Here is a 174050-nt window from a genome sequence, read left to right on the forward strand (position 1 = left end):
TATTTCAGCCCTTCTGCAAGGGCGCGGCCCTTCCACACGTCATTCTCTTGAAACACAAATGGCATACATCCAATCATTATCAGTTTTACAAACCTTTCCTCTTTTTATCCAAAGTCTGCTTATTTTGTTTGAATCCTTGCCATGATGTTTTTTCCTGCATGGAAAAGAGGTACAATAAGAGGATAAGGAGGCGAGATCATACCATGAAAATTACATTTATTGAACCAACACCGAGCCCGAACTCCATGATGCTTCACCTTAACGAAACGCTAGAGTCCGGGATTCGCAGAACATATACACTGGACAACGAACGGTCGGCTCCCCCCTGGATCAGGCAATTGCTTCATATCCCGGGCGTAAAGAGCGTCTTTCATACCCTTGATTTCATTGCGCTCGACCGTAAAGGCAACGCCGATTGGCCTTCCATTCTGGGCGCCGTTCAGGAAATATTCGGTCAGGAGGGCCTTGCGGCCGGACTCCAAGAAGGTGCGGATGATATCGCTTTTGGAGAGGCTCAAGTATTCGTGCAGTATTTCCGGAATATTCCGATGCAAATTCGTGTCAAAAGCGGGAATCAGGAAGAACGCATCGGTCTGTCGGAGCGCTTCGCCAAAGCGGTAGCCGCGGTGGGAACCACGACGCTCATCAAGGAGCGCAAGCTCAAGGAGTACGGCGTGCGCTACGGCCAGCTGGAAGGCATCGCCCGTGACGTAGAGCAGGAGCTTGAAGCTGCCTTCCCGCAGGAGCGCCTCGATAAGGTCGTTGCCCAGGCGATTGCCCACGGTGCCAGCGACGAGGATTTCGTCGAGCAGCGCCGGAAGCTGAGTGACGAGGAAACCGAAGCCGCGCTGCAGAATGAGGACTGGCGCGTCCGTTATGCCGCGTTGGATGCACTAGAGCCATCCGAGAAGCATATTCCGCTTCTCCGCCAAGCGCTTCGGGATCCGAAGATGCAGATCCGCCGGCTGGTCGTCGTCTACTTGGGCGATCTTCGCACCCCTGAAGCGATGGAGCTCCTATATGAAGCCATGCGCGACGAAACACCGGCCGTTCGCCGTACCGCAGGCGATACGCTGTCCGATATCGGCGATGCTGCCGCTACCCCGGTCATGATCGAATCTTTGAAAGACAGCAGCAAAATCGTACGCTGGCGTGCGGCCCGTTTCCTGTATGAAGTAGGTACCGAGGAAGCCCGCTCCGCCCTGGAGGAAGCCGCCGACGATCCGGAATTCGAGGTTAGTCTGCAGGCACGAATGGCACTGGAACGCATCGAATCCGGCGAAGAAGCTGCCGGAACCGTCTGGCAGCAAATGGCCAAACGGAATCAATCGTAATCGTATCAGCAGGACCACCTTCATACCGTAAAATTTAACCATTGCCTCTGACATGGGATGTGATTTATACTAGGACTCTCTTGTTAGAATTGAATATATAGATAGCCTCATCATTCCAAGATGAGGTAGAGGTTGCAGACATGATCAGTAGTTGTGCCGAGGCGAAGAGAAGCCGGTGAAGCACAGTGAAAGGCATGAATGCCGAAGTGCAGGGTATACTCTTGTATTCTGTGCTGGGGCCGTTGTCGAAAGAGACGGAACTGTCACGGGGATTTCCCCGTGTTGAGCTATCTTCATGGAGGGTATGATGCGGATACGATAAAGACCGCAGGTATAATACCTGCGGTCTTTTTGTTCTAACAGGGTATATTTTAAATATCATTTCTTAATGTATAGAAGGAGTGTTCGATCTTGAATCGCAAAAAAGCACCAGCTGCTTCGCTGAAGCAGAGCTTTAAAGCCCGTCATATGACCATGATCGCCCTTGGCGGATCGATCGGTACCGGCCTGTTTCTGGCGAGCGGAACGGCCATCGCCTCTGCCGGCCCAGGCGGAGCGCTTATCGCTTATGCCGCGGTTGGCCTCATGGTTTACTTTCTGATGACCAGCCTGGGCGAGCTCGCTACGTATCTTCCGGATTCCGGCTCGTTCAGCACCTACGCCTCCCGGTTTGTCAGCCCTGCCTTCGGATTTGCCGTCGGCTGGAACTTCTGGTACAACTGGGCTGTTACCATCGCCGCCGAGCTCGCGGCGGCCACGGTTATTATTAAATTTTGGTTCCCGGACAGCCCGTCATTTCTGTGGAGTCTTCTGTTCCTGGCGATTATGTTCGGCTTAAACTTTCTATCCGCCAAAGGATACGGCGAATCGGAATATTGGTTTGCTATCATTAAGGTTGCAACCGTCATTATCTTCCTCATCATCGGTGTCATGATGATATTCGGTATTCTTGGCGGTGAAGCCGTTGGATTCAGCACCTTTAACCTAGGCGATGGGCCGGTACACGGCGGGTTCTTCGCGCTGGTCGGCGTGTTCATGGCTGCCGGCTTCTCCTTCCAGGGAACCGAGCTGATCGGGGTCGCAGCCGGCGAGAGCGAAAATCCGAGAAAACATGTCCCTAAAGCCATCCGTCAAGTGTTCTGGCGCATCCTGATCTTCTATATTTTCGCTATTTTTGTCATCGGCATGCTGATCCCTTACACCCACCCGAGCTTGCTTCAATCCGGGGTCGATAATATCGGAGTCAGCCCTTTCACGCTGGTGTTTGAGAAGGCCGGGCTTGCCTTTGCCGCATCTGTCATGAATGCCGTTATTCTAAGCTCCGTGCTGTCGGCAGGCAACTCGGGGATGTATGCTTCAACCCGTGTCCTGTATGCCATGGCGAAACAAGGAATGGCTCCGAGATGGCTGAGCCGCCTGAACAGTCGCGGCGTACCGGTTGCGGCTCTAATCGTAACCTCTGCCGTAGGTATGCTGGCCTTCCTGGCCTCCTTCTTCGGCGATGGCGTGGTATACGTGTGGCTCCTGAATGCCTCCGGGATGTGCGGATTCATTAACTGGCTGGCCATTGCCGTGAGTCATTACCGCTTCCGCAAAGCTTATGTCGCCCAAGGTAAAGACCTGAAGGAGCTGCCGTTCCGTGCACGCTGGTTCCCCTTCGGTCCCATCTTCGCCTTCCTGCTCTGTCTTGTAGCCATTATCGGTCAAGGCAATTTCAGCGGGGAGATCGATTGGTTAACGATCATTGCCACTTATGTCAGCATTCCGTTGTTCCTCTCCATCTGGTTCGGCTACCGCTTGATTAAGAAGAGCCACGTCGTGCCATTGGACGAGTGCGATTTAAGCACGAACGTCAAATAATATAGACCAGACATACCAAAAGCAGCCTCCCTCCCATACTTGGGAACGGAAGCTGCTTTTTTTGATGCGGACATATTACCAAATAATCTGCACTCTCAGATCATCGGTGTTCTCAAACGCATGATGATAGTATTGGATGGAGCCGAGATTGCTCTTCATCTGCAATTGCTGGAGCACATTCACAAGCTCTCGCTCGCTGCCGTCGAACCGGAACACCAGCTTCTGGCTGCCTTCAGCCTTTGCAGCTTTAACCAATGGTTGGAGCTGCGTGTAGGAGCTGACGATGGAACGGGCATCATAGAGCTGATATTCCAGATCCCGTTTCAATTGTTCGTATACTCCGGCTCTCGAACGATCCTTTACGGCAAGCCCTGACAGCGTGTTGCGGTAAAGGGTGCTCGCCTTCGGATAGGATTTGACCCAGGTATGATCACGGCCCATCTGTTCATCCGTCCGGAGGTAGTACGTATAGGATACCTCGTTGTCCCGATCCGGCACAGGATCGTTCCACGTCGTGTCCAGATGGTACCATTTGCCGTCCAGAAGGACCAGATTCCAGGCATGGAGCTGGCCCTTCGGATTATCGGAGGCATAAGCCGTCCCCTCCACAATTTTGTTCTGGATTCCGGCTTCCTTGAGCAGTTTATGCGTTAACAGGGAATAGCCCTGGCATACTGTGCTTCCGGTGTAGAGCCCGTCATAGGCCGTATATTTCGTAAGCGTGGTATCGTATTTCAAGTTCCGGACAACCCAATCATGGATGGCTTTCACCTTCTCATGATCATTCATGCCCGGCTTGACGATCTGCTTCAAAATGCTGTCGGCATTCTGGTTCACATAGTTCGTCTGCTCCGCAGTTTCGCGATAACTCAACCGAACCGTGACATTGGCGGAACTGGATGTCCCACGATAGTCGTAGCTATAACTAGCGATGGTGTAGTGAATATAGGGATCACTGGCCATCGCCTGATCAAGTGCATCTTTAAGCTGCGATTTCAGCGATTGGGTCTCGCCCTGGTAAACAAAACGCACCGTCGACTGCCTGTCGCTCATCGCTGTCAGCAGTTTTTGCTGAATCCCATTGACCGACTTTACGACCGCTTTGTTGGAAGTGGCATAGACATCACTGAGATTAGCTGGTTCAGGTACTGCTGCAACGGTTACCGCCAAAGACCCTATGAACAGTAATTTAACGATTGTTCCTCGGCTTCGTTTCATCGGTACACCCGCCCTTCATCTTCCTCATCCGTATGCACCATTATTGTAACACATAACATCAGGGCTTAAGGGTTCTAGTTTTGTCGACCGGGCACGAATATCAAATACTACCAATAAAATGAGGACAGGAAGGAATCGCTACGTCCCGCCAGCTTCGACATGCGGACCAGTACCTCTGCAGCCTCCGCTCGCGTCACCTCACGCCCCGGCAAGAACTTGCCATCAACTGCCGGCAGAAGACCCAGCTTGAGAGCAATCAGGGCTGCTCCTTTGTTAGTGATGGCGTCGGCATCCGATATCCCTTGCACGTCAGTTGGAAGGATAAAGGCTTTGGACAGCTTCTCATAATTCAGGATGCGGGTCAGCGAGCTTGCCAATTCATCCCTTGTCAGCTTGCCGTCCAGCTGCAGCGGGCTGTCCGGATCATAAGGGATCCAGTTCTGACCGATTAGCACCTGAATGGCCTGGTAATACGGATGGTCCGGCTGCAAGCCTGCATATGGATCCATGGTAGATCTTCCATACAGCTGCTCATAGGACGGGCTTACCGAAGCCGCCACCAGCTGATACCATTCGCCAAGGGAAATCTGGCGATCCGGGTACACCTTTCCGTCCTTGTCCGGAACCAGCACCCGATATTTCACCAGCTCCTTAAGAGCCGCTTCCGCATAATGCCCCGTCGTATCGGTAACCGCCGGAATATCCTTGCGGCTCATTTCGGGCATGATATCGCGCCATTCCCCGCTCTTGGCATCAAGCGGTACCGTAATGCCGCCGAAGGCCGCCTTTTTATGTGTCGGATAATAAATCAGCTTAATGAAAGGCTTCATAACCTCATTACCGGCCATTGAGTAGCCACCGTAGTAACCGTATTTCAACTTCAGATCAATTTCTTCCAGATATTTAGCTCTTGCCTGCTCCGCACTGATGGCCGGTTTTGCATCCGTTGGCAGTTTGGACAGAACGGCGTCCGAATTCACGCTAAAGCCCTGGATTTGCCCATTGGCCTCCATCGTGAGGCTCAGGGAATCACCCATGACGCGAATATCACCGACATAGCGTTGGAATGAAAATTGGTAGCTGAGGGTTTTAGTGTCTTTGCCCATTTTATCAACCGATGTCAGCTTCCATTCCTCGGCAGCATGCGGTACCAGCTTGCTTACCGTCTCGAATGCGAGATCCTGCGCAGCCTGCTGCGAAATCGGGTTCTTCACTTCCGCAGCCTCGGCCCGGTCAAAACGATATCGGTTGTACGAGTAAATCTGCCCGGTCCTGGCGTCCACCTCTGCGGATACCGTCTCCCCTCCGCCCATGGCGGAGAGCTTATTTTCGCCCCAACTTATGTTCCACGTCTTAACCTCGCTGTTGTTCCATCTTGTACCCAGTCTCTTGGATTCGGTCTTTAAACCCGACGGGAGCTTGATCTGCGATTCCACCCATATGGCTGCTGCCTCTCCGCCAGCGAATGGAGCGGTGATTGGCTTAAAGGTTTCTTTGGATGCCGGAATCGCGCCGTTCTCAACCGAGGTAAGCCCGCTCTCTTCCCCTGAGAAACTAATGAACTTGCCTGTATTGGCATCCAGTGAATTGCCTGATTGATCATTAGGTATGTAACCTAAGAAATAATTGCCTTTGGCGTTGTTATATAAATTATCAGGTACATAGGCCAAGGATACCTGGAACTGATCTTCAAACACTTTACGGATGGAGGCCTCATTCCATTTCGGTGTGGATGAAGGAAACTCCTCATTGATTTGATTGCGGGAATAGTTAACGGTATTGCCCTGTCCGTCAAGCGTGATCGAGATGCTATTCACATCCGATTCAATCCCGTTCACCGAGGTCTGAAAATAAAACTCAAACCGCGGCGGGCTGAACAATGCCGTCTGCATCCCAAGATAAGCCTCATTCTCCTTAAGCTCACTCGTCTTCACATCCGATACATGGCTGCCGATCCATTTCAGCGCCTTCTCCTTGGCTGCTTCCCGGGTTAATACCGGTTTGTCGCTACCAGGGTTCATCAAAGAATGAGGGATATAAATGTTAAGAAGTTCCCCCGTGACCGCATTGACCTGGGCATTGAAGCCGGAGCTTGAGTTCCCTTTGGTCAGTACCATTTGCAGATCCCAAGCAAGCGCGCTCGATCTCATGCCATCATTCTCCAGGAACTGCACGTTCGACACTTTCACGTACTTGAGCTCCGGGAAAGCCTTCTTAATGATGTCTTCCGCCTGCTTGGATGAAATTTTTGCGCCCTTCGGTATTTCGTTATCCGTTACGCTTTCCGAACCGGTGTTATCGCTGCTAGTCACGGTAGTTACCGTATCGGATACAACGATTCCGCTGCCCGGAACGGAATTGTCTCCCCATACCGGCTGCGCCAAACATAGCATGGCTGTAGCCGTAACCGCGCACACGGTCTTTTTTACCCTTACCTTCTTCTTACCCGATGGATTCACTTGATTCGCTCCCTTCCATTACTTGAACCTAACCATGTCTTACTTACACATGATGATATCCTTAACAAGTGCCTGTACACGGCAGCAATGACATAACCAAGCTACCTAAATAATACCATAACTTGTCTATATATTCCTTATGTAGTAAGCTTCCGAAACATAACCTGCATAGTTAAGGATGAACAAAGTGTAACTATTTCGATCCCGCTTCTTGCGAATGGGGAATTCCCTTTCGAACACATCTTAACCAAGCCGCGCCGCTTCAACAAAAGCCGCAGTGCGACGCTTGATCTCCTCCATATTGCCGGACACGAGGGCATCCTGCGGAAGCAGCGCGCTGCCTAAACCAACCGCTGCCGCGCCTGCATGAAAATAATCCGTAAGATTATCCAACGTAACTCCACCCGTTGCAAGCAGCGGAATGTGATTCAGCGGACCCTGAAGCTCCCGGATAAATGACAAGCCCAGACTGGCCATAGGAAACAGCTTCACGATCTCGGCCCCGGCTGCGTACGCCGCGACGATCTCCGTTGGCGTCATTGCCCCTGGCCATACATCAATTCCCTGCTCCAAAGCAAATTCGATGACGGAAAGATCCGTGTTCGGGGAAATCAGAAATTGAGCTCCGGCTGAGACCGCTTCCTTCGCCATCTCCACATCAAGCACGGTTCCCGCGCCTATATATACAGCGCCATCATAGCGAGTACGCCAATCCTGGATCATATGTAAAGCACCTTCCGTATTCATGGTCACTTCCATGAACCGGACTCCACCTTGGGTCAATCCTTCTCCTACGAAGTTCGCCTGTTCTCTCGTAATGCCCCGCACGATGGCAACAATTTTCTCGCGTTTGAGTTCAGCTGTCAGTTTCAATGTGTTCCCCCATTTCTATTTAAACTTCCGGCACGTTCCTAAATCGCAAGGGCCGTAACTTCAGCCTGCTTCAAGTATATGCGGTCCGAAGCGTTCACGCAAAAAGAGCAGGCCCGGAAAACTGTCTTCCCGACCTGCTCTTTAACATCTATAAGGTTATCCGCGGAATTCAGACAGCTCTGCGCCGAGTTCACGCGTTGCTCCATATACGCTTTGATAGAGTCCAAACAATTTATCATAGGCCTGAACCGCCTGCGGATTCGGAGAATACGAGCGTGCCGGCCGCAAAAACGCCTTTGCGCAGTCCTGAAGGCTCGGGAACCAGCCGCAGCCGTAAGCTGCCAGCATCGCCGCACCCATAGCCGGGCCCTGTTCGCTTTCCAGCTTCACGATTTCAGCATTAAACACGTCCGCCTGCATTTGCAGCCACGTTTCGTTCTTGGCGCCGCCCCCGATGGAAATAACGCGGTCGATCCGCTTGCCGGATGCGCGGAGGATATCGATGGATTCGCGGAGAGAGAACGTAATCCCCTCGAGTACCGAACGTGCAAAGTGAGGCAGCTTATGTCCGGCGTCCATGCCAATGAAGCTGCCTCGGATGGTGGCATCCGGATGCGGCGTGCGTTCACCGACGATATACGGCGTGAACAGCAGCCCTCCGCTACCAGCCGGGATGCTTCCGATATCGCTCAACAGCGCGTCAAAGGAGACATCCGGCGCAAAGGTATCCTTGAACCAGGTCAGGCTGTATCCCGCTGCCAGGGTCACGCCCATGATATAGTAAGCGTCTTTCTCGCTATGATTAAAGAAATGGACCTTCCCTGCAAAATCCACCTCGCGACGCTCCTCATAGGACAAGACCACGCCTGATGTACCAATACTGCACATCGTCTGCCCTTCTTCGAGAATGCCGGCGCCGATGGCGCCGCAGGCATTGTCCGCCCCGCCGGCAAATACCTTCGTCTCTGGCAATAGAGCCGACTGCTTAGCGATCTCTGGAAGCAGAGTGCCGCACTCGTCGAAGGATTCGACCAACGGTGGGCATAAGGTGTGCGGCAGCTGGAAGGCATCCAGAATATCGGTGCTCCAAGTCTTGCCCGCCACATCCAGCAGCAGCGTTCCGGCTGCATCGGAATAGTCCATCGCGTATTGCCCAGTCAGGCGGAAACGCACATAATCTTTAGGCAGCAGGAACAGGGCAGCCTGTTCGAGCAGCTCCGGTTCAAACTCCTGCACCCATAGAATCTTGGGCAGGGTGAAACCTTCCAGCGCGCGATTGCGTGCAATCCCGAGTAGCTTCTCCTGCAGGGTCTCCTCGATGCGACGGCATTGCGCCGTTGTGCGCGTGTCATTCCACAGAATGGCCGGTCGCAGCACTGCACCCTCACCGTCTACCAAGACCAGACCGTGCATCTGGCCGGAAAAGCTTAACCCCTCAACCTCGGATGGGTCAATGTTGTTTCCGTTCATTAATTGCCGTAACGACAATACCGTTTTGTCCACCCAATCCTCCGGTCGCTGCTCGCTGTATCCCGGCTTCGGCTGGCTCAGCGGATACGATTCCGAATGCTCGGCGACAACCTTGCCGCTGCGGTCCACCAGCACGGTCTTCACAGCACTGGTTCCCAAATCAACTCCGATAACGTAACTCATCTAAATCCTCCTTCGTCTCCTCATGAACCGAACATGAAAACATCGTTGGTATTTCCCCCCGGGCTCACGATGCGTGATCCGGAGCATGCTTGGATGGCTGTCGACCCTAGCTCGCTATAGTTTCCTGTTTGAAATAAGTACACCGGCTTCCCTGAAGGGAGCCGGTGAAGGTTTGGATTTCATGGTACAAGCACTAAAACGTGTATCGATTAATTGGCAAGAATGTACTGGTTCAGAATCGCTTTCAGCATTTCTTGACGTCCGGATTCGTTCTTGCGCGGAGACTCGTTGTTCAGCGCGTATTCTGCAAGGGAAGCCAGTGTAGCCTTGCCGGATACGACGTCTGCGCCGATGCCTTCACTAAAGCTGCTGTAGCGCTTCGCGATGAAGTCCTCGAATACGCGGTCTTCGATCAGCTTCGCTGCCACCTTCAAGCCTTTTGCGTAAGTATCCATACCGGCGATGTGCGCATGGAACAGATCTTCCGGCTCGAAGGATGGACGACGAACCTTCGCATCGAAGTTCACGCCGCCGCGGCCGAGACCGCCGTTCATCAGCACTTCGTACAGCGTCAATGTCGCGTCATAGATGTTAACCGGGAATTCGTCCGTATCCCATCCGATGAGCATATCACCTTGGTTCGCGTCGAGGGAACCGAGCATGCCGTTGATGCGTGCTACGCAAAGCTCATGTTCGAAGGTATGACCGGCGAGCGTGGCGTGGTTGGCTTCGAGATTCAGTTTAAAGTGCTTGTCGAGGCCATATTTCTGCAGGAATGCAATCGTTGTAGCCGCATCAAAGTCATATTGGTGCTTCGTTGGCTCCTTCGGTTTAGGCTCGATCAGGAATTGGGCATCAAAGCCGTTTTCCTTCGCATAATCAACCGCCATATGGAACAGGCGAGCCAGGTTATCCAGTTCAAGGCCCATATCCGTGTTGAGCAGGGTCTCATAACCTTCGCGGCCTCCCCAGAACACATAGTTCTCGGCGCCAAGGCGTTTGCCCACCTCAAGTCCTTTTTTCACTTGCGCAGCCGCATGAGCGTATACATCCGCGTTGCACGTAGTGCCCGCACCATGCATGAAACGAGGATTGGTGAACATGTTCGCCGTGTTCCAGAGCAATTTTTTGCCGGTGGACTTCATGTGGTCTTCAATCGAATCCACGATTGTATCAATGTTGCTGTAGAACTCACGCAGGCTGCTGCCTTCCGGTGCAATGTCCACATCGTGGAAGCAGAAATACGGAAGGTTCATTTTCTCCATGAACTCAAAGCCTGCCTCAACGCGTGCTTTGGCGAGATCCATGCCGGAGTAATTGCCCCAAGGGCGAACCGCAGTGTCGGCGCCGAACGGATCCGAACCCCCTGCAGTCAATGTATGCCAGTAAGCCATGGCGAAACGGAGATGCTCTTCCATCGTTTTGCCGGCTACAACTTCTGTTGGATTATAAAATTTAAAAGCATAAGGGTTGGTTGATTGGCTGCCTTCGTACTCGACTTTGCTAATGTTGTTAAAATAGGCCATGAATAAATCCTCCTATACCTTGTTAAGGTGTGGTTAACGCTTACAAGGTTATCCTATCACAGGATTTCCACTTTGTCTATTGGTTAAACAAAGTTATTCCTTTACAACTTTTTCAAAACCGATGCCCCCTCCTATTAGGGTTATTTCCCGCTAAAGTTCAACATATCTCCGTTTGGCTCACTGCCTATGATTCCTCTAAATCCATATTCAAATGTTCGACGATGGAAACCACCGGACTAAGGATTGTGCGTACCCGGGCAGCGTTACGGGCTGTTGCAATTTCCGGGCTTAGCCCCTAGACTATGAGCATATCAAGTCTCCAAAACTTATAATGATCAGAAAGCAAGACTAAAAGGATGAGTACACATGGCGAATATTACCGGTGACCAGGCTCTGGTCAAAAAAATAAACACCTCAATTATTCTCGATACGATACGGCAGCACGCCCCTGTTTCCCGAGCAAAAGTATCCAAGCTGACCGGACTGAACAAGGCTACCGTCTCCAATCTCGTACAGGAGCTGTGCAGCAACCACCTGGTCCAGGAGATCGGCCCCGGCGAATCCAGCGGCGGCAGGAAGCCGCAGCTGCTGCTGTTTAACGGACAAGCTGGTTATGCCGTCGGCGTCGAGCTGCGCGTCAAGCAAATGACCGCCGTGCTTACAGATCTGGAAGGCCGGATTCTTTCCGAAGAGGATACCGCCCTTGAAGGACATGACGTGGAATCGGTGACGCGGCTGATGGTTAGCCTGATTCATGGCCTGATGCGGCAGGCTCCTCCCTCCCCATACGGCATCATCGGGATCGGCGTAGGCGTCCCTGGGATGGTGGACGGTGACGGCACCGTCCTCTTCGCCCCCAACCTGGGATGGGACATGGTGCCGCTGCAGAAGCAGCTCGAGCAGGAGCTGGGACTTCCCGTTACCATCGACAATGAAGCGAACGCGGGCGCCCAAGGCGAGCTGCGCTTCGGAGCTGGCCGGGACGCCCGCCATCTCCTCTATATCAGTGCCGGCAGCGGTATCGGCTCCGGCATTATCATCAATGGCGAGCTTTATAAGGGCGCCCGCGGATATGCCGGCGAAAGCGGCCATATGTCCATCGAAGCCGATGGACTGGAATGCACCTGCGGCAACCGCGGCTGCTGGGAGCTGTATGCCTCGGAGAAATCCTACGACAGCAAAGGTGCCGCTCTCCCGTCCAGGCGGACATCCGAGCTGATTCACCATGCAGAGCGAGGCCATGAAGAGACCATCCGGCATTTTGAAGAGCTCGGACGTTATCTCGGCGTTGGCATTACCAATCTTGTCAACGGATTCAATCCGCAATCGGTCATTATTGGCGGTCCGCTGTCCGACGCGCGAGCTTGGATTGAGGATACGCTGCGACAGGTCGTTGCCCAGCGCACGCTTCCCTACCACCGTGAGCTAATGGAGATCCGGTTCGCCGAGCTGGGCAGCCGCTCGACCATGATCGGTGCGGCCTACTCCGCCATCTCGCAGTTTCTGGGGCCGGTGCGGGTCTCCATGCCAATTCATTAAAATTGACGATATTTTGTCGTAATTAACACCCTGCATATTAAGGAAAATCCCGCGATTTTCCGCTATAATTAATCTCGTCCTGTAATTAAATCACGATTCTCCTTGAGGAGAAACGTGTGATCGTTATACAAAAGGGAGAGGAAACGCTCAAATGACCTATGTAAGCACTGCGGAAATATCGGCACAAATGTTTGTGACCATATTGCTGTTTCTCCTAGTTATCGCACCTTTGTTCAGTCTCGCCATCATGCGTTTTTTTCAAGGCAAGAAAAAAGTCGGTTTCATTCTCCTCGGCTCCGGCGTGGCTGCATACGTCGTATTCCAGATCATCATGAGTCTGTTTTTTAGCAAGTGAACACGATCTGAGCGAACGTTGGCAGCATAGACTCGGAAGCTAAAAAAGCTCCTTCCCTGATTCAGGGAAGGAGCTTTTTATTCATATCATGAAGCAAGCGATCGGCTTGCGATGACGCCTGATTAGATTAACCCTCCGGGTTCAACGCTTTGTTGAACTGGAGCTTGTTCATGCCAAGAATGCGGTGCTCGCCGATGATCGTGAGCGGTACTGCGCGAACGCCCATATCCCATACTTGCTGTGCGAATTCGTCGTTTTGCTCGATGTTGCGCTCTTCAAATTCGATGCCTTGATCGGACAAGAAGCCTTTTACTTGTTTGCAGTGCGGGCAGTTGTTCGAAGTGTATACAATCACATTTTCCATGGTTGGTCAGTCTCCTCTACTCATGATTTGGCTCTGCTTAAAGCCATTTCGATCTCTATCTATCAGTTTACAACACGACAGCGTTGTGTTCCAAGCTCTCGATATATTTCTCCGCATCCATAGCTGCCATACAGCCGCTTCCTGCCGCCGTGATCGCTTGTCTGTAACGAGTATCCTGCACATCGCCGCAAGCAAATACGCCTTGGATATTCGTCTCGGATGTTCCCGGGGTCGTTACGATATAACCGTTCGGATCCGTCGTAATGTTTCCGCCGAGGAAACTGGTGTTCGGATGATGACCGATCGCCACAAATACGCCGCTGACTGTGATCGTCTCTTCTTCGCCAGTCTCATTGTTGAGCACTTTGATGCCTTTGACGCCTGTCTCGTCCGCAATGACTTCCTGCGGTGTGCGGTTCAGTGCCCATTCGATTTTCTCGTTAGCGCGGGCGCGATCCTGCATGATTTTCGATGCACGAAGCTCCTCCCGACGGTGAACCAGCGTTACTTTGGATGCAAAGCGAGTCAAGAAGTTCGCTTCCTCCAGCGCGGAATCGCCGCCGCCGACAACAACGATCTCTTTGCCGCGGAAGAAGAATCCATCACATGTTGCGCAGGTACTTACTCCGCGTCCTACATTATCCTGTTCTCCCGGAATGCCAAGGTATTTGGCCGTTGCGCCTGTAGAGATGATCAACGTTTCGGCAACTACCTCGCCGATACCGTCTACGTCCAGCTTGAACGGACGCTCTCCGAATTCCACGCTGTTCACCCAGCCTGTACGAAATTCTGCGCCAAAACGTTCAGCCTGCTGACGCATATTGTCCATCAGCTCAGGACCCATGATACCTTCGGGAAAACCCGGGAAATTCTCAACTTCGGTTGTGGTTGTCAGCTGTCCGCCAGGTTGCGGACCTTCAATGACGAGCGGGCTCAGGTTGGCACGAGCCAGATAGATTGCAGCCGTAAGGCCGGCAGGGCCTGTGCCTATAATAACGGATTTGTACATATCGTTTCCCTCCTATATATGGAACGCTTAATTATAATCATTATAAATTAATATTAATTATGGTTATATCAGAGCCGTCTGTCAATATGTCACATCACACCCTCTCTGAAAATATTGTTAATCCATTCTTCATAAATCGCAATGAAATCCAATATTTTTGGGAAATGGACCCCTTTCTCCAATGAAGAAGACGATCTTGATGTTCTGGAAACGTTTACTCCGAAAATAATCGCGCGCATAGAGGGGGTTAGATGAATGTACGGCTACCAAGTGCCTCCCCCACTCTTTTAACGAAAGGAAGATGAATGTTTGATGAAAAAAGGATAACGTTGGCACGAGCCCTAATGCCGAACTTAGCAGCGTAGAAGCTTGAGAGAAATCGAGAGCGACCACGGCCATTGAGAGCCAACCAAAAAATCCCCTTCTTCCCGAAGAGGAAAAGAAGGGGACTTTATCATTAACACAAGCACAGATTAGCGATGACCGATCGATTAACGGCTAGAGCGCAGCAGACGAAGCCCGTTCAATATAACCAGAATGGTGCTTCCTTCGTGACCGATGACGCCCAGCGGCAGTGCAACGCCTTGAATGAAATTGGCTGCTATCAGCGTCAAAATCACGGTAATGGCAAAGATCATATTTTGCTTCACGATGCGTTGAACCCGGCGTGCCACTTTGACGGTACCGGCGATTTCGTCGATGTTGTCATTCATAAGCACCGCGTCCGCTACCTCCAGCGCCGTTCCGCTTCCCGAAACGCCCATGCCGATGCCAACGGTCGCGGTAGCCAGTGCCGGCGCATCGTTCACACCATCTCCAACCATGACCACATGGCCGTAACGGGCCCGAAGCTCCTTAATATGTGTAACTTTATCTTCCGGCAGCAAATCGGAGAACACCATGTCTACGCCGCTTTGCTTCGCAATCACGTCCGCCGTCGCCTTGCGGTCCCCTGTCAGCATCGCTACCTTGATGCCCAACTGCTGAAGCCGCTTAACAGCCATCGCCGCTTGTGGCCGGACCGCATCCTGCAAAGCGATCATACCCGCGATACGGTCTCCCTTCAGGATAACGGATACCGTCTTGCCTTCGGATTCCAGCGTGTTCCGGATAGACAGCCAATGCTGGCGCGCGTTCATTTCCTTTTGTGCGGAAGCTTCACCCGAATACTGATCTACAGTCGGTTGATCCAGAATATCGCTTTTTCCTATTTTCCAGGTAATACCCTCTACATCCGCCTGCATCCCCCAGCCTGTTATGGACTGGCCGTTCTCCACCTGCTGCAGTTGAGCTCCCTCTTTCTCAGCCGATTGGACAATCGCCAAGGCCAGAGGATGCTTCGACATTCTTTCGATAGAAGCACTGATGCCAAGCAATTCATGCCGATCCCAGCCCTCACCTGCGATAAAATCCGTAACCACTGGCGTACCAAGCGTCAAGGTACCGGTCTTATCAAAAGCGACAACCGCCGTACGTGCCATATTCTCGATATGGGCGCCGCCTTTGAACAGTACGCCTTTTCTGGCGCGATTCGAAATCGCCGACAGCATCGCAGGCATGATCGAAGATACCAGCGCGCAAGGGGATGCCACGACGAGAAACACCATCGCTTTGTAGAAGGTTGTATCCCAGTCCCATCCCAAGACGGGAGTAGCCAGAACAATCAGGGCCACGGTCGCAATGACAACAACACGGGCATAAATCGATTCGAACCGCTTGATGAACCGCTGCGATTCCGGTACTTCGTTCTCCGCTTCTTCCACCAGCTTGATAATCTTGGCGAACAACGTTGATTCCGCCGACTGGGTAACCTCAATGTACAATACGCCTTCCCCATTCAAGGTTCCGGTAAATACTTCATCGCCTATGGACTTATCGACCGGTACGGATTCACCGGTAATCGAAGCCTGGTTGACGGAGGAGCTGCCGCGATAAATGTTGCCGTCTGCAGGAATAAGCTCGCCCGGCTTTACCAGAATCAGATCGCCGATCTCCAGCTTGCTGATGGATACCGATACCATCTCCCCCTTCTCGATACGCAGGGCCGTCTCCGGCTGCAGCTCCATCAAGGACGAGATATCCTTGCGGCTTCTCTCCATGGTATAACTCTCAAGCGCCCCACTGAGGGCAAAAATGAAGATCAGCATTGCGCCTTCATTCCAGTACCCGATCGCTGCAGCTCCCATAGCAGCAGCAATCATTAGCAGATTCACATCCAGATCGCGCTCCTTCAGAAGGGTCTCCACACCTTCTTTGGCTTTTACCCATCCGCCGACGGCGTAGGATATCACGTACAACACAACAGAGAGCGGCTCAGACCATTGGCTGGTCAGCCAAGCCACCAGCATCAGCAGGCCGCTGCCCAGTGCAGCCACCACCTCCGCATTGCTCAGCAGGCTGCGTATATCCCACTTCCCAGGCTGCCGCGGCTCACGTGGATCGGCTCCATTTTCTATTGTCGATATGCGTCCAGTCGTCGTTTGACTTTGTATCCATTGCATAACCAATCACCTTCCTAGTTGAGAATGAGATCCATTATTACTACCCTTAAAATGACACATGCTGCCCCGGCTTGGCCGGAGCAGCATGCTAAATGAGAATGAGAATCATTTTTGAACTTATACAATTTATTTTCCTTCGTACAACTTTATATGTATCATACTCACTTCACCCTCATTTGTAAACCATATTTTTCACATTTTTTAATTGCTGAAGAGTGCCTATTGGCGTTCCTGAGGATGAAGATGAACCTTCAACACGTAAAAAAGCCCTTGCGATCTCTCGCAAGGACTTCTCTCTATACAATCACTTATTTCGTAAAGCGCTCACATTCCATCAATCGACAACCGTCGAACATCTGCGGCGCATCTCCAGCCTCGCGCCGGTTATTCGAATGGCTGCAATCTCTGAGGGCTGACAGCACACTTCGTGTATGCCCTGCCGGTAAACCATCCGTAAATCCGTGGTAGCTACCCCATTGATCCGGAGCGTTAATTGTGGCTTCGTTCGCCTAATTCGATGGATCATCTCTGAGAAAGCCGCAACCCTGTGTCCTGCCTCATCCGACGATCCGGAATTCTCCGTACCCTCCGAATCGAATACAATCACATCGGCCAAACGGGCAATCTCCGCTGCCGCTGCTGGTTTCATCCCTTCTCCGAACAGCGCCCCATAGCGAATACGCACAAAACGCCTTTGATCCATAAGGGTCTGCTCTGCCACTTCTTCGATAAAATTATGAATCGATATAAAGTCATCCGCGTGCGCCGGACGTACAGCCAGGAGCTCTAATTGGCAATCTACGCCTTCCTCGCTGCACTGCTCCATAGCTCGGAACAGGGACTCCAGCTGAGCATCCTGCGCTTCACGTAACTCCATCGTGTTGGAAAGCCGGGCATCATGCAGCAAGCTGACCGCACATCGGGCTCCACCCGCCGCCTGAAACACCGACACCCAATAGGTCTTCCATAGCATAATGAGTCTCCGCCTTAACAGGGCGCTCTTCTCTGCGCTCCGCGAATTCAACCACGCCGTGTAAACCTCCTGCAGCAGGCCATGCTGCACAGCATCCTCCCCGCGTATCAGCCCAATTCCCTGAGCACCTTGCCTGATATCTCGTGCAATGGATTCAGGGTCTGCGGATCGGCTCATGACTTTCAGTCTTCGGTTCCTGTCACTCCACCCCAGCAGTCGGGTCAAGGAAGGTCTGTCCGTGCCGTTATGCCGGATCCCGGAAACCCTGAGGGCTTCTTCAATATCGTCAGGCGATGCCAGTAACAGCAATACCTCCTCATGGGTGACTCCTCCTGCCATTGCAAAATGCTTCAGCAGATCCGTCTCGGGAGAAATCTCGTTTGCCATAATCTCCTCTGCTCCGATGAACTCTTCATCTTCAAATCGACGCTCTCCCAATTCACTGCCAGCTCCCCATTGCCTTTCCGTCATGGTTATCCTTCTACTCCCTTTCACCTTGAATTGGATAAACGCCTCCTTACAGATTATTATGAAACAATTGGAAATATACAGCGCATGGGATAAACAGCGGCTGAAAAATATCGGGAGAGAACGAACCATGCACCCTACTCTCTTTATGCAGAATGCCTGCGCGAAGGTGGGAAAGCCTGACCCTATCTATTTTTCCTCATTTCACGGACAGGATAAAACCTGTACAATGGAGGAATGAATCGAAGACGCATGAAAACGTAAGGGAGAGTTGAACATGAGAACTGATTATGATCATTGGGAACTGATCAGCGTATCGGATACCGTCAGAATTTTTGCTGATATCCCTGCTCGTTGGTATATCGCCGGAGGCTGGGCTTTGGATTTATATTTGGGAGAGCAGACCCGGGAACACGGCGATATCGATATCCTGATCCTTCGCGAAGAGCAGGCAGCCATTTACGCTGCATTAGCCAAAGAATGGACGCTGTACAAAGCGGATCAAGGAACCTTATCCATCTGGGAGGAAGGCGAATATTTGCATTCGGTTGGCGATGTATGGGTAAGCCGGAATGATGAAGCCCCATTTTCATTCCAGATCATGTTGGTAGAAACCGAACAGGACCGCTGGGTTTATCGAAGAGAACCGTCGATCCGAAGACCTCTCCAAGATATATCCTTAAAAACAGACCAAGGAATTCCCTATCTAAAACCGGAGATACAGCTTCTATATAAGGGTGGCAGTAAGAACATTCGGGAAAAAGACGAGCAGGATTTAATCAAGGTGCTCCCCTTCCTTCACCCGCAAGCTAAAACATGGCTTACCTATGCGCTCCATTCGCAGTTTCCATCGGGTCACCCCTGGATCGATTACATAACAACCTCGTTATAGCCGCCGAACGGACACACATCTCCATAAAAAAGACTGCTCCATGGTTTAGCCAAAATAACCGAAGAGCAGCCGCTGTCATATCATTGCCTTATGAGAATATGAAATTCACATTCAGCTCGCTTCACTTTTTATACTTGTCCTCACCGAAATCGATGTTCATTATCCGAGCGACCAAATGCGGTAAGTCCGTATTATTGTGTAGTCCGCGGAATAACTCAGATCCCGGTCCAAAAGCATACAGCGGAACATCCACACCCGTATGCAGATAGGTATTCCATCCCACGAGGGAACGTTTGCTGATGACTTGATTTATAGCTTGCATAGCGTCAGAAGCATTGATAATTGCGATTTCTTCCTCAGGCGTCACATCGATGCCAGCATAAGCTTTGAGCACCTCTTTGACATTGCTTCTATCCGTCTTCAGCTGTTTAGTCATATAGAGTCCGGATGCTTGTACCTGCCGCAGCACCTCCAGTTTGGCGTCCGTTTGATCATATCCTCCGACCGCCATTCCTCCGGTGTCGTGATCACCGGCTATAACGACTAGCGTGTTCCCGTCCTCTTCTGCAAACTTTCTTGCCAGCTCCACTGCTTCTTCGAACGATTCCGTGTCCTTCATGGCCCATGCGGCATCATTGTAGTGACCGGCCGAATCAATCTGGCTTCCTTCCACCAGCAGGAAAAAACCGTCCTTGTCTCTACGGAGAATATCGATCGCTTTTCCCGTCATTTCTTTCAGGCTTGGTTCGTTCGTATGCTCCCGGTCCAGCTCAGGCGCCATGTCTCCGTCCGCGAACAAACCGAGAATTCGGTTTCCTCTTGCTAATTCCAGTTGAGTCCGGTTCTCAACTACATGATAACCTCTCTGTTTCGCTTCTTCCAACAGATTGCGGCTGCTTTGCTTCCCTCCCATCGTCTCAGGAAGAAAGAAGGCCTTACCTCCCCCTAGCAAAACATCCGCAATTTGCAGTTGCTGCGACGCAATATGGCTTTCATCTTTCCTTGAGAATACATGCGATGAGAACGCAGCTGGGGTCGCATCGGTAATGCTCGAAGTAGCTACGAGACCGGTTGCCTTACCCTGTTCGCGGGCCGCCTCAAGAATCGTCTTACGCTCAATCCCATCGGGAGTCCTCCCGATCATTCCGTTATTCGTCTTGTATCCCGTGGCCATTGCAGTCGCCGCAGCGGCTGAATCGGTGAGCGCGGAATCAGCCGAATATGTCCTTACCATGCCCACAATCATGGAGTCCATCACAGAGGGCTCACCCTTGTACAAGCGGTAGTTGGCTGCATAGGCAGGTGAAAATCCATCCGGAATCATAAAGATTACGTTTTTGGCCTTCGTACGAGAATTGGAGGCGGCTGCCTCCGCCGATTGGTCAGCCTGTAAACCCAAAATGCAGCATACCAGCACAAGAGTCAATATGGCAGCAGCTGAAAGCTTAATTTTCACAGTTCCTCACCTTCCTTAACGGGTATTCTGAAGCTGGAACCAAATATGAACGGGGCACATGCGTGCCCCGATTCGCCCACTGTTGTCTCGGATGAATTGATGCATGTCCTGTTTGCTACAGCAGCAGCTTGCTCAGCACGTTGTCACTGATACGGACTACATTGTTGTTATAATCGTTCCAACCTAGGCTGCCGGCCCAGTTAACCGAACCGACAGAGAACACAGCGCCGCCGCCATGAATATCAAAATAAGTCATGTCCGCCCGCACGAGCGGATTTGTGGTGCCTCCCTGACCTGGTGCAGTATGAAGTTGATCTTCATGCACGAATTGGTAGTTATCGTCATGACCGGTCGACGTCGCAAGACGCAGCGTGTGCGGAGGTGTTCCGAAACTCAGATCGTAACGGTCGATCTCATCGCCAGCTGCTCCTCCGGCAGCATGTCCGAAATCACCAATGATCTCGTTCTCGTCGATACCCTCAAAAATAAACCCGGCTTCCGGTTTGAAGCTGTCGTCTAACCGCCGGTAGCCGGCAGCAGACCCGCCACCCAAAGCGCTAGTTCCTACACCGACTAGACGCTGGGGCACATAACCATGGTGACGCCATAGACCACCGGACTCCCCCGTCGTGCTGTGGAACAGTTCACCCGGAGGAGAATCCGAAGCACGTGAACCGGCGTTACCGCGCCTTACTTCCAATAGTGACGGCCGGTCCGGCTCAAGACTCGTCACCCAATAAAACCCGTTTCCGCCTAAATACATGACCCGCCCGCCGTTCGCTAAATATTGCTCCAGCGCCTTCATCATCGGTCTCGTCCAGTATTCGGGATGGCTGCCGGTGATCAGCACCTTGTAAGGGCTCAATAGATGAACTCCCTCATGATGCAAATCCTCGTCCGTAGCAACGTCATAGCTCTGACCCCGTTTTTCCAGCCACCCTGTAATGTACAGATCGGCGGAAAAGTGGCGGACAGCCCGCCAATTACGGTAGTGAGGCCGGATATTCAGAAGCGGTCGCAGACGGGATGAGAATTGCACGCCGCTGCCATCGTTATGCAGGTCGTAGATGGAGTTGCCCACCTCGGGATGTTCATCCAAATAAACGTCCTGGGAAGGAAGAACGTAGTCCTCACCCAGATAGTCTTTGGCAAATTTAAACAGCCGTTCGTTCCCGTAAGCCAAATAAGTATTAGTCGGCGCAAGAAACAGAACGGGTGCACTTACGGTTCCTTGAAGAGGGCGAACAAAGAAAGGAATAAAGTCTACGCTGCCTTCAGCTTCAAGTTTGAGCGCATATATTCCGCTCGGCAGATCGTCCGGGATTTTCCAGGAAATATCAATCTCCCACTCGGCATCGACAAGATCATTATCATGAAAGTGAACAGCCGCATATTGTTTAGGTGCGTGCCGGTAGTCCAGGTGTTCCCCAGTCCAGCTGTGACTGGTTACCGCCCTTGTTCCCCCCTGATGCAGGGTGCCGTGGTAGCCGCCTGCCGACAGGTCCTCAAGGCGTGTTGAAGCAATATCGACGCTGAAATCGTAATCCGCAAGGGGAACAACGCCAATTCCGTCTGTGCCAAGCAGCACGTCCGATAACAACTCCTCGGGTAGAAGCTCTCCCCAGAACCGGGGATTGCCGATTTTGCCATTGTAATGATGAATGGTGCGTCCCGGAGCGGCAGGGTCGGAATCCGCAGCGAGCAGCACACGCGCTAAGGCGACATTGCTGTAATCCAGATTTGCAGCAGCGGTATGAACTTGTAGGCCATCATCCGCCTTCCACCCGTCCCGGCTGGTGACAAAAAGCTTGGCTGCCTGTGTGCTTGCAGCATACTGAAGGACTACGGAATACCATATATTTTCCTTAAGCGGGATATCGGTGCGGACTGTAACGGATTGCCCGCAGCCCCCGGTTAGGGATAACGCCAGACGTCCGTCAGTTTCCAATGCCAGGGCAGCGCCGGATGTGCCATCTGCTGAGCGTGCGGACCAGACGGTCTGGATATAGTCATAGATGGGAACCGTCGGGTAAATCCACAGCTGTGCCGAGAATTCGCCGCTCTGCATCCAATTTCCCGGCAGGGGCAACTCGGCATAGGAACCTGGAGCCGTTATCTGCCGTCGCCCAGGATATTCACCTGCACAATCTGCCGTCACCGGTTCTGTCGGCAAAAAAGTCGAGTTGTCCGGATCAGGCATTCCTCCGATTAAACGCACAACATTAGCCGTATATACCGAGCTTCCGGTATCAATCATAAAGTGCAGATCTTGACCGGGCTGGACGCTGAATTCATTCGTATACCCGATAATAGTTACAGGATTTGGCGCCTGCGGATCGGTCACATTCGCCTTCACATCTTCTTTGGACATTCTTACATTCCTCCCGTAGTTCAAAGTTTTTCTTTGTACAACGTGAATCGGTTCTGTTATGCCTGCCATGAATAAGATGAGAACAAACACCTGGGTTCCTTCCTCTTATACCGCATACAAGTTTTCGAAAGTCTTCCATAAGTTGTATGAGATATAATAGAATTATAGCATGTAAATATTATGGTAAGAAGGCAAAACTTGTTATAATAAATAAAATCTACTGAATATTGGCAGGGATATCAATTGATCTTTGCATGATTATCCACCTGTTTATTCAATAAAATGAAAAATACCATGACGAAGCAGGAATAATTCCCGCTTCGTCATGGTATTGTGAGGATCCTATCTTCTGATGCCTGCTGTAATTCAGGAGTTCTCCCGTTTGCTCTTAATCACCCATTCCGTCAGGTTCTTAACACTGCTGATTGAATCCAGAGTCAAATCATCCTCGTCCACCGTAAAGTCAAACCGCTTCTCTAACTCCGCAAGCAGTCTAATAAATGTCATAGAATCCAATACTCCGGCCGTGCCAATTAAGACGGTATCATTATCAACAAATGACAACTGAAGCATTTTCTTAATTATGTCCGTAATCTCTTGTTCGATCGCATCGCGGTTCATCGTTCATTCTCCAATCTCGAGCCAATTAAATACTTTGTGCGGAAGCGGCAGTTGCAGTATGTAAGTGGATGCCAAGTCATCCGCAGCGGATTTCTTGAAGCCCAGCATTTCCAATAACAGTCTGGCCGGTAAATTTCGCTGTTTGCGCACCAATCGGCACCGTACAGCTTTCGCCATCGGCACCTGTTGTCCCAGCCGTTCAAGAACCGTATATAAAAATGCCGAAGCGATGCCACGGCCTTCGATCCGACAGGAGATGCAAAAGAGATCAAGATTGATCTCTGCGTCGACGATATTCACAAAACAGGTCCCGATAAGCCCGTGCGCGCCGAACCGATCCTCAAGCTTGGCCACATACAAATAGCGGCCGTCCTGCTTGCAATAGGAATCGACGAACGTCATGTCAATTCTCTCCAGCAAACTGTTCATCTGATTCGTACGATGGGACAATTCAACAACCCGGGGGTAATCCCTCTCCTGCGCTAATCGGATCTGCAGCTTCATACCGCATTCCTTTAAAAATTGCTCCCGGCTTCCCTTGTGCTCTTTTTGGGCTTCTTCTCTCCTAGATCGCGCCTGCATATATTGACGCCGGTTCTCCGATTCCTCGGTCGCATGACCGATCTGAAATTCGGGGTACTCAGGCAAATCCCGAAATTGACGGGCGTCATATGTACGTATCTGAGGAGCATAATAGTTTATTTCAAACCGTTCGAACGGATCATTGTCGATCAAAGCCAGCGTATCCAATCCGATGTTCAGTTCCTTCGCTATCCGTTCCATACTGAGCGCTTTTGAGTCAAAATGACACTGTGGATACAGAAAATATTGACCGACGCCCAGCTCCTCCAGCTTGCTTTTCACCTGGTCCCAATTGTTGCGGCTGGCTATGCTCTGAACAATTCCGCGTCGGTCCAATGTATCGAGGACATTTATTATCCCCGGCAGCAGTTTAATGCCTGCTTCGTCTTCTTTAAGCGTCCCCTGCCACAACGTATCGTCTAAGTCCCATACTAGACATTTAATCTTGGGGTCCATTAGGAAATAGCTCCATCGTCAAATGTGTCGGCTTGAAGCCGTATTTCTTATAGAGAAGCCGCATCGGCAAGTTGCTCACATGCACCTTACCTACGATCTGCGTAACTTCCTCGCTTCTGCAGTAGTTCATTCCCGCCTCGAAGAGCTCATCGACATAGGCGGTTCCCCGGCAGGATTCAGCAATATAGAAACTTTTGAAATTCGCATACGTCTCTTTGGTAACCGAGTTTTTACGCGGGGTTATCCACATCCAGCCTGAGACTTCCCCATCCACATCGAGAACAAGCATTCCTTCCCTTTCATATCGAAGAGCCTTTTCTAGCTTTTTCGTATGAAATAGAGGATCGGTAATCGCATCTTCTCCGAATGAAATCATGGAGATTTCTGTCTCGAATATTGTAATAACGGGAATATCCTGGGGCTCGATTTCTCTAATCGGCATCTTGCTGTAACTCCAATCTGTATTCTTATGCGTTCTTTTTTTGAATGAGCTCGAAAGTCTCATAGCGGCAGCCCGGGCAGCCCTCTTTCTTCAGGTGCTCAATCGTTTGCCACTCCATTTGGAAACCTACTTCGGTCACGCGATTACAGCGTTTGCACTCGTATAAGCGAACCGTACGTTTGACTTCTCCGGTATACAGCGCTTGCCTGTATTCACGTTCGATACTTTCATGCGTCTCTTCAGTAGATTGTAACACAATCATCTGGCTTGTGTTACCAATAATTTCCGCACCGATATATTCATTGAAGCGAGGCAAGACACTCGTCACTAACAAGCCCATATTGGCAAATTCGCGCTGCATCGCCAAGGTAAAGTCAGGCGATTTGTGGGCGAACGACAGGAAGATAGGCAGTCCTACATCCCGCTTCAGCAATTGAATTCCGCGGGAGACGAATAACGACATCCCCTGCTGTGTATAAGGCGGATCGGTGAACACGCAATCAAAGCGGTGCAGAAATTCAGACGGAAGCTGTTCGCGAAAATCCATTTCGTAGCAGACGATAGGCAAATCTTCGGTTTCCGCCAGATAGTTCACATAGCTGGTAATACGTTTGTCAATTTCGAATACGTAAATACGGGTGTTCGACTTGGAGGCATCATTACGATAAAGCTGCTTCAGCAGAAACGCCAGCGACACGCTGACGAGATCATCGTCCCCCAGACAAACGATGTCCCTGCCGATTAGAGCCTCGTGACGAAGCGCCAGAACAGCCCGGTTCATGCTCGTAGCCAGAGTGCAGCTTGACTGATCAATCGTAACATCGACCTGAGGCCGTCCCTCAAAAACGCTCTCCAGCTTGGTCATCATGTCCTTCAGTTCGTCAGGCTGCCACTGCTCGTACTTCAAACGCTGATACAGGTCATGCTCCAAATCGCCGAACCCCATCACTTGCTCGACAAAACGGCTTCCTCTTGCCGTGCAGTTCACCCCCCGCTTTTGTTCAATGAGGCCAACCTTGATTAGCTCTTTCTTAATTGCGGACACCAGCGGCAGGGGCAGCAGCGTTTTTCTGGCAATCTCTTTGGTGGAAATGCCCGGTTTGAAGTAAATATCCAGAAGAATATTCTCAATTACTTTTTTTCCTTCCTTCATTGACACTTGAGAATAAACGTAATCTATCAGTTCCTCGTTCATATATTTACCACCAGCTCCTTTAATAAATATATTATCCAACACAATGCACAATTGTATATTATTGTATTCCCATGAAGCTCAATCATTATCCTATATTTACCATAAAAAAGCAAGGCATCCGTTGACAGGCGATAGCCTTGTCTCATGATGCCTTGCTGGTAAATTTGCCTCGTATTATTCCATGACAGAGATTCGAATGAACGGACTTAATTGATGAATCGTGCGATATTTGAATAATTGCTGTCCTTCTGCCGATAAACCTTGTTTCTCCATTTCGATCTCAACCCGAATAGCATGAAGGGACGTTCCGCCCAGCCGGAAAAAATCGTCATCAATTCCGATGCCGCCGATCCCGAGCACCCGTTCCCAAATTTGCACTAAGGCTTCCTCTGTCTGATTGGACGGCGCCCGGTACGGAGCTCTCAGAGCTGCGCTCTCTTCTACTTCCTTTACCGGAATCTGGAGCATCCTTGAAGCGTCAGAATACTGCAGCGGAAGCAAATGTCGGCGATGCTGCTGATTTTCACGGCCGCTGAGAACTTCTTCCCAGCCCGTTCTCTCTAAACTTCGCACCGTCCCTGCGGCGGTGCCCGCTTCTCCTTGATTTTCGCTGCCGCTGAGCTGAGACTGGGTCAGTCCTGCGCCGGGCAGTGGCTCGTTAAGGACTTCAATATGCTTGATGGAATCAGGGATATCCTTTACTGCAATCCGGAAACGCACCTTGCGGCCGGACTCCTCCGTGATGCTCCACGGTCCCGATCTCAAAAATGCGAGCAGCGGCTCATTTTTCCCGGTAATTGTGCACACAGCCTCCATATATTCGACCTTCCGTTCATGGCAATAAGCCTTTAAAGAACTGATTACGGCTGACTCGATCCCTCTCCCAAGAATGCGGCAGCTGAGCAGGAATACATCCAGATGAACAATGTCGTTTTCGAAGCGCGTTATGACCGCCCCTGTCAGTCCGTAATGCCCGAACCTGTCTGAGGCTTCAATCGCCCAGCATTTCGTATCCGGTTCAGCCCGCGTGGCTACCAGCTCACTCTCTGACATTATATCTGCGTTCAGCGTGAATTGATTGGTGCGCTGCGTCAGCTGGGCTATGCGGGGCAGTTGTTCAGCAGTTGCTTCGTAAATGCCCAGTCTAAGCTCCAATTCGTCGAGAAAAGTCTGCAGAGAGGGAGCCGAAGAACGAATTTGTCTGCGCTTGCGCTCTGAGACATACATTTCGGTTCTCCGTCTATCCTCTTCTGTGACGCGCAGGCGATCTGTTGCCCAGATATGCTCCAGGAATGCCGGGATTAGACGCTCTTCAGGAAGCTGAAGCGTAAGGACTTCCGGACACTGTAACTGTACCTCGGAACATTCCAGCGAACTGTCATCGATGAAGATAAAACTGTCTAGTCCTAACCCCAGTTCTTCCGCCAATGAAAGCAAGTTTTCGGATTTTAAGTTCCAATTGATCCGCGTTCCCGCAAAATGTTCTTTTTTAAGCAGCATGTCCGGGTTATTGTCCAGTACATTCCATACATCTGCTTCATTATTCTTGCTGACCAGCACCAGCAGCATGCCTTCTTGCTGCTTGCTCAGCAGATACCGCTGGAACTCGCGGTAGGGACCGGAGGCTGTTACCCCTGCCGCTCCATCCTCCCCGCATACCCCACGCCAGAGCGTGTTATCGCAATCCACCGCAATAACTTTGAAGGGATGTCCCTGCCAAGCGAGCAGCCGGCGTGCAATAAGAGTACCGATTGCCGCATAAGATTCCGGTGTAAACGGCATATGTGCAGCTTCATCGGCAGTGGAATCGTGTATGTGTTCAATACCGAACATGGAGCCAAGCTCTCTGAAATCGATAACCTGAACATAATCCAGCCTTTCCAATTCGCGCTTCCAACGATTCCCGAGCTCTTCCAGGTAGCTCTCCATGACCGGAGAAGCCCCTAATGAAGCGGATACGGGAAACACTCCGGCGAATATCGGGCCCGTTCTCCGGCCGGCAGATAATGTCTGCAGCAGATCGGCCAGTGCTCGTTCGAGCTTTTTAATCTGCTGGGCCTCCGGAGAGCGGTCATCCCTCAACCAATCTTCAAAGCGGACGAGCAGCAGTCCCGCAGCCTCTTCGGACGAGAAGGAGCTGTCCGGGTTCAATAGCTCCTGAAACACTTGTTGATATGGTGCAAAACGGATGTCAACACGTGTTCCGAACTGCTCTCCCCACCAGCTGACATAAGAACGAATCGGGTCCGCAGTAAAGGTAGAGACGGCCGTTACGGTAAAGACACGCTCCGGCAGCGAACTGCTTCTTTTTGCCGCCGCTTCGGCCTCCTGCTCTTCGGTGAACAGCCGGATTTCGCTCAATTCAATAGCCGGGTTTTCCAGAGCCAGTTCAATCAGATCCGTAAAATGCCCCATGAGTCCCGCCATGGTTGCTTCCGCGAACAAAGCGGTATTGTACTGCATGACACAGAGCAAGCCGCCATGATCCGCATAGCCGATATCGAGTTTGAAATCGAGCTTGGAAATTCCCTTCGTAATTTCAAAGTTCTCGAAAGTGAGTCCTTCTGCGGTAAGCACGGTGTCACCATCAAATTCATTGTGAAAAATCATCATCGTATCAAACAGAGGATTACGTCCGCGCGGTAGTTTCGCCGAGAGCTTCTCGACCATCCGGTCGAACGGGAAGTCTTGATTCTCATATGCATTCATCATCGTGTCATTCAGAATAAGCAGTTGATCGAGAAGACTGAGCCGGTCTTGGAAACGGACCCGGATCGGCAGGAAGTTCGTGAACATGCCTATTAAAGGCTCCACATCGGCATGCCGCCTGCCTGCCACCAGCGAGCCGACCGTAATGTCGTCCTGACCGGTATATTCATGCAGCACAATCGTGTATAGATGAAACAAGAGCACATTAATCGTAACATTCTGCGATTTGGCCAAAGCATTCAGCCGGTCTGCGGTTTCCTTGGACAGGCTGATCTTGTGCGCTCTGCCGACAAACGATTGAAATTCAGGTCTCTCGAAGTCATACGGCATGTTCAGCACAGGGATTGTCTGCCGGAACTGGTTCATCCAATAATCCTCTTGCTTCCGAATAACATCCCCGCTCAACAGGCGATGCTGCCATTCCGCGAAATCCTTATATTGAATGCGCAGAGGCGGGAGATCTTTTCCGGCATACAGATCGCTGAATTCCTTAATAAACACATTCATTGAAGCGCCGTCCGAAACAATATTGTGCATATCCATAAACAGCACATGTTTCTCCGGCTCTATTCGAACGAAAGCGGCGCGAATAAGAGGGGCTTTGCCCAGATCAAACGGCCTGATAAACTTCCGCATGATTTTCTTCAAATCTTCCTCGTCCGCTTCCATGCGTTCCACGGTAAACGTGAAACTCTCATGAATTTGCTGAACCGGTTCTCCGTCTACCATATGAAACGAGGTGCGCATGTTCTCATGACGGTGAATCAATTGAATGAAAGCCTGCTCAAAACGATCCGCTTCCGCTTTTCCGTGCACCCACAAAGCCATCGGCATGTTGTAAGTCGTTACCGAACCGATTTGCTGATGAATGAGGAACGTGCGTTTCTGTGCAGAGGACAAGCGGTAGTAAGGTTTGCTCTCTGCCGGTTCGATTGCAAAATATTTATTTTTAGCTTTCTGTCCGATATAACGGGCAAGCGCACTTATCGTCGGCATGTTGAATATATCCGACAAAGCCAGCTCCACATCAAGTTCCTTGTGAATCTTAGTGATCAGACTGGTCGCTTTCAAAGAATGCCCGCCTATTTCGAAGAAATCCTCATGAATTCCGATGTGCTCCAAGCCGAACAGATTGCGCCATATGCCGGCCAGCGTCTCTTCCAGCGGGTTGCTTGGTTCGGATAACCCATTCTCTTTCTGGGTCTCTATCCGGTCATCCCGCTCCGTAATAGCTTGTTGTCCTGCCCTCTTCCCTGGCAAATCGGAGTGGACGATCTGGATCCCTTCCTCATCCAGCCAGAAACGGCGACGGTCAAACGGATAAGTTGGCAAAGGAATACGGTTTCTTTTCTCTTCCCCGTAGAAACGGGCCCAATTTATTTTTATCCCCGCATTCCACAGACGCCCCACTTGAAGGAGCAGGTAAGCGACATCAGAGGTATTCTGCTTCGGATGACGCAGGAGGTTCACCATAACACGCTCTTTAGGGGCCCCGGCTGAGTTTTTGGAGAATTCATGATGACTCTTCGCAAATGCGGTCAGGGCATTGCCTCCGCCAACCTCTACAAACGCAGCATCCATTTCGTTCATCAGGGTACTGAGCCCGTCTGAGAACCTTACCGTGCCGCGCAGGTGCTGTGCCCAGTAAGCGGGACTGATTGCCTGCTCATCCTGAATCCAGGTCCCCGTGACATTGGAAATAAAGGGCAACTGCGGTGCTTTCAGCACAAGCTTGCCTACCTCGCGCTCATAGGCTTCCAGAATGGGTTCCATCATGGCGGAATGGAAGGCGTGTGACGTGTGGAGACGACGGCATTCGACTCCTTTCTCTTCCAAGGAACCGGCCAATGACTCTACCGCTTCCGAAGTGCCGGAAACAACGCACATGGAAGGAGCATTCACCGCAGCCAGCGATACGCCGCCGGACAACAGTGGAAGTATCTCCTGCTCGGTCAGCGGGACGCTCAGCATGACACCACTTGGCAGACTCTGCATCAATTGACCGCGAAGGGTAACGAGCCGCACTGCATCCTCCAGCGAGAAGACGCCTGACAGACATGCGGCGACATATTCACCGATGCTGTGCCCGATCATGACTTGCGGCTGTACTCCCCATCTCATCATCAGTCTGGCAAGCGCATATTCGACCGTAAACAGAACCGGCTGGGCAATGTCAGTCCGGTTAATAAGTGACGTATCCGGCTCATCGGCGGAGGGATATAGAACCCGCTTCGCCTCATGGCCGATCTCATCCGGCATCAGCTCGAAGCAGCGGTCCGCCTCCTCGCGAAACACCGGTTCCTGTTCATACAACTCCCTGCCCATTCCGCTGTACTGCGAGCCTTGGCCGGAAAACATGAATACGACCGGCGGCTCATCGACAGAGGCAAATCCGTTCTGAACTTCGGGCGAACCAGGTTGAGCAAGCAGCATGACCGCTTCATCCGCGCTTCCGCAGACCAGTGTCCTGCGGTACGCGAAAGCAGCCCTTCCCTCATGGAGCGTATAGGCCATATCTGCGAGGCTCACGTCAGGATGCTCCTGCAAATGCAGCGCTATCCGCTCCGTCAGTCTGTCGAGCGATGCTTCCGTCTTGGCCGACAGAGAGATAAGCTGCGCCGACCTGCCCCGTGAGGAAGCGGAAGCAGGCGGCGCTTCCTCCAGGACAACATGCGCATTCGTGCCGCCGATGCCAAAAGAGCTGACGCCTGCCCGGAGAGGGAAGGCATCGTTGGTCCAGTCTTTTAACCGGTCGTTAACAAAGAACGGACTGTTCTCAAAATCGATTTTGGGATTCGAACGTTCATAGTGAAGTGTAGGCGGCAGCTGTTTATGGGTCAGAGCGAGCACGGTCTTAATGAATCCGGCTACCCCTGCGGCGTTGTTTAGATGCCCGATGTTGGATTTAACCGAGCCGATGCCGCAGTATCTCTTCTTGTCCGTTTGAAAAGCGGTCTTCAATGCTTCGATTTCGATTGGATCGCCAAGTGTCGTACCTGTACCGTGCGCTTCAATATAGCTGATGCTTTCCGGCTCCACTTCAGCTACATGATGAGCGGCACGGATTACGGACGCCTGACCGGATGTACTAGGAGCGGTATAGCCTACTTTTCGGCTGCCGTCATTATTGATCGCCGAGCCTTTAATTACAGCGTATATATGGTCGCCGTCTGCAAGCGCATCCTCCAGCGGTTTCAAGGCGACAATCCCGGCGCCCTCACCGAAGACGGTGCCCGCCCCTTTCTCGTCGAAGGCCCGGCAATGGCCGTCAGGTGAATTAATCATCCCTTCCTGATAGAAATAACCGGCTCTCTTGGGCAGTTGTATCGATACGCCGCCGGCCAGCGCCATGCTGCACTCCCCGCTGAGCAGACTTTGACAAGCAAGATGAATGGCAACAAGCGAAGTCGAACAAGCTGTCTGCACCGTAAAGCTCGGTCCCTTCATATTGAGCTTATAAGAAACAAGCGTGGCCATATAATCGCGTAAATTCAGCATAGCCGTCTCCAGGGTGGCGGATTCTTCCGCTGTTCCCAGCCCCTTGAACGCGCGCATGAACCAGTTGGAATTAAAAGCCGCGCCTATATATAACCCGATCGAGCCTCTATATGTCTTGGGATCATAACCCGCTTGTTCGAGCGCTTCCCAGGAACATTCGTGCATAAGACGGAACTGCGGATCCATAAGTTCGGCCTCGCGAGGCGTATAATCGAAGAATTCGGGATCGAAGTACTCGAGATCATCGAGTACTCCCTTGGCCTTCACATAATTAGGGTGAGTCACCGTCTTCACATCGATGCCTTCTTCCAACAGCTCTTCATCACTGAAAAAAGAGATACTCTCCTTGCCGCTGCAGAGGTTATTCCAATATTCCCGCAAGTTTTTGGCTCCCGGAAACCTACCGGACATGCCGATTACGGCAATTTCCGAACCGTTATACTCTCTACCGTTCGATATGCTCATAGCAAGACCTCTCCTTTGCGTCTTTTTTCTTTTTGCAGCTGCTGCCGCTTTCTTCCCTTCGCGGCGGAGTCGATCATTTGATGTTCCATCTCCGCCTCTGCCGCCTCGTTTTCTTCGCTGTGGGTAAGGCGCTGAGCCAGGGCATGAATGCTGGGATAGGTGAACATATCAACAACGGCGATACTCTCGTCTAACGCTTCATTCAATTTGGCGGTCACCTGGATCATATCCAGCGAGCTGGCTCCCAGATCGAAGAAATTATCGTGGATACCTACCTCGTCAATACGGAAAAATTGTTTCCACACCTCGGCGATCGTCTTCTCGACCCGATTGCGGGGCGCCGCATAAGGTGTGGTTAGATCCGGCCTGCTGAATGAGGCGCCGCCTGCCGCGTGACTGTCTTCTTTCTTGCCTGCGTGCCGAATCCATTGATCGATACGCGTCTGAAGATCACCGGTCGATACAATAATTTGGTTGCTGCCGCACGGACTGTAGACGTACCGGAACAGATCAGGCGCTTCGGCAGGCGTTATCGCCAGTTCGACAAGCGACTCTCCGATCGTCGAGCGGTGTTCTTCCCAGAATTCCCACGCATCCCAATTGACGCACAGCCACTTCGTCCCGCCAGCCCGGTTCTGTTTGCGGGCAAAGGCATCCATGTACAAATTCGCGGCCGAATAAGCGCTGAAGCCAAGTCCCCCGAGTATGCTGGCGATGGAGGAGAACAGGATGCATATCTCGGTCTCCCTGTCAGCAATTAGCCTGCCCAGCGTCTGCAAACCCTGGACTTTGGCCCGGAACTGCTCGTCGGATTGGTCTCCGCTAATATTCTCGATCGCGCGGAAAGATTCGCCGCCAGGAAGTCCCGCCGCCTGCACGACGCCATGAAGGCGGCCGTACTCACGATCAATAAACTTGAAGACATGGCTCATCTGTTCTTCATTAGACAAGTCGGCCTGCATATAGTTAACCTCAGCGCCGAGTTCTTCCAATTGCAACACACGTCTGATTTTTCGAGAAAGCGGATGCTCCTCTCCATGTTCAGCCAGACAACGCGTATATTCTTTCTTGTCGGGAAAGCTTGAACGTCCGGTAAGAATGAGCCGTGCGCCGTAATTGCGTGCGAGGAACTCTGCTGTCAGCATCCCGATTCCTCCCAGCCCTCCCGTAATCAGATATACACCCTGCTGCCGAAATGGAGCTGCCGGTTTCTCCGCCTGGCGCAGTCCCACCGGCTTGAAATTCTGAACCCATCGGTAATTCCCCCGATAAGCGATAAGCCGATCCGAAGGCGGGGACGATAATTCCCTCATAAGTTTGTCAGCGATTCGCCGCTTTTGCTTGGTCTCTTCCTGTACATCAATATCAATGCTCACACATGTAATTCCGCTGTATTCCTGCTGAATAACCATGCATGGGCCGAGGAGCGTCATTTTACCTGGAGACAGCCGCTCCATCCCGGTTACCTCCTGCATCCCTGAAGACACGACTGCTATACGGATATCCTCTTCCTTATGCTTGCGCAGTGCCTGAGCCAAATAGATCAGGCTGTAGTAGCCTTCTTCTTGCTGGCGGCGTTCAACCGCTTCCGTATTGGAGCGTTCCATTTCCTCTTCTTCATCCCCAGAGGAGGAAACATTCCACAGGTGAGCGACCCTGTCGGGAACGAAATCTCGCTTTTGCAGTTCCTCCAGCAGCCGGACGTAATGCTCCGCAGAACTTGGGGACAGCGTGAACGTTCCATTCTCATGCGCGCAGAATGCGTTCCCCGCCTTAACCATCACCGTACGTTCACCCATATTCTGAATACTTGCAGCCAATTCGTCCGCGATCCCGCAATCATCCTTGAATACAAGCCAGTTATGACTGTTATGACCATTCTGATGACTTTCTTCCGGTTGCTCCTCCAGCAGGGCGCGTTCCCAGGAAGGATAATAAAACCAGTCTGCCATGTCAGAGTTTTTACCGCCTCTTGGGGCTGAGGATGGCCTCGCTCCCGTTAATGGCTGCTGCTCATCATCAAGCCAATAGCGCTGGCGCTCCATCGGATAGGTTGGCAGCTCGATGCGTCTACGCCGCTCATGGGCGTAATAGCCCGTCCAATTGATATCGATACCGGCCAGCCAGAGGCGTCCGATTTTGTTCAACAAGTGCGCGGTATCAGAAACCGCTTCCTGGGGATGTCTCAGCATATTGACAACGATCCGGTCGCGTGAACCCGCTTCATGCTTGCGCACGAATGTGCTGAGCGAATTGCCCGGTCCGGCTTCTATGAATACAGAGCGCGGATTATTCAACAGTTCTGCAAGCCCGTCCGCAAACCGCACGGTCGAGCGCAAATGCCTGACCCAATACTCCGCATCCGTAGCCTCTTCAGATGTGATCCAAGTGCCGGACACGTTGGAAATAAAGGGCAGCTCAGGCTCATGCAGCTGGATCGAGCGTACTTTATCCGCGAACGCCGCAAGTATCGGATCCATCATATGAGAATGGAAGGCATGAGATGTATGGAGAAGACGGCAGGCACAGCCTTTGTCTTCCAGCAGCCGTGAGAATGCATCAATCTCAGCCGATGTGCCAGATACGACGCACAAGGAGGAGCTGTTGACTGCCGCCAGCGCAATATGATCAGGCAGCAATGGGCGCAGTTCCGCTTCCGACATCGCCACGCTGAGCATAGATCCCGCCGGCAGCCCCTGCATGAGCCGGCCTCGAAGCGCTACGAGCTGAAGCGCATCTTCCAGCGTGAATACACCAGCCAGGCATGCTGCCACATATTCACCGATACTGTGACCCAGCATCGCTTCGGGCCGGATGCCCCAGCGGATCAGCAGTCTGGCAAACGCATATTCGATCATAAAAAGCATGGGCTGGGCGATATCCGTCCGCATCAAGATTTCCTCTCGATGATCTTGGTCCGATTCGCCAGCGGCATAAAGGACAGCCTTTAAGTCAAGCTCTACATACGGTTGAACGAGCTCGAAACAGCGATCAAGTTCTTCCCTGAATTCAGGTTCGTTGAGATAGAGCCCCCGTCCCATGCCAACGTATTGCGATCCCTGGCCCGGGAACATGAATACTACAGAGCGTGTTTGCGTCCCCGTTTGGCCTTCGGCAATTTTATCGGACCCTGTCGATGTCAAGATGGCGGTCGCTTCTTCCGCATCCTTGCACACGAATGCGGCTCTCCACTCAAAAGCCTTCCTGCCTGCTTGCAGCGTATACGCCGTATCTGCCAGATTCACTTGCGGATGCTCTGTCAAAAATGCGGCCAGACGTGCTTTCGCCTCCGTCAATGCTGTTGGCGTTCTTGCTGACAAGATCAGCAGCTTCTCTGCACGACCTTCGTCGGATGGTTCCCTAGGGGGAGCTTCTTCCAGTATGACGTGCGCATTCGTGCCACCGATGCCAAATGAGCTGACTCCGGAGCGCAGGGGATGCTCCCTTCCTTCCCAAGGCACCAGTTCCGTATTGACGACGAAGGGACTGTTAGCGAAGTCAATGTTGGGGTTGCCCCGTTCATAATGCAGGCTCGGCGGAATTTGCTTCGCTTTGAGTGCCAGTACCGTTTTAATGAACCCGGCCGCTCCGGCTGCGCTGTTGAGATGGCCGACGTTCGTCTTGACGGATCCGATACGGCAAAATCCCTTTTTATCGGTGCCGAAGGCTTCCTTCAAAGCCTCGATCTCAATCGGATCCCCCATGCTTGTGCCTGTTCCGTGCGCCTCTACATAAGAGATGCTTTCCGGGTCCACACCCGACATCCGATGAGCGGCACGGATGACCTCGGCTTGTCCCTTTGTGCTCGGAGCGGTAAAGCCTACCTTGCGGGTACCGTCATTGTTCAAGCCAAAACCCTTGATAACGGCGTGGATAACATCTCCGTCCGCAATGGCATCACTCAGACGTTTCAGGACAACGACACCGACCCCGTCTCCGAAAACAGTTCCTGCCGCCTGCTCGTCGAAGGCTCGGCAATGCCCGTCCGGCGACTGAATCATACCGTCTTCGTACAAATAACCGGATTTGTTGGGTACGCTGACAGTGGAGCCGCCGGCCAGTGCGATGTCGCACGCCCCCGCCAATAATCCTTGCGAGGCCAGAACGATATTAACCAGGGATGTGGAGCAAGCGGTCTGCATAGAGATGCTGGGGCCCCGGAGATTGAGTTTATACGACAGCTGGGTGCTAAAAAATTCCCTGTCGTTAAGAAGCATGGCGCTGAATCGTTCCGTTCCGCCCAAAGCAGCCGCAAAACGGGAAACCCACTCCAGATTCGGAGTCGCGCCCGCGTAGACGCCGATAAGTCCCGGGTAGGTGTCGGGATTGTATGCGGCGGCTTCGATCGCCTCCCATGCGCATTCGTGAAACAGCCGCAGCTGCGGATCCATTAGCTGAGCCTCCCGCGGAGAATATCCGAAGAACGCGGCATCGAACTGATCGATCCCATTCAAAGCACCTTTGGCTTTTACATAGGAAGGATGGGATACAAGCTGCGGGTCAACGCCTGCCTGTACCAGCTCTTCGTCCGTGAAGAACGTTATCGATTCGACGCCGTCGCGCAAATTGTTCCAGAACTGATCGATGCTGTCCGCACCCGGGAATCTGGCGGCCATACCTATGACCGCTATCTCAAGCCCATTCTCCCCCACGGCTTCACGTTCCGTTTGTTCCTGCCTTCCCGTCAGATCTCTATCTTGGACCGATATGGTCCTCATCCGCTCGGAACGCGCCATTCCCTCGTTAATGACATTCTGGCGTTCTGCTTCCTCTTCAACCGCTGCCTCATCGGACGCTGATCTTCCCTGCCCGTTTTCACGCAAGAATGACGCTAAGGTACGAACGGAGGGATAGGAATACAAGGTAACCACGGGCACTTCCCTCCCCAGCACTTCCGCAAGCTTATCAGCCAGCTGGGAAATATCGAGCGAGCTTGCACCGATTTCAAAAAAGTTGTCATTGATCCCAAGATGCGCGAATCCGAAGTGATTCTGGACAAGTTCTGCAACCGTCTGTTCTATAGAGGATGCAGACCGCATACGGGCGGCTGCTTGGGATTGTTTAACCGCATCGCTTCCTGTCTCCGTTTCCGGAGGGCGGCCCAATCTCCGCTGAGCTGTTTTCTCGTGCATGTTTCCCAATGACATTTGTCTGCCCTCTACGGAGTACCGCTGGCTTTCGAACGGATAAGTCGGCAGAGCAACCCGCCGTCGGCGTTCCGAGTTGTAGTACCCCTTCCAATCGATCTGCGTGCCTGCAATCCACAGTTTGCCGATCTTCTCTAGTAAGAAAGCATCATCTGCGGCCTGCTCGTGCGGATGACGGACGAGATGGAACACTTCATGCTTACGCTCCGTGTCCTTCCCCTGTTGTTTGCGGATGAAGCTGCTGAGAACATTGCCAGGTCCGATTTCTATAAATACGGCCTGCTTCTCCTTAAGCAGCTCGGCCGCCCCGCTTGCGAACCGCACCGTTTCCCGTAAATGCCTAGTCCAATATGCGGGATCAGCGACATCTTCCAGCGTTATCCATGTACCCGTTACATTGGACACATACGGAATTGACGGGGCGGATAGGACGACCTGCTTGACTTTGTCCATATACTTCTCCAATATCGGCTCCATCATGGCCGAATGAAACGCATGTGACGTATGAAGCTTTCGATGCACCACCTGCATCCCGGTAAGTTTGGTTTCAAAGGAAGCGATGGCCGCATGCGGGCCGGAAACAACGCAGAGCTCGGGTCCATTAACGGCTGCGAGTGCCAGTTCTTTCGGAAGAAGCTCTACTAAACTTGCCTCGTCAAGGGAGACGCTCAGCATCTCTCCGGCTGGCAGGCTCTGCATAAGCTTGCCGCGCAGTGTGACGAGCTTCAACGCGTCCTTAAGTGACAGAACACCCGACAGGCACGCAGCCGTATACTCTCCGATACTGTGCCCGATCATGGCATTCGGCTTAACGCCCCATGACATCAGGAGCTGCGCAAGCGAATATTCGAACGCGAACAATGCCGGCTGCGCCGCTTCCGTCTGGTTAATCCCATCAGCAGCTGCCGCACTGTCCGAAACCCCATACAGCACATGCCTTGGATCGGCGCCACCCTCTGCTGTAATGATTTCGCAGCAGCGGTCCATTTCCGCCCGGAACAAAGGCTCCTTACGGTATAAATCAGCTCCCATGTTCACATACTGCGAGCCTTGCCCCGGGAAGAGGAAAACAACCCGGGTCTGATCCCTCTCCGACTCGCCCGTTTGCAATTTGCCTTCATCGATAGCATCCAGACGCTCCAAAGCTTCACGGACATCAGCGCAGACCAGTGTTCGGCGGTAGCGGAACCGTTTGCGGCCTGTCTGCAGCGTATAAGCCGCATCAGCCAAATCGGCTTCGGGACAAGTCCGCAGAAACTCGCCGAGATTGCGAGTCGCCCGTTCTAACCCTTCCTCCGTCCGGGCAGAGAGTACGAGCAGTTTCAGATCGCGTCCCGCCGAACTTGCCGCGCCAATCGGGGCCTCCTCCAGAATGACGTGGGCATTCGTACCCCCGATACCGAAGGAGCTGACTCCTGCTCTCCGAGGTCCTTCTGTTCTTCTCCAATCGCTAAGCTCCGAATTGACTATGAAGGGAGAGTTTTCAAAATCGATTTTGGGATTCGGATGATGAAAATGAAGGCTTGGCGGGATCTGCTGATGCTTAAGCGCCAATACGGCCTTGATGAAACCCGCGACTCCTGCCGCGGCGTCCAGATGACCGATATTGGATTTGAGCGAACCGATTTTGCAAAAGCCCCTTTTATCCGTGGCGAAAGCAGCCTGCAGCGCCTCCACTTCGATCGGGTCCCCCAGTGTAGTCCCTGTTCCGTGGGCCTCAATGTACCCGATACTTTCCGGATCAACTTCTGCCATCTGGTGGGCCGCGCGGATGACTTCCACCTGACCGTTGGTGCTTGGCGCCGTGTAACCTACTTTCCGGCTGCCGTCATTGTTAACCGCCGAGCCTTTGATAACCGCATGAATAACGTCGCCGTCCCTAGCGGCGTCTGCGAGACGCTTGAGCACGACGATTCCGATTCCGTCGCCGAACAAAGTGCCGCTTGCGCCTTCGTCAAAAGGCCGGCAGTGTCCGTCGGGAGATTGGATCATGCCTTCCTGATAGAGATAGCCGGTTGTGCGTGGCAAATTGACCGAAACCCCTCCTGCTAAGGCAAGATCGCATTCGCCGGCCAGCAATCCCTGACAAGCCAGATGAATAGATACAAGAGAGGTGGAGCAAGCCGTTTGCACGCTTACGCTTGGGCCTTTCAGATTCAGCTTGTATGAAATTCGCGTCGTAAACGAAGGATTATTTAATTGCAGAATTTGAAATTGATCACTGGCATGTGCAGCATTCATGACTTGGCTTGCGACCCAATAGGTGTTAGGAGAAGCCCCTGCATACACCCCGATGAGTTGATCCTCGGTTTCGGGAAGGTGTCCCGCATGCTCAAGCGCTTCCCATGCACATTCGTGGAACAGACGGAACTGTGGATCGATTAGCTCGGCTTCTCGCGGCGTGTATTCAAAAAACGGCGCATCAAACGACTCCACGTCATCTAGCTGAGACTTTGCTTTGACATACTGGGGATGCCTGAGCATTTCCGGGGCAATTCCTGCCTTCTCCAGCTCTTCATCCGTAAAAAAAGTGACCGACTCCTTGCCGGCACGCAAGTTTTCCCAAAACTCCGCGAGGTTCTTCGCACCCGGAAATCTTCCTGCCATTCCAATAACGGCAATTTCCAAACCGGTTTCTCCGTACTTCTCGTTCTCGGCACTCATCTCGCCACCTCCTTCACGTTCTATTCCTTTTTTGCAGCCGCTTCTGCAGCCTGTGCTTTCCGTCCTGTATCAGTTCTGTGCGGTCCGCTGTCTCTTCCTGCTGACCGGTTCCCGCTTGTAATCTTCTCAGCAACCCAGCGAGTGCATAAATGGTCGGATGGCTGAACATGTCAACCACTGACACTTCCTGCCGAAGTGAACGTTGGAGCTTGGAGTTCATTTGAATAATATCGAGCGAGGTAGCCCCCAGCTCGAAGAAGTTATCATGCAGGCCGACTTGATCAATACCCAGATAATCCTGCCAAAGCTGGGCTAAAGTCTGCTCCAGTTCGTCCTCTGGAGGCGCAAACGACGTGCTGACGTCGGAACGTGCCGTTGTGCGGGATATGCCGCTCATCTCCCCGTCCACTAGGGATTGCAGGGATGAAGTGCGGGCGGCATGCAGCCGCAAGCTCAAATCCGTCGTCGATACCGTTACCTGAGGCAGACCGCAAGCCAGTGCATACCGGAAAACAGCGATTCCTTCCTCAGGGAACAGCCGGGTCTGCTTGTCCGGGCCTTGTGCGGACACTCCCGCTTGCGCCGCAGCGATGGCGACTTCTTGTTCAGCTGCCGCGGCCATTCCGACAGTCTGCCACCCGTCCCAATCAATCGCGACGACATGCGTATTGTCCAGCGCGCGTTTACGGTAGGCGTAAGCATCGAGAAACGCATTGGCCGCGCAGTATCCCGCTTGGCCCAAGGCGCCCAGCGCACTGGTCAGAGAAGAACACAATACGAGGAAGTCCAGCTTCCTTCCCGCCAGCACTCGCTCGAGGACACGCGTGCCGTTCACCTTGGCCGTCAATGCACGTTCTTCAATCTCCCAAGTCCGCCGCTGGATGAGCGCACCATCGGCCGTGCCGGCCGCATGGATAACGCCATGAATCGTTCCGAAGCGGTCGACCGCCCGGGCTACGGCCTGCTCCATTTGCTGCTCATTGCTTACATCCGCTTTGCAGACCACTACCTCGGCCCCGTACAGCTCCAGCTCCTCGAGCTTTTTCAGCTGAATCGCCTGAGTTTCGTCTGCCGTATGTTCGGCACATTGACGCCAGTCCGCTTCTTCCCCTATTCCCGATCGGCTGACAAGGATGAGCTTAGCCCTTACAGTCTTCGCCAGATGCTCCGCCAAGGTCATTCCTATTCCACCCAAGCCACCGGTTATTAGGTATACCCCCTCTTCCCTGAGGCCGGATTTCTCTTCGACAGCGGCAGGAACCGGAATTGGAACGTATGTCTGAACCCAGCGGTTCGAACCGCGATACGCGACGAGAATATCCGCAGAACCAGCGGTTAATTCGGCTAGTAATCGGCCCAATAGCGCTTGCTGCCGATGTTCTGAAACCTCCTGCCCGAGCGAATCCGCAATATCGATGCTGCGACAGCGCACATTGCCGTATTCCTGCGGAATAACCAGACATGCCCCAAGCACCGCCGCTTGTTCCGGCAGCAGCCGCTCATCTCCTGTCACCTCTTGCATACCGGACGTTATGACCGTAAGCTGCAGCTCATCCTGCAGCCCGCAAGTCCCAATCGCCTGAGCCAGTGCAATAAGGCTGAGATAACCATTATCGATTACCCTGGCACTGCGGGAAGCGGTCCATTCCTCGGTATGTACGCTCTCCTCCGTCAGCCAGGCATGAACAATGCGCTCCGGCATAGTGCCGGTTTCCTTCAAATTCTGCAGCAGCCGGGTATAATGTTCTTGCTGCCCCGGATCGATCCCGTACGCATGATCATCCAGCTTAGCAAACGAATCGGATGGATAAACCGAAACGATGCCATGACCGGCTTGCTGTAACCCCGCTGCCAGCCGGGAACAAATGCCATGCTCTGGCGCAAAAACTAGCCAAGTGGTCTTGGCATTCATGCCCGCAGCCGCAACCGCCTCTTCGTTCAACAAGGAACGTTCCCAGATTGGCGTGTACAGCCACTCCCGTACAGCATTCTTTTTAACTCCGGCAACGCTTTGGGGTCTTGATTCCTTCGCTTCCTTGCGGACAAGACCTTGCTTTAGAACATCCGTATCAAACGGCGGATCAACCCAATAACGCTTGCGCTCAAACGGATACGTCGGCAGGGCAATCCGCCGGCGCTGTTCGTTCGCTTGGAATGCCTTCCAATCGGGCCGAGCTCCTTCCAGCCACAGGCGTCCCACCTGCTGCTGCAAATAATAATCGTCGCGCACCTGCTCCTTCACATGCCGGATAAGATTGATCACGGCGTGCCGTTCCTTCTTATCCGGATGCCGGCGCACGAATGCGCTTAATGTGTTGCCGGGACCGACTTCCACAAACACGGACTTGTCGTCATGCAGCAGCTCGCTAAGACCGTCGGCAAAGCGGACGGTGCCGCGCAAATGCCGGACCCAGTAATCGGAATCGACTGTTTCTTCCTTCGTAATCCAGCCTCCGCTTACATTTGAAATATACGGTATGTCCGGGGCCTGCAGCTTCATCCCGCTCAACTTCAGACGAAACGGCTCCATTGCCGGTTCCATCATGGCGGAGTGAAAGGCATGTGACGTATGTAGCCTTGTGCAGGCCTGCCCTTTCCGGGTCAGCTTTTCTTCCAAAAGCTCTATCGCCTCATGAGATCCCGATACGACGCACATCGCCGGACCGTTAACTGCCGCAATCGACAAGCCTTCGTTCACGAACGGTAGGAGTTCCTGCTCGGGTAAAGGTACGCTTAACATCGCTCCCCCCGGCAGATTGTGCATAAGTTTACCCCGCAGCACGACCAGCTCCAGCGCTTCTTCTACCGTTAATACTCCTGCCAGACAAGCAGCCACATATTCTCCGACGCTGTGTCCGATCATGGAGGCGGGCTTCAGCCCCCATCCGATCAGCAGATTTGCCAGCGCATAGGAGAATATAAACATGACCGGCTGTGTCACGTCCGTCTGCTTCAAGCGATCACTGTGATCGCCGGCCGCTTCGCTACCGGTGGGAAACATCAAAGCTTTTAAATCAACGTCCATCAACGGACGGATAATGTCAAAGCACCGGTCGGCCGCTTCGCGGAATTGGGGCTCACGGTTGTACAGATCCAGTCCCATATTGACATACTGCGCGCCCTGCCCCGGGAACATAAATACGAGTCTGGGCTGTTCAGTGCCGCCGACACGGTTGTAAACCCGTTCAGGAGGCAGGCTGTCCAGCAGCTCCAGCGCTTCCTCCGCCGAAGAACTTACAAGCATGCGTCTATGCTTGAATGCCCTGCGGCCGATTTGCAGTGTATAGGCCGCATCGGGTAGAGACAGGCCGGGATTGGCCCGCAAATATTCGCGGAAGCGGGCTGTAGCTTGTTCAAGTCCCGATTCCGTCTTTGCGGATAAAAGGAGCAGCTGTGAATCTCTTCCTTTGCTTTCTTCCGCCAGGGGCGGCGCTTCTTCAAGTACCACATGCACATTGGTTCCGCCGATGCCGAACGAGCTCACTCCGGCTCTTAGCGGATGAAGCTTGTTCGTCCAGTCCGTGAGTTCCGTATTGACGATAAACGGACTGCCGGCAAAATCGATTTTGGGATTAGGCTTCTCGAAGTGTAAGCTTGGCGGAAGCTGCTTGTGCATAAGGGCCAGCACCGTTTTGATGAATGCCGCAACCCCTGCGGCGCTATTTAAGTGGCCGATGTTCGTCTTGACGGAGCCGATCCGGCAGAACCCTGTCTTGTCCGTCTGGAAAGCCAGCTTAAGCGCTTCGATCTCGACCGGATCGCCCAGCGCCGTACCGGTTCCGTGCGCTTCGATATAGCTGATACTGTCCGGAGCGACCCGGCTCATCCGCTGCGCCGCCCGGATTACCTCCGCCTGCCCCTCTACACTGGGAGCGGAGTAACCCATTTTACGCGTACCGTCATTGTTCGCCGCCGAGCCCTTAATAACCGCATAAATAGCGTCTCCGTCGGCTAATGCCTGCTTAAGCGGCTTCAGCACAACGACCCCCGCCCCTTCGCCGCCGACGGTTCCCTTGGCATTTGAAGCGAAAGCACGGCAATGGCCATCCGGCGAGCTGACCATCCCTTCCTCATATAAATAGCCTTCCGTCCGGGGTACCGTTACGGTAACTCCGCCGGCTAACGCTATCCTGCATTCGCCCGTAAGCAATGCTCGGCAGGCCAGGTGAATGGCCAGCAAGGAGGTGGAGCAAGCAGAATCGACGTTCACACTCGTGCCTTTTAAATTCAGCTTGTGGGCAATACGCGTGCTCAAGAAATCTTTGTCCGACAAAGCCAGTGCGGCGAACTGCTCGGCTGTGCTCTCGCTGCGCGAAAGCATGGCCACTAGCTGCCAGTAAATACTCGATGATGCCCCTGCGTACAGACCGATAGCGCCGTTTGTCTGCTCCGTGTCGTAGCCTGCATGCTCCAACGCTTCATAGGCGCACTCATGGAAGATCCGCAGCTGCGGATCAATGACTTCAGCCTCGCGCGGCGAATAATCAAAAAAATCAGAATCAAACCATTCCGCATCCGGTACGAGCCCTTTCGCTCTTACATATCTGGGATTTCGAATCAGTTCGGGATCGACGCCTGCCGCCTCAAGTTCGCTATCGGAGAAGAAATGGATCGATTCCTTGCCGTTTCTCAGATTATCCCAGTACTCCTCGATATTTCGCGCTTCGGGAAACCGGCCCGCCATACCGATCACAGCGATTTCCAGCCCGGTAGCCGTTTGTGAATGTCTGGTTTTAGTCATCATGAGCTCCCTCCAGAATCAACATCGTCTGTTCCATGGTTTCGAATCCCGCATCCATCTCTTCGTTGTCGGCCATATCTTGGGGCATTGGAGCCTCCCCATTGTCCATCCTCTGTAAATAGCCGCCGAGCGCCGAAACCGTAGTGTACTGGAACATAACGGGTACTGGAATGTCATGCCCGAAGGTTTCCTTCAGCATATTGACTACCTGGACCAGCTGAAATGAGTTGCCTCCCAGGTCGAAAAACGTATCCTGTACCCCGACTTTGTCTTCGCTAACCGCCAAAACCTCGGCCCAGATCCGGACCAGCGTGTTCTCTGTTTCACCCTGTGGTGCCACGTATTTCTTGCCAGTATGAACATGAGCTTTCGGATCAGGTAATGCTTTCATATCCAGTTTGCCGTTTGCCGTTACAGGAAGCTCATTCAGGTAGACAAAATAGGCCGGAATCATATAAGCGGGCAGCTGCCCGGAGAGATGCTCCCGAAGTTTAGCAGCGGAGAGATCATCCGGCCCGGTATAGTACGCGCATAAGAAGTTCTGCCCGCTCTCATCTTCCATGATGCGGATTACAGCTTCGCGAACTTCCTCGTGACGCCGCAGCAGAGCTTCGATCTCACCGGGCTCTATGCGATATCCCCGTACCTTGACCTGGTCGTCCTGTCGGCCCAAGTACTCCAGCGTTCCGTCTTGAAGCCAGCGTCCCAGATCACCCGTCAAATACAGGCGCTCTCCGGGAGCGAACGGGTGAGGGACGAATTTCTCTCCTGTCAGCTCCGGTCGACCGAGATAACCGCGAGCCAGACCCGCACCCGAAACGCAGATTTGGCCAGGCAATCCTGGTGGAAGCAGTTGAAAATTAGCGTCTAATATATAAACCTTGGCATTGTCGACCGGCCGCCCGATCGGAAGGCCTCCGTTGTCCAGCTTAATTTCGGTGAACGTAGTCACGACCGTATTCTCAGTAGGACCGTAATTGTTGAACAGCCTGTAGTTGCCCGGCTTATACCGCTTCAAGCGATCGCCGCCTGTTAACAAGATCCGCAGCGGGGTTTGTTCCCGGTCCGGCAAATCCATAAACTGCTCGCACATCAGAGTCGGCAGGAAGGCGATGGAAATGCCGTTCTCTGTGAAAAAATCATCCAGTTTGTTTGCATCCAGTCTGATCTCGGATGGCACGATATGAATGCATGCCCCTGCAAGCAGATAGGGAAACACTTCCCACACCGAAGCGTCAAATCCGAAACCGGCATACTTAATGCTGCGATCCAATGTTGTTACACCAAAAGTGCGATTGTGCCAGAAGGCCAGATTGACAAGCGAACGGTGCTCAATCATGACACCTTTCGGCTGTCCTGTTGACCCGGATGTATAGATAACATAAGCCAGATCATCCGCTGTGCTCTCTAATGCCAAATTGCCTGCTTCGCCGGCAAACAACTCTTCATCATCCAGACACAGTGTCTTGCGGCCTGTCATTCTGCCGATAAAAGCCTGTTGTGTCAGCACCACTTGTGCGCGGCTGTCTTCCAGCATGTACGTTATGCGCTCGTCGGGATAATCCGGGTCTATCGGCAGAAAAGCACCGCCGGCTTTAAGGACGGCCATCATACCAAGCATCATGTCAGCGGAAGGTGCAAACAGCATGCCTACGATGTCACCCGCCCCGATTCCTTCCGTCCGCAGTACCCGGGCAAGCTGGTTGGCCTTCTCATTCAGCTCACCATACGTCATGTGCTGCCCTCGGTTAACGATGGCAGGCGCATGCGGGGTCCGTGCCGCCTGCTCTTCAAACCATTGCTGAACGGTCTTATGTTCAGGAAATTCGGCTGGACTGCCGGCCAGAGGGCCGAGAAGATCCTCTCTCTCCCCCGGCAGCAGAATGTCGATGCTGTTCAGCGGAAGATCCGGATTCGCCAGCGTCTCCCGCAGCAGAAGTGTGTAACGCGAGACAAGTTTATCTATCGTGTCGCTGCGGTAGAGCTGTGCGTTATATTGAACCGTACCGCCGATGCGGTCTTGCTTCCTGCAAAAAGAAAACAACGTAGTCCATTTCACATTCCGGAAATAACGCTCTTCATGAATGTTGTCGAGCAGCAATGCCGCCTCGAATAACGGATGTGCGATGGGATCATCCGTTTGAAGCGCCAACTGTTCCGCCACCATCTCCATCGGATAGCTCTGATGATCCACGGCTGCCACAACCGTATCTTGCGTGTGAAGAAGACATTGTCTGAACGAGAGTGAGCGATCGATCTTAATCCGTAAAGGCAGTACGGAATTGATAAATTCCGCCTCTTCCTTCTGCTTATAGATCGGAGTCCCTAGCGTAACGACACTGCGATTGGACATTTTGGCCAGCAAAACGGCGAGTGCAGCAGATAGTACGATATGAAGCTTTGAATCCGATCCGTTGCTGACTTGCAGCAGGCGGTCCGCCAGCTCCTGCGGGAAGGAGAACGAAACATCTTCAACCGTCACCCCTGTTCCGCGCGTGTAATCGCCAGGAAACCCGCTCTTGTCATATTCTCCGGACAATGCGGCCAGCCAGTAATCCCGTTCCTTGCTCTTTTGAGAAGCTGCCACTGCCAGACGGTCCAAACGATTTTCAAGCCCCATCCCTATTCCTCCCTTTCTTCCTCCGGCTCTCGCTCATAGTCCGAATTCCCCCCGGGCTCCGGCAAGATAGACAGGTTCAGGCTCAGCTAAATGATGAGCAATCGTGATGTCCTTCAGCTTCTTGTCCGGATTTGCCAGAACACCGGACATAATATCCTGCATATAACCTGCAAAACGCACAATCGTGTCCCTCAGGAATAAGCGGGTGCTGTATTCAAACTTGAAGGACAGTCTTTCTCCGTCCTCCTCCGCGATCAAAGACAAATCAAAATGAGAGGCGTCGTGAACGAACGGGAAAGGTTCCATCTTCAGGCCGGGAATGCTCATCTCAGGGTTCTGCATATTCTGGAGCGCGAATACAACATCAAATACCGGATTACGGGCCAATTCACGATCCTGCCCCAACCGCTGAACCATTTCCTCAAACTGGCAGTCCTGATTGGCAAATGCATCCAGAGTTGTAGCTCGCACTGTCTGTAGAAGGGCGCTGAAGCTCATTTCTTCATCCAATTGATTACGCAGCGGAAGCATGTTGACGAATTTGCCGATAATAAGCTGCAGAGACTGCTGTTTGCGGCCGATAATCGGAGTTCCTACAACGATGTCTTGCTGAGCACAAACTTTGGATAGAAGCAGATTGAAAACGGCGAGCAATGCCATGAACAACGTCACATCTTCCTTCAGGCAGAGCGACTTCAGCGCTTGCGTCTGCTCCATACTCAGATCAAAGGGAACTCGGCTGCCGGCGAAATTTCTTGTCTCCGGGCGTGGATAATCCGTGCGCAGGGCTAACCGGGGAACTTCCTGCAGCTGATTTAGCCAGAATTCTCCCTGCCGTTGCTGCTCCTCCGTTTCCTTCATCCGGTTCTGCCATTCTGAAAAATCCTTATATTGCAGCTCAAGCTCGGGCAATTCACGACCGGCATACAGAGCCATAAAATCGTTAACGAATATGTCCTGTGATAAACCGTCCGACACGATATGATGAAGATCCACCATCAACACATGCCGCTCATCCTCAAGCTTGATGAGTCCGGCGCGCATCAAAGGCGCCCGGGTCAAGTCAAAGGGCCGCACGAACTTCGCCACTGCTTCGCGGATTTTCGCAGCGGTTTCCCCTTCCTCATCAAGGAGTCCCGCGTCCGAATCCCCCAGCTCAATTTCGCCGCTGAAGTCCGCATATTCAACCTCGAACTCGACGGTTTCGCTGATTTTCTGCATGGGTAGGCCGTTAACCAGTTCAAATGAAGTACGCAAGCTTTCATGACGCTTTATCAGTTGCCGAAGTACCGCTTCCATTTGGGCCCTGTCCAGTTTGCCGATCAGAATGCCTGCGACGATTTCGTTATATCCCGTATGTCCCTTCTCCATCTGCTGGATCAAATACAGACGCTTCTGCGCGGAGGACAGCGCGTAATATTCGCGTGGTGGAGCCTTTTCAATATCTTGGTAGGCACTCTGTTCCGCCTCATCGATATAGGTGGCCAACTGCTGGATCGTCGGCATATTGAAAAAGACGGGCAAGCTGATTTCCACCTTCATTTCCTTATGAATCCCGGTAACAACCGTAATCGCTTTGAGTGAATCTCCACCCAGTTCGAAGAAATCATCCTGCACCCCGATCCGGTCTATCCGGAAAAACTGCTCCCACATCCCGCAAAGCCTGCGTTCGGACTCTGTTACGGGAGCGATATATTCACCGGACAGCGCGGGACGGGTGTAGAAACCGCCGTCTCCCTTCGGGAGCGGTGCCTCTTCCTGAGCCGTCCGTTTCACCCACTTGTCGATCCGATCCTGCAAGCTGCCGGTCGACAGGACGATCTGGCCTGCTTCCCGGACCGACAACACGCGCCTCAGCAGCTCGATCCCCTCTTCTGGCGCAATGAGCAGCTCGGATATCGAAGCGCCCGCCTGCCCATGAATCGTTTGCTCTTTCTCCAGCTGCCAACCGTCCCAGTTGATACTGGTCCAAGGTGTGCGCAGACGGCGATTGCGATCGTGTACATATGCGTCCATAACATGGTTCGCTGCCGAATAGGCGGTAAAACCTAATCCGCCGAGCATCGGAGACAGCGACGAAGCCAGCAGGCAGAAATCAAGCTCCTTGTCAGCCAGCACCTGATCCAAAACATGGAGTCCATATAACTTTGCTTGAAAATGTTGCTCGCTTAATTCCTCGTCTGTCTCCTCCAGCATCCTAAATGCCGCTTCGCCTGTCATACCGGCTGTGTGAATCACCCCGTTCAATGAACCGAACAGCGCCTCGGTTTGCCGGATAGCCTCCTTCATTTGCTCTTGATCCGACGAGTTCGCTGTAAACACAAGCACTTCGGCTCCCTGAGATTCAAGCTGTTTCAGCTTGCCGATCTGAACACTGACGGTATTCTCTGGGCCGTATTCGGCAAGCCACTGCTCCCATTTATCGTTCGGCGGAAATGGTGAGCGGCTGGTAAAGACAAGCTTCGCCTGTACGCTTCGAGCCAGATGACCGGCAAGGACCTGACCGATATATCCCAATCCGCCTGTGATCAAATAGACGCCGCCTTGACGGAGTTCCGCCGCTCCCGCTTCAGGTTCTGCTACCTTAACCGGTTCATAACCGAGTACCCAGCGTTCGTTGTTGCGATAGGCAGCCGCCAATTCGAACCGGGCAGCGCTAAATTCGTCCAGCAGGCGGCGGATCAATCTATCTCTCTGCCAGCTCCCCGCTTCCGGCAGGTTAATATCGATGCTGTGACAATGGATGTGCGGTAATTCCTGCGGAATAACCCGGCATGGTCCCAGTACTGTCGCTTTCTCAGGATACAAGACAGATTCACCGGCAATGGCTTGCATATTATCCGTTAGCACCCACATGCGCATTTCATGCCCCGAAGCTTGTTTTTTCAGCGCTTTGCCCGTGTATAACAAGCTGTAGTACCCGCGTTCCTGTGTGACCCTCAGCCACGATGGACCACTGTAACGAGGAGATGGAGCGGAGATTCCCCAAGTATGAAGCAGCAGGTCAGGCAAGATTCCCCCAGCTTTCAGATCAGCAAAAAGCTTCACATAATGATGTTCATTATGTGGATTTACGGTATATTGATGAGCTGCCGCCCGTTCGTAGTGCTCGCCCGCACGAACTACAATGATTTGCCCTCCACACTCGGCAAGGGATTTGATAATATCGGCAGCCAGGCCGTTTTCATCGGCGAATACAAGCCAATTTCCGGCAATGTTTGCGTTCATGCTGGCGGAGCCAGGAAGCAGCTGCTCTTTTTTCCATGTCGGTACATAGAACCAGTCGGACATATCCGGCAGCTTGGCCACCTTGCCGCCCGCGCCCTGAATCTTGTTCTTAGCGCTGCCCACCGGCAGTGAAGTACCGGCAGCAGACTCGATCCAATAGCGCTGTCTAGCAAACGGATAAAGAGGTAGAGAGATACGCCGTCGCGGTTCTTCTCCATGAAATGCTCTCCAATCGACGGACTGGCCGTAGAGCCACAATCTCCCGATCCGGTTAACGAGCAGGGAGGTGTCCGGTATACTGCTATGCTCAGGCGGCATAAGGTTTAGTGCCTGCTGTCCGCGCTCTGTATCGATGTAGCGACGCGCCAAGAGTGTTAAATCCTGTCCCGGACCGATTTCCACGAACAGCCTGCCCTGCTGCTCTGCAAGCCGCTCAAGCCCATCCGCAAAACGAACGGTATCCGTCATGTGCCGGGTCCAATAACCCGGGTCTGTCGCTTCTTCATCCGTTATCCAATTGCCCGTCGTTGTGGAGACATACGGTATTTGGGGCGGATTCAAACGGACCTGTCGGACGGCTTCGGCGAACGGCTCCGCCACTTCTTGAAGAAGCGAAGAATGAGCAGCCGTCGACACCGGCAATCTCATGCAAACGAATTTGCCCGCCTTCATCTGCTGTTCGAATGAGGCGATTTCTTCTTCTGGGCCGGATACAATGCAGGAAGGCCCGTTGACGACCGCCAGTGATAAGGAGCCGCTAAGAAGGGGTTTGATATCTTGCTCAGGAAGAGGCACGCTGAGCATCCCGCCTGGCGGCACCTGCTGCATAAGCTCTCCGCGCAGTATGATGAGACGCATCGCCTCTTCCAGTGACATGACGCCGGCGAGACAAGCGGCAGCATACTCGCCGAAGCTGTAGCCGATCATCGCATCCGGCATCACTCCCCATGACAGGAGAAGACGTGCGAGCGCATATTCGAGCATAAGCATGGCAGGCTGGATATGTTTAGTCTGATTTAATTGAAGGGACGCTGCCGCAGTCTCCGCTTCTAGGTCCGGGTACAGCATTACCTTCATATCAGAGCCGGTAATGTCGAGATACAGACGGAAGCAGTGGTTCATCTCTTCTCGGAACACGGGCTCGGTCTCATACAAACCCTTCCCCATGTTGATATATTGCGATCCTTGCCCGGAGAACATGAACACGATTGAAGCTCGCTCCTCCCCGGTCGTGCTGGAGATTACTTTCCGTGCATCGAAGTTTGCCCTGTCAGCAGAAGGCGTCAGCGCCGCTATCGCTTCCTCAACCGTGCTGCAGGAGAGCAGGCGCCGGTATCTGAAGGGACGCCGGCCGGTCTGCAAGGTATACGCAATGTCGGCCAGATTCAACGAAGGATGTTCCTTGAGATAGACGCCCAGGTTGGCCGTCATCGTATCGAGCGCATCCGGTGTCTGCGCGGACAATACCAGCACCTGATGGGTTCGGCCCTTCCCGGCTGCTTCCTGTATAGGAGCCTCTTCCATGACGACGTGGGCATTCGTTCCGCCTATGCCGAAGGAACTGACTCCCGCACGCAGCGGATAGTCATCGTTGCGCCAATCTCTCAGGCCGGTATTGACCACGAAAGGACTGTTCGCGAAATCAATATTCGGATTCGGGGTCTCATAATGCAGGCTGGGCGGAAGCTGTTTATGATGAAGCGCCAGTGCCGTCTTGATCAAACCCGCCACCCCTGCTGCGGCATCCAGATGTCCTATGTTCGTTTTTACGGAGCCTATGCGGCAGAAGCCGGTCTTGTCCGTCCGGAATGCCTTCGTCAACGCCTCGATCTCGATCGGATCGCCAAGCGTAGTTCCCGATCCGTGCGCCTCAACGTAAGTGATACTTTCGGCTGGAACTCCTGCGGCTTCTTGAGCCCTGGCGATAACATCCGCTTGGCCCTGTACGCTTGGCGCCGTATAGCCGACCTTGCGACTGCCGTCATTGTTGATGGCCGAGCCTTTGATTACCGCATAAATCCGGTCACCATCTGCGATAGCTGCCTCGAGCGATTTGAGCGCCACGAATCCGACGCCGTCTCCGCCTATCGTCCCCTTCGCTTTGGCATCGAAGGTGCGGCAATGACCGTCCGGCGACTTAACCATTCCTTCCTGATAAAGATAGCCCGATTTATGAGGAAGCACGATGGACGCGCCTCCGGCCAGAGCCAGATCGCAATCCCCGTTAAGAATAGACTGGCAAGCTAAATGTACAGCTACCAGTGAGGTAGAACAGGCCGTTTGCAAACTGATCGCAGGACCTTTCAAATTCAGCTTATGCGAAATACGGGTGCTGACCGTATACGAATCATTCAGCGAATCAACCTCAAACATATCCGATAAATTCCCGTGCAGGCGGTCAGACAGCTGCGACAACCAGTGGAAATTGTTCGTAACCCCGGCAAACAGCCCGATAGACCCAACATGTCGCTGCGGGTCACAGCCGGCGTCCTCCAGCGTATGCCACGCGCATTCGTGCAGCAGGCGAACTTGAGGATCCATCATCGCCGCCTGATCGGGAGTATAACCGAAGAAGGCCGGATCAAAGTGGTCCATCTCATCCAGCACGCCCTTTGCTTTGACAAACTCCGGCCGTTCCAAAAGCTGGCGGTCAAAGCCATACTCTGCCAGTTCGTCATCCGAAAAAAATGAGATCGACTCTCTGCCCTGCTGCAAATTGCTCCAAAACTCACTGATATTTCGTGCGCCAGGGAATTTGCCGGCCAAACCAATAACTGCAATATCCCGGCTGCCTTCATTCTCGTACTTCACACGGCCGGGTTGTGCCAGGGAAGGCTGCTCGTTCTTCCTAGTGGGTGCTGCACTCTCGCTCTTCCGTTCTGCCGATCGTTCCGTTTCGCCTGCCAAATGCACAGCCAGTTCATACACGGTGGGGTATTGGAACAGCGTGACGATTGAAATCTCACGCTTAAGCTGTCTTTGCAGTCTGCTCTGCAGTTGGATAAGGCTAATCGAATTGCCGCCTACTTCAAAATACTTATCGTGGATACCGATGCGGTCCAGCTCAAGCACGGCTTTCCAGGCGTCTGCGATCAGATTCTCCAGCTCTGTCCTCGGCATCGCAGCTTCCTGAACCTCGCGGGGAGCCTCCGCAAGCGCAGGCAGTGCCTTGCGGTCCAGCTTTCCGTTAGGTGTCAGCGGGATTTGTTCCAGCTGGACAAAGTGAGACGGTATCATGTAATCAGGTAATCTCCCGGCAAGAAACGCCCGCAGCTCAGACACAGATACCGTCTCAAAAGCGGCTACGTAGGCGCATAACTCAGTCTGAGAACCCCGTCGTTGCACCGTTACCGCTGCTTCTTGCACTGATTTGTGCTGCAGGAGCATCGTCTCGATTTCACCGATTTCGATGCGGTGGCCGCGGATTTTCACTTGCTGGTCCATTCGTCCCATATATTCAATGGTTCCGTCTTCCAACCAACGCGCCATATCGCCTGTCTTGTAGATAATCCCGCTTGAGCGGAAGGGATCCAGTACAAATTTCTCTGCCGTCAGGTCCGGCCGATTCAAGTAGCCGAGCGCAACACCGTCACCTCCGACGATCAGCTCGCCGGGAATGCCGATAGGCAGCAAGTTATCATAGCGGTCGACGATATAAGCCGTAGAATTGCTGATAGGCGGCCCGATCGGAATATGCTCGTTAAATTCACGGTCGATACGGAAACAGGTCGAAATAACCGTGTTTTCGGTAGGTCCGTACGCGTTCCAAATCGTCAGTCCAGGACATGCTTGTCGAACAGCCTCAATGTGCTTCGGAGAGAGTACATCGCCGCCTACGACCAGGTTCCGCATCCCGGCGAACATGTCTGGACGCTGCTGGGCCAGCTGATTGAATAATGCCGGAGTCAGCAGTCCGCCCGATATTGCGCGCGTACGCAAAAAGGCATCCAGTTTGGCATTGTCAAGCAGCGTATGCTTGTCCGCAATATGCAGGCTAGCCCCGTTCAAGAGCGCTCCGAACACCTCGAATGTTAGAGCGTCAAAGCCGATTGCTCCTGCCTGAAGGACGCAGTCATGCGCTTCGAACTGGACGTGGTTCGTGTTCCGAACCAGCCTCACAATTCCTCGGTGCCCGACAATGACACCTTTGGGCTTACCGGTCGAACCGGATGTATACATGACGTAAGCCGGATGTTCCGAACTGCCTGCCTGAGGCAACTCGGACGCTTCGCCGAGATGAAGCAGCGCTTCGTCCAGCTTCAGCACCTGGGCATGTTCCGGTATCAGATCCTCAAGGCCCGGTGAAGCCAGCACTGTGCGCACATTGCCATCGGACAGCATATAGGCAATCCTTTCGGCAGGATGCGCGGAATCAAGCGGCAGATAGACCCCTCCCGCTTTCAGAATGCCGAAGATTCCGGCAACCAATTCTGTGGATCTGTTCGCCATCAAGCCCACAATCTGACCGCTTTCCATGCCTTTCGCCTGCAGCGAACGAGCAACCCGGTTAGCCTGCTCATTCAGCTCGCGATAGGTATAGGATATATGCTCATCTGTTACAGCCGTACTCTCAGGGGACAGCAGCGCCTGTTCCTCGAACAGCTCATGAACCATTTTCTCACTGGGATAATTTGAAGTTGTCAGGTTGAATAACAGAATTTGCTCCCGCTCTTCATGGGTAAGAATCCCGATATCCTTAAGCCTGGTCTCCCGGTATGTAGTAACCTGGGCTTGGGCTTGTGTGATTTGTTCAAGAATGTACAGATAATGATGAGCAAGCTTCTTGACCATATCCTCGTGATACGCCTGTTTATTATAAGAGAAGGTTAATTCCAGCTCTTCGGCCACTGTAATGCGGAGTGTCAAATCGAACTCGGTCTCTTCCTCAATATGATGAGGTTCCATGATAAGCGGTCCGTCGGTGCTTGTAACCACTTCATCCAGCGGATAATTCTCCACTACGACTAGGGTATCGAACGGACTACCTTCAGCTCGGAGCCCTCCGTATGTTTTAATATCCGTCAAGGAAGTGTTCGCATGCTCTTCGCTTGCTTGAATCGATGCATTCACCTCGGCCAGGAGCTCGGGCATCATCTTATGCGGACCCGCCGTCATGCGAAACGGCAGCGTATTAATGAATAAGCCGACCATATGCTCCATTCCGGGAATAATCGTATTACGTCCCGACACAGTAGTACCGAACAATACGTCGTCACTATTAGTATAGTGCTGAAGCAGAATGCCCCACGCCGTATAGAAAAGAGCGGCTTGCGTCACTTCCTCGGAACGGACCCACCGGTGCAGTCCGGCAGTGAAGGTACTGCTCCGTTTTTCCGTGTATAAAGCCATGTCCGGCATCCCCGAAACTTTTGTGCTCCTTGTAACGATGGGCCGGTTCTGCATGTCATGCAAGTACTGGCTCCAGTAGTTCTCTTGTGTTTGCTTGTCCTGCTGCTGCAGCAAAGAGATAAACTGCTTGAGGTGCGGCTTGTATTGCCGCTCCGGCTCCTGCCCCTGTGCCAGCATCAGGTAGGCGCTCCGCCATTCCTTCAACAGAATACCGGTGCTCCAGCCATCGAACAAGATATGGTGAAAGCTCATCAGCATGGTGTGTTTACGCTCGGTCTGCTTGCACAGCGTCAAGCGGAAGGGCACTTGATCCAGCTGGAATTTTTCCTTTTTATCGGCGGCAATCCGGTCTGCAATCAGCCCAGACTGCGCATTCTCGTCATAATCGGAATAGTCCTCATAACGAATAATGGGACGGTGTTCCCGCAGTACGATTTGAACAGGCTGGTTCACCTCTTCCCAGCGGAACAAGGACCGCAGCGCCTCGTTGGTCTGCACAACGTAGGCCCACGCCTGTTCAAACAACGAGGGCTTCAGCTCTCCGCTGACGCCAAGTGCGATCAACTCTACATACTGCGAAGTTTCGGGATCTTTCAAGTATTGAAGCAGCATCCCGGACTGCATAGGAGACAATGCCAAAATATCTTCAACATTGCTTTTATCCAGCTTCTGAGGTTTCTTCACACTCTCACCCATCCTTTTCTATTCGAACTTCCCCTGCTTCTTTACCGCATATTTGCGAAGTCCGTATTGAGAAATGACCTGCTGCTGAATTTGGCTGGTGCCTTCAATGATTTCCAGCACCTTGGCTTCCCGAAATAACCGCTCGGCAGGGTAGCCGCTGCGGCAGCCGTTGCCGCCGTGAACTTGCACCGTATCGTTCGTGACCTCAACAGCAACTTTCGATGTAAAATATTTGGCGATCGCTGTCTCGTCAACCGCTTCCGCCGCCCCGTCTTTTCGCATTTCACCTGCGGCTATACAAAGCGTACGCGCGGCATGAACCTTGGTGACCGCGTCCCCAATCAATCCTTTGATCAATTGGAACTGATGCAACTTCTCTCCGAATTGGGACCGCGACATCGAGTAGGCTACCATCGCTTCCAGGGCCTCGCCTGCAATTGCCGCTCCTGCCCAAGCAATGCTGTATCTGCCATGATCAAGCGCGGTGGATACGATATAAGTAAAGCCTCCGCCTACGATGCCGAGCACGTTCTCCGCCGGAATTCTCACTTCATTGAGCTGAATCTCCGCAATGTGAGCCCCCCGGTTGCCGAGCATGCCCTGCATAGGGATTGTATGCACTCCTTCACGTTCGCGCTCTACGATGAATGAGGTGATTTGCCCGCCCGAATCAGCTGCGATCACAACGAAAAAATCAGCGATTGCGGCGAATGAAATCCACTTTTTGCTGCCATTCAGAATATAATGGCTTCCTTCTTTACGGTAGGTGGTCTGTACGCTTTTAGCATCCGAGCCCACATTCGGTTCTGATAAGGCGAACGCGCCCAGCTTCTCCGCTCGCGCCATCTGTGGCAGCCAGTATTTTTTCTGTTCCTCTGTGCCGAATCGCAGCATGGTCTCTCCGAGCAGTGAGGTTTGAACGGTTATCAGAGCCCTCGTGTTGCAGCATGCTTTTCCGATCTGCTCCGTAAACAGTCCGTATGCCACAGGATCCAGCCCCAGACCGCCATATTCCTCCGGCCAGCTGGCCGCCAGATATCCCAATTGCCCCATTTTGTTAATCAAGCTGCGGGGCAGCTCGCCTTTGACATCAATTTCTCCTGCGAGCGCCCGGATTTCCCGACCGGCAAAAATTTTAGCCTCCTCTACGACTTGGGCGGCAGACGCGCATGTCTGTCCAATCATCGCTTAGGCCTCCTGCTTATGCTTTTCGATTAGCTTTACGATATTGTTAAGCGTGCTGAAATTAGCGATATCCAAATCCTCATTCCTGACCGTGAATCCGAATTCTTGTTCGATGTAGCTGAGGAGTTTCATCGCAAACAACGAATTGACGAAGCCCTTTTGAAAAATATGATCATCGTCAGTGAACACGGCCTCGTCTTCAAATACAACCAGATTGCTTTCAATAAAACTGCGGATTTTTTGTTTGATTTCCATCTAGTTACCCCTCTTCCCGGCAACCGTTACCAACACATCAATATAAGGCGGGAACGGTTGAATATGATTTAAATCGTTCTCGAACAGAATGTTTCCTTCTCCGTCATTGGAGATTTCCGTGAAACTAGCGAAACGGTACGTGACGTACATCATCTTGTTGCGGTCCGTCTGTTTAAAGTCGGCCCTAAGTACTTTCCCTTCATTCTTCGCCTGCTGCATGATATACGTAAGCATGACGGTACCGACTCCGCGAGACATCACTCTGCAGGACATGAGCAGCATTTTCAGATGCCAGCAGCTTTCCTTCAATTCGATCAGAGCGAGCCCGATCTTGCCGTAAGAGCCGTATTTATCCGTCAATTCACACACGAGCAGGCTATGATTATCCGACCGTCTGATCCTGTCCAGTTCCTCATAGCTGTACGTATAACCCGTCGCATTCAGCTGATTCGTGCGGATGGTCAGTTCCTCCGCCCGTTTCAAGTCCTCCTCTCTAGCCTCGCTAATGACAAAGCGCATGCCGAGCGAGCTTAGAAATGCCTCTTGGGGGCCCTCAAACGATTCTTCTTCGTTTTTGCGCAGTATGTCTTCCAGATACATGGCCCGCCTACGTCTTGAATCTTCCGTAATGAACCGGGGATTGAGACGCGGGTGACCGAGCAGTGTCTCGTATGGCGTTACATCCAGACACTCTACCTCTTGATGGACGCTTAGGACCTCATCCCGTTCGAAGGGCTGATCGTCAATGAATAGGATCGTGTCCAGACCGATGTTCAAGTTCAAGCGTATTTTATCGATCGACGTTGATTTGGCATTCCAGTTGATTTCGGGGTACAGAAAATAGGTATCGATGCCGAACTCCTTCAGCTTGTCCAGCGCATGCTCCGTATCATTGCGGCTTGCGATGGATTGCAGAATGCCGCGAGAATCCAGTTCCGCGAGAAGCTCGCGCATGCGCGGCTTTAACTTAACCTCATCGGACTCCAGCAAAATACCGTCCCACATCGTATTGTCCAGATCCCAGATCACGCATTTGACTTCCTTTATCTTGTCCGCTGCTCTGCTCATCGTTATCCCTCCCTACTTGCTGTAATCGAAAAATCCTTTTCCTGATTTTTTGCCCAGGTAACCGGCATCCACCATCTTGACGAGCAGCGGGCAGGGCCGAAACTTCGGATCCTTGTAGCTGTCCTGCAGCACCAGCAGCGAATTGAGAATGGTGTCCAGGCCGATCAGATCACATGTAGCCAGCGGCCCCATTTTGTGGCCGAAGCCCAGGCGGAAAATCTTATCGACATCCTTCGGCTCTGCGACTCCATCCTGCACGGTCCAGACGCATTCGTTAATCGTCAGCATGAGGACTCGATTCGTTACGAAACCGGGGAAATCACGAACCACTACCGGGACTTTATCGAACGATTTTAAAAACTCCTCCCCGCAGGCAACGGTCTCGTCCGATGTATGCTCGCCCCGGATGACTTCGACCAGTTCCTTCATCGGGACGGGGTTCATGAAATGCATGCCAATGACATTCTCCGGTCTTGGCATTAACGAGCCAACCTTCGTAATGGAAATGCAGCTTGTGTTAACGGCATAGGTGGTTTGTACGGCGCACACCTCGGACAGTTCCGTAAACACCGTTTTCTTAAGTTCCCATTCTTCTGTCACGTTCTCAATAACAAACTGGACGCGTGCGAAGTCATCATAAGCCGTGGTAAAGGTAATCCGGGACAGAAGGTCCTCCACGGTAAGCTGTTTCGCTTGAGGCTTGACCAGCTTTAATAGCCGGAAATCTGTCTTAATTTTCTCCTTAGCTTGATGCAAGACATCTTCGTTAATATCTTTGAGCACCACTTCGTATCCATAGCAAGCCAGATCCAAAGCAACGTCACTGCCCATTACACCCGCACCGACTACTCCGACGGTTCGTATCATGAATTCACGACTCCTTTTTGGTGGACATTAGTTCAACAGAGCTGCTTAGCACATCGTTGATGAGCGACACTACTTGCTCGGTATGTTCGTTTATGAAGAAGTGACCTCCTTCGAATTCATAAAGTTGACAGTCTCGGCTGCCATACGCGGACCACTCCATCAGGTTGATGCCTTCTGTCGCTTTATCCTCTTTTCCGTTAAGCACGGATATATCACAAGGAATAAGCTCCTCTCTGCTCTTAAAGCAATGCGTTTCCACCAGTTCCAGATCTCTCCGCAGACCTGGCAAAAACAGTCTCAGCAGTTCCTCACGTTCAAACACTTCATCCTCGGTTCCGCCAAGCAGCTTAATTTCTTGCTGCAACCTTGCATCAGATAGCAGATGCAGTGTAAGATTCCGGCGGGCGTGAGGGGGATAGGTCCCCGAGACGAATAAATGGATGGGTTCGCGCCCCTTCTTCTTCCTTACGGCGTGCGCCAGTTCGTAAGCGACAAGGGCTCCCATGCTATGGCCGAAGAAAGCAAAATCAGCTTCGTCCAGTTGCGGTTCCAAATATCCGTATAAATCCTCAATCATTTCGTCCATGCTGCCGTAATGAGGTTCGAGTAATCTTCTTCCCCTGCCGGCCAGTTCAACGGGATGCAGTTCAATATGGCCGTGCAGATGGCGTTTCCATCTCATATAGTTGGTAGCGGAACCTCCGGCGTATGGCAGGCAGAACAGCTTGCATTTCATTTAGATCACCTCCTCTGGGGGAGCTGGAAGAATCAGCCCGGAACGTCGTTTCACGGATGGAAACAACCAGACTGCAAGAAAGAACAGAAACGCGATTCCGACGAATAGGTAGAGTGCATAGACGAGCCAGATGATGGTGGAAGGCGACCATACTGCGACTACAGCAAGCGGTAGACCTGCAAATGCAGCATCGAGCAGCAGGCCGATCCCCCACAAGCAGGCTCCGGTCAGCACAAGCGCAGCTCCAAGGCCGATGAGCCTTCTTCCTTGGGGCGGAACGAAAGTGCGCCGCTGACGACGCAATTGTCCGGGGATACCGATGGCTTTACCTGCCAGTACAAGCATGAGAATGCTGATAAGACTAAGCGAGATCATCGCGATGCGATCAAGCAGCGGATAAAAATCCGCTTCAGGGGGTGGAAGCTCTTGCTCCCGCATCAGGCTCATCAGGCCTTGACCGATATGAAACGTATAGGCTGAGTTGATGTTGGCGAGTACTCCTACGCCGAGCTGCTCTTGCGGACGCATGATGAAATAGGACGAGAAATTGGGATTAGAGCCTTGGTTCGAGAGCTCTTTGCCGTCCGGCGTTACAAACCACCCCGAGGCATAGTAGGTTCCGTTGGCGTCCGGCCCTACGCTCGTATCGGGTATATGGGAACGTTCGATGATGATACGGTCCGGCTCGGAGATACTCTTCGTCCCGAGCTGGAGCAGCAGCCACTGTCCAATATCGTCAGCACTGGAGATTAAGTAACCGGCGGGCGTGTTTCCCCTGTAATCGGGCGCTTCATATAGACGAGGCGAACCGAATCCAATCTTATATCCCCTGGCGAGCCGCTGTGGGTCCTTCAGCTGGGCCGCAGGCACCGTGTTATTCATACCAAGCCGCTGCAGCAACCCCGACATGTAATCCTCATACGACATACCGGATACTTCCTGGATGACCAGCCCCAGAACATCATAATTAATGGTGGCATATTGATACTTATCTCCGGGAGGGGCGTCCAGCGCCGTACCCGATAATGCCCGTACAGTCAGTTCCAATGCCTGCTCTTCGGAACTGATCGGGATGGAAGCTAGCGAAGCAAAAGGCACGCCGCTCGTATGGTGCAGCAGTTGGGCCAGCGTCACCTTGGCCGGCTGCCCTTGATAGGTTAGCGAGAGCCACGGAATATAGCGAGTGACCGGATCGTTAAGGCTAAGCTTGTCTTCATACTCCAGCTCTAACAAGGCCAGGCCTGTGAATGTTTTGGAAGTCGATCCCAATTCAAATAATGTAGTACTTGTCGCCGGAATCCCCGATGCGCTATCGGCTAGTCCGAATCCCTTCGTATAAACCACCTGATCACCGCTAACAATCACAACGGCGGCTCCCGGACTTTGTGCCTTCACCAGTTGGGCCTGTACAAACTGGTCGAAGGCATCCTCATCTATGTTCGGCTGTCTTTGCGTAGAAGGGGCTCCGCCTTCGGCTGCTGCAGCTGATGAACTGACTAGCAGGAGCATCAGTACGTAGAAAGCAAGTTTCTTTACCACGATTGTTCGCCCCTTTATTAATTGAAGAGTATGTCCAGTTCTTCTTGTGCAAGCTTGACCGTCTCAAAATCAGAGGGCGTAAAATCAGTCTGTCCCCTGTCTGAGCCCAACTGAATGACTTCAGCCAACCGCTGCATAAAAACTTGAATGAAGGCGTTCATTGTATCCCGTCTGAACATAGCCGTGCTGTATGTCATGCGGATCTGAAGCCTCTTGTCCGTAATCATGGCTACCACATCGACCAGACAAGACAACCTGTTGCTTGGGCATGTCTCTCTTCCGGTATCGTCCCCGGAAATGGCGAGCACAGGGCTATGCAATAGATTATCGATTTCGCCCATATAGTTGAAACGGAGCAAGTTGCCGCCCATCTTCGGAATCTCGCCGGAACCATAGGCCAAAATACCATAGTCGATTCCTTTGTTTGGAATGGATCGAAGCCGTCCTTTTATGCTCTTGATGATTTCCGCTGTTCTAGTTTCAGTCATCTCGAGATTAACGGGATACAGCGAGGTGAACCACCCAACGGTTCTGGATACATCCACATTCTCAAACAACTCTTCGCGTCCATGCCCCTCCAATTCGATCGAGAATTTATTCTTGCCGGTCATATCGCTCACAGCCATAGCCAGCGATGCGATCAGCAGATCGCTCGTTTGAGTTCGGAATGCAGTATTCGCCTCCCCTAGCAGCCTGCTCGTCTCCTGCTCGGAAAGGTCCTGGACCAGCGTGTCGCACACGGCAATCCGGTCGTCATCCGAAGGATAATCAGTTTCAAGGCTATTTTCTGTTACCTCTAAGACCGAATGCCAGTAGTCGAGATGTTCCAGCGCCTTCTCGCAGCCGTAAGCATCTATAGCATCCGACCAAGTTTGAATGGAATGCGTTTTATTCGGTAGAGAACAAACCGACCCGGTCAAAGCTGCTTTCAGCAGCTGGTCCAAGTCTTCCAGCATAATTCGCCAGGATACTCCATCTACAATCAAATGATGCGCCGTCAGCAAGAGACGTTGTCCCTGATTTCCTTCATCAAATACAAGAGCCTTGAATAGAAGGCCTTCTCCAAGCCGTACACTTGCTTTGAAAGATTCAGCTTGTTTCTTCAGGACTGCCGCCCGCTCTTCTTCCGGTATTCTGGTCAGATCGAAGTAGGCTAGCTCCACGTCCTCGCGTCCAACGGTCCTGTACACCAGGCGGCCTGGAGTTTCATCAGCTTGCAGCCTCAAAGTGTCATGGTGGCCGATTAATGCAAATAACGCATCCTGAAGCTGATCTGTCGTTATTTCCGGTGTTAAGCGGAGCAATACAGACTGAGCATAGTAATGGGGATTGTTCCATTGTCTTGAGAAAAACCATGATGTAATCGGCAGTGGCTTAACCTCCCCGCAACTTGGCCCCTGCTCGATCGGAGCAGCGGTGTTTCGTTCAATAAATTCGGCCAGTTCTCTGATAACGGGGTAGCTCATGATTTGCTGCACCTTTAACTGATAACCGGCCGCCTTAATTTTAGATACAATTTGTATTGCCTTGATGGAGTCACCGCCGAGCCGGTAAAAATTATCCTGAACCTTTATTTCATCCGTGCGGAGCACATCCTTGAATATATTCATTAACAGTGCTTCGACTCCACTTGTCGTTCCAGCCTCGCTTGTTTCTTGGTACTGTTCCGGAGCCGGCAGAAGACGCCGGTCCACTTTACCGTTGGGAGTAAGCGGCAGTTGGTCAAGACGGACAAAGTAAGCCGGTATCATGTACGAGGGAAGTATTTCTGCCAACTTCATCCTCAGCTCCAGAGCCGTAAGATGTCCCGTTGCGACGTAATAAGCGGTAAGCTGCTGCTGTCCGTCTTCTGCGGTGCGGTCAATGACCACGGCTTCTTCAATGCCGTTTATTTCAAGCAGCTGATGCTCGATTTCCCCCATTTCAATGCGGTACCCTTTAATTTTGACCTGATGATCGATCCGGCCTAAATATACGATGCTGCCACTATCGTGGCGTACGGCCAAGTCGCCCGTCCGATACATCCTATTGCCCGTAAGAAAAGGGTTGGGCAGAAACCGGTCTTGAGTCAGCTCCTCCCTGTGCAAGTAGCCCCGGGCCACCCCGGCCCCGGATATATATATTTCGCCAATCGATCCGTCTGGGACTGGCTCCAGCTGCCGATCCAGCAAATAAATCTGCACATTGTCAATGGGCTGTCCGATCGGAACGGATACCCCTTCGTCGCTCGCCCGATCATACCGGTAAATCATGCAGCCGACTACGGTCTCGGTCGGTCCGTACTCGTTAAGGATTTCAATCCCGCCCCGACTGTGTTCATGGATGTCACGAGCCAGCGAGCATTTCAAATCTTCACCGCCCACAATGAATGTCCGAACCGTATATTGGCTGAAATCCATGTCTCTGATGAGCGCCAGATGAGCCGGTGTCAGCTTGATAACTGTGGCCTTGTTATCTTCCACAATACGTTTAACTATAAAGTCGCTCCCGTCATCTTCGTAGATTTCGATACGGCTGCCGCTAATTAACGGTGTAAAGATAGAGGTTACGGTCAGATCGAAAGCAATGGAAGAGTACAGCGCAAATACATCATTTTGCGAGCGGATATACGTCTTGCTGGCCCACCAGATGTAGTTCACCAGTCCCCGGTGCTCGATCATCGCACCTTTGGGATTGCCTGTTGATCCTGAGGTATAGATGATATAGACCAAATCGTCTGGCGTAATCATGGCAGGCAAGTTACTTCCGTCTTTGTTGTACAGACGTTCATCATCGAGTGCAATAACCTCACCGTTGTAAGAAAGCTGCTCCCACTCCTTGCCATGAGTCAGCAGCAGGGAAGCTCCGCTATCCCTCAGAATATACTCGATCCGTTCTTTGGGATATTCGGGATCAATCGGCAGATATGCCATTCCAGCCTTGATTACCGCCCAGATCCCGACAACGATGGACAGAGAGTGGCGGCCCATGATAGCTGCCGGGGTTTGAGGGCTTATCCCTCTCTCCAGCAGTGTTCGTGCCAGCCGATTGGCGCGTTCATTCAGTTCGCCGTAAGTAAGCGATTGTCCCATGCATGAAACAGCAATGCGTTCAGAATTCCGCTCGACTTGTTCTTCGAACAGCTGCAAGATCGTTTGATGCGAGGGATATTCGCAATCTGTTGTGTTGTACGTATATAGAAGCTTCGAACGCTCTTCCGGCAGAAGCAGCTGCAAATCATGAAGTGCGGCATCGGGACGGCTGAGGACTTGATCGGTTAAATATAGAAGACGGCTATGTAGTTCATCGATTTGCTTCTCCGTGTAGTCGCCTTCTTTATAATCGAAGTACAGCTCCAGTTCTTCATTCGATGACCATTCGGTTACGATGAGCTGCAAGGAATACAGCTGGTTGCCGTTATTCACTTCAATTTGCTGCATTTTCCAACCAGGACCGAAATTCCGGTCGAATGCCGTATTATAATAGTTCACGCACACTTGAAATAATTGGTCCAATCCCCGCTGCTGAAGCTGAAGATCCTGTACGAGCATGTTGTAAGGATATTTCTGATGGAAATAGCATTGGATGAGTTCTTGGTTGACGTTATGTATGAACGATGAGAAGGACATCTCATGCTTGATGTCAATGAGAAAGGGCATCGTGCTGGTAAACATACCAAATGTATTTTTTTCTTTGGCCCCCGTACGATTCAATACAGGAGTGCCGATCAGGAGACGGTTTTGTTGATTCGCTTTGTGGAGATAAAGGAGCATCGTTGCTACAAAAAAGGTATTCAACGAAATATGATGGGTTTGTGCAAAGTCGCGGATGGCATCGGAAGCAGACTGGCTTATTAAGAACTTTTTGCGGTTACCTGCGGTGCCGATTGATGTAGTGTGCAAATCAATGTCATGGACGTGATCAAATTTATGATTCCAATAGCTTTGATTTTTCATAAAACGAGGGGATGATAAATACTTTTGCTCTTGTTCAATGTAATCCAGGTAGGTAGGACGGGATTCCTGAGGAACTTCCTCCCCCTGCATCAATTGCGTATAAATCTGATTGATATGCGTCGTCATCAATTGAAAAGACCAGCCGTCCGAAATGATATGGTGGAATTTCGTGAGATACGCGCTTTCTGTGTCGCTGATTCTAACAAGTACAAAATCATACAATTGTTCTCCATCCAGTGGGAGTGGTTTGGAAAACTCAGCACTCACCCAGGCATCCACATCCGATTCTTGGGCCATAAAATCGATAAACGGGAACGTTCTCCTTCGGTATTCCGTCACCGTCTGCTGCACCGAACCGTCCTGTTCGACTAACCGCATACGGACGGCATCATGGAGCCGAATGAAATGATTAATGGCTTCCTCTAGCAAGGAAAAATCGACGGGGCCATAAATTTTGATGAGTCCTCCGATGTTATGTATGCTCGTACCGGGATATATATTTTCCACATACCAAATGCGTTTTTGCGGATGTGTCAATGGATAGAGCTTGCCTGCCTCCATAGAAATAGCCTCCAATCGGATAAGTTACGGATACTAGGAAACAACCTGGGGTTCCAGTGCTTTGACAACCATTCCCAGTATTCGTTTTTCGCTTTCCATGATGTGAGTCATTTCGTCCAGTCCTTGTTTCAAAAGGTGATCGTCCCCGGTTAAAGCGTATTTCATCAACAAATGACGCAAAGCATATGCCTGCTCTTCTATTGGCCGAAAACATCCAGCAAAATCCCGCGAAAGAAGTTCCTGATCACATAGATATTGGAGCCGCAGCCCCATCATTTTCTTGTGTTCCCACAGAATGTGGATGGGCCGGATATCACGCTTACGCACAAGTACGGGCATATTGCGAATGAGCGCAGCATAAACATCGACACCGAATGCCGCCTCCAGTGGATTCGCCGTCCCCCGGTTGCGCAAGGAAATATTGCTGCCCGCCAAATATTCTTCCAGTGATTCTTTGATAAACGCTGCATCTAGCCGGTAGCTTCCCGATTTATTGAACTTGTAAAGGTAGATTTGTTCTTTATAGTTGTCCGTCCATTCGAGGTTTTGGAACCCTTGCTCCATTTCATGGTACGGCACCACGGTCTTCTGGAACTGCATTTCTTCATCGTAGCCGAGAACAAGAAACGTCCTTCTCGCCTCATCGTAACCGTAAACCAGAATATCGTGAGCATAGTGAGTTTGTTGATAGACTCGTCTCCGAGGGATATAGAACTCATCCACATGAAGAGAGATCGTATAGTTTGAACGGATACTGTTTATCAGAAATTCGATGATTCCAGGCGGTGAATCGAGCACGCATTCGCGCTCCAGCTTTTGTGTGATCAGCCAGGGACAGCGGATAAAATCTTCACCGTAAAAGGTCATAGGCACTGAGCGTGAAGCGGCCTCTCCGTCAAAATCCTGATGACAATAGAGGTGAATGAAATTGCTGTAAAACCAAGGCAGCGCTTCATTTCGTGTAAGTACCGTACATAGGGGATATGCCAGATACTGATAGCCGACAATAGGCGGGATACTCAATTCCAGTTCCTTGCTACCCAAATCAATACTCACTTCTTTCTTGTTTGTTAATTTATTGTAAAATAATGAAGCATTATATTAGTTTGCCTAAAAATAATATAATAACTAATTTATGTAATTCATACTCCCATAGATGTATTTTATTGTCAATATCTATTAAGATTTTTCATTTATACTTTTTTGTCGCCAAGTTATTCAACTCGAAAACAGCCGATCAGCTACAGGATCCTACAGGATTCGCCCTGTTTCTGAACTATGAAAATAGTCCTACTTAATGAAGATATTCTGAAAACGTCCATCCATCCTTCTTCCCACGTACTCTAACAAATAGAGTAGGAACAGAGCCTTGCTTTAGGCTGAAACAGATTATTACAAGCTGTAAGGAGAAATTATCCCCATCTGGCAAGTCGCTCAGAGTAAAACAACAAAAGGCACCTTCCTCCAAAAAGGAAAGTGCCCTATATCTCAGTCATTAAAACTATATATAACAGCCCTTACTTCTGACTTGCCGCAATAGCTTGTTCCAGATCATGCAAAATATCGTCGATAGACTCGGTCCCGATCGACAGACGCAGCAATTCCGGATTTACGCCCGCCGTAAGCTGCTCGTCTTCCGTCATCTGCTGATGCGTCGTGCTGGCCGGATGAATGATAAGGGACTTGGAGTCCCCAACGTTAGCCAAGTGGGAGAACAGCTTCACATTCTCGATCACCTTCTGGCCTGCCGCTGCCCCGCCTTTGATTCCGAAGGTCAGGATAGCGCCTTGCCCCTTCGGCAGGTACTTCTTCGCCAGCTCATACGAAGGGTGACTCGGCAGCCCTGCATAGCTTACCCATTCCACCGCCTCGTGACTCTCCAAATACTTGGCAACCTTCAGCGCATTCTCGCTATGACGCTCAACGCGAAGATGCAGCGTTTCCAGCCCTTGCAGCAGCAGCCAGGAATTAAACGGAGACAGCGATGCGCCAATATCCCGCAGCAGCTGTACGCGCGCTTTGATAATATAAGCAATTGGGCCTACTGCCTCCGTATACACAACGCCATGATAGCTTGGATCCGGCTCCGTCAATCCAGGGAACTTATTGTTTGCCGTCCAATCGAATGTACCGCTATCAACAATAACCCCGCCGATGGAGGTCCCGTGACCGCCGATGAACTTGGTTGCAGAATGAACGACGATATCTGCCCCATATTCTATCGGACGCAGCAAATATGGGCTTGGAAAGGTATTATCTACGATAAGCGGAATGCCGTTCTCATGCGCGATGGCCGCAACAGCTTCCACATCCAGCACATTGCCCTGCGGATTGCCGATCGTTTCGGCAAACACGGCCTTTGTCTTGTCATTGATCGCTTTCCGGAAATTTTCCGGGTCCGTGGAATCCACGAAATGCACCTTGATGCCCAGCTTCGCAAGCGTATTGGAAAATAAATTATAAGTACCGCCATACAAGCTCGAGGAAGAAACAATTTCATCACCTGCGCCCGCAATGTTGAGAATGGAAAAGGTGATGGCTGCCTGTCCGGAAGATGTCGCCAGTGCACCGGCACCGCCTTCGAGCGCTGCAATCCGCTTCTCAAACACGTCCGTGGTCGGGTTCATGATACGCGTGTAAATGTTGCCGAATTCTTTAAGCGCAAACAGATTCGCCGCGTGCTCGCTGTCTTTAAACCCGTAGGAAGTCGTCTGATACAGAGGGACAGCGCGGGATAATGTGGTCGGATCAAGCTCCTGACCGGCGTGAACCGCTAAGGTTTCAATGGAAAATTGGCGTTCTTCTGACATGGGTGTTTCCTCCCTTTTCTTCATATGGAAAGTATTATGGTTTCATAATTTCTCCCATTCTCTCATACTTTCCCTCATTTGAAAAGAGTTATAACCAACTAATTTCATCGGAATATTATAAATTATTTTGCATGCAGCCGGAATCCATCTTAATCCTCATCCGCTGCATACACCCTACCCCATCCATATCCGGCTTCCGGGGATGTATCCTCCGGCATGCCCGGCAAGATTAAACCGCCGTCTATACGGAGGTTGATGCCGGTAATGTAGGATGCCGCATCCGAGCAGAGCCAAGCAATCGCTACCCCGATGTCCGACGGCGTGCCGAGCCTTCCCAGCGGGATTTTTCTACCGAGCGGCTCATCCTCTGCCGATTGGTCCGGCTTGTGAACAGTCGCTCCCGGTGCCACGCAGTTTACGCGGATGCCATGCGGAGCCCACTCGAGCGCTAGCGATTGTGCAGCACGTATAAGCGCTGCCTTCATGCCGCCGTAAATGCTGTCCTTGGGATAGGCTCTCTCTCCCCGGGAGGACGTGATGAAGATGATATTTCCCGGAATTCCCTGGGCGATCATCTCCCGAACGGCATATTTGCTAAGCAGCATTGGTGCTCGAAAATCGAGATGAACCGTCATGTCCAGCGCGTCCTCCTCAATCTCCGTGAGCTCGTCATATAGGCCGATCCCCGCATTGTTCACCAACAGATCGATCCGGCCAAATTCCTCTATCGTCTTTCGTATCGTATTCTCCGCTTCACTGCGAACGGTCAAATCGCTTTGAATAATAAGAGGCGTCTTGCCATAGATATGACGAATATCCTCTGCTATGTCCACTATCCCATCTTTGCTCGAATTGTAGGTCATCGCCAGCCGGTATCCTTTTTCAGCCAAAACCTTGGCAATCCCCCGTCCAATTCCAGCTCCAGCGCCTGTCACCAACGCTACTTTCTCTATCCCTTGAATCCCTATGCTACCCATTCCTCTCGCTCCCTTCGAAATCCTGCATGCAGGCCACGATTACGCGGCTGTTCAACCTATACGCATACCGTGCCTACCCTTCCTTACCCTGTTCCGAAAGGGATGATTGGCTTTCGATAAATAAAGTGAGCATCGTTATTATAAAAAGTTGAATCCTTACCGAGGTTAAATACGTATTGAATATTAATATGATTTTCCATAAACGATAATCTTTAGGAGGGTGTACTTATGAATTCTGAGTGGTGGATTGTTGGAAGTGTTCTAGTCGCCGGATTCCTGTTTATGATTCCCGTGCAGTACCGCTATATTGCAGCGTTAAAGAATGATCCCCGGAAGCGAGGGGTCGATCAGGAAACGTATTACAACAAGATGTCGTTTCAAGAAGAACAGCTACACTACAACACGCAAATTATGTTTTTGCCTTCCACCATGGTTGCCTCGTGGATCTATAATTGGAGGCATAGGAAAGGAAACACGACCAAGTAGGCGCTTTCTTTCCAACGGACGAAACGCAAAAATCATCGCCCATAATAAGGGCGATGATTTCCCAAGATCCAAACTATTTTCAGCCGCGTCTAGCTAAAGCGTTCATATGTAGGAAAAAGGTATCCTCCAGCGTAGGCGCCTTCTCCACAAATTCGGGACCCGGCTGCTTTTTCCCCATCAGCCTTACTCTCATATGATGTTCCGTCATTTGAAAATGAATCAGCAGCTCCTGCGGTATCCGCTCGAAGGCTTCCAGATCGATTTCGCCTTCCCAGACGCTGGAGCTGGAGGCCACATTCAGTTTCCACTGGGTCGGTGAACCGATATACCGGATGCGACCCCGGTGTATCCATATCACGGTATCTACCGCCTCTTCCCACTCGTTCAGCTCATGGGCGGCCACGATCACCATTCGGCCCCTGGCGTATTTAGTCAAATACGTGATAAGGAATTTGCGTTCCTCAGCGTCCATGCCGTTTAAAGGCTCATCAAGGAATAGAAAAGAAGGTGAAGCCAGCAGCGCCTGCACGACGGCAATGCGCCGCTGCACCCCTTGTGACAAATTCTTGACCTTGCTCTTGCGGAAGGGCTCCAATCGAAAGTCCGTCATCAGCCTGTCAATGGCCTCAGGGTTATAGATGCCCTTTAATTCTGCCATATAGGTCAGTAGCTTGCCGACCTTCATATCCCCATACAGCTCGATATCCGCCGGAACATATCCGATTTGACTGCGGATCAGCGGCAAATGATCTCCTGCCCTGCGCCCGCTGTACAGAATTTCGCCTGCATCGGGTGCCTGGAGCGTGGTCAACAGCTCAATCAGGGTGGTTTTCCCAGCCCCGTTCGCCCCGACGATAAGGTTCAGGCCGGAGTGAATCTCCGCTTTGTCGATTTCAAGCCGGTACGTACCCGCTTGGCGTTCCAGTCCTTCGAGCCTAATCATTTGCCATTCTCCAAGCTCCGTTCAGCTTCAAGCTGCGTCCGTAGGAAGAGACGAGCAGAATCACTCCGATAATAAGCAAGGCCACGTCCGTCATCATTTTACCACTCATCGAAACGCCGTGATCCACGATTTGTCCCTGAATTACGATCCACATTCCGTAGACCAGGACGGCCGAGATCAGTGAGATAACCATGCCTTTGCGAAACAGCATATACATCGCAGCCCCTCCCGTCACCAGCAGAATTCCCATCCACTCCAGAATAAAGGGTCCGAATAAAAAGCGAGAGCTTTCCGCCTGGATGGATCGCAGCCCGAGCGCGAGGGTACTCAGCAAGGCCATTCCGATGACGATGCCGGTCACAAGCAGCAGGCGGGTATACAACACAAGCGCCGGTGGATATGGAGTTAGGGTCTCCACAGCCCGCATTCCTTTATCCCAGGTTCGGCTGCTGAACAGCATCGATACAATCAGCAGCAGAGGGGTGATCAACGGGAAAATGCCGCCGGGCAATCCGGCAAACTGATCCAGTGGATACTCCGGATCGATCAGTAGAACCAACATGCAGAATACCGCGCCTGCTGTGAGCAGAATGGATCTTTGGTTCAATCGGATCTGACTCCGAAGAATCTGTTTTAATGAGGGCGGGTCGACCTGCGGATTAAAATCCAGCTTGGGGGACTCGGGCTCAATCCTGAGCTGATTGAACTCTCCCTGAAGAGACGCAATGAGCTGCGCCGTCTCATCCGGTGACGGCGATGGAAGAGCAGCGCGTCTGAGCGGGCCACGAAGCTCGTCTTCAAGTCTTCTCAATTCATTATCGAATGGATGATCCATGGAGGTACACCTCACTTTCTTTTACTTTGCTCTGCGAATCCGGTTCTTCCGACTTGGAGCGGTTCCGAACCTGTTCCTGAGGGCTTTTCTCCCGTGTCCTTCGGGACGAACGGACGGGAACCAAATCGGAATGCTCCATCGATAATGTTTTCTTCAGCTTTCTCAAGCCGTTATATAAATGCGTTTTCACCGTACTTAGGGGGAGGTCGACCAGGTCGGCGATTTCCTGCAGCTTCAGATCATGAAAGAATCGAAGAGATATGACTTCCTGTTGTATATCGGGCAGGCTCTCCAGCGATGCTGCAATCTCCAGTGAGGTTTCCTGTCTTTCCACAAGTTCCTCCGCGCCGGGTGCAGGGTCGTATGCATCCGGCATCTCCTCACCCGCAAGACCTTCAGACCTATAAGATGCGCTTTTCCAATAATCCTTGCACATATTCAGAGCCACGCGGTAAAGCCAGGAGCGAACATGTTCCAGCGTGCCGTGCTGCTTCAGATGCCGAATGAGCCGGATAAACGTTTCCTGAACGATATCCTGGGCTTTTTGCCTATCGGCCAGCCTCTGGGTCGTATAACTGAGCAGCGGACCATGGTACCTCGTCACCAACATTTCAAACGCTTCCTGGTCGCCGGCAGCCATGCGTTCGGACAGCTGCTGATCGGAAATCATGCCTTTCCCCCCCTTTCTATGTGCATTCTAATCTTCCCACTATATCTATTTCTCAATTATAACCGACCGTGTGCAGGTGCATAGTCGTCATTATTTGACATTCATCATGGCATCCCATTTTTGCTGCCACTCTTTATACGTAATCGGGCGCTCGGGGCTTAAGTACGAATTTCGTTCGGTATCGGGAAGCATCAGCCCTTGTTGGTAAAAATGAACCAGCAGCTCTTTGACCTGATTCCCTCTGCCTTCTTCCAGCGCCCTTCTGACTTGCTTAGCCATACCCATGCCTAATTTATTTTGAGGATCATCCCCGTCCCCATTCTTGAACAACAGTTGCTGTACCGACCGAAGGTTTCCGTATGCGGATCTCAGTTGTTTATCACTAAGCCCTTTCTCCTCCACGTAATACACATACCAGAAAAGACTGCTGATCTTGCCGCGCACATCCCGCTCTGGATGCTCAAAATAATAATTGAACCCCTCCTGGTTGCCGAACAGAACGGAGTTCATCCATTCGCCAGGCAGATTCATGAAGTTATATGTGTACTGGTTCGAGGACAGAATCAGACGATGGTGCACCCGGGGATTATTAAAACCGTGACCCAAATATAAAATCTTGTCGACGTTGCTTTTGAACTCGGGTACCCACTTGGAAAAATAGTCATACTTCTTTTTCATATCCTGCAGCATCGATACGGATGTTTTCTCCAGATATGGCGTTGTCACGATTGTGATCGGGAGATCAATCTGGTGGATTTCCTTCCAAAACTGACCTCCGTACAGGGAGATATTCTGCTCGATCTCCCTACCCTCGAACCGCTGGTAGCCGGGCCTTCGTTCCAGCTCCTGCATCCCCGTATACAAGGGTCCCGGATAACCTTCGACCTCCAGCTTCATCTCGCCGAAAGAATAACGCATCCGGCCAAATTCCCAGCCTAAATAAACGTATTCCGGAGGACGGTCTCCGTTATCACTCTTTAAATATACATGCTGATGACCGGGAAGCGGATACCAAGCGATATATCCATCCAGCTTAACTTCGGGCCCCACACTGTAAACCGAAAATTCCTCACGGGAGTACCCAGCCATAAAGTCCATGACCTTGCCTCTATATTCCAGCTCGGCTTGAATGTCCCCTCCCTTGGCATCGCCAACCATCCTTACCGATATCCGCTCTCCCTGTCTGCGATAGGGAGCGTCAATGCCCTGGAGTTGGACACGCTCAAGCTCGAACATCCGGTTCAGGGTTAAGGGAAGCTGCCTCATGCCTGATAATTCGGAGGCGGGTATCGTTAGCTTCGCCGTCACGCGAAGCTCATCGTTTGACAGTCGTTTCAGCTTGATATCATAAGAAGAAACATGAAAGAAGGATATATTGTCAGGGTCATCGACATAAGAAACCGTCGGGTCTCCTAGCTTCGCATCAAATTGGGCATATCGATCCGCCCATAGTGTGCCGTAGGGTACGGCTGCGGCTACCGTCAATACGGCAGCCCCCAGCACGGCGAGCCATCCCGCTTTCCGCAGCATCGTAGGCCGCTTACGGTTTAACAAGAACAAACACACCGTTAGCAGCAGGAAAGTAAAGGCAAGCACGAACCACCGGGAACGCATTAAATCTTCCCTAAACAGACCGTACCCCCAATTCTCATATTCAAAGCGATTGGATTGAAGGAAGAATTGGTTGAGGTGAAACACTTGAGCCGGCATCCATCTTAATTCGGTGATGATATAAATTTCCATGAAAAATGTTCCAAACATCCATGCACAGAAACCGATCAAATAAACAATCCGGTTCGGAATGCTTGCCCCAAGGAGCATGGCGAGCGCGAGTGTCACCATATAGGAAACCTCGTACTGCACCGCAAATTGCATGGTATGCATCATCGCAATATCACCGGCTATCCCCTGGCTAACCGACAGGATATAGAATATAACCGACGTCGACAACGTGAACAGGGAAAAGTACAACAAACTGACCACATATTTTGACGACAACAAGGTAAAGAAAGACACAGGCAAGCTGTGATTCCATTCAAAGGACCTACGGCGAACATCCCGTCGAATAGACAAGATGCCAATTAGCATAGCCGGACCCAGGGTCATCGTATGACCCAGCATGTGGAATGAATAGGCCGCCGTGTACAGATTATGGTTCGGTCCATTGCCGCTTGCCGCCTGCAGCATCATAATGATGAACAGAATCGCATAGATGATCGGAAGAGAAGCAAACAAGGGATTACCGAACAAAAGCCTAAGCTCAAGGAGACTATGCCTCCACCACTTATGCATGACGATCCCTCCGCAGCAGGCTCAGATATCCATCCTCCAGCGTCGGATCCGCGGGAAACGCCCCTGCAACCGGGGCCGTTTGGCCGATAAACCGGCACAGGACGCCTTCCGGAACGGTTCGGGTAGATACGACGGACATGGGATCAATCAAAGCAAATTCATCCGGACTCATCACCGCTTCCCATACTTGTCCCTTCCCGCATGCCTGCAGTTCAGCCAGACTGCCGTTCATGGACAGTCTCCCCTTGTTCATGACTGCGATACGACGGCAGTTGCTCTCGATATCGGCGACAATATGGGTGGATAGCAGAACCGTCCGGTCGATGCTAAAGCGGGTTAACACATTGCGGAACCGGACACGCTCCTGAGGATCCAGCCCGGATGTCGGTTCGTCAACGATCAAGATATCTGGTGTTCCCAATAACGCTTGGGCAATACCCAGCCGCTGCTTCATTCCCCCGGAGTAAGTACGTACTTTTTTATCAGCCTTCCCCTGGAGATTAACCATCTCGAGCAGCCTGGAGATTTCCTTCTGTCTGGCACTCCGTTCATTGATCCCTTTCATGGCCGCCACATAATCCAGATAATCTCGTCCGGTCAGCTGCGGGTAAATGTGAAAATGCTGCGGCAAATACCCGATCATCTGCCGAATCTCCTCCGGCCGTCCAATCGATATCCCGTTCACTCTCACCTGGCCGGAGGTCGGCGACAATAATGTCGCCAGAATGCGCATCAGCGTTGTTTTGCCGGCGCCATTGGGGCCCAGCAGACCGGTCATGCCTGTATCCAATTGTAGTGAAACATCCAAGAGCGCCCATGCACCCTTGCGATAGGTTTTTGATAAATGCTCAATGGTAATCATTCTAGAATCCTTTCACCATTAACGATTATGGCATAAGCCGCGCGGTTTACGTTACTTGGAACGAACCATCGTCTTAAAAAGTTTGGCATTTCCAACGTTTTGACATCAATTCATTTTATAAGGTACAAAAAAGCCCGTGATCCTTTAAGCGGATTGCGGGCATGATCTATATTCACCTGATGTCAGGCTCTTATTCAGTTATTATAACATGCGAAGATGCGGTTCATCCGTAAACCTTCAGGACATAAATATTTCATGCCGCAAAAGATTAACGGGATGGATCATTCACGTGCTTATCGCATCGATCCTTACCGATGAGCCTCATATTGGTTGGCGCGACTGATCGCCTGGATCGATTGGATGTCCTGCGGCGATAACTCTTCCTTATTTCCCGCCGCCAAGTTATGCAGCAGCTGTTCAAGCGAGCTAGCTCCAGGGATGGTGCAGGCAACAGCGGCATGGGCCACAGCATATCGAATAGCCAAATGGGACAGATCCATGCCACGGCCAACCTCTTCAAGCCTCTTGAGTATATCAAGCAGCTCATTTTTGTTGTAATCCAGATAGCCCTTCTCGGCTTTGGCTTGTCCGCGGTCCGACAATATGCCGCGGGCAACGGGTCCCCGTGCAATGGCAGATATTCCGTTCTCAGCAAGGAGATCGAGCACCGCTTCCTCCGGTCTCCGGTCCAGGATGCTGTACTGGCTCATGACGCTGACGATATTGGATTTTGCGACATACTCGCGGATGACGTTCGGCCGGATGGACGAGATGCCGTAGTATCGAATCCACCCTTCCCGCTTCAGCTCTTCAAAAGCTTCAATCGTCTCGTCAATCGGATCATCAAGCGTCCCCCCATGAAGCTGATACAGATCGATATAATCCGTACCGAGTCTGCGAAGACTATCCTTGACAGCGGATTTGATGTAGTCCTTGGAAGGATCCCATACCCAGCCATCCTTACCCGGTACACGACGGTTGCCGACTTTGGTGGCGATGATCACATCCTCGCGTCGACCTTGAACCGCTATGCCTACCAGTTCCTCGTTACGGCCTTCGTCGTACAGATCCGCCGTATCCAGAAAATTCACGCCCCGGTCCAGCGCTTCGTGGATAAGCTTTACGGCTTGTCCCTCATCTGTACCCAGTGACATACAGCCCAGCCCGATTTCGCTTACATACAATTCCGAAGATCCTAGCTGATTGATTCTCATGCTTGATCTCCTCCTCTTCCCTATGATGAATAAGGTTCTACTTCTTTACTTACCCTAAAATATCGATCCAGATCTTCACGGCCGTAACTGCAATGAGAATCGCCAAGGCATACCGCAGCAGTCGGACGTTCATCTTGCGACTGATGATGGCGCCGATGGGAGCACCCATCAAGCTTCCGGCAACCGCGAACAGGGACGGCCAGATCGGAATGTCGCCCGAGGCGATTTTGCCAATGACACCCCCGACCGCAGACAGAAAAACGATCGCGAGCGAGGATGCGATGGTTATCCGTGTCGGTATCTTAAGAATCGTCAGCATGATGGGTATCAGGATAAAGGCACCTCCAGCGCCGACGATCCCCGCAATGCCGCCGACGATAAAGGCGGCTCCCATCGCAATCCCTGAATGATAGGTCACCTCGTTAACCGACCTATTTTCCATGGTTGCCCGGGTCGGCACAATCATCAATAACACCGCGATAACCGCCAGAAAACCGTAGATCACGTTAATCATACCGCTTGTCATCAGCATCGAGGACAGACTCCCGATCAGACTGCCAACCAGGGTGCTTACCCCCATCTGAATGACCAATGGCTTGTGAAAATACGACTCACCGCCGCGCGAACTCATCCGGTTGGTGATCATGCCTGACAATGAGGCGAAAAATACCTGCAGCATGCTGATGGACGCCACCTCCTTGGAGGTAAAGGCCTCGAGTCCAAACCAGGAAGGAACATAGAGCAGCAAAGGAAAGTTAATAATCGCCCCGCCAATTCCCAGCAATCCTGAGAAAAAAGAACCGATGATACCTATAAAGATCATAACTACAAGTTGCACTATCAAGGTGATCGATCTCCGTTCAATTTAATATCGTGACCGCGAACATTGCTATTGAATGTACCCCATTGTTGATTTATAATAAAACCAAGTATTTATATCGGAAATTAAGGAGGTATGTGGTGATCATGTTGAATAAGCTGAAATTCCTCTTCCAGGACCGTTGCCCTGACTGCGAGCAGAAGCTGATCTCCAGGCAGGAAGACATGGCTACGATCAAGCATTGCCCGGATCACCACTACACCGAAGAAACATATAACCAGCTGGGAGTTACGATTGTTTATCATCCCAGCAAAGATAACAGTTAAACTTTGTTTAAACTCCGTTAGCTATTTCGGACTGAGATCTTTGGATTTATTCCGTTCCCTCTGCCCATTCCCGTCCGGCAAGCCTGACCAGAAGCATAACCGCGATCTCGGCAACCATCACTACGAGCGAGCACATAAAAATCACAGGGATCATATCGCCCGAATCCAGATTTAAAATGAACGGGTAGGCGATAAGCCATAGCAGCTGCGCGGCCATAAACAAGTGCCCCCGAAAGCGAGCCTTATGATCCAGTCCGGATTCGGCACCTGCGGAATTGGCTTGAATGCCTCTACAGATTCCGAAAATCAATACCATATGCAAGCAGATGGCAGGCAGTTGAATCAGCAGCTCCTCTACCGATTGCATAGGCACGCCGCCTGTCTTCACCTCAGGAAACCAGAATAATGAAAGAACCGACCAGATCAGCAGCAGCCAAGCGGATAGATGCCCTGCCTTAAAATATCCGTTCAACGCCTGAAGCCTCCATAATCCCGAAGCAATCAACAGGTATCCCAGCATATCCGGCAACAGATCCACCGTTTCCAGCTTAAAGTCGACAAGTACAAGCAGCAGCCCCCACACGATGCGATAACAAGCGCTTCTCATGGTTTCCTCCTGCTTTCCCGAACAAATTCCGTCATTTCTCGATCCGTCGGACTTGGATGATAAGGAATCATCGTATCTCCATACCAAAAGCGACGGCCGTCCTCCAAAAAGGTGGTTCTTAATGTCAACTGATATACCTGCATGCTCTTCTCAAGCGACATATCAAATTGGTGGCTGATTCTAATGGAATCCCCTTTATTAATCTGGAATGGAAGCTGAATCTCATTGATAGGTTCACCTCTTAACTCGATGTGCGCTTCCGAAGGTTGAGACCGGTAACTAGTACCCGGTATTTGTCTGGAAATGTCGACAAAGATTCGGAGATCTCCATCCTCTGCGATATCGAGCAATTTCGAGGAGAACGCCGTTAACTGAAGCGGCCGACTCACGACGGCAGATTCGTAGCCCGAGTTATCGGAAGAGGATCCGCCGGACGTCCCTGATATCGGATCTTGATCTTCCTGATCATATACGCCAGGCCATACGTAAATCTCTCCGATATCCACTTGTTCCGAGGTTCCATCAGAGTAAAGGGCGGTAATCTCTCGAACGAGAACCGGCTCCTTCCTCTGCTCTCCTGCCCCTTCTTTCCCCGGGGCAGGTTTATTTAAATTCACCATCATTTTTCCCAGGCACTGTCTCTGATACTCAGCATATTGAGGGTATAGCGTTACGATCTGTTCGGGATAACCTTCGATCCGGATGGAGCTTAGCATCTTGTCTGCTCTTTTGTCCTCTACATAATACAAGTCAAATACACTGCCTCCCCCTTCCCTTGTTTCCACATGATGCTCAAGGAATACGGTTCTTCCCAGTTGGTTGGCTTCATAATACCAGACATTCCCGACCCAGCTGCAGGCTACGAACAGGATGGCGAGAACATAATACCATTTCTTGCTCATGGCGCCTCCTTATGTATCATGCGATTGTTCTATATTATTAAACTATCTTAACACGTAAATAGATGAAGAGGGTTTGATCAGCGTTAATTTTTCATATGATTCTGACGAAGGAACTCCATGAATTTGAAATAAGGTTATGGCTTCATGGACAGACTATTTGAAGCCACCCTAAAATCAAGGAAGGTGTTCATGATGAATCCATCGATCGAAGAGGTCACCCATTGGCTTCAATCCAAAAGCAATCACACCCTGCACATATCCAAGCAAGAAGAGAAGGATCAGGACCAGATTGAAATACAGCTGGAACGATTTGAACACCAGCAGCATCAAGAGCAGTCCATCGACGGTTATGGAGACCGCCATGCGCTCCTGCTGCACGGCCCCGGCGTGGTCATCACCGCCGGCCATGAAGCCCCGCTGCCTAGCAATGCCTTTGTCATCGGACTGGACGGGTTAACGGCTGCGGACATCCAAGACCGTCAAGTGGTGCTCACAACGGACCGGGGCACTTATTCCATCACGGCAACCTGAGGACAGCCGGCATGAAACAGCAAGAACCGCCAGAGTTGTTGCATCTCTGGCGGTTCTTTTGGCTTTATTCAGCTATTATATTGGATCGATATAAAAAACGCTGCGCCTGGGCGCTGATGGTAAAGCTTGAGTATGGCAACTTACACTCGTTTGAACCTCCAGATAAAGCTCTGGAAATCCCCATGCATCGCGGGAATGGCCAATCCGGCATTCATCAGTCGGTCTCCACCGTAGATGTTTCCATCCTCCACGCACTGATAATCCCCTTCCGGATCCAGCCCCGCCGTACGCAGCCACACAATCGGCTCATTCGCCTCGCTTAAGATACGGAAGTAATACAGCACCGCTTCCGAGCGGTCCTCGGAGACGATGGTCCAGGCTGCTTCGTTCCCTTCGAACGGATTCCGAAGTCGATAGAAATGAGCTTCGGTTTGCCGCTGTAGATCCGGTGACGGACATATTCCGCTTCGGTGACCGTAGTCCCGTTAGCCAGCTGTACCTGGTACGCAGGCTGCCGGAAATCGCCGCTGCCGTAGCCCGGGTATTCCTGTGGCAAACTGTCCAGGGAAAAGGATGCTCTTCCCCTCCGTTCCAGCAATCCGCCGATGCGGTGATCGCGAATTCGCCGCCCCCAATAGGCATGCGCCGGATAGACGCCACGCACAAGCTCAATCACATAACTTGACCGCTCGCTCTGGAGATGGAATATCCCCAGATCTTCATGAAAATGTATACTCACTGCTTTTTGCCCCCTAACCAAGGTCCGAGTTAAATCTCCATGGTTTTAAGACCCTACGGCGGTCGTCCGTTCCAGAATCATGACGTCCCTTCCCGGAATCGTGACATAGCCTGAAATCTGCCGGCTGCCCAGGAGATCGAATTGATTGGCAGAACCTGCATCAAACGTCATCTCTTCGGCATTGTGGTTCATGATGAACAAGTAGGAGTTCCCCTCCTTCACTCGTTCCACCACCTCTACCCCGGCAGGTGTATTCAGCAGCGGCTTCACACCCTGTTCTTCGCACAGATTAGCAAGAAATCCCTGCAGGAACTGCGAATCCGGACTGCTCGCCACATAATAGGCCTGCCCTTCACCAAACGCATTCTTCGTTAGAACAGGAGTGCCTTTATAGAAGTCGGATCCGTACTCAGCCAGAATCTCTGCCGTCTCCGCATGGATGACGTCGCACAAAATTCCACATGGATAACTTCCACGCAGTGATCCCCAATCCTGCTTCATATGGATCTGATTTTGCTGCCCGGGAAGCAGGGCATCGATCTCCTCGGCCCAGATGCCAGTCACCTTGCGCAGTTCGCCGGGATGACCTCCCAGGGTCACCAGATCATGCTCATTGACGATGCCGCTGAAGAAGGTCGTCACAAAGGTTCCGCCTCGGGATACAAACTGCTCCACGCGCTGGGCAACGTCCGGCTTCACCATATACATCACGGGGGCAATCACCACATCGTACTTGCTCAGGTCTTCCTCGAAGCTGATGATATCGGTCTGGATATTCAGCTGATACAGCGCATCATAATACTTATAAACCTCATCCACGTAGTTCAGGGCTTTGGAAGGTCCGCTTGACAGCTCCAGTGCCCAACGATTCTCCCAATCATACATAATCGCTACTTTGGCGTCCGATCGGGAGTCGAGCAGCTTATCTCCGAGCTGCTGCAGCTCTTGCCCCAGCTCCGCGCATTCCCGGAAGACCCGGGTATGCTCATGTCCCACATGCTCAATCAATGCGCCATGGAACTTCTCGCATGCCCCCAAGGAACGGCGGAGCTGGAAGAACATGATTGTATCTGCCCCATGGGCTACGGCCTGATAACTCCACAATCTCATCACGCCGGGCCGTTTGGCGGAATTGTATGGCGACCAGTTTTGAACGCTCGGCGTCTGCTCCATCAGCATGAACGGCTGTCCGCTTTTCAGTCCGCGCATCAGATTATGCGCCATCGCCGTAAAGCTTACCGGCGTATCAATCGCAGGATAGTTGTCCCAGGATACCACATCCATGTGCTTCGCCCACTCGAAGTAATCCAGCTCCGGGTAAAATCCCATCAGATTGGTGGTGACCGGAATGTGCGGCGTAACTTTCTTCAGTTCTTCCTTCTCCAACCGATAACATGCCAGCAGGCTGTCGGATTGGAAACGGCGATAGTCCAGTGATATCCCTTGGAAGAAGGTCCGGTTTCCGCCGAATTCTTCACTGAGCGCGTTCGGTACCACAATCTCGTCCCACTCGTAAAAGGTATGACCCCAGAATCCGGTATTCCATGCTGCATTCAACTTATCGAGCGTCCCGTAACGCTCTTTCAGCCAGACGCGGAACTGCTTCTCGCAGTTGTCGCAATAACAATACCCGCCGTACTCATTCGAGACGTGCCAGATGACCAGTGCCGGATGATCTTTGTAGCGCTCAGCCAGCTTACGCGCCATCAGCACCGAATATTTGCGATACGTCGGACTGTTCGGACATGAATTATGACGACCGCCGAATTTGCGTTTGCGTCCATCGTAGTCAACTCGCAGGATGTCCGGGTATTTCTTGGCCATCCAAGCCGGATGCGCCCCCGTGCTGGTTGCCAAGCAGACATGAACCTGCTCCTCAGCCAGCCGATCCATAATTTCATCAAGCCACGTGAAATCATAGCTGTTCTCATCGCGCTGCGTTCTGGCCCAGGAGAATACATTGAGGGTAGCCACATCAACGCCGGCCAGTTCAAACATCCGCAGGTCCTCTTCCATCGTTGCCTTATCCCATTGCTCGGGATTATAGTCCCCGCCATACCATATCTTAGGGAAATGTTGATTAATCATCGAATTGCCTCCTTCATCGTTCTTTAGCTAAGAAAAACGTATCTATCGACGTACTTTGAATCTTAAAGAAAAGAGGCACCATCCCATGTCATGTTGGACAGGGATCATACCTCTTATGAACGATTAACTAACTTGGATTAGAGCGTTGCTCCCTACTTTTTCAGACTATCCCAAGATGTCTGCATATCCTCGAGCATTTTGTTCGCATCGGATTTGCCTGCGAAGAAGGCCTGCATCGCGCCGGAGAATTCCTGGGCTACACCGTCAGGGAACTTGGCGGATTGTCTTGGCAGTACTTTTCCAGCCTGCACGTACTCCCACACAGCTGAACCCAGATCGCCCATATCCTCAGGTGTTGCTTCGATTGTCTTCAAGGCCGGGATGAATTTGAATTTTTTGACGATGTACTCTTTACCGATATCGGATGTGACAAACCAGTTAAGGAAGATCTTCGCTTCTTCCTTCGATGCGGAATCCTTGTTGATGACCAGGTTCGCAGGTACGCCTACGTTCAGCTTGTCATTTAGCTCCGCATTGTCGCCAAGCGGCATCGGCAGGTAGCCAAGATTCAGGTCCGGATTGATGGCATCAATCTCGGTTTGGGCCCAGTTGCCATTCTGCATCATGGCTGTTTTGCCTGTAGCCAGCAGGGAAATGGCCGTATTGTAATCGGTGGTCAGCGGGTTTTTGTTCCCGTGATCCAATGTCAGCTGCATCAGCTTGGCCCACTCTTCGAACTTCGCATTGCCTGCAAATTTTTGAGTGCCGTCGTTCAAGCCCTGGATAAAAGCATTTGGGTCATCCTGCTGAGCAAACGCCGGGTTAATGCCTTGGTTACCGATCAACCACCATTCCTGGTAAGCGTTCGCAAAAGGAGTTATGCCTGCCGCTTCCAGCTTCTTCGCAGCATCTTCCAGTTGGGCATAGGTTTTAGGAAGCTCGGTAATGCCTGCTTGATCAAACAAATCTTTATTGTAGATGTAACCCCAGCCTTCAAGGTTCATCGGCATACCGTATACTTTACCGTCTTTGGTCATCGGCTCTTTTGCCATGTCCACCAGATCGTTCACCCAAGGCTGATCGGACAGATCCTCCAGGCGATCAATCCACATCTCCATCTCGGCGTCGCCGCCATTGGAGAAGATATCAGGCGCATCGTTGGATGCGAATTTCGTTTTCAGTGCAGCACCGTAGTCAGCGCCGCCGCCCACGGTTTGAATGTCAAGCTTGATGTTCGGATATTCCTTCTCGAATTCAACCTTGAGTTCATTCAGGCCGTCCACGATCTCGGTTTTGAATTGGAAAATCTTAACCGTCTTAACTTCGCCGGAAGCTCCATCCGAGCTTCCGCCTTGGCCTTCCTCCGACTTGCCGCCGCAAGCCGCAAGCAGCAGCGAGAAAGCCAGCAGCATCACGAGAGATAATTTCATTTTGTTCATCTTTACTACCCCCTAGTATTGTTTATATATAAAGATGGAAAAACCGATTTAGGAGAAGCTAGGCTGCCTTTACCCCTTAACGGAGCCGGCAGCGACGCCTTCAACAATGTACTTCTGTAATGACAGGAAGAAGATGATAATCGGCGTGATGCCCAGCACGAGAGCCGGCAGCGCCATATCCCACTGCTTCGAATACTGCCCGAAGAAGGCAAAGGTCGCAAGCGGAATCGTCCGCAGTTCCGGGCTTTGCAAGATCAAGGATGGCAGCAGGTAGTCGTTCCAGACCCACAGACAGTTCAGGATGATGACCGTCACCATCATAGGTTTCAGCATAGGCAAAACGATACGTCCAAATACTCTGAACGGAGAAGCTCCGTCGACCGTAGCCGCCTCTTCAATTTCAAGCGGAATGCCTTTCACGAAACCGTGGAACAGGAAGACCGACAACGGGATGCCGAGTCCCAGATAACTGAGAATCAAACCCACGATACTGTTGTTAACACCCAGGAAGTTAATGACCTGCAGCAAGGGAATCATAATGGATTGGAACGGAATGACCATGGCCGATACGAACAGCATGAACACGATTTGATTGAATCTCGTATTGGACCGAACCATTCGGTAAGCCGCCATCGCACTCAGCAGGGCGATGATCAGGTTGCTGATGACCGTAATGATGACGGAATTCACGAACGCTTCCGGGAAGCGGGTCATTTCCCAAGCCTTGCTGTAGTTGTCAAAATGAAAGGCGGTTGGCCAGTTGGCCGCGTCGACCATAATATCGCCCAGCGATTTGACCGAGTTCACCAGCAGGAAGTAAAAGGGCGCCAGGAAGATCAGCGCAATAATGACCATCACAATCTGAAGTACAATCGTGGAAGCCGACATAGGAGGTTTCTTCGATCTCATTTAAGCTTCAACCTCCTTCTGCTTCGTTAATCGGACTTGAATGAGCGTGATGACGGCAACAACCAGGAAGAAGATCAGGGACTTGGCTGTTCCGAGTCCATACCGGTTGTTTAGGAATGCCTCATTGTACACGTTCATAGCCAGCGACTCCGTGGAGCGGTATGGTCCGCCCTTCGTGAGCGACAGGTTCAGGTCGAACATTTTGAAGGACCAGGATATCGCCAAGAATAAACATACGGTGACCGCCGGCATGATGAGCGGAACGATGATGCTCTTGAGCACTTCAAACCGGTTCGCTCCATCAATCTCGGCAGCTTCCATGACTTCCTTGGACACATTCGTAATGGACGCGATGTAGATGACCATCAGATAGCCTGACGATTGCCATACAAAGACCATGACGATGCCCCAGAAGCCGGTCACTTCGTCCCCCAGCCACGGAAGATTAAAGAACGGAATCCCCGTAGCCTCGCCAACGGTGGCAAAGCCCTTTATGAAGATAAACTGCCAGATGAAGCCGAGCAGCAATCCGCCGATCACGTTTGGCATGAAGAAGATCGTCCGCAGCCAGTTGCGCGCCCTAATATTTTTCGTTAAGAAGTAGGCCAGGAAAAAACCGACCAGGTTCGTTAGAACCACGCCAACGATCGTAAACTTGGTGGTAAACCAGAAGGACTGTGCGAATGCGCTGTCATTTGTGAAAATCTGTTTGAAATTGTCCAGCCCGACCCATTCGACATTCCCCGATACACCATTCCAGTTGGTAAACGAGTAATACATCCCCATCACAAATGGGATAATGATCGTCATACCGAAAAACAGCAGCGCGGGTCCGATATAAACCAACTGCTGCGTCAAGGCAGCCGTTCTCTTGCTGTTCATGTAAATCCCCCTCCGCTTGTCCTCTCGTTTCTCTATCCATTTCTCTATGATTTAATTATGCTAAGATGAAGACCTTGGGACTACCACAAGATGTGAACTAAATGGTATAGAAAATTGATCGGCGGTGAATTTATTGAACTGGAATTGGAACAGCATTCGCACGAAATTGATTACCTTTATGATCATGGCTACCATCATTCCAACCACCATCTCCATGATCATCAGCTATGTCATGACAACCAACTCGCTCAAAGAACGGGCCGTTGTTGAGAATATGAACCTTCTCTATCAGGGACGGTTGAATTTGGAGAGCTATTTGGAAGACATGAACCGGAATTCCCTTACGGTTTATTCGGATCCGGATTTTTTCCGCAGCCTTTATTATAGTCATGAGAACATCAATGCCAGCGGTAGGCAGTCCGCCACGCTGCAGTCCATTCATAAAGCCATCGGCGGCGCAAGACAGGTCTATCTCTATGTCGACGGCAAAAGAGAGGCCACGTTGTTCGCCCAGGATATCGCCAGAAAAACGAGTGATGTCAATCTCTATCCCGAAATTCCCGATCTCGGTAACGATACGGTGGTTTTACAGCCGCCCCATCCCCTTCACACGTATGGCTTTCAGTTAGCTTATCCCTATGAAGCCAATAAACAAGTATTCACGATGTACCGGGTCATTGAACGCGTCCCATCTACCGAGCGATTAGGCATTCTCGCCATCGATATGGATATGAATTTCCTGAGCCGGATCAGCGATCAGCTGTTCCAGCCCGAACATGAGCAGCTATATATTACGAATGAAGCCGGGCATATCATGTATGCCGGCCATGGCGAGATGCTGGGACAGCAAATTCATACGGAATGGTACGACAGCATCAAGCAATCCGGCAAGAAGGAAGGCCATTTCGAATATAACAACAAAATCTATTTATATAACAATATCAAGACGTCGGTCAGCGACTGGACGATGATCAAGGAGATTCCTTCCTCCTATATTCTAAGCAGCGCGGACAAAGCAGCCTTCGTCAATATTTTGCTGATCGGCGTGTCCCTGATTCTCATCATCGCCGCCACGATCTGGATTTCGGTCTATATCACGGCGCCGATTCGGGAATTGGTAGGCCTCATGAGCCAGGTCAAAAGCGGACGAATGACCGTGGATATCTCCTCCAGCCGCAAAGACGAAATCGGAACTCTCCACCGCAGGTTCGGGAGCATGATGGATACGATCAACAATCTCATCTTGCAGGAATACAAGCTGAAGCTGGCGAACCGGACCAACCAGCTCCGGGCGCTGCAGGCGCAGGTGAACCCGCATTTTATGAACAATGCACTGCAAACGATCGGCACCCTTGCGCTTGAGCATGGCATGAAGAGGATCTACTCCCTGATCTCCGCTCTTGCCCGGATGATGAGATACAGCATGTACAATACGGACAAGCCGGTCACGTTGGCCACGGAGCTCGATCATATCAAGGATTACGTAGAGCTGCAGAAGGAACGATTTGAGAATCAGTTCGACTTCCGTTACGATGTGGATGAGTCGACTTTGCAGGTGTTGATCCCGAAAATGCTGGTTCAGCCGCTGATCGAGAACTTTTTCAAGCATGGCATGAACCCCTTGGCGGAAAACAATTATATCGCGCTGAAAAGTAAGCGTCTATCGGCCTCCATTGTGCAAATCACGGTCGAGGATAACGGAAACGGAATGCAGGATGAGCCGTTTCAAACCCTTCAGGAGCATTTGCTTCGGATGGAAGAGTTGGATCTAGAACAGCTTCAGGTGCTGTCCGAAATGGAAACGGAAGACAGCAGCGGGATCGGACTCATCAACATCATGACAAGGCTGAGACTGTATTATCGCGGAAAATCCAAGTTCAGCATCGAAAACAACCAGCCGCATGGCTTTCGTGTTGTACTGACTATAAATGTGGAAGGTGAAACGGATGAAGGCATTGATCGTGGATGACGAGTCTCGCGTGCGTAAAGCCATCCGACTGCTGGTCCAGTGGGAAACGCATGGGATTACCGATATTGAGGAAGCCTCCAATGGTCTTGAGGCGATGCAAATGATTCCGGCGTTCCGGCCGAGCCTCGTGCTGATGGACATGCTGATGCCGCTCAAAAACGGCGTAGATCTCATGGAATGGATTCACAAGAATTACCCGGATATCAAATTCATTGTCATCAGCGGGCATGACGACTTCGAATTCGTACGCAACACCATCTGGTATAGCGGCACGGATTATATCCTGAAGCCCATCGAGGAAGCCGTCATCAACCAAGCGGTCGCCAAGGCGACTGCCGCCTGGAAAGCCGAGGAACGGGAACGCCTTGCGGCGCAGCAGCAGCATGTTCAGGTGAACGAGTACCGGCCGGTGTATTCCGAGAAGCTGTTATCCAGCCTGATTGATGACAAAAGCGCCCATTCCCAGGTGGTCAATCGCCTCAAGGATGAAGGCATCGTACCGGAGCATGCGCAGACGATACGCCTGGCCGTCATGCAGATGGACAAGTCAGATCATGCGCTTTATAGCCGCTTTGGCCATCATCAGGATTTGCTCATGTTTGCCCTGCTGAATATTTGCAATGAATTTCTGCAAAAGGACCGGATCGGGATCGCCTTCCGTCACTTCGGTTCACCTCACCAACTTGTTATTTTGTTGTGGGATCAGCTTGCCACGCTGCCTACACTGCTTCAAGAGATCAATAACGGGATGCACCGCACCTTGTCGCGCCACATGCACTTTGGCGTTAGTCCTGACGGTCAATACCCGGCAGACGTTCCGGAATTGTATGCCCGAAGCTCGTCCGCCCTGCATCAGAGGGATTTAACGGTCCTAAATCACTTTATCCATCATACAGAAGAGCAGCGCCGATCAGGCGTTGACCATCATAAAGGCGTGCAGTTCAGCGGGTTTGAGGATACCTGGAAGCTCGCCATACTAAGCGGCCAACCCACTCCCATAAACGAAGCTGTAGAGTCATTCATCGCGGCTATTCGAAAAAGCAGCGTTCTTACGCCGGAGCTTCTGGAGCGTTGGGACCGCGATATCGAAAGATTTGCCAATCACGTGATTCATGAAACCGCTAACCCGTCGTCTGAAGCTTTGTTGAAATTGTACAAAGAGGAAAGCGCCACCATCGAGCGGCCAAGCCCAGACAAGTATGTGTGCTCCCTGGCAGAGTGGCATCAGTATTGGATTGAATTAATGAGCCTGCTGGCCTCGGCCTTGCAGTCCCAGAAACAAACGGGACAGGACCTGATCCATGACATTACGACGTTTATCGAGCAAAATTACCAGAATGACGTGTCGCTGTATGATATTGCAAACCGATTTCATGTAAGTCGTGAGTACATTTCCCGCAAATTTAAGCAAAAGCATGGCATTAATATTCCGGAACATCTGAACCGGATCCGCATCTCCAAGGCCAAGGTCCTGCTGCAAAATCGAGGCCTAAAAATGGCAGCGATTTCCGAGATGGTCGGCTTCAAGAACGAGAAATATTTCAGTCTTGTTTTTAAAAAGCAAGAGGGCATTTCGCCGAAGGAATTCCGCAAGCTGCATGAGCAGGAAGCGTAGGCTGGACAGCAGTTTACCGCCGAAGGACTGAGAGCCTAGGCTGTTTAAGCATATGCCGATCGACGCATTTTCTCAGAAGCTAGACCGCATGCAGCCTAAGTTTTTCTTGGGGGATCAGGAGGGTAACCTCAGGCGTATATTAAAAAAATAAAGCAGAGAAAGCCGGGGATCCCCCGGCTTCTCTGCTTTTTTTGAGAACGTTCCAAGCTATTTATTTTTCGTGTAAGCCCTCACGCTATCTCTACCCCAGCCGTTTCTCTAATATCATCACTCCGCGTGCCGGCACCTCGCAGGAATCTCGATGTTCCTCTCCTGTCAGCAGGTCAACATAGGTATCCCCTTCCAATGGCACCGGTTTGCTCTCCGACATGTGATTAAGTACAAAGGTGAACTCCACGTCCTCCTTCACACGCTTTGTCACCTCAACGCCTTCCGGAGCTTTCAGGACGGGCTCAATGCCATGGTCATTGCATATGGTTTGCATCAGGTCCTTCAGAAATTTAGACTCTGGACTTGTGGCCACATACCATGCCTTCCCTTGCCCGAAGGAATTCACGGTTAACGATGGCGTCCCCTGATAGTAATCAGAGCCATATTCGGCAACGACTTCCACTCCTTCAGCATGGATCACGTCACACAGAATTCCGCAGTCGTAGGTGCCCTTCAGTTGTCCCTTCGGCCCTCGCATCACCATCTGATTCTGCTGGCCCGGAAGCATCGCATCAATCTCCTCGGCCCATATTCCCATTACCTTGCGCAGCTCGCCCGGATAACCGCCAAGCGTCACCAGATCATGCTCATTTACGATGCCGCTGAAGAAGGTCGTCACAAAGGTTCCGCCTTGCGATACAAAGGCCTCCACGCGCTCTGCAAATCCCTGCTTTGCCATATACATCACCGGCGCGATGACAACGTCATATTTCCGGAAGTCCTCTCCCACGCTGATCATGTCAGTCTGGATATGCAGCTGATGCAGGGCATCGTAATATTTATGGACCTCATTCACGTAATTGAGGGCGACGGTCGGACCGCTCGACAGATCGATGCCCCACCGGTTCTCCCAGTCGTAGATGATCGCGACTTTGGCGTCGGAACGGGCATCCAGAATACGGTCCCCAAGCTGCTGCAGCTCCTTGCCCAGCTCCGCGCACTCGCGGAATACGCGGGTATACTCATGCCCTACATGCTCAATGACCGCGCCGTGATATTTCTCGCAGGCTCCGATCGAACGACGCAGCTGGAAGAACATCACCGTATCCGCGCCGTGGGCGACCGCTTGATAGCTCCACAATCGCATTACCCCAGGGCGCTTGGCCGAGTTATACGGCTGCCAGTTCTGAACGCTCGGTGTCTGCTCCATCAGCATAAAGGGCTGACCGCCCTTAAGTCCCCGCATCAAGGCATGCGCCATGGCGGTATAGCTGTACGGGGTATCCAGCGACGGATAGTTGTCCCAGGAGACGACATCCATCTCCTTGGCCCATTTGAAATAGTCCAGCTCCGGGTAAAAACCCATGAGATTCGTGGTCACCGGTATGTCCGGCGTGATCCGCTTCAATTCATCCCGCTCCAGCTTGTAGCAGTCCAGCAGGCTGTCGGACTGGAAACGGCGGTAATCCAGGGATATGCCTTGGAAATTGGTCCGGTTGCCGGACCACTCCTCGCTTAAAGCGTTAGGAACGACAATGTCCTCCCAGTCATAGAAGGTGTGGCCCCAGAAGCGGGTATTCCATGCCTTGTTTACGGCATCCAGCGTGCCATATCGCTGCTCGAGCCAAGTCCGGAATGCCGCGGCGCAGTTGTCGCAGTAGCAGTACCCGCCATATTCGTTCGATACGTGCCAGATCAGGACGGCCGGATGAGCCTTATAGCGTTCCGCCAGCTTGCCGGCCATGATTTTGGCGTATTTTCGGTAGGTGGGGCTGTTCGGACAGGAGTTATGGCGCCCGCCGAATTTGCGTTTGCGGCCCTCGTAGTCGACGCGCAGCACATCCGGGTATTTGCGCGCCATCCAGGCCGGATGGGCTCCCGTGCTGGTTGCCAAACAGATATACACCCCGTTCCGGTACAGCCGGTCGATCGTCTCGTCAAGCCAAGCAAAATCGTATGTATCCTCATTCGGCTGACTCAAAGCCCAGGAGAATACATTTATGGTGGCTACATCGATGCCCGCCAGCTTAAACATGCGGTCATCTTCCTTCCATGCCTCCGCATCCCACTGCTCGGGATTATAATCGCCGCCATACCACATTTTGGGCAATTTTTCGTTAATCATCTAGGGTTCAGCTCCTTTTGCTTCTTAAATTCCGTATCCAGTTCCCCATTCAAAAAAGCCTTGTTCGATCAATCCATGTTCACGCTGCCTTCGTCGGTGGTCGGCGTGATCCGGTAAGTCGCTCCGCTCACCGTTTCAAACGAGCCTTGATCATCCGTCGTCACCACACTTCCGTCTTCCCTTCTAACGGCAAGAGGCACGGAACAGCTAATTCTACAGACTCGGCCATGCGTAGAGGTTACGCTCGCAGACGTAAGGATGCCTTCGCTCCATTCCATGTCCACAATAAACCCGCCACGAGCCTTTAACCCTCTTACGGAGCCTTCTGCCCACGCCTTCGGCAGCGCCGGCAGAAGCTGAATGGCGCCCAAATGACTCTGGAGCAGCATTTCTACAACTCCGGCGGTGCCTCCAAAATTCGCATCGATCTGGAACGGAGGATGGTCTCCGAGCAGATTAGGATGCATGGAACGGGAAATCAGCGTCCGGACATAATCATACGCCTTGTCCGGTTGCTGTAATCGGGCAAACAGGTTGATCAGCCATACGCAGCTCCACCCCGTGTGCCCTCCTCCATGGTCGATGCGCGACATCAGCGTACGATAAGCGGCTTCCGCAAACTGCGGCGTATCCTGAAGGGTTATGTCAGAGCCGGGGTACAATCCATACAAATGGGATACGTGCCGATGTCCGGGCTCCGCTCCCGGATAAGGCTCGCCCCATTCCATGAGTTTACCCTCGGCATCGATGGCGTAAGGCAGCAGGCGCGCAACCGCTGCCTTCCATTCCTCCCGCAGCTCATCATCCTGCTCCAGCAGCTGTGATGCCTCAATACAGTTATGAAAGATATCCCGAATGATGGCCATATCCATGGTGGAGCCTGCCGACACGCTGCAAGGCTGGCCGTCCGCAGTAAGAAACTGATTCTCCGGCGATGTCGACGGGCTGGTCACCAGATGCCCTTTCCCGTCTTCAATAAGCCAATCCAGGCAAAACAATGCCGCATTCCTCATCAGCGGATAAGCCGTTTCCCGCAAATATTGGAGGTCCGGGTGAAATTGGTAGCGCTCCCAAAGATGCCGGCACAGCCATGCACCGCCCATTGGCCAGAAAGCCCACATGGCTCTGCCATCGCTCGGGCTGGACATTCGCCATAGATCCACGTTATGGTGGGCGACCCATCCGCGGGCGCCATAATGAATCTTCGCCGTCCGGGCACCGTTTACGCTAAGCTCCCGGATCATCTGGATTAGCGGCTCATGACACTCGCTCAGATGGGTCGTCTCTACGGGCCAGTAGTTCATCTCGGTATTGATATTCGTTGTATAATCACTGTTCCATGGTGGCTGTACATGCGGATTCCATATGCCCTGCAGATGGGCGGGCTGTGTACCTGGCCGGGAGCTGGCGATGAGCAAATATCTTCCGAATTGAAACATCAGCGCCTCGAGTGCAGCATCCTCTCGTCCCTCCCGGTACGCTTTCATTCGCTCGTCGGTGGCTATAGCTTGTGCGGAACGCACACGCTCTGGACGGCCAAGCTGAAGCTCCACGCGTCTGAACAAGGCTTGATGGTCCTCGATATGCCGTGAGCGCAATTCTGTAAATCCATGCCGCATCGCGTCCTGAAGTCTCCCCTTGCATATACTGGACGGATCGGTTCCTTCAGAACCCGGAGATCGATCGAAGCCTTCAAAATTCGTGGCAGCCGCAATCAGCAGCGTGACCGAGCCTGCGCCGTTAATACGTATACCGCTGTTATCCACCGTAACCTGCCCGGTGTCCGTCAAGGCCAGCAGCCTCATTTCATACCGTATGCCAAGCCCGTCTTCATAGAGCACCGACCCGGGGTGATCACCTCTGTAATTCTCAGCAATATGGGTGGGGGCTTGTCCATACAACACCAAAGCTCCGTCTTCTGCACTGCGGGTACCATGCTGCAGCGGTGAACGAAGCCCGATCTCTAATTGGATGGTTCCGCCGTTCGTGCTTGTATAACGTATAACCGCAACCTGATCAGGCGCACTGATGAACATTTCCCTGCTGAAGCGATCATCGGGACCGCCGGCTCGAAAGTGAGTGGATGCAATCCCTGTATCCAGATCCAGTGCTCGCCTATAGTCCGTCCAGTGATCCCCTATTCCCGACTGTCGGATGACCAGATCTCCTAAAGGCAAGAAGGACTCCGTGCTTCTGCCAACCATCTTGCCCTCAATCAACTGCTCGGCTTCGGCAAACTTCCCGGACGCAATCAGCTCTCTTGCCGCTGCCAAATGCCGGAGAGCCTCGTAATTATTCGTGTCCCGGGGAAATCCGGACCAAAGTGTATCTTCATTCCATTGAATGCGCTCTTCCTGTACGCCTCCAAACACCATGGCCCCAAGACGTCCGTTTCCGAGCGGAAGCGCTTCTTCCCACTTGTCCGCGGGCTCCCGATACCACAAGGTTGTGTTCTTATGCTCAGCTGACTTCAGTGTAATCCCCCCTTATTCCAATTGATAAAGGTCTTCTCGATGAACCCGTCATATCCTTCATCAGCTGCTGTATTTCTTCTGTTAAATAACGGAAAAACCGCTATAACAGTGCCCCTTTCATATAGCGGCAAAAGGGGCCGCATATTGCCGGCCCCTTCTATTCACCTATACCTTAATCATTCCAGAGTTCGACGCGGTCGCGTACCAATTGGGTGTATTCCTGCTCCATTTTCTCGGCGCCGGCATCATTCAGTTCTTTGATGAACTGTTCATACAGCGCATCAAATTTCGCCGGATCGGCAAGAATGATTTCCGGAATCCGTTTACGGGTAATCTCCTCCACCTTTTTGTACGTGATATTGATATTGGAGTCGCTCGGTACTGGAATGTTGTAAGCAACGCCCCATGGCTTCACTTCAAATTCCTCTTGTTTCGGCCACAGGTCTTTCCACATTTCCGCGCCGTATGCTTTCAGTGTCTCCTTCGCGGATGGCGTATAGTTCTCTATGATCGTCTCCGGGAAATTCGTCGTATAGTAGTTGTCCGTCGAATCCTTCACGCCGTCTCCGTAACGCGGGAACATGGCGTTGTACAAGCCGATTCCTGTTTCCTTGGTGAAGTTGGCGTTGTCATAGGTTTTGCGCTCTTGGACGTCTTCCGGAATGACGCGCTTGCCGTCCACAACGTTGTAATGCTCGCCCTCAATTCCCCAATTCATCAAAACTTGCCCTTCTTCGGAAGCCAGATAATCCAGGAACTTGATGATTCGAACTGGATCCTTCGCGGACGTCGTAATGCCCACACCCCATCCGGCGACGTAACCCGCGTCTTGGAACGTTGCATCCTTCGTCGACTCATCCAGCTGGATCGGGAATCTCGCATAGGTGCGGTTTTCCTTGCCGGAAGATCTCAGTGCGTTTGTTGCATTGCCGAAGCCCCACTCCTGATCGATGACGCCAAGAACACGGCCAGAGGAGATTTTAGCTTCGTATTGGTCGGTTTTCTGTACGAACGTTTCCTTATCCAGAAGACCTGCATCATTCATATGGTTCAACCAGCGGAAATATTCTTTCTCTTCCGTGCGCTTGTAGTGCAGCTTAGCCTCGACCGTCTCCTGGTCGATATAATACTCGCCGTCATCCGATGCGCCTGTCGCGATAAACGCCGGGTTCGTTACCGAGATCATAATTCTCCATCCGTCCGCATTCAGCGTCAGCGGAATCGTCGGCTGGCCGTCAATGGTCGGGTGTTTCTCGGCATAGTCTTTCAGCGCTTTCTCGTAATCCTTCACCGTCTTCAGTTCAGGGTATCCGAGTTCTTTCAGCACTTCGTGCTGGACCTGGAACGTGCCGCCGGCATCGAGCGCCTGATGGTCCACCGCTGCAAGTGTCGGAAGGACATAGATGGCCTCATCCTCGTTGCTCCATTTTAGGCGGCTCATATATTCACCGTACACCTTCTTGATATTCGGCGCATGCTCTTCGATCAGATCCGTCAGATCAATGAACGCTCCGGAGTCTACAAACAGATTGGCGTCACCCTTGGCAAATACCAAGTCCGGATATTCCCCGCTCGCTACCATCAGCGGGAGCTTCTGATTGGAGCCGTCTACCGCGTATTCTGCCTGGATCGTAATGCCGGTTTTCTCGGTCAGCTTCTTGCCGACCGCATCCTGCATGTTGGCCCAGTTCGCATTGGAATCCGCGCTGTAATACGTCATGGTCATCGGCTCGAGCTTCTCTTCCTGCTGCGTATCGTTGCCGCCGTTGCCTTCTTCGCCGCCGTTTGCGCTATTGTTGCTGTCGCCGTTGCCGCACGCTGCAAGAACGAATGTAGCCATCATCATGATCGCGAGCAGCAGCGACAATCTCTTCTTATGCTTCATTGCTATACCCCCTAAATCGATTTTTAATTATCTATCGTATAACAGGACGTAATGCCTGCTGATACTGTACATGAGCTTAGCTTTTTACGGCTCCGAGCGTCATCCCCTTCACAAAATACCGCTGCAGGAACGGATAGACGAGCAATATCGGAACCGTGACCACAATCGTGATCGCCATTTTGATCGATTCCGGCGACACCTGCTTCACGATTTCGGCCATATTCTGCCCGGACATCATGCCGCTGGTTTGTCCCTGCGTGCTCTGCAGCACCTTCATCAGCTCGAATTGGAGCGTAGTGAGATGGGGTGCGTTACCGTTGTAGAGATACGTATCAAGCCAAGAGTTCCATTGCCCGACGGCCAGGAACAAGGCAATGGTAGCCAGGACGGGCTTACAGAGCGGAAGAATGATTTTGTAATAGATCGTGAAATCGTTGGCCCCGTCAAGCTTTGCCGATTCCTGCAGCGAGTACGGCAGGCTGTCGATGAAAGACCGGATGACGAATACGTTAAACGCGCTCACCATGCCTGGAATGATGTAGACCAGAAACGAATTCATCATGTTCAAGTCACGAATCAGGATGAACACCGGAATCATTCCGCCGGAGAAGTACATCGTCAGCGCAAGAAAGGTCGACATGAACCTTCTTCCCTGAAAGTCTACCCTGCTGAGGACGTAGCCCAGCATCGTGCCGCTTAGCAAGCCCAGAAAGGTCCCTGCAAGCGTACGGAGAATCGTATTTTTGGCCCCGGTGACCAAGCCGTCGTATTTAAAAATCTGCACATAGTTCTCCAGCGTGAACTCCCGCGGCCAGAGGTAGATTCCCCCGCGCACCGTATCGACGGAATCGTTCAGCGATATCGCCAGAACGTTCAGGAACGGGTACAGTGTGACAATCATGACCAGTGCCATGATGGTAAAATTCGCGATATCAAACACCCGATCGGAGAGCGAGGGCTTGAATGCTGTTTTGGTTCGTGCCATGCTGTTTCCCTCCCCTTACATAATCGATTGCTTCGTGAATTTTTTGAACGCGCCGTTGGCAAGCAGCAGTAGGATGATGCTTACGACGGAGTTGAACATTCCGATGGCCGTACCGAATGAAAAGCGTCCCATGCCAAGCCCATAATTCAGCGCATACAGGTCCAGCACTTCGGAATAATCCACCACCAGCGGATTACCCAGCAAGAACTGCTTCTCGAAACCGATGCTGATCAGATGACCGATGGACATGATCAGCAGGATAGCAATCGTTGGGGCGATGCTCGGCAGCGTAATGTGCCATATTTGGCGAATTCGGCTCGCGCCGTCAACCTTGGCTGCTTCGAACTGCTCCTGATCAATCCCTGAAATCGCTGCCAAATAAATGATCGCGCTCCAGCCCATTTCCTTCCATATATCGGAGCCTGTTACGATGTACCAGAACAGGTTCCCCTGAGCCATGAACTGTATCGGCTGATCAATGAACCCCAGCCACATCAGCAGCTGATTGACAGCGCCTCCATCTGTGGACAGCATTTTGGTCACGATACCGGCAACCACGACCCAGGACACAAAATGCGGCAGATAAGATATCGTCTGTACGGTCCTCTTGAATACGCTTCCATGAAGCTCATTCAACAAGACTGCGAATAGGATCGGAATCGTAAATCCAACGATCAATCCCATAAAACTCATGGCGAGAGTATTTCGCAACACCAGATAAAACTTATCATCCGAGAAGAGTGTCACGAAATGGTCCAGGCCCACCCATTTTTGCTCGAAGATCCCTTTGCCCGGCTTGTAATTCTGGAATGCCATCAGCCAGCCCCAGACCGGCATGTAGCTGAAGATGAACACAATGACGATGAAAGGAAGCGACATTCCATACAGTACTTTCTGCTCTTTGAAAGTGGCCCAAAAGCCTTTCTTTTTCTTTGCGGCAGGTTGGATGCTACCTTCTGTCTTTGTTACCGCTTTCAAACCAACCCCTCCTCTCTTGTATATCCTGATGATAAACCAAGCTGCGGCGGGGAAGTACCCGAAGGATTGGTTTAAAAATCATATAAAAATTAGACATTAACTGAGGAGAAAATGCAGAAGAGCTTTATGCCGCTCCGTGTCCGGATCGTATCTCCGATCGCTGTTAAACCCGGGAAACTTCGGATGATACGGGGAGGTGGTTTCCCGGCTTTAAAGGCGACCGCTGTCGCTTCTCCGATACGATTCCGGCCCCTCCGCTCGGAGCTTCGCAGCAGTTGGCTCCCCCAGTCATGTCTTGGGGGAGGTAGGAGGAAATAAAAAAGACGCGTACCTTAGTCGCGTCTTAAAGGCAACGATATGAAAGTACTTATGTTTAGTCTGGTTGTATGGTAAGTGAACGCTATAGGAGAAGAGCAATTATTAACCTTTAGAATACGACATCAATCGATGCGCAGCTGCTTAAAGCCTATTTGCCGTGCGCCGGCTCACTGCGGCTACTCATGCGATACTCTGTCACAATAGGCTGTATAACCTCGGGGACACATCCGGGCTCGGCCACGTTGTGCAAATCAGCGTTACGTCAATGACGACTAATTACAGGTCCAGTTCCTTGCGGAAATTAGAGGGAGAGGTACCAACGTACTTTTTAAACTTGCTATGAAAATAATCTACGTTCGTATACCCGACCTTCTCCGCAACCTGATATACCTTCATGCCTTGTTTCAGATAATCCTTGGCCTTGTTAATCCGGACCTTATCGAGGTACGTATTGAAGTATTCTCCGGTTGTATTCTTGAACATCTTCCCGAGGTAGGCACTGTTGTAATTAAATACGGAGGCCAGTGTTTCCAGTTTAAGATTCTCATTATAATTGCGCTGAATCAGATCCATAATCCGCTTCATCTCCTGATCTCGTCCGCCACCCCCCGCCTGCCAGATCAGCTCCTCCAGGAATTGGGACGAATGGCGGCACAAATCATAGGCCGTGCGCTGGCGAAATATCGCGGCAATCCGATCCGAATATTCTTTTGTGCGGGATTGCAGCTCTGGCTGATGCTGCATCAGCTTGTTGTGCACGCCGGTGAGGAGCTCCACGAACGCCCCCTTCATCCTCTCCTCCGTATACTCCTCATTGACCATGGCATACACGGCAGCATGCAGCAGCTTCCGCTGCACCTCGACATTGCCTACATCTACAGCGTAATAGAGCTGCTCCATCAGCTGCTCCGGATCATAAGGTTGCCGCTCTTCATCCGTAATGTCGTCAGCAAACCGCTTGGATTCAGGGAATAACAACTCGCCCGAAGGATAGAAGAAGCGTTCGCGAATCCGTTCCTTTGCACAACGGTACGAATCGGCTATATCCTCCAGACGATGAACCTGGCGCCCCAATGAAGCCGTAATTGAGCTACCTGCCAGTGTGGCAGCATCCTCCAACGTCTGAAGCAATTCCTTCCGCCCTCCTGCGGTCAATACTGGCGTGGGCATTAGAACGCCAAGTTGTCCATGCATGGAAAAGACCGTGCCGCAGCCGTTCTCTTCAAAAGCTTCAAGCAGCTGGTTTTTCAACCGGTCGTCGGCTCCCTCACCAGATTCATCGTAGCCATTATGATGAATAATCAGCACTTGGTAATGGTTCCATAACAGTCCTGACCGCCCGGCGATATGCCGTAAAGCCGCAGGATCGGGCTTACTCTCCGGATTGAACCATGTCTGAATGAACTGCTCGCGGCTCATATGGGAGGCTGCCCTATTCAGCGCCTTCCTCTCCTGTTCCTGCTCGATGGCTTCTTTAATCTGAAGCAAATACTTGCTCAGCTCGTCCTCATCCACCGGTTTCAATAGGTATCCGTCCACGCGATGGGAAATCGCCCGTTTGGCATAATCAAAATCAGCATATCCGCTCAGGATGAGCAGGCGAATCTCGGAATCCAGGTTTCGGATGGCTTCAATCAGCTGCAATCCGTCCATTCCCGGCATTCGGATATCAATCAGCATCAAATCCGGGTCAAACATCCCGTGCTTCTCCAACGCTTCGCTCCCGTTCGCTGCGGTACCAACAACCTGATATCCAAGCTCGTTCCATGGCACAATGCTCTTCAGTCCTTCGCGCAGTTTGGGTTCGTCATCCACGATTAACACTTTCATCATCGCTCTCTCCTCCTGTCGGAATACTGAATTTAATGCGCGTTCCAATCCCCGGTTCGCTATAAATGATCAGACCCGCTTCAGGGCCGTAGGTAAGCTGCAGACGGACATGAACATTTCGGAGCCCGATCCGTCCTCCGTCCTTCTCATCGGTATCGTTCAAATAACCATAGATCATCTGCAATCGCTCCAAGGTTATGCCCGCTCCATTATCCTCGGTCATGACGTGCAGTTTCCCTTCGCTGGCCGTGACCCTCACCCTGATGAAAGTTCCTTCTTCCTTGTGATCCATCCCATGTATGACCGCATTCTCCACAAGCGGTTGTATGATCAGCGGCGGGATTCTGACCCGATTGGCTTCGGGATCTACCAGAAGTTCATATTTCAGACGATCCTCATAGCGGAATTTTTGAATATCCAGATAACACTGCACCATCTCGATCTCGTCTTTTATCGTTGTTTTTCCGCTGCCTATCTCGAGATTGCTTCGCATCATTTTACCGAGCAGACGCACAATCCGGGCGATTTCGTCCTCACCCTTGAGATGCGCCTCCATGCGAATAGACTCTAAGGCATTAAACAAAAAGTGCGGATTGATCTGACTGGCCATCATTTTGAATTTAATTTCGTTCTGCTTCTGCTCCATTAACCGTTTCTGTTCATTGGACTCCTGCACTTCGTTCATCAGGTCATTAATGTTACCGACCATGGAGTTGAATTGGCGGGATAACTGGCCGATCTCATCCTTGCCGTCAATTTCCATCGCAACGCCGAGGTTGCCGATACCTACCTTCGTAATATGCTTGCTGAGGCGCAGCAGCCGATTAGAGATCAGTGAGGAGAAGCTGTAGATCAGAAGAACGGCCAGCAGTAGACTGATGATGATGACCGTCATCGCCAGCTTGCTGATCCGGTTGGCGTCCGCCACGATGCTATCAATCGAAAATATGGAAATAATGCGCAGGCCATTAACTCCGGATTCCGTATTCAACGGTTCAATCAGCACCTTGGAGGCTTCATCATGGATGACCGATTCATAGCTTCCGCTCGCACGGTATACAACCCCGCTGGTATCTTGAATCTCGGCTAGCGTCTTCCCGTACAGCTCCGGGCGGTTAGCGGCGACAATATTGTTATTGCTGTCCACAATAATGGTGTCGAACGTTTCTTGGCTGAGGATCGTGTTCAGCATACCCGTATTGACATTGATCACCAGTACACCACGATTGTCCTTGCTTCCAAGATCAACCCCCTTGATTAAGCTGAGGTAAAGCTTCTGATCTCGCTCATCCGTAATATAGTCCCAGTAGATGACTCCAATATCATCCTCGGCTCGCCGATACCATTCCGTTCTCTTGATTTCATCCTCGGGATAAAGGAACTCCCAATTGTTCAGCATGGTGGGGTTTTCACTGTAGAAACGGATATTCGATATTTCCTTGTACATCCGAATCGCCTGCTGTAAATCGGGATACTCCCTGTAAGCCACAAATACGTCGTATACGCTTTCATATTGTCGGCTAGCAAGATTTCTCAGACGCTCGTCGTAGGATAGCCGATAGGATAAATCGTCTGCCACGTTGATGACTTCAGTTGACCGTTTCTTGACCCGGTCCACGTTCTGGTAAGCCTGCTCCAACGCATTGTTGAAAGCAAACTTGCGGAGCTCGCCCGTAAGGAATATCCCCACGATGGCTACCGGCACAAAGACCACGACAACAAAAGACAATATCAATTTATTGCGGATTTTCATGTCATTCACAAGTTGAATGAAATAAGATAACATCGGACCGTCTTCGCTCCTGTCCTTTAATCTTCGGCAAGCCTCTAAAAAGAAAACGGTTACAACTATTCGTGAATAAACCTGCCGCAGGCCTATTATATCAGCATTGCCGTTTGTTCAAGGCCAGCTAAAATATGGAAGAAGCCCGACTCCAGCATAAGGCTGGTCCGGGCTCATCTTCGCTATGTTTTTTCCTTTTATCAAACAGACGTTCACCGAGCTTACCCTTCCAGAGCTGCCGTGAAGGTCACCGCAAGTTGTCCGGCTTCCACTTGAATGCTGTCTTCTTGCAGGCTCACTCCAGAGCCATCCACAGATGAAACGGCTCCCATGTCATGCAGCTTCACGGAGAATGGCTTGCCGCTGCCTTCCACCGCAAAATCAATCCGGCTGCCTGCACGTACCGCCCGCACAACCAGTTCGGTCTCCCCATTCATGTTGCGAACGGTAACCGAAGCCTCGCTCCCGTCTTCCAATGCATACAAGCCAAGTTCAACTCTGTCTGCATAGTCATATTCCGGACGGTTGTCGGTTGCTCCCAAGGCGAGGAACGAGTTGCTGCGTACAAACAACGGCAGCCCGAGGAAACCGTACGTTTCCTTGCGCCAAGCTCCGCCATCCACCGTTTCTCCAGTTAACAGATGTGTCCAGCGGCCCTTCGGCAGATAGTACTTCACATCGCCGCTCTCGCTGAATACCGGTGCCACAAGCAGGGAATCTCCCAGCATATATTGACGATCCAGCATTTCAACGGCCGGGTCTTCCGGGAATTCCAGGAACATGGCGCGCATGCTTGGCACCCCTTGCTCCGATGCCTGTACGGCGGTATGGAACAGATAAGGCATCAGACGGCTCTTCAGCTTCGTGAAGAAGCGCGTAACGTCCACTGCCTCCTCGTCATAAGACCACGGCACCCGGTAAGAGCTGCTGCCGTGCAGACGGCTGTGACTGGACAGCAAGCCAAATGCCAGCCAGCGTTTGAATACATGCGCCGGAGCCGTATTTTCGAAGCCGCCAATGTCATGGCTCCAGAAGCCGAAACCTCCGAGACCAAGGGACAAGCCGCCGCGCAGGCTCTCCGCCATCGATTCGTAATCCGCATAGCAATCGCCGCCCCAGTGAACAGGAAACTGCTGTCCGCCTACGGTTGCAGAGCGTGCAAATACGGCTGCCTGATTCTTGCCGAACTTCTCCACCAGCACATCAAAGACCACTTTGTTATAGAGCTGTGTATAATAATTGTGCATTTTATGCGGATCGGAACCGTCAAAATAAACAACATCCGTCGGAATGCGTTCGCCGAAATCCGTCTTGAAGCTGTCGACACCCATATCTGCCAGCTCGCGAAGGTACCCTGCATACCATTCGCATGCGTCCGGATTCGTGAAGTCCACCAGCGCCATACCCGGCTGCCACAGATTCCACTGCCACACATCACCATTCGCTTTCTTCACGAGATAGCCCTTCTCACGGCCTTCCTCAAAGAGACGTGAGCGCTGCGCGATATACGGATTGATCCACACGCAGATTTTCAAGCCTTTTTCTTTCAAACGCTTCAGCATGCCTTCAGGATCCGGGAAAACCTCTTCATCCCATTGGAAGTCCGTCCAGTTGAGCCCCTTCATCCAGAAGCAGTCAAAGTGGAACACTTCCAGCGGGATATCGCGCTCCAGCATACCGTCAACAAAGGAGTTTACGGTTGCTTCGTCATACTGGGTTGTAAAAGAGGTCGAAAGCCACAAGCCGAAGGTCCAAGCCGGCGGCAGTGCCGGTTTGCCTGTCAGGTTCGTGTATTTGTCCAGCACGCCTTTCGGATCCGGTCCATCAATAACAAAGTACTCCAGTGACTCGCCTGGCACGCTGAACTGCACCTTCTTCACTTTCTCCGATGCCACTTCAAAGGATACGAGGTCCGGTTGGTTGACAAACACGCCATAGCCCTTATTCGTCAGATAGAACGGAATATTTTTATAGGCTTGCTCGGAGCTTGTTCCACCATCCTGGTTCCAAATATCCACGACCTGGCCATTCTTCACAAACGAAGTGAATCGCTCGCCAAGACCGTATACCCACTCGCCTACGCCAAGATCCAGCTCTTCGCGCATGTAGGTCTGTCCGCCATCTTCCACGATATGTGCCATCGATCTGGCTCTGCTGCCGGTAATGCGTTCTTCTCCTCTATAGAAGTGAACCGACCATTCCGGGCCTTTCTTGATCACAACGCTCAAATTGCCGCTGCGAAGAATTGCTTCCTGATCATTCTCTTCAATGACCGTATGGTCACCTTCCTGTTTGTACAATTCGAATGCAGGTCCGCGATCTCTTACCCCCGCATAGTGAACCAGCTTTACACCGATGACGCCGGGCGCCGGAGAATGAAATTGCACGGTGATCAGCTGTGCATTAATGGTTGCTCCTCTACCCGGAATCGGGGCCGTGGAGGCATAGGCTGTCAACGTGTCTCCTTTTACTGCAAAATCATAAGCCTGAACCGCTCCCGAAACGGAATATCCTTCCCGGATAAGCCAATTGCCGTCTGTAAATTTCATTTTTTAATCCGCCTTTCTATATGATGAAAATTGAACTTTAAGATGTAAGCGTTATAATATCATTATACTGATCTATTTCAGACCATTCTAACAGTATTACGTTGTTTTATAGCACAATCTTGATATAAGATGACATCATTCAAGCGGCTATTCATTCCAAGGAGGTATATGATGGATCAATCCTTTCGCCAATCGTTAAAAGAAAGCACCGTCCACGGAAATGAACGCTTCCCGTTTGGTGCCTACTGGCATCAATTTGCCCCCGGTGCCCATGTGGTAGACTCCCATTGGCATAAGGAAGCGGAAATTTTCTACGTGATCGAAGGCGAGGTTCTGTTTCAGATCGACTCGGAATATATCCCTGTCCGGGCGGGTGAAGCGATATTTATCGATGGAGGAGACCTTCACACCGGCCATGCCCGGGGCGATCAAGGGTGCAGCTTCTGTGCGATGGTGTTCGATTTCGGAATGCTTGCAAGCAGCAGCTACGATCTTGTACAAGAAGGGATGATTGTTCCCTTTCAGGAGCGGAGAGCCACCTTTCCAAGATGGATGACATTCGAGACCGATGGGCAGCTGCTTCAGCATATAAAGGAAATGACGCTGCTGTCGAAGCACAAACCTACTGGTTATGAGGTCGCTATTAAGGGACATCTGTTTCTCATGTTATTTCAGGCCGCCTCCTCTGGCCGACTGGTCAACCGGAGCCGGAGCGAAGCAGCGGATATGGTGAGAACGGAACGCTTGAAGAAAGTCATTCTCTACATCCAGAATCATTATCACCGTCCTATCCGGCTGGGTGAGCTGGCTGATCTGATCCCTATGAGCGAAGGCCAGTTCTGCCGCTTCTTCAAATCCATGACCGGGCAAACGCCTGTGGACTATATGAATTCCTATCGCGTTCGCCAGGCAGCGGAACTCCTTCGTCAGCCGGACAATAAAATATCCGACATCGCACTCGATGTCGGATTTGGGCACATCAGTTATTTTGTTCGGGTCTTCCGTAAGATTATGGACTGCACGCCTTCGGAGTATCGGAAAAAACTATAATTTCGGCAGGCTCGGTATGGTCTGATTGCAATCCCCCGGAAGCGGCAGATTTCGGCATACGTACTGGCCCGCGCTGTTCTCATTTGCAGCACCTGACGGGGCTGGCTGATGAACCCGCTGTTTCCAGAGCTGCCACAGCATGAATCCATCATTTGCTCTTCCCTTATTCTTAATATAATTCACCATCGTTTCTACATTATAATAGGGCGTTGCAATATTATTCTGACCGTTCATCATGTCGGCATCGTATACCGTGCCCGGTGCGGCATTCAGTTGCAGGACGGCCCCGCCGGATCCCTCCGGTGCAATCTGCATGCCCATATTGATAGGTCCGTTGTATATCGCCTTGTACGATTCATATCCTTCACGCGGATCGTAATAAATACCGCCATCGTAGGACATCAAATTGATGAAGTTGATCTTACTGCCATGATCCTTGACTACGCGATACATGGTACCGCCAAAAGGAGATCCCCATTGGACCTTGCCTTCTTCAAACGGCGTTCCCTTCACGTAATAAGCGCCCGTGGACCAGCCGGCGATGGAAATCTGCAGATTGGCGTTTCTTGCATGAATTTCATTATAGAGACTCGTAATAATGCCCGCGATTTCTCCATCCTTGGTGCAGCTGAACTGGGTGGCTGTTCCTTTGTTGCAGCTGCTGCCGCTGGATTCCCAATCAATGTCGACTCCGGCAGCGCCAAGATCGAGAGCCAAATCCACAATGTTCTTGGCATTGAATCTGGACCACTGTGAACCTTGGCTGTATGACCAACCTCCTACCGATAGGAACGCTTTCGTTCCGCGGGCTCTGAGAGATGCAATGTTGTTACGCAGATCCTGGGACTGCTGGGCTGTAAATTTACGTTGACCGTTCGGCGTCGTCGCCCCTTCCACAAATTCCAAGCCTGCAATGGCTTGATCAAACGCATAGGACCCTTGGGAATACGTGGTGTCCGGTCTTACGAATGCAAGATTGAGATGGGTGATGTAATTGGGGATGTTGGCGGTCGTCAGATCGTAAATACTGGTGTTCCAAGAGCTCGCGTAAGCGACATACATACGATCACCAGGCAGCGGAGGGTCTACAGGAGGGTCTACTGGCGGATCCACCGGGGGATCGACGGGCGGTGTCCCGGGAGTGCAAACACCAAGGTCCTCCCATACACCCCATTGTCCAGTCGTTCCAGGCACCTCGCCCTGTGTCCACCATTTCGCTTTCCAGGCGTGGCCGTTGTAGGATACAATATTCCCCCCGCCATATACGGCGGAACTGCTCCAAGCTGACTCGGTACAAACCTCAGCGGCTTGAGCCTCGTACACAGGGAACATACTAATCACCAGCACGGCGATGAATCCGAGAATCCATCCTTTCATCATTCTGGACCACCTTGTCATTCATCAAACAACTCCTTCGCCAATTGATTTCGTTTATTAAAGCGGTTTCAAAGCTAGTGAAAGCTCCGTACCTTACACACCTCCTAACGCATACAGATGAAGTGATATGACGCACTTTAAGTGTAACTTGGTCATTTTTTGTACAACAAGGATAATATTTACTTGTTCAGGGGCAAAATCCTATACCTTGACCTATCAACGCCCCACGCAAAAAAAGCTGTCCCACTGCGGATTACCGCATATGGGGCAGCTCTTAAATAGAAAGCATGTTTAACCCTGACTCGGATTTAGGGTATGATGATAGCAACGTGTTATTTCTCTTATTATAGATTGATCTCTTTGTGCCGCCTTGCAAACGGACATTTCGATAGTGACTCCGTGTTATCCCGCAAAAAATATTGCTTCCATTCATAGTTATCCTCCGCCCCGTAGAACTTCAAGTCAGGGTGCGGTGGTACGGGATCATATTTGGCTAACCGCTGACGAATCAATCCCTTGGTGTGTTCTGCTTGCCTTGTTCGGGCATTGAACTGCTTCAGAACCCAACGAGGCGTAAAAGCAAGCATCATGTAGGGAAAGTATCTGCTCTGGCGAAGCTCATGTGCCGGTGTGCCGCAATAAACAAAATAAGGTTCGCCTGCAAAACAAAACTCCCACAGATGATCCGTAGGCTCCTCCGGCAGATCCGCCGGCCAAGGCTCCGTATCGTATTCGGTTGTCCGGCTTAACAGCTGCCAGAACAAGCGCTCATAATATTGGGCGCCTTCCAGGCTATCGCGGCCATGCTCCGTACAGATCATGACGACAAGTGAAGTATATGGCCCGAAGTCCCTGGAGCCGAGCCCGTACTCGCGCAGCAGAGCAGCAAGCTGTTCCGCCGCGGCCTGTGATTCGCCTTGATGAATAAAGCCGTATCTAAAATGATTCAGTGCATGTCCTTGCACTGCGGGAATACAAGGGAATTTGGCGTAACGGTCCGTCATTTTCTCGGTCAGCTTGGTTATCGCTTTCCGCTGCCATTCCTCCTGCAATCCATGGACAGCATCCATATCGTCCAACCTCAATAAACCGCTCATCACGAGACCCCCTCTGCTACAGCATATAAGAGTGGGTAAAAATAGGTGACTGTCTCGTGCGAAATGCACATGAATTTTGAAAAGCGTTTCCCAAAAGCTTGAACTTTCTGATATCTTAAGTAGAGAAGAAATTAAAATGACCAGGCTTATGCCTTAATTACCATAGAGAGGATTCTTTCACATTATGTCTAAACCCCTGTTAACAGATCAGATTCAAACTGCCAAACCCGCCAAAAAACCGAGGCCTTCCGCTCCACCCGTGCGCATCTTTGCGCTGGGGGGGCTTGGAGAAATCGGCAAGAACATGTACGGTGTGGAATTCAAAAATGAGATTATTATCATCGATGCCGGGCTGAAATTCCCGGATGCCGAAATGAGTGGCGTCGATTATATTATTCCGGACATTCGTTATTTACTGGATAACAAACATAAAGTAAAGGGTATGTTCCTGACCCATGGACATGAAGATCATATTGGGGCTATTCCCTATGTGCTTCGTCAAATCCAGATGCCGATCTATGGCGGGGCACTGACCATCGGCCTGGTTCGTGCGAAGCTGGAGGAGCATCGGCTGCTGGATCAGAGTGATCTGCGCATATTCCATGAAGACGAAACGATTTCATTCCGTCATCTTTCCGTTCATTTCTTTAGAACCACCCACAGCATTCCGGATGCCTTCGGGATCGTTGTGGAAACCCCGTACGGGCCGATCGTACATACCGGAGACTTTAAATTTGACTTTACGCCGGAGGACAAGCCTGCCAATCTGCATAAAATTCTGCATATCGGCGCGCGTGGCGTCCTGGCCCTGATGGCTGACAGTACCAATAGCGAGCGGGACGGGTTTACCCCTTCTGAACGCACCGTCGGCGATTCCATTCTGCGTCTGTTCCGGGAATGTCCCGGACGGATCCTGTTTGCCACCTTCGCTTCGAACGTTCATCGTCTGCAGCAGGTTGTTGAAGCTGCCACCAGAACAGGCCGCAAAATCGCCATCGTCGGCCGCAGCATGGAGAAGGTATTTGTGATTGGTCAGGAGCTTGGTTATATTCGCGTGCCGGACGGCATGATGATTGATGTGAAAGCCGTTAATCGTTATCGCGATGACCAGGTGCTGATTATTTGTACAGGTAGTCAGGGCGAGCCTAATGCGGCACTGACACGCATCGCATCAGGTGCCCATCGTTCGATCCAGATTCATCCGGAGGATACCGTTATTTTCTCGTCTTCGCCGATTCCTGGGAATACCCAGAACGTCAATCGCAGCATCGATCTCTTGATGCGGGCAGGAGCAGAAGTTAAATACGGCTCCATTCTCGATATCCACACTTCGGGTCACGGCTGCCGCGAGGATTTGAAGCTTATGATCAGCAGCTTGCGTCCCAAGTATTTTGTGCCGATCCACGGGGAATACCGGATGATGCTCAATCATCGTCACCTCGCCGTGCAGGTTGGGGTTGCCGACAGCAATGTTTATTTGATGAACATTGGGAATACGCTGTCCCTATTCCGCAACTATGCGCGTAAAGGCCGGAACATCCCCTCCGGAGACGTCTACATCAACAATGGAGAGCTGCGTACCCATGAGAAGGAATTGCTTGAGGAACGAGTACAGCTCGCTCACGATGGCGTTGTCATCGTCGCCATCACCATCAATCGCGAGACGCGCAAGCTGCTCTCCGGGCCGGAGCTGATTACCCGTGGGTTTGTATATATGCAGGACTCCAAGCCTCTTCTACGCAGAGCTGAAGCGATGCTGCGCAAGCAGCTGAACAAAGCCGGTGAACAGCGCGAATACAACCGGGCTGCCTGGGAACAGATGACAAACAACACACTCAACCGTTATTTTAAAAGGGAACTGGGCCGCAGCCCGTACATTATGCCTTCCATAATGGAAGTATAAGGCTCCGGTCACTCTGAGCCTTAACCGTATCTCAACATGAAAAGGGTGGATCCAAGGTCATTTAAACCTTCGGATCCACCCTTTTTCAGATATCAGAAAGTATACACTTCTAAGCATGTCCTTCCTGATATCGCAAGAATAAAATCATCTAAACGCGGTCTCCAGCCTTAGTCCGCAAGCTCCAGCCCTTTCGTTTCCTTGCCAAGTACGAGTACGCCGAGCGCACCGATCAGGATGGTCACGAAAAACATCACGAAAATGAATTCGATCCGGGTGCCATTTTGCTTCAACACCCCGACGAGCAGCGGTGCAATAACGCCGCCGATCCGTCCAAACGACGTTGCAAGCCCAACCCCCGTTGAACGAACCTTGGTCGGATAGAGTTCCGGACTGTAGGCATATAAACCTCCCCATGCTCCCAGATTGAAGAATGACAAGGAAATGCCTGCTGCCAGCAGCGAACCTTCCGTGTTGGCATAACCAAACCAGATGGCGCTAAAGGCCGTAAGCACCAAATAGGTAACGAGAACGAATTTCCGCCCGAACTTTTCTATAAAGTACGCGGCCGTAAAATAACCCGGCAGCTGGGCAAGCGTCATAATCAACACATACTGAAAGCTTCGGACCAGACTGAACCCTTTATCGACCATAACGGTCGGAAGCCACAGGAACATGCCGTAATACGAGAATACGACCGTAAACCACAGCACCCACAGCATAATGCTCGTACGCCGATGTTCAACCGACCAGACCGAAGCCACTCGCTGCCCAAAGGTCAGCTTAGGGGCTGCCTTAGCTTTCTGCTCAAGATATCTTGGCGAATCCTCGATGGCACGCCGCAGATAGAGCGCATAAAAAGCAGGCAGAGCTCCAATAACAAAAGCAGCCCGCCAGCCGTAATCCGGGATGACAAAGTAAGCGATGAGTGCAGATAGTATCCAGCCTGCCGCCCAGAAGCTTTCCAACAGCACAACCGCTCTTCCCCGTTCATGAACCGGCATGCTTTCTGATACCAGCGTGGATGCAACGGGAAGCTCTCCGCCAAGTCCGAAGCCGGCAATAAAGCGCATCAAACACAGCATGATAAACCCGGTAGCCAGCGCGGAAAGACCGCTCGCGATCGAGAATATGAGCAGCGTCCACAGCAGAATATTTTTCCGTCCATACTTATCAGCCAAGAATCCAGCCATGGCCGCGCCGAATACCATTCCGATCGATGTGGTACTTGTCAGTATCCCTACCTGCTGCGAGCTCAGCGACCATTCCGCTGCCAGCGCCGCAACAACAAATGAAATCATCCCGACATCCATCGCATCGAACATCCAGCTGGCACCCGCACTGAACAGCAGCTTGCGCCGCTTCGGCTCTTTTAACAATTGCATATTGCCCATGTTGGCCGCCCCCTCTCCTATATCTTTCTATAATGTAGAGCGAACCATACGCCTGGTCAAGCTAGATTATGCTGAGTGGCAGAATTACCTTTATGGTCGTTCCCTCGTGAAGCTTGCTGGATACATGAACCTGCCCCTTGTGATCCTCGATCATTTTTTTGCTGATCATGAAGCCCAGGCCATTGCCTTTCTCCTTCGTGGTGAAGAACGGTTCCCCGAGACGAGAGAGGATTGCTTCTGGAATCCCGCAGCCATTATCCGTAAAATGGATGGCCACAGTATGGTCATCGCTTCTCTCCAGCCGAATGGTCAACTCCCCGCCACCCGGCATGGATTCCACGGCATTTTTAATAAAATTGATGAACACCTGCTTCAGATGATTCACATCACCCTCGACATTGGCCTCTCGCTCTCCGAAATCCGTTATAATCTCGACGTTATGTATGATGGCCTGCGTATTTAATAGAGTAATCACTTGGTCCAGGAGCTGCCGGATATCGGCACGCTCGAATTTCACGCTTTGCGGCTTCGCCAAAAACAGAAGCTCACTTACGATCAGTTCGATCCTTTCGATCTCCGAGGAGATAATATCGAAATATTCATCCTTCCGGCCGGCGCCGGAGCGAATGAGCTGCACGAACCCTTTGATGGAAGTCATGGGGTTACGGATTTCATGGGCGATCCCTGCCGCAAGTTGACCGGCCATGGACAGCTTATCGGACTGGATCAGCCGCTCCTCTTCTTGATGGGCGGCCTTTTTCATATCGGTAATATCCGTAAAATGCGCCACATAGCCAAGTGTTCTTCCTTCCCTGCTACGAGCTATGCTTAGCATACAAGATACCCACCTGATATCGCCTTGTTTATGTATCAGTCTCTTCTCCAATTGCAAAGAAGCGGTCTTACCCGACACTAGCTTCTCCATCCTATCTTTGTCCTTATTCACATCTTCCGGATAAATCCAATTGTAATAGGGATGGTGCAGACACTCTTCCGCCTCATACCCCAGCATGACGCAAGCAGCGGGATTAATTGTGATAATGCTCCCCTCTGAATCGATGAATACGGTTCCAATCGGCGCTACTTCAATCGCTTGGACCATAAAATCATAGCTGAGACATTCACTATTCATCATCGTTTGGAGATCCTCCTGTCTTTCATTGTTCAATCGTTTTACATATTTCGAGATATCGGTTTGCTTCTCCTTTCCTCTCGCCTGTTGAAAAATATAAATAAAGCAAACCAAAGGATAATTTGGACATGGGGCGAATATATTGTTATGGGGTTTCTAATTTTTGGTGGCAATTCCAGCGCTATTCTAGTGAAACTGAGAGAAAATGGTTTTTTTTGACTTGAACGCTATGGCTTTTTCGTTTATTGTGAAAGAAAGCAAGTCATTTACAATTGCTAGTCGTTAGGACCGTTAACAAAGGAGTTTGCGAGTATGTACACGGAACAAGATATTTGGATTGTGCTTACAGGCACGGGCACCTGGTTCAGCAGAATGATCCAATATTTCACGAAGGCCCCACTCAACCATGCATCCATCGCGTTTGATTCCGAATTACGCGAAGTGTACAGCTTTGGGCGAAAGAAGGCGAACAACCCGTTTGACGGCGGTTTAGTTCGCGAGAATCTACGCGACCCCTTCTTCTACACTTCGGAATGCGCGGTATATCGTTTCCGCGTTAGTAATGAAGACTATCAACGCATGCACAACCTTGTCAAAGAGATGATGCGTGATCAGGACCGCTACAAATATAATCTGCTAGGGCTGCTGGGTATATTGTTTCGGATTCATATTGATCGTGACGATGCTTTCTTCTGCTCCCACTTTGTTGCTACGGTGCTGGAGCAAGCAGGCCTGCGGCCTGTGAACAAGCCTTGTCATCTTGTAACGCCGGAGGATTTCTCCCATTCATCGCAGTTGAATGAAGTCTACCGTGGACCTCTCCACGGGTATCTTGCTCAAGACATGACATCCCCGCTATCCCCATCACCGACGTTTACTCCTGTGACAACGAAAGGCCGAGGCAAGTTCTTCAGATTCGGAAAAACGGGTTAATACTGAAATATGTAGCTATCATATAAATATGTTTCTCTGATACCTTGGAAAAAAGCAGCCGGGCTCTCACCCGGCTGCTTTTTTGTATGTTCCTCGCGGGGGTAACCCCCCGCGTCATGTTTAGCATTAAGCGGATGGAGTCTGGTCCGACGTCTGCTCCAGCACCGTCTTTTCGACCACAGCGGGGCTAGATTCGATAGTAGATTCAGCCAGCTTTTCCTGCTCCATTTTCTTACGCTTGCGTTTGCGGTTAAAGTACACACCGATCAACAGAAGCGGAACCGCAATAAGCGCAATATATAACGATACATCCTTAACCATACCTTCTGCCGCGTTACCGTACAGGTAAAACAAGGTACCTACCACATAAAACTTGGTAGCTCTGCCTATAGCGGCATAAGCAAGAAGTCTCCATAACGGGAAGTTCAAGCACCCCGATAGAATCGTGAACACCTTAAAGGGTACCGGCGTGAAGGAACCAATCAATATGGCGGCCTCGCCGTTTTTCTGAAACATGTTCGTAGCAGAGTCAATCCACTCTTTTTTCAAAATCTTGTATAGTACCGACTTCCCAAGCAGCTTTCCGATTAAATAACCCAGCGGCGTCCCCAGCAAGCACCCGATAAAGCCATACGTTGCAAGCCACAGCGCATTCTGCGGATGCATGATGCTTAGCGAAACCTGCAGAAAAAAGGCGGGAACCGGAAAAATTACAGCATCAGCAAACGAATGAATAAACAATCCCCATGGACCAAACTTGATCAAAAAATCCAAAATGTCCTGAAACATGTCTCAACCCCTAAACATTTTCTTCCTGTTTCTATCAGACCCTGTATAAAGTATAGCACATAATTATACTGGAAAGGACCTAAGCCGCCCTATCCCTCCCGAAAAAACGCGTAAAACGAAGCATGCCTTTGCTCCTATACACTATATGCAGCGAGTTCAACTAACAACAAAAAAACCTTTCTTCTTGGAAGAAAGGTTTGGGGTCACTCTCTGCAAGCCGAATTTCATCCATGAATAAGCTTGCAAAAAAATGTATTTTGTTTAATTTGCAGATAAACTGCGATGCGCGGAATGTCTTGTCGGACCTACGAATTCATTCAGTGGGAAGCCATTGGAGATGGCTTGGGTAATGAATGCCTTCGCTTGCTGTACCGACTCGCGAACGGTCAAGCCTTTAGCAAGATTAGCTGTAATGGAAGCGGATGACGTGCAGCCCGCGCCATGGGTGTACTTCGTTACGATGGTATCAGCCTCGAACCATTCAAAGTTGTTTCCGTCATAGAGCAGGTCCATCGCTTTGCCTTCGCGGATCTTGCCTCTATCTTTAATCAGCACATTCTTCGCGCCGCGCTCATGAATAATGGCCGCAGCCTCCTGCATTTGATCCAGGGTCGTGATCGGGCCAGACTTGGCCAGTTGGGACGCCTCGAACAGGTTTGGCGTTACCAGATCAGCGCGCGGGAGAAGGAACTCCAGCATCGCTTCCGTATTTTCCGGCTGCAGCACTTCATCCGTGCCTTTGCAGACCATCACCGGATCGATGACAATCCGTTCTAGATTATAGCGGTCGATATACTGGGACACAAGCTCGATGATCTCTACGGATCCGAGCATGCCGGTCTTCATGGCGTCGATGCCAATGCCCTCGAGCACGGTTTTCAACTGTGTTTCTACAATATCTAGCGCCACCGGGAAAACCTGATGATCCCATGTCTTTGGTTCCATGCAGACAATCGTGGTCAGTGCGGTCATACCGTATACGTCAAATTCCTGAAACGTCTTCAGGTCAGCCTGGATGCCAGCGCCGCCGCTCGTATCGGAGCCCGCTACTGTTAGTGCTTTTCGTATCGTCATGTTCCATGTTCCCTTCGCTTGTAAAATGATTACTCTATTATAAGAAAAACTCAGAGTGGCGTCTATTCGCAGATGTCGAAATCTGAGAGATAACACGCCACTCCGCATGCGGATTGTTCTTCCGATCGCTGTTGCCCCCAGATTTCCTTTGAATCATCGATCATAATCGTAGAAATCCGGTGGCAAAGGCGAACGCTTCGCTTCTACAGAACAATTCCGCCTTCTCCGTTGGAGTCTGTCTCATAACCCTTAAAGGACAAATTCACTTTAGTGTCTATTCGCAGATGTCGAAATCTGAGAGATAACACCCCACTTCGCATGCGGATTGTTCTTCCGATCGCTGTTGCCCACAGATTTCCTTTGAATCACGATATTACATCGTTGAAATCTGGTGGCAGCGTATGCTTCCGATGCTAGCTTTCCTCTGGAAAGCTTTCAGACGAACACTTAGAACAATTCCGCCTGCTTCGTTGGAGCATTTCTTTTAAGCCATGAACAGAGCCTTATAGATTGTACCATCCCGTGCTCCATACGGAGCGTTAGCCCCTAAGGAGTCGCATCTTATTGTTCCGTCAGGATCACCGGGCCATCCTTTGTGATGGCGAGCGTATGCTCATACTGCGCGGACCATTTGCCGTCCACCGTTCTCGCGGTCCATCCGTCTGAATCGATCTTGCATTGATATGTGCCAAGATTCAGCATCGGTTCAATGGTGATGACCATGCCCTCTTTAAGCCGTGTCCCGCGATTGGGCGGGCCGTAATGCGGTACTTGCGGCTCCTCATGCATATTTTCGCCGATGGCGTGCCCCACGAAGTGGCGGACGACCGATAAATTTTGGGATTCCGCATAGGTTTGAATCGCATGGGAAATGTCTCCGATTCGATTGCCGATCACCGCTTGCTCAATGCCAAGATACAGGGATTTCTTCGTTACGTCCAGCAGATGCTGCGCTTCCTCGGACACGTTTCCGACCGGATAGGACCAAGCGGAATCGGCGAGCCAGCCATCATACTTCACCACCATATCAATGGTAACGATATCCCCGTCCTTCAATGGCTCATTGCTCGGAAAACCATGGCAAATCACGTCATTAACCGACGCGCAGGTGGCAAAAGGATATCCGTGATATCCCTTCTGCTCCGGTGTCGCGCCGCGCTCTGCCAGAAACCGCTCGACAAATTGATCAATCTCAAGTGTCGTCACGCCCGGTTTAATCATCTTGGCAATCTGCCGGTGGCATTCGGCGAGAATGTCCCCAGCCTTATTCATCTTGGCAATTTGTTCTTGTGTTTTGAGGATTATCAATCCTGCTCACTCCTTCTCATATGGCTGTTATCTCCTATTCAAATCAAAAAGCCTTAGCTGACCGAAGATTCTTGAAGACAGGCACCTGCCTCTCCTCACTCCCCGGCCAATAAGGCTGATTCACAATCACAAGGTGTATCTGCTTTTTCTTCTTGTCTTGTGTCCAAAAAAAGAAAAGCGAAAAGCGCCCTACCTCATCTTATTCTACTCCGAAGCCAAGGGAACCTCAATCATTTCCGTTGGGAATGTCTTCCTTCTGTTTATACGCGGAATGTAAGGTTGCGCAGAAACGATAATTTTACACGCCAGATCACAATTCCTCTCTTTTTTCCTATGTTCATTATTCGCCGTCCATGCCCCCGATATTCGTGAGGCCGGGTTCCGGCAGCGTCAGAGCAAGGGCAAGGGCAGCCGAAATCACCTCAACCGCAAACGCAATATCGCAAGCTCTACCATACATACGTATCAAAAAGACCAAAGGATACAAAAAAAACTTTACCCCGACAATGGCGATAAAGTTTCAACTCGAAAATAGGTTACAGGAGTAAACATTTTACATTCCCTTTATATTTCTCTTTTCTTCCTCCAAAAATAAAGCCATACCCCCGCAGCCAGCAGCACTACTGCAGCTCCCCACATGATGGGCTTCAGTAAGAATGGAGATTGACCTGCATTCTCGCCTTCACCTGGAGGCACGCCCTCGGCAAGCGTACCGGGTCCTGATCCCCGAGCAGATGCATCTTCTGGAGGGTATCCATCTCCAAGCTCGGTTAGCTCTTTGCCTGCGGTGGAGAGGAGCTTCGTACCATCACACATCCCTGTTCTCAGCTGACCCGATTCTACAGATGCGAACACCAGGAATTCGCTCCCTACGGCAAATTGATCATAACCGCAGCTAGCTGATGACATAGCTGTTGTAAGCTCCGTCATTCCAGCTAATTCGCCCTTCCATACTTCCGTTACCTCTAACATAACATGAACCGGATCTGCGGATGACATCACCAACTTCGGCTTCGGGCCAACCAGCTTGGTCACTTTGCCTGCAAATATTGCTGCACTCCGTTCCAAGCTCTCCTCAACCGTTGGCGGTCCTGCACAAGAACAGGCAAATACGTTGGCTGGTTTGACCGTGTACAGACTCACGAGCAGCAGCAAGCAGCTAAGCAGGATCATAACCATGGATTTTCTCATCAATGAATCACCTCAAACCTTAGACGGCCCCCTCCCCCAAAATGTTCCAGCTGTCTCAATAAATGCACCGATCTGGGATCCACCTCCACAAAACGTGGTGAGGCGGCACTAGACGGCGGTCGATTTAAAGGGGAGAGTTCATCCAGCAAGAGGCTTCATCGACATTGGCTATTTACTGGCGATAATCAGATAATGACGCTCTGTAGGATACTCGATGCCTTCCACATGAAGCCCTGCTTGCTCCAACAAAGCCTTCATCACATGCGGATCAACCCGGTTCGGACGGGGAACCCGCTTCTCAGCCGGATCCTCTTGCCACTCCAGACACAAGCATCGTCCTCCTGGTCGCAGCACTCTTGCCATCTGGCGGATGGACTCTTCCAGCTGATCGGTGATATGAAGGATCAGGGAAGCGATGACTCGATCCACAGCTTCTTGCTGAAAAGGAAGCTTTTCCAACATGCCTTCCATCACCTTAATATTCGTGAGTCCCTGTTCCTGTGCACGCCCCCGCATCATGTCCAGCATGGCTGGCTCGGTATCCAGCGCGTAAACCGTGCCTGTCGTTAACTCGGCTGCCGGTATGGAAAAATAGCCGGTACCTGCCCCGACGTCAAGGACATCCACCCCGTCGCTCACTTGGAGCTTCTCTAGCAGCGAAGATGCCGGTAACTCCTTCTTCCTTTCCGGACTTTCCAATCGGTCTATGAGTGACGGATCAAAACTCTCTTTCATGGTATCGCTCTCCTCCTCGCATGATTGCATTTTGCTTATACGTACTAATGTGAACCCAGTGAGGGAGAACTCCCCCCATCGGTCTACCATACCGTTGATAGGAAACGATGTAAACCGGTTCGTTGCCTTATATCACTGTATCCATCCTTATATCACTTTACCGATCCTTATATCACTTTACCGATCCTTATATCATAGTACTGATAGGATTAATGCTGGTCCGGAACCATTATATATAATAAATGGCCGCAACAGACACCCTGAATTATGATAATCAGGCTAAAAAGGGCATCCCCACGATCATAATGACCATGAAGTTGCCCCATTTGTACAATTAGTCACGCTTATCCTCAATCAGCACCTGCTCTGCCAGAAAATCCACAAGATGAACAGCTTCTACGCCATTTTTTTGCATACCGGCACGCTCGATCCCCCACTTCATCTGCAGCAGGCATCCCGGGTTCGAAGTCACGATGACCTTGGCTCCGGTAGCCTCCACATGTTCCATCTTGTGATCCAGAAGCGTGGTCGACATTTCCGTCTGGGTCAAATTATAAATGCCGGCGGAACCGCAGCATACCTCGGCCCCCTGAAGCTCGCACATCTGTACAGCCGGAAGCAGCTCCATCAGCTGGCGCGGCTCGCCTTGTACCCTCATCACATTGCGCAAGTGGCAAGAGTCCTGATAGGTGACGGTTATGGCCCCGTTCTGCGGGCTTTCCGCCTGAATCGGCGTAAGCGGCCGACCGAGGCTGTGCAGCAGCTCGGAGATGTCCTTCACCTGATCTGCAAAACGAATCGCCGCTTGCTGAAGCCGCTCATCCGGTTCTGCATGCATCAGATGATCGTATTCCTTCAGCAGAGCGCCACAACCTCCTGCATTGCTTGCAATGTAATCCACGTCCGCTTCCCCGAAAGCCCATATGTTCTGACCGGCCAGCCGCTTGGCATCGCCCATCTCACCAGCATGCGCATGCAGCGCTCCGCAGCATACCTGCTCCTCCGGAATGACAATTTCGAACCCGGCCTGCCGCAGCAGCCGTACGGTGTTCACGTTCGTGGATGCAAACATGACATCCATAATGCAGCCACGGAACATCCCGACCCGGCCAACCTTAGCCCCAGCCGCAGGGATAACCATTAGCCTTGAACCGCTGTCTGTCGTCTCGCGGCGGTAGGGCAAGCCAGCCTTGCTCCACAGCTCTTCCAGGCCGTCGCCCATTACGGGAGGCAGTGCCTTCTCCAGCTGTTGGAGATGGTCGGGAAACAGCTTCATGGCTCCGGAACTGCGCGCAAACTTTTGAAGGCCGGATTTCTGGTAGAACGAAAGCGTCTTGCCGATCAGCTTCAGTCTTCCGCGATGCGGGAATATCCCTTGTAGGAACGTTTTTCGGACGACTCGTACCGGCATAGAATAAGGCTTCTCGGCCGCAATGGCTGCCCGGGTCTGCTCGATCAGCTGGCCATATTTCACATCGGAAGGACAAGCAGGCTCACAGGCTCTACAGCCCAGACATAGATCCATCTGGCTCCGAAAGCTCTCATCCGGCTCCATCAAACCATCCACAACCGCTTTCATAAGCGCGATCCGCCCGCGGGGGGAGGCAGCTTCGAGCCCTGTCTCGAGGAAGGTCGGACAGGCGGTCTGGCAAAACCCGCAGCGCATACAGTTCGTCAATTGATCCTCATCCAGCGTCAGCTTTAGCGATTGTGCAAGCTTCTCATGGGTTGAATTCATGCGCGTTCGCCTCCTCTCACGATGTTTCGATCTTCTGATCCTGATCCGAAACGGAGTCCCGCTCTGCCTGCTCCGTCCGCTCCTGGAAGATAATCCGCTTCCGGGTTTCCGCAAACAACTTGCCGGGATTCATGATCTGGTGGGGATCAATCGCGTCCTTAATGGATTTCATCATCTTGATGCCGGCTTCGCCCACCTTCCATTCCAGGTAAGGAGCCTTCACGATACCGACGCCATGCTCACCGGTAATGGTGCCCCCCATGGCAATCGCCACCTCGAAGATTTCGGCGAATGCCTGCTCCACGCGGTGAATCTCTTCCGGGTCACGGGCATCCGTCATCGCGGTCGGATGCAGATTGCCATCCCCGGCATGGCCGAATGTGCAAATCTGCACGTCGTATTTCTGGGCGATACGCTGAACTTCAAGCACCATGTCCGCAATTTTCGAACGCGGAACCGTCGCGTCCTCCAAGATCGTGGTCGGCCGCAATCGGGATAGCGCGGCAAGCGCGCTCCGTCTCGCCTCCATTACCTTCGCCCCTTCTTCTGGTGTCTTGGCGATGTTGAGCTGAACCGCGCCAGAAGCGAGACATATCTCCTCCAGCTTCTTTAAATCCCGCTCCACATCATCGACATTGCCGTCCTGCTCGATCGCCAGCATCGCTTTGGCGTGAACCGGCAGTCCGATTTTGGCAAATTCCTCAACCACCTGGAGGGTCGGCTGATCCATGAATTCCAAGGTACACGGGAAAATATGATTCGCTATAATATTCGAAACCGTTCGGGCCGCCGCGTTAAGATCGTCGTAGACGGCAACCATCGCCTTCCTGTATGAAGGCTTAGGAATCAACTTAACTGTGGCCTCGGTCAGAATGGCTAGCGTACCGCCGGATCCTACCAGCAGTCGAGTCAAATCATACCCTGCTGCGTCCTTCACCAGCTTGCCGCCCGTGCGCAGGATGCTGCCATCCGGCAATACGGCTTCCAGGCCAAGGACATAATCCTTGGTCGTTCCATACTTCAAGCCGCGCAGCCCGCCAGCTCCCAGAGCGATATTACCGCCCATTGTACAGATGATCATGCTGCTTGGATCCGGAGGATAGAACAGCCCTGTCTGTTCAACCGCCAGATGAAACTGCTTTGTATTCAAACCGGTCTGGAAGGTCGCGGTCAGGTTATCCGCATCGATCTCCAGCAGCTTATTCATTCGGGTCATGACCACGATCAAACCGCCCTGAAGCGGAATGGTCCCTCCGCACAGATTGCTGCCAGCACCCCGCGTAATAACGGGTATGCGGTGTTTTGAGCAAATTTTAACGATGTCGGATACTTCCTGCGTGCTTCCAGGAAAGATAACCCCGTCCGGCATCGCTTGATATAGCGGCGTAGCATCATAACTGTAAGAGACGAGACTTTCCGGATCGTCCTTGAACCACTTCCCGCCAACCACGGCGGCCAGCTGCTCGCGAATAACAGATTCCAGCACGTTGTTTCCCCCTCCCCTATACGGGTTTGACTACAATAAAAAAATAATCACTTTACTTATCTAATCACTGTTTAACATTATCTATCCACCGTCGCTTGGCATTACCGTCCCGCGGTCTTTAATGAACGGTTATGCTCGGGTTTATGCTCGGACTAAGCACAGGTTTATGCATGGTTTATGCTTCCTCCGCTATGGCAGGGCAGCTTCCCCATAACAGTTGGACGATCGGCTCCCGTCGCCGCAGGCAAATTGTTAAGAACACCGAGCATGTTATGCTCGGTTGCTTCCTCCGCTATGGCAGGGCTAGCTTCCCCATAACAGTCGGGCGATTGGCTCCCGTAGCTGCGGGCAAATTGTTAGGAACACCGAGCATGAAGTCATTGCCTAAGAGTGCAAAAATGACGGCTTCTTTGGCATCGTCATCAAAGCCCAGCGCCTTGGAGGTCATCACTTTCTGTTCCGGCAGCAGCTCGCTTAACATGGAGAGCAGCGTCTTGTTGTGGGCTCCTCCGCCAGTCACGATCACTTCATCGATTTTGTAACGGGGAAACACATATCTCTCATAGCTATCCGCAATAGTATGGGCGGTAAACGCCGTAGCCGTTGCCATCACGTCCTCATCCGAAAGCTTCCTGAGCCTGGCTTGTTCCAGAAATGAAACCGCATAATTATGACCAAACCATTCTCTTCCCGTTGATTTGGGCGGCTCCGCGTGAAAATAAGGATGCTCCATCATCTCGCTTAACAAGGCCTGATCCGGGTTACCTCGGGCAGCCCATGTTCCGCTGTCGTCATACGAAAGCTGCCCTCCGGACAGCATATGGGCTACGGCATCCATGATCATATTGCCGGGTCCGGTATCAAAGGCCAGCACATCCGCAGGATCCGCCTCTGCGGGCAGCGCCGAGCAATTGCCGATCCCGCCGATGTTCTGCAGCAGCCTCCCCCGCTGCGGGTGCCGAAACAGGATCAAATCTCCGTAAGGAGCAAACGGGGCCCCTTGCCCCCCAACCGCCATATCTGCGGGACGGAAGTCTCCTACCGTAAGCTTGCCGGTCTGCTTGGCGATAACGGATATATCACCGATCTGTAGAGTCGAAGCGACAGCATAGGGATCACCTTGTTCAGGTACAGGCTGATGCCAGATCGTCTGTCCATGTGAGCATACCAAATCCACCTCATCGATTCGCATGCCGGCATCGGCAACCGCTTCCAGAACTGCCGCCCCGAACTGATACCCCAAGTATGCATTCATACTGCATACAGCAGCGCTATTGGAATTCTCTTCACTGCACAAATCGCGCAGCCGCTGACGGAGCTCCGGTTCGTATGGCTTGCTATAGTAATGCAACAGTTCAACCGATGCCTCGAGGCCGCTTCCGTGTATGCGGACGATGGCCGCATCGATGCCGTCAAGCGAAGTGCCCGACATCAGGCCGACCACAACGGTCGGCCCTCCATCCTTCCATGGTGAGAACATCATACTTTACACCTCCCCATACAGCAGATAAGGGGTCCGCATCGTTCTCCACAACTCCGCATCCTTGCCCCACTCGGCAACAATGCGCTGGAGTCCGGCTTCTTCGTGGATGTGCCGCCGGACATCTTCGCTGCCCGTTAGTAAATCAATAAAATACCGGTTGCGTCCCTCCGGTGGGGTAAGCCACTGGAACTGATCCGGGTACATTCGGCTGACCAGGTGCAACAGCACAAGCCCTGTACGCACAGCTTCCACTTTTGCCGAATTCGTTACAAACAACATCACCCCGCCGCATCCTTCGCCCTGATGCTTCGAGAAGGTGGGTGTCATGTACATGGAATGGGCATGCACACCCGGCAGTCCGTACGCGTTGAATGCCTTCGCCAGCTCTTCGCCATCGACCCATGGAGCACCGATCCATTCGAATGGCCGGGTCGTTCCCCTTCCTTCCGAAAGATTGGTCCCTTCGAAGAAACAAGTCCCGCTGTACAGCCGCACCGTATCCATCGTGGGAATGTTCGGCGAAGGCAGCACCCACGGAAGACCCGTGTCGTTATAAACCATGTCGCGCGTCCATCCTTCGAGCTGAATCACATCCAGATCACATCCGGTCCCTCGCAAGTCATTGGCCATGCGCGCGAATTCGCCAATGGTCATCCCGGTGCTAATCGGAATCTGCCATCCGCCCACCATGGATTCATATCCCGGCTGCAGCAAACCGCCTTCACAGCGCTCACCGCCAAGCGGATTCGGCCGGTCCAGGACAAGCAAGCTCTTGCCTTGCTCAGCGCATGCCTCCATGACATAGAGGAGCGTGGTCAAATACGTGTAAAAACGCACGCCAAGGTCTTGAATATCGAAGATGACCGCGTCCACGTTCTTCAGCATGTCGGCATCCGGTTTACGCCGCGAACCATACAGGCTATACACCGGCACGCAGAATACCGGGTCCACTTCATCATCGACGTGCTTGCCTGCCTGCAGCTGACCTCGCAGCCCATGCTCGCAAGCAAACAAAGCCGTCAATTCGGACTCAGGTAAGCCTGCAATCACCTCAATAGATGAACGAAAATCCGACGTGAGCCCCGTCGGATTCGTGATGACGCCAAGGCGACAACCCGTGATTTTCTCATGCTTGATATTCGGCAGCATATCAATTCCGCTCCGCACGTTGCTTCTCATCATATGCTTACACCTCTCGCTTCCGAGGCTACCACACCGTCTTCCACCGGTTTAGCCTCTTCCGGATTCAGTACATTATACGTAACCTTATGCTGGTATATAGCCCACATACCGTTAAACAAAAATCCAAAGCCAACAACCGTAACCATCAGCGGAATCGCGACGCAGAAGGCTTGAAAGCATGCGCCCAGCGTATAGGCCGGAAACTTCAGGAACAGCTTGACACTGTGGGCCATGGCCTTGAAAATGCTCATCCCTTCCTGGATGACAAGCTGAAAGGTGTAGAATTGGGAGATGAGCGCCATGACAACAAAATAGGTTTGGAACACGCCAATCGCAAGATAGCCGATTCCCTCTTTGCCTCCGTAATACCACCAGGTGGACCATAGAATCAATGTCATCACCACGAAGAAGAAGCCCATGACGACGGCGGGTCCAAGTCCTTTAAGCGCACCTTGAAACACGTCTTTCAGCCTCGACTTGCCCCGTTCCGTTTTGCGGTAATAGGCATAACAAACACCGTAGAACAGCGGCATATACAGAACCGGCAGCAGCACCAGCGCTACCCATAGCGGCACAAACATAACCACCGTTACGAGCACCAGCGAGGTAATCATGCTGTATAAGGCCACCGCCGTGATCTCACGGTAAATCTCAACCCCGGTCTTCTTCAACACATCATTCAGCTTGCGCATAGCTTTCCTCTCCTCTTCGTCGTTGTTTACCAATCGATACGCTGTTCCGTCTCAGGATCGAAGAAATGCACCTTATCGAAATTGAAAATGAAGGTTTTGTCCATGCCCGGATAACCCGTCGTTTCCGGGTGAACCTTCGCGGTAACGGTCCGGTTTCCTATGCGGAAGTACACCAGGTTCTCAGAACCGAGATGTTCAACGACCTGAACCTTGGTGGAATACTTGTAATCCAGATTGGTTGTGCCTGGCATATCCTCGCCGGTAATATGCTCAGGGCGAACCCCCAGAATAAGATGCCCATTGTCGTATTTGCTCAGCGCACCCGCCATCGCGTCCGGAATGGTGAATACCCCGCCTTCCATCCGGAGGACATTTCCTTCCTTATGCACATCGATAAAGTTCATCGGCGGGGAGCCGATAAAGCCGGCTACGAACATGTTCTGCGGTTTCGCATACAGCTCAGTTGGTGATGCGATCTGCTGGATAATGCCGTTGTTCATCACGACGATCCGCTCACCGAGCGTCATCGCTTCAACCTGATCGTGCGTTACATATACAATGGTGGCTTCCAGACGCTTGTGCAGCTCGGACAGCTCTACCCGCATCTGCACGCGAAGCTTCGCATCCAGGTTCGACAGCGGCTCGTCAAAGAGGAACACCTGCGGGTCGCGCACGATGGCCCGCCCAACCGCCACACGCTGACGCTGTCCACCGGACAGCTCGCGCGGCTTCCGGTCAATCATCGACTCCAGGCCGAGAATGGATGCTGCCTGCGCTACCTTTTGCTCAATATAAGCCTTGGGCTTCTTCAAGTTCTTCAAGCCGAAGGAAAGATTCTCGCGAATCGTCATATGCGGATACAGCGCATAATCCTGGAACACCATGGCGATATCCCGGTCTTTCGGATGAAGATTGTTCACCACCCGGTCGCCGATGACGATATCGCCGGACGTCTGACGCTCAAGGCCTGCAATCATGCGCAGCGAGGTGGTTTTGCCGCAGCCGGAAGGACCGACAAATACCACGAACTCTTTATCATTGATCACAAAGTCCGACCCCGCTACAGCGGTAAAGGTCCCTTTGTTGTCGTCTACAAATTCTTTTCGTATATTACGGAATTCTACGCGTGCCATAACTTTGCCTCCTTCTAGCCTTTAACGGCTCCAATGGTGATGCCTTGCAGGAAATAGCGCTGAAGCGAGAAGAACAGGATCATCATCGGCAGTGCCGCGACGGTTGCTCCAGCCATAAGTGCGCCGAAATCGGTCGTGTCCGCATAAACGAAGGAAGCCAGACCGACTTGAATGGTCCTCATTTCCGTCGAATTTGTCACGAGGAAGGGCCAGAAGAAATCGTTCCAGGATGCAACGAACGTGAAAATCGCTAGCACGGCAAGACCCGGTTTAGCCATCGGAAGAATGACTTTCCAGAAGATGCCGAATTCCCCGCAAGCGTCGATACGCGCTGCATGAATCAGAGAGGTAGGCAGCGATGACATGTACTGCTTCATCAAGAAAATGTTGCCCACGCTTACAATGCCGGGAAGAAGTATAGCTGTGTATGTATTCCCGAGATCAAATACGTCAATCATCAAAATATAGAGCGGAATCAGCGTCACTTGTGCCGGGATCATCATCGTGCTGAGCAAAACCCAAAATACCGCTTTGTTCCCCGGGAACTTCAGCTTCGCAAAGGCATACCCTGCGAGTGAGGCCAGGAACACGTTGGTCACCGTCAGGATGGACGAGATTAATAAGGAGTTAAAGAGCCATCTCATGACGTTGGTTTTGCCAAAAAAACGCTCGTACGGGGCCACGGAAAATACGTCCGGAATCATTTTCGGGATAAACGAAGCCGCTGATTTGGTGTCCTGCACAGAGCCAATCAACATCCAGTACATCGGAATGATCGTCAGAACGCTCCATACCACCAAGATGACCGAAGCCACAATCAGCATGATCAATTTTGATCTTGATTTCATAGGTGCACCCCCTTTTAGCTTCAGAAATATGCATTAATACTCCACGTCGGACGAGAAGTATTTGAACTGAATGATGGAAATGACAATAATCAATGCGGCTAATACAAAAGATTGCGCTGCTGCGAGTCCAAATTCATAGAAGTTGAAGGCGGTGCTGTAAATTAGGTAGGCGATGGTTGTTGTCGCGAAGTTCGGACCGCCCTGCGTCATCAGATACACTGAGATAAATACCTGGAAGGACGTAATGACGCCCGTGACCAGCAGATACAACGTGGTTGGTTTCATCAGCGGCCACGTAATGCGCCAAAATTTGGACCAACCGCTGGCATGGTCAATATCCGCAGCTTCATAGAGAGATTTGGGAATCCCGCCCATGGCAGCTAAATAGAGAATAATGCCCGCACCATGAGAACCGAGCCAGTTCATCAAGATGAGCGAAAAGAGTGCGGTGTTCGATTTGCCGAGCCATATGACCGGGTCAAATCCGAACAATCCAATGAAGCGATTCAACAGCCCCGCATGGGTCGGATCGTAAATCGCGAGCCATACGACCGAGATGGTGACGCCGGAAGCAACGGCCGGCAAATACATCGTAGCCTTGAAGAACGTCTGCCATTTATTCTTCATCTGAAAAATAAAAAAGGATAACGCATACGTGATGACAATGTTAACCGGAACGGTACCGATCGTGAATAAAACTGTATTCCTCATGGATTTCCAGAACACTTCATCCTGTACCATCCGTGTGTAGTTGTCCGTTCCAATCCATTCGGAGCCCATCACGCTATATTCCTGGAAGCTCATCAGAAAGGCGGAGGCGACCGGGTAAAGCGTAAATATCAAGAACAACAGTACGGGAGCCAAAATGAATAAATACGCCCATCCATATTCGCGTAGATAACCCTTCATTGGGGGACGCGAGGGCCGGGTTTGCGCCGGGGCAGTCTGCATTTGATTTCCTCCTTTGCGCACAGGTGAAGTATTTTCATGAAGCCTTTTGGAGCCTGAATTGATTGGTTTAAAAAGGGAGTGACCCGTTTTGTTCCTGCTAAGGACAACGGGACACCCCCTTATAACTTCAATTACTGTCCTAAAATTTGTTTGCCTTTATCCTTGAAGTCCTGCGCGATCTGCTCCGGTGTCTTCTCTCCCGAGAACAGCGCCTGAATGTTCGGCTTCACCACTTGCTCCTTGAACTTCTTCTGGTTGCCTGAGGCATCTGCATCGAGGTTCAGGGTCACCGGAATTTCTTTGAAGTTTGCGAAAATTTCCGCTGCTTTAATTGTGGATTCCGTACCGAGTCCTTTGCCTTCATAAAACTCCGCTTGGGATTTACGCACGAAAGGCAACACCAGTTCATTCGCGGAATTACCGGCTTTCGCGCCGCTCAGTCCTTCCATGATCAGGAACGTGTTCTTCGCATGCTCTTCGCCTTTATCCTTCTTCTGCTTGAAAGCGACATAGCCTTCACCAAACATGGATGTCTTGCGCTCCGCCCCGTCATTATGCGGAACCGGCAGCAGGACGAACTCGATTTTCGCGCCTTGGACTGTACCGCTGTCAATATCCTTCGCGCGGTTCTGGAGCATCACATCGTAGTAAGGAATCGCTTTGGACACAACCGCGGCTTCCTCTGCATAGAACAGATCCATCCGTTTCGCCGGCGTAATCGCGGCAGTCTCGGCAGGCAAATGCCCGGCTTTCATCAGATCGGACACGAATGTCATCGTATCCAGAATCCGCTCGTCGTTCCATTGGAACTCGCCTTTATCGTTCAGAACGTCCGGCATGCCGTTGCTGCGTGTCAGCATTTCCATGAAGTCCAGGGAAGTACCGTCCGTCACCAGCGCATACTGCGTATTTCCGTTCGGAAGCTTCTTGGTCAGCTTCTCGGCAGCTGCCTTAAATTCGGTCCATGTCCAGCCGTTCTCTTGAATAGCCTTCCAGTCGATGCCTGCTTCTTCAAGAATCTTCTTGTTGCCGCCCCAAGCCCAGAGGGATTGGTACAGCGGAAGTCCATATTGTTTGCCCTGGATTTGGCCCAGTTCAAGCGTTCCCGGCAGGTAGTCGTTTTTGATCTCGTCAGTAATATAAGGGGAAAGCTCCAGTGCAAGGCCCGTATCCACATAAGCTCCATCCACCGCGTGGAAATAGAGGTCAGGCGGGTTACCGGCATTCAAGGCCACATCGAACTTCTTCGGCCCCTCAGCCCAGGAGAGCACTTCGGTTTGGACTGTAATGTGCGGATATTTTTCTTTCAGATCCGCCACATGCTCTTTCAACTCATCTTCGTATTTACCATGAACCGGATAGGTCCAGACGACAACCGTATCCTGCTTCGGTGCGGCCTCACCGTTTCCTTCCGAAGTGGTCCCGGATCCGCCTTCCGGAGTCTTCGCCCCGCCGGATCCGCCGCAAGCTGCGGTAAACACGAGCATCAAAGAAGCCAACAATGTAAGCCAACCTTTTTTCTTCATGTACTACTCCCCTTATCATTTATATATTTGTGGTTTTCGCTATCAACTACAACCGCTTGATCGCTTGCCGGCTCTCATCCAGGTATTTCACTGAATTCTCGTAATTCCGGCTGGCGACGCCAAGATATAAAATATCGATAAGATTAAGCTGCGTAATACGAGAGGACATCGCGCCACTGCGAATCTCGTTCTCCGTGGAGGAGGTGTACAAGGGAATGTCCACCGATCGGCTCAAGGTAGAATCACCGTATTTGGTAATGCCAATCGTCTTGCATCCCTTCTCCCTCGCAATGGCTGCTGCGCGGATCACTTCATCCGTTTCACCGGAGTAGGAAATGCATACGGCCGTATCATCTGGCGTCAGCAGCACCGCCGAGGTGAGCTGAACATGTGGATCCGGAAAAGATATGCATACCTTATTAATCCGCAAAAATTTCTGTTGAGCATCCATCCCGATCAGATTGGAAGCCCCTACCCCGAACATGAAAATGCGCTTCGACTGTTCGAGGGCCAGAACGGCCTCTTCTACCTTCCCTTCCTCCATAATCTTCATCGTATCCCGAATCGATTGAATGTTGTTGTTCGAGACGTTCTGTATAATTGCAGAAATGCTGTCATTGGGCCGGATATCCTGATACCCGGTGGCTAATGGCTCCTGCAAGTCTCCGGCTACCTTCAGCTTCAGATCCTGATAGCCTTTGAAACCCATCGTTTTGCACAGGCGTACTATGGCAGCCTGACTGGAACCGCTTCGGACTGCAAGATCCGCGACCGACATCTGTATCATCTCTGCCGGTTCCTGCAAAATGAAGGCTGCAACTTTGCGCTCGGACGGATTTAATGAATCATACACCTCACGCAATCGAACCAATCCGCCGTTCATTTCTTGCCCCCCTTTACAAATAATCCTCTGATGATCTCCTATATGTAACATTACTTTACACAACTTGAATGAAAGCATGACTGGTATCGCTTTCAATATCAGTGGATTGAGTTTATTATAAATTGTATGAAATTATATTTCAATACATAATTCATGATTTAAAATTTTATTTTACAACACTTCCGTTTTCTCCTATACTGGTTATAGAAAGCGAAGTGGTTCAATATGGAAATTTTTATCGGTGTGGATGGTGGCGGTACCAAGACCGAAGCAACCGCTATCAACAGCGCTGGAGAAGTGTTGTCCCGGTTTACCGGAGGTTCCACCAATCCCTACATTGTAACCTTTGATAAAGCGATGGAGGAACTCCGAACGGTGTTGGATGGGCTTCTGGCACCTCTTTTTAATAAGTCATTAATATTTACATCAATATGTCTTGGAATGTCAGGTATAAGCTCTGCAGAAGAACGACGTCGTGTTCAGTCCTTCCTTCATTCCTATTTCCAGCAGCGGCAGCTCTCGATGCGTATTTACATGCGCTCGGAAGCCGAAATTTCATTAATGGCCGTACTGGAACGTCAGTATGGAATACTTGCGATCTCGGGAACCGGATCCAATACCTATGCTATAACCAAATCGGGAGACATCCACCGCGTCGGTGGCTGGGGACATCTTCTCGGAGACGAAGGCAGCGGCTATCAGATCGGACTTCAGGCTCTAAAATCTGTCATTAAGAGCCACGAGGGCATTTTGCCACCCACCATCATGAGCAGCCTGATTGTTGCAGCCTATCCTCTCCAGCATATTACCGATCTCAAATCTTACATTTACCAGCCCGCTATAACGAAACAGGATATCGCATCCTTCGCCCGCTGCTGCATAGAAGCAGCCGAAGCCGGTGATGAAGCAGCAAACCGTATCATCCGGCAGCAGGCAGAAGAACTGGCCGATACAACAAGCGCTCTCATCAGGCGGCAAGCTGAATTCGCAGAGAGTGAACTCGTGCGGATCGGCTCGATCTTCAAACATTCGCAATCGTTTCGGGAAACGTACACTAGCATTCTGCTAACGCGTTATCCCCGCCTCCGGTTCCCCGAAGGAAATCGTGAACGTACACCCGCCCATGGCGCGGCCCTGTTAGCCTGCAAGCTATTTACAGAAGGCGTCTCTGACTTGCTGTAGCTTTACATCAGTGCCCGTCCATATTCCAAGGCAAAAAAGGAGACCTGTCTCATGACGAATATTCTAAGTCAATTGACAACCGAACAGCCTCATGAAAATACGCAGAACATTGATCAGTTGAGCTCAGAACAAATTATGATCCTCATCAATAGCGAGGATAGCCTGATCACCGATGCGATCCGCGAGCTTATTCCTCTTATAGCCAGAGCGGCAGATCTCGTAGTAGAAGCTTTCCAGAAGGGCGGCAGATTGTTCTATATTGGTGCCGGAACCAGCGGTCGAATCGGGATTCTGGATGCATCCGAGTGTCCGCCTACCTACGGGACAGACCCTTCCATGGTGCAGGGATTAATCGCAGGGGGTTTCAGAGCCGTGAAGGAAGCTATCGAAGGTGCCGAGGATAGCGAAGAGCTGGGTGAACAGGATATCCATGAAAACGGGATCAACGAGAAGGATGTTGTCATCGGCATCGCTGCAAGCGGCCGCACGCCCTATGTTCTTGGTGCAATGAGACGCGCCAAGGAGCGTGGAGCCGTTGTCATCGGACTCTGTAATAACTACGAATCGCCGATGCATCAGTACGCGGATTTTGTAATCGAAGCTGTTGTCGGACCGGAAGTGATCATGGGCTCCACGCGGATGAAGGCCGGTACTTCGCAAAAGCTGATTCTGAACATGCTGACAACGACCGCCATGATTCGAATCGGCAAAGTGTACAAAAACCTGATGGTCGACCTCAACCCGTCCAATAACAAGCTTGTGCATCGCGCCAAACGCATCATCACCCTAGCAACGGGAGCATCTGAGGATGCTGTCGAGAAGGCATACCATGAATCTGGCGCCCATGTCAAAACCGCCATCGTGATGCTTCTGGCTAATGTCAATGCCGCAGAAGCGTCCAAACTTCTTGACGGTACCAGCGGATTTGTTCGCAGCGCGATCGATATGAAAACGACGAAGTAGCATAACACGTGCCCTTCTATGACCTCTCATGCACATCGATCGTAAAATGAAACGGGATATCCCATGATCATGTTGATCTGGAGATATCCCGTTTATTTGTTAGCTAGCATGGACCTTCATTTACTATTAGTCTTCACCATACTAATGGGCCGATTGGTCTCGTCGTTCCTTGTTGTCCGATCATGCCCTTATCGGATCAATCAGATTTAGCCCCACTCATAGAACCGAGCCTTCTTGAAATCCATAAGTTCATCGACCCTTGTCCGACTTCCAACCTACCTGTTGTTCACTCCATGCCCACAGGCGAGCGGCAAGTTTCGGATCCCTTGCCTTCTCGGTGGTCTTGGCCGGTTTGCATTTGACGTAATATTCCCCTGTCACATTCTCTACTTCAGGGCTTGAAGCCAAGTAAATCGCTGTCCGTGCACCTTCCTGCGCGGTTAGAAAGAACGGACCAAGCAGCTTATGGACCGCTTTGCCAAAGCCTGTATCCCGGTTCACGCCAATGCTGGTACTCACTGCACCGGGATGGAGCGCATTGACCGTTACCCTTGTCGGCTGCAGCCGACGAGCGAGCTCTTTCGTAAATAAAATATTCGCCAATTTGGACTGCGCATAACCTTTGACCACATTGAATCCTTTACCAAGATTAGGGTCATCCAAGTGGATGCTGCCCACTTTGTGTGCGCCAGAGGATACGTTCACAACCCTCCCCTGGCGGGCACGCTGAAGAGGCTCCAGGAGCTCGTTCGTCAGTAAAAAATGCCCCAGATGATTGACTCCCATCATGGCTTCATATCCGTCCTGCGTCAATTCCCGCTTGAGGGTGACCACACCCGCGTTGTTTACCAATACATCGAGCCTGTCGTATTTGGCCTTAAAGCCGGAAGCAAAAACTCTGATGCTATCAAAAGAGCCCAAATCCAATGTCATCAGCTCAATTTTCGAGTTGCTGCTCTCTTGCAACGCTTGCCGAAGAGCCGCTTCTCCTCTGGCTTGGCTCCGACAAGCCATGACGACGTGCGCTCCCCCTTTGGCCAGCTCCACGGTTGTCGCCAGGCCCATTCCGGAGTTCGCTCCTGTCACGATGATGATTTTCCCTGTCATGTCATTCATCCACAGACCTCCTGTTTCGTATGCCTTCTACCATTGTAATAAGAAAAACGTCTATCGACGTACTTTCTCAGAAGACAGACCGCATTTAGCGGAAGTTTTTCTTGCGAGATAAGGATGGTAAGCCTCTGAAGTTTATACTTTCTAATCTCTAAAAAAAAAGTCCCGCCACCAACATCCATTTGGAGACGAGACTTAATTAACGTACTGGATAAAGCTTATGTCAGGCTTAAACGCCTTAGGCGCCGCCATTCATCGCAAGTATGATAGCAGCCAGACCGAAACAGAGATTGAGCAAGCACAGAAATACTAATGTCTGCTTCTGATTGAGTCCCGTTGCCAGCAAACGATAATGCGCCTGGGATGCATCGGCCTGATAGATCGGCTTCGACTGAAGCATTCTGCGGATGACTACGATGATATTATCGAAGATCGGCACGCCCAGTGCGAAGATTGGAACGAATAAGGACGCCAGGGTTGCCCCTTTAAACGCACCATCCAGAGCAATAATCCCGAGTATGAACCCAAGGAAAGTGGCTCCGGCATCCCCCATAAACACTCTGGCCGGCGGCTTGTTGTACTTTAGATATCCTAGCGCGGCACCTACAAGAATGACAGCGAGCAGCGCGGATTCGCCTCTGCCCAGCGTAATCGCCACAACAAACAGCGTACCTCCGGATATGGCGGAGAGTCCTCCGGCAAGACCGTCGATGCCATCCGAGAAATTAATGACTGTCGTTACACCGAAAATCCACAGAATCGTTAAGATGAGCTGCAGCCATTCCGGCAGGTTAATATACTGACCCGTAAACGGATTGTTGAATCCTTCAAACGCGATGCCATAGCTGTATACAACGACGGCTGCGCTGACCTGTACAATGAGCTTCGGCAGCGATGCCAGCTCCTTGCCCTGGGACTTATACCAATCGTCCACGAGGCCAATCCCGAGAATCAAGGCGCTACCGATAAAGATACCTACCGCTTCCCTTGAAATGACGCCGGTAAGTGCAAAATAAGTGATGAAAAATCCGATAAATATGGCGATTCCCGCCGTCAGCGGTATCGGCTCGCGGTGTATTTTCCGCTCGCTGTCCGGCCTTGGCTTGTCCACAAAATCAAGCTTGATCGCAAGCTTGCGAAATGGCGGAATCAGGACCAATACCAGCACCATAGATATGACAAACGCCGCAAAATATAGCATAGTTTCCTCCCAATAAATGATGAATAATGGAGAACATTGCAATCTAAGTATATGACTTATATCGAACTCTATCAACCTATTAGAAAGAAAAAGACTGCTGCATCAGTAGAATTTCTACTTAGCAGCAGCCCTCCCGGACTTTACAGGTCAAGACTCCTTCTTCACCGCAAGTCCGATGATCATAACGATAAGTGCCAGCAAAGCAATCAACTGATCGATGGTCATGGTCAAAAGCCTCCTTCAAGCAGGATGGCTCTTGCCCGGGCTACACATCTCCCTCTCCCGTTAAATGCCTTACGTTTTCCCCACTACCATCTTATGAGGGCTTCCACCCGTTTTATGACGGGGACCACCAAAAAAACCTGCCCCCGTTCATAACAAACGGGAAGCAGGTTTCATCAGCTTAGCTTTAAAAATGAGGCACTGATATAGGGATGAGCGATTCGCACGAGCAGTGGGTGCTCACCCTGTTGTCCTCAGTGTTCCGTTTATGACATCGCTTCGGATTAAGGCTTCACCTTACTCCGTCACAATGTCATAAATCAATACAGGCGCATCCGCATGATCTGCAATTCGAATGCTCTCATACAGCTTCTGCTTCACGTCATCTACGTTCTCGCGGTTAGCATGAATGGTTACAAGGGAATCGCCCTTCTTCACGGCATCGCCGACCTTCTTGTTCAGCATCAGGCCTACAGCCAAGTCAATCTCGGATTCCTTCGTTGCACGACCGGCTCCAAGCAGCATCGCTGCGGTACCGATCTCATCCGCTACCAGCTCCGCGACAACACCGTCCTGCTGTGCAGGAAGCTCAATCAGATATTGCGCTTTCGGCAGTCGGTCGGGGTGATCCACCACGGACGGATCTCCGCCCTGGTTCTGGATGAATTCCTTGAATTTCTCCAATGCCTTACCGTTGCGGATAACCTCTCTTAACATCTCTTCGGCATCTTCAAGCGAATCTGCCTTTTGAGCAAGGAAAACCATCTGCCGGCCTAGAGCCAGGCACAGCTCCTCCAGATCCTTCGGACCCTCGCCGCGAAGTGCATCGATTGCTTCCTGTACTTCCAGCGAATTGCCGATCGCAACCCCAAGCGGCTGACTCATATCGGAAATGACGGCCATCGTTTTGCGGCCGACATTGTTGCCAATGCTAACCATGGCGTGTGCCAATTCCCTGGCATCCTCCACGGTTTTCATGAACGCGCCTGCTCCGGTTTTAACATCCAGTACAATCGCATCCGAGCCTGCAGCAATCTTCTTGCTCATAATGGAGCTGGCAATCAGCGGAATGGAATTGACGGTAGCCGTGACATCCCTAAGCGCATACAGTTTTTTGTCCGCCGGGGTGAGGTTCCCAGTTTGGCCGATGACGGCGATTTTATGTTGATTCACAAGGTTCACAAATTCGTCTTTGCTGATCTCCACATGAAATCCTTCAATGGACTCCAGTTTGTCAATCGTTCCTCCGGTATGGCCGAGGCCGCGTCCGGACATCTTCGCTACGGGAATATCCAGTGCCGCTACAAGCGGAGCCAGAACGAGTGTCGTGGTGTCGCCTACGCCCCCGGTGGAGTGTTTATCAACCTTGATTCCCTCAATTGCGGACAGATCAATCGTTTCTCCGGAGTTTACCATTGCCATCGTCAGGTCCGCCCGCTCCCGGTCGGTCATGTCCTGGAAATAAATCGCCATGTTCATGGCGCTCACCTGATAGTCGGGAATATCTCCCTTGGTATATCCGTCGATGAAGAAATTGATCTCTTCTGTTGTCAGTTCCTTGCCGTCTCGTTTCTTCGCAATTAAATCAACCATTCTCATCGTACATTCTCCTCACTGTTTGCGATGATTGTATTTCTTCCACGGGCCTCACTACAAATGCGGATTGTTCTTCTCGCTGTTGCCCCGCTTCACTTCTCCAAAACAATTCCGCCTTCTTCGTTGGGACAGTTTCCTTACAACGAAATCGCCGTATCCAACGCGACTTCCATCATCTCGTTAAACGTCGTTTGGCGCTCCTCGGAAGAAGTCTCTTCCCCTGTCAGCAAGTGGTCACTTACAGTCAGGATCGTCAGGGCATTTACGCCGAATCGTGCGGCAATCGTGTAGAGGGCCGTTGTCTCCATCTCCACGCCCAGCACGCCATGCTGCATCAGCTTCTCAACCACTGATTTGTCCTCACGGTAGAATACATCGGACGTGAACACGTTACCGACATGCATCTGTAGGCCCTTCTCCTTGCCGCGCTCATACGCGCCGAGCAGCAGCGGGAAGCTGGCGATCGGGGAGAAATCATAACCGTTAAAGTGGTGACGGTTCATGCCGGAATCCGAGCAAGCCGCCTGGGCCAGTATGACGTCGCGTACACGAACATGCTCCTGCATCGCACCGCAAGTTCCGACACGGAACAGATTTTTGACGCCATAATCCCGGATGAGTTCATTGACATAAATCCCGATGGAAGGCACGCCCATACCCGAACCTTGCACGGAGATGCGTTTTCCTTTGTAGGTTCCCGTAAAGCCGAGCATACCCCGCACTTCGTTGTAGCAGGTCACATCCTCCAAATACGTCTCGGCAATAAATTTAGCCCGCAGCGGGTCGCCTGGCAGGAGAATCGACTCCGCAATATCTCCTGGTTTCGCTCCAATATGTGTACTCATGTCCTATTCCTCCACGTTTTCGATTATTTCAGATCATTCAAAAAGCTTGTTCCGTGCTCTGGCAGCTTCACGCCGAAGTTGTCGGCAACCGTGGCGCCAAGGTCAGCAAAGGTCTTGCGAAGCGGCAGTTCCTTACCCTCCGCAAAACGTGGAGAATAAACAAGCAGCGGTACGTATTCACGCGTATGGTCCGTTCCTTTGTAAGTCGGATCATTCCCGTGGTCGGCCGTGATGATCAGTAGATCCTTTTCCGTCATTTTCTCAAATACCTCGGGCAGGCGCTGATCGTAATCCTCCAACGCTTGGCCATATCCTTTCGGATCGCGCCGGTGTCCGTACACCGCATCGAAATCCACGAGGTTCAGGAAGCTCAGTCCCTTGAAGGATTCACCCAGGGTTTGCACCATTTTATCCATGCCGTCCATATTCGAAACGGTTCTGACTGCCTTCGTAATGCCTTCGCCATCATAAATATCGGAGATTTTACCAAGGGCAATGACGTCAAGACCAGCATCCTTCATCTCGTTCATCGTGGTACGTCCGAAAGGCTTCAAGGCATAGTCATGCCGATTCGCCGTACGTTTGAAGCTCCCCACCTCGCCAATGAACGGACGCGCGATGATCCGGCCGAGCATATAAGGATCTTCCAGCGTGATTTCGCGGCAGAATTCGCAGATTTCGTACAGCTCTTTCAGTGGAACGATATCCTCATGCGCAGCGATTTGAAGCACGGAGTCCGCCGAGGTATAGATGATCAAAGCCCCCGTTTTTACGTGCTCTTCGCCAAGCTCTTCGATAATCTCCGTTCCGCTGGCCGGCTTGTTGCCGATGACCTTGCGTCCGGTCTTCTCTTCAATGCGCTGGATCAGCTCATCCGGGAATCCGTCCGGGAACACGCGGAATGGCGTATCGATATACAAGCCCATGATCTCCCAGTGACCCGTCATGGTGTCTTTGCCATTCGAAGCTTCCTGCATCTTCGTATAGTAAGCCCGAGGTTTGTCCGCGACAGGGACTCCCTCGATCTCCCGAATGTTGGACAGCCCGAGCGCTGCCATATTCGGCATGTTGAGCCCGCCGCATTCGCGGGCGATATGCCCCAGCGTGTCGGATCCGATATCGTCAAAATCAGCCGCATCCGGTGCTTCACCAATACCTACAGAGTCCAATACGATCAAGTGAATTCGGTCAAAACGTTCCATATCCATTGCTCCCCCTCATATATGAGTTTTTAATCAAACTATCCATAAGGCTCGCTTGTAGTAGTCCTTCAAACCTGGCTTACAGGAACAGTCCGGTAATCGTGGCCGACAGCACGCTCACCAGCGTTGCGCCGTACAACAGCTTGAGGCCGAAACGCGCAACCACGTTCCCCTGCTTCTCGTTCAGGCCTTTGACCGCGCCAGCAATGATGCCGATCGAGGAGAAGTTCGCAAAGGACACCAGGAATACCGATACGATACCCACGGTGCGTTCGGACATATTCGTGAAGTTGGCCAGGTTAAGCATCGCTACGAACTCATTCGATACCAGCTTCGTAGCCATAATGCTGCCTGCATCCACTGCCTCTTTCCAAGGCACGCCCATGACAAAAGCAAATGGAGCAAAAATGAATCCTAACAGCTCTTGGAAGGTAATCCCGAAAATGATGTCAAAGATGCCGTTGATCATCGCGATCAACGCAACGAAACCGAGAAGCATCGCAGCAACGGTAATCGCTACCTTGAAGCCATCCATGATATATTCGCCCAGCATCTCGAAGAAGGATTGCTTCTCCTCCTCCTGCACCTCCAGGATATCCTCATCCTTCTCTACCTTGTAAGGGTTGACGATGGAAGCGATGATAAAACCGCCAAACAGGTTAAGCACAAGCGCGGTCACCACGTAGCGCGGCTCGATCATTGTCATATACGCGCCGACGATCGACATCGATACGGTGGACATTGCGGAAGCACATAGGGTATACATCCGCTGCTTCGGAATGAGGGCAATCTGTTTTTTTACCGAAATAAACACCTCGGATTGCCCCAGAATCGCGGAAGCTACCGCATTGTAAGACTCCAGCCTGCCCATGCCGTTGACTTTACTCAAGACGAGACCGATATATCTTACGATAAACGGCAGTACCTTAATATATTGAAGTATACCAATCAATGCGGAAATAAACACGATCGGCAGCAGGACGTTCAGGAAGAACGGAACTGCACCTTCATTGGCAATGCCGCCAAACACAAACTCAATCCCGGCTCCGGCGTAGTCAAGCAGCGCTTTAAACGTATTCGCTATCCCTTTAACAAGATACTCGCCGACATTTGTGTGCAGCAGTATAAATCCAAGGATCAGCTGCAGCACAATCATGACAGCCAGCGGACGGTAACGGATGTGGCGCTTATCATTGCTGATAAGGAACGCAAGACCGAATACGACCAGCAAACCTAGTATGGCGATTATAAATTTCATCGTCGTTGTTCCCCCATAGGTGATTTTTTTGATATGACACGGCTACCGAATCATCGAAAACCGGATATTGGCAAAAGCATTTAGTAGGAAGAGCTGGATTGTTGGCCCTCCATAATTTTCACGCCGGAGCTGGCACCGATACGCGTTGCACCCGCTTCGATCAAGCGTTCCATATCTTCCTTGCTGCGTACCCCGCCGGAAGCCTTCACGCCGGTGTTCTCGCCAACCGTTTTGCGCATCAAGGCTACGTCTTCTGGTGTCGCTCCGCCCGTGGAGAACCCTGTTGACGTCTTCACGAAATCGGCTCCTGCTTGCACAGACAGCTTGCTTGCACGTACCTTTTCTTCCTCTGTCAGAAGGCTTGTCTCAATGATGACTTTAACCAGAGCTTTGCCTTTCGCCGCGTCCACTACAGCCTGAATATCGTTCAGTACAAACTCATCGTTACCATCTTTAAGCGCTCCAATGTTAATTACCATATCAACCTCTTTAGCCCCGTTAGCGATAGCGTCCTTCGCTTCAAAAGCTTTTACCGCGGATGTCGTAGCTCCCAGAGGGAAACCGATGACCGTGCATACTTTGACGTTGGTGTCTGCTAGCTGCTCAGCACAGTAGGATACCCAAGTCGGGTTCACACAAACCGAAGCAAATCCGTACTTTTTGGCCTCATCCGTAATTTTCGTAATCTCAGCTTGGGTTGCATCCGCCTTCAAGAGCGTGTGGTCGATCATTCCTGCTATATTCATCTGGTTAAAACACTCCTTAATCTGTTTTTTTTGCAATCTTGTAAAAGCGCTATCATAACGCTTAATCCTTTAGACGGGACCATCATATCACAGCCCTGAACATATGTAAAATACATATTGAAAATATGTTCATTCCGATTTATGGCAATGATATTTATCATTGTTGACTAAAATGACAATTCATCATTCAGGAATAATCTAACAATTCCCTCCGTTTACTATGCTCTATACCCGATCAGAGTAAACATAAACAGAAAAGAAGCCCCTCTTCCTGTACAGAGAGCTATTTTCAACGCACTAAAAAACACCTCATCCAGGCGAGCGCGAAGCTGTAGCGGCTTCAAATCTCCCTAAAATGAGGTGTCTATTTCATTATCCACATCAAGTTGAGCATTTCATGATAACAAGGCTTGCGCCGTGAACTGGTCCGTCACCAGAATGTTTGCATATTTACCGACCAGCGCAGCTCGAATGGCATCTACCTTTCGCTGCCCGCCTGCGACGAGAATGGATTTTTCCTTGTGCCGAAGATCATCCAAATCGATGCCCACCGTACGATTGTTAATATTCTCGCTGCACACCCTGCCCTCCGCATCAAAAAACCGGGAGCAAATATCGCCCGCGCCGATCTTCTGCAGAAGTTTCTGTTCTTCCTTGCTAAGATAGCCGAGCCTAAACAGAAGCGCGTCCTCATGAACAGTACCGACCGTGAACATGGCGATGTTGGCTTGTTTGCCTAATTGGATAATCCGCTGGATATGCCGGTCCCGCTCCACCATTTCTTTCAGCTCGGTGGTGTCAAAGATGACGGGCAGCGGCAAATATCTCGCCATCGTGTGGTACGCCTCAGCAAACAGATTGACAATCTCTGCGGCATACGTGTTCACATGCGAGTGGCTGACGCCGCCCTTCAACTGCACGACCTCAACGCCCCGAACGGGCTTCTGCTGCAGCTGAAGTGCCACGGCATGCATGGTCGTTCCCCAGGTCACGCCGATAATATCGGCATCCTGAACTGTTTCATGCAGGTAATCGGCTGCCCTTTTGCTGATATGCTTCTGGATTTCGCGGTATTCATTGATGGGGGAATAACTCACCAGCACCTGTTCCAGTTCGTACTTCTTCTTCACTCCTTCGCCCAAAGCGTCCAGGTCCTCGAGAGGGTCCACAATGCTGATCTGCACATAGCCCTGCTCCTTGGCGTGCTGAAGCAGCCTGGAAACCGTAGGACGTGAAACGCCGAGTCTTGTCGCGATATCCTGCTGGCTGTAATCCGACATATAATACAATCTTGCCGCCTCAATGCTAAGGCGCTGTTTATCCTGATCCATGATCCAACCCACTTTTATTTATGTCGTAACCGAATTGGGTACATTATACATTGTTCTTTGGCGGATTTCGATAGCCTCCGTTATTGTCAAAATAAACAAGCGCCCGATCAACAATCGTATGCCTGACATCTCAGGCGATACAACGTTAACGACGGACGCTTGCAAGGGATCAGCCTATACTGGCTGAACGTATTCGAGCGGAGATACCCGGCCATAGGAGGTCTTCGCGCCTTGGAGCGGCGCTGCCCATGCCACGGCATTCGTAATTACCTGCTGAATTTCAGGTTGGTGGTAGGTAGGGAATGCTTCATGACCCGGTCTAAAATAGAACAGCTTGCCGCGTCCGCGCTTGTAACAGCAGCCACTGCGGAATACCTCGCCACCTTCGAACCAGGAGACAAACACCAGTTCATCCGGTGCCGGAATCTCAAAGCGCTCACCGTACATTTCTTCCTGCGGAACCTCGATATATTCTCCAAGTCCGCTAACGATCGGATGGCTGGGATCGATGACCCACAACCGCTCCTTCTCACCGTCATCGCGCCATTTCAGTGCGCCTGTATTCGTGCCGAGGAGGCGCTGGAAAATCTTCGAGCCGTGACCGGAATGCAGAACGATAATCCCCATGCCGTCGAGTACGCGCTGACGCACTTTTTCCACGATATCATCCCGCACTTCACCGTGAGCCACATGCCCCCACCAGATCAGAACATCCGTTGAAGCGAGCACCTCATCCGTCAGGCCGTGTTCCGGATCATCCAATACGGCGGTGCGCACGAAGAACTGTGCATCCTTTCCCAGAAAATCGGCAATCGTACGGTGGATGCCTTCAGGGTAAATCTTAGCGATCTGTTCATTATGTCTCTCGTGCCGGTATTCATTCCATACCGTTACATTGATATTAGCCAAGGGTAATGGCCTCCTTTAATATTGAAATAAAGCGACCTCTTATACATTCATCCCAAGTATAGGCTGTGTTACAATGAACGGGAATGTGTGAAAGTTACTCTTTTTGTACAAAAGCGACTTCGCGTTTTTTTGGGAGAGAGGGTGGAATTCGTGCTATCGATGAACGCTGACTATGTGCCAAGGATCAAACTGATGGGATTTGTCTCCTACAAGAACCCCTGGATTCATTTCAAGCGGAACACACACGAGTATATTCTGTATTTCGTGAAAAGCGGCGAGCTTCATATGCGGGAGAACGACGTTTCCCATGTGCTCAAGAAAGGCGACTTACTGGTCCTTGAACCGCATCTGGACCACGAGGGAACACAGAAACATCCCTGTGACTACTACTATATTCATTTTGAACACCCCGATATTCATCAAGCCCCCGAGCGGCCCTTGTCCTTGCTAGCCAAGCAATGGATCATGGGGGAGAACCAAACGGCAGGCAAAGATGACAGCAGGCAGCTATATTTCCCCAAGACCTGCACGCTAACCCAGAAAAAAAGCCTTCATCACATGTACCATGCCCTCGGCGAAATGCTGCAACTGTACAGACGGAAGCACTTTAACCGCAGTTTGACCGCGCTCAAATTCATGGAAATGCTGATCGAGCTGTCCCGTGAGAGCCTGTTCGATGAGCTGGAGAAGAACAGCCCGCACACCAAGTCCTATATGAAGGTGCATGCGCTGCTCGACTACATCCATGAACATTACGCCGAGAAAATCATCAGCTCGGAGATCGAGCAGCGATTCGAATGCAACTATGATTACATCAATCGGGTGTTCACTAAGCTTACCGGCCATACGATCATGCGCTATGTGAATCAGGTTCGAATCAATCATGCCAAGGAGTTAATCGAGGCCACCCACCTCAGCTTTGGGGAGATTGGGTATCTAACCGGCCTGGAGGATCCGTTCTATTTCAGCAAGGTGTTCAAAAAATATGTCGGTATGTCCCCCAATCAATACTATAAGCAGGTCCGCGAGAAGGAATAAGGTGAAGTGTACTCGTGGCTAAGCTCACGGTATAAAAGTCGCCCTATTGTGGATAGTTCCACTGCAAGCGTAACGGCTAACCTCCGGTTTTGGGGATAACCAGTCTCCTCCCACCAGTTAATAGGGAGTTATGCTTGCACTTCTCCACATTTGTTCACAAACGATGGATAACTACCATGAAATATATAATCGAAATTCGATTTGTGCAGAACGAACGGGGATAATGTTTATAACTCTGTGTATAAAGAACTTATTCAGGATGTTATGCACAGTCCTTCCGGTGTAAACTAAGCGTCCTTAGTTTGAATTATCCACATGCGTTGATTTGGATTTTTTTGCACTTGAATCCTAGGGGCAATGGCATACAAAAAGGCGAAGACAAGGAAGCCTCCTCCCTGTCTTCGCTTATTGTAAGGTGCCGCCCAGACGCGATAAATACGTTGCTATAAAACTACGGCTTTATACAACTTCGGACGTTTCCCTTCTGTAATCCCTCTTTATTTGCGCCCGTAATCGGCCTTAATCTCTCCCCAGCTCTTCGTTTGCCATTTCAGCACCTTGTTCTCATATGTATTGGTTCGAAGCCAGTGCTCGGCCCGGTCCACCAGATCCCAGATTTCTTGGGTTGACGCATCGCGCGGAAGCGTGGTGGCTACCTTCTTCTGCTTCAGCCATTTGAGTGCATTCATGGAATCGCTGTACACCGTTTTGGTGCTGCCCATTTTCTTCAGGTAAGCCAGCGCGTGGACGATGGCCAGAAACTCACCGAGATTGTTCGTTCCCTTCGAAATTGGTCCGCACGAGAACAGAATATCTCCTGTCTGCGTATCCACGCCTTTATACTCGACGGGTCCCGGGTTTCCCCGCGTCCCCACATCTACGGAGATGCTGTCATAATCGATCTCACCCGGTTCTTCGGCGGCAGATGCGCTGCTGCGCTTATAGCTCTTGGAACCTGAGCTGCCGGGCTTGCTTCCGGACTGCTGCCCCCAGTAATTTTTATAACCTGCCGCATAAGCCTGTTCCGCTTCGCTTCGGGATTCGAACGCCTTGAACTTCGCACCTGTAAACTGATTGACCTGCTGTTGGCATTCGCCCCAGCTTGTATAAATTCCGGGCACTTTACCTACCCAGACCACATAATATTTTTGCTTCGCCATCATAAACCTCCATTCCGAACTAACCTCTCTAGCGTACTATATCACATCCTCCGAAACCAACAAAAAAAGCGCCATCGTCTCCGATCCGCTTTCTGTGCTTGATCTTATTCAATTGTTCCTGTTTTGTCGGCTTCACTCTCACATGCTGTGACAGCGCACTATAATCTTCGTTGGTCTTTCTCATCGAGACGGCTAACCATGTTCCGGCACGTTCCGCTTTGCGGAGCGATTTTTGCGTTTTGGTACGGGCCATGAGGCTCACACTCCTTGTATTATGGGATTTCCTATATTGTACGGCAAAATGGAGGGGAATGGAACAACAGCCGGTCAGGTTCCGGCCACTATTTCATTTTCCGACTCATCCGATATCTCTTCTCCTTCTTCATAAAACCTATGATATAATACGGAATCATTGGAGAATAGATCCCAAACAGACAGGAGGAGTTGAACCGATATGAAACTGGAGCGGCTCATATCCATGATTTACATGCTGCTGAACAACGAGATCCTGTCCGCGTCTGCCCTGGCAGAGAAATATAACGTATCCCAAAGAACCATATACCGCGACATCGATGCGATCTGCGCAGCCGGCATTCCGGTTGTATCGTATCAAGGGGTGAACGGCGGGTATGGCATTATGGAGCAATACAAGATGGACAAAAGCTTGCTCGGCTCCTACGATGTCAGCGCCCTGATCACCATCCTGCACAGCATGTCAACGGTGTTTGAGGATGAACGGGCCATGGATACTATTCAGCGTCTGCAGACCATAGACCGTTCCGGCAACTCCGCATCGCAGGGATTGTCCATGGATATCGGGAGCTGGCGCTCTTACAACGAAAGCCTCCGTCTCCTTCGCCGCGCCATTACCGACAAGCATGTGATCTCCTTTCAATACATAAGCGCCAAGAATGAACGCATTCGCCGTAAAATCGAACCTCTGCGACTCATGTATAAATTCGGATCCTGGTATTTGTACGGCTTCTGCAGAACCAGAGCCGATTACCGCGAATTCCGGATTTCGAGAATGTCGGAGCTGTCCCCATCCGCCGAGCCCTTTCAACACCAGCATTCAGAGGAGCACACGCACGGGCCCCATCTTCAAGAGCAGAATCCGTACCACCGAGGGGAGCAGCATACCTGGGAGCCTTCACCCGATGCGATAGAAGTCATCCTTCACGTATCCCCCCGGGCCTTGGCCAAAGCGATGGATCGTTTCTATGATGTGCAGCGGGAATTTCATGAGGACGGCTCGCTCCGTCTCACGTTCAAGGTCGAACATCCGGATTCCTGGTGGTTCTGGTCTACCCTGCTGAGCTTTGGCGAGGATATCGAGATCATTGAGCCCGCTGACTTAAGGACGCGCATGCAATCCAAATTAGAAAAAATGCTGAAGGTTTACGCATAAGTATGACAGTCCGCTGTCATACTTTTTTATTTACAATGTTCCCAAGAAAGCAAAAACGAAGAAGCCAAAGGGGACGATCACGATGAACTATCCTGTCAAAATGTATGAGTACCATGTATGGGCCAACCAAGCGATATTCAACCGCCTGCTGGAGCTGCCGGGCGAATTGTACAATCAGAAAATAACGAGCATTTTCCCAACTGTATCCGAAGCGTTGATTCACATCTACACGGCGGATCTCGGATGGATGAACATTTTGTCCGGAATGGACATGAACCATGCTTTAGCGGAGGCCTTCCAGCTCCGAGACGAGCTTGAGTCCATTTCACTGGAGAGCCTAAACCTCCGGTTTATCGAGCTGTCAGAGCGATTCACGGCTTTTCTCAGTCAAAACCCTGACTTGGAACGGATCATCCGATTGGATAATCCTTATGCCGGGATCCGGGATACCCGTCTGTCCGAGATTATGCTTCATGTCGTGAACCACGGCACTTACCATCGTGGAAAAATTGCCGCCATGATGCGCCAGCTCGGAAGCTCCTCCGCGATGACCGACTACGCTTTTTTTTGGTACCAGAGTGAGCAGGAGTTGGTTCTTACCTGAATGACTCGAACCATAGCGGCAATCGCCCCCCGCCCCTGATCCAGAAATTCGATACCGGGTATTAGGCCGGCAAATACCGCACCCCAAAAAGCCTGCTCCAGAACCGGGTTCCAAAGCAGGCCTTCCTATTAAATATGTTCTACAATTTCAATTTGCGTCCTTCCGTCAATCGTACCCAGAAGCCGCCTTTGAAACTTTTCGGTTCATGGGAGATAATGAACGCCTGCGGCGACATTTTGGATAGTGACTCCATCAACCGCCGCTCGTTCTTCCGTTTCACAAGCACTTGAAGCACGAGCCGTTTGCCATCCTTGCCGTCCGCTTCCCAGGCCGTCACGCCATATCCCTTCTCCCGCAGGTTCATCGCCAGGTTCGTCTCAACGGAATTGACAATGACCTGTACCACGATGTACCCGAGGGCCAGATATTCCTCAATCCGGCTGCCGGCATACACACCAAGGCCGAAGCCCAGGCAATAGGCCGCCATATTAAAGGGATTGTCCAGATTTTGCAGGACGAGATTGAGTCCGAACAAGTAAACGAATACCTCCAGCATGGCCAGAAGGGAGGCAATCCCCCTTCTGCCTTTGATCATCAGAATCAGCCGCAGCGAAAAGATCGAGACATAGACTACGTTGATGCCGATGATGGAACCGATAAGTGTCAGCGAGATCATAGAGAATCACGGGTAGCGATATACTCCGGTCGTGGGCTCTGACCCGAATACGGCTGTTTGACCCTATTCTCTACGCTGTTATAGACCATAAAGATATTGCTGCGCGGCATCGGCGTAATGTTGCTGTTCGAACCGTGCATAATGTTGCAGTCAAAAATCACGATTGAGCCCGCTTTGCCGACCGGCGTGTCGATACCACTTTTCTGCACCATGCGTGTCAGGCTGTCATGATCTGGAACGCCGTACTCCTGCTTGCGCAGAGAATCCTTGAAATGATTCTCAGGCGTTTGGCCGATGCAGGCCACGAATTCCTTATGCGACCCAGGCACAACCATAAGCGGTCCGTTATAAGGATAGTTATCCTCCAGGGCAATGGAGCAGCTCAACGCTCTCATGCGCGGCATGCCATCCTCGACATGCCACGTTTCGAAATCGGAGTGCCAATAGAACTCCTTGCCCGTGAAGCCCGGCTTGTAATTAATTCGGGATTGATGGATATACGTCTCGCCTCCCAAGAGGTATTCCATAATCGCCAGGAGTCTCGGATGCTGGGATAGCTTCTTGAACACTTCATGGCTCTCATGCACCGCGAATACCGACCGCACTTCGTTCCCGCCCGGCTCCCGGATCACTTCATCCTTGTCCGATTCTCTTGCCGTTACCTGCAAACTGCGGGCTTCCGCCTGATATTTCGACAGCTCCTCTCGACCAAAGAAGTCTTCCAGGAATAAATATCCGTTACGCTCATAGAAGTCGGATTGCTCCTGCGTTAACGCAGCATCCGGACTCCATTCGGAATGAACGACAGGATCCTGTCTCTTTAGTATTCGGGGCTCCGCATGCACTCTTGAAGGATAAACGTCCAGTTCTTTTTCCTGAAGGGCCGACACATGATTATTAATCATCGCATATCATCTCCTTAGCCTGAAATTGGGGCGAGCAGCGGGTAGGTTCCTTCCTCATCGTGAACTTCAGCACCGGTAAGCGGCGGATTGAATACGCAGACCATCCGCATCTGCGAACGGGCTCTCAAATAATGCTTCTCGTGACCGTCCAGCGCGTACATCATCCCTGGGGATATCGAATAGGTCTCGCCGCCGACAACCTCGATTTCCCCTTCGCCTTCGATGCAGTACACGGCTTCGACGTGGTTTTTGTACCAGATCAGCGTCTCCGTTCCGGCCTTGATGAGGGTATCATTGAGAGAGAAACCCATGCCGTCCTTGGTGAGCAGCAGCCTTCTCGAATTCCATGTCTTGGTATCGATATCGTCCTTGGTATCCACGATCTCTTCCAAATGTTTAACAATCATGACAACCTCTCCTCTGCAGCTAATTGTTTCATACTGTTCTCAAATATCCCCAATCCCTGTGTCAATGTGTTCATTTCAATCGTCAGCGGCGGCATCAGCTTTGCCACTTCGCTGTGCGGACCCGACGTTTCCATAATCAATCCTTGCTCGAAAGCGATCTCGGACAGTCTGCCTGCGAGCTCCGACTTAGCAAAAGCAACCCCCTGAATCATGCCTCTGCCGCGAATTTCGCCGACGAACTGGGGGTAATCCTTCACAACGCCTTCCAATGATTGGCGAATCCGATTCTCCCTAATGCCGATATCGAGCTGGAAATCTTTCGTTTTCCAATAATTCAGCGCTTCGGCTGCGGCAACGAATCCGAGATTATTGCCCCGGAAGGTACCGTTGTGCTCCCCCGGCTCCCATATATCGATCTCCGGCTTGATCAGCGTAATCGCCATCGGCAAGCCAAAGCCGCCAATCGATTTCGAGAGACATATGATATCCGGCTCAATTTCGGCATCATCAAAACTAAAGAACGGCCCGGTTCTGCCGCAGCCCATCTGGATATCATCCAAAATAAGCAGCATCCCCTTATCCTTGCAGATGCGCGTCAGCTTCTGCAGCCATTCCCGGCTGGCGGCGTTCAATCCGCCTTCCCCCTGCACCGCCTCGACGATCACCGCAGCCGGAAGCGGAATGCCGCTTCCCGGATCATCCAGAAGCTTCTCCATATATGCCATCGTATCCACGTCATCGCCAAAGTAACCGTCATAAGGCATAAATACCGAATGGCTCAGATCCACGCCTGCGCCTTGGCGTTTGAAGGAATTGCCGGTAACCGCCAGCGATCCCAGCGACATGCCATGAAAGGCATTCGTGAAGCACAATACGGTACTGCGCCCCGTCACTTTGCGGGCGATTTTGAGCGCTGCCTCTACGGCATTCGTTCCGGTCGGACCGGGAAACATCACTTTGTGATCCCACCCGCGCGGCTTCAGGATGACCTCCTGAAATCGGGTCAGAAACGTTTCCTTTGCATCCGTAGCCATATCCAGACTATGCGTGACGCCGTCCTTCAGCATGTAGTCGACCAGCTTCTCGCGAATCCTCTCATTGTTATGTCCGTAATTTAAAGCACCTGCTCCCGCAAAAAAATCAATGTATTCATTGCCCTGCGTATCCCACAGCTTCGCATTCCGGGCCTTGTCGAAAACGGTCTGAAAACTCCGGCAATAACTTCTTACTTCCGATTCCAGCTTGTTAAACACAGTAAGCTTCGGTTTCTCCATGACTTGGTTGTCCATAGTTCCCTCCATTTGTTTAAATGTCATTGAAAAAGGGGCCAATCACGAATAACGGCTCATCTTCATGAGATGTCCCATCGGGGAACATTTCTGCTCCATAACCTACGGTTACGGTGCTGGGAATGGATTTCTCCTCGGCATAACCGAGAAACAAACGACGGGACGCCATGTTGCTCGGCGATACCGTAGCTTCAATATAACGGACACCATGGCATGCCTTCTGATTCATGAGACCTGTCAGCATCGCCTTGGCAATGCCTTGCCTCCGATGCGAATTAGCAACGGCAACTTGCCATACGAACAGCGTCTCCGGATTACGAGGAGAACGGAAGGCGGAAATAAAACCGATGATATCTCCTTCATGCTCGGCGATCATGCAGGTATCATGGAAGTAATCTCCAAGCATCATATAGCAATAAGGGGAGTTCAAATCAAGCGATCCGGTATCGCGTATGAGCTCCCACACCCGGGTGCCATCCCGTGCTTCCGGTCTTCGGTAAACAATTTTGGTTTCGGTATCCACAGCCATTCTATACAATCACCTCTTTCCAGAACTAATTTCCGTTGGAACGGAATCGTTGCAGGAAGCTCTGCAGCCGCTCGCTCTGGGGATTATCGAATATCTCCTCCGGCGGGCCCTGCTCAACGATCCTTCCGTCGGCTCCGAATATGACCCGGTCCGCGATTTCCTTCGCGAAATCCATCTCATGTGTAATCAGCATCATAGCCATTTCGCCTTCATCCGCGATTTCCCGGATGACCTCCAGCACCTCGCCGACCAGCTCCGGATCAAGAGCCGAGGTGACCTCGTCAAACACCATCACCTTTGGTCGCATGACCAGCGCTCTGGCAATGGCAACCCGCTGCTTCTGACCCCCGGACAGATTGGACGGATACATCTTCAGCTTGTCGGCCAAACCGACCTTGCCCAGCATGGAGACGGCCCGCTCCTCCGCCTCCTCTTTGGATAAACCCAGCACCTTGCGCGGGGCCTCCGTCACATTGCGAAGAACATTCATGTGCGGGAACAGATTAAAATGCTGGAAGATCATGCCTACTTTGCATCGCATCCGGTGCAAATGCTTTTCGCTGGCCCGAACCAGCTTCCCTTTCTCTTCCATATGCCAGAGCAGCTCGCCATCAACCTCGATGGTTCCTTCGGTGGGTTCTTCCAGCGTCATCAGCATCCGGCCCATCGTCGTTTTGCCCGATCCGCTCGGACCGATCACAGCCACCTTTTCTCCCGGCTGCATCTCCAGATCGATGCCCTTAAGCACCTGGAGATCACCAAACGACTTGGTCACGCCCGTATATTTCACAATCGGCTTGGTACCCGCAGCGGTAGCAGGATTGTTCTCCTGCTGCGACACCTTCGACGCTTCCGCTTGCTCATCGATCACAACGGCATTCAATAGACTCCCTCCTTTATTTTCCACGCTGCAGATTCATGCGTTTTTCCAGCCTTTGCACAAGCAAAGATGCGATATAACTGATGATCAGGAACAGAATCCCGACCAGCGTATACGGTTCAAATGCACGGAACGACTGCGACACGATATTTTTGGCCGTCAGCATCATCTCCACCAGCGTGATGGCGCATAGAATCGGCGTTTCTTTAAACATGACAATTAAATAATTGCCCAGTACCGGAATGATTGGCGGCACCGCTTGCGGCAGGATAATACTTCGCCAGGTTTGGGCTTTCGTGTAATTCAGTGCTGTCGCAGCCTCCCATTGTCCCTTCGGCACTCCCTCGATTCCGGAACGATACACCTCGGACAGATAGGTGCTGTAATGCAGCCCGAGACCGATGACCCCGGCATAGAAGGCCGGAATGGAAATTCCCGTTAGGAGCGGCAGACTGTAATACAGGAAGAAGACCTGAACCAGCAGCGGTGTATTGCGAATAAATTCAATCATTCCTTTGGTTATAAGCGACAACAGCTTAAATCGGCTCCGCGTCGCAAAGGCAAGCAGCAATCCGATGATTAATGCCACCACGAAAGCGCAGATCGTCACCCATACCGTCATCTTTAACGCACTCAAGAGCTGCGGCAGGATATCCCACACATAGTTCCAGTCCCACATGACTATAACCTCCCCGCTGTCCATTTACGCTCCAGCAGACGAACTGCCAGCGATACGAGCGTAGCAATGACAAAATACATGAGGAGCAGCAGTACCAGAATCTCGGTCGTCCAGGAGATGTAATTGTTGCGGAGCACCATCGCCTGATACGTTAAATCCGCCATCGTGATGAAATAAACCAGTGAGGTGGATTTGATGAGTTCCACAAGCTGATTTCCGAAAGGGGGAAGCATTCGCAAGGAAGCTTGAGGCAATATAACATTCCACAGCCTTTGCCAAGGCTTCAGATTAAGCGCTAAAGCGGCTTCCCACTGTCCTTTCGGAACGGCCAGCACAGCGCTTCGGACGATCTCCGATCCGTATGCGCCGAAGTTCAGCCCGATCGCCAGGATGGCCGCCAGCATTTTCGGAAGCTCGATGCCGATGAACGGAAGAGCGAAATACAACCAAAACAGCTGCACCAGCAAGGAGGTTCCCCGAAAGACTTCCACGTACACGGCTGTCAATGTGCGAATGATCCACAGCTTCGACAGTCGGCATAACCCGGCTGCAAAGGACATCACGACCGCAAGGATGGCTGAAAAGAAAGCAACCACAATCGTGATTTCCGCCCCTTTTAGCAGCGTAGGGAGAAAATCAATCCACGAATTCGGCATGCTATTCCCCGCAAAGCGCAGCAGCCGTCATTTCACCCGGAAGCTCTTCTTCTGTGAATCCGAACTTCTGCAGAATGTCCAGCAGCTCGCCCGATTCCTTCATTTTTTGCAGCTCCGCATCATAAGCCTCCTGGAACTCGGTATCCGCTTGGCGGAACGCCGTAGCTCCATAACCCCGAACGCTTTCTCCATCGATGACCGGCTGCTCGAAATCAGTTACACGTTCGATGTTGTCATCACTAGCCGAATCCAGCATCGCCTGCAGAGAGGGTCCCGTCATGGTAATCGCCTGTACCCGGTCTGCCTGAAGGGCGCTAATAGCCGAGGCCTGGTCGGGGACCTGTATGATCCGGTCCGAAGGAATGCCGGACTTCTCCATATAGCCGATTTCAACCGCGCCTGTCATGACGGCGACCTTAGCCTGGTCATGATTAGCAATATCCTCATAACTTCCGAGTCCCATCGGATTCCCTTGCTTCACCGCAATGGCTTCCCCGATGCTGTACTCCGGATTGGCAAACAATACGGCAGAGCAGCGGTCCGGATTAATGAACATGCCTGCGGTGATTAGATCAAACCGCTCGGCCTGCAGTCCGGCAACGAGTGAACCGAATTCCGTAAGCTCCCCCCTCATTTCCTTGATGCCAAGCCGCTCCAGAATAACCCGGGCAATCTCAACGGCTTCTCCCGTCAGCTCCCCGTTGGCCTCTTTATAGGCATAAGGCTTCTCATTCGCAAAACCTACGGTGATATACCCCTGCTCAATGGCGCGATCCAGCGTACTTCCTTTGTCGCCGCAAGCCGCAAGCAATACCACCATAATCACTGACAACATCAGCACAACCACTCTCTTCAAAACCTTCCACAACCTTTCGTTATGACTTTGCAATCCTTACAAAATGGCATGTTGAAATTACCCTTGTTAACGCATATGTTAACTTGGATATAAGGACATTCAGACACCTTGCACGGGTCGGGGCTTCAGGGAAGATGATTCATCCATCTCCTTGCACGCTTAAACCCAATGCCATCTGACCGATTCAATTGGTTAAACATTTGCAGGCCTTGCCCCTCCTCTTTAGCAGAATACAAAAAGACCACCAAACAGGGGATTTAGACATAGCTCCGCCAGCAGGGGGTCAAAAAATAGAGAAAAGGCCCCTAAGAGAATCAAGGGCCTTTGTTATGAACATCCATTATGTATAAAAGACCCATCCACTGCTGACGAGGTTAGCTGACGGACTCGGGTAAGATGGTACCCTACACTCGTGATTCCAAGTGACTCGCCCCTGGTGAAACTGGTTCCCCCGCTTTCCGGAAAATGTATGCCGGAAACTAAGCGTGTGTCCATGATAAAGGGAAGTTCAGGAAAAGTCAAACCCCTTTAACCGCTTTTTCTGGAAATTCAGACGCAGAAATGCCATTCTTCCGGGGTGTATGACAAGCTAGAAAAATGCCTCATTCAAGCCTGTCCCCCTACCGCACAGGAATTTTATTCCATACTCATTTTTCGCTATATAGCAGGCGTTTGCCATGCCTCCCTTACTCGTTCATGTGATGGATAGTTTATGCCATGAATTAGACCAGAACAGTGGAAAGCTTCTACACTCCATCTGAACTAAAAAAAATTTTTGATTATCCATTAAAAACCCATTATGACTCATTTACTTCTGGTTACGGGAGAGCTGGTGCCAGCATCATATATTAGCCGCTTTACGAAGCAATGAATGCACATCAAAAAACCCCGATAAGCGTCGGGGTTTATGGGGCATGGATTATACGGCTGTATATCCGCCATCCACCAGCAAGCTCGTGCCTGTAATGAAGGATGCATCTTCACTGGCGAGGAACAACACGGCTTTGGCTACTTCTTCCGGCTGTCCCAAGCGACCCATCGGATGAAGGCCGACCAGGTGCTCGGTGATCGCTTCCGTTCTTCCCTTAATAAGCGGAGTATCGATGTATCCCGGGCATACGGCATTGACCCGGATCCCTTTTGTAGCATAATCCGCACCCATCGACTGGGTTAACAGCTTAACGCCTCCCTTAGCGGAAGCATAGGCGGTAACACCCGCTTTTCCGACATGGCTATGGATCGAGCCGCAGTTTACGATCGCCCCTCCGGTTCCTTGGGATAGCATTTGTTGGATTACATATTTATCGCATAGGAACACCCCTGTAAGATTAATATCAATCGTTTTTTGCCAGTTGTCCATCGACAACTGATCAGCAGGGGCATCATGAGCAATGCCTGCATTAGCAAACAATACATCGACACGGCCAAAATGCTCAACCGTCTGCTTCACCATATTCGCAACTTCCTGTTCTTGGGTTACATCCGTCTTAACGAACAGCGTTTCAAAGCCTGCGCCTCTTAATTCATCCGAAACGGCCTGTCCCCGGTCCGAATAATCCGCAATAACAACCTTGGCTCCCTCTTCTACAAAAAGCCTTACTGCTGCTTCGCCGATCCCGCTGGCGCCTCCCGTCACAATGACAACCTTGGATTCAAATTTCATTTGTCGACCACTCCTATATTGTGAATTCATCGTATCGGTTCCACATTCATGTAGAGTTAACATATTCCAGGCATGATATTCCACAAGCCCCGTTTCTTTCATGAACAACATACTATCGAATAACGGCATATGGACGCTCACAACTTAATATTCGCTGCATCCTAACCTTATCCAGCCCGTCCGTTGTTATACAGGCCGCTCGATCGTAAACATCTCTCCCAATGAAGAATAGATGTTTCCCGCCATACGGCTCACAGGCTTCAATTTGGCAGCGTCAATCCGGCCTTGCTCGTAAAGCTCCTCCGCAACATGGAAGCGGACTACGCGGGCAATCAGCAGATCAGCAGCAGGCAGCTGATCCGAGCCATTCAAAGTGACGACCTGCTCCAGCACGCATTCCATGCGAATCTTGCTCTCCAGAACGCCAGGAACTTTAACAACCTCGCTATCGACCGGGGTTAAATGGGCTCGGTCAAGTTCACTCTCATGCGGGGGCAGGTTCGCCGCCGTTTCGTTCACGGCTTCAACGTTGTCTTCGTCCACGATGTGGATGACAAGCTCGCCGCTTTGCATGGCATTTCTTGCTGTATCCTTAGCCGTACCGTTCTTCCGCTGAACGGAAACGGACAGCAAGGGCGGATTGCTGGAGAGAATGGAGAAATAACTGAACGGCGCCGCATTCAGCACACCGTCCTCCGATAATGTCGTAACAAAAGCGATCGGCCGCGGAACAACGCTCCCGATCAGCAGCTTGTAGGTGTCCCGTTCGCTTTGGGTATTCGGGTCAATGGATATCACTTCAGTTACCCCTCTCTTGTATTTTGGCTTGTATAGGCTCCAGACCTTCCTCAATACGGGCTCGCTCCGGTTCAAACCAGGCAGGAAGTTTCAATTGTTCCCCCAGTGAGTCCAGGTCTTCATCCACCGTAAATCCAGGCGGATCGGTTGCGATCTCAAACAAGATCCCCCCTCGTTCCCTGAAATATAACGATCTGAAATAGTTGCGGTTCTTAATATCCGTTGGTAAAAAGCCATGTTGTTTCACCCACTCTTGCCATGTAACGTGCTCACCATCATCTTGGGCCCGCCATGCGATATGATGGGTCGTTCCGGCACCTCCGGCTCCCAACGGGATATCCCGCATCGGTAAATCAATTACGTTGCCGAAGGGGCCTGCTGACTGAAACCGTGCATAGTTAACGTCCTCTCCCATGAAGGTCAGCCCCATTACCTGCTCCAGCGCTTTCTTCGTTTCCTTCCACTTGCTGCTGAACAGGACCGCACCGCCAAACCCCTTAATCGCTGTGTCCGGCGTCACATCGTCCACAGACCAACTGCTCTTCGGTCCGTCTTTCCGCTCGACCAGCTCCAGAGAAAGTCCATCGCGATCGGAGAACTGGAGATAATGTTCGTTAAAGCGGAATGCTTTCATGACAGGGACGCCGAATCTCCGTAAACGCTGTTCCCAATAATGCAGGGCACCCGCAGGGACGGCAAAGGTTGTATATCCGACCTGTCCTCCTCCACGTAACCCTCTTCGCGAAGCTGAGGACGGAAAGAAGGTGATGATCGTCCCCGGATGTCCTTCTTCATCCCCAAAATACAAATGATAGATCTCGGGCGCATCATAATTCACCGTCTTCTTGACCATTCTGAGCCCAAGCACACCTGTATAAAAATCAACATTCTTCTGCGGGTCCTGCGCATAAGCGGTAATATGATGAATGCCTGCCGTTTGTAATGCCATATCCATCGCCTCCTCATCGTTTCGTGTCGAAACCTTGTTCCGTTTCATGGTCCTGTTTTGCATGATTTATGAGTCGGTAAACAATCTTTAATATTAATATCTTTAATTTAAGATTATATATTTTTCATATCATTGTCAAGCGCCCCTTCAAACCTCGGACATACAAAAAGCCGCCAAGAACGATTCCACGCTCTTAGGCGGCTTCAGTATACAGCTGCGGCTACATGTCTATCACCCGTCTATGCTTTTTGCCATTTTTCCTTAAAGAATAGCTGATAAACTCTCGTTACGATAATCTTAATGATCATGTAAATCGGTACCACCAGCAGAACCCCTATAATTCCTCCGAGATCCTGTCCCACCAAAACCAGGATAATGATCGTAATGGGATGGATCGCCAGCTGTTTGCCAAAGATATACGGTCCAATCAGGTTATCCTGAATTTGCTGAGCTGCCAGAATGACAACAAGCGACCAGATCGCCGTCCCAGGGGATTGAATGAAGCCGATGATCACGATCGGGATCGAGGATAGAATAGCTCCGATAAATGGTATGAAATTCGCGATAACCGCCACGGTCGTCAGCAGTAATGCATAAGGAAGACCAATAATCAGGAAGCCGATATACATCAAGACACCCAGCGCCAGATTGACGAGCACTCGTCCAACGATGAACCCTTTGAGGGCATTGTTGATTTCATCCAGTACCGAAGCTCCCACTTCCTTGAAGCGGTTAGGCAAAAAGCTAACAATCATCTCTCCGAACTTCCCGCCTTCCTTCAGCATGTAATACAGCAGGATCGGGAACGTAAATAAAACGATGGCAAAGTTCGACACGAACGAGAACAGGTTCATAATATAATTCGTCAGGAACGTGAAGCCTTGATTCAAATAATCGGTTAATTGGGTAAGTGGGTTAGAATCCTCCGGAAATATCTCCTTAAAGAGCCCGTTATTTTCCCACTCCTGCAGCTGTTCACCTAAGGCAGCAAATAATGCGGGCGCATTCTCCACAAGAGCAATGATCTGATCCCGCAGGGATGGCCATACCCCAATAATAAAACCTGTAAGTATGCCTGCAAACACGACATATAGGAGCAGGATGGCCAGCGAGCGATTTAGCTTGCGCTTTTCGAGAAGATCAACCAGCGGCCTGAGCAGGTAATAGAAGAATCCTGACAGCATCAGCGGCACGAGGATGATCGAGAAGAACGAAAGTACCGGTCTGAATATAAAATCCACCAGCGATCCCAAATAAATAATAATGAGGACCAGAATCACGGCGAGACATAATTTGAAAAACTTGTTCATTTTCAGCAAAAAGCATGCCCCTTCTCCTATTTTTTCCACCATCGTATCATGACAATGTGTGCATATACAAATCGCTTGCGTCTGCACTGGTATAGGATGCCGGATTGTAGCGCCCTCGCTTTTATAACCATTCCGTTCACTTCATCCTGCGGATATATACTTCTCCTAACGCCTCACGTATAATATGAAGGGTTGCAAGGGCAAGGATATACTTTAGGAGGATATTATAAACATGCATGTTACATCCATCACTCTTGGTCTGATCATCGTACTGAATATCGTGTTCTCCATGTTCGTGGTTTTTAGGGAACGGCGGGATGCCGGCTCCACCTGGGCATGGCTGTTGGTGCTGTCCTTCATCCCGATTCTGGGCTTTGCGCTGTACCTGTTGTTCGCCCAAAATTTAAGAAGAATCCGTCTCTTTCATTGGGATGATCTGCAGAAAACCGGGATCGAGAAGGTATTGCTGTCTCAAATGGAAGGGATGAATAACGGGGAATACCCGTTCAGCAATCAAGCGGCGGCGGATAGCAGCGATTTGATCCATATGCATATCAATGAGAATCAGGCGATCCTTACGGACGACAACCACGTTGAAATTTTCACGGATGGACGCAAGAAATTTGAACGGTTGTTTCAGGATATTGAGGAAGCCAAAGTCTACATACATATTCAATACTACATCATCCGTCGCGACGAACTGGGCAAGAAGCTAATGTCCCTGTTGACCAAAAAAGCAAAAGAAGGCGTGAAGGTCCGGGTTCTGTACGACGAGCTGGGCTCGCGTCAATTAACCAAGGGCTTCTTCAAAGCATTTCGCGAAGCTGGCGGAGAAGCCGAGGCCTTCTTCCCGTCCAAGCTCCGCTTCATCAATCTGCGCTTGAATTACCGTAATCACCGGAAGCTGGCTATCATTGATGGCGACATCGGGTATGTCGGCGGTTTTAACGTTGGGGATGAGTACCTGGGTCTGAATTCCAGGTTCGGATATTGGCGGGACACCCATCTGCGCATTCAAGGTGAAGCTGTTTATGCGATGCAGGTTCGCTTTATTCTCGACTGGAATCAGGCTTCGCACCATAACGATATTTCTTATGAATCGAATCTGTTTCCCAAGATCGATTCGCCTGGCAATGTCGGGATTCAGATTGTGACCAGCGGTCCGGATTCCAGGTATGAACACATCAAGAACGGTTATATCAAAATGATTTCGTCCGCCAAGAAATCGATTCACATTCAGACGCCGTATTTTATCCCCGATGCCAGCCTCCTGGATGCACTCCGCATTGCGGCGCTGTCCGGCGTTGAGGTTAACCTGATGATTCCCGATAAACCGGACCATCCCTTTGTCTATTGGGCGACCTTATCCTATATCGGGGAAATGCTAAGAACCGGGGCTAATGTGTATCTCTACAATAATGGCTTCATTCATGCCAAGACCATCATCATTGACGAGAAGATTTCTTCCGTCGGCACGGCGAATATCGATGTTCGAAGCTTCAAGCTGAATTTTGAAGTCAATGCATTCCTGTACGATGAGGATTTATCAAAACAATTGACTCACATCTTTCATCAGGATTTGCAGGTATCCAGCCAGCTTACGATGAAGCAGTATCTGGAGCGATCAAGGTGGATCAAGTTTAAGGAATCCATCTCACGCTTGCTGTCGCCTATTCTGTAAAACAAGCCTTTAGCGCTGCCGCAAGATTTAGCAATCCAGAAGAAATGCGGGAGACTCAGACCGTTTATACTAAAGCCAAGGAAAACGAATCCATCATTTTAAAACTGGGAAGGATGTTGTACGTGGCTAAACTGACACCGTATATTTTCTCTGAGGATGCAAAAGCGCAGGCTGAGTTTTATACCCAAGCATTAGGCGGGGAGATCTTGTCCGTGCAAACCCATGGCGAGATTCCTGGAACCAAGGAAGAGCTTAAAGACAAGGTCATGCATCTTAGTCTGGTAGCAGGAGGAATTCCAATCTTTATGTCGGACTCCATATTCCAAACCCTGGAGCGAGGGAACGGAATTCATCTGAGCCTGTCGTTTGAAAGCGATGCTGAAGCACATGAAGCTTTTGACCGCTTGGCAGAAGGCGGTAAGGTGCTTGATCCGCTGAAGACTCAATTCTGGGGAGCGCTGTTCGGGTTGCTGGAAGACAAGTTCGGCGTATTGTGGCAGGTAACGACCGAAGTCCAAGTCAATTAATGGTAGAAGGCCCTTCAAGTTTCACTTGGAGGACTTTTTTTTGCGTGATTTATTTGGAGCTCCAACGTTCCACGACTTCCACTGCGGCCAATCGGCTTGTGTCCAAAAAGACCTCAGTCCTTATTCTCCAATTGATCACTCACCTCGTATAGATGCAGCGATAATTCATCACCTTCGGCATTACCTAAAATAGCGCCGTAACGACTGCGCAAATTCATCCAGCACTCGTGAATCACTTTCTCCAAAGCCTTCCCTTTATCGGTTGTATAGATCAATGACATCCTTCCTTCCACCCGATTATAAACCAGCCCTTTAACGGCCAGCTTCTCAACCAGTCGGGTTACGGTAGAAGGCTGAAGATGAAGAATTTCGCCTAATTCCTTCTGCGAGATCCCTTCCTTCTCATATACAGCCATAAGTAAATAAGCATAGGTGGGCGACAATCCGCTTGCGGCAAACTCATCTTCGGCCATCTTGGTGATAACCCGGCTAAGACGATTGGTAGTGAAGTAAAGACATTCCTTGATATACGTATTTAACATAACGGCTACCTCTTTCGCTGAGTTCATCCTGTTGAATCACCATTTATTGTTTGCACATACAAATATAATGGATTTCCAAATAAAAGTAAAGCGGCAGATTCCCCCCATAACCCTGGGAGACCTCTGCCGTCATTTTATTAGGTGTTTGCTTCTTCATGTTGTGATCCTGCAACTGCTTGCTTCAATGCTTCTATTCGACCTGGCTCTGATCCATGTACATGACTTCCCACAGGTGGCCATCCGGATCCTGGAAGCTCCAACCGTACATAAAGCCATGATCCACCGGATCATTGGAAGGCGACCCTCCTGCGGAAAGCGCGGCATTAACGATTTCGTCCACCTGCTCCCGGCTCTCGGCGGATAGTGCCAAAATCACTTCCGTAGTGTTGGCAGCATTCGATAGATCTTTCTTAGTGAACGTCTTGAAATAATCCTCGGTGAGCAGCATGGCAAAGATGTTATCGCCGATGACCAGGCAAGCCGCGTTTTTGTCCGTAAATTGTGCGTTAAATTCAAAACCGATTTTTGAGAAAAAGTCCTTCGTTTTCTCCAAGTTCTTAACAGGTAGGTTCACAAAAATATTGTCGCTTTTCAAAGCCATTCCGAATCACCTCTTCGATTTGATAGATTCATCTTAGCATGAGCAGCAGCACCGCATTTCTCTTCAATTGCTATGTTCAACCCAAGCTACGGAAATCCAGCTTACGAAGCATATTCAGGATCCAGTTGCTTAACAAAACATAGCAGCCATTCAGCCGACTATAGCTAATTATTCCTTATCGAAAAAAGGATGCCTCCAGGCCGTGTTTAAACTCGCCTGGGAGACATCCCACTTTATTACGAATCCATGTTAGTTAGATAAACCCACTGCCCGCAGCAATCTCATGACGGTTACCACCGTCTGAGCTTTGGTTACATGAGATTGTGGATCCAGCTTGGAGGCGGATACGCCTTGCATAATCTTCTGCTCCACGACGAAAGCGACGGACGACTTCGCATAAGACGAAACCTTGGCGTGGTCTTTAAATTTGTTTAACAATCCTTGGTTGGCTTCGTTCTTCTTGCCGGCATAATTCAGCACATTACTCAGCATGACGGCCAATTCCTCACGCGTAATCAAGCTGTTTGGATCAAAGATATCTCCTGAGCGTCCCTTCACTAACCCTGCCGCTTTCGCAGCTGCAATCTCTCTGGCATACCGGGATTTCGGATCTACATCCTTGAAGTTGGCAAAACTGTCGTCAGGCAGAATACCCAGCGCCTTCACCACAATGAATATAATCTCGGCACGGGTAATTTGTTTATTACCGCCGAAAGATCCGTTATTTTCTCCAGTTACGATCAGCTTGGCGGCAGCCTGCGCCACGTCTTCCCGTGCCCAAGAAGGGATCGCGTCACTAAACCGGATATCTTGCTGAACCAGAGCATAAATCCCGCTGCCAGTTTTCTTGATTTCAACAGTTACCGTGCCATCCGCGTTAACTTTAAACAAGGTTGGAACGGATCGAAGCTCCTGGGTACCTGGTGTATAAACCACTCCGGTAGCACGTTTTACATTTATCTTTTTCGCATCGACGGTCATAAATTCGCTGACATGGGTTTTGCCGAAATGCTTCAGTTCGGTCGTTGTCTTATCCGCGTTTATTTGCTCAAGCTTGAACAACAGCGGAGTAGCTAGTACTTCTCTTCCCTTAATCAGTTTCTCCACATTTGCTGCATCGGCAGCCCCTGGAGAAACAATCGAAACTTTTACAGGACCGGAAACCGTAATCAGCGAAGCCGGAATCCGGTATTCTGTCCCGTTCACGATAATGGAGAGACTGGCCTTGGCTCCTTTTTTCGCAACGGCTGCGATGATTTCTTGCGGAATCTCAACCTCAGCCTGCTTCGCACCCGCACCCGCATGGATCTGGAAGTTGGAGGAATCCGAAAGGTTAATGCTGTTAACAGCTGCAGCCGTTGGTATGGTCACCACAGCCTTATCGCCATGAAGCGTGACGTTTGCCTCTAGCTGATCTTTGGCTTTAGGCGGTTGTGGCGTCGAAGGCGTTGGTGAACCAGAGCCTCCCGATCCTCCTGATCCGCCGGAACCGTCAGATCCACCGGAACCGCTGCTTGAAGTCGTTACGCTAAGCAGATTCGAAGCGCTGGAGACGCGGTTAATCTCATCTCCCGTTCGATCTACCGCAAGCACATGAATCTTGTAGTTCGTCAGAGAGCTAAGGCCATTCACGGTATAACTATTATCTGTAACCGAGCCTGACATAGCATTATTTACGTATACTTCATATCCCGTTGCGCCTGCCACAGCATCCCATTTCACCTGAATGGAGCCTGCGCTGGCACTTACCCTTGAGAGATTCGCCGGAGCCGGAAGTGCTGAAGCATTGACTTTGCCGTCGATCGGCAAGTCGTGAATGAGTTGAGTCGTCAGAGACTTATTACGGTCGCCGCTGATATCCCAGCTCATGACGCCTGCAATATCCAGCGACTTCACGATGGAAGCGGTGTACTTCATGGTGTTCTTATCGTTGTAGGTGATGAACACTTTATTTTGATCGTTGTACAGGTAAGGAACCTTGGCGGATTCGTTCCAATATCTCTTATAGCTATTCTTGTCGATGTAGTTATTCTCGAGATCGCTAAAATCGAAAATGGCAGGCTCCCACGTTCCAAAACTAGATCCATCCTTATTGCATGCCTGATATTGACCAAGTGGACCACAACCATCCCAGCCCTTGCCGTAGTAAGGAACGCCCACGATCAACTTATATGTCGGCACTCCGCCGTTCAAATGGCCTAACAAACCGCCAAGCACATGATTTCTTGGAGCGGATGATGTTGGAAGAGTTTTATCATAAAATAATGGTGCATTATGATGACCAAATGAATCAGATTTACCGCTGTAATCATAGGTCATAATATTGACAAAATCGAGATACTGCACAGAGTTAGTAAAGTCTGCGTTTACGGTAAAATTGTCTCCCTGCCCTGAAGCAATCGTCAGCAAATAATATTTCCCGTCCTCTGAACCGGCTGCATCCAACGCCTCGCGAACGGTTTTCATTAACAATGTGAAGTTTTCTTTATCCTCCGGTGCTCTGGAATTCGACTCTTCCCCGTCTTCGACCGGGTACTCCCAATCGATATCCAAACCATCAAACTTGTAGTCTCGGAGGAATTTTACAGCAGAGTTAGCAAAAGTACGGCGTGTTTCTTCCGTCATGGCTACATTAGAAAAATTATCAGACCAGGACCAGCCGCCTACTGAAACCATAAGCTTCAATTGAGGGTTCGATGCCTTGACGGATTCGAATGCTGCGAAATTCTGAAAATCAAATGTCGGATCTCCAATCACAATTTCTCCGTCATGGACGTATCGATCCTGTGCAGGAATATTAGGATCTTCGCAGGCTCTCGGCCCGCTCCCGTATTTTTTCCAACATATATCGGCAAAGGCATAGTTAATGTGGGTGATCTGTGATACATCCAAGTCACCAGGATGAAAATTACGTCCTTCGGTACTAGCTGACCAAGAAGTGTAGTACGTAATATTGTTATAATTGCTGCCAGGAACTACCGACACTGCTTCGCTTTCAGGCGAAGTCCATAGGCCGTTATGGCCCACTACCTTATACGAATAGGTCTTTCCTTCTTCCAGTCCAGCAGCTACAAACCGACTCCCGCTACTCGAACCAACCTTTACTCCATCCTGATAAATATCATAGCTTGTGGCCCCAGGCACCGGTGCCCAGCCCAGTGAAACCGTAGATCGTGTAGCCGTCACTACCTGTAACCCTTGAGGTTGAGCCAGTTCCCCCCACTTAAGGGTAACGGCATTACTATTGGCGGATGCTTCCAAAGCTCCATTTACGCTTCTCTGCGCGCCTAATTTAAAAGTATAAGTCTCTCCTGCTTCCAAAGGTCCATAAGTAGCCGTGGTAACGGAGTTTTCCCAAGTGCCGCCTTTCCATGCTCCATTAATATAAATGTCATAAGCTTCGGCTCCAGGACTCGAACCCCAACTCAGCGTAACCGTATCTTCCGTTACATCGTCAATTTTAAGATGGCTTGGAGGAGTCAACGGTGCATCTTTATATTCAGCTTCGTCTTTGGTTGTGGTGAATTCCAATACATTACTTTTGTGTTCTTTTTTCACATCGCCGTCCCACGTAATATAGATTCTGTAGGTCGTTTCAGGTGTCAATCCGGTCACAGCACGGGTCCAATAATTGCCCCATGCCAGCCACTTGCCTGAATCCGCGTCCCACACCTGTATATTGTTTTCACCTTCGACGGGTTTGAAATCCCATTTAAAAATCGCCATATTATGGGATACACTTTCAATCTCGAGATTCTGTGGTGCCAGCGGATCCTGGGCTTCATTGGACTGGGCTTTATACGTTGAGTTCGTTACTGTCGCGGGCTCTAGGCCGGAGTTAACTGTGGAAATATCTGTAGAAATGTCTGTAGGAGGAGCGCTTTCTGCTGCATAGGATGCAGGCGCATTAAGCAGTGGTGTAAAAATGAGAATAAGGGCTAAAAAACATATCACCCATTTCAGGTGCTTTTTCGTTATAAATGATGTCACCGTTTTCACCTCTGTTGATTAAATTTCGATTGCAAATGATACAGCATTTCAATGAATGTCTGTCCCTCGGTGTCATCGAGTATTTCTTTGATGACTTGCCTAATTTCGCATATCGCTCAAATCCAACTTGTATTGAAAGCGGTTACTTATTTTCCCAGCTCAATTATGTAGAGTTCAGTCCCCCCTCTCTCTACTCATGATTGAATCACTGTCCGTACGCTCTACTACAGCCTCCTTTCTTGAGTTCGTTGTTATTCAATAAATATTCATATATTTGTATCATGGAACCTACACCATCGATTGAGAAGGGATACATTTCCATAAACACGGGATAAATTCTTGTAATTTTATATTCTGTTAATAAATTCAACATAGATCCACTTTACCCGTGCCTGCAATACGCATAATGCCTTCAAATAAATATCTCTATTACGTTGGATTTAATAAATACTGATATACTATTGCTAATTGAGGTACTGTGTTGTACGATGTATGTGCAGAAGGCAGGTGTGAAAGACGGAACAATTATGACGTGCATATGAAAAACAACCAAGTAAACAAGGGTATTTCAAGAAAAACAAGTCATTTAGGGGGTTAACAAACATGTGAAAAAGAGGAATTTACCGCTTGTTAGGACAGAATGGCGTTGGTAAACCATACAATATGAATAGAGAAGAGGAATGCCTTATGAAAATACGTAATCAAATTACATCTGCAAGTCTGGCCCTTTTAATAACTGGAAGTGCCCTGCTATACACATCGCCAACCTCAATTGTAAAAGCAGAGCCCACTCAAAATGTATCTAGTTCGTTACAAACAAGCACTCAACGAGATCATAATTCCGTCAAACAAGCAATGCGGGATACATTGCAACTTGGATTCCCGGGGATACTTGCTAAAACTTCTGAGGGTGGAAAAACGTGGGGTTATGCGGCTGGGGTAGCGAATCTGAGCACCAAGAAACCAATGGAAACAGATTTTCGCTTTCGCATTGGCAGCGTGACGAAGACGTTCACCGCAACGGTTGTACTTCAATTAGCTGGAGAGAACCGCTTGAATCTAGACGACTCCATCGAAAAATGGTTGCCTGGTGTCATTCAAGGAAATGGATATCATGGTAAACAGATTACCATCCGGCAGATATTGAACCATACAAGTGGTATCGCTGAATACTCAAGATTCAAAGGCGCTGATTTTATGGATACAAAAAAATCGTATACGGCTGAAGAAATAGTGAAGATGGGGATTTCTCTGCCCCCAGACTTTGTCCCAGGAAAGGGATGGTCTTATTCAAACACAGGATACGTATTACTGGGTATTCTTATTGAAAAAGTAACCGGAAACAGCTACGCGGAAGAGATTGAAAATCGGATTATTGAACCGCTTGAATTGTCGGATACATTCCTACCTGGCAATTCAAGCGTTATTCCAGGCACCAAGCATGCTCGGGGATATTCCCAACCAGACGAAGCAAGTGAGATAAAAGACGTTACTTATTATAACCCAAGTGCAGGTAGCTCGGCTGGAGATATGATTTCTACTGCTGACGACTTAAATAAATTCTTCTCTTCCTTGCTCGGTGGCAAATTACTGAAGAAACAGCAACTAAAACAAATGCTTACTACAGTTCCTACAGGAAGAGCAGGAATGGATGGATGGGGTCTTGGAATCTTTGAAACTAAGCTTCCAAACGGTGTCTCGATATGGGGACACACAGGTGGCATTCTAGGGTTTTCTACTTTTGCTGGAGGTACACTTGGAGGCAAGCATACGTTGGTCGTCAGTTTGAACAGTTTGGGTAGAGATAACAGTCCTAATCCTTTTAAAAATATTTTACTTGCTGAATTTAGCAAGTAGGCAAAAAGGAAAAACATTATTCTTTCTGTAGAACCATAGGAAAGGATGGCGCATGAGATTTGGCTGCTTTATGTATTTGATCAGTCAACATGTAGCAAGCGATTCCCTCTATTACGTTGAATAAAAAAACTGACGTACTATTGATATTTGATGTACTGTGTTGTACGATGTATCCGCAGGAGGTAAAATATCATGAATGTCGAAGATTGGAAATCACAAATCAAGCGAGGAACACTCGAATTTTGTATTCTATTGCTAATAAAGCAGCGACCATATTATGGATATGAAATCATAAGTAAGTTAGAGCAGCATCCTATTGTTGCTGCAAAAGAAAATACAATTTATCCCCTGCTTAGAAGATTATTGAAAGAAGAATATGTATCTTCATCTTGGCAAGAAAGTACAGAGGGTTTGCCACCGAGAAAATATTATTCCATTACAGAAAAAGGAAACGAATACTTAAACGCTATGTCCTTAGAATGGGATAATTTATTAATTGCTATAGCAGAAATTAAAGGAGTGTGAAATTTTGGATAAAATTACGAATGACTATATTGAAAAAATTGAAAAGTATTTGAAATCCATGTCCGATTCCGAGCGTATGGACATTGTAAAAGAAATCAAAAGTGTTATGTTTGAATTGCAAAATAATGGTCTATCTTCTGAGCAAATCATCGAGCGGTTAGGAAACCCAAAGGAATTAGCGAAAGCATACTTAGGTGAAGCCATTTCGAAGAACAGTAAATTTAGTTGGCGTAAATTCGGCGCAATATTTGCATTTTGTAGCAGCTTTGCAGGCGTCAGCGGTATGTTACTTTTGCCATTCATCAGTACTCTTTCCATTGCTTTAGTGATTGGTGGAATTATTACGCCGATAGGCGGAATTGTTAAATTTGTCGGGTATCTTATGGGATATGATATTGCCGGAATAACAATCGAAATGGGAGCATTTATACCAAGCCCAATGCAGTTCTTGCCAATTTCTATTGTGATTGGTGTGTTAATGTTTTGGCTCGGGAGAGTCTTATGGAAGCTTACTATTAAATATATACGCACAATTAGTCAGAAAAAGAAAACAGTGTAATAATATAAAAAACGGGGCGCGGCGGTCATTCATAGACCAACCGTACCCCGTTTTTACTATGATGGAAAAAGAGCCCTTCAAGAGCTCTTTTTCTTTTATTTATGCAATGATATCAAACCGATTCATCGAATCGAACTTAAATGCTCATGCTTTAATTTCCATAAGCCATCGGCATCGCGAACGAACACATTCGTTGCTCTCCCGCTTCCGGCCGTATATGTCCCCTGATGATAACCCTCGAAGTGGTAGGTATAAATACATACCGCCGAATGAGCATCACTCGCTATCCACTCTACATCCTCCGCCCGGTATACCTCATCCCGAATAACATTCCAGGCATGTTCGAAATATGCCCGGATCTCATCCAACGTATGACAGCTCCGGTCCGAAAACCAATAGACCGCTTCTCCGTCGAGCAGCCGGGCTACATTGTCAAAATTATGCGTATTCGTAGCCGCTATGTATGCCTCAAGTGCCTTTTGATATGACATCCTTCCACACCTCCCATACCTCTACTAGGCATATAAGTTAATAAACAAAGTATAGTACAAATTTATAGTACAAATTTATTCAATGATGGATCTTTCGTGGTTAGTTTAATATATCTAGGTTTATGTTAATTGTCCTTAACATTTTGTTTGAAAATTTGCCTTTCCTTCCAAGACTGCATTCAAGAATTTCTTCGACTTTTTCAATCGCTTCTGGATATCTTCAATTTCCTTGATTTTTTGTTCAACCATTTTCGTCTTTGCCTTGTATGATAAGTTAAGTTGTTGATTTACTAGCAAACTTAATTCTTCTATAGAAAAGTCTACGGATAAAAGTGCCTTCACATCATCTAGAAACTCAACAACCTCTTCAGAATAAATGCGATAATTATTTGCATCTCTTTTAACATAACTGTCCGGAATTAGGTTTTTACGTTCATAGAATCTTAATGTTGATATGGGCAGACCCGTTAATTTTGAAACATCATTTATTTTCATAATATGACCTCTTTATTTCTTGCTATAAACCTAGGTTCATAGTTCATAATACGAAATATGATAACGAACGACATACACAATGTCAAAAAAATCTTATGTTATCAAGAGGAGAGGTTATATGTTTAACCATATTCAAAATAACGATTTCGCCAATATCGTTAGGGGACGACGTTCTGTCCGTAATTATGATAAGAACATTAAAATATCAAAAGAAGAGCTAAGCGAAATGATTTCGGAAGCCAGTTTGGCTCCATCCTCTGCGAATATGCAGCCTTGGCGTGTAATTGTGGTTGATACTCCCGAAGGAAAAGAAAAACTAAGACCTCTTGTGCGTTTCAATACATTACAAAATGATACTTCATCAGCCATGTTATTAATTTTTGGTGATACCCAAAGCTATTTATATGCTGAAGAAATTTACAATACAGCCGTGGAACAAGGGAAAATGCCAGCTGAAGTACGAGATCGTCAACTCGAAACCATTCTATCCATGTTTCCGACTCTATCCAAAGAAATGAAAGTTGAAATTGCAAAAGTCGATAGCAGCCTCTTTGCAATGCAGTTCATGTTAGTAGCTCGTGCACATGGGTACGATACGAATCCAATGGCAGGCTTTGAAGTTGATCAGTTAGCAAAAGCATTTGATTTAGATGAAGAACGATATGCTCCAGTCATGATGATTTCAATAGGAAAAGCCAAAGAAGACGGGCATGAGTCCGTTCGATTAGGTTCTGACAAGATTACATTTTGGAGGTAACCATTCTTTCTTCAAAATTACATTAGACTCAAACTGCAAGCTTAAGCAAACGAAAAACTCAATCAAAAATGAAAAAGGCAGCCGGTCATTGTGATCGGCTGCTTGGTTTCACATAAACTAATATTTCAATCCAGTCATTATATTTTGTTTTTATAAATGACTTTGTCCACATCGTGTCTAACGGTTTTATGACCTTGTTGTATTCCTTTCCCAATGGCTATCAGCATCACATCTTCATACCTGTCAGAAATCTGTAAGGCCGACTTTAACTGATCGGAATCATACCCGGACATGGTAATCGTATGAAGACCTGCCTCGTTCGCCAGTAAAACTAATGACATAGACGCCAGGCTTGCGTCTCTTACTAATTCGAGCTTTAAATCTTCTTTTGATTTATTTCGATAATACTGGATTGCCGCATTGGCTAAATAGTCTCTTAATGATGCGTCAAAATAACCCTTTTGGAATCCGTCTTCATGGATACTCATAATATTTTCTTTTTCAAATGCTTGATAATCGCCTAGTACAACGATTAGAACCGATGCTTCTGTTACCTGTTGCTGATTAAAGGCAATGGGTAGTAGCAAATTCTTTAAGTCTGGGTCGTCTATAACCAGGTATCGTGTTGCTTGAATATTGTTTCCGTTAGGCGATTTACTGGCTCCTTCAATCCATGTCGCCAACGTTTCTGAATCCAGTTTATAATGAGGATCATAATGCCTGACGGAACGTCTTTGTTCTAATATCTCTCTCACACTCATTGTGTTCACTCCAATAGTATTATTTGCGATACAATCCGATTATAATGGACCGTAACATAGCAGAAAATAACGCACAATAAAGTGGGTTAGCCACCTTTATGTGCCTATTCAGGAGGAATACATGATGAACAGTCTCAATACGGGAATCAATATTTTTATGAATACGGTGGGAGGAAAGTGGAAATGTTTAATCCTCTTCTTTCTGAGTCAGAAACCAAGGCGAACGAAAGAGTTCTATCTGCTCATGCCGACCATCACGCAGAAGGTCTTAACTGAGCAATTAAAGCAGCTGGAAAAAGATGAGCTTGTCCGAAGAGAAGTATTTAAAGAAGTACCTCCTAAGGTAGAATACAGTTTAACTGAGCTGGGCCAATCCTTCGTCCCTGTATTAAATACAATGTGTGAATGGGGCAACACCTATGCAGACGCACAACACCTCGAAAGAGAAGAACAAATCTGTAGCCAGCATAAATAGGTGTCGTGCATAAGAGGCGCGAAAAAAAACGAGCAGACGAATGATCGTCTGCTCGTTCAGATTGTCGAGAAACCCTGTGCTTTTTTCAAAGTACAGGGTTTCTCCCTTTTTAAGTGGTCAC

General features: G+C 50.8%; 128 protein-coding genes and 2 riboswitches. Of the genes, 25 read left to right on the forward strand and 103 right to left on the reverse strand.

What is annotated here, in order from left to right:
- The first annotated feature begins 203 nt into the window (after positions 1-203).
- Positions 204-1334: a virulence factor gene (locus CRG97_RS28515; RefSeq protein ID WP_098748959.1), complete on the forward strand. Its 1131-nt coding sequence runs from the start codon at positions 204-206 to the stop codon at positions 1332-1334.
- A 118-nt stretch (positions 1335-1452) separates the two neighbouring features.
- Positions 1453-1632: riboswitch (Lysine riboswitch) on the forward strand.
- Between the two features lie 170 nt (positions 1633-1802).
- Positions 1803-3194: an amino acid permease gene (locus CRG97_RS28520; protein ID WP_237566615.1), complete on the forward strand. Its 1392-nt coding sequence runs from the start codon at positions 1803-1805 to the stop codon at positions 3192-3194.
- Between the two features lie 75 nt (positions 3195-3269).
- On the opposite strand, the gene CRG97_RS28525 is transcribed toward CRG97_RS28520, so the two are convergent.
- The 5 genes from CRG97_RS28525 to xylA all read right to left on the reverse strand — a co-directional run bounded on the left by CRG97_RS28525 (position 3270) and on the right by xylA (position 10923).
- Positions 3270-4412, reverse strand: coding sequence for a transglutaminase domain-containing protein (locus tag CRG97_RS28525; protein WP_098748961.1), 1143 nt, complete (start codon positions 4410-4412; stop codon positions 3270-3272).
- Between the two features lie 107 nt (positions 4413-4519).
- Positions 4520-6871, reverse strand: a complete 2352-nt coding sequence (locus CRG97_RS28530) for a YcdB/YcdC domain-containing protein (protein WP_098748962.1) — start codon at positions 6869-6871, stop codon at positions 4520-4522.
- 243 nt (positions 6872-7114) lie between these two features.
- Positions 7115-7744 carry a bifunctional 4-hydroxy-2-oxoglutarate aldolase/2-dehydro-3-deoxy-phosphogluconate aldolase gene (locus CRG97_RS28535; RefSeq protein WP_098748963.1) on the reverse strand — a complete coding sequence of 210 codons (630 nt, stop codon included), beginning with the start codon at positions 7742-7744 and terminating at the stop codon, positions 7115-7117.
- Positions 7745-7900: 156 nt separating this feature from the next.
- Positions 7901-9397: a xylulokinase gene (xylB, locus tag CRG97_RS28540; RefSeq protein ID WP_098748964.1), complete on the reverse strand. Its 1497-nt coding sequence runs from the start codon at positions 9395-9397 to the stop codon at positions 7901-7903.
- Between the two features lie 209 nt (positions 9398-9606).
- The gene (gene xylA / locus CRG97_RS28545; RefSeq protein ID WP_098748965.1) at positions 9607-10923 is read right to left on the reverse strand and encodes a xylose isomerase; all 1317 of its coding nucleotides are present in this window, start codon (positions 10921-10923) and stop codon (positions 9607-9609) included.
- A 366-nt stretch (positions 10924-11289) separates the two neighbouring features.
- On the opposite strand from xylA, the gene CRG97_RS28550 reads away from it, so the two are divergent.
- Complete coding sequence (locus CRG97_RS28550; RefSeq protein ID WP_098748966.1) at positions 11290-12462, forward strand: ROK family protein; 1173 nt, start codon at positions 11290-11292, stop codon at positions 12460-12462.
- Positions 12463-12613: 151 nt separating this feature from the next.
- Positions 12614-12817, forward strand: a complete 204-nt coding sequence (locus CRG97_RS28555; RefSeq protein WP_076325402.1) for a hypothetical protein — start codon at positions 12614-12616, stop codon at positions 12815-12817.
- A gap of 127 nt (positions 12818-12944) precedes the next feature.
- Here CRG97_RS28555 and CRG97_RS28560 read toward each other — a convergent pair whose 3' ends face one another.
- From CRG97_RS28560 to CRG97_RS28575, 4 genes are all read right to left on the reverse strand, one after another.
- Complete coding sequence (locus CRG97_RS28560; RefSeq protein ID WP_076325401.1) at positions 12945-13181, reverse strand: glutaredoxin family protein; 237 nt, start codon at positions 13179-13181, stop codon at positions 12945-12947.
- A 67-nt stretch (positions 13182-13248) separates the two neighbouring features.
- A complete protein-coding gene (trxB, locus tag CRG97_RS28565; protein ID WP_098748967.1) occupies positions 13249-14190 on the reverse strand; it encodes a thioredoxin-disulfide reductase in 942 nt (313 codons plus the stop codon).
- 491 nt (positions 14191-14681) lie between these two features.
- On the reverse strand, positions 14682-16691 hold the full coding sequence (locus CRG97_RS28570) for a heavy metal translocating P-type ATPase (protein WP_098748968.1): 2010 nt from the start codon (positions 16689-16691) through the stop codon (positions 14682-14684).
- 334 nt (positions 16692-17025) lie between these two features.
- Entirely contained in the window at positions 17026-18135 is a 1110-nt protein-coding gene (locus CRG97_RS28575; RefSeq protein ID WP_098748969.1) for a PEP-utilizing enzyme, TIM barrel domain protein, read from the reverse strand.
- Positions 18136-18409: 274 nt separating this feature from the next.
- Here CRG97_RS28575 and CRG97_RS28580 point away from each other — a divergent pair, with 274 nt between their 5' ends.
- On the forward strand, positions 18410-19024 hold the full coding sequence (locus tag CRG97_RS28580) for a nucleotidyltransferase domain-containing protein (RefSeq protein ID WP_098748970.1): 615 nt from the start codon (positions 18410-18412) through the stop codon (positions 19022-19024).
- A 121-nt stretch (positions 19025-19145) separates the two neighbouring features.
- Here CRG97_RS28580 and CRG97_RS28585 read toward each other — a convergent pair whose 3' ends face one another.
- The 21 genes from CRG97_RS28585 to CRG97_RS28685 all read right to left on the reverse strand — a co-directional run bounded on the left by CRG97_RS28585 (position 19146) and on the right by CRG97_RS28685 (position 71185).
- Entirely contained in the window at positions 19146-20480 is a 1335-nt protein-coding gene (locus CRG97_RS28585) for an alkaline phosphatase (RefSeq protein ID WP_098748971.1), read from the reverse strand.
- A 115-nt stretch (positions 20481-20595) separates the two neighbouring features.
- Positions 20596-22851, reverse strand: coding sequence for a N,N-dimethylformamidase beta subunit family domain-containing protein (locus tag CRG97_RS28590; RefSeq protein ID WP_098748972.1), 2256 nt, complete (start codon positions 22849-22851; stop codon positions 20596-20598).
- 366 nt (positions 22852-23217) lie between these two features.
- Positions 23218-23472 carry an acyl carrier protein gene (locus CRG97_RS28595; RefSeq protein WP_076325395.1) on the reverse strand — a complete coding sequence of 85 codons (255 nt, stop codon included), beginning with the start codon at positions 23470-23472 and terminating at the stop codon, positions 23218-23220.
- Between the two features lie 3 nt (positions 23473-23475).
- Positions 23476-24510 carry an HAD-IIIC family phosphatase gene (locus CRG97_RS28600; RefSeq protein WP_098748973.1) on the reverse strand — a complete coding sequence of 345 codons (1035 nt, stop codon included), beginning with the start codon at positions 24508-24510 and terminating at the stop codon, positions 23476-23478.
- A complete protein-coding gene (locus CRG97_RS28605; protein ID WP_098748974.1) occupies positions 24494-24952 on the reverse strand; it encodes a GNAT family N-acetyltransferase in 459 nt (152 codons plus the stop codon). Before CRG97_RS28605 ends, CRG97_RS28600 begins: the two co-directional genes overlap by 17 nt.
- 25 nt (positions 24953-24977) lie before the next feature.
- Positions 24978-26147, reverse strand: coding sequence for a bis-aminopropyl spermidine synthase family protein (locus tag CRG97_RS28610; RefSeq protein ID WP_098748975.1), 1170 nt, complete (start codon positions 26145-26147; stop codon positions 24978-24980).
- Positions 26148-26321: 174 nt separating this feature from the next.
- Entirely contained in the window at positions 26322-32819 is a 6498-nt protein-coding gene (locus tag CRG97_RS28615) for a type I polyketide synthase (RefSeq protein ID WP_098748976.1), read from the reverse strand.
- A complete protein-coding gene (locus tag CRG97_RS28620) occupies positions 32816-40630 on the reverse strand; it encodes a type I polyketide synthase (protein WP_098748977.1) in 7815 nt (2604 codons plus the stop codon). Before CRG97_RS28620 ends, CRG97_RS28615 begins: the two co-directional genes overlap by 4 nt.
- 13 nt (positions 40631-40643) lie before the next feature.
- Positions 40644-45374, reverse strand: a complete 4731-nt coding sequence (locus tag CRG97_RS28625) for a type I polyketide synthase (protein WP_237566605.1) — start codon at positions 45372-45374, stop codon at positions 40644-40646.
- Complete coding sequence (locus CRG97_RS28630) at positions 45364-47991, reverse strand: non-ribosomal peptide synthetase (RefSeq protein WP_098748979.1); 2628 nt, start codon at positions 47989-47991, stop codon at positions 45364-45366. The genes CRG97_RS28625 and CRG97_RS28630 overlap by 11 nt, the downstream gene beginning before the upstream one ends.
- 33 nt (positions 47992-48024) lie before the next feature.
- The gene (locus CRG97_RS28635) at positions 48025-57264 is read right to left on the reverse strand and encodes a hybrid non-ribosomal peptide synthetase/type I polyketide synthase (RefSeq protein ID WP_098748980.1); all 9240 of its coding nucleotides are present in this window, start codon (positions 57262-57264) and stop codon (positions 48025-48027) included.
- Between the two features lie 6 nt (positions 57265-57270).
- Entirely contained in the window at positions 57271-58437 is a 1167-nt protein-coding gene (locus tag CRG97_RS28640; protein ID WP_098748981.1) for an acyl-CoA dehydrogenase family protein, read from the reverse strand.
- A 3-nt stretch (positions 58438-58440) separates the two neighbouring features.
- Complete coding sequence (locus CRG97_RS28645) at positions 58441-58692, reverse strand: acyl carrier protein (protein WP_098748982.1); 252 nt, start codon at positions 58690-58692, stop codon at positions 58441-58443.
- The gene (locus CRG97_RS28650) at positions 58693-59760 is read right to left on the reverse strand and encodes an HAD-IIIC family phosphatase (protein ID WP_098748983.1); all 1068 of its coding nucleotides are present in this window, start codon (positions 59758-59760) and stop codon (positions 58693-58695) included.
- Positions 59761-59772: 12 nt separating this feature from the next.
- The gene (locus CRG97_RS28655) at positions 59773-60627 is read right to left on the reverse strand and encodes a 3-hydroxyacyl-CoA dehydrogenase family protein (RefSeq protein ID WP_098748984.1); all 855 of its coding nucleotides are present in this window, start codon (positions 60625-60627) and stop codon (positions 59773-59775) included.
- A gap of 4 nt (positions 60628-60631) precedes the next feature.
- The gene (locus CRG97_RS28660) at positions 60632-61363 is read right to left on the reverse strand and encodes a thioesterase II family protein (RefSeq protein WP_076325383.1); all 732 of its coding nucleotides are present in this window, start codon (positions 61361-61363) and stop codon (positions 60632-60634) included.
- Complete coding sequence (locus CRG97_RS28665) at positions 61364-62902, reverse strand: serine hydrolase domain-containing protein (RefSeq protein ID WP_098748985.1); 1539 nt, start codon at positions 62900-62902, stop codon at positions 61364-61366. It abuts the gene before it with no gap.
- 17 nt (positions 62903-62919) lie between these two features.
- Positions 62920-67398, reverse strand: a complete 4479-nt coding sequence (locus CRG97_RS28670) for an amino acid adenylation domain-containing protein (protein ID WP_237566607.1) — start codon at positions 67396-67398, stop codon at positions 62920-62922.
- A 33-nt stretch (positions 67399-67431) separates the two neighbouring features.
- Positions 67432-68442 carry a cysteine peptidase family C39 domain-containing protein gene (locus CRG97_RS28675; RefSeq protein WP_098748987.1) on the reverse strand — a complete coding sequence of 337 codons (1011 nt, stop codon included), beginning with the start codon at positions 68440-68442 and terminating at the stop codon, positions 67432-67434.
- Between the two features lie 473 nt (positions 68443-68915).
- Positions 68916-70208 (reverse strand): homocysteine synthase, encoded by a 1293-nt coding sequence (locus CRG97_RS28680; RefSeq protein ID WP_098748988.1) that lies wholly within the window; start codon positions 70206-70208, stop codon positions 68916-68918.
- 149 nt (positions 70209-70357) lie between these two features.
- Complete coding sequence (locus CRG97_RS28685) at positions 70358-71185, reverse strand: SDR family NAD(P)-dependent oxidoreductase (protein WP_098748989.1); 828 nt, start codon at positions 71183-71185, stop codon at positions 70358-70360.
- 228 nt (positions 71186-71413) lie between these two features.
- Here CRG97_RS28685 and CRG97_RS28690 point away from each other — a divergent pair, with 228 nt between their 5' ends.
- A complete protein-coding gene (locus tag CRG97_RS28690; RefSeq protein ID WP_076325377.1) occupies positions 71414-71671 on the forward strand; it encodes a DUF3949 domain-containing protein in 258 nt (85 codons plus the stop codon).
- A 79-nt stretch (positions 71672-71750) separates the two neighbouring features.
- Here the strand turns inward: CRG97_RS28690 and CRG97_RS28695 are convergent, their stop codons facing one another.
- The 7 genes from CRG97_RS28695 to CRG97_RS28725 all read right to left on the reverse strand — a co-directional run bounded on the left by CRG97_RS28695 (position 71751) and on the right by CRG97_RS28725 (position 79331).
- On the reverse strand, positions 71751-72614 hold the full coding sequence (locus tag CRG97_RS28695) for an ATP-binding cassette domain-containing protein (RefSeq protein WP_076325376.1): 864 nt from the start codon (positions 72612-72614) through the stop codon (positions 71751-71753).
- Positions 72607-73449, reverse strand: a complete 843-nt coding sequence (locus CRG97_RS28700) for a hypothetical protein (RefSeq protein WP_098748990.1) — start codon at positions 73447-73449, stop codon at positions 72607-72609. The genes CRG97_RS28695 and CRG97_RS28700 overlap by 8 nt, the downstream gene beginning before the upstream one ends.
- Entirely contained in the window at positions 73430-74119 is a 690-nt protein-coding gene (locus CRG97_RS28705; protein ID WP_098748991.1) for an RNA polymerase sigma factor, read from the reverse strand. The genes CRG97_RS28700 and CRG97_RS28705 overlap by 20 nt, the downstream gene beginning before the upstream one ends.
- Before the next feature lie 90 nt (positions 74120-74209).
- Positions 74210-76411 (reverse strand): ABC transporter permease, encoded by a 2202-nt coding sequence (locus CRG97_RS28710; RefSeq protein ID WP_098748992.1) that lies wholly within the window; start codon positions 76409-76411, stop codon positions 74210-74212.
- Positions 76404-77273, reverse strand: coding sequence for an ABC transporter ATP-binding protein (locus CRG97_RS28715; RefSeq protein WP_098748993.1), 870 nt, complete (start codon positions 77271-77273; stop codon positions 76404-76406). The genes CRG97_RS28710 and CRG97_RS28715 overlap by 8 nt, the downstream gene beginning before the upstream one ends.
- A gap of 308 nt (positions 77274-77581) precedes the next feature.
- Entirely contained in the window at positions 77582-78487 is a 906-nt protein-coding gene (locus CRG97_RS28720) for an aldo/keto reductase (RefSeq protein ID WP_098748994.1), read from the reverse strand.
- 49 nt (positions 78488-78536) lie between these two features.
- Complete coding sequence (locus CRG97_RS28725; RefSeq protein ID WP_083659800.1) at positions 78537-79331, reverse strand: sulfite exporter TauE/SafE family protein; 795 nt, start codon at positions 79329-79331, stop codon at positions 78537-78539.
- Positions 79332-79453: 122 nt separating this feature from the next.
- On the opposite strand from CRG97_RS28725, the gene CRG97_RS28730 reads away from it, so the two are divergent.
- Positions 79454-79633: a hypothetical protein gene (locus CRG97_RS28730; RefSeq protein WP_076325467.1), complete on the forward strand. Its 180-nt coding sequence runs from the start codon at positions 79454-79456 to the stop codon at positions 79631-79633.
- 46 nt (positions 79634-79679) lie between these two features.
- On the opposite strand, the gene CRG97_RS28735 is transcribed toward CRG97_RS28730, so the two are convergent.
- Together CRG97_RS28735 and CRG97_RS28740 are read right to left on the reverse strand one after the other, a co-directional pair.
- Positions 79680-80240 carry a hypothetical protein gene (locus CRG97_RS28735; RefSeq protein WP_098748995.1) on the reverse strand — a complete coding sequence of 187 codons (561 nt, stop codon included), beginning with the start codon at positions 80238-80240 and terminating at the stop codon, positions 79680-79682.
- On the reverse strand, positions 80237-81142 hold the full coding sequence (locus CRG97_RS28740) for a hypothetical protein (protein WP_098748996.1): 906 nt from the start codon (positions 81140-81142) through the stop codon (positions 80237-80239). Before CRG97_RS28740 ends, CRG97_RS28735 begins: the two co-directional genes overlap by 4 nt.
- 189 nt (positions 81143-81331) lie before the next feature.
- Here CRG97_RS28740 and ymzB point away from each other — a divergent pair, with 189 nt between their 5' ends.
- A complete protein-coding gene (gene ymzB, locus CRG97_RS28745) occupies positions 81332-81673 on the forward strand; it encodes a protein YmzB (RefSeq protein WP_098748997.1) in 342 nt (113 codons plus the stop codon).
- 140 nt (positions 81674-81813) lie between these two features.
- Here ymzB and CRG97_RS28750 read toward each other — a convergent pair whose 3' ends face one another.
- From CRG97_RS28750 to CRG97_RS28775, 6 genes are all read right to left on the reverse strand, one after another.
- Positions 81814-82017, reverse strand: a complete 204-nt coding sequence (locus tag CRG97_RS28750; RefSeq protein WP_237566608.1) for a GH36 C-terminal domain-containing protein — start codon at positions 82015-82017, stop codon at positions 81814-81816.
- Positions 81993-82412 carry a glycoside hydrolase family 36 N-terminal domain-containing protein gene (locus CRG97_RS28755; RefSeq protein WP_237566609.1) on the reverse strand — a complete coding sequence of 140 codons (420 nt, stop codon included), beginning with the start codon at positions 82410-82412 and terminating at the stop codon, positions 81993-81995. The genes CRG97_RS28750 and CRG97_RS28755 overlap by 25 nt, the downstream gene beginning before the upstream one ends.
- Positions 82413-82457: 45 nt before the next feature.
- Positions 82458-84500: a beta-galactosidase gene (locus CRG97_RS28760; RefSeq protein ID WP_098748998.1), complete on the reverse strand. Its 2043-nt coding sequence runs from the start codon at positions 84498-84500 to the stop codon at positions 82458-82460.
- 152 nt (positions 84501-84652) lie between these two features.
- Entirely contained in the window at positions 84653-85939 is a 1287-nt protein-coding gene (locus CRG97_RS28765; RefSeq protein WP_098748999.1) for an ABC transporter substrate-binding protein, read from the reverse strand.
- Between the two features lie 69 nt (positions 85940-86008).
- Complete coding sequence (locus CRG97_RS28770; RefSeq protein WP_076325363.1) at positions 86009-86848, reverse strand: carbohydrate ABC transporter permease; 840 nt, start codon at positions 86846-86848, stop codon at positions 86009-86011.
- Positions 86849-87730 carry a carbohydrate ABC transporter permease gene (locus CRG97_RS28775; RefSeq protein ID WP_098749000.1) on the reverse strand — a complete coding sequence of 294 codons (882 nt, stop codon included), beginning with the start codon at positions 87728-87730 and terminating at the stop codon, positions 86849-86851. It abuts the gene before it with no gap.
- A 124-nt stretch (positions 87731-87854) separates the two neighbouring features.
- Between CRG97_RS28775 and CRG97_RS28780 the strand changes: the two genes are divergently transcribed.
- Positions 87855-89699 (forward strand): cache domain-containing sensor histidine kinase, encoded by a 1845-nt coding sequence (locus CRG97_RS28780; RefSeq protein WP_237566610.1) that lies wholly within the window; start codon positions 87855-87857, stop codon positions 89697-89699.
- Positions 89677-91314, forward strand: coding sequence for a response regulator transcription factor (locus CRG97_RS28785; protein WP_098749002.1), 1638 nt, complete (start codon positions 89677-89679; stop codon positions 91312-91314). The genes CRG97_RS28780 and CRG97_RS28785 overlap by 23 nt, the downstream gene beginning before the upstream one ends.
- Before the next feature lie 241 nt (positions 91315-91555).
- On the opposite strand, the gene CRG97_RS28790 is transcribed toward CRG97_RS28785, so the two are convergent.
- From CRG97_RS28790 to yicI, 8 genes are all read right to left on the reverse strand, one after another.
- Positions 91556-93589: a beta-galactosidase gene (locus CRG97_RS28790; protein ID WP_098749003.1), complete on the reverse strand. Its 2034-nt coding sequence runs from the start codon at positions 93587-93589 to the stop codon at positions 91556-91558.
- 68 nt (positions 93590-93657) lie between these two features.
- Positions 93658-96033, reverse strand: coding sequence for a glycoside hydrolase family 95 protein (locus tag CRG97_RS28795; RefSeq protein WP_237566611.1), 2376 nt, complete (start codon positions 96031-96033; stop codon positions 93658-93660).
- Between the two features lie 202 nt (positions 96034-96235).
- Positions 96236-97948: an ABC transporter substrate-binding protein gene (locus CRG97_RS28800; RefSeq protein ID WP_098749005.1), complete on the reverse strand. Its 1713-nt coding sequence runs from the start codon at positions 97946-97948 to the stop codon at positions 96236-96238.
- A 76-nt stretch (positions 97949-98024) separates the two neighbouring features.
- The gene (locus CRG97_RS28805) at positions 98025-98933 is read right to left on the reverse strand and encodes a carbohydrate ABC transporter permease (RefSeq protein WP_098749006.1); all 909 of its coding nucleotides are present in this window, start codon (positions 98931-98933) and stop codon (positions 98025-98027) included.
- 15 nt (positions 98934-98948) lie between these two features.
- Positions 98949-99911 carry an ABC transporter permease gene (locus CRG97_RS28810; protein WP_098749007.1) on the reverse strand — a complete coding sequence of 321 codons (963 nt, stop codon included), beginning with the start codon at positions 99909-99911 and terminating at the stop codon, positions 98949-98951.
- 594 nt (positions 99912-100505) lie between these two features.
- Positions 100506-102062 carry a response regulator transcription factor gene (locus tag CRG97_RS28815; RefSeq protein ID WP_098749008.1) on the reverse strand — a complete coding sequence of 519 codons (1557 nt, stop codon included), beginning with the start codon at positions 102060-102062 and terminating at the stop codon, positions 100506-100508.
- Positions 102037-103845, reverse strand: coding sequence for a cache domain-containing sensor histidine kinase (locus CRG97_RS28820; RefSeq protein WP_098749009.1), 1809 nt, complete (start codon positions 103843-103845; stop codon positions 102037-102039). Before CRG97_RS28820 ends, CRG97_RS28815 begins: the two co-directional genes overlap by 26 nt.
- Positions 103846-104063: 218 nt before the next feature.
- Entirely contained in the window at positions 104064-106391 is a 2328-nt protein-coding gene (yicI, locus tag CRG97_RS28825; protein WP_098749010.1) for an alpha-xylosidase, read from the reverse strand.
- Positions 106392-106562: 171 nt separating this feature from the next.
- On the opposite strand from yicI, the gene CRG97_RS28830 reads away from it, so the two are divergent.
- On the forward strand, positions 106563-107441 hold the full coding sequence (locus CRG97_RS28830; protein ID WP_098749011.1) for a helix-turn-helix transcriptional regulator: 879 nt from the start codon (positions 106563-106565) through the stop codon (positions 107439-107441).
- On the opposite strand, the gene CRG97_RS28835 is transcribed toward CRG97_RS28830, so the two are convergent.
- Together CRG97_RS28835 and CRG97_RS28840 are read right to left on the reverse strand one after the other, a co-directional pair.
- Positions 107436-108821, reverse strand: a complete 1386-nt coding sequence (locus tag CRG97_RS28835) for a glycosyl hydrolase family 18 protein (RefSeq protein ID WP_237566612.1) — start codon at positions 108819-108821, stop codon at positions 107436-107438. The two genes, CRG97_RS28830 and CRG97_RS28835, sit on opposite strands and share 6 nt — an antisense overlap.
- Before the next feature lie 341 nt (positions 108822-109162).
- The gene (locus CRG97_RS28840; protein ID WP_098749013.1) at positions 109163-109915 is read right to left on the reverse strand and encodes a YqcI/YcgG family protein; all 753 of its coding nucleotides are present in this window, start codon (positions 109913-109915) and stop codon (positions 109163-109165) included.
- Positions 109916-110099: 184 nt separating this feature from the next.
- On the opposite strand from CRG97_RS28840, the gene rnjA reads away from it, so the two are divergent.
- Positions 110100-111818, forward strand: coding sequence for a ribonuclease J1 (gene rnjA / locus CRG97_RS28845; RefSeq protein ID WP_098749014.1), 1719 nt, complete (start codon positions 110100-110102; stop codon positions 111816-111818).
- A 167-nt stretch (positions 111819-111985) separates the two neighbouring features.
- Here rnjA and CRG97_RS28850 read toward each other — a convergent pair whose 3' ends face one another.
- Positions 111986-113209 carry an MFS transporter gene (locus CRG97_RS28850; RefSeq protein WP_098749015.1) on the reverse strand — a complete coding sequence of 408 codons (1224 nt, stop codon included), beginning with the start codon at positions 113207-113209 and terminating at the stop codon, positions 111986-111988.
- A gap of 61 nt (positions 113210-113270) precedes the next feature.
- The gene (locus CRG97_RS28855; RefSeq protein WP_098749016.1) at positions 113271-114344 is read right to left on the reverse strand and encodes an ATP-binding protein; all 1074 of its coding nucleotides are present in this window, start codon (positions 114342-114344) and stop codon (positions 113271-113273) included.
- Between the two features lie 309 nt (positions 114345-114653).
- Here CRG97_RS28855 and CRG97_RS28860 point away from each other — a divergent pair, with 309 nt between their 5' ends.
- Positions 114654-115274: a hypothetical protein gene (locus tag CRG97_RS28860; RefSeq protein WP_098749017.1), complete on the forward strand. Its 621-nt coding sequence runs from the start codon at positions 114654-114656 to the stop codon at positions 115272-115274.
- Between the two features lie 126 nt (positions 115275-115400).
- Here the strand turns inward: CRG97_RS28860 and CRG97_RS28865 are convergent, their stop codons facing one another.
- The 16 genes from CRG97_RS28865 to CRG97_RS28935 all read right to left on the reverse strand — a co-directional run bounded on the left by CRG97_RS28865 (position 115401) and on the right by CRG97_RS28935 (position 132293).
- Entirely contained in the window at positions 115401-116063 is a 663-nt protein-coding gene (locus CRG97_RS28865; protein ID WP_076325346.1) for a YqaA family protein, read from the reverse strand.
- A gap of 261 nt (positions 116064-116324) precedes the next feature.
- Positions 116325-117137, reverse strand: a complete 813-nt coding sequence (pdxK, locus tag CRG97_RS28870; RefSeq protein ID WP_098749018.1) for a pyridoxine/pyridoxal/pyridoxamine kinase — start codon at positions 117135-117137, stop codon at positions 116325-116327.
- 561 nt (positions 117138-117698) lie between these two features.
- On the reverse strand, positions 117699-118445 hold the full coding sequence (gene map, locus CRG97_RS28875; RefSeq protein ID WP_098749019.1) for a type I methionyl aminopeptidase: 747 nt from the start codon (positions 118443-118445) through the stop codon (positions 117699-117701).
- Between the two features lie 340 nt (positions 118446-118785).
- Positions 118786-118932 (reverse strand): hypothetical protein, encoded by a 147-nt coding sequence (locus CRG97_RS33410; protein WP_202619019.1) that lies wholly within the window; start codon positions 118930-118932, stop codon positions 118786-118788.
- A 77-nt stretch (positions 118933-119009) separates the two neighbouring features.
- Positions 119010-119636: a hypothetical protein gene (locus CRG97_RS28880; RefSeq protein ID WP_237566613.1), complete on the reverse strand. Its 627-nt coding sequence runs from the start codon at positions 119634-119636 to the stop codon at positions 119010-119012.
- A 168-nt stretch (positions 119637-119804) separates the two neighbouring features.
- Entirely contained in the window at positions 119805-120371 is a 567-nt protein-coding gene (locus CRG97_RS28885) for a class I SAM-dependent methyltransferase (protein ID WP_098749021.1), read from the reverse strand.
- A 334-nt stretch (positions 120372-120705) separates the two neighbouring features.
- Complete coding sequence (locus tag CRG97_RS28890; RefSeq protein WP_098749022.1) at positions 120706-122109, reverse strand: (Fe-S)-binding protein; 1404 nt, start codon at positions 122107-122109, stop codon at positions 120706-120708.
- 16 nt (positions 122110-122125) lie between these two features.
- A complete protein-coding gene (locus tag CRG97_RS28895) occupies positions 122126-123595 on the reverse strand; it encodes an FAD-linked oxidase C-terminal domain-containing protein (RefSeq protein ID WP_098749023.1) in 1470 nt (489 codons plus the stop codon).
- Positions 123596-123887: 292 nt separating this feature from the next.
- Positions 123888-125078: an anhydro-N-acetylmuramic acid kinase gene (locus CRG97_RS28900; protein WP_098749024.1), complete on the reverse strand. Its 1191-nt coding sequence runs from the start codon at positions 125076-125078 to the stop codon at positions 123888-123890.
- 3 nt (positions 125079-125081) lie between these two features.
- Positions 125082-126260, reverse strand: a complete 1179-nt coding sequence (locus tag CRG97_RS28905) for a DUF1343 domain-containing protein (RefSeq protein WP_098749025.1) — start codon at positions 126258-126260, stop codon at positions 125082-125084.
- The gene (locus CRG97_RS28910; RefSeq protein ID WP_098749026.1) at positions 126257-126952 is read right to left on the reverse strand and encodes a hypothetical protein; all 696 of its coding nucleotides are present in this window, start codon (positions 126950-126952) and stop codon (positions 126257-126259) included. The genes CRG97_RS28905 and CRG97_RS28910 overlap by 4 nt, the downstream gene beginning before the upstream one ends.
- A gap of 26 nt (positions 126953-126978) precedes the next feature.
- Positions 126979-128085, reverse strand: a complete 1107-nt coding sequence (locus CRG97_RS28915; RefSeq protein ID WP_098749027.1) for an ABC transporter ATP-binding protein — start codon at positions 128083-128085, stop codon at positions 126979-126981.
- A 14-nt stretch (positions 128086-128099) separates the two neighbouring features.
- The gene (locus CRG97_RS28920) at positions 128100-128933 is read right to left on the reverse strand and encodes a carbohydrate ABC transporter permease (protein ID WP_076325335.1); all 834 of its coding nucleotides are present in this window, start codon (positions 128931-128933) and stop codon (positions 128100-128102) included.
- Between the two features lie 33 nt (positions 128934-128966).
- The gene (locus CRG97_RS28925) at positions 128967-129884 is read right to left on the reverse strand and encodes a carbohydrate ABC transporter permease (RefSeq protein ID WP_098749028.1); all 918 of its coding nucleotides are present in this window, start codon (positions 129882-129884) and stop codon (positions 128967-128969) included.
- Between the two features lie 131 nt (positions 129885-130015).
- Entirely contained in the window at positions 130016-131410 is a 1395-nt protein-coding gene (locus tag CRG97_RS28930; protein WP_076325333.1) for an ABC transporter substrate-binding protein, read from the reverse strand.
- A gap of 46 nt (positions 131411-131456) precedes the next feature.
- Complete coding sequence (locus tag CRG97_RS28935; RefSeq protein WP_098749029.1) at positions 131457-132293, reverse strand: MurR/RpiR family transcriptional regulator; 837 nt, start codon at positions 132291-132293, stop codon at positions 131457-131459.
- A 225-nt stretch (positions 132294-132518) separates the two neighbouring features.
- On the opposite strand from CRG97_RS28935, the gene CRG97_RS28940 reads away from it, so the two are divergent.
- Both CRG97_RS28940 and murQ read left to right on the forward strand, forming a co-directional pair.
- Positions 132519-133475, forward strand: a complete 957-nt coding sequence (locus CRG97_RS28940) for a BadF/BadG/BcrA/BcrD ATPase family protein (protein WP_098749030.1) — start codon at positions 132519-132521, stop codon at positions 133473-133475.
- Positions 133476-133526: 51 nt separating this feature from the next.
- Positions 133527-134438, forward strand: coding sequence for an N-acetylmuramic acid 6-phosphate etherase (gene murQ / locus CRG97_RS28945; RefSeq protein WP_098749031.1), 912 nt, complete (start codon positions 133527-133529; stop codon positions 134436-134438).
- A gap of 249 nt (positions 134439-134687) precedes the next feature.
- Here the strand turns inward: murQ and CRG97_RS28950 are convergent, their stop codons facing one another.
- The 9 genes from CRG97_RS28950 to CRG97_RS28990 form a co-directional block, all read right to left on the reverse strand.
- Positions 134688-135554: an SDR family oxidoreductase gene (locus tag CRG97_RS28950; RefSeq protein ID WP_202619016.1), complete on the reverse strand. Its 867-nt coding sequence runs from the start codon at positions 135552-135554 to the stop codon at positions 134688-134690.
- 235 nt (positions 135555-135789) lie between these two features.
- On the reverse strand, positions 135790-136752 hold the full coding sequence (locus CRG97_RS28955) for an MraY family glycosyltransferase (RefSeq protein WP_076325329.1): 963 nt from the start codon (positions 136750-136752) through the stop codon (positions 135790-135792).
- Positions 136753-137271: 519 nt separating this feature from the next.
- Positions 137272-138573 carry a pyrimidine-nucleoside phosphorylase gene (locus CRG97_RS28960; RefSeq protein ID WP_076325328.1) on the reverse strand — a complete coding sequence of 434 codons (1302 nt, stop codon included), beginning with the start codon at positions 138571-138573 and terminating at the stop codon, positions 137272-137274.
- 134 nt (positions 138574-138707) lie between these two features.
- Positions 138708-139415, reverse strand: a complete 708-nt coding sequence (gene deoD, locus CRG97_RS28965; RefSeq protein WP_098749032.1) for a purine-nucleoside phosphorylase — start codon at positions 139413-139415, stop codon at positions 138708-138710.
- A 23-nt stretch (positions 139416-139438) separates the two neighbouring features.
- Entirely contained in the window at positions 139439-140617 is a 1179-nt protein-coding gene (gene deoB / locus CRG97_RS28970) for a phosphopentomutase (RefSeq protein WP_098749033.1), read from the reverse strand.
- A gap of 79 nt (positions 140618-140696) precedes the next feature.
- A complete protein-coding gene (locus tag CRG97_RS28975; RefSeq protein WP_098749034.1) occupies positions 140697-141875 on the reverse strand; it encodes a NupC/NupG family nucleoside CNT transporter in 1179 nt (392 codons plus the stop codon).
- 80 nt (positions 141876-141955) lie between these two features.
- Positions 141956-142621, reverse strand: coding sequence for a deoxyribose-phosphate aldolase (gene deoC, locus CRG97_RS28980; protein ID WP_098749035.1), 666 nt, complete (start codon positions 142619-142621; stop codon positions 141956-141958).
- Between the two features lie 395 nt (positions 142622-143016).
- Positions 143017-143952: a sugar-binding transcriptional regulator gene (locus CRG97_RS28985; protein WP_076325323.1), complete on the reverse strand. Its 936-nt coding sequence runs from the start codon at positions 143950-143952 to the stop codon at positions 143017-143019.
- Between the two features lie 174 nt (positions 143953-144126).
- On the reverse strand, positions 144127-144861 hold the full coding sequence (locus CRG97_RS28990) for a ThuA domain-containing protein (protein WP_098749036.1): 735 nt from the start codon (positions 144859-144861) through the stop codon (positions 144127-144129).
- 159 nt (positions 144862-145020) lie between these two features.
- Between CRG97_RS28990 and CRG97_RS28995 the strand changes: the two genes are divergently transcribed.
- A complete protein-coding gene (locus CRG97_RS28995) occupies positions 145021-145899 on the forward strand; it encodes an AraC family transcriptional regulator (RefSeq protein ID WP_098749060.1) in 879 nt (292 codons plus the stop codon).
- A 497-nt stretch (positions 145900-146396) separates the two neighbouring features.
- Here CRG97_RS28995 and rnhA read toward each other — a convergent pair whose 3' ends face one another.
- Positions 146397-147059 carry a ribonuclease H gene (gene rnhA / locus CRG97_RS29000; protein WP_076325316.1) on the reverse strand — a complete coding sequence of 221 codons (663 nt, stop codon included), beginning with the start codon at positions 147057-147059 and terminating at the stop codon, positions 146397-146399.
- A gap of 28 nt (positions 147060-147087) precedes the next feature.
- On the reverse strand, positions 147088-147312 hold the full coding sequence (locus CRG97_RS29005) for a hypothetical protein (protein ID WP_098749037.1): 225 nt from the start codon (positions 147310-147312) through the stop codon (positions 147088-147090).
- Positions 147313-147513: 201 nt separating this feature from the next.
- Here CRG97_RS29005 and CRG97_RS29010 point away from each other — a divergent pair, with 201 nt between their 5' ends.
- Complete coding sequence (locus CRG97_RS29010) at positions 147514-148467, forward strand: helix-turn-helix transcriptional regulator (protein WP_098749038.1); 954 nt, start codon at positions 147514-147516, stop codon at positions 148465-148467.
- An 82-nt stretch (positions 148468-148549) separates the two neighbouring features.
- The gene (locus CRG97_RS29015) at positions 148550-149071 is read left to right on the forward strand and encodes a DinB family protein (protein ID WP_098749039.1); all 522 of its coding nucleotides are present in this window, start codon (positions 148550-148552) and stop codon (positions 149069-149071) included.
- A 139-nt stretch (positions 149072-149210) separates the two neighbouring features.
- Here CRG97_RS29015 and CRG97_RS29020 read toward each other — a convergent pair whose 3' ends face one another.
- The 13 genes from CRG97_RS29020 to CRG97_RS29080 form a co-directional block, all read right to left on the reverse strand.
- A complete protein-coding gene (locus CRG97_RS29020) occupies positions 149211-149747 on the reverse strand; it encodes a DUF2179 domain-containing protein (RefSeq protein WP_098749040.1) in 537 nt (178 codons plus the stop codon).
- Complete coding sequence (gene thpD / locus CRG97_RS29025; protein ID WP_098749041.1) at positions 149744-150652, reverse strand: ectoine hydroxylase; 909 nt, start codon at positions 150650-150652, stop codon at positions 149744-149746. Before thpD ends, CRG97_RS29020 begins: the two co-directional genes overlap by 4 nt.
- Positions 150653-150666: 14 nt before the next feature.
- Positions 150667-151059 (reverse strand): ectoine synthase, encoded by a 393-nt coding sequence (locus CRG97_RS29030; RefSeq protein WP_098749042.1) that lies wholly within the window; start codon positions 151057-151059, stop codon positions 150667-150669.
- Entirely contained in the window at positions 151056-152348 is a 1293-nt protein-coding gene (ectB, locus tag CRG97_RS29035) for a diaminobutyrate--2-oxoglutarate transaminase (RefSeq protein ID WP_098749043.1), read from the reverse strand. Before ectB ends, CRG97_RS29030 begins: the two co-directional genes overlap by 4 nt.
- Positions 152349-152364: 16 nt before the next feature.
- A complete protein-coding gene (ectA, locus tag CRG97_RS29040) occupies positions 152365-152877 on the reverse strand; it encodes a diaminobutyrate acetyltransferase (protein WP_098749044.1) in 513 nt (170 codons plus the stop codon).
- Positions 152878-152902: 25 nt separating this feature from the next.
- A complete protein-coding gene (gene ehuA / locus CRG97_RS29045; RefSeq protein WP_098749045.1) occupies positions 152903-153760 on the reverse strand; it encodes an ectoine/hydroxyectoine ABC transporter ATP-binding protein EhuA in 858 nt (285 codons plus the stop codon).
- Between the two features lie 13 nt (positions 153761-153773).
- Positions 153774-154436: an ectoine/hydroxyectoine ABC transporter permease subunit EhuD gene (gene ehuD, locus CRG97_RS29050; RefSeq protein ID WP_098749046.1), complete on the reverse strand. Its 663-nt coding sequence runs from the start codon at positions 154434-154436 to the stop codon at positions 153774-153776.
- A 2-nt stretch (positions 154437-154438) separates the two neighbouring features.
- A complete protein-coding gene (gene ehuC / locus CRG97_RS29055) occupies positions 154439-155092 on the reverse strand; it encodes an ectoine/hydroxyectoine ABC transporter permease subunit EhuC (protein WP_076325306.1) in 654 nt (217 codons plus the stop codon).
- Position 155093: 1 nt separating this feature from the next.
- The gene (gene ehuB, locus CRG97_RS29060) at positions 155094-155927 is read right to left on the reverse strand and encodes an ectoine/hydroxyectoine ABC transporter substrate-binding protein EhuB (protein WP_098749061.1); all 834 of its coding nucleotides are present in this window, start codon (positions 155925-155927) and stop codon (positions 155094-155096) included.
- A gap of 369 nt (positions 155928-156296) precedes the next feature.
- Positions 156297-156444, reverse strand: a riboswitch (cyclic di-AMP (ydaO/yuaA leader).
- 423 nt (positions 156445-156867) lie between these two features.
- Positions 156868-157611: an SDR family NAD(P)-dependent oxidoreductase gene (locus tag CRG97_RS29065; protein ID WP_098749047.1), complete on the reverse strand. Its 744-nt coding sequence runs from the start codon at positions 157609-157611 to the stop codon at positions 156868-156870.
- Positions 157612-157797: 186 nt separating this feature from the next.
- Positions 157798-158409 (reverse strand): flavin reductase family protein, encoded by a 612-nt coding sequence (locus CRG97_RS29070; RefSeq protein ID WP_098749048.1) that lies wholly within the window; start codon positions 158407-158409, stop codon positions 157798-157800.
- A gap of 1 nt (position 158410) precedes the next feature.
- On the reverse strand, positions 158411-159358 hold the full coding sequence (locus CRG97_RS29075) for a ring-cleaving dioxygenase (protein WP_098749049.1): 948 nt from the start codon (positions 159356-159358) through the stop codon (positions 158411-158413).
- 239 nt (positions 159359-159597) lie between these two features.
- A complete protein-coding gene (locus CRG97_RS29080; protein WP_076325302.1) occupies positions 159598-160677 on the reverse strand; it encodes an AI-2E family transporter in 1080 nt (359 codons plus the stop codon).
- A 223-nt stretch (positions 160678-160900) separates the two neighbouring features.
- On the opposite strand from CRG97_RS29080, the gene cls reads away from it, so the two are divergent.
- Positions 160901-162349, forward strand: coding sequence for a cardiolipin synthase (cls, locus tag CRG97_RS29085; protein ID WP_098749050.1), 1449 nt, complete (start codon positions 160901-160903; stop codon positions 162347-162349).
- Positions 162350-162471: 122 nt separating this feature from the next.
- Positions 162472-162876 carry a VOC family protein gene (locus tag CRG97_RS29090; RefSeq protein WP_076325301.1) on the forward strand — a complete coding sequence of 135 codons (405 nt, stop codon included), beginning with the start codon at positions 162472-162474 and terminating at the stop codon, positions 162874-162876.
- A gap of 113 nt (positions 162877-162989) precedes the next feature.
- On the opposite strand, the gene CRG97_RS29095 is transcribed toward CRG97_RS29090, so the two are convergent.
- The 3 genes from CRG97_RS29095 to CRG97_RS29105 all read right to left on the reverse strand — a co-directional run bounded on the left by CRG97_RS29095 (position 162990) and on the right by CRG97_RS29105 (position 168009).
- The gene (locus tag CRG97_RS29095; protein WP_481856228.1) at positions 162990-163445 is read right to left on the reverse strand and encodes a MarR family winged helix-turn-helix transcriptional regulator; all 456 of its coding nucleotides are present in this window, start codon (positions 163443-163445) and stop codon (positions 162990-162992) included.
- 163 nt (positions 163446-163608) lie between these two features.
- Positions 163609-164019, reverse strand: a complete 411-nt coding sequence (locus tag CRG97_RS29100; RefSeq protein WP_098749051.1) for a VOC family protein — start codon at positions 164017-164019, stop codon at positions 163609-163611.
- Positions 164020-164268: 249 nt separating this feature from the next.
- The gene (locus CRG97_RS29105) at positions 164269-168009 is read right to left on the reverse strand and encodes a glycosyl hydrolase family 18 protein (RefSeq protein ID WP_098749052.1); all 3741 of its coding nucleotides are present in this window, start codon (positions 168007-168009) and stop codon (positions 164269-164271) included.
- Positions 168010-168696: 687 nt separating this feature from the next.
- Between CRG97_RS29105 and CRG97_RS29110 the strand changes: the two genes are divergently transcribed.
- The 3 genes from CRG97_RS29110 to CRG97_RS29120 all read left to right on the forward strand — a co-directional run bounded on the left by CRG97_RS29110 (position 168697) and on the right by CRG97_RS29120 (position 170950).
- Positions 168697-169866, forward strand: a complete 1170-nt coding sequence (locus tag CRG97_RS29110; protein WP_098749062.1) for a serine hydrolase domain-containing protein — start codon at positions 168697-168699, stop codon at positions 169864-169866.
- A 192-nt stretch (positions 169867-170058) separates the two neighbouring features.
- Positions 170059-170391, forward strand: a complete 333-nt coding sequence (locus CRG97_RS29115) for a PadR family transcriptional regulator (protein ID WP_076325297.1) — start codon at positions 170059-170061, stop codon at positions 170389-170391.
- A 4-nt stretch (positions 170392-170395) separates the two neighbouring features.
- A complete protein-coding gene (locus tag CRG97_RS29120) occupies positions 170396-170950 on the forward strand; it encodes a DUF1700 domain-containing protein (RefSeq protein WP_098749053.1) in 555 nt (184 codons plus the stop codon).
- A gap of 122 nt (positions 170951-171072) precedes the next feature.
- Here CRG97_RS29120 and CRG97_RS29125 read toward each other — a convergent pair whose 3' ends face one another.
- Positions 171073-171441 (reverse strand): YybH family protein, encoded by a 369-nt coding sequence (locus CRG97_RS29125; protein WP_098749054.1) that lies wholly within the window; start codon positions 171439-171441, stop codon positions 171073-171075.
- A gap of 135 nt (positions 171442-171576) precedes the next feature.
- Positions 171577-171936 (reverse strand): MerR family transcriptional regulator, encoded by a 360-nt coding sequence (locus tag CRG97_RS29130; RefSeq protein WP_098749055.1) that lies wholly within the window; start codon positions 171934-171936, stop codon positions 171577-171579.
- Positions 171937-172054: 118 nt separating this feature from the next.
- Between CRG97_RS29130 and CRG97_RS29135 the strand changes: the two genes are divergently transcribed.
- Entirely contained in the window at positions 172055-172693 is a 639-nt protein-coding gene (locus CRG97_RS29135; RefSeq protein ID WP_098749056.1) for a nitroreductase family protein, read from the forward strand.
- Positions 172694-172830: 137 nt separating this feature from the next.
- Here CRG97_RS29135 and CRG97_RS29140 read toward each other — a convergent pair whose 3' ends face one another.
- A complete protein-coding gene (locus tag CRG97_RS29140; RefSeq protein ID WP_098749057.1) occupies positions 172831-173454 on the reverse strand; it encodes a nitroreductase family protein in 624 nt (207 codons plus the stop codon).
- Between the two features lie 121 nt (positions 173455-173575).
- Between CRG97_RS29140 and CRG97_RS29145 the strand changes: the two genes are divergently transcribed.
- Positions 173576-173929, forward strand: a complete 354-nt coding sequence (locus tag CRG97_RS29145; protein WP_237566614.1) for a winged helix-turn-helix transcriptional regulator — start codon at positions 173576-173578, stop codon at positions 173927-173929.
- Positions 173930-174050: the final 121 nt, after the last annotated feature.

This window comes from Paenibacillus sp. EZ-K15 (assembly GCF_002573715.1).
Classification (GTDB): domain Bacteria; phylum Bacillota; class Bacilli; order Paenibacillales; family Paenibacillaceae; genus Paenibacillus_AQ.

Coding starts and splice junctions, on each gene's coding strand:
- CRG97_RS28610 (WP_098748975.1), bottom strand. CDS start 26,147: ATGAACGAGGAACTGATAGATTACGTTTATTCTCAAGTGTCAATGAAG.
- CRG97_RS28605 (WP_098748974.1), bottom strand. CDS start 24,952: ATGCCGATTAGAGAAATCGAGCCCCAGGATATTCCCGTTATTACAATA.
- CRG97_RS28985 (WP_076325323.1), bottom strand. CDS start 143,952: ATGGATCAGGATAAACAGCGCCTTAGCATTGAGGCGGCAAGATTGTAT.
- CRG97_RS28695 (WP_076325376.1), bottom strand. CDS start 72,614: ATGATTAGGCTCGAAGGACTGGAACGCCAAGCGGGTACGTACCGGCTT.
- CRG97_RS28680 (WP_098748988.1), bottom strand. CDS start 70,208: ATGTCAGAAGAACGCCAATTTTCCATTGAAACCTTAGCGGTTCACGCC.
- CRG97_RS28900 (WP_098749024.1), bottom strand. CDS start 125,078: ATGATGTTCTCACCATGGAAGGATGGAGGGCCGACCGTTGTGGTCGGC.
- CRG97_RS29030 (WP_098749042.1), bottom strand. CDS start 151,059: ATGATTGTTAAACATTTGGAAGAGATCGTGGATACCAAGGACGATATC.
- CRG97_RS28805 (WP_098749006.1), bottom strand. CDS start 98,933: ATGGCACGAACCAAAACAGCATTCAAGCCCTCGCTCTCCGATCGGGTG.
- CRG97_RS29010 (WP_098749038.1), top strand. CDS start 147,514: ATGAAACTGGAGCGGCTCATATCCATGATTTACATGCTGCTGAACAAC.
- CRG97_RS28885 (WP_098749021.1), bottom strand. CDS start 120,371: ATGAAAGAGAGTTTTGATCCGTCACTCATAGACCGATTGGAAAGTCCG.
- CRG97_RS28580 (WP_098748970.1), top strand. CDS start 18,410: ATGAGAACTGATTATGATCATTGGGAACTGATCAGCGTATCGGATACC.
- CRG97_RS28800 (WP_098749005.1), bottom strand. CDS start 97,948: ATGAAGCATAAGAAGAGATTGTCGCTGCTGCTCGCGATCATGATGATG.
- CRG97_RS28880 (WP_237566613.1), bottom strand. CDS start 119,636: ATGAGAAAATCCATGGTTATGATCCTGCTTAGCTGCTTGCTGCTGCTC.
- CRG97_RS28705 (WP_098748991.1), bottom strand. CDS start 74,119: ATGATTTCCGATCAGCAGCTGTCCGAACGCATGGCTGCCGGCGACCAG.
- CRG97_RS28600 (WP_098748973.1), bottom strand. CDS start 24,510: ATGGACCCCAAGATTAAATGTCTAGTATGGGACTTAGACGATACGTTG.
- pdxK (WP_098749018.1), bottom strand. CDS start 117,137: ATGACGATACGAAAAGCACTAACAGTAGCGGGCTCCGATACGAGCGGC.
- CRG97_RS28840 (WP_098749013.1), bottom strand. CDS start 109,915: ATGAGCGGTTTATTGAGGTTGGACGATATGGATGCTGTCCATGGATTG.
- CRG97_RS29130 (WP_098749055.1), bottom strand. CDS start 171,936: ATGAAAATAAATGATGTTTCAAAATTAACGGGTCTGCCCATATCAACA.
- ectA (WP_098749044.1), bottom strand. CDS start 152,877: ATGGCTGTGGATACCGAAACCAAAATTGTTTACCGAAGACCGGAAGCA.
- CRG97_RS29015 (WP_098749039.1), top strand. CDS start 148,550: ATGAACTATCCTGTCAAAATGTATGAGTACCATGTATGGGCCAACCAA.
- CRG97_RS28685 (WP_098748989.1), bottom strand. CDS start 71,185: ATGGGTAGCATAGGGATTCAAGGGATAGAGAAAGTAGCGTTGGTGACA.
- CRG97_RS28865 (WP_076325346.1), bottom strand. CDS start 116,063: ATGTTTCAGGACATTTTGGATTTTTTGATCAAGTTTGGTCCATGGGGA.
- CRG97_RS29125 (WP_098749054.1), bottom strand. CDS start 171,441: ATGTCATATCAAAAGGCACTTGAGGCATACATAGCGGCTACGAATACG.
- CRG97_RS28620 (WP_098748977.1), bottom strand. CDS start 40,630: ATGAGTGCCGAGAACGAGAAGTACGGAGAAACCGGTTTGGAAATTGCC.
- CRG97_RS28760 (WP_098748998.1), bottom strand. CDS start 84,500: ATGATTAATCAACATTTCCCTAAGATATGGTATGGCGGGGACTATAAT.
- CRG97_RS28835 (WP_237566612.1), bottom strand. CDS start 108,821: ATGATGAAAGGATGGATTCTCGGATTCATCGCCGTGCTGGTGATTAGT.
- CRG97_RS28645 (WP_098748982.1), bottom strand. CDS start 58,692: ATGGAAATCAAACAAAAAATCCGCAGTTTTATTGAAAGCAATCTGGTT.
- CRG97_RS28520 (WP_237566615.1), top strand. CDS start 1,803: ATGACCATGATCGCCCTTGGCGGATCGATCGGTACCGGCCTGTTTCTG.
- CRG97_RS28785 (WP_098749002.1), top strand. CDS start 89,677: ATGAAGGCATTGATCGTGGATGACGAGTCTCGCGTGCGTAAAGCCATC.
- CRG97_RS28820 (WP_098749009.1), bottom strand. CDS start 103,845: ATGTTATCTTATTTCATTCAACTTGTGAATGACATGAAAATCCGCAAT.
- CRG97_RS28860 (WP_098749017.1), top strand. CDS start 114,654: ATGTACACGGAACAAGATATTTGGATTGTGCTTACAGGCACGGGCACC.
- yicI (WP_098749010.1), bottom strand. CDS start 106,391: ATGAAATTTACAGACGGCAATTGGCTTATCCGGGAAGGATATTCCGTT.
- CRG97_RS29075 (WP_098749049.1), bottom strand. CDS start 159,358: ATGGCATTACAAACGGCAGGCATTCATCATATTACCGCTTATGCGCAG.
- deoB (WP_098749033.1), bottom strand. CDS start 140,617: ATGGAACGTTTTGACCGAATTCACTTGATCGTATTGGACTCTGTAGGT.
- CRG97_RS29020 (WP_098749040.1), bottom strand. CDS start 149,747: ATGATCTCGCTGACACTTATCGGTTCCATCATCGGCATCAACGTAGTC.
- CRG97_RS28650 (WP_098748983.1), bottom strand. CDS start 59,760: ATGAGCAGAGCAGCGGACAAGATAAAGGAAGTCAAATGCGTGATCTGG.
- murQ (WP_098749031.1), top strand. CDS start 133,527: ATGACGAATATTCTAAGTCAATTGACAACCGAACAGCCTCATGAAAAT.
- CRG97_RS28935 (WP_098749029.1), bottom strand. CDS start 132,293: ATGAACGGCGGATTGGTTCGATTGCGTGAGGTGTATGATTCATTAAAT.
- xylB (WP_098748964.1), bottom strand. CDS start 9,397: ATGAGTTACGTTATCGGAGTTGATTTGGGAACCAGTGCTGTGAAGACC.
- CRG97_RS28615 (WP_098748976.1), bottom strand. CDS start 32,819: ATGAGCATATCGAACGGTAGAGAGTATAACGGTTCGGAAATTGCCGTA.
- CRG97_RS28890 (WP_098749022.1), bottom strand. CDS start 122,109: ATGAATTCAACCCATGAGAAGCTTGCACAATCGCTAAAGCTGACGCTG.
- ymzB (WP_098748997.1), top strand. CDS start 81,332: ATGATGAATCCATCGATCGAAGAGGTCACCCATTGGCTTCAATCCAAA.
- CRG97_RS28920 (WP_076325335.1), bottom strand. CDS start 128,933: ATGAAATCAAGATCAAAATTGATCATGCTGATTGTGGCTTCGGTCATC.
- CRG97_RS29100 (WP_098749051.1), bottom strand. CDS start 164,019: ATGGCTTTGAAAAGCGACAATATTTTTGTGAACCTACCTGTTAAGAAC.
- CRG97_RS28655 (WP_098748984.1), bottom strand. CDS start 60,627: ATGATACGAACCGTCGGAGTAGTCGGTGCGGGTGTAATGGGCAGTGAC.
- CRG97_RS28815 (WP_098749008.1), bottom strand. CDS start 102,062: ATGATGAAAGTGTTAATCGTGGATGACGAACCCAAACTGCGCGAAGGA.
- CRG97_RS28550 (WP_098748966.1), top strand. CDS start 11,290: ATGGCGAATATTACCGGTGACCAGGCTCTGGTCAAAAAAATAAACACC.
- CRG97_RS29115 (WP_076325297.1), top strand. CDS start 170,059: ATGAATGTCGAAGATTGGAAATCACAAATCAAGCGAGGAACACTCGAA.
- deoC (WP_098749035.1), bottom strand. CDS start 142,621: ATGAATATAGCAGGAATGATCGACCACACGCTCTTGAAGGCGGATGCA.
- CRG97_RS29005 (WP_098749037.1), bottom strand. CDS start 147,312: ATGGCCCGTACCAAAACGCAAAAATCGCTCCGCAAAGCGGAACGTGCC.
- CRG97_RS29135 (WP_098749056.1), top strand. CDS start 172,055: ATGTTTAACCATATTCAAAATAACGATTTCGCCAATATCGTTAGGGGA.
- CRG97_RS28635 (WP_098748980.1), bottom strand. CDS start 57,264: ATGGGTGAGAGTGTGAAGAAACCTCAGAAGCTGGATAAAAGCAATGTT.
- CRG97_RS28955 (WP_076325329.1), bottom strand. CDS start 136,752: ATGCTATATTTTGCGGCGTTTGTCATATCTATGGTGCTGGTATTGGTC.
- CRG97_RS28625 (WP_237566605.1), bottom strand. CDS start 45,374: ATGATGACTAAAACCAGACATTCACAAACGGCTACCGGGCTGGAAATC.
- CRG97_RS28995 (WP_098749060.1), top strand. CDS start 145,021: ATGAACGCTGACTATGTGCCAAGGATCAAACTGATGGGATTTGTCTCC.
- CRG97_RS28700 (WP_098748990.1), bottom strand. CDS start 73,449: ATGGATCATCCATTCGATAATGAATTGAGAAGACTTGAAGACGAGCTT.
- CRG97_RS28515 (WP_098748959.1), top strand. CDS start 204: ATGAAAATTACATTTATTGAACCAACACCGAGCCCGAACTCCATGATG.
- CRG97_RS28595 (WP_076325395.1), bottom strand. CDS start 23,472: ATGAACCGCGATGCGATCGAACAAGAGATTACGGACATAATTAAGAAA.
- deoD (WP_098749032.1), bottom strand. CDS start 139,415: ATGAGTACACATATTGGAGCGAAACCAGGAGATATTGCGGAGTCGATT.
- CRG97_RS28975 (WP_098749034.1), bottom strand. CDS start 141,875: ATGAAATTTATAATCGCCATACTAGGTTTGCTGGTCGTATTCGGTCTT.
- CRG97_RS28740 (WP_098748996.1), bottom strand. CDS start 81,142: ATGAGCAAGAAATGGTATTATGTTCTCGCCATCCTGTTCGTAGCCTGC.
- CRG97_RS28960 (WP_076325328.1), bottom strand. CDS start 138,573: ATGAGAATGGTTGATTTAATTGCGAAGAAACGAGACGGCAAGGAACTG.
- CRG97_RS29065 (WP_098749047.1), bottom strand. CDS start 157,611: ATGAAATTTGAATCCAAGGTTGTCATTGTGACGGGAGGCGCCAGCGGG.
- CRG97_RS28905 (WP_098749025.1), bottom strand. CDS start 126,260: ATGATGAGAAGCAACGTGCGGAGCGGAATTGATATGCTGCCGAATATC.
- CRG97_RS28525 (WP_098748961.1), bottom strand. CDS start 4,412: ATGAAACGAAGCCGAGGAACAATCGTTAAATTACTGTTCATAGGGTCT.
- ehuC (WP_076325306.1), bottom strand. CDS start 155,092: ATGCCGAATTCGTGGATTGATTTTCTCCCTACGCTGCTAAAAGGGGCG.
- CRG97_RS28735 (WP_098748995.1), bottom strand. CDS start 80,240: ATGAGAAGCGCTTGTTATCGCATCGTGTGGGGGCTGCTGCTTGTACTT.
- CRG97_RS28670 (WP_237566607.1), bottom strand. CDS start 67,398: ATGGAGGCAGGCAAGCTCTATCCATTGACACATCCGCAAAAACGCATT.
- CRG97_RS28770 (WP_076325363.1), bottom strand. CDS start 86,848: ATGAGATCGAAGAAACCTCCTATGTCGGCTTCCACGATTGTACTTCAG.
- CRG97_RS29095 (WP_481856228.1), bottom strand. CDS start 163,445: ATGAACTCAGCGAAAGAGGTAGCCGTTATGTTAAATACGTATATCAAG.
- CRG97_RS29110 (WP_098749062.1), top strand. CDS start 168,697: ATGAAAATACGTAATCAAATTACATCTGCAAGTCTGGCCCTTTTAATA.
- CRG97_RS28925 (WP_098749028.1), bottom strand. CDS start 129,884: ATGCAGACTGCCCCGGCGCAAACCCGGCCCTCGCGTCCCCCAATGAAG.
- CRG97_RS28855 (WP_098749016.1), bottom strand. CDS start 114,344: ATGATGAATAGTGAATGTCTCAGCTATGATTTTATGGTCCAAGCGATT.
- CRG97_RS28850 (WP_098749015.1), bottom strand. CDS start 113,209: ATGGGCAATATGCAATTGTTAAAAGAGCCGAAGCGGCGCAAGCTGCTG.
- CRG97_RS28630 (WP_098748979.1), bottom strand. CDS start 47,991: ATGGGGCTTGAAAATCGTTTGGACCGTCTGGCAGTGGCAGCTTCTCAA.
- CRG97_RS28910 (WP_098749026.1), bottom strand. CDS start 126,952: ATGCGCAAGCTGAATGATGTGTTGAAGAAGACCGGGGTTGAGATTTAC.
- CRG97_RS28765 (WP_098748999.1), bottom strand. CDS start 85,939: ATGAACAAAATGAAATTATCTCTCGTGATGCTGCTGGCTTTCTCGCTG.
- CRG97_RS28715 (WP_098748993.1), bottom strand. CDS start 77,273: ATGATTACCATTGAGCATTTATCAAAAACCTATCGCAAGGGTGCATGG.
- CRG97_RS28555 (WP_076325402.1), top strand. CDS start 12,614: ATGACCTATGTAAGCACTGCGGAAATATCGGCACAAATGTTTGTGACC.
- CRG97_RS29140 (WP_098749057.1), bottom strand. CDS start 173,454: ATGAGTGTGAGAGAGATATTAGAACAAAGACGTTCCGTCAGGCATTAT.
- CRG97_RS28560 (WP_076325401.1), bottom strand. CDS start 13,181: ATGGAAAATGTGATTGTATACACTTCGAACAACTGCCCGCACTGCAAA.
- CRG97_RS28940 (WP_098749030.1), top strand. CDS start 132,519: ATGGAAATTTTTATCGGTGTGGATGGTGGCGGTACCAAGACCGAAGCA.
- rnhA (WP_076325316.1), bottom strand. CDS start 147,059: ATGGCGAAGCAAAAATATTATGTGGTCTGGGTAGGTAAAGTGCCCGGA.
- CRG97_RS28640 (WP_098748981.1), bottom strand. CDS start 58,437: ATGATTGGACAGACATGCGCGTCTGCCGCCCAAGTCGTAGAGGAGGCT.
- CRG97_RS28575 (WP_098748969.1), bottom strand. CDS start 18,135: ATGACGGAAAGGCAATGGGGAGCTGGCAGTGAATTGGGAGAGCGTCGA.
- CRG97_RS28950 (WP_202619016.1), bottom strand. CDS start 135,554: ATGAATGACATGACAGGGAAAATCATCATCGTGACAGGAGCGAACTCC.
- CRG97_RS29145 (WP_237566614.1), top strand. CDS start 173,576: ATGATGAACAGTCTCAATACGGGAATCAATATTTTTATGAATACGGTG.
- CRG97_RS28730 (WP_076325467.1), top strand. CDS start 79,454: ATGTTGAATAAGCTGAAATTCCTCTTCCAGGACCGTTGCCCTGACTGC.
- ectB (WP_098749043.1), bottom strand. CDS start 152,348: ATGGACAACCAAGTCATGGAGAAACCGAAGCTTACTGTGTTTAACAAG.
- trxB (WP_098748967.1), bottom strand. CDS start 14,190: ATGTACAAATCCGTTATTATAGGCACAGGCCCTGCCGGCCTTACGGCT.
- thpD (WP_098749041.1), bottom strand. CDS start 150,652: ATGATTAATAATCATGTGTCGGCCCTTCAGGAAAAAGAACTGGACGTT.
- rnjA (WP_098749014.1), top strand. CDS start 110,100: ATGTCTAAACCCCTGTTAACAGATCAGATTCAAACTGCCAAACCCGCC.
- CRG97_RS28710 (WP_098748992.1), bottom strand. CDS start 76,411: ATGCATAAGTGGTGGAGGCATAGTCTCCTTGAGCTTAGGCTTTTGTTC.
- CRG97_RS28775 (WP_098749000.1), bottom strand. CDS start 87,730: ATGAACAGCAAGAGAACGGCTGCCTTGACGCAGCAGTTGGTTTATATC.
- CRG97_RS28660 (WP_076325383.1), bottom strand. CDS start 61,363: ATGAAATGCAAGCTGTTCTGCCTGCCATACGCCGGAGGTTCCGCTACC.
- cls (WP_098749050.1), top strand. CDS start 160,901: ATGCATGTTACATCCATCACTCTTGGTCTGATCATCGTACTGAATATC.
- CRG97_RS28570 (WP_098748968.1), bottom strand. CDS start 16,691: ATGCAATGGATACAAAGTCAAACGACGACTGGACGCATATCGACAATA.
- CRG97_RS28720 (WP_098748994.1), bottom strand. CDS start 78,487: ATGAGAATCAATCAGCTAGGATCTTCGGAATTGTATGTAAGCGAAATC.
- ehuB (WP_098749061.1), bottom strand. CDS start 155,927: ATGTTGTCAGTGATTATGGTGGTATTGCTTGCGGCTTGCGGCGACAAA.
- CRG97_RS28790 (WP_098749003.1), bottom strand. CDS start 93,589: ATGATTAACGAAAAATTGCCCAAAATGTGGTATGGCGGCGATTATAAT.
- CRG97_RS28590 (WP_098748972.1), bottom strand. CDS start 22,851: ATGTCCAAAGAAGATGTGAAGGCGAATGTGACCGATCCGCAGGCGCCA.
- CRG97_RS28915 (WP_098749027.1), bottom strand. CDS start 128,085: ATGGCACGCGTAGAATTCCGTAATATACGAAAAGAATTTGTAGACGAC.
- CRG97_RS28930 (WP_076325333.1), bottom strand. CDS start 131,410: ATGAAGAAAAAAGGTTGGCTTACATTGTTGGCTTCTTTGATGCTCGTG.
- ehuD (WP_098749046.1), bottom strand. CDS start 154,436: ATGTGGGACTGGAACTATGTGTGGGATATCCTGCCGCAGCTCTTGAGT.
- CRG97_RS28690 (WP_076325377.1), top strand. CDS start 71,414: ATGAATTCTGAGTGGTGGATTGTTGGAAGTGTTCTAGTCGCCGGATTC.
- CRG97_RS28830 (WP_098749011.1), top strand. CDS start 106,563: ATGGATCAATCCTTTCGCCAATCGTTAAAAGAAAGCACCGTCCACGGA.
- xylA (WP_098748965.1), bottom strand. CDS start 10,923: ATGGCCTATTTTAACAACATTAGCAAAGTCGAGTACGAAGGCAGCCAA.